Source organism: Niastella sp. sgz303648, from assembly GCF_059587045.1.
Window position 1 is genome coordinate 576,715 of sequence record NZ_JCAPSW010000003.1, and the last position, 230,686, is coordinate 807,400.

The 230,686-nt window shown below is 42.5% G+C and carries 209 protein-coding genes; 119 read left to right on the plus strand and 90 right to left on the minus strand.

Going from position 1 to position 230,686, the window contains the following annotated elements:
• Positions 1 to 27: 27 nt before the first annotated feature.
• Positions 28 to 4,020: a response regulator gene (locus AC59IL_RS11300; RefSeq protein WP_496552228.1), complete on the minus strand. Its 3,993-nt coding sequence runs from the start codon at positions 4,018 to 4,020 to the stop codon at positions 28 to 30.
• Positions 4,021 to 4,365: 345 nt separating this feature from the next.
• On the minus strand, positions 4,366 to 5,490 hold the full coding sequence (mqnC, locus tag AC59IL_RS11305; protein WP_496552229.1) for a cyclic dehypoxanthinyl futalosine synthase: 1,125 nt from the start codon (positions 5,488 to 5,490) through the stop codon (positions 4,366 to 4,368).
• 756 nt (positions 5,491 to 6,246) lie between these two features.
• On the opposite strand from mqnC, the gene AC59IL_RS11310 reads away from it, so the two are divergent.
• From AC59IL_RS11310 to AC59IL_RS11340, 7 genes are all read left to right on the plus strand, one after another.
• Positions 6,247 to 7,455: an aspartyl protease family protein gene (locus tag AC59IL_RS11310; protein WP_496552230.1), complete on the plus strand. Its 1,209-nt coding sequence runs from the start codon at positions 6,247 to 6,249 to the stop codon at positions 7,453 to 7,455.
• A gap of 460 nt (positions 7,456 to 7,915) precedes the next feature.
• Positions 7,916 to 9,154, plus strand: coding sequence for a M16 family metallopeptidase (locus AC59IL_RS11315; RefSeq protein WP_496552231.1), 1,239 nt, complete (start codon positions 7,916 to 7,918; stop codon positions 9,152 to 9,154).
• Between the two features lie 32 nt (positions 9,155 to 9,186).
• Complete coding sequence (locus tag AC59IL_RS11320) at positions 9,187 to 10,473, plus strand: M16 family metallopeptidase (RefSeq protein ID WP_496552232.1); 1,287 nt, start codon at positions 9,187 to 9,189, stop codon at positions 10,471 to 10,473.
• Between the two features lie 108 nt (positions 10,474 to 10,581).
• Entirely contained in the window at positions 10,582 to 10,929 is a 348-nt protein-coding gene (locus tag AC59IL_RS11325) for a phage holin family protein (protein WP_496552233.1), read from the plus strand.
• Between the two features lie 279 nt (positions 10,930 to 11,208).
• Positions 11,209 to 13,308, plus strand: a complete 2,100-nt coding sequence (locus AC59IL_RS11330) for an alpha-ketoacid dehydrogenase subunit alpha/beta (protein ID WP_496552234.1) — start codon at positions 11,209 to 11,211, stop codon at positions 13,306 to 13,308.
• A 69-nt stretch (positions 13,309 to 13,377) separates the two neighbouring features.
• Positions 13,378 to 13,911 (plus strand): Uma2 family endonuclease, encoded by a 534-nt coding sequence (locus AC59IL_RS11335; RefSeq protein WP_496552235.1) that lies wholly within the window; start codon positions 13,378 to 13,380, stop codon positions 13,909 to 13,911.
• A gap of 112 nt (positions 13,912 to 14,023) precedes the next feature.
• Positions 14,024 to 19,846, plus strand: coding sequence for a carboxypeptidase-like regulatory domain-containing protein (locus tag AC59IL_RS11340; protein WP_496552236.1), 5,823 nt, complete (start codon positions 14,024 to 14,026; stop codon positions 19,844 to 19,846).
• 267 nt (positions 19,847 to 20,113) lie between these two features.
• On the opposite strand, the gene AC59IL_RS11345 is transcribed toward AC59IL_RS11340, so the two are convergent.
• Positions 20,114 to 22,381, minus strand: a complete 2,268-nt coding sequence (locus tag AC59IL_RS11345) for a penicillin acylase family protein (RefSeq protein WP_496552237.1) — start codon at positions 22,379 to 22,381, stop codon at positions 20,114 to 20,116.
• Positions 22,382 to 22,835: 454 nt separating this feature from the next.
• Between AC59IL_RS11345 and AC59IL_RS11350 the strand changes: the two genes are divergently transcribed.
• Together AC59IL_RS11350 and AC59IL_RS11355 are read left to right on the plus strand one after the other, a co-directional pair.
• On the plus strand, positions 22,836 to 23,051 hold the full coding sequence (locus AC59IL_RS11350; protein ID WP_496552238.1) for a YgaP family membrane protein: 216 nt from the start codon (positions 22,836 to 22,838) through the stop codon (positions 23,049 to 23,051).
• A gap of 206 nt (positions 23,052 to 23,257) precedes the next feature.
• A complete protein-coding gene (locus AC59IL_RS11355; protein WP_496552239.1) occupies positions 23,258 to 23,494 on the plus strand; it encodes a hypothetical protein in 237 nt (78 codons plus the stop codon).
• Between the two features lie 150 nt (positions 23,495 to 23,644).
• Here AC59IL_RS11355 and AC59IL_RS11360 read toward each other — a convergent pair whose 3' ends face one another.
• From AC59IL_RS11360 to purN, 9 genes are all read right to left on the minus strand, one after another.
• Positions 23,645 to 23,833: a CsbD family protein gene (locus tag AC59IL_RS11360; RefSeq protein ID WP_496552240.1), complete on the minus strand. Its 189-nt coding sequence runs from the start codon at positions 23,831 to 23,833 to the stop codon at positions 23,645 to 23,647.
• Between the two features lie 61 nt (positions 23,834 to 23,894).
• Positions 23,895 to 24,113, minus strand: coding sequence for a hypothetical protein (locus AC59IL_RS11365; protein ID WP_496552241.1), 219 nt, complete (start codon positions 24,111 to 24,113; stop codon positions 23,895 to 23,897).
• A 158-nt stretch (positions 24,114 to 24,271) separates the two neighbouring features.
• Positions 24,272 to 24,814 carry a DUF8685 domain-containing protein gene (locus AC59IL_RS11370; protein ID WP_496552242.1) on the minus strand — a complete coding sequence of 181 codons (543 nt, stop codon included), beginning with the start codon at positions 24,812 to 24,814 and terminating at the stop codon, positions 24,272 to 24,274.
• A 127-nt stretch (positions 24,815 to 24,941) separates the two neighbouring features.
• Complete coding sequence (locus AC59IL_RS11375) at positions 24,942 to 26,303, minus strand: serine hydrolase domain-containing protein (protein WP_496552243.1); 1,362 nt, start codon at positions 26,301 to 26,303, stop codon at positions 24,942 to 24,944.
• Positions 26,304 to 26,407: 104 nt separating this feature from the next.
• Complete coding sequence (locus tag AC59IL_RS11380; RefSeq protein WP_496552244.1) at positions 26,408 to 27,928, minus strand: serine hydrolase; 1,521 nt, start codon at positions 27,926 to 27,928, stop codon at positions 26,408 to 26,410.
• Between the two features lie 228 nt (positions 27,929 to 28,156).
• Positions 28,157 to 28,588: a TMEM175 family protein gene (locus tag AC59IL_RS11385; RefSeq protein WP_496552245.1), complete on the minus strand. Its 432-nt coding sequence runs from the start codon at positions 28,586 to 28,588 to the stop codon at positions 28,157 to 28,159.
• A 27-nt stretch (positions 28,589 to 28,615) separates the two neighbouring features.
• Entirely contained in the window at positions 28,616 to 29,911 is a 1,296-nt protein-coding gene (locus tag AC59IL_RS11390; RefSeq protein WP_496552246.1) for a serine hydrolase domain-containing protein, read from the minus strand.
• Between the two features lie 317 nt (positions 29,912 to 30,228).
• Entirely contained in the window at positions 30,229 to 30,909 is a 681-nt protein-coding gene (locus AC59IL_RS11395) for a carboxypeptidase-like regulatory domain-containing protein (RefSeq protein ID WP_496552507.1), read from the minus strand.
• A 133-nt stretch (positions 30,910 to 31,042) separates the two neighbouring features.
• Positions 31,043 to 31,945 carry a phosphoribosylglycinamide formyltransferase gene (gene purN / locus AC59IL_RS11400; RefSeq protein WP_496552247.1) on the minus strand — a complete coding sequence of 301 codons (903 nt, stop codon included), beginning with the start codon at positions 31,943 to 31,945 and terminating at the stop codon, positions 31,043 to 31,045.
• Between the two features lie 286 nt (positions 31,946 to 32,231).
• Between purN and AC59IL_RS11405 the strand changes: the two genes are divergently transcribed.
• The 16 genes from AC59IL_RS11405 to AC59IL_RS11480 all read left to right on the plus strand — a co-directional run bounded on the left by AC59IL_RS11405 (position 32,232) and on the right by AC59IL_RS11480 (position 50,380).
• The gene (locus AC59IL_RS11405) at positions 32,232 to 33,494 is read left to right on the plus strand and encodes a c-type cytochrome (RefSeq protein WP_496552248.1); all 1,263 of its coding nucleotides are present in this window, start codon (positions 32,232 to 32,234) and stop codon (positions 33,492 to 33,494) included.
• A gap of 157 nt (positions 33,495 to 33,651) precedes the next feature.
• Positions 33,652 to 36,807, plus strand: a complete 3,156-nt coding sequence (locus AC59IL_RS11410; protein WP_496552249.1) for a TAT-variant-translocated molybdopterin oxidoreductase — start codon at positions 33,652 to 33,654, stop codon at positions 36,805 to 36,807.
• A 150-nt stretch (positions 36,808 to 36,957) separates the two neighbouring features.
• Entirely contained in the window at positions 36,958 to 38,409 is a 1,452-nt protein-coding gene (gene nrfD / locus AC59IL_RS11415) for an NrfD/PsrC family molybdoenzyme membrane anchor subunit (protein ID WP_496552250.1), read from the plus strand.
• A gap of 82 nt (positions 38,410 to 38,491) precedes the next feature.
• A complete protein-coding gene (locus tag AC59IL_RS11420) occupies positions 38,492 to 39,079 on the plus strand; it encodes a DUF3341 domain-containing protein (RefSeq protein WP_496552251.1) in 588 nt (195 codons plus the stop codon).
• Positions 39,080 to 39,096: 17 nt separating this feature from the next.
• Positions 39,097 to 39,798, plus strand: a complete 702-nt coding sequence (locus AC59IL_RS11425; protein ID WP_496552252.1) for a c-type cytochrome — start codon at positions 39,097 to 39,099, stop codon at positions 39,796 to 39,798.
• A gap of 35 nt (positions 39,799 to 39,833) precedes the next feature.
• Complete coding sequence (locus AC59IL_RS11430; protein WP_496552253.1) at positions 39,834 to 41,057, plus strand: quinol:cytochrome C oxidoreductase; 1,224 nt, start codon at positions 39,834 to 39,836, stop codon at positions 41,055 to 41,057.
• A 75-nt stretch (positions 41,058 to 41,132) separates the two neighbouring features.
• On the plus strand, positions 41,133 to 42,209 hold the full coding sequence (locus AC59IL_RS11435; protein ID WP_496552254.1) for a cytochrome c oxidase subunit II: 1,077 nt from the start codon (positions 41,133 to 41,135) through the stop codon (positions 42,207 to 42,209).
• A 76-nt stretch (positions 42,210 to 42,285) separates the two neighbouring features.
• Positions 42,286 to 44,088 (plus strand): cytochrome c oxidase subunit I, encoded by a 1,803-nt coding sequence (locus AC59IL_RS11440; RefSeq protein WP_496552255.1) that lies wholly within the window; start codon positions 42,286 to 42,288, stop codon positions 44,086 to 44,088.
• A gap of 109 nt (positions 44,089 to 44,197) precedes the next feature.
• Positions 44,198 to 45,097: a heme o synthase gene (cyoE, locus tag AC59IL_RS11445; RefSeq protein ID WP_496552256.1), complete on the plus strand. Its 900-nt coding sequence runs from the start codon at positions 44,198 to 44,200 to the stop codon at positions 45,095 to 45,097.
• A gap of 85 nt (positions 45,098 to 45,182) precedes the next feature.
• On the plus strand, positions 45,183 to 45,752 hold the full coding sequence (locus tag AC59IL_RS11450) for a cytochrome c oxidase subunit 3 (RefSeq protein WP_496552508.1): 570 nt from the start codon (positions 45,183 to 45,185) through the stop codon (positions 45,750 to 45,752).
• A gap of 16 nt (positions 45,753 to 45,768) precedes the next feature.
• Entirely contained in the window at positions 45,769 to 46,443 is a 675-nt protein-coding gene (locus tag AC59IL_RS11455) for a cytochrome c oxidase subunit 3 (protein ID WP_496552257.1), read from the plus strand.
• 53 nt (positions 46,444 to 46,496) lie between these two features.
• Positions 46,497 to 46,958 (plus strand): cytochrome C oxidase subunit IV family protein, encoded by a 462-nt coding sequence (locus tag AC59IL_RS11460; RefSeq protein ID WP_496552258.1) that lies wholly within the window; start codon positions 46,497 to 46,499, stop codon positions 46,956 to 46,958.
• Between the two features lie 414 nt (positions 46,959 to 47,372).
• Positions 47,373 to 48,185: an SCO family protein gene (locus tag AC59IL_RS11465; protein WP_496552259.1), complete on the plus strand. Its 813-nt coding sequence runs from the start codon at positions 47,373 to 47,375 to the stop codon at positions 48,183 to 48,185.
• A 3-nt stretch (positions 48,186 to 48,188) separates the two neighbouring features.
• A complete protein-coding gene (locus AC59IL_RS11470; protein ID WP_496552260.1) occupies positions 48,189 to 48,770 on the plus strand; it encodes a DUF420 domain-containing protein in 582 nt (193 codons plus the stop codon).
• A 75-nt stretch (positions 48,771 to 48,845) separates the two neighbouring features.
• Positions 48,846 to 49,319 (plus strand): hypothetical protein, encoded by a 474-nt coding sequence (locus AC59IL_RS11475; RefSeq protein WP_496552261.1) that lies wholly within the window; start codon positions 48,846 to 48,848, stop codon positions 49,317 to 49,319.
• Positions 49,320 to 49,369: 50 nt separating this feature from the next.
• A complete protein-coding gene (locus tag AC59IL_RS11480; protein ID WP_496552262.1) occupies positions 49,370 to 50,380 on the plus strand; it encodes a zinc-binding alcohol dehydrogenase family protein in 1,011 nt (336 codons plus the stop codon).
• A 198-nt stretch (positions 50,381 to 50,578) separates the two neighbouring features.
• Here AC59IL_RS11480 and AC59IL_RS11485 read toward each other — a convergent pair whose 3' ends face one another.
• The 3 genes from AC59IL_RS11485 to trmB are packed head-to-tail and all read right to left on the minus strand — an operon-like array spanning position 50,579 to position 51,846.
• Positions 50,579 to 50,977, minus strand: a complete 399-nt coding sequence (locus AC59IL_RS11485) for an MGMT family protein (protein WP_496552263.1) — start codon at positions 50,975 to 50,977, stop codon at positions 50,579 to 50,581.
• Positions 50,952 to 51,161 carry a C1orf53 family protein gene (locus tag AC59IL_RS11490; protein ID WP_496552264.1) on the minus strand — a complete coding sequence of 70 codons (210 nt, stop codon included), beginning with the start codon at positions 51,159 to 51,161 and terminating at the stop codon, positions 50,952 to 50,954. Before AC59IL_RS11490 ends, AC59IL_RS11485 begins: the two co-directional genes overlap by 26 nt.
• Positions 51,133 to 51,846: a tRNA (guanosine(46)-N7)-methyltransferase TrmB gene (gene trmB / locus AC59IL_RS11495; RefSeq protein WP_496552265.1), complete on the minus strand. Its 714-nt coding sequence runs from the start codon at positions 51,844 to 51,846 to the stop codon at positions 51,133 to 51,135. Before trmB ends, AC59IL_RS11490 begins: the two co-directional genes overlap by 29 nt.
• Positions 51,847 to 52,401: 555 nt before the next feature.
• Here trmB and AC59IL_RS11500 point away from each other — a divergent pair.
• Both AC59IL_RS11500 and AC59IL_RS11505 read left to right on the plus strand, forming a co-directional pair.
• The gene (locus AC59IL_RS11500) at positions 52,402 to 52,872 is read left to right on the plus strand and encodes an Lrp/AsnC ligand binding domain-containing protein (RefSeq protein ID WP_496552266.1); all 471 of its coding nucleotides are present in this window, start codon (positions 52,402 to 52,404) and stop codon (positions 52,870 to 52,872) included.
• Positions 52,873 to 52,962: 90 nt separating this feature from the next.
• Positions 52,963 to 53,367 (plus strand): hypothetical protein, encoded by a 405-nt coding sequence (locus tag AC59IL_RS11505; RefSeq protein ID WP_496552267.1) that lies wholly within the window; start codon positions 52,963 to 52,965, stop codon positions 53,365 to 53,367.
• Between the two features lie 86 nt (positions 53,368 to 53,453).
• On the opposite strand, the gene AC59IL_RS11510 is transcribed toward AC59IL_RS11505, so the two are convergent.
• From AC59IL_RS11510 to AC59IL_RS11520, 3 genes are all read right to left on the minus strand, one after another.
• The gene (locus tag AC59IL_RS11510) at positions 53,454 to 54,551 is read right to left on the minus strand and encodes an ABC transporter permease (RefSeq protein WP_496552268.1); all 1,098 of its coding nucleotides are present in this window, start codon (positions 54,549 to 54,551) and stop codon (positions 53,454 to 53,456) included.
• Positions 54,552 to 54,624: 73 nt separating this feature from the next.
• Positions 54,625 to 55,776 carry a glycosyltransferase gene (locus AC59IL_RS11515; protein ID WP_496552269.1) on the minus strand — a complete coding sequence of 384 codons (1,152 nt, stop codon included), beginning with the start codon at positions 55,774 to 55,776 and terminating at the stop codon, positions 54,625 to 54,627.
• A 20-nt stretch (positions 55,777 to 55,796) separates the two neighbouring features.
• Positions 55,797 to 56,612, minus strand: coding sequence for an alpha/beta fold hydrolase (locus AC59IL_RS11520; RefSeq protein ID WP_496552270.1), 816 nt, complete (start codon positions 56,610 to 56,612; stop codon positions 55,797 to 55,799).
• A gap of 184 nt (positions 56,613 to 56,796) precedes the next feature.
• On the opposite strand from AC59IL_RS11520, the gene AC59IL_RS11525 reads away from it, so the two are divergent.
• The 3 genes from AC59IL_RS11525 to AC59IL_RS11535 all read left to right on the plus strand — a co-directional run bounded on the left by AC59IL_RS11525 (position 56,797) and on the right by AC59IL_RS11535 (position 59,996).
• Positions 56,797 to 57,450, plus strand: a complete 654-nt coding sequence (locus AC59IL_RS11525) for a hypothetical protein (RefSeq protein WP_496552271.1) — start codon at positions 56,797 to 56,799, stop codon at positions 57,448 to 57,450.
• A 144-nt stretch (positions 57,451 to 57,594) separates the two neighbouring features.
• Positions 57,595 to 58,035, plus strand: a complete 441-nt coding sequence (locus tag AC59IL_RS11530; protein ID WP_496552272.1) for a MarR family winged helix-turn-helix transcriptional regulator — start codon at positions 57,595 to 57,597, stop codon at positions 58,033 to 58,035.
• A 167-nt stretch (positions 58,036 to 58,202) separates the two neighbouring features.
• A complete protein-coding gene (locus AC59IL_RS11535) occupies positions 58,203 to 59,996 on the plus strand; it encodes an acyl-CoA dehydrogenase FadE (RefSeq protein ID WP_496552273.1) in 1,794 nt (597 codons plus the stop codon).
• Positions 59,997 to 60,050: 54 nt separating this feature from the next.
• Here AC59IL_RS11535 and AC59IL_RS11540 read toward each other — a convergent pair whose 3' ends face one another.
• Positions 60,051 to 60,242 (minus strand): hypothetical protein, encoded by a 192-nt coding sequence (locus tag AC59IL_RS11540; protein WP_496552274.1) that lies wholly within the window; start codon positions 60,240 to 60,242, stop codon positions 60,051 to 60,053.
• 195 nt (positions 60,243 to 60,437) lie between these two features.
• Between AC59IL_RS11540 and AC59IL_RS11545 the strand changes: the two genes are divergently transcribed.
• The 3 genes from AC59IL_RS11545 to AC59IL_RS11555 all read left to right on the plus strand — a co-directional run bounded on the left by AC59IL_RS11545 (position 60,438) and on the right by AC59IL_RS11555 (position 62,818).
• The gene (locus tag AC59IL_RS11545; RefSeq protein ID WP_496552275.1) at positions 60,438 to 61,820 is read left to right on the plus strand and encodes a deoxyguanosinetriphosphate triphosphohydrolase; all 1,383 of its coding nucleotides are present in this window, start codon (positions 60,438 to 60,440) and stop codon (positions 61,818 to 61,820) included.
• A gap of 113 nt (positions 61,821 to 61,933) precedes the next feature.
• Complete coding sequence (locus AC59IL_RS11550; protein ID WP_496552276.1) at positions 61,934 to 62,341, plus strand: Dabb family protein; 408 nt, start codon at positions 61,934 to 61,936, stop codon at positions 62,339 to 62,341.
• A 66-nt stretch (positions 62,342 to 62,407) separates the two neighbouring features.
• On the plus strand, positions 62,408 to 62,818 hold the full coding sequence (locus tag AC59IL_RS11555) for a DUF2251 domain-containing protein (protein ID WP_496552277.1): 411 nt from the start codon (positions 62,408 to 62,410) through the stop codon (positions 62,816 to 62,818).
• Between the two features lie 88 nt (positions 62,819 to 62,906).
• Here the strand turns inward: AC59IL_RS11555 and AC59IL_RS11560 are convergent, their stop codons facing one another.
• From AC59IL_RS11560 to AC59IL_RS11585, 6 genes are all read right to left on the minus strand, one after another.
• Positions 62,907 to 63,776: a polysaccharide deacetylase family protein gene (locus tag AC59IL_RS11560; RefSeq protein WP_496552278.1), complete on the minus strand. Its 870-nt coding sequence runs from the start codon at positions 63,774 to 63,776 to the stop codon at positions 62,907 to 62,909.
• Complete coding sequence (locus AC59IL_RS11565) at positions 63,742 to 64,698, minus strand: glycosyltransferase family 2 protein (RefSeq protein WP_496552279.1); 957 nt, start codon at positions 64,696 to 64,698, stop codon at positions 63,742 to 63,744. The genes AC59IL_RS11560 and AC59IL_RS11565 overlap by 35 nt, the downstream gene beginning before the upstream one ends.
• Before the next feature lie 531 nt (positions 64,699 to 65,229).
• Positions 65,230 to 65,949, minus strand: a complete 720-nt coding sequence (pgl, locus tag AC59IL_RS11570) for a 6-phosphogluconolactonase (protein ID WP_496552280.1) — start codon at positions 65,947 to 65,949, stop codon at positions 65,230 to 65,232.
• Between the two features lie 95 nt (positions 65,950 to 66,044).
• Positions 66,045 to 67,574, minus strand: a complete 1,530-nt coding sequence (gene zwf / locus AC59IL_RS11575; protein WP_496552281.1) for a glucose-6-phosphate dehydrogenase — start codon at positions 67,572 to 67,574, stop codon at positions 66,045 to 66,047.
• Positions 67,575 to 67,721: 147 nt separating this feature from the next.
• On the minus strand, positions 67,722 to 69,137 hold the full coding sequence (gene gnd, locus AC59IL_RS11580) for an NADP-dependent phosphogluconate dehydrogenase (protein WP_496552282.1): 1,416 nt from the start codon (positions 69,135 to 69,137) through the stop codon (positions 67,722 to 67,724).
• Positions 69,138 to 69,583: 446 nt separating this feature from the next.
• On the minus strand, positions 69,584 to 70,042 hold the full coding sequence (locus AC59IL_RS11585; protein ID WP_496552283.1) for a c-type cytochrome: 459 nt from the start codon (positions 70,040 to 70,042) through the stop codon (positions 69,584 to 69,586).
• Between the two features lie 387 nt (positions 70,043 to 70,429).
• Between AC59IL_RS11585 and rbp the strand changes: the two genes are divergently transcribed.
• A complete protein-coding gene (gene rbp / locus AC59IL_RS11590) occupies positions 70,430 to 70,744 on the plus strand; it encodes an RNA-binding regulator (protein ID WP_496552284.1) in 315 nt (104 codons plus the stop codon).
• Positions 70,745 to 70,911: 167 nt separating this feature from the next.
• Here the strand turns inward: rbp and AC59IL_RS11595 are convergent, their stop codons facing one another.
• Positions 70,912 to 71,367, minus strand: a complete 456-nt coding sequence (locus AC59IL_RS11595) for a sensor histidine kinase (protein WP_496552285.1) — start codon at positions 71,365 to 71,367, stop codon at positions 70,912 to 70,914.
• A gap of 340 nt (positions 71,368 to 71,707) precedes the next feature.
• Positions 71,708 to 72,448: a DUF72 domain-containing protein gene (locus AC59IL_RS11600; protein WP_496552286.1), complete on the minus strand. Its 741-nt coding sequence runs from the start codon at positions 72,446 to 72,448 to the stop codon at positions 71,708 to 71,710.
• 95 nt (positions 72,449 to 72,543) lie between these two features.
• Here AC59IL_RS11600 and AC59IL_RS11605 point away from each other — a divergent pair, with 95 nt between their 5' ends.
• Positions 72,544 to 73,776, plus strand: coding sequence for a TCR/Tet family MFS transporter (locus tag AC59IL_RS11605; protein WP_496552287.1), 1,233 nt, complete (start codon positions 72,544 to 72,546; stop codon positions 73,774 to 73,776).
• On the plus strand, positions 73,773 to 74,144 hold the full coding sequence (locus AC59IL_RS11610; protein WP_496552288.1) for a YccF domain-containing protein: 372 nt from the start codon (positions 73,773 to 73,775) through the stop codon (positions 74,142 to 74,144). The genes AC59IL_RS11605 and AC59IL_RS11610 overlap by 4 nt, the downstream gene beginning before the upstream one ends.
• On the opposite strand, the gene AC59IL_RS11615 is transcribed toward AC59IL_RS11610, so the two are convergent.
• Complete coding sequence (locus tag AC59IL_RS11615; RefSeq protein WP_496552289.1) at positions 74,112 to 74,258, minus strand: DUF4291 family protein; 147 nt, start codon at positions 74,256 to 74,258, stop codon at positions 74,112 to 74,114. The two genes, AC59IL_RS11610 and AC59IL_RS11615, sit on opposite strands and share 33 nt — an antisense overlap.
• Before the next feature lie 291 nt (positions 74,259 to 74,549).
• Between AC59IL_RS11615 and AC59IL_RS11620 the strand changes: the two genes are divergently transcribed.
• The gene (locus AC59IL_RS11620; RefSeq protein ID WP_496552290.1) at positions 74,550 to 75,827 is read left to right on the plus strand and encodes a M23 family metallopeptidase; all 1,278 of its coding nucleotides are present in this window, start codon (positions 74,550 to 74,552) and stop codon (positions 75,825 to 75,827) included.
• Between the two features lie 235 nt (positions 75,828 to 76,062).
• Entirely contained in the window at positions 76,063 to 76,626 is a 564-nt protein-coding gene (locus AC59IL_RS11625; protein WP_496552291.1) for a porin family protein, read from the plus strand.
• Between the two features lie 79 nt (positions 76,627 to 76,705).
• Here AC59IL_RS11625 and AC59IL_RS11630 read toward each other — a convergent pair whose 3' ends face one another.
• Together AC59IL_RS11630 and AC59IL_RS11635 are read right to left on the minus strand one after the other, a co-directional pair.
• The gene (locus AC59IL_RS11630; protein ID WP_496552292.1) at positions 76,706 to 78,208 is read right to left on the minus strand and encodes a glycosyltransferase family protein; all 1,503 of its coding nucleotides are present in this window, start codon (positions 78,206 to 78,208) and stop codon (positions 76,706 to 76,708) included.
• A 162-nt stretch (positions 78,209 to 78,370) separates the two neighbouring features.
• Positions 78,371 to 80,518: a S9 family peptidase gene (locus AC59IL_RS11635; RefSeq protein WP_496552293.1), complete on the minus strand. Its 2,148-nt coding sequence runs from the start codon at positions 80,516 to 80,518 to the stop codon at positions 78,371 to 78,373.
• A 202-nt stretch (positions 80,519 to 80,720) separates the two neighbouring features.
• Between AC59IL_RS11635 and AC59IL_RS11640 the strand changes: the two genes are divergently transcribed.
• Positions 80,721 to 81,749 (plus strand): 2-oxoacid:ferredoxin oxidoreductase subunit beta, encoded by a 1,029-nt coding sequence (locus tag AC59IL_RS11640; protein WP_496552294.1) that lies wholly within the window; start codon positions 80,721 to 80,723, stop codon positions 81,747 to 81,749.
• A gap of 773 nt (positions 81,750 to 82,522) precedes the next feature.
• Here the strand turns inward: AC59IL_RS11640 and AC59IL_RS11645 are convergent.
• Positions 82,523 to 83,410: a cupin-like domain-containing protein gene (locus tag AC59IL_RS11645; protein ID WP_496552295.1), complete on the minus strand. Its 888-nt coding sequence runs from the start codon at positions 83,408 to 83,410 to the stop codon at positions 82,523 to 82,525.
• A gap of 257 nt (positions 83,411 to 83,667) precedes the next feature.
• On the opposite strand from AC59IL_RS11645, the gene AC59IL_RS11650 reads away from it, so the two are divergent.
• Positions 83,668 to 84,279, plus strand: a complete 612-nt coding sequence (locus tag AC59IL_RS11650; RefSeq protein ID WP_496552296.1) for an L-threonylcarbamoyladenylate synthase — start codon at positions 83,668 to 83,670, stop codon at positions 84,277 to 84,279.
• A gap of 68 nt (positions 84,280 to 84,347) precedes the next feature.
• Positions 84,348 to 84,950 (plus strand): GNAT family N-acetyltransferase, encoded by a 603-nt coding sequence (locus AC59IL_RS11655; RefSeq protein WP_496552297.1) that lies wholly within the window; start codon positions 84,348 to 84,350, stop codon positions 84,948 to 84,950.
• Between the two features lie 66 nt (positions 84,951 to 85,016).
• Here AC59IL_RS11655 and AC59IL_RS11660 read toward each other — a convergent pair whose 3' ends face one another.
• The 4 genes from AC59IL_RS11660 to rnhB all read right to left on the minus strand — a co-directional run bounded on the left by AC59IL_RS11660 (position 85,017) and on the right by rnhB (position 86,951).
• Entirely contained in the window at positions 85,017 to 85,181 is a 165-nt protein-coding gene (locus AC59IL_RS11660) for a hypothetical protein (RefSeq protein WP_496552298.1), read from the minus strand.
• A gap of 9 nt (positions 85,182 to 85,190) precedes the next feature.
• On the minus strand, positions 85,191 to 85,646 hold the full coding sequence (locus AC59IL_RS11665) for a DUF6934 family protein (protein WP_496552299.1): 456 nt from the start codon (positions 85,644 to 85,646) through the stop codon (positions 85,191 to 85,193).
• Between the two features lie 219 nt (positions 85,647 to 85,865).
• A complete protein-coding gene (locus tag AC59IL_RS11670; protein ID WP_496552300.1) occupies positions 85,866 to 86,174 on the minus strand; it encodes a hypothetical protein in 309 nt (102 codons plus the stop codon).
• A gap of 177 nt (positions 86,175 to 86,351) precedes the next feature.
• Positions 86,352 to 86,951 carry a ribonuclease HII gene (rnhB, locus tag AC59IL_RS11675; RefSeq protein ID WP_496552301.1) on the minus strand — a complete coding sequence of 200 codons (600 nt, stop codon included), beginning with the start codon at positions 86,949 to 86,951 and terminating at the stop codon, positions 86,352 to 86,354.
• Positions 86,952 to 87,039: 88 nt separating this feature from the next.
• On the opposite strand from rnhB, the gene AC59IL_RS11680 reads away from it, so the two are divergent.
• From AC59IL_RS11680 to AC59IL_RS11740, 13 genes are all read left to right on the plus strand, one after another.
• Positions 87,040 to 87,672: a Crp/Fnr family transcriptional regulator gene (locus AC59IL_RS11680; protein ID WP_496552302.1), complete on the plus strand. Its 633-nt coding sequence runs from the start codon at positions 87,040 to 87,042 to the stop codon at positions 87,670 to 87,672.
• Between the two features lie 294 nt (positions 87,673 to 87,966).
• The gene (locus AC59IL_RS11685) at positions 87,967 to 88,755 is read left to right on the plus strand and encodes a sulfite exporter TauE/SafE family protein (RefSeq protein ID WP_496552303.1); all 789 of its coding nucleotides are present in this window, start codon (positions 87,967 to 87,969) and stop codon (positions 88,753 to 88,755) included.
• Between the two features lie 128 nt (positions 88,756 to 88,883).
• A complete protein-coding gene (locus AC59IL_RS11690; protein ID WP_496552304.1) occupies positions 88,884 to 90,302 on the plus strand; it encodes an MBL fold metallo-hydrolase in 1,419 nt (472 codons plus the stop codon).
• A 27-nt stretch (positions 90,303 to 90,329) separates the two neighbouring features.
• On the plus strand, positions 90,330 to 90,638 hold the full coding sequence (locus AC59IL_RS11695; protein WP_496552305.1) for a rhodanese-like domain-containing protein: 309 nt from the start codon (positions 90,330 to 90,332) through the stop codon (positions 90,636 to 90,638).
• Positions 90,638 to 90,883, plus strand: a complete 246-nt coding sequence (locus AC59IL_RS11700) for a hypothetical protein (RefSeq protein ID WP_496552306.1) — start codon at positions 90,638 to 90,640, stop codon at positions 90,881 to 90,883. Before AC59IL_RS11695 ends, AC59IL_RS11700 begins: the two co-directional genes overlap by 1 nt.
• Before the next feature lie 4 nt (positions 90,884 to 90,887).
• Positions 90,888 to 91,187: a thioredoxin gene (gene trxA, locus AC59IL_RS11705; protein ID WP_496552307.1), complete on the plus strand. Its 300-nt coding sequence runs from the start codon at positions 90,888 to 90,890 to the stop codon at positions 91,185 to 91,187.
• A 209-nt stretch (positions 91,188 to 91,396) separates the two neighbouring features.
• Complete coding sequence (locus tag AC59IL_RS11710) at positions 91,397 to 91,966, plus strand: YeeE/YedE family protein (protein ID WP_496552308.1); 570 nt, start codon at positions 91,397 to 91,399, stop codon at positions 91,964 to 91,966.
• Between the two features lie 9 nt (positions 91,967 to 91,975).
• Positions 91,976 to 92,503, plus strand: a complete 528-nt coding sequence (locus tag AC59IL_RS11715; RefSeq protein WP_496552309.1) for a DUF6691 family protein — start codon at positions 91,976 to 91,978, stop codon at positions 92,501 to 92,503.
• 424 nt (positions 92,504 to 92,927) lie between these two features.
• The gene (locus tag AC59IL_RS11720) at positions 92,928 to 93,620 is read left to right on the plus strand and encodes a twin-arginine translocation signal domain-containing protein (protein WP_496552310.1); all 693 of its coding nucleotides are present in this window, start codon (positions 92,928 to 92,930) and stop codon (positions 93,618 to 93,620) included.
• A 176-nt stretch (positions 93,621 to 93,796) separates the two neighbouring features.
• On the plus strand, positions 93,797 to 94,792 hold the full coding sequence (locus AC59IL_RS11725) for a c-type cytochrome (RefSeq protein WP_496552311.1): 996 nt from the start codon (positions 93,797 to 93,799) through the stop codon (positions 94,790 to 94,792).
• A gap of 61 nt (positions 94,793 to 94,853) precedes the next feature.
• Positions 94,854 to 95,267 (plus strand): DsrE family protein, encoded by a 414-nt coding sequence (locus AC59IL_RS11730; RefSeq protein WP_496552312.1) that lies wholly within the window; start codon positions 94,854 to 94,856, stop codon positions 95,265 to 95,267.
• Between the two features lie 381 nt (positions 95,268 to 95,648).
• Entirely contained in the window at positions 95,649 to 96,734 is a 1,086-nt protein-coding gene (locus tag AC59IL_RS11735; protein WP_496552313.1) for a COX15/CtaA family protein, read from the plus strand.
• Positions 96,735 to 96,904: 170 nt separating this feature from the next.
• Positions 96,905 to 99,151 carry a patatin-like phospholipase family protein gene (locus AC59IL_RS11740; protein ID WP_496552314.1) on the plus strand — a complete coding sequence of 749 codons (2,247 nt, stop codon included), beginning with the start codon at positions 96,905 to 96,907 and terminating at the stop codon, positions 99,149 to 99,151.
• 58 nt (positions 99,152 to 99,209) lie between these two features.
• On the opposite strand, the gene AC59IL_RS11745 is transcribed toward AC59IL_RS11740, so the two are convergent.
• Positions 99,210 to 100,103: a diacylglycerol/lipid kinase family protein gene (locus AC59IL_RS11745; protein ID WP_496552315.1), complete on the minus strand. Its 894-nt coding sequence runs from the start codon at positions 100,101 to 100,103 to the stop codon at positions 99,210 to 99,212.
• Positions 100,104 to 100,313: 210 nt separating this feature from the next.
• On the opposite strand from AC59IL_RS11745, the gene AC59IL_RS11750 reads away from it, so the two are divergent.
• Complete coding sequence (locus AC59IL_RS11750; RefSeq protein WP_496552316.1) at positions 100,314 to 100,823, plus strand: hypothetical protein; 510 nt, start codon at positions 100,314 to 100,316, stop codon at positions 100,821 to 100,823.
• 93 nt (positions 100,824 to 100,916) lie between these two features.
• Here AC59IL_RS11750 and AC59IL_RS11755 read toward each other — a convergent pair whose 3' ends face one another.
• From AC59IL_RS11755 to AC59IL_RS11765, 3 genes are all read right to left on the minus strand, one after another.
• Complete coding sequence (locus AC59IL_RS11755) at positions 100,917 to 101,444, minus strand: hypothetical protein (protein WP_496552317.1); 528 nt, start codon at positions 101,442 to 101,444, stop codon at positions 100,917 to 100,919.
• Positions 101,445 to 101,557: 113 nt separating this feature from the next.
• The gene (locus AC59IL_RS11760; RefSeq protein ID WP_496552318.1) at positions 101,558 to 101,932 is read right to left on the minus strand and encodes a DoxX family protein; all 375 of its coding nucleotides are present in this window, start codon (positions 101,930 to 101,932) and stop codon (positions 101,558 to 101,560) included.
• A gap of 63 nt (positions 101,933 to 101,995) precedes the next feature.
• Positions 101,996 to 102,577 carry a Crp/Fnr family transcriptional regulator gene (locus AC59IL_RS11765; RefSeq protein ID WP_496552319.1) on the minus strand — a complete coding sequence of 194 codons (582 nt, stop codon included), beginning with the start codon at positions 102,575 to 102,577 and terminating at the stop codon, positions 101,996 to 101,998.
• 303 nt (positions 102,578 to 102,880) lie between these two features.
• On the opposite strand from AC59IL_RS11765, the gene AC59IL_RS11770 reads away from it, so the two are divergent.
• From AC59IL_RS11770 to AC59IL_RS11780, 3 genes are all read left to right on the plus strand, one after another.
• Positions 102,881 to 103,384 (plus strand): hypothetical protein, encoded by a 504-nt coding sequence (locus AC59IL_RS11770; protein WP_496552320.1) that lies wholly within the window; start codon positions 102,881 to 102,883, stop codon positions 103,382 to 103,384.
• Positions 103,385 to 103,530: 146 nt separating this feature from the next.
• Positions 103,531 to 104,010, plus strand: coding sequence for a DUF8447 domain-containing protein (locus AC59IL_RS11775; protein ID WP_496552321.1), 480 nt, complete (start codon positions 103,531 to 103,533; stop codon positions 104,008 to 104,010).
• Between the two features lie 276 nt (positions 104,011 to 104,286).
• Positions 104,287 to 104,712 (plus strand): DUF8447 domain-containing protein, encoded by a 426-nt coding sequence (locus tag AC59IL_RS11780; RefSeq protein ID WP_496552322.1) that lies wholly within the window; start codon positions 104,287 to 104,289, stop codon positions 104,710 to 104,712.
• 94 nt (positions 104,713 to 104,806) lie between these two features.
• On the opposite strand, the gene AC59IL_RS11785 is transcribed toward AC59IL_RS11780, so the two are convergent.
• Entirely contained in the window at positions 104,807 to 105,802 is a 996-nt protein-coding gene (locus tag AC59IL_RS11785; protein WP_496552323.1) for an alpha/beta hydrolase, read from the minus strand.
• A 77-nt stretch (positions 105,803 to 105,879) separates the two neighbouring features.
• Here AC59IL_RS11785 and AC59IL_RS11790 point away from each other — a divergent pair, with 77 nt between their 5' ends.
• The gene (locus AC59IL_RS11790) at positions 105,880 to 106,104 is read left to right on the plus strand and encodes a DUF2905 domain-containing protein (RefSeq protein ID WP_496552324.1); all 225 of its coding nucleotides are present in this window, start codon (positions 105,880 to 105,882) and stop codon (positions 106,102 to 106,104) included.
• A gap of 31 nt (positions 106,105 to 106,135) precedes the next feature.
• Here AC59IL_RS11790 and AC59IL_RS11795 read toward each other — a convergent pair whose 3' ends face one another.
• Positions 106,136 to 107,500: a Gfo/Idh/MocA family protein gene (locus AC59IL_RS11795; protein WP_496552325.1), complete on the minus strand. Its 1,365-nt coding sequence runs from the start codon at positions 107,498 to 107,500 to the stop codon at positions 106,136 to 106,138.
• A 177-nt stretch (positions 107,501 to 107,677) separates the two neighbouring features.
• Between AC59IL_RS11795 and AC59IL_RS11800 the strand changes: the two genes are divergently transcribed.
• From AC59IL_RS11800 to AC59IL_RS11810, 3 genes are all read left to right on the plus strand, one after another.
• Positions 107,678 to 108,802: an acyltransferase family protein gene (locus AC59IL_RS11800; RefSeq protein WP_496552326.1), complete on the plus strand. Its 1,125-nt coding sequence runs from the start codon at positions 107,678 to 107,680 to the stop codon at positions 108,800 to 108,802.
• 182 nt (positions 108,803 to 108,984) lie between these two features.
• The gene (gene typA, locus AC59IL_RS11805; protein ID WP_496552327.1) at positions 108,985 to 110,796 is read left to right on the plus strand and encodes a translational GTPase TypA; all 1,812 of its coding nucleotides are present in this window, start codon (positions 108,985 to 108,987) and stop codon (positions 110,794 to 110,796) included.
• 169 nt (positions 110,797 to 110,965) lie between these two features.
• The gene (locus tag AC59IL_RS11810) at positions 110,966 to 111,181 is read left to right on the plus strand and encodes a hypothetical protein (RefSeq protein ID WP_496552328.1); all 216 of its coding nucleotides are present in this window, start codon (positions 110,966 to 110,968) and stop codon (positions 111,179 to 111,181) included.
• A gap of 430 nt (positions 111,182 to 111,611) precedes the next feature.
• Here AC59IL_RS11810 and AC59IL_RS11815 read toward each other — a convergent pair whose 3' ends face one another.
• The 5 genes from AC59IL_RS11815 to AC59IL_RS11835 form a co-directional block, all read right to left on the minus strand.
• Positions 111,612 to 112,499, minus strand: coding sequence for a hypothetical protein (locus tag AC59IL_RS11815; protein ID WP_496552329.1), 888 nt, complete (start codon positions 112,497 to 112,499; stop codon positions 111,612 to 111,614).
• Between the two features lie 19 nt (positions 112,500 to 112,518).
• Positions 112,519 to 113,433, minus strand: a complete 915-nt coding sequence (gene meaB / locus AC59IL_RS11820; RefSeq protein ID WP_496552330.1) for a methylmalonyl Co-A mutase-associated GTPase MeaB — start codon at positions 113,431 to 113,433, stop codon at positions 112,519 to 112,521.
• Positions 113,434 to 113,673: 240 nt separating this feature from the next.
• Complete coding sequence (locus AC59IL_RS11825) at positions 113,674 to 114,495, minus strand: glycosyltransferase family 2 protein (protein WP_496552331.1); 822 nt, start codon at positions 114,493 to 114,495, stop codon at positions 113,674 to 113,676.
• Between the two features lies 1 nt (position 114,496).
• Positions 114,497 to 115,255 (minus strand): glycosyltransferase family 2 protein, encoded by a 759-nt coding sequence (locus AC59IL_RS11830; protein WP_496552332.1) that lies wholly within the window; start codon positions 115,253 to 115,255, stop codon positions 114,497 to 114,499.
• Between the two features lie 39 nt (positions 115,256 to 115,294).
• Positions 115,295 to 116,170 carry a glycosyltransferase family protein gene (locus tag AC59IL_RS11835; RefSeq protein WP_496552333.1) on the minus strand — a complete coding sequence of 292 codons (876 nt, stop codon included), beginning with the start codon at positions 116,168 to 116,170 and terminating at the stop codon, positions 115,295 to 115,297.
• Positions 116,171 to 116,290: 120 nt separating this feature from the next.
• On the opposite strand from AC59IL_RS11835, the gene AC59IL_RS11840 reads away from it, so the two are divergent.
• The 11 genes from AC59IL_RS11840 to AC59IL_RS11890 all read left to right on the plus strand — a co-directional run bounded on the left by AC59IL_RS11840 (position 116,291) and on the right by AC59IL_RS11890 (position 129,564).
• Positions 116,291 to 116,938: an LON peptidase substrate-binding domain-containing protein gene (locus tag AC59IL_RS11840; protein WP_496552334.1), complete on the plus strand. Its 648-nt coding sequence runs from the start codon at positions 116,291 to 116,293 to the stop codon at positions 116,936 to 116,938.
• A gap of 118 nt (positions 116,939 to 117,056) precedes the next feature.
• Complete coding sequence (locus AC59IL_RS11845) at positions 117,057 to 117,788, plus strand: type III pantothenate kinase (RefSeq protein ID WP_496552335.1); 732 nt, start codon at positions 117,057 to 117,059, stop codon at positions 117,786 to 117,788.
• Positions 117,781 to 119,064, plus strand: a complete 1,284-nt coding sequence (gene bamG / locus AC59IL_RS11850; RefSeq protein WP_496552336.1) for a BamG family beta-barrel-assembly machinery protein — start codon at positions 117,781 to 117,783, stop codon at positions 119,062 to 119,064. The genes AC59IL_RS11845 and bamG overlap by 8 nt, the downstream gene beginning before the upstream one ends.
• A 3-nt stretch (positions 119,065 to 119,067) precedes the next feature.
• Complete coding sequence (lptC, locus tag AC59IL_RS11855; RefSeq protein ID WP_496552337.1) at positions 119,068 to 119,646, plus strand: LPS export ABC transporter periplasmic protein LptC; 579 nt, start codon at positions 119,068 to 119,070, stop codon at positions 119,644 to 119,646.
• 203 nt (positions 119,647 to 119,849) lie between these two features.
• Positions 119,850 to 120,839, plus strand: a complete 990-nt coding sequence (locus tag AC59IL_RS11860) for a potassium channel beta subunit family protein (RefSeq protein ID WP_496552338.1) — start codon at positions 119,850 to 119,852, stop codon at positions 120,837 to 120,839.
• A 1,580-nt stretch (positions 120,840 to 122,419) separates the two neighbouring features.
• Positions 122,420 to 123,061 carry a TetR/AcrR family transcriptional regulator gene (locus AC59IL_RS11865; protein WP_496552339.1) on the plus strand — a complete coding sequence of 214 codons (642 nt, stop codon included), beginning with the start codon at positions 122,420 to 122,422 and terminating at the stop codon, positions 123,059 to 123,061.
• An 18-nt stretch (positions 123,062 to 123,079) separates the two neighbouring features.
• Positions 123,080 to 124,408: a TolC family protein gene (locus tag AC59IL_RS11870; RefSeq protein ID WP_496552340.1), complete on the plus strand. Its 1,329-nt coding sequence runs from the start codon at positions 123,080 to 123,082 to the stop codon at positions 124,406 to 124,408.
• A gap of 31 nt (positions 124,409 to 124,439) precedes the next feature.
• Positions 124,440 to 125,489 carry an HlyD family secretion protein gene (locus AC59IL_RS11875; RefSeq protein WP_496552341.1) on the plus strand — a complete coding sequence of 350 codons (1,050 nt, stop codon included), beginning with the start codon at positions 124,440 to 124,442 and terminating at the stop codon, positions 125,487 to 125,489.
• Positions 125,490 to 125,673: 184 nt separating this feature from the next.
• On the plus strand, positions 125,674 to 127,221 hold the full coding sequence (locus tag AC59IL_RS11880; protein WP_496552342.1) for a DHA2 family efflux MFS transporter permease subunit: 1,548 nt from the start codon (positions 125,674 to 125,676) through the stop codon (positions 127,219 to 127,221).
• A gap of 631 nt (positions 127,222 to 127,852) precedes the next feature.
• Positions 127,853 to 128,674, plus strand: coding sequence for an SDR family oxidoreductase (locus tag AC59IL_RS11885; protein ID WP_496552343.1), 822 nt, complete (start codon positions 127,853 to 127,855; stop codon positions 128,672 to 128,674).
• A gap of 176 nt (positions 128,675 to 128,850) precedes the next feature.
• Positions 128,851 to 129,564 carry a hypothetical protein gene (locus tag AC59IL_RS11890; RefSeq protein ID WP_496552344.1) on the plus strand — a complete coding sequence of 238 codons (714 nt, stop codon included), beginning with the start codon at positions 128,851 to 128,853 and terminating at the stop codon, positions 129,562 to 129,564.
• 69 nt (positions 129,565 to 129,633) lie between these two features.
• Here AC59IL_RS11890 and AC59IL_RS11895 read toward each other — a convergent pair whose 3' ends face one another.
• The 4 genes from AC59IL_RS11895 to AC59IL_RS11910 all read right to left on the minus strand — a co-directional run bounded on the left by AC59IL_RS11895 (position 129,634) and on the right by AC59IL_RS11910 (position 134,955).
• The gene (locus AC59IL_RS11895; protein WP_496552345.1) at positions 129,634 to 130,914 is read right to left on the minus strand and encodes a T9SS type A sorting domain-containing protein; all 1,281 of its coding nucleotides are present in this window, start codon (positions 130,912 to 130,914) and stop codon (positions 129,634 to 129,636) included.
• 412 nt (positions 130,915 to 131,326) lie between these two features.
• Positions 131,327 to 132,853 carry a lysine--tRNA ligase gene (lysS, locus tag AC59IL_RS11900; protein WP_496552346.1) on the minus strand — a complete coding sequence of 509 codons (1,527 nt, stop codon included), beginning with the start codon at positions 132,851 to 132,853 and terminating at the stop codon, positions 131,327 to 131,329.
• A gap of 126 nt (positions 132,854 to 132,979) precedes the next feature.
• A complete protein-coding gene (locus AC59IL_RS11905) occupies positions 132,980 to 133,861 on the minus strand; it encodes a flavin reductase family protein (protein ID WP_496552347.1) in 882 nt (293 codons plus the stop codon).
• A gap of 83 nt (positions 133,862 to 133,944) precedes the next feature.
• Positions 133,945 to 134,955 carry a fumarylacetoacetate hydrolase family protein gene (locus AC59IL_RS11910; RefSeq protein WP_496552348.1) on the minus strand — a complete coding sequence of 337 codons (1,011 nt, stop codon included), beginning with the start codon at positions 134,953 to 134,955 and terminating at the stop codon, positions 133,945 to 133,947.
• A 240-nt stretch (positions 134,956 to 135,195) separates the two neighbouring features.
• Here AC59IL_RS11910 and AC59IL_RS11915 point away from each other — a divergent pair, with 240 nt between their 5' ends.
• The 4 genes from AC59IL_RS11915 (at position 135,196) to AC59IL_RS11930 (ending at position 141,426) form a co-directional block, all read left to right on the plus strand.
• Positions 135,196 to 136,455: a serine hydrolase gene (locus AC59IL_RS11915; protein ID WP_496552349.1), complete on the plus strand. Its 1,260-nt coding sequence runs from the start codon at positions 135,196 to 135,198 to the stop codon at positions 136,453 to 136,455.
• 90 nt (positions 136,456 to 136,545) lie between these two features.
• Complete coding sequence (locus tag AC59IL_RS11920; RefSeq protein WP_496552350.1) at positions 136,546 to 139,317, plus strand: bifunctional glycoside hydrolase family 9 protein/polysaccharide deacetylase; 2,772 nt, start codon at positions 136,546 to 136,548, stop codon at positions 139,315 to 139,317.
• Between the two features lie 203 nt (positions 139,318 to 139,520).
• Positions 139,521 to 140,618 (plus strand): fatty acid desaturase family protein, encoded by a 1,098-nt coding sequence (locus tag AC59IL_RS11925; RefSeq protein ID WP_496552351.1) that lies wholly within the window; start codon positions 139,521 to 139,523, stop codon positions 140,616 to 140,618.
• A 145-nt stretch (positions 140,619 to 140,763) separates the two neighbouring features.
• Positions 140,764 to 141,426, plus strand: coding sequence for a sterol desaturase family protein (locus tag AC59IL_RS11930; RefSeq protein ID WP_496552352.1), 663 nt, complete (start codon positions 140,764 to 140,766; stop codon positions 141,424 to 141,426).
• Positions 141,427 to 141,470: 44 nt separating this feature from the next.
• Here the strand turns inward: AC59IL_RS11930 and AC59IL_RS11935 are convergent, their stop codons facing one another.
• On the minus strand, positions 141,471 to 142,595 hold the full coding sequence (locus tag AC59IL_RS11935) for a GNAT family N-acetyltransferase (RefSeq protein WP_496552353.1): 1,125 nt from the start codon (positions 142,593 to 142,595) through the stop codon (positions 141,471 to 141,473).
• Positions 142,596 to 142,615: 20 nt separating this feature from the next.
• Entirely contained in the window at positions 142,616 to 142,945 is a 330-nt protein-coding gene (locus tag AC59IL_RS11940) for a hypothetical protein (protein ID WP_496552354.1), read from the minus strand.
• 248 nt (positions 142,946 to 143,193) lie between these two features.
• On the opposite strand from AC59IL_RS11940, the gene AC59IL_RS11945 reads away from it, so the two are divergent.
• Positions 143,194 to 145,905, plus strand: a complete 2,712-nt coding sequence (locus AC59IL_RS11945) for an outer membrane beta-barrel protein (protein ID WP_496552355.1) — start codon at positions 143,194 to 143,196, stop codon at positions 145,903 to 145,905.
• Between the two features lie 58 nt (positions 145,906 to 145,963).
• Here the strand turns inward: AC59IL_RS11945 and AC59IL_RS11950 are convergent, their stop codons facing one another.
• Both AC59IL_RS11950 and AC59IL_RS11955 read right to left on the minus strand, forming a co-directional pair.
• Positions 145,964 to 146,737 (minus strand): TIGR02757 family protein, encoded by a 774-nt coding sequence (locus tag AC59IL_RS11950; protein ID WP_496552356.1) that lies wholly within the window; start codon positions 146,735 to 146,737, stop codon positions 145,964 to 145,966.
• 167 nt (positions 146,738 to 146,904) lie between these two features.
• Positions 146,905 to 148,044 carry a cystathionine gamma-synthase gene (locus tag AC59IL_RS11955; protein WP_496552357.1) on the minus strand — a complete coding sequence of 380 codons (1,140 nt, stop codon included), beginning with the start codon at positions 148,042 to 148,044 and terminating at the stop codon, positions 146,905 to 146,907.
• 490 nt (positions 148,045 to 148,534) lie between these two features.
• On the opposite strand from AC59IL_RS11955, the gene AC59IL_RS11960 reads away from it, so the two are divergent.
• Complete coding sequence (locus AC59IL_RS11960; protein ID WP_496552358.1) at positions 148,535 to 148,966, plus strand: hypothetical protein; 432 nt, start codon at positions 148,535 to 148,537, stop codon at positions 148,964 to 148,966.
• A 128-nt stretch (positions 148,967 to 149,094) separates the two neighbouring features.
• Here AC59IL_RS11960 and asnB read toward each other — a convergent pair whose 3' ends face one another.
• From asnB to AC59IL_RS11980, 4 genes are all read right to left on the minus strand, one after another.
• Positions 149,095 to 150,948 carry an asparagine synthase (glutamine-hydrolyzing) gene (gene asnB, locus AC59IL_RS11965; protein ID WP_496552359.1) on the minus strand — a complete coding sequence of 618 codons (1,854 nt, stop codon included), beginning with the start codon at positions 150,946 to 150,948 and terminating at the stop codon, positions 149,095 to 149,097.
• A gap of 117 nt (positions 150,949 to 151,065) precedes the next feature.
• Positions 151,066 to 151,701, minus strand: coding sequence for a DUF2911 domain-containing protein (locus tag AC59IL_RS11970; RefSeq protein ID WP_496552360.1), 636 nt, complete (start codon positions 151,699 to 151,701; stop codon positions 151,066 to 151,068).
• 4 nt (positions 151,702 to 151,705) lie between these two features.
• Positions 151,706 to 152,275 (minus strand): DUF2911 domain-containing protein, encoded by a 570-nt coding sequence (locus tag AC59IL_RS11975; protein WP_496552361.1) that lies wholly within the window; start codon positions 152,273 to 152,275, stop codon positions 151,706 to 151,708.
• Positions 152,276 to 152,482: 207 nt separating this feature from the next.
• On the minus strand, positions 152,483 to 153,067 hold the full coding sequence (locus AC59IL_RS11980) for an acyl carrier protein phosphodiesterase (protein ID WP_496552362.1): 585 nt from the start codon (positions 153,065 to 153,067) through the stop codon (positions 152,483 to 152,485).
• Positions 153,068 to 153,492: 425 nt separating this feature from the next.
• Here AC59IL_RS11980 and AC59IL_RS11985 point away from each other — a divergent pair, with 425 nt between their 5' ends.
• The 4 genes from AC59IL_RS11985 (at position 153,493) to AC59IL_RS12000 (ending at position 158,149) form a co-directional block, all read left to right on the plus strand.
• Complete coding sequence (locus tag AC59IL_RS11985) at positions 153,493 to 153,981, plus strand: hypothetical protein (protein WP_496552363.1); 489 nt, start codon at positions 153,493 to 153,495, stop codon at positions 153,979 to 153,981.
• Positions 153,982 to 154,053: 72 nt separating this feature from the next.
• Positions 154,054 to 154,500, plus strand: coding sequence for a hypothetical protein (locus AC59IL_RS11990; RefSeq protein WP_496552364.1), 447 nt, complete (start codon positions 154,054 to 154,056; stop codon positions 154,498 to 154,500).
• A 342-nt stretch (positions 154,501 to 154,842) separates the two neighbouring features.
• Entirely contained in the window at positions 154,843 to 155,817 is a 975-nt protein-coding gene (locus tag AC59IL_RS11995) for a deoxyhypusine synthase family protein (protein ID WP_496552365.1), read from the plus strand.
• Positions 155,818 to 156,037: 220 nt separating this feature from the next.
• Positions 156,038 to 158,149, plus strand: a complete 2,112-nt coding sequence (locus AC59IL_RS12000) for an LTA synthase family protein (protein WP_496552366.1) — start codon at positions 156,038 to 156,040, stop codon at positions 158,147 to 158,149.
• A 539-nt stretch (positions 158,150 to 158,688) separates the two neighbouring features.
• On the opposite strand, the gene AC59IL_RS12005 is transcribed toward AC59IL_RS12000, so the two are convergent.
• The 8 genes from AC59IL_RS12005 to AC59IL_RS12040 form a co-directional block, all read right to left on the minus strand.
• A complete protein-coding gene (locus tag AC59IL_RS12005) occupies positions 158,689 to 159,165 on the minus strand; it encodes a hypothetical protein (RefSeq protein ID WP_496552367.1) in 477 nt (158 codons plus the stop codon).
• A 497-nt stretch (positions 159,166 to 159,662) separates the two neighbouring features.
• Entirely contained in the window at positions 159,663 to 160,118 is a 456-nt protein-coding gene (gene rpiB / locus AC59IL_RS12010; protein WP_496552368.1) for a ribose 5-phosphate isomerase B, read from the minus strand.
• Between the two features lie 116 nt (positions 160,119 to 160,234).
• Positions 160,235 to 161,080, minus strand: a complete 846-nt coding sequence (gene tatC, locus AC59IL_RS12015) for a twin-arginine translocase subunit TatC (RefSeq protein WP_496552369.1) — start codon at positions 161,078 to 161,080, stop codon at positions 160,235 to 160,237.
• 51 nt (positions 161,081 to 161,131) lie between these two features.
• A complete protein-coding gene (gene tatC / locus AC59IL_RS12020; RefSeq protein WP_496552370.1) occupies positions 161,132 to 161,989 on the minus strand; it encodes a twin-arginine translocase subunit TatC in 858 nt (285 codons plus the stop codon).
• 212 nt (positions 161,990 to 162,201) lie between these two features.
• A complete protein-coding gene (locus AC59IL_RS12025) occupies positions 162,202 to 163,485 on the minus strand; it encodes a hemolysin family protein (RefSeq protein ID WP_496552371.1) in 1,284 nt (427 codons plus the stop codon).
• Between the two features lie 279 nt (positions 163,486 to 163,764).
• Positions 163,765 to 164,343: a guanylate kinase gene (gene gmk, locus AC59IL_RS12030; protein ID WP_496552372.1), complete on the minus strand. Its 579-nt coding sequence runs from the start codon at positions 164,341 to 164,343 to the stop codon at positions 163,765 to 163,767.
• 121 nt (positions 164,344 to 164,464) lie between these two features.
• Positions 164,465 to 165,769, minus strand: a complete 1,305-nt coding sequence (gene murA / locus AC59IL_RS12035) for a UDP-N-acetylglucosamine 1-carboxyvinyltransferase (protein ID WP_496552373.1) — start codon at positions 165,767 to 165,769, stop codon at positions 164,465 to 164,467.
• Positions 165,770 to 165,954: 185 nt separating this feature from the next.
• Positions 165,955 to 166,680 carry a DUF4290 domain-containing protein gene (locus tag AC59IL_RS12040; protein ID WP_496552374.1) on the minus strand — a complete coding sequence of 242 codons (726 nt, stop codon included), beginning with the start codon at positions 166,678 to 166,680 and terminating at the stop codon, positions 165,955 to 165,957.
• Positions 166,681 to 166,873: 193 nt separating this feature from the next.
• Between AC59IL_RS12040 and gldC the strand changes: the two genes are divergently transcribed.
• The 16 genes from gldC (at position 166,874) to yidD (ending at position 180,832) form a co-directional block, all read left to right on the plus strand.
• Positions 166,874 to 167,221, plus strand: a complete 348-nt coding sequence (gldC, locus tag AC59IL_RS12045; protein ID WP_496552375.1) for a gliding motility protein GldC — start codon at positions 166,874 to 166,876, stop codon at positions 167,219 to 167,221.
• A 17-nt stretch (positions 167,222 to 167,238) separates the two neighbouring features.
• On the plus strand, positions 167,239 to 167,691 hold the full coding sequence (locus AC59IL_RS12050; RefSeq protein WP_496552376.1) for a GatB/YqeY domain-containing protein: 453 nt from the start codon (positions 167,239 to 167,241) through the stop codon (positions 167,689 to 167,691).
• Positions 167,692 to 167,842: 151 nt separating this feature from the next.
• The gene (locus AC59IL_RS12055; RefSeq protein ID WP_496552377.1) at positions 167,843 to 168,382 is read left to right on the plus strand and encodes a CvpA family protein; all 540 of its coding nucleotides are present in this window, start codon (positions 167,843 to 167,845) and stop codon (positions 168,380 to 168,382) included.
• Between the two features lie 164 nt (positions 168,383 to 168,546).
• Positions 168,547 to 169,326, plus strand: a complete 780-nt coding sequence (locus tag AC59IL_RS12060; RefSeq protein WP_496552378.1) for an alpha/beta fold hydrolase — start codon at positions 168,547 to 168,549, stop codon at positions 169,324 to 169,326.
• Between the two features lie 163 nt (positions 169,327 to 169,489).
• Positions 169,490 to 170,149: a CBS domain-containing protein gene (locus AC59IL_RS12065; RefSeq protein WP_496552379.1), complete on the plus strand. Its 660-nt coding sequence runs from the start codon at positions 169,490 to 169,492 to the stop codon at positions 170,147 to 170,149.
• 144 nt (positions 170,150 to 170,293) lie between these two features.
• The gene (locus AC59IL_RS12070; RefSeq protein WP_496552380.1) at positions 170,294 to 171,652 is read left to right on the plus strand and encodes a POTRA domain-containing protein; all 1,359 of its coding nucleotides are present in this window, start codon (positions 170,294 to 170,296) and stop codon (positions 171,650 to 171,652) included.
• Between the two features lie 36 nt (positions 171,653 to 171,688).
• A complete protein-coding gene (locus tag AC59IL_RS12075) occupies positions 171,689 to 172,570 on the plus strand; it encodes an NAD kinase (protein ID WP_496552381.1) in 882 nt (293 codons plus the stop codon).
• Between the two features lie 58 nt (positions 172,571 to 172,628).
• On the plus strand, positions 172,629 to 173,486 hold the full coding sequence (gene porG / locus AC59IL_RS12080) for a type IX secretion system protein PorG (protein WP_496552382.1): 858 nt from the start codon (positions 172,629 to 172,631) through the stop codon (positions 173,484 to 173,486).
• 213 nt (positions 173,487 to 173,699) lie between these two features.
• Entirely contained in the window at positions 173,700 to 174,461 is a 762-nt protein-coding gene (uppS, locus tag AC59IL_RS12085; RefSeq protein WP_496552383.1) for an undecaprenyl pyrophosphate synthase, read from the plus strand.
• A 106-nt stretch (positions 174,462 to 174,567) separates the two neighbouring features.
• Complete coding sequence (locus AC59IL_RS12090) at positions 174,568 to 177,297, plus strand: BamA/OMP85 family outer membrane protein (RefSeq protein WP_496552384.1); 2,730 nt, start codon at positions 174,568 to 174,570, stop codon at positions 177,295 to 177,297.
• Between the two features lie 111 nt (positions 177,298 to 177,408).
• Positions 177,409 to 177,918: an OmpH/Skp family outer membrane protein gene (locus AC59IL_RS12095; RefSeq protein WP_496552385.1), complete on the plus strand. Its 510-nt coding sequence runs from the start codon at positions 177,409 to 177,411 to the stop codon at positions 177,916 to 177,918.
• A gap of 125 nt (positions 177,919 to 178,043) precedes the next feature.
• Positions 178,044 to 178,610 carry an OmpH/Skp family outer membrane protein gene (locus tag AC59IL_RS12100; protein ID WP_496552386.1) on the plus strand — a complete coding sequence of 189 codons (567 nt, stop codon included), beginning with the start codon at positions 178,044 to 178,046 and terminating at the stop codon, positions 178,608 to 178,610.
• Positions 178,611 to 178,791: 181 nt separating this feature from the next.
• Complete coding sequence (gene murI, locus AC59IL_RS12105; protein WP_496552387.1) at positions 178,792 to 179,643, plus strand: glutamate racemase; 852 nt, start codon at positions 178,792 to 178,794, stop codon at positions 179,641 to 179,643.
• A gap of 298 nt (positions 179,644 to 179,941) precedes the next feature.
• Complete coding sequence (rpmH, locus tag AC59IL_RS12110) at positions 179,942 to 180,097, plus strand: 50S ribosomal protein L34 (RefSeq protein WP_014222732.1); 156 nt, start codon at positions 179,942 to 179,944, stop codon at positions 180,095 to 180,097.
• Positions 180,098 to 180,203: 106 nt separating this feature from the next.
• Entirely contained in the window at positions 180,204 to 180,587 is a 384-nt protein-coding gene (locus AC59IL_RS12115) for a ribonuclease P protein component (RefSeq protein WP_496552388.1), read from the plus strand.
• Positions 180,588 to 180,601: 14 nt separating this feature from the next.
• Positions 180,602 to 180,832 (plus strand): membrane protein insertion efficiency factor YidD, encoded by a 231-nt coding sequence (gene yidD / locus AC59IL_RS12120; protein ID WP_496552389.1) that lies wholly within the window; start codon positions 180,602 to 180,604, stop codon positions 180,830 to 180,832.
• 110 nt (positions 180,833 to 180,942) lie between these two features.
• Here yidD and AC59IL_RS12125 read toward each other — a convergent pair whose 3' ends face one another.
• Positions 180,943 to 181,545, minus strand: coding sequence for a hypothetical protein (locus AC59IL_RS12125; RefSeq protein ID WP_496552390.1), 603 nt, complete (start codon positions 181,543 to 181,545; stop codon positions 180,943 to 180,945).
• A 353-nt stretch (positions 181,546 to 181,898) separates the two neighbouring features.
• Positions 181,899 to 182,507 (minus strand): superoxide dismutase, encoded by a 609-nt coding sequence (locus tag AC59IL_RS12130; RefSeq protein ID WP_496552391.1) that lies wholly within the window; start codon positions 182,505 to 182,507, stop codon positions 181,899 to 181,901.
• A gap of 313 nt (positions 182,508 to 182,820) precedes the next feature.
• Here AC59IL_RS12130 and AC59IL_RS12135 point away from each other — a divergent pair, with 313 nt between their 5' ends.
• The gene (locus AC59IL_RS12135; protein WP_496552392.1) at positions 182,821 to 183,549 is read left to right on the plus strand and encodes a 3-keto-disaccharide hydrolase; all 729 of its coding nucleotides are present in this window, start codon (positions 182,821 to 182,823) and stop codon (positions 183,547 to 183,549) included.
• A 366-nt stretch (positions 183,550 to 183,915) separates the two neighbouring features.
• Here AC59IL_RS12135 and AC59IL_RS12140 read toward each other — a convergent pair whose 3' ends face one another.
• The gene (locus tag AC59IL_RS12140) at positions 183,916 to 184,353 is read right to left on the minus strand and encodes a nucleoside deaminase (protein ID WP_496552393.1); all 438 of its coding nucleotides are present in this window, start codon (positions 184,351 to 184,353) and stop codon (positions 183,916 to 183,918) included.
• Positions 184,354 to 184,488: 135 nt separating this feature from the next.
• Between AC59IL_RS12140 and AC59IL_RS12145 the strand changes: the two genes are divergently transcribed.
• From AC59IL_RS12145 to AC59IL_RS12155, 3 genes are all read left to right on the plus strand, one after another.
• A complete protein-coding gene (locus AC59IL_RS12145; protein ID WP_496552394.1) occupies positions 184,489 to 185,823 on the plus strand; it encodes a GntP family permease in 1,335 nt (444 codons plus the stop codon).
• Between the two features lie 94 nt (positions 185,824 to 185,917).
• Positions 185,918 to 187,963 carry a DUF3857 domain-containing protein gene (locus AC59IL_RS12150; protein WP_496552395.1) on the plus strand — a complete coding sequence of 682 codons (2,046 nt, stop codon included), beginning with the start codon at positions 185,918 to 185,920 and terminating at the stop codon, positions 187,961 to 187,963.
• Between the two features lie 98 nt (positions 187,964 to 188,061).
• Positions 188,062 to 188,205 carry a hypothetical protein gene (locus AC59IL_RS12155; RefSeq protein ID WP_496552396.1) on the plus strand — a complete coding sequence of 48 codons (144 nt, stop codon included), beginning with the start codon at positions 188,062 to 188,064 and terminating at the stop codon, positions 188,203 to 188,205.
• On the opposite strand, the gene AC59IL_RS12160 is transcribed toward AC59IL_RS12155, so the two are convergent.
• A complete protein-coding gene (locus AC59IL_RS12160) occupies positions 188,202 to 188,591 on the minus strand; it encodes a helix-turn-helix domain-containing protein (RefSeq protein WP_496552397.1) in 390 nt (129 codons plus the stop codon). The genes AC59IL_RS12155 and AC59IL_RS12160 overlap by 4 nt on opposite strands.
• 648 nt (positions 188,592 to 189,239) lie before the next feature.
• Between AC59IL_RS12160 and AC59IL_RS12165 the strand changes: the two genes are divergently transcribed.
• On the plus strand, positions 189,240 to 189,545 hold the full coding sequence (locus AC59IL_RS12165; protein WP_496552398.1) for a hypothetical protein: 306 nt from the start codon (positions 189,240 to 189,242) through the stop codon (positions 189,543 to 189,545).
• Between the two features lie 84 nt (positions 189,546 to 189,629).
• Here the strand turns inward: AC59IL_RS12165 and AC59IL_RS12170 are convergent, their stop codons facing one another.
• Together AC59IL_RS12170 and AC59IL_RS12175 are read right to left on the minus strand one after the other, a co-directional pair.
• Positions 189,630 to 189,980, minus strand: a complete 351-nt coding sequence (locus tag AC59IL_RS12170) for a PQQ-dependent sugar dehydrogenase (RefSeq protein ID WP_496552399.1) — start codon at positions 189,978 to 189,980, stop codon at positions 189,630 to 189,632.
• 28 nt (positions 189,981 to 190,008) lie between these two features.
• Positions 190,009 to 190,734 (minus strand): PQQ-dependent sugar dehydrogenase, encoded by a 726-nt coding sequence (locus tag AC59IL_RS12175; protein WP_496552400.1) that lies wholly within the window; start codon positions 190,732 to 190,734, stop codon positions 190,009 to 190,011.
• Between the two features lie 199 nt (positions 190,735 to 190,933).
• Here AC59IL_RS12175 and AC59IL_RS12180 point away from each other — a divergent pair, with 199 nt between their 5' ends.
• Together AC59IL_RS12180 and AC59IL_RS12185 are read left to right on the plus strand one after the other, a co-directional pair.
• Positions 190,934 to 192,316, plus strand: a complete 1,383-nt coding sequence (locus AC59IL_RS12180) for an aldehyde dehydrogenase (protein WP_496552401.1) — start codon at positions 190,934 to 190,936, stop codon at positions 192,314 to 192,316.
• 63 nt (positions 192,317 to 192,379) lie between these two features.
• Complete coding sequence (locus AC59IL_RS12185) at positions 192,380 to 192,976, plus strand: glutathione peroxidase (RefSeq protein ID WP_496552402.1); 597 nt, start codon at positions 192,380 to 192,382, stop codon at positions 192,974 to 192,976.
• A 35-nt stretch (positions 192,977 to 193,011) separates the two neighbouring features.
• Here AC59IL_RS12185 and AC59IL_RS12190 read toward each other — a convergent pair whose 3' ends face one another.
• From AC59IL_RS12190 to dusB, 3 genes are all read right to left on the minus strand, one after another.
• A complete protein-coding gene (locus AC59IL_RS12190; protein WP_496552403.1) occupies positions 193,012 to 193,425 on the minus strand; it encodes a DUF4870 domain-containing protein in 414 nt (137 codons plus the stop codon).
• A 52-nt stretch (positions 193,426 to 193,477) separates the two neighbouring features.
• On the minus strand, positions 193,478 to 194,416 hold the full coding sequence (locus AC59IL_RS12195; protein WP_496552404.1) for a M28 family peptidase: 939 nt from the start codon (positions 194,414 to 194,416) through the stop codon (positions 193,478 to 193,480).
• Positions 194,417 to 194,606: 190 nt separating this feature from the next.
• A complete protein-coding gene (gene dusB, locus AC59IL_RS12200; protein ID WP_496552405.1) occupies positions 194,607 to 195,650 on the minus strand; it encodes a tRNA dihydrouridine synthase DusB in 1,044 nt (347 codons plus the stop codon).
• Positions 195,651 to 195,793: 143 nt separating this feature from the next.
• Here dusB and AC59IL_RS12205 point away from each other — a divergent pair, with 143 nt between their 5' ends.
• Genes AC59IL_RS12205 through AC59IL_RS12220 form a run of 4 tightly spaced genes read left to right on the plus strand, consistent with a single transcriptional unit; the run spans position 195,794 to position 198,968 of the window.
• Entirely contained in the window at positions 195,794 to 196,714 is a 921-nt protein-coding gene (locus AC59IL_RS12205) for a CPBP family glutamic-type intramembrane protease (RefSeq protein ID WP_496552406.1), read from the plus strand.
• Between the two features lie 19 nt (positions 196,715 to 196,733).
• Positions 196,734 to 197,630, plus strand: coding sequence for a phosphatidate cytidylyltransferase (locus AC59IL_RS12210; RefSeq protein WP_496552407.1), 897 nt, complete (start codon positions 196,734 to 196,736; stop codon positions 197,628 to 197,630).
• Positions 197,627 to 198,262: a M949_RS01915 family surface polysaccharide biosynthesis protein gene (locus tag AC59IL_RS12215; protein ID WP_496552408.1), complete on the plus strand. Its 636-nt coding sequence runs from the start codon at positions 197,627 to 197,629 to the stop codon at positions 198,260 to 198,262. Before AC59IL_RS12210 ends, AC59IL_RS12215 begins: the two co-directional genes overlap by 4 nt.
• Before the next feature lie 49 nt (positions 198,263 to 198,311).
• A complete protein-coding gene (locus AC59IL_RS12220; protein WP_496552409.1) occupies positions 198,312 to 198,968 on the plus strand; it encodes a phosphatidylserine decarboxylase family protein in 657 nt (218 codons plus the stop codon).
• A 181-nt stretch (positions 198,969 to 199,149) separates the two neighbouring features.
• Here the strand turns inward: AC59IL_RS12220 and AC59IL_RS12225 are convergent, their stop codons facing one another.
• Positions 199,150 to 199,857, minus strand: a complete 708-nt coding sequence (locus tag AC59IL_RS12225; RefSeq protein ID WP_496552410.1) for a YjjG family noncanonical pyrimidine nucleotidase — start codon at positions 199,855 to 199,857, stop codon at positions 199,150 to 199,152.
• A 194-nt stretch (positions 199,858 to 200,051) separates the two neighbouring features.
• On the opposite strand from AC59IL_RS12225, the gene AC59IL_RS12230 reads away from it, so the two are divergent.
• Positions 200,052 to 200,753 carry an SDR family oxidoreductase gene (locus AC59IL_RS12230; RefSeq protein WP_496552411.1) on the plus strand — a complete coding sequence of 234 codons (702 nt, stop codon included), beginning with the start codon at positions 200,052 to 200,054 and terminating at the stop codon, positions 200,751 to 200,753.
• Positions 200,754 to 201,017: 264 nt separating this feature from the next.
• A complete protein-coding gene (locus AC59IL_RS12235; RefSeq protein ID WP_496552509.1) occupies positions 201,018 to 202,772 on the plus strand; it encodes a BatD family protein in 1,755 nt (584 codons plus the stop codon).
• A 100-nt stretch (positions 202,773 to 202,872) separates the two neighbouring features.
• On the opposite strand, the gene AC59IL_RS12240 is transcribed toward AC59IL_RS12235, so the two are convergent.
• The 5 genes from AC59IL_RS12240 to AC59IL_RS12260 form a co-directional block, all read right to left on the minus strand.
• A complete protein-coding gene (locus AC59IL_RS12240) occupies positions 202,873 to 203,574 on the minus strand; it encodes a response regulator transcription factor (RefSeq protein WP_496552412.1) in 702 nt (233 codons plus the stop codon).
• Positions 203,564 to 204,556 carry a sensor histidine kinase gene (locus tag AC59IL_RS12245; RefSeq protein ID WP_496552413.1) on the minus strand — a complete coding sequence of 331 codons (993 nt, stop codon included), beginning with the start codon at positions 204,554 to 204,556 and terminating at the stop codon, positions 203,564 to 203,566. The genes AC59IL_RS12240 and AC59IL_RS12245 overlap by 11 nt, the downstream gene beginning before the upstream one ends.
• 16 nt (positions 204,557 to 204,572) lie before the next feature.
• Positions 204,573 to 205,064 carry a gliding motility lipoprotein GldH gene (locus AC59IL_RS12250; RefSeq protein WP_496552414.1) on the minus strand — a complete coding sequence of 164 codons (492 nt, stop codon included), beginning with the start codon at positions 205,062 to 205,064 and terminating at the stop codon, positions 204,573 to 204,575.
• Positions 205,065 to 205,275: 211 nt separating this feature from the next.
• The gene (locus AC59IL_RS12255; protein ID WP_496552415.1) at positions 205,276 to 206,151 is read right to left on the minus strand and encodes a YicC/YloC family endoribonuclease; all 876 of its coding nucleotides are present in this window, start codon (positions 206,149 to 206,151) and stop codon (positions 205,276 to 205,278) included.
• A gap of 204 nt (positions 206,152 to 206,355) precedes the next feature.
• Positions 206,356 to 206,940 (minus strand): pseudouridine synthase, encoded by a 585-nt coding sequence (locus AC59IL_RS12260; protein ID WP_496552416.1) that lies wholly within the window; start codon positions 206,938 to 206,940, stop codon positions 206,356 to 206,358.
• Positions 206,941 to 207,582: 642 nt separating this feature from the next.
• Here AC59IL_RS12260 and AC59IL_RS12265 point away from each other — a divergent pair.
• The gene (locus tag AC59IL_RS12265; protein WP_496552417.1) at positions 207,583 to 208,530 is read left to right on the plus strand and encodes a UDP-3-O-(3-hydroxymyristoyl)glucosamine N-acyltransferase; all 948 of its coding nucleotides are present in this window, start codon (positions 207,583 to 207,585) and stop codon (positions 208,528 to 208,530) included.
• A 259-nt stretch (positions 208,531 to 208,789) separates the two neighbouring features.
• Here the strand turns inward: AC59IL_RS12265 and AC59IL_RS12270 are convergent, their stop codons facing one another.
• From AC59IL_RS12270 to AC59IL_RS12300, 7 genes are all read right to left on the minus strand, one after another.
• Positions 208,790 to 209,533 carry a LytR/AlgR family response regulator transcription factor gene (locus AC59IL_RS12270; protein ID WP_496552418.1) on the minus strand — a complete coding sequence of 248 codons (744 nt, stop codon included), beginning with the start codon at positions 209,531 to 209,533 and terminating at the stop codon, positions 208,790 to 208,792.
• A complete protein-coding gene (locus AC59IL_RS12275; protein ID WP_496552419.1) occupies positions 209,511 to 212,432 on the minus strand; it encodes a sensor histidine kinase in 2,922 nt (973 codons plus the stop codon). The genes AC59IL_RS12270 and AC59IL_RS12275 overlap by 23 nt, the downstream gene beginning before the upstream one ends.
• A gap of 156 nt (positions 212,433 to 212,588) precedes the next feature.
• On the minus strand, positions 212,589 to 213,671 hold the full coding sequence (locus tag AC59IL_RS12280) for a carboxypeptidase-like regulatory domain-containing protein (RefSeq protein ID WP_496552420.1): 1,083 nt from the start codon (positions 213,669 to 213,671) through the stop codon (positions 212,589 to 212,591).
• 197 nt (positions 213,672 to 213,868) lie between these two features.
• Positions 213,869 to 214,867, minus strand: a complete 999-nt coding sequence (locus tag AC59IL_RS12285) for an SDR family NAD(P)-dependent oxidoreductase (protein WP_496552421.1) — start codon at positions 214,865 to 214,867, stop codon at positions 213,869 to 213,871.
• Between the two features lie 229 nt (positions 214,868 to 215,096).
• Complete coding sequence (locus tag AC59IL_RS12290; RefSeq protein WP_496552422.1) at positions 215,097 to 215,939, minus strand: 3-hydroxyacyl-CoA dehydrogenase family protein; 843 nt, start codon at positions 215,937 to 215,939, stop codon at positions 215,097 to 215,099.
• Between the two features lie 119 nt (positions 215,940 to 216,058).
• Complete coding sequence (gene pheS, locus AC59IL_RS12295; RefSeq protein WP_496552423.1) at positions 216,059 to 217,090, minus strand: phenylalanine--tRNA ligase subunit alpha; 1,032 nt, start codon at positions 217,088 to 217,090, stop codon at positions 216,059 to 216,061.
• 51 nt (positions 217,091 to 217,141) lie between these two features.
• Positions 217,142 to 217,987, minus strand: coding sequence for an HNH endonuclease (locus AC59IL_RS12300; RefSeq protein WP_496552424.1), 846 nt, complete (start codon positions 217,985 to 217,987; stop codon positions 217,142 to 217,144).
• Positions 217,988 to 218,076: 89 nt separating this feature from the next.
• Here AC59IL_RS12300 and AC59IL_RS12305 point away from each other — a divergent pair, with 89 nt between their 5' ends.
• The 4 genes from AC59IL_RS12305 to AC59IL_RS12320 all read left to right on the plus strand — a co-directional run bounded on the left by AC59IL_RS12305 (position 218,077) and on the right by AC59IL_RS12320 (position 223,456).
• Positions 218,077 to 219,216: a formimidoylglutamase gene (locus AC59IL_RS12305; protein ID WP_496552425.1), complete on the plus strand. Its 1,140-nt coding sequence runs from the start codon at positions 218,077 to 218,079 to the stop codon at positions 219,214 to 219,216.
• A gap of 69 nt (positions 219,217 to 219,285) precedes the next feature.
• The gene (gene dacB, locus AC59IL_RS12310; RefSeq protein ID WP_496552426.1) at positions 219,286 to 220,710 is read left to right on the plus strand and encodes a D-alanyl-D-alanine carboxypeptidase/D-alanyl-D-alanine endopeptidase; all 1,425 of its coding nucleotides are present in this window, start codon (positions 219,286 to 219,288) and stop codon (positions 220,708 to 220,710) included.
• A gap of 287 nt (positions 220,711 to 220,997) precedes the next feature.
• Entirely contained in the window at positions 220,998 to 221,540 is a 543-nt protein-coding gene (locus tag AC59IL_RS12315; RefSeq protein ID WP_496552427.1) for an RNA polymerase sigma factor, read from the plus strand.
• Positions 221,541 to 221,635: 95 nt separating this feature from the next.
• Positions 221,636 to 223,456 (plus strand): hypothetical protein, encoded by a 1,821-nt coding sequence (locus AC59IL_RS12320; RefSeq protein WP_496552428.1) that lies wholly within the window; start codon positions 221,636 to 221,638, stop codon positions 223,454 to 223,456.
• Here AC59IL_RS12320 and mutL read toward each other — a convergent pair.
• Positions 223,442 to 225,418, minus strand: a complete 1,977-nt coding sequence (gene mutL / locus AC59IL_RS12325; protein ID WP_496552510.1) for a DNA mismatch repair endonuclease MutL — start codon at positions 225,416 to 225,418, stop codon at positions 223,442 to 223,444. The genes AC59IL_RS12320 and mutL overlap by 15 nt on opposite strands.
• Before the next feature lie 275 nt (positions 225,419 to 225,693).
• On the opposite strand from mutL, the gene AC59IL_RS12330 reads away from it, so the two are divergent.
• Together AC59IL_RS12330 and AC59IL_RS12335 are read left to right on the plus strand one after the other, a co-directional pair.
• Positions 225,694 to 228,627 (plus strand): serine hydrolase domain-containing protein, encoded by a 2,934-nt coding sequence (locus AC59IL_RS12330; protein ID WP_496552429.1) that lies wholly within the window; start codon positions 225,694 to 225,696, stop codon positions 228,625 to 228,627.
• 256 nt (positions 228,628 to 228,883) lie between these two features.
• Complete coding sequence (locus AC59IL_RS12335) at positions 228,884 to 229,414, plus strand: DinB family protein (RefSeq protein ID WP_496552430.1); 531 nt, start codon at positions 228,884 to 228,886, stop codon at positions 229,412 to 229,414.
• A gap of 62 nt (positions 229,415 to 229,476) precedes the next feature.
• On the opposite strand, the gene AC59IL_RS12340 is transcribed toward AC59IL_RS12335, so the two are convergent.
• Positions 229,477 to 230,334 (minus strand): polysaccharide deacetylase family protein, encoded by an 858-nt coding sequence (locus tag AC59IL_RS12340; RefSeq protein ID WP_496552431.1) that lies wholly within the window; start codon positions 230,332 to 230,334, stop codon positions 229,477 to 229,479.
• Between the last annotated feature and the right edge of the window lie 352 nt (positions 230,335 to 230,686).

The following is a 230,686-nucleotide window of genomic DNA, read 5'->3' on the forward strand; positions in this document are numbered from 1 at the left end:
AAGAACCACAAACCACAAAGCCTGTTTTTATACGAGAAGCATTCTTTTTTTGAGAACCGCTTCAATTTCTTCAAGCTTAAATGGTTTTGAAATGTAGTCGTTCATGCCGGCTTCAATACATTTTTCCTTGTCGCCCTGCATGGCATCGGCGGTGAGCGCAATTACGGGTATATGATTGTACGGCTCGGGTAATTCGCGAATTAAACGCGTAGTGGTGTAACCATCCATTTCGGGCATGTTTACATCCATAAAAATTAATTGCGGCTCCTGTTGGTTTAATATGTCGAGCGCCTGTTTGCCATTGGTGGCTTTTATAACGGCAAATCCCATTCTGCTTAATACTTCGGTTATCAGCATCATGTTAATAGGCTCGTCTTCTACCACCATAATGCTGGCTGCGTCGGCAATTTTTTCGATGGTAGGAATGATGCTGATCTTTTCCTGCTGTTGCTTGCCGGTGGCAAACATGGCCGACAGCATGGCGTACAGCTCGTATAATTTTACCGGTTTTGACAAAAAACCATGAATGCCCAGTTTTTCGGCCTGCCGCTGGAACATATTTTTTTCGAGCGACGATAACATCAGAATTACCGGCTGTGATGATCCGCGGCCAGTTTTTCGCATTTCCTGAACCAGTTGCATGCCATCCATTTGCGGCATATGGTGGTCGGTTAAAATCAGATCGAGTGGTTCGCCTGCTTTTTGAATGCGGTTCAGTATCATCAGCGCCTCGCGGCCACTGGCTGCTATTTCGCAGGGTATGTTGAAATAACGGAATATTTCCTGCATCAGCCAGCGGTTGGTAGCGTTGTCGTCGATAACCAGCACTTTTTGTAACGGAGGCCGGTAAGCAGCAGTTATTTGTGGTTCGCTGTTTACAATTTCGAGCGGCATGCGAAGCGTAAAGGTGCTGCCGCGATTAGGTTCACTTTCTACTTTCAGGCCGCCTTCCATCATTTCGGCTAAGCTTTTCGAAATGGTTAATCCAAGCCCCGTTCCGCCATATTTACGGGTGGTAGAGGAATCGGCCTGCGTAAAACTGTCGAATATCTTCGCTAATTTTTCTTTTGGAATACCAATACCGGTATCGCGAACCGATAATTCGATATCGATAAAGCGTTTATCGTTTTTGAAATAAATATTGCCTGCTTTTTTAAGCGATACAAATATTTCGCCCTGTTGCGTAAACTTAATGGCATTGCCCAACAGGTTCACAAATACCTGGCGAATACGAACCGGGTCGCCGCTTACCCGCGAAGGCAGCAGCGGATCGATGTGGCAAATCATTTCGAGCTTCTTTTCAAAAGCCTTAACGGTTAAAATATCAATCGTTTCTTCTACCAGTTCGTCAATTTTGAAAGTAATATTGTCGATGTGCAGCTTGCCGGCCTCGAGCTTTGAAAAATCAAGAATGTCATTAATGATGTCGAGCAGGCCGTAAGCCGATTTTTTTACGTTCTCCAGATAATCGCGTTGCGAATGTTGTAAAGTGGTGGTAAGCACCAGGTCGGTAAAACCAATAATGCCATTCATGGGTGTGCGTAACTCATGACTCATGTTGGCCATAAATTCGCTCTTTGCCCGGTTGGCCGATTCGGCCATATCTTTTGCCCCAACCAGTTCCTGCTCCATTTGCTTGCGTTCAATGGCTGCGGCGAGGGTAGCGGCAAAAGATTGCAGAATGGTAAATTCAGTGATCGTCCATTCGCGTTCTTCTTTTCGGTCGATGAAGCTTACATAACCCCAGAAGTAATGCATAGTAAAAACTGGCAGAACGGCTGCTGTTTTCACACCTATTTTTTCATAAAAAGATTTTAATTCGCCTTCCTCCATATTTTTAACGTGGCTGCAGAATATTTCTTCTTTTATGAGTGTTTGAAACAGAGGCGAATCGAGGTCGCATACTTTATGCTGAAACTGAGGATTACGATAAGTGAGATCGTCGTTCAATGTTTCCCACTGCCACAACCTGTCGCAATACCATTTGTCTTCTACGGCAACGTATTCGTTTTTGTACACGTTCAAACTATCTACCTGCAGTTTTAAACCCAGCAGCTGAATGGCTTCCCCAATAGCTTCTTCTACATTATTATTACTGATGAGCAGGTGGGTGGCTTCGGCAACCGCCTGTAACAACTGATCTTTACGGCGAAGGCTTTCTTCAACTTTTTTAAGCGGTGTAATGTTGTGAACAAATCCAAGAACGCCCCAAACATGGCCATCGGCATCTTTAAGGGGAACCTTTACCGTGCTCATGGTATTCAACTGGCCATTGGTTACGTTTGGTTCTTCGGGTATGTACATCACTTTGCCCGTTTTAACCACTTCATCATCATCGGCCCAAAAACCACGGATGCCACGGGCGGGATCGCCTTTTACATACTCAACGGGGAACCCAACTTCGAGGTCGTCTTTTCCAATAATATCATGGGGCGATTTGCGAAGCGAATCGGCACATGCCTGGTTTATTAATAAGAACCGGTGACCGGGATCTTTGATAAATATCCAGTCGGGCGTTGAATTTATGATCGTGCGCAGTAATTCTTCTGATTGTCTTACTTCAGCCAGCAATTGCTCGCGTTCAACCTCGGCTTTTTTCTGTTCGGTGATGTTACGCGAGGTAGTAATTACTTTTATTACATTATCATTTTCTTTTACCGGTTTTAGAATGCTTTCGAGCCAGATGTATTTATTGCTTTTGGTGCGTATGCGATACCGAAGCGTAAGATTATCGATGCTGTTTAAAGCGGGATTGTTTTCATGGGGTTTAAAGGCAAATACATCTTCGGGATGAACAAATTCGGTAATGCGTCTTCCTTCCATTTCTTCGCGGGAATAACCCAGCACTTTTTCAACTGAAGGCGAAATGTATTGCAAAGTTCCATCGGGTTCACTTACTGAAATAATATCTTCTGAGTGTTCGGCCAGCAAACGGAATTTTTGTTCACTGTTTTGAAGCGCCTGTTCGGCAATTACTTTATCGGTTACATTCACGCCAATACCCTGAATTTCTGAAATGCCCTGTTCATTTTGCAGGGCTATAAATTCCCAGTCGGTCCACTGAAAACTATCATTATGTTTAATCGACTTTTTTATGAGCAGTTTATAAACCGTGCCCGGATGTTCCCAGCATTGATCGGCCACCTGCTGGCAGCGGTACAGGTCTTTGGGGCTGATGGTTGTATAAAAAGGAGCGCCTAAAACATCTTTTTCAACATAACCGAAGGTTTGTAAAAACTGCGGGTTGGCATAGGTGAAGTTGCCGGCCCGGTCGATGCGTATAACGTAATTCGTTTGTGAGTTAAGGATCGACGACAGGTATTGTTTTTCGCGCAGCAGGGCATTGCGGGCCATTTGCAGGGCTTCGTAATTGCGTTTGTTGCTGCGGAACAACGGGTCAATAACCAGTAAAATCAAACAAACCAGCGCAATAATCAGCGAAACAAATTTGCCGGTATTGATGTTGGATGAATCTTCAATTCGTTCTGTTACCAGTTTTGTATAGCGCTGCACCACTTCGTTCATGAGCGGAAAGAACTTTTTTTCACTATACAATATCTGTTGAATGTAAATAGCACTGTTCATCCTGAGCATACTGCTATCGGCTTCCATTACTTCCCGGGCAATGGCCACCATTCCTTTAAAATGGGTTTGGGCATTGGTAAGGTCGCGGGTTATTTCGAGCAGTTCGGAAGAAGCCGGTTCTTTGCGAAGCACAATTATTTTATCGCGTAAAAGCTGGTTGCTGGCGTTAAAGGTATCAATGGCGTTTTGAAGTTGCAGGCGAATAGATTGCTTATCAGATTCGGTGATGATGGTGGTTTTGGTAAGAAGCAATACATCTTTGGTAATGATCTGGCTAAGGGTTTGCTGATGGCCGCCGATATTTACCAGCTGCACCATTTTTTCGTTCTGTTTTGATGTAAGGTGAATGAGGTAATACCCAAAGAAGTTGAATAGAAGCACAGCGGCAAGCAGTACTACAGCAATTCTAACCAGTTTACGAAAGGGACTCTTCATTGGATTTTTTGAGGCTACTATATCTACCTGTTATCTTTAACTAAAAAAACAGCTTTCTATTGAATATCAACCCTTTTTTTTATCATAAATAAGGGTAATATTTAAAAAGTTGATTGTTGTCACACAACGAATAAGCAAAAATAACGGTCAATCTTTAAATTAAAATATGCCTTATACATTCATAAGTTACATAATATTTCTCACATGTAACACTAAGGGCAAATGGGTAATAAGGGAAGGATATAGGTCAGCGTAGATAGTACGTTGGGAGATGACAAAACCGAATTTGCATGAATAAGTTACCAGTTCCCGGTTGCCGGTAAATCGGGAACTGGTATCCGGAAACTAATAATCAATAACCTGCTCTTCGATTTGAACCGGTACCTGGCGAAACTCATATTGCTGGTTGCGCAATTGCGGTTCAAACCCGGCTTCTTTAATAGCCCTTTGTATACTTTTATAGGTAAAGCGGTGGGGTGCCCCGGCGGCGCTTACCACATTTTCTTCGAGCATAATGCTGCCAAAATCGTTGGCCCCTGCATGTAAGCAAATCTGGGCGGTTTGTTTACCAACGGTAAGCCACGATGCCTGAATGTTTTTTACGTTGGGTAACATGATGCGGCTAATGGCAATCATGCGAATATATTCATCGGGCGTGGTTAGGTTGTGCACACCGCGTATTTTGGCCAGCAGGGTATCTACATCCTGAAAAGTCCAGGGAATAAAGGCCAGAAACCCTTTGGCATCGGCCGGTTTTTTAGCCTGCACTTCCCTTATTTTAACCAGGTGCTCAAAACGTTCGCGCAGGGTTTCAACATGGCCGAACATCATGGTGGCCGAGGTAGTGATATTTAATTTATGCGCTTCATGCATAATATCGAGCCATTCCTGCGAGCCGCATTTTCCTTTTGAAATAAGGCGGCGCACCCGGTCGGTCAGAATTTCGGCGCCGGCGCCGGGCAAACTGTCCATACCGGCTTCTTTTAAGGCGGTTAAAACTTCGCAGTGTGTCGATTTTTCGAGTTTGGTAATATGGGCAACTTCAGGGGGCCCCAGGGTATGCAGTTTGAGCGTTGGGTACAGTTGTTTCAGCTGTTTAAACAGGTCAACATAAAATTGCAAACCCAGCTGTGGGTGGTGGCCGCCCTGCAGCAGCAACTGATCGCCGCCCCAGCGGAAAGTTTCATCAATTTTTCTTTTATAAGTATCAATATCGGTTATGTAAGCTTCTGAATGGCCGGGGATGCGGTAAAAATTGCAAAATTTACAATTGGCAATACATACATTGGTAGTGTTTACATTGCGATCTATTTGCCAGGTTACTTTTCCATGGGGTACCTGTTTTTTACGGCACTCATTGGCTACAAACATCAGTTCAGTAAGCGGGGCCTGTTCAAAAAGGGTCATTCCTTCCTCAATGGTCAGCATGTCGAAATTGAGGGCTTTCGAGTATAGCTCATCCAGATTCATAAATGTGTATTGTGGCAACAAAAGTACATAGTTCGTGGATTCACACTCCGATAAATTGCCGCTCTCAAAAAAATCAGGTTGGTCCCGACTAAGTCGGGAGCAGTTTTGACAGTTGGCGATGGGAGCGGCTACCTGCAAACTGCCATTTTGTATACTACCGGCTTTACTTCCTGGCTGAAGTTATGCGACCGTGTGTCCTAAGTTTTATGCATTAACCCCGAAACTGTCGCCTAATTTTAAACGCCTGTCGCGGAAACATCAGCGCCGGAGCACGGTAGCGCAAGGCCCGGCAAGCCTCGGTTGAAGTTGGCGCCGTTAATTTAATTGCCAACGACTCCCGCCCATTGGCATGACCGACCGCAAATTTTAAATGACCAGCCTTGCTTCGTTGAAATTACGCGACCCTATGTCGCCTGGCTTTGGGCATCTGCACCGGAAACTTCAGCGCCGGCGCACGATGATGCGAGGCGCGGCAGGCAGATTGGCAATTATCGCTGATAACTGTCAATTACAAACTTTCTTCTGCCGGTTGTATACTACAAACTGCTGTTTATGTGTTTTTATACCAATGGTTTAAGGATATCGTTTAAATCGATTATCTTTCTAACGGTATTCAATTCAAAACTAATGATGCTGTTTTATAGTCAGGAAAGTCGGAAAGACAGAAAAGTCCGAAAGATGATTGCCGGGCTTAAAGCTTTCTTTCAGACTTCCGGACTTTCGGACTTTCCGACAACTATAGTTAAACCTGGTCTTATGCGATTGCTAACCATACCCACCAAACTGTTGTTGCTGTTACTTATTACCGTAACACAGCTGCAGGCGCAGGAAGAGTTTGTTCCTCCGCCTGCTAAGTTGATTGCCCGTTTTCCGTTTAAATTACTAACCGGCGGTATTATTACCTTAAAAGCCCGGGTGAGTAATTTTCCCGATACGCTTACATTTATTCTCGATACCGGCAGCGGCGGCATTTCGCTCGATTCTGCTACTGCAGCCGAATTAAAATTGAAAACATCTTTAAGCGACCGCACCATTCGCGGTATTGCCGGTGTTCGCCGCGTATTTTTTGCCTATAAGCAAACGCTTCACCTGCCTCAGTTGTCGGTCGACAGTCTCGATTTTCATATTAATGACTATGACGTGCTCACCAGCGCCTACGGCGAAAAAATAGATGGCATTATCGGATTAAGCTTCTTATCGAGATATATTGTTACGGTAGATTACGACAGCCTGAAAATATCGGTTTTTACAAAAGGTACCATGAAATACCCACGGGGTGGTTTTTTATTAAAACCGCTGATACAAACTATTCCGATCATGCAGGCTACTATGAAAGATAATCGCCCGGTTGCCTCGCGTTTTTATTTTGATACCGGCGCCGGTATGTGCCTGCTGCTGTCGGCCGATTTTGTAAGCGACAGTAATTTCATAAAACCCAAACGCAAATGGTACGCTACCCAGGCCGAAGGACTGGGCGGCAAAGCGCCTATGAAACAGGGAGTTATAAAGCAATTGCAGGTGGGTCCGTACAGGTTCAAAAATATACCAACCTATATTTTCGACGATGAGTATAATGTTACGGCTTACCCCGCCCTGGCAGGATTGATTGGTAACGACCTGTTGCGCCGGTTTAACCTGATCATTAACTACGAGCGCCGGGATATTTATATGATGCCGAACTCGCATTACAAAGAACCTTTCGATTATTCCTACACCGGTTTAGGCATGTACGTGGTAAGTGGCGAAATTCAGGTGGTTGACATCATGCCCGAATCGCCGGCCGAGCAGGCGGGTTTTAAATCCGGTGATGTGATCATGGCGGTGGCAAATAATTTCAGTAATAACATTCAAACTTATAAAAATCTGATGCAAACACCGGGCGAAAGGCTCAAAGTGCTTGTTTTACGCAAAGAAGGCCCGGTGATCCTTACTCTGAAAGTGAAAAATATACTTACGGGCAAGTAGCGCCTTTTATTAACCACTTTCAACCAAATACCCCAACTTGTCGTTAATTTGTAGCCACGGATTTTGTCATGGGCGCTTTTCCGCCTGCGGCGGAATTTTTTGCCACTGGTTGCATCGTCTCCCGCTTTCGGCGGAAGACCAGGTGGCCACGAATTGCACAGATGAAATACAATTTTCATTTTTTGAAATGTTGCCTATACGCCTAAAGGCCGCTCACTAAAAGGCGTTACATTCGAAAAGAATTACTGTGTTCTACTTTGCAATTCTGTACAATTAAGCATAAATGAATGATTGCTATTAGTTTTAGTGTTAGAACCTGAATTTATCGGTGTTCATCTGTGCAATCTGTGGCAAAGTTGTATTCGTTGCGTCAGCAACGATGAATCCGTGGTAAAAAATATCCTGAGCGTAGCGAAGGATAAAAATTTATCTGTGTCCATCGATTTTAAAAGAACGGTTTATGATACAATTTGAAAAATTCACGCTATCGAATGGTTTAAGGGTTGTAGTGCATGAAGATCATTCTACCCCCATGGCAGTTTTAAATATTATGTATGATGTGGGGTCGAAGGATGAAGATCCCAATAAAACAGGTTTTGCCCATTTGTTCGAGCACCTGATGTTTGGCGGCTCGCGTAATATAGAAGATTTTGAAACGCCCCTGCAAATGGCGGGCGGCGAAAACAATGCCTATACCAGCAACGATGTTACCAATTACTACATTCAGTTGCCTGCCGAAAACCTCGAAACCGCATTTTGGCTCGAGAGCGACCGCATGCTGTCGCTGGCATTCAGCGAAAAAAGTCTGGAAGTACAACGTAAAGTAGTGGTTGAAGAATTTAAAGAGCACTACATTAACAAACCTTACGGCGATGTATGGTTTAAAATGCGCGAAATGGCGTATAAAACCCATCCGTACCGCTGGATGACCATCGGCAAAGAACTTTCGCATATTGAAAATGCCCGGTTGCAGGATGTAAAAGACTTTTTCTTTAAACATTATCGTCCGGTAAATGCCATTCTGGTAATCGGCGGTCATGTAAAAACCGATCATGTTCGCCAGCTTGCCGAAAAATGGTTTGGCGATATTCCGATGGGCGATAAATACATTCGCCGCATAGCCGACGAACCGGTGCAAAACGAAGCGCGTCGTGCCGAAGTACGGGCCGGTGTTCCGCTCGATGCAATGTATAAATGCTGGCATATGGATAACCGTCTCGATCATGGGTACTATGTGGCAGATCTTATAACCGAGGTATTGGGCGGCGGCGGCTCTTCGCGCCTGTATCAACGCCTGGTAAAAGAAAAGCAATTGTTCAGCCATATCGAGTGTTATCATTTTGGATCGGTTGATAAAGGGCTGCTTACCATCGAGGGCAAACTGGTAAAAGGGGTGAAAATGGATGATGCAGAAAATGCCGTGAACGAAGAGTTGGAAAAACTGAAACAGGATGGCATCAGTGAAAAAGAGCTCACCAAAATAAAAAACAAAACCGAAGCTACAATTGCCTTCGAAGATATGAGCGTGCTTACCCGCGCCAATAACCTGGCCTTTTACGAATTGCTGGGCGATGCGGCGCTGTTTAATGCCGACAGGGACAAATATTTTTCAGTAACAGGCGAAGACATATTGAACTACAGCCGTAAAATATTAACCCCCAACAACAGTAATACGCTTACCTACTATAGCAGCAATTAATTTGACGAACAAAAGACGAACAAACTGATAATATGCTTAACAGAACCATTGCGCCTCCTATTATAGACCCGGTTGCTTTTGATATTAATTTGCCGGCCTGTAAAAAATATACCCTTACCAACGGTGTTGAAGTGTATGCACTGGATATGGGCAACGAAGATACCATGATGGTAAACTGGGTTTTTTACGCCGGTAACTGGTTCGAAACAAAAAAAGCGGTTGCCGCAGCTACCAACGCTATGCTGAAGAATGGCACCACTAAAAAAACAGCTTTCGAGATCAATGAACATTTTGAGTACTACGGCGCTTACCTGAACCGCAACTGTTATAACGAAACAGCCGAAGTAACGCTTCATACTTTAAATAAACATATTAACGAACTGCTGCCCGTGGTGGCCGAGCTGGCACAGGAATCAACTTTTCCGCAGGAAGAGCTGAACATTTATAAACAAAACTCACAGCAACGCCTAAAGGTAAATTTGCAAAAAAGCGAGTTTGTGGCCGGCCGTTTAATTGATGCCTATTTATTCGGCGAACAACATCCGTATGGCAAATACCTGAACCTCGAAGATTATGCAACTGTTCAGCGCGAAGATATACTGGCTTTTTATGATGCCTATTATCGCAATGGCCGCTGTGTAATTTTCGTGGCTGGCAAATTGCCAAAGGATATTATTGAAAGTCTTGAGAAATATTTTGGCCACCTGCCCCTGAAGGCACGTACCGGCGCTGCCGAAACAATACAGCATCCGTTACAGCCTGCGGTGCAAAAAAAGTATCAGATATTGAACGATCCCGATGGGGTACAATCGGCTATTCGCCTGGCGAGGCCGTTTCCCAACAGGCACCATCCCGATTTTCAAAAAGCGCTGGTGCTGAACAATCTGTTCGGTGGCTTTTTTGGTTCGCGACTGATGGGCAATATTCGGGAAGACAAAGGCTACACGTACGGTATTTACAGTTACCTGATGAACTTTACCAGCGAAAGCGGCTGGATGATCAGTACCGAAGCTGGCCGCGATGTAACGGAAGACACTGTAAAGGAAATATATTATGAAATGGAACAGTTGCGCGAGGAGCCGGTTGATGACGAAGAATTAATGATGACGCGCAATTCAATGATCGGAAGCATTCTCGGCGATCTCGACGGGCCATTTCAGGTTATCGGCCGCTGGAAAAATATGATATTGAACAATGTAGATGAAAACTATTTTTCGCGCAGCGTTCAAATCATAAAAACCGTAACCGCCATTGAATTGCAGGAGCTGGCCAACAAATACCTGCAGCCCGAGGCGTTTTATGAACTGGTAGTGATATAATTTCTGATTTTGAGATTTAGAGATTTTGAGATTTGTTCAGTGGGCCGGCATCAAATGAAATCTCAAAATCTCTAAAATCCCGAAATCCCAAAATCCCAACATATTGTTATGAATTTCATTATGCGTATCGTTGTTACTTCCATTGTTGCCTTTGGGTTATCGTATATTCTCAGTGGTGTACACATCGATACATTTTGGACGGCCATTGTGCTTGCCCTGGTATTGGCTATTTTAAATGCAATTGTAAAACCGATTCTGTTTATAATCACCATTCCCATCACCCTGTTAACATTGGGCCTGTTTTATTTTGTACTGAATGCACTGATGATCATTCTCGCCGATAAATTCATAAAGGGTTTTGCTGTAGACGGCTTTTGGTGGGCCTTGTTGTTCAGCCTGCTGCTGTCGATCGTTACTTCGGTATTGTATAAAGAGAAAAGGGAAGAAAAAGAATGAGATGACCATAGATGCATTGCCTGCGTTGTAAAAAGTTTGCCTCTTTACAACTAATCATAAATGAATGACAGCAATTAGTTTTTGAGTTAGATCGTTACTTATCTGTGTTCATCTGTGGTAAAATCATTTTCCGTCGCCGAAGGCGACGGGCTTGAACCTGTGGCCGTTGCGCCGGCAATGGCATCCGTAGCCATCCTTCACAAAAAAATCTCCTCGCCCGGCTGCTTCACGCTGCGATTTGCCCTAACTTCATGGTACACATTTTTATTACCATTTTGTATGCACTTCGATAGCAAAGATTTGACCCACGACCAGTTGGTTCATTTTTATAAAAGCCTGTTGTTGCCAAGAATGATCGAGGAAAAGATGCTGGTGCTTTTGCGTCAGGGAAAAATTTCCAAGTGGTTCAGCGGCATTGGCCAGGAAGCTATTGCTACAGGCGTTACCCTGGCATTGGAAGAAGACGAATGGATTTTACCCCTGCACAGGAACCTCGGTGTGTTTACCAACCGGCATATGCCTTTGCACAAATTACTAATGCAATGGCAGGGGGGCATTGGCGGGTACAGCAATGGGCGTGAACGAAGTTTTCATTTTGGTAATGCAAACCACCACATTTGCGGCATGATATCGCACCTGGGGCCGCAATTAGGCATTGCCGATGGAATTGCGCTTGCCAGCAAGCTTCGCGGGGAAAATAAAGTAGTAGTTGTTTTTACCGGCGAAGGCGGAACCAGTGAAGGCGATTTTCACGAAGCCCTGAATTTGGCAGCCGTATGGGAATTGCCGGTAATTTTTGTAATTGAAAACAATGGCTATGCGCTCAGCACACCGGTTAACGAACAATACCGTTGCGAAGCATTGGTTGAGCGCGCCCGCGGTTATGGTATCGACGGCGTTAAAATAGATGGCAATAATCTTCTCGGTGTTTACGATACTATTCAAGGCGTTCGGCAGTATTGCATAGAGTACCAGAAGCCTTACCTCGTTGAATGCGCCACTTTTCGTATGCGCGGACACGAAGAAGCCAGCGGCACCAAATACATTCCCTCGTATTTATTTGATATATGGGAAACAAAAGACCCCATAAAAAATTACGAGCAGTTTTTAATGTCGAAACAGGTGCTTAATAAAGAACTGGTTGAAAGCATTCGCCAGGACCTTAAGGAATATATTGATGTGGAGCTTACTATTGGCTTCAATGGTAAACCGATGTTGGTGGATACAGAAAGGGAATTGAAAGATGTTTATGCGAAATCAGAGGTTAGAAGTCTGAAATCAGAAGCAGGAAGTAAGAAGTATGAAGTAGGAAGCATGATGGCGGAAGCTGTTTTGATAGAAGTAGAAGATGCTGTTGATGTAGCCGATCTGGGACCGCATACATCGAACCTGAAACACCTTTCGGGTGAATCATCTACCGAAATTCGATTTATAGATGCTATAAAAGCGGGTTTGCATCAGAGCATGAACGAGCATCCCGATCTGATACTAATGGGGCAGGATATTGCCGAATATGGCGGTGTGTTTAAAATAACAGAAGGCTTTGTTGAAGAATTTGGAAAAGAAAGAGTGCGCAACACGCCCTTGTGCGAAAGCGCTGTAATCGGCGCATCGCTGGGCTTGAGCCTAAAGGGATTTAAATCGGTGATCGAAATGCAGTTTGCCGATTTTGTGACGATGGGTTTTAACCAGATCGTAAACAATCTGGCAAAGATCCATTATCGATGGGGGCAATCGGCCAGTGTGGTTATTCGCATGCCAACAGGAGCCGGGGTAGGCGCCGGACCTTTTCACTCGCAAAGCAACGAAGCGTGGTTTGTGCATACGCCGGGATTGAAAGTGGTGTATCCGAGTACGCCGGCCGATGCAAAAGGATTGCTTATTGCGGCTATTAACGATCCCAATCCTGTGTTATATTTCGAGCATAAAGCCTTATACCGCAGCGTTAGTGGCGATGTCCCTGACGAGTATTACGAAATTGAGATCGGTAAAGCGCGGCATGTACGCACCGGAGAAGATGTGTCAATTATCACCTATGGGTATGGCGTGATATGGGCAGAAGATTATGCATCACACCATCCTGAAATTTCAATCGACATACTTGATTTACGCACCTTATTGCCGCTTGATTATGAAGCCATTCATGCAGCTGTAGAAAGAACCGGTCGCGTAATGATATTGCACGAGGATACGCTCACCGGCGGCATTGGTGGCGAAATAGCAGCCTGGATTGGCGAACATTGTTTTCAGTTGCTCGATGCGCCTGTAATGCGCTGCGCCTCGCTCGACACACCGGTACCCTTTAATACCGGGCTCGAAAATAATTTTCTGGCCAAAGCGAGGTTGCATGAAACGGTGGAAAGGTTGATAAATTATTAACATTAAGCATAGACTTGCACCTGCTTCCGCCATTCAATCTTAATGCTTACCTTTATAAAAAGAATATAGTTGAGCAACGCTGTAAAAATATTACCTCATTATACTTATGATGATTATGTGCAATGGGAAGGCCAATGGGAATTAATTGATGGCATTCCCTATGCGATGAGTCCATTGCCTGTTCCAAATCATCAACGGATTGCCTTGAATCTGTCGGTAGAATTTAGGGTGCCATTAAAAGCCTATAATAAATGCATTGTGTATCAACCCATAGATTACCGGGTAACTGATGATACCATTTTGCAACCCGATATGCTGGTTGTATGTGGTGAAATAACAAAAAAGTATCTTGATTTTCCTCCTGCCTTGGTTGTAGAAATTTTATCTCCTGCTACGGCCTTGAAAGACCGTCATACTAAATATGGTATTTACGAATCGCAGGGCATTAAATATTATATCATAATTGCTCCCGATAAACAGGAAGCAGAGATTTATGAACTGATTGAGGGCAAGTATCATTTAAAACAAACAGGCAAAGATCTAATACACGAATTTTTCTTTCCTGAATGTAACGCTCGTGTTGATTTTAAGGAAATCTGGTGATTTAATTTGCGCCTTCGCGTCTTTGCGCGAACTTTTTCACTTCCCCCAAAAAAATACTGCTTCCCTTTATGTAATTTCTCCCTTTTCGGTATCCTCTTACTAAACCACCTGCATGGGAAAACGATTACTCCTTGCCCTGATATTGATTATTCCCTGTTTTTGCATTGCACAAAATAATTTATCGGCAAGCCGCCATACCAGTTTATATACCTATGTGTACCGCATAACCGGCAACGAAACGCTGGCTCTGTACAAAAGTGATATGGATAAGCTGGATGAGAAATTCCTGCATACGCTCGTCGACTCCTTTTTAACCGATAATGATTATACCCCCCACTTACCGGCAGGTGATTATTTGTTTGTAAAAGCACAGGATAACCGGTTGCGCGGCGAGCTGAAGATGATTGGCGACCTGCAATATAAACTGGTAAATAATAATCACGATCTGGTGGTTGCCCTGCATAACAATAATGGCGGTTTTATCAGTAATGCAGCAGTTAGCATCGGCAATAAAAAAATGACTTTCGATAACGCCACACAAACTTATCGCAGTAATAAACGAAAACGAACCGGTGTGTTGAAAGTAAATCAGGAGGGGGCGCTTTATTTATTTCCTGTCAGGAAGGTTGTGCCCGGGCGGTATCATCGGTTTTCATTACGGCGTTTTTTAAAATCGCCGTTAAAATATACGGCAGCACGAATTCGCCGGTTATTTCCTAAGAAAAGAAATTATTACAATGATTATTTCAGACGAGGTACTTCATATGAAAGCCGCTTCCGTGGTTATATGGCGTTTAACAAACCCATGTATAAACCGGGTGATACGGTAAAACTGAAAGCATTTATTTTAACGAAACAGGGCAAGCCCGTGAACAGACCGCTGTTGCTGCGATTGACCGGAGATAGATTTGAGCCCGACACATTGATGACTACCATTCATCCGTACCGGCCCGGTGGTTTCGAATACCAGTTTGTGTGCAGCGATACCCTTGATCTTGATTTGGATGATGATTATTTGATAACCCTCGAAGAACTGAAAAGCCGCCGGTACGATATTAATGAATACGATGGCGATCTGGATGATGACGACTATGCCATGAAACGGAAAGTGCTGATGCGCGGAACGTTCCGGTACGAAGAATATGAACTGAATAACATTACGTTTACAGCACGTGCCGATAAAACAAACCACAGCCGGGGTAACCCTGCAGCGGTGTACCTGAAAGCTATCGATGAAAATGAACTGGCTGTTCCTGATGGGCGGGTAGAAATTCTGATAACAGCATCCGAATGGGGTAAAACCGGTTTTTATGGTTCGAAAGTGTTTCTGCCCGATACATTATGGCAATACAGTAAACCGCTTGATGCCATTGGCGAAACAAAAATTATAATACCCGACAGCATTTTTCCCGCTGCCGATTTTGACTATACCATCAGCTGTAATTTTTTAAACAGCAATAACGAATATCACACCCAAACCCTGAATCAGCATTTTTATAATAACCGGCACAAAATAGTATTCAATGTGCAGCATGATAGTTTGTTTATTGATTACGAAATTGCGGGGCAAACGGCATCGGCAAGCGGCACACTATATGCGTTTAATGATAATGATGATACATTAACGCAGCAAACTCTTCAACTGCCGGCGGCACTTGCAGTGAATAACTTTGCCAGTTATTATAAAGTTAAAACCGACAGCGTTGCCGAAGTGTACGAGTTTCAACAAACAAAAAATTTACTATCGTGTAATGCCTGGCGTACCCGCGATTCGGTTAGCCTGCAGGTAGTAAACCCGTCCCGGTTGTTTTTCTGGTACACGATTTTTGCCGGTAACAAAATCATTAGCAAGGGATATAGCAATTCATTGGAGTATGCCGGCAAGGTGAGCACGCCAAAGAACTATTCTCTTTCGTTGCAATATATATATGCCGGCAAGGTTACAACTGATAATTATAACATTCCGTATAGTAACAAATTGTTGAACATTCAGGTAAATCAGCCCGGTCAGGTGTATCCCGGCAAAAAAGCTACTATTGAAATTGATGTAAAAGATGCCAACGGCAAACCGGTTAGCGATGCAGATGTAACGGCATGGGCATTCACAAAAAAATTTCAAAAAGTTGATTTGCCCATTATGCCTTACCTCGGTAAAAGATATGCCGGCAGAAAATTAGGAGCGAGTTTTTTGCCAGGCCAGCAAAAGGATTTTGATGGTACCATGCATTTAAACTGGGAACGGTATAGTCGCGAAATGAAGCTCGATACGATCGAATATTTTCACTTTTTGCATACCCCTGCTATATATATCAACGAAGAACCGGCTCGCAACAGCATTACCCAAATTGCTCCTTTTGTATTACTGAATGGCGATATTCGGCCCGTTCACATGATTTATATTGATGAAGTGCCGGTATTTTTTAGCCAGGCTCAGCACCTGCAGCAATACAGCTTTGTTGTGTCGCCGGGTAAACATACATTACGGTTACGAACTAACCGGCAAATGATAAAGCTTGACAGCTTTTGGGTGAAACAGGGCATGAAAACATTCATTGGCATTAATGCCGATACAAACATCAACAAGCAAATTCATGTACAGCAGGTGCCCGATACCCTTACGAATTATGAAAAGAGTTTATGGAGCCGCTACATGCTGTTGATTGAAAATAATTTTGGCGAAAACTACGCCTATGTTCGCCAGTTCAACCGCGTATTTTTGGTAAACCCCGGATACAATAAACAGAACACACATATTGTTACCGGTCCTTTATTGCCCGAATACAGTAAGCTGGTGGTAAAAGACAAGTTTGAGCAATTGTTTGATCCCGAAGGCAATTATTTATTTGATATACAAAAAGGTCTGATCAAACAAAAGCAGTTGCCTTATGACAGATATGCTTTTAATGCCCGGCTTTCATCAGGAATACCGCAACAAAATTTCAGGGATTTTGTGCTAACCGAAAAAGAGATAGACAGTATGTGGGAAGATTACCTGAATAACCGCAGCGCCAATGTATCGTTGTTTAAAAATGATGCCATTAATAAATTGGATAATGGCCGGTTGCAGATTAATGTTGACAGCGAATACATAAAGCATTCGATATTTATTAAGAATATCTTTTTGTTCAGATATGATAATCCCGACTTTCTGCGTGTTTACCCCGGCAGCAACCGCGATCTTGGTTATATGCAGCCCGGTAAATACCGGTTATTATTATTGTTGAAAGGGAACAGGTATTTTATAAAAGACAGCCTGCTGATACGGCCAAATGGCATCAATTATTACAGGGTTGAAACAAACAGTGCACATGCCATGGATACCATGAGTACCCGTATAGCTGTTGTTGTTAACAGCCGGGAAAAAGACTGGTGGGCGGGTAATCAGGATCAGGATATGAATGTTATAAAAGAAAGGTTTAACGAAAAATACCTCGATCCTGTAACGTTTACGGGAATGGCCGTCGGGCAGGTAACAGATGCAAAATCGGGCCAGCCTATACAAGGCGTATCAATAGGGGTGAAAGGTACTAAAGTAACTACGGTAACCGATGCGAAGGGTAATTTTTCATTAAAAGTGCCGGAACATGGTATGCTGTTAGCGACTTATGTTGGCTACGAAACAAAAGAAGTGCGTATATCGGAAACAATAACTTATAATATTAAACTTATTGAGAGCAGCGCCAACCTTCAGGATGTGGTGGTGGTTGGTTATGCCTCTATGCCAAAGAGAGAGTTAACAGGTGCGATGTCAATAGCAAATCCGTTGCAGGGGAAGTTGGCCGGCATATCAATCAGGGGTATTTCCTCCATTGAAAATGCTTTGCCGCTTATTATTATTGACGGTTTGCCTTTTAGCGGAAGCATGGCCGATATTGATCCTTCACTTATCACCGATGTGAAAGTGCTGAAGGATGCAGCAGCAACAACCATTTATGGCGCACGGGGCGCAAATGGCGTAGTGATCATCACAACCAAAAAATCAGCAACTGCCATTGATGCGCTTGCAGATAATGAAACACCACAGGAAGGAAACACCTTGCGCAGTCATTTCAGGGACGATGCATTTTGGCAACCCAAATTAAGGACCGATGCGCAGGGTAAAACTTCATTCACAATTAAATATCCGGATGATATTACCAAATGGCGAACTTTTTTTGCGGTTGTTGGTCCGCATAAACAAACAGGATTTGTTGAACAGTCAGTTCGTTCGTTTAAGCTGGTGAGCGCCAACATTTCGCTGCCGCAGTTTGCTATAGCAGGTGATTCAATAAATGTAATAGGTAAAACACTCAATTATTCATTAGATAGCATTCGTTTACAGCGAAGATTTAAAATTGATAGCGTGCTGCAACAGGAAAGTGTTATTGGCTTGCGCAATGTATTTATCGACACGTTTAACATAACTGCGCCCGATAAAGATTCGCTGAAACTAACCTATACCGTTCAAAAAGAAGATGGATATTTTGATGGCGAAGAACGCAGCATTCCTGTTTATAAACAAGGCACTCTTGAAACCCATGGCTTTTTTGCGGCGCTTACGAAAGACACATCATTTACTTTTCAGCTTCCCGCCGAATCGGGTAAAATAAAGTTATATGCCGAATCATCTGTACTGCCCGTGCTGCTCGATGAAATAGACCGTGTTCGTGATTATGAATATTTGTGTAACGAACAATTGGCTTCTAAACTAATAGCCCTGTTATTAAAGAAGAAAGTATATGGCTATTTGAAAAAAGAGTTTCGGGAAGAAAAAAATATACCGGATATAATCAGCAAACTTAATCAGGGTAAATCATCGGCAGGTTTGTGGGGCTGGTGGAAAAACAACGAGCTTGTGCCCTGGATATCGTACCATGCAACAGAAGCATTGCTGATGGCCGAAAAAGCCGGATATACCGTTAATCTGAATAAGCAACTGATAACAGATTATTTGGTTTATCAGGTAGAAAAATATCATGGCACTGAACAGTTGTTTACGCTTCAGTTATTGCATGCACTTGGCGCCAATGCCGATTACAAACGGTACATCGATACACTCGAAAAGCAAAGATCGCAGCTTAATCTGTACCAAACGCTCACGTTGCAGCAACTGAAGCAATCGCTGGGCATGGAAGTCAGGATCGATACATTGATATCAAAACGAAACTTTACTGTATTTGGAAGTATGTACTGGGGCGAAGAAGGGTATAACTTTTTTGATAATTCCATTCAAAATACGGTATTAATGTACCGCATTCTTAGGGAAGCAGACGGATTCGAACCTATGTTAGAACTGGCAAGGAACTATTTTCTTCAGATGCGCAAGGCCGGCTGTTGGCGCAATACGTATGAATCGGCTCTGATACTTGAAACCATATTGCCTGATATATTGCAGCAGCAAAATGCAAATGAACCGGCTTCAATAACAATAAACGGCGCAGCGCCGGTGCAAACATTTCCGTGGACGGCCCATATGAATGCCAATGAAAAGATAACCGTTTCAAAAAAAGGCGCGATGCCGGTATATTTTACAGCGTACAGCCAAAGCTGGAATACATCGCCCCAAAAGTCGGCCAACAATTTTGAAGTAAGCAGTTCATTCGAAAAGAACAACGCCATCATCACCACATTAAAAGCCGGCGAGCCGGTGGTGTTAAAGGTAAAAGTAACCGTAAAGGCCGATGCCGATTATGTAATGCTACAAATACCCATACCGGCGGGATGTTCCTATAATGATAAGAACCAATCGTACTATAACAACGAAGTGCACCGCGAATACTTTAAGAATAAGGTGAGCATATTTTGCAGTGCTTTGCGCAAAGGCGATTATACATTCACTGTATCCTTATTGCCCCGGTACACCGGCAAATACTTTTGCAACCCGGCCCGCGCCGAAATGATGTACTTCCCGGTGTTTTACGGCCAGGAGGGGATGAAGAGGGTACGGATTGAGTAATATAGCCGGAGGTAAACAGCCCGAGAAACGCGAGTATATGGCCATGGGTGTAGTTGGTGATGATGAGGTTGGTCAGCCGAGTGATATTGTGAGTGTGGTGTTTGGTGGGTAAAGAGAAATTTTCGCGCAAAGGCGCATAAGGCGCTAAGAATGCAGTTGCGCTAAGAGCTATAAAAGAAAAAGGAGAAAAAGAGATTTTCATTCACCTTTTTTTCTCCTTTCCCTTTCTGTTACCTGTAACTTGTAACCTGAAACCTGTAACTACAATCACTCCCCCGGATGATACTCTCTCTCCACATGCTTCACCACATCCTCCTTATAAAAAAGCACATCCTTAAAAATTCCTTTCGTATACATCTCAGCCTGATCGTTGAAGTGGGGTGAAGCGGGGTTGCCGCTTTCGCCGCCGGCGAGTAGTGATTTAGCTTTTACTTTCTTTCCAAATTCAACAGCGCAAATGAAACTGTTGCCATTATAACCATATCTTTTTTTAGTGCCATCAACATAACGGCTAACGAATGATGGAATGCAGCCCCATATCGAAGCGGCCATGCCAACAGGTAAACTGTGTTTGCTGTCGTCGTAGGTTTCCTGCAACTCTCCGGTTAATCGCTGATAACGGTTGATGCTTCCCCATGCAATTTGCCAGTTGCCAAACCTGGCGGTTAGTTCGTTTATAACGGCATTCAACGCACTGACTAATTCATTGACCGATGCAGTGGTGGCATATTCGTGAACACGGGTTACAAAATCAACTTCGTTACCATTTACCCGAACCTGGTTGATGAACGGTTGTAATTTTTGTATCCACTCAATGGCCAGCGTGGTGGAAATAGATGTGACGGAAGCATGCAGGTTCCAGCTTTTTAATATTTGCACCGGTTCGGCCAGTTTGTTGTATAATGAATCTGTTTTAGGTAAATCGTTCTCAAAACGTTTTACAAAAGCGGGAATCAATGCTGTGAATGCGGCGAGGTAGGTGTTATATCCTGTTTTAATAATTGAATCGATGGTATAACCGTGGGCATTTTGTAATAATCTGGCTGCATTAATGCCGCGAAAATTTTCAGGCTCGGTAGCCATGTAAAACGGGTATTGCTCCTTTTTCGGACTGCTCTCACCCGATGATGTAAATGGGGTAGAGTTGCAATTTTGTATCCATCCGCTTGGTGGATTGTACAAGTGTATGGTTTCATCTAACGTATGCAAACCTTTCCATTCGGTGGCTTTTATGCTGCCATCAACGGGTTTTGTCCAGTCGTATGTGATATCGCGGCGCGGAATAAAATTGCCATGCCAGTAAGCAATATTGCCTTTGTCGTCGGCAAATACGGTGTTGTTCGATGCATTCGACATCAGCTCCATATTCTTTTTGAAAGATGCAAATCCGGTTGCTTTGGTGCGTTGCCACGATTGTATCAAACTTGTCATCGACCGGTTGTTGGCTTTTACACTGAGCCATTGTCCGTTGCGAATGCCCATTATCGGTCCGTGATGTGTTGCATAGGTTTTTATGGTTTTGCTTTTGATGCTGTTGCCATCTTTATAACATACCGTAACAGTATGTTCCTTTACCGGCAACAGCTTGTTATCATATTCGTAAAACAACTTATTATCTTTCTTTACAACCTTTTCAGTATACAGGTCGGCAACATCTGAATAACTACTGGTATGCATCCATCCGCAATGTTCATTAAAACCCTGATAAACGAACAGCTGTCCCCAGGTTACTGCGCCGTAAGCATTCAACCCTTCTTCACTGATCACATGCACTTCGGGCCTGAAATAAAAGGTAACATGCGGATTGATATACAAAATGGCATTGCCCGAAGCAGTGCGTGCCGGTGCAAGTGCAAATCCATTGGAGCCGGATGGTAGTTCTTCGGAAGCTTGTTGTATTGGCGCGACTTGTGCCGCGACTCTTTCGACCCGCCTAAAGTCGGGCAGGCTTTCGCTCAAAACTCCGGCTCTCCCTCTTGCGTCATTTAATGCAAGCGGCGCAGAATTACCACTGTAAAAGCTTTTCACTTCATCAACAGTTAATCCGCCCGATTGAATGGCCGATATGCTTCCATCTGTCCACATCAGCTGATACCAGGGTTCAAAATGTTTTAGTAAAACTGGTTTTACCGAAGGATTTTTATACAGATAATAATTGATGCCATCTGCAAAGGCCTGCAATAACTTCTTCAACCACTCCGGACTGTTTTTATAATCTGCTACTGCTCCGGCTGAATCAACCAGTAATTTTGTATACAGATCGGTGTACAAATTATTTTCGCCGCCAACTTCAGCGCTTCTTCCCAAAATATCGATGTAATTTTTTTCTACTCTTTTGAAATCATCTTCGCATTGGGCATATAGCAAACCGAACACGCAGTCTGCATCGGTTTTACCATAAATATGTGGAATACCCCAATTGTCGCGTATAATGGTAACGCGCTTTGCCTGCTGCTGCCAGCGGACAATTTCTTCTTTGGAGAAGTTTTGCGCAAAAAGCGATAAGGGGAATAAAAGAAATAGAATAAGCTTCATTTTATAAAGATAAGTTCGAAGTTTGTTATGGTGTATAGCGGTGTACTACTTTCTTAGTGCCGTTAGGCACATGAAGTTGGTAGAAAATTATTATGATATTTTATCGTGCCATTAGGCACGGAACATAAGATATTTCAATCATGTGCTTCAATAATGTTTTGTGCCTGACGGCACTAAGTGCCTTTAATTTGTTTATTGCTACCAATATATAGTCCCTCCGGGACAAAATCCTGGCGACTTGGTTTTTAACCTCTGACCTCAGTCTTTCGGACTTTCCGACTTCCGGTCTTCCGGACTTTTTTTATTGCTTTACAACTGAAGCCCCATCAATGATCCTTTCCAAAATCAGCCCTGTTCCTGACTAAAGTCACAACATTGCGGGGTATAGATGAGTAACTTTAATAAGATCGTGAATAGAAATCAACGTGATTGATTGACCTTAAAAAATTATTTTATGAAACGGAATATGGGCTTTGCCGACCGGTTTATCAGGATGCTGGTTGCCTTAATAATAATAACGCTTGTATATATGAATGTCATAAGCGGTACTGCAGGTATTGTTTTGCTGGTTATAGCAGGCGTATTTATTTTAACAGGAATAATTGGTGTTTGCCCTTTGTACAGCCTGTTTAAATTTAACACAGGCGCTGAAAAGAAACCCACTTCCTGATACAGTGGCTATTTTTTTGAAGTAAAGGCAGAAAGAGGAAACTCTTTCTGCTTTTTTGTTGCCTTTAAATGTTGAAAAATTTCCCCAGGAATTTGCCTTATGGTGAACGTTTCGATCAAATTCATTACATCGGTATAACTCAAATGGTGGTTTGGGAATGATTATTTAATCAATAAGTAAGAGATAGATATTAAAATTAAAATCTTATGAAGAAGACTAATTTTTTCTATCATATGCTGATGGCGCTGCTGTTATGCGGATTTATGTTTTGCGGCAATAATCACGAGAATCCTGAAGGTGCCGTACCTCCGCCCGATTCGCTGGCAAATGACTCCATAAATGCAGCTCATCACCAGGATCCTTCCACTGCCTATCCTCAGCCGCCGGTAACCGGTTCAACTGTTGATTCGAGCAGAAGTAAAGATTCGGCCAAAAAGAAGTAGGTTGAAACAGGAAGCAGGCACCAGGCAATGGGCAGTAGGCCTTTAGTTCAGGCCCTCCCGGCATTCTCAAACAACAAAAAAGTATAATGTTAGTTTAATAAAAAAAGGAGCTTACGGGCTCCCTTTCTTTCGACTATAATTGAATAAGTCTTAGCCAAGTGATTTAAGCCATTTTACCAGATCATCCTTTGTTTTGCCGGTCTTTTTTTGCAAACGGCCTAACAATTCGTCATCTTTACCTTCCTCATACTTCAAATCGTCGTCCGTCAGATTTCCATAGGCTTGTTTTACTTTGCCTTTCCACTTATTCCAGTTGCCTTTGATTTCTAACTTATCCATAACAAACTGTTTTATAAGTAAACAGTTTAAAAAACTCATGCCATCACTGTTATTCTTTCGTTTACCAATCTGCCGGGTTTTCACTTCTTAACGAAAAATATATTTCCGGTAAATACCCTTCTTTCAATAACAGGTCATCGTCATTGTCTTTGTCCTGGTCTGGCGATGTGTTGTTCTTTTTTTCCGGTTTAGAATCTTTTTCGTTATGTTGTTGATTTGGTTGTATCGTGTTATTTTTTTGAGCTTCCGGACTTTGATCCTTACTCCAGTTTAATTGCATATGTCGCTGGTTTACGCCATTACTTATAAAAATATAATGCCAATGTTTCCATTACATAGTGTGCACTAAAACATTTACAAATTAGTAACAATGTAAAGCAGCGAAGGTTCAGATGGAAAATAAACGATAAACCATCAAGCTATCAAACAATCGAACAATCATTCAACAGCCCCCTTCTCCCCAATAAACCACTGCTCTTTATTTCTGAACAATACGTTGAAAGTGGTTAGCGAACCATAAATGCGGGTAATATATTGCTGCAGGTTTACTTTGTCTTCGTCGCTTAATTGCTTGTGTGCATTGATCTGTTGTTCCAGCACGCGTAACCGGTCGCGCAGCATCACTATTTTATGAAAGAATACATCGATCGGTACTTCTTTTGGCTTTTGGGTTTTATCGGCTGGTTGCAGTAACATCATGCCGCCCTTCCAGCGATCGCCCAAAGGAACAATTTCTGAAAAGCCACCCCACAAACGCAGAATTTTTAGGAGTGATTTTTCAACGTCACTGTGCGTTTCAATTTCTTCAGTTACATTTTCAGGGATGATTTCTTCGAGTGCCGTGTCGTTTTTATCGATCTCTTTTATGCCATGATGAATAAAAGAAATTAAATAGGTGGCATACCTGATGCCAACAATTACACCCGGGCCATGCTGTGTGTGCTGTAAACGGGTGCCGATACCGAGATTGAGCTGATCCATGATTCTATATAATTGAAAAATGAGGGGTTTAAGAAAACATTCAGAAGTTAAATTTCCATGTTTTGGGCTAATTTATTGCTTTTGCATGCTATTTTTTTGAAATTAGATAAACACCTTCAGTTGCCAACTATTTAATTTTCCGGTACCGCGCTTTTTGTTTATTATAGTATACAATCAGGTTGTTGATTTTTCCATCGGCACCGCGTTCGAATGCTATCTGACAGTTGAATGATTTTAAAAAAAAGAAATCCTTTTTTTCTTCAAACAACTCATTCGCCTGGCCATTATTTAGTCTGGATTGCAGATGATTGTCATTAAGGGTAATATTGATGATATAACTAACAGAAGTGTCTTTTTTATACGAACCGGTGTATTCAGGTAACGTAGTCGCATCCGGCTTAATGGATATCCTGGGAATATAGTAGTTTGATTTATTGGCGAATATTTGCAGAAATGCTGCATCAATAAAATTCAATTCAGTTTCAGGATTACAACAGGTACTAAAGTCGTTGCTTAATGCCATATAACAGATACTATCTTCAGGTACCTGAATAAACAAAGCCTGAAAACCAGCTATGCCACCTTTATCAAGAACCTGTCGTTTTTTGCCATCATACCTTATATACCAGCTATACCCAAGTGGTCCTTTGCCTGGTGTAAATGCTTCTTCCAGCGATTGGGGACTGATAATTTTATTTGATAGTAATGCCTTGTGCCATCGAAACAGGTCGCCTGCTGTGCTATATATACCACCACTGGCATAGGCAGCACTGGAGTCTGCAACGCGGGCCGGGATATGTACACCATCATTCAGTTCATCATATCCTACCGTTTTATAGGGGCTTTGTAAATGGGCAAAATCAAAACCTGAATGTGTCATCCCGGCTTTGTTGAATATGATCTCCCGCACATTTTGTTCATAGGGTTTGCCGGTAACTTTCTCAATAATATAACCTAAAAGATAATAATTGGAGTTGCTATAGTAAAATTGTGAATCGGGTTCAAAGTCAAGTGTTTGGTCTTTGATGATGTTCCAGAAATTCTGCTGGCTAAATGGATCAAATGCAAGTACCTCCTGATACTTTTCTCCTTCAGTAAAATCGAATATGCCTGATGTATGCATTAGCAGGTTTTTGATACTGATTTTGTCGCCATACTTGTATTCAGGAAAGTATTTACTAACCTTATCAGTAACTTTTAATTTGTTTTGTTCCTGCAAATACAAAATAACAACTGCCGTAAATTCTTTGGTAAGTGAACCGATGCGGAAAATTGAGTTGGTGTCGTGCGGAACCCGCTTTTCATAATCTCGCCAGCCATAGCCTTTTGCAAATAAGATACTATCGTTGCGGGCCGCCAATACAGTTCCGTTGAACATTTTGGCCTTGTAAGCGGCATCCATAAATTCTTCAAGCCGCTCCGAAGTAGTTTGGGCTTGTAAAGAATAAATAAATAAACAGGAAAGCAACAACAGGAAAGAAGGTTTCATGACAACTATGTTATTAAGTGTAAGAAACCAATTCTTTCCAAATAAATAATACGGTATGCCTGGCTGTAAGGTTAAATAAAACTTAAAGCAGGTTGATATGAAATCTATTTTTTATAAAACTCATACGGTGTAAACTCTACAAAATCGGCTACGGTAACCGTTACTGATTTCACTTTTCCATTGGCGGTGGTAAAGGGCCATACTTTAATGCCGTATAAGGGATCGTTGAAAGTGGCCAGAAATTTATTGCCGCCCAAAGGTTCCAGCGTGGCAAAGCGGCCATGATGATGTTCAAAACGTGCTACCAGTTTTCCGTTTTCTGATGCAATGGTCATTTTACCATATACTTCATGTTCGTAAGTACCGGCATAGGCTGCAACGGGCAGGGTAGTGGCAATATGCATGGCAACCGTATCCTGCATTTTCTTTAACCAGGCAGCCTCTTCCTGCTGGTTATTTTTATACCTGTCGAGATGCAGCTTGCTGTAATTGCGATAAGGCAAACCGAGATAGGCATCCATTATTTCATTCTTCAGCGATTCAAAAAAGTTGTTGGCATCGGTATTGGTCAATACAATAATGCCCAGCTTTTCTTCGGGTACCAGCGTAACACTGGTTACAAAACCATTTACACCACCGGTATGGGCAACAATTTTTCGTCCGCTGTACTCCTGTAAAAACCAGCCAAGTCCGTATAACGAAAAATGGGCTTTGTTGAACCGGTGTCCGCCATTGCCTAATATCGATTGGGGTTTCCATGTTTCGCCAATGGCAGCAGCCGGCACTACTTCGCGGTTGTTGTATTTGCCAAAGTTCAGCTGCATCATTACCCAATGGCTCAAATCGTTTACACTGCTTGAAATACTTCCGGCAGGCGCCAGGTTATCGATATGTCCGTAGGGAATTTTTTTCAATACACCTTGTGCCACTGTATGCGCTGAAGCTTTATTGGATGCCGTTTCTATATCTTTTGTCAGCGCAATCGTATTGTTCATGTCAAGCGGCGTGAATATTCTTTCTTTCAAAAATTCAGCCCATGTTTTTCCGGTTACTTTGGGAATAATTTCACCGGCCGTCATAAATGCGGCATTGGTATAGCCCCACCTGCTGCGAAAGCTGTACAAGGGTTTCACTTTGCCGAATTTTTCGCGCACTTCGGCCGTTGTTAAGTCAGAATCAAAATAAATGAAGTCGCCCTGAAAAGTTTCAAAACCTAATCGGTGGCATAACAGATCGCGTATACACGCTTCTTTGGCAACCCATGGATCGTATAATTTAAAATCGGGCAGCCATTTTTGTACATGGTCATCGAGCGACAATTTTTTATCGCTTTCGAGCATGGCGAGCGCCGTTGCAGTGAATGCTTTTGAGTTGGAACCGATCATGAATAAGGTGTTCTCATCTACTTTGTCGGTTTTTCCAATTTCTTTTACGCCATAGCCTTTCATAACAACTACCTTTCCATCTTTTACCACGCATACGGCCACACCGGGAATTTGCCAGTCGGTTAAAGCCCGTTCAACATATGTATCCAGACTATCTTTTACAAAGGATGGCGCTTCCTGTGCAATGATGCACAACGAGCATAGGATAAACCCAATTAATAAGAACAGGTTTTTTTTCATGGTTTATTTTTTAATGCTATTTAATTTTTTCCGGTACATGCGGCCCACTAACCACATAGCTACAGGAACCAAAGCAGGAATCCATATGGCCAAACGCGGACTCAGAAAATAAACAAAGGCCATAATGATAAAGATTATGGGTACCACAATGGCACGAAGCGAATAATAACTGGCTACCGGCTTCGATAATCCTTCGCTGAAACCATGCCGTGAATTGCCTACATAACGTCACAACAACCAGGTCATTAAACCTAAAAAAGAAATGTTGCTGATATACAGTATAGCTGAAGTTCTTTTAAAATACCCGATGTATTCGCTGTAAAAGGCGGTGGTAAAAGGCATCAGCACAACAGCGAGTAAAAAAAATAAATTCAGCCACATGAGCCGTAAGTTGAAATTCACCACAAATCCAAACAACCGGTGGTGTATGGTCCAGTACTGGCCGATGATCAAAAAGCTGATGAGGAAACCAATGAATTTGGGGATCATTTCAACCAAACTTTCGGCTAACTTATGTTCGCTTACCTCGCCAACAATTGCAGGAACCTTAATTTCAATAACAAGCAGGGTAATGGCGATAGCAAATACCGCATCGCTGAAAAGGATCATTCGTTCAAGCTGAAATTCTTTTTTTAACTCATTGTGCAGTGGTTGGTTCATTTGCAGGATTTATGATTATGTATCAAATTAATCGTTCAGGGCCTGGTACACCAGTACCTTATATAAATTACCAAGATTGCCCCAGCTGGTGGGCCATATATTACGATAAATTAAACCGATTAATTTTTCTTTGGGATCAACCCAATAAGTGGTGGCAAACATACCGCCCCATTCAAAGGTTCCTTCCTGCGTAGGCAACACAGCGCTGCCTTTTTCGGTGGTAATGCCAAAGCCTAAACCAAATTTATTGGGACCACGCATAATGTCGCCAATCTGGTTCATCGTCATCATGCGAACGCTGTTGCGACTGAGTATGCGCTTGCCATTGTATTCACCGCCGTTCAGCAGCATTTGTAAAAAGATGGCATAATCATAAACGGTTGATGATAAACCGCCGCCTCCTGAATAATAAGTGCCATCCATTTTTGGATAATCGCGATGCATTACGCCGCTTGCATTTACTTCTTCGGCCATCTTAACAGCTTTTTTCGTAACCGAATCTTCGGTATACAACATGGCCAGGCGATGTTGTTTTTCTTTGGGCAAATAAAAATAGGTGTCTTTCATGCCCAGCGGTTCAAAAATGTATTTATGAAAGAATTCGTTTAAGTTCATGCCCGAAACTACTTCTACCAGGTAACCAAGCAGATCGGTGTTTAATCCGTAGGTGAATTTTTCACCGGGCTGATGAAACAGGGGCATTGAACCAAGCAGTTTCATTTTATCGGCCAGCAAAATTTTATCTACACCAATACCGCCAACGATGCCTGCTTTGGCATAAATAGCATTGGCTTCGGGCGTACCGATTTGTGCATAGCCTATGCCTGATGTATGCGTGAGCAGATCGCGTATAGTGATCTCTCTTTTTGCGGGCACCGTAGTATAGGTAGTATCGGCCTTATTATATTTATCCAATACTTTGGGATGCTTAAACTCGGGAATGTAATTCGAAATGGGATCATCCAGCATAAACTTTCCTTCTTCAAACAACATCATAATGGCTACGCTGGTAATGGCTTTTGTTTGTGATGCAATGCGAAAGATGGCATCTTTTTGCAGCGGTGCTTTGGTATCAACATCGTTATACCCGAAATTTTTATAATATGCAATTTTGCCGTCGTGCACAATCATGGCCACGGCGCCATTCATTCTTCCTTTATTAATATAATCTTTTAAAACAGTGTCGATGCGCTTTAACCGGTTTGATGAAATGCCGGCTGCTTCAGGCGTTGCGGCAACAGTAAGTACAGGATGTTTTGTTTGGCAAAATGCAACAGTCGTAAAAAGCAAAATGCCGGTAATGGTCAATAGGCTATTTCTCATGGTAGCAGGAAATGATTTTTTGTACCGGAAGATAACGAATTGTTTGAATGTGCGCGTAGGCGTGTATGCAGAAGGTTGATGGAGTTATTCAGCAAGAAATCCTCGCGCAAAAGCTGCAAAGCCACAAAACTTGAACCGACCAGTAGTCGGGGGCCTTTTCTTTGCGTTCTTACAGATCGCGAAGCGATCAACTTTGTCCCGCCTCGGCGGGACGCCTTTGCGAGAAATAAAAAATTCTTAACTAATCGACATCGATTCACCATTCACTACCTGCCGGCAGGCAGGGTGCTTATTTACTTTTGCCTATTGCCCATTGCCTATTCTTCCTTCTTCAGCTCACCCATCACCTGCTTCCACTTTTGATATTTTTCATAACATACCTTGATGTATGTTTGAAACTCGTAATCGGTAGCTGTTTCGGTAAATACCAGATCGGGTTTGTAGCGTTGCATGAAGGTATCGAGCTCGGCGCCACGCAACTGGGTAAGTTTTATAACAAGCGCCCGGCTAAACCGGTGCTCAATAAATTTCTCTTTTTCTTCGCGAAGCAGTCTGTCGCGGAAAGCTGCCATCCGGCGATTCTTTTTGAACTGGAACACTTCAATCAATTCATCGAGGTCAACTCCTACGGCAGCGCCGGGCCCCGATGGTGTAACTATACCCAAACCGGGCTTTTTAAAATTGAAAGCCTTTGCATATTCTTCGCGGTTGGCGATGGAGTCTAAATGATAGTTACGGGGTTTTACCATTATCTGCTTCAGTTCCGTAACATTTACATGCAGTGAAATTTCAAAGTTCTGCAGGTTGGCAATTGATTTAATGGCGTACTTAGGAGTTCCTTTGCCCAGATACGAAAACGATATGCTGTCGTTTTCCTTCACATAAATCGTATACCGGCCCAGCGAATCGGTTACGGTGCCGGTACCGCCGGTACTAATAACACTTACCGAAGGAAGCGGTATCTGCTGGGTCATATCAAATACCTTTCCCTTGACCATTATCTGGCAAACAGCCGCCTGTGAAACAGCAATCAGTATTATTAATAGTATGTACCGTTGTGAAGTCAAACTGTTGAAATTGAGATTGTGATATTACTGCAAGAAAATGACATACATAAACTTAACAGGTGTTTTAACGGCGATTTTGCAGTTCAAAAATCACTTTTTCTGCAATCAGGGGGTAATGTTCATGTTCCAGTAAATGAATTTTTTGTGCCAGACTATCGGCTGTTTCACCGGATTCAATGGTGCAGCGTGCCTGAAATATCAGTTGACCATGATCGTATAATTCATCAACATAATGTATGCTGATGCCGCTTTCTTTATCGCCGGCTGCAATTACTGCTTCATGAACAAAACGGCCGTACATGCCTTTACCACCATAATTTGGCAACAGTGCCGGATGTATATTAATAATACGTTGCGGAAAAGCTTTTATCAATGCTACCGGAACTTTCCATAAAAAGCCGGCCAATACAATGAATTGTACGTTGAATGAACGTAATTCATCGACATATGCATTTCCTCTGAAGAATTTTTCCTTTTCTATTAATAATGCAGGAATATTTTCATCGCGGGCAATCGTTAATACACCGGCTTCGGGCTTATTGCAAACGATCAAAACAACATTTATGTAGTTATGATGGCGGAAATGCTCAATCAGTTTTTTTGCATTTGACCCGGCACCTGAAGCAAAGATGGCAATGTTCACTGTTTGTAGTTTGTGGTTTGTTGTTTGTAGTTGGTTTGCCTTTTTCAAAAATCCCATTCGCCTCAAAATCTTCTTTTCATAGTTCCAGAAAAAATTGAATTGCCTGAAAGGAATGGCAAAAAGAAGAATAAGTACCTGGTAGCCAAAAATCAACATCATTATTTTAAGTATCCAGTACCAGGGCGTTGAAGCGGTAAAGTTCAACCAGGTTGTTATTTGCCGGGTTAGCCAGGCAGTAGTTGTTCCGGTAATAGCAAAAACGCACACAATTAAAAACAACTGTGTACCGTTTACTTTCCATTTTTGTTTCAGTTTTTGAAACATGCACGCAAAAGTGCGGGAAAAAATTGGCTGATTAAAGTCATTTTTTTTGGCTGATAGAAGTTATAGGTTCCGGTGACGGATGTCATTTTTTTTGTTAGTTGTCAGATTGACAAAAATGTGACATTTCTGACTGAACCGTTTTAACAGGGGGTGCAAAATCGGCTGAAACCCGCGCCAGGCCTGTGTTAAAAAAAATTTAAACAGGTTGTGATTTTATTAATTCCATGACTTATTTTTGCACCCAATTCGGGAAATTTTTCCACATAATTTCATCATATCCAGCAATATGATTGATCATAGAGCAAATGTTAAGCGAACCCTTCTTAGTGCATTGTTCTTTTTGTTATTGTCGATCGGAAATAAATTAACAGCTCAGGATGGAAAGTCTATCTTCCAGAATAACTGTGCATCCTGCCACTCTGTTACAAAAGACCTTACCGGCCCGGCATTATCAGGAGTAACAACACGTGGTCCCTGGACTGATCGTAAAAAGATTTACGAGTGGGTACATAATCCGGCAAAGTTTATGGCTTCAGACCCTTATACCCAGGGGCTGAAACAAAGGTTTGGTGGTGTTATGATGACACCCTTCCCTCAGTTGGCAGAAAAAGAAATTGATGCAGTTATCGATTACATCGGAAAAGCAGGCGCTCCCAAAGGACCTGATATCACTACTACCGATACTAAAGTAATCGACGAAAAAGACAATTCAATTTTATACGGTGTATTAACGCTCATTCTGGCCGTAGTAGCGTTAATTATGCTGCAGGTTAACAGCAATCTTAAAAAGCTGGCCGATGATAAAGACGGTGTTCCTGCACATGAGCCGATTCCTTTCTATCGCAATAAATCCTACATAACACTTTTAGTGCTGCTTCTTTTTGTAGTAGGTGGTTATTATGTAGTGAAAGGTGCGATCGGTTTAGGACGCAGTCAAAACTATCAGCCTGAACAACCTATCTTCTATTCACATAAAGTTCACGCAGGGGCAAATCAGATCAACTGTTTGTATTGCCATGGTGGTGCTATGGAGGGTAAACATGCAAACATTCCTTCGGTGAACATTTGTATGAATTGCCACATGACCATTAACGAATACAGCGGCACCGCTGGTAAACTGTATCGCGAAGATGGTACTGAAGTAAACGGAACAGCTGAAATTCAAAAGTTATATGAAGCTTCCGGCTGGGATCCTGCCAAAAAACAATACGTAAATCAGGGCAAAGAAATTCAGTGGACTAAAATCCATAACCTGCCTGATCACGTTTTCTTTAGCCATGCACAACACGTGAATGCCGGTAAAGTACAATGCCAAACCTGCCACGGCGAAATCACTAAAATGGACGAGGTTTACCAGTTTGCCGATTTAAGCATGGGCTGGTGTATAAACTGTCACCGTACCACTAAAGTGAACTTCGATAACAATGGCGACGGCAACAAGTTCTACAGCATTTACAAGAAATTCCACGATGAAATCAAAGAAGGAAAGAGAGACAGTGTAACTGTAAATGATATCGGAGGATTGGAGTGCCAGAAATGTCACTACTAAAATTTGTTAATGTGCAAATTTGAAAATTTGAAAATGGTGATTCCTGATTTTCAGATTTTCAAAACAAAAGGAAACAAGCAAATTTGATGATGCAGTCTTAATTCAACGACCTCATTTTCAAATTTCCAAATTCACAAATTCTCAAATTATAACATAAATGGCTAAAAAAAAGTACTGGCAGAGTTTTGGAGAGCTCAATCACAGTGAGGCCTATGAAAAATCTATTTCAAACGAATTCAAAGAAGAATTGCCGTTTGAAAGTGCAGATAAAAAAGGATTGGCAAACAGTCCTGCCTCACGCAGAGACTTTTTGAAATATCTCGGTTTTAGTACAGCAGCCGCAATCGCAGCAGCCAGCTGCGAAACCAAAGTAAGAAAAGCTATTCCATATGTGAATAAGCCTCAGGATATGATCCCTGGCGTGGCTGATTATTATGCAACTACTTATGTAAGTGGCGGCGAAGCCATACCGGTTGTAGCAAAAGTGCGCGACGGTCGTCCTATCAAATTAGAAGGTAACACCCTGTCTACATTCAGCAAAGGCGGTACTACTGCCCGTTTGCAGGCATCGGTGCTCGATTTATACGATACAGCCCGTTTAAAAACTCCTTTTGCCGGTAACTCTGCAACCAGTTACGAGGCAATCGACCGGCAAATAGCTCCTGCTCTCGCCGGTTTGGGTAACGGTCAGCTGGTTCTTCTTACTTCTACCATTACTTCTCCTACTACCAAACAGGTAATAGCAGAATTTTTAGCAAAATATCCCAACAGCAAACATGTTCAGTTCGATGCAGTATCGTACACTGGTATGTTGCTGGCCAATGAAGCTACTTTCGGCAAACGTGCAATACCTTCTTATGAGTTCGGTAATGCACAAACCATTGTAAGCCTTGGCGCCGACTTTTTGTGTACCTGGTTAAGCCCCGTTGAATTTCAACATGGCTATAGCAAAGGACGCAAAGTGAATGAAAAGAAAACCGACATGAGCAAGCACTACCAGTTCGAGAGCATGCTCAGTACAACCGGTTCTGCTGCCGATGAACGTTTTACCCACCGTCCTTCTGAAGCGGGTGTGGTAGCTGCAGCTTTATTAACTGCTGTAAACGGTCAGGAGCCTACCGGCGTAAGCGGTAAATTAAAAGAAGGTATTAAAAAAGCCGCCAAAGACCTGGTTGCCAGCAAAGGCAAAGCCCTGGTAGTAAGCGGCAGCAACAATACACAGGTTCAGATAATAGTAAATGCCATTAACGAAGCCATCGGTTCATATGGATCTACTATTAGCTTTAGCGCCCCCATTCAAACGCACCAGGGTATCGATAGCGAAATGGCTACACTGGTTCAGGATATGGAAGCCGGCCGTGTAAGCGCACTGCTGATATATGGCGCCAACCCTTCTTACGAATATTTTGATTTCGAGCGCTTCAATAAAGGATTAAATGCTGTTAAGCTGTCGGTTTCTTTCAACGATCGTAAAGATGAAACCTCAAAGCTTTGTAAATATATTTTACCGGCTCCTCACTTCCTCGAAAGCTGGGGTGATGCAGAACCCAAAACCGGTTTTATAAGTTTGATTCAACCTACTATCAATCCGTTGTTCGAATCAAGACCTTTTGAACAATCATTGCTCAAATGGTCGGGTAACAACACGGCGTGGGATGCTTACTTTAAAAATTACTGGGTTACCAAACTGGGTGGCCAGGAAACATTTAATAAAGCATTGCAGGATGGTGTAATTGAAACTACTCCTGCTGCCGAAGCAGGCGCCGCTTTCAACGCAGCTCCTGTAGCACAGGCTATCACTGCCGCTGCTGCATCGAAGAAAAGCAGCGAGTATGAATTGGTTATCTATCAAAAAGTAGGTGTGGGCGATGGTAAACAGGCTAACAACCCCTGGTTGCTCGAACTGCCCGATCCTATTACCCGCGTATCATGGGATAACTACGCTATCATTTCGCCAAACCTGGCTAAAGAAAAATTCAATATTGACCTGGGCGACAGAAGATCGGCTGATAAATACGAAGTTGAAGTAATGAAGCCGGTGATCAGCTTAAAGGTTAAAGGAAAAGTAGTTGAACTGCCGATCGTTGTTATTCCCGGTACACAGCCCAACACCATCGCTGTAGCCATTGGTTACGGTCGCGATGAAAGTGTAGGCCGTGCCGTGAAAGCCGAAGGTGGTGGTTCACTGGGTAAAAATGCCTATCCGATGTTGAGTTTTAACGGTTCAACCATTGACTGGAGTGCTCCTGTTGAAATTGCAACTACCGATAAAACGTACAAAATAGCGCAGGGCCAAACACACAACAGCTACGAAGGCCGTGAAGGTGTTGTCAGAGAAATTCCTCTTGCAGAATATAAAAAAGAGCCTAATAAGATTCGTGAAGAAAGAGAGGCTGAAATGAAGCCTTACGGCGGACCTGAGAAATTTGCAAAAGACGGTACCCATTATCCCGTTTACGACCGTCCGGGTATTAAATGGGGTATGAGCATCGACCTTAATAGTTGTTTCGGTTGCGGCGCCTGCGTTGTAGCCTGTCATATCGAAAACAACGTGCCTATTGTTGGTAAGCACGAAGTTGCCCGTTTCCACGATATGCACTGGTTGCGTATCGACCGTTACTTCAGCGGTAATCCCAATGACCCTGAAAGCATTCAAACGGTGTTTCAGCCAATGCTTTGTCAGCATTGCGACAACGCGCCATGCGAAAACGTATGTCCGGTGGCCGCAACGCACCACAGCAGCGAAGGCATAAACATGATGGCTTATAACCGTTGTATCGGAACCCGTTATTGCGCTAACAACTGTCCTTATAAAGTACGTCGTTTCAACTGGGCCGATTATACCGGCGCCGACAGTTTCGCCAACAACCAGCAACCGCTGGTAGATGAAGGCAAGCTCGATGATGTAGTGCTGATGATGAACGACGACCTTACCAGAATGGTGCTGAACCCCGATGTTACTGTTCGTAGCCGCGGTGTAATGGAAAAGTGTACCTTCTGCGTGCAAAGAGCACAGGCTGGTAAGCTCGAAGCCAAAAAAGCAAACCGTCCTTTACAGGATAGCGATATGAAAACTGCTTGTCAGCAGGCTTGTTCGGCCGATGCCATTGTATTCGGTAACGCCAACAACCCTGAAAGCGAAATATCGAATGTTCGACTTGAAAACAGAAACAGGTTGTACTATGCGTTGGAAGAAATACACACTATGCCCAACGTAAACTACCTGGCTAAAGTGAGAAATTCAGAAGAGATCAGCAATGAAGGCGTTCTGGAAGGAACGGTTGAAGGCGCTCAGGCTGAAAAGCATACTTAGGTTTGATGAGTTGACAAGTTAAAAAGTTGACAAGTTAACAGGGTGAAGTCGAAGCAGGTGAACTATTCACCATTGACCATTCACCATTCACCAAAAAATATTTTCGGCTAACAGTTCCGTTGTGCGGAATATAGCTAAAAAGCATATAACATGGCATCATTAAAGTACGAATCGCAAGTAAGACCTCCGCTGGTAGAAAACGAGAAAAACTATCACCAGGTAACGGAAGATATAGTGCGGCCTATTGAAGCAAATCCTTCCCGCCTGTGGTGGATCGGATTTCTGATCTCTGTTGCACTGTTAATGTTTGGTGTGTACTCAATATATCGTGAGGTCACCTACGGGGTAGGTCAATGGAACCTGAACAAAACAATCGGTTGGGGCTGGGATATCACCAACTTCGTGTGGTGGGTAGGTATCGGTCACGCCGGTACACTGATCTCAGCGATCCTGTTGCTGTTCCGCCAGGGATGGAGAACAGGGGTGAACCGTGCGGCAGAAGCCATGACCATCTTTGCGGTAATGTGCGCCGGTCAGTTCCCGATCTGGCACATGGGTCGTGTGTGGATGGCCTTCTTCGTACTGCCTTATGCCAACACCCGCGGTCCATTATGGGTTAACTTTAACTCGCCGCTGTTGTGGGACGTATTCGCGATCTCTACTTATTTTACTGTATCATTATTATTCTGGTACTCTGGTTTAATTCCCGACCTCGCTACCGTACGCGACCGCGCCCGTTTAAAATGGCGTAAGTATATGTATGGTTTGCTGTCGTTCGGTTGGACCGGTTCTACCAAACACTGGCAACGCCATGAGAGCTTGTCACTGGTACTGGCAGGTTTAAGTACCCCGCTGGTATTATCAGTGCACACGGTGGTATCGTTCGACTTCGCTACCTCAGTAGTTCCTGGCTGGCACACCACCATCTTCCCGCCTTACTTCGTTGCGGGTGCTATCTTCTCGGGCTTTGCGATGGTGCAAACGCTGCTGGTGGTAACACGTAAAGTGTTGAAACTGGAAGAATATATTACTATGGAGCACATCGAGGTGATGAACAAGGTAATTGTGTTAACCGGCTCTATAGTAGGTATCGCATATTTAACTGAGTTGTTCATTTCATGGTACGGTCAAAACCCCAACGAAGGCTGGGCATTCGCTCAAAACAGGCTGAACCTGTTCAGCCCTTATGGCTGGAGCTACTGGCTGATGATGGGTTGTAACGTGATCTCTCCGCAGATCTTCTGGTTCCGCAAACTGCGCCGCAACATCGTGGTAACCTTCTTCATGTCGGTTATCGTAAACATCGGTATGTGGTTCGAGCGTTTTGTGATCATCGTTACTTCAATTTACCGCGATTACCTGCCCAGTAGCTGGAGTACTTACTACCGGCCTACTATCTGGGAAGTTGGATTTTACCTTGGAACATTCGGTTTGTTCTTTACCTGTTATTTCCTGTTCTCGAAATTCTTCCCGGTTATTGCCGTGGCCGAAATCAAGCACATTCTGAAAAGATCAGGTGAAAGCTATAAGAAGAACATGTACCACATTGAAAAGGAAAGTGCGGATGATTTGTTTCACGAAATACATGCTGAACATCATTAATTAAGTCTGGAAGAAAGAAAGACCGAAAAAGAGATAGAAAGAAATCAGAAAATCCCGAAATCAGAAATTTCAAAATCATTATATGGCTGTTAAAAAATTTGTTGTCGGTTGTTTTGATGAGGAGGGAGCTTTATTTGATGCCGTTAAGAAAGTACGCAAATCAGGTTATAAACTGCATGATGTGTACACCCCGTTTCCTATTCACGGATTAGACAGGGCAATGGGTTTGCGCGATACCAGCATTCATACTGCCGGTTTTCTGTACGCCATTTTTGGTACATCTTCGATGCTGGCGTTTATGACATGGGTGTTTACTACCGACTGGCCGTTGAACATAGGTGGTAAACCACACTTTGCTTTACCCGCCTGGATACCTATCACATTCGAGTTTACTGTATTGTGCGCCTGCGTGGGCATGGTAATCACTTTCTGCTATCTGTGCCAGTTGGCGCCTTTTGTAAAAAAGCATCATTTTCACCTGCGTTCGACTGATGACCTGTTTGTGATGGTTCTTGAGTGTACCGCCAAAACAAATGAATCTGAAGCGAGTGCGTTTTTGGGAAGTTTAGGCGCTAAGGAAATCAATACACAGGTAGCCGAAACCGGCTGGTGGTTAGGCCGTTACGATAAAGAACAAAAATTATCTGAAAGCGAAATTGTTTCTGCATAATATCTGAATACATAAAGATGAAAAAATTATCTATCATTTCTGTTTTAGTGCTGGCCGTGTTGGTATGGAGTTGCAGCGACGTACGAAGAACCCCGGGTCATGTGTATATGCCTGATATGGCTTACAGCCGGGCAATTGAAACATACTCGCCAATCGACACACTTGCAAAGCAGGGTATTCATTATAACCGTACACCCGTGCCTGGTACTATTAAAAGAGGTGAATTACTGCCTTTTCCGCTGGCAAAAGATAAAACAGGCGATACCACCAACTATGTACAATCTGTACACGTGGCTAACCCGTTACCTGCTTTGAATGCAGTTCAAATGAAAGAAGCAGAACGTTTATACCTCGTTAACTGCGGTATTTGCCATGGTACAGCCCTGGATGGTAATGGTCCGTTGTACAAAGGCGGCGAAGGTCCATTTTCGGCTGCCCCGGCTAATTTGGCCACTGGTGCAAAATATGTAAGCATGCCCGAAGGGCAGATGTTCTATTCAGTAACATATGGTAAAAACCTCATGGGAAGCTATGCTTCGCAGTTAAGCACTACACAGCGCTGGATGATCATTCATTATATAAAGAACAAACAGGGTGGTGGCAAACAGCCTGCTGCGGCCGCTACCGATTCAACAGCTGCTGCTGCAAAACCTGCTGCTGCTAAACCAGCTGCCGCTGCAACCGCTAAAAAAAGTGCTGATACAACAGCTAAAAAATAACTGACTAAGAAAACAGAACATATAAATTACTGATAATGGCTATTAAAGAATTTTTCGACATCCCCGCACGGTACAGAACCTGGTCAATGGCATTGATGGGAGTCGGCATTTTATCTGTTATCATCGGTTTTATATTATATGGAACCGGTGAGCACCCGGCAAGATTTTGGGCCAGCCTGTTGCAAAACAGTGTTTTCTTTCTGCTGGTTACCAATGCCGCTATGTTTTTTATCTGCGCCACAACGCTGGCTTTCGGAGGTTGGCAAATAGTATTCCGCCGGGTTACAGAAGCCATTTCGGTAGCTGTTATTCCTTTAGGTATTATAGCATTTATCGTATTGATATGTCTCGTAGCCATTGACCCCCATGTTTATCACTGGCTGCACCCGAAAGGCGATAAAATTCTCGAAGGCAAAGCGGCCTTTTTGAACACCGGATTTTATATTATCTGGACAACCCTGTCCATAGGTCTGTGGATTGTGCTGGGTTACAAAATGCGTAAGTTATCGCGTGAGCTTGATAACAACCCGTTATCTGATCCCGAATCAGGACGTCGTTATATTTTCAAGAATACCGTTTGGGCTTCAGTATTCATCGTATGGTTTGCATTAACCGTAATGTCAACCGTTCCCTGGCTGTGGCTGATGAGTATCGATGCACACTGGTTTTCGACCATGTACAGCTGGTATAACTTTGCCAGTACGTTTGTATCTGGTATGGCCCTCATTACAATTTTTGTGGTTTATCTTAAAAATCAGGGTTATCTTGAATATACCAACGAAGAGCATATACATGACCTGGGTAAATTCATGTTCGCGTTCTCAATTTTCTGGACATACCTGTGGTTTTCACAGTACATGCTTATCTGGTACGCCAACATTCCCGAAGAAACTATTTATTTCAAAGAGCGTATAGCCACTAATAACCATACTGGTACGTACTCTGGTCTTTTTTGGTTTATGTTTATCGTCAACTTCCTGGCTCCGTTATTAATATTAATGCGCCGGGGTTCAAAAAGAAATTATACCACGGTTACGTTTATGGCCATATTGATAATATTCGGTCACTGGCTCGATTTTTACCAGGAGGTATTTGCGAGCCTGTTCCCCGGAGAAGTTACGTTGAACCTGTTCGATTTTGGTGTGGCTGCCGGATTTGTAGGTGTAATTATGTTTACCGTAGGAAAAGCGTTAGCTAAGTTTCCTTTGATTGCCAAAAACCATCCGTTCATTAAAGAAAGTATCATACATCATACCTAACTGTTATTGTGTGGCAGGTGTGATTCTAAATAAACAACGACTTAGTTTCGATAGTATAAAAATTATTGAAAGATCATGACAACTACCGGCTTATTTTTGTTAGCTATTCTGGTTCTTGGGTTTCTGATTACATTTCAGATAGCCAAGGCAAGTGAGTATGTTTCTGTACTAAAGGGAGAAAAAAAATCTTTCGAACAGAATAACAGGATCAATGGATTCCTGATGGTAGTGTTCCTCGTACTGGGCCTCATCGGCGTATGGTGGTGCAACAGTGCTTTGTATCCCAAAACATTGATGCCGCATCCATCAGCATCTGAACATGGTGAAAACATCGATACCATGTTGAAGATTACGCTGCTTATTACCGGCATTGTGTTTATAATTACCCAGGTATTATTATTCTGGTTCGCATATAAATATCAGTACAGCGAGAAAAGAACTGCTTATTACTTTCCGCATAGCAATAAACTCGAAGTATTGTGGACAACCGTACCCGCCATTGCTTTATGTACGCTGGTAGGTTTTGGTTTGTACTACTGGTTTAAAATTACCGGTGAAGCGCCTGCAAACGCTATGCAGGTTGAAATTACCGGCCGTCAGTTCGGTTGGATTTACCGCTACCCCGGAAAAGACAATACGTTTGGAAAGAAATATTTCAGAATGATCGACGAAGTTGAGGGAAACGTGTTGGGTATGCTGTGGAAAGACAGCACCATGGAAACACCCAGTGGTGTGCAGCATTTGAAAGCTGACCCTGCCGGGTTTGATGATATCGTTGAAACATCTGCCATGTACCTGATTAAAGATCAGCCTGTAAAGCTCATCATCAATTCGCGCGATGTGATTCACGACGTAGGTTTGCCCCATTTTCGTATGAAGATGGATGCCGTTCCCGGTACGCCTACCACCATGTGGTTTACGCCTAAGTATACTACCGACGAAATGAAGAAAATTACCAATAATCCCAATTTTGAATACGAAATTGCCTGTGACCAGATGTGCGGAAACGGCCACTATTCAATGAAAGGGCTTATTAAAGTGGTAACAAAGGATGAATTTATTTTATGGCGCGCCAAACAGCAGCCCAGTTATAAACCCGCAGTGGCAGAAACTGCACCCGCAGACACAACAAAAACTACTGCAGGTTTATAAACTAAAACGCATATAAGCGGGCAATTAAAAAACGTATTCAGAAACTGATTAATTACGACTACCAAAAAAAGATAAAATGAGTCACGCCGAGGTTTTAACAACACACGAAGTGCATCACGATGAGCATGGGGTGCATCATCACAAACAGTCGTTTATTACCAAATATATATTCAGCCAGGATCATAAAACTATCGCAAAACAGTTTTTGATCACAGGTATGATATGGGCCATGATAGGTGGTTTGATGTCGGTGTTATTCCGTTTACAACTCGGATACCCCGATCAAACATTCCCCTGGCTTGAAGATATTCTTGGTAACTGGGCTAAAGGTGGTAAAATCACCCCCGAAAATTATTATGCACTGGTAACCATGCACGGTACCATTCTGGTGTTCTTTGTGTTAACCGGTGGCTTAAGCGGAACTTTCGCCAACTTTTTGATTCCCCTGCAGTGCGGCGCCCGCGACATGGCATCGCCCATGCTGAACATGCTGTCGTACTGGTTTTTCTTCGGTGGTAGCATCGTAATGTTATCTTCTCTGTTTATTCAAACCGGTCCGTTCAGCGGTGGCTGGACAGCCTACCCGCCGTTAAGCGCCCTCGGTGATGCTTCTCCGGGATCTAAAACCGGTATGGATCTGTGGATCACGGCTATGGCGTTGTTCGTAGTATCATCATTACTCGGTGGTTTGAACTATATCTCTACTGTATTGAACCTGCGTACAAAAGGTATGAGCATGACCCGCTTACCGCTTACTATCTGGGCCCTGTTCTTTACCGCTGTATTAGGGGTATTATCTTTCCCTGTATTATTATCAGGTTTCATTCTGTTATTATTCGACCGTCATGCAGGTACCAGCTTTTACCTGAGCGACATATATGTAGCTGCAACCAGCAAGGCTTTACCCAACGAAGGTGGTAGCGCCATCCTGTTCCAGCACCTGTTCTGGTTCCTGGGTCACCCTGAAGTATACATCATTTTGTTGCCTGCCATGGGTATGGCCTCTGAAGTATTATCAGTTAACGCACGCAAACCGATCTTTGGTTATATGGCCATGGTGGGTTCGCTGTTCGCCATCACCATTCTGGCCTTCCTCGTATGGGCACACCACATGTTCGTAACCGGATTGAATCCGTTCCTGGGATCAGTATTCGTGTTGCTTACGCTGCTCATCGCCGTTCCGTCGGCCATTAAAGTGTTCAACTGGTTAACTACTATCTGGAAGGCAAACATCCGGTTTACACCGGGTATGATGTTCGCCCTTGGTTTTGTGAGCCTGTTCATTTCAGGTGGTTTAACCGGTATCTTCCTCGGTAATTCAACATTGGATATTCACTTACACGATACATACTTTGTAATTGCCCACTTCCACATAGTAATGGGTGTGTCGGCATTCTTCGGCATGTTCGCCGGTATTTATCACTGGTTCCCCAAAATGTTTGGCCGTTATATGAACAACACACTGGCCTACATCCATTTTTGGGTAACATTGGTTGGCGCTTACCTCATCTTCTGGCCTATGCACTACGAAGGTTTGGCCGGTATGCCCCGCCGTTATTTAGATTACAGCAACTGGTCATCATTCAACCAGTTCGGCGATCTGAATAAGTTCATTTCAACCGTTGCAATGATCGTATTCGCTATACAATTATTGTTTGTGTTCAACTTCTTCTATTCAATTTGGAAAGGAAGAAAAGTAACCACAATGAATCCCTGGGGTGCAGCAACACTCGAGTGGACTACACCGATCAGACCCGGACACGGTAACTGGGATGGTGAAATTCCTGAAGTTCATCGCTGGGCTTATGACTACAGCAAAGACGGACGGGATTACATTTCTCAAATCGAGCCGATTGGTCCGAACGAGACAAAGCACTAATAATGCCTGCCCGACCGGGGCGCTGATGTGGTGTTGAGGCGGTTTGATGGTTGAGGTTCTATTCACCATTGACCATTCACCATTGACGATAAAATTTTTTAAATAACAGATGGAGCAAGTAATCGTGAAGCAACAGAGTTCTTTAAATATAGCCGGTAAGGTAAGAGACTATATGATGCTGATTAAGTTCAGCCTCAGCTTCATGGTGGTGTTTTCTGCTGTTATTAGTTACCTGCTGGCGCCGAAAGTGGTTCAATACGACTGGCTACACATTATGTTGTTGTTTGTTGGTGGCCTGCTGGTTACCGGCAGCGCCAATGCAGTAAACCAGGTTGTTGAAAAAGATACCGACGCTATGATGAAGCGTACGGCCAAACGCCCTGTGGCAGCCGGAAGAATGCAACCCGCCGAAGCATGGGCTTTTGCGGTGATTGCTGTAGCAGCCGGATTGTTTATCCTGGGCTACTTTTTTAACTGGTTATCGGCCGCATTGGCTTTGGTGAGCTGGTTTGTGTATGCTTACATGTATACGCCACTGAAAAAAGTAAGTTCAGTTTCAGTATTGCTGGGCGCTGTACCTGGTGCTTTACCCTGTTTAATAGGATGGGCAGCAGGGCAGGATGAACTAAGTGCAGGCGGATGGGTGTTATTTGCCATACAGTTTTTCTGGCAGTTTCCCCACTTCTGGGCCATTGCCTGGATCGCGCACAAAGATTATTCAGCCGCCGGTTTTAAACTGATGCCTTCAACAGAAGGACCAACAAAATATTCAGCTGTTCAATCGATCATATATTCATTGGTGCTGATACCTGTTGGTACATTGCCTTACCTTGTTGGCATGAGTGGTATGACCAGTTTCTGGATCGTGATGGCAGCCAATGTGTTTATGCTGTGGCAAAGCATCAGGCTGTATCTTGAAATGGAAAAGAAAGCAGCCCGCCGCGTGATGTTCAGCAGCTATATTTATTTGCCGATAGTGTTACTGGCGTTACTGGCAGATAAGTTGTAAGTTTTAAGTAACTAAGTATAAGTATAAAACGGCATTTCATCCCGCTCTGAGCGGGACCGTTTAACGATAAAAACTAAAAACCGTGATGACAGAAGCCGTGAGTACGCAACGTAAAAAAATACATCCGCACAAGTTTACCTTGTGGATTGGCATAGGCTCCATCATTATGATGTTTGCCGGTTTAACCAGTGCCTATATCGTAAAAGGAAGCATGCCCGGATTTTCGACGGTAGAATTACCGAAGCTCTTTTATTATTCAACAATAGTTATTCTGGCCAGCAGCTTCACCATGCAATGGGCTTTGAAGTCGTTCAAAGAACGAAGCATGCATCAGTACCGCCGGTTATTAACTGTCACCATGATCCTTGGATTTGGCTTTATTACAATGCAAATCATTGGGTTTATGCAGTTATGGGACCTCGGTAACAAAATGCAGGGATCGGCAGGAGCAGGCCAGTTTCTATATGTAATTTTCGGATTGCACGCAGTACACGTACTGGGCGGCGTAATCGCTTTGCTGATCATGTTTGTAAAAGCATTCAGCGCGCGCATCAGAAATTACAATTCAGTGCCGGTAGAAGTAATGAGCACCTACTGGCATTTTGTTGATCTGTTATGGATCTATTTATTCGTGTTCTTTTTATTTAAATTATAAAGATTAAAATAGAAACATGTCACAAGCAGTACCGGTTAATCAAAACATGTGGTCAGGTGGGAAGAGCCCGTTTAAAGTGGAGTATGGCAAACTGATGATGTGGTATTTTTTGATGAGCGATGCTTTTACCTTTGGCGCTTTTTTGATTGCTTATGGAACCACTCGTTTTTCGAGCAATGGATGGCCCGACCCTAACCATGTATTCAGGTCATTTCCTGTTATTGGTGAAATGCACATTCCGCTCGCTTTCGTGAGCTTAATGACTTTTATCCTGATCATGAGTTCAGTAACAATGGTGTTGGCTGTAGGCGCCGGTCATGAAAATAACAGAAAAGAAGTATTGAAATGGTTAGGCTGGACGATTTTGGGAGGCGCTGCTTTCTTAGGTTGCCAGGCATGGGAATGGACACACCTGTATCATGAAGGTGCATGGTGGGGCCGCAATCCTTTCAATAATTTGGATGGTTCAATGTCTTCTACCAACTTTACCAACTTCTTCTTTACCATTACAGGCTTTCACGGTTTTCACGTGTTATCGGGTGTGGTAATTAATATCATCATGTTCATTATGACCTGGAAGGGTGTATTTGATAGAAGAGGCCATTACCTGATGATTGAAAAGGCCGGTTTGTACTGGCACTTTGTTGACCTGGTGTGGGTATTTGTATTCACTTGTTTTTATCTGTTTTAAATTGACCCCGCGCACGCGCAGGAAAGTAAATTTGAATATTTTAAATTGAGATTATGGAAAATGTACATGCAACGGTAGCGGCTCATGACCACGCTCACGACGAGCAACATACTTTCGACAAAAAAGCGATCTGGAGAACTTTCCGGATACTCTTATACATCACTTTATTTGAATTGGCACTGGCCATCGGGTATTATGAAATGACCTTTTCGAATCCCGAACTGGTAAAGCATATCCTGAACGGTGTATTTGTTATTCTTACACTGGCAAAAGCTTTCTTTATCATTGCCGAATTCATGCACCTGCGTCATGAGATCAGGAATATGATCATGACCATTGCAATTCCTGCACTGTTGTTCCTGTGGTTTATTACCGCCTTTTTGTGGGATGGTAACTCTTACAAAAACCTGCGTAATAGTTACGACCGCCATCATCTTGAAAGCAGCAAGGAAAAAGTACAACCAAAAGAACCAGCCGAAAAACCTGAAACCCAGGAACCCGGCAAAATTCATTAAACATACTTTACTGCTAAATGTGATATAAAAAGGAACCATCGCTGTTACGGCGATGGTTCTTTTTTTTGGTGTACCCTGAGCGTAGTCGAAGGGGCGACACAAGCGACACTGAGCGTAGTCGAAGTGTGAGCGTAGTCGAAGTGCGGCCTTTGCAGTACTGAGCACAGATAATGCATGTGAGAAATATTGAATATTAAATATCAAATGTCGAATGCTGAAAATATTTACTTCCGACATTTGACATTCACCATTCATTATTCGATATTAAAAAATGTAACTCAGGTGCAGAAAACATCCTATAATTACCTGTAAACCAACAGTATTGCCCATGAAACTTCCAACTTTGTTTTATTCTTTCAAAATGCAGCATGGCATCGCTTCGTGCGGTAACTTTGCGCAGCAAAAGCAAAAACTGTGAGCCAGAAAGCATTATTAGCCTTGTGTATTGCCATTTTGTTGCCGGTGGTTAGTTACTTCATTGTAAAGGGAGTAAGTAAGGATGCTATTCATATGCCCATGCATTATTATCCCGACGACATTGTTGATAAAGTGCAGAACGGAAAAAGTGTGAGCGATACCATCTGGCACCAGGTAGCCAATATTACATTGACCAACCAATTGGGCCAAACGGTTTCCTTGAACGATTTGCGTGGTAAAATTGTGGTGGCAGATTACTTCTTTACCCACTGCCCATCGATATGCCCTTTTCTTACCCGTAATATGAAGGGGTTGCAGGACGCGCTGAAAATGAAAGATGTTACCAAACGGGTAGATACTTCTTTTGTGCAGTTTGTATCTTTTACTGTAGATCCTGAAAGAGATTCGGTTGCTCAGTTAAAGAAATATGCCGACCATTTTGGCGTGAACCCCGATGTATGGTGGATGCTGACCGGTCCTAAAAAAACTATTTATGATTTTGCCTTAAACGAAGTAAAGCTGGGCCTGCAGGATGGAGAAGGCGTTGATTCAAATTTCATTCATACCCAAAAATTTGTGGTGCTTGATAAAAAGGGTATCGTTCGTGGTTATTACGATGGACTGGATACCACCTCTTTATCAAAACTGGCAGAGGATATTACTTTACTGATGCTCGAAAAAGATAAAAACGAAGCTTCGCCTGTATTTGCACAATTAAAAGGGCTTTGGCCCATTTATATAGCAGTAATTGTGGCTGTGGTATTGTTTGTATGGATCACCCGCAAGTCGAGTAAAGAACCCAAATTATAAAATATGCTACCTCCTGTACTGGCAAAAAACGATAAACAGGCCAATTGGCTCATACTTGTTTTTTCTTTCGTGGTATTTGCAGCTGTGGTTTTATTAAGCCGCATAAAGCTCGATGTTGATCTGGGTTTTAACGTTCATTTATTTGCACAGCTGAATGCGGTTATAAATTCAATAGTAACCATTTTATTACTGGCCGGCCTCGCAGTAGTAAGACAAGGTAAATACCTGCAGCATAAGCGCATTATGATCACCGCGCTGGTTTTATCGGTTATTTTCCTGGTATCCTATATCTGTCATCATTTGTTTGCCGGTGAAACCCGGTTTGGCGATATTAATCACGATGGCATCTTAAGTGATGAAGAAAAATTGTTGGCCGGCCCCAAAAGAACTCTTTACTTTATCATTCTTGCCACTCATATTCCGCTGGCGGGTATTATTCTGCCTTTTGTTTTATACACTGCTTATCGCGCTTTGATCGGCGAATGGCCCAAACATAAAAAACTGGCACGCTATACCTGGCCTGTATGGTTGTATGTTTCTGTAACCGGCGTACTGGTGTATTTGCTTATCAGTCCATATTATTAATGTTTTGATGAGCGAAATGGAAACGGGTTTTAAAGCGCAACGATATTCACCATTGATCATTGACTATTCACCATCATGAAGCCCAACGCTTTCAAAGTTTTAAAAATCCTTCATCTCGCCTTACTCATTGGCATGTTTTTATTTGCCATGGTATCGCTGGTAGTGGTATTAAAACGTGCTTCATCTTTAACCGGTGAATCGTTTCAACGTACATTTCAGGTGATTTGTATAGTGCTGTCGTTAAGCTGTATACTGGCCGGGTTTAATATTTTTAAACGCAGAATATTTGCAGCCCGCAACAGTACACAACCGGCCGATAAAAGAATGGATCAATACCGCTCGGCCTGCATTATATGGTGGGCCATGATAGAAGGTCCGGGATTGTTAGCTAATATTGGGTTTTTATTATCGGGCAACTTTGCGTTTTTCGCCCTCGCAATTGTGCATATATTGATTATGATTACGTTCACGCCACGGAAAGGAAATATTATTTTGTTGCTGAACCTGAATGTAAAAGAAGTGGCGCAACTTGAAGGTGGAAATGCATAGCTTGATAAAGTATAAAGTATTTATTCACTATTCACCATTGACAATTCACCATGAAACAATTGGTATGTATTACGCCCGGCGAGCTTGAATATCAGGATGCAGGGCAACCGGTTTGGCAAAAAGGACAATCATTACTGAAAATAAAACGCATAGGCATTTGTGGTACCGACCTGCATGCCTATGAAGGCACACAGCCATTTTTTAATTATCCCCGCATATTGGGTCACGAACTGGCAGCCGAATTTGTAGAAGGCGATGCACCGGGATTTGAATCGGGAGAACGTGTTACCATCATTCCGTATTTTAATTGCGGAACATGCATTGCCTGCCGGAACGGAAAGCCTAATTGCTGCACCAGCATCAATGTTTGTGGTGTTCATGTCGATGGAGGCATGCGCGAATACCTCGTAGTTCCGTCATATTCCTTATTGCATGGCGAAGGATTGAGCTTTGAAGAGCTGGCACTGGTTGAGCCGCTGGCCATTGGGGCGCATGGCGTTCGCAGGGCAGGTGTACAACCCGGCGAATATGTGCTTGTAATTGGGGCAGGGCCTATCGGATTAGGTATTATGGAATTTGCGCGCATTGCCGGCGCCCATGTAATTGCCATGGATATTAATGAACAGCGGCTATCATTTTGCCGGGAGAAATTAAAAGTGGCACACACCATAAATGCTGCTACTAACAATGTACTGCAACGTTTGCAGCAAATTACCGGTAACGACATGCCTACTGTAGTAATAGATGCTACGGGCAGTTTAAAGGCCATCAACAATGCATTTCAGTATATGGCGCATGGTGCCCGGTATGTATTGGTAGGATTGCAAAAGAACGAGATCTGTTTTTCGCATCCCGAGTTTCATAAGCGCGAGGCTACTTTGATGAGCAGCCGTAATGCTACTAAAGAAGATTTTTCGCTGGTAATGCAAAGCATGAAAAAAGGCCTTGTAAATCCTGCCACCTACATTACGCACCGCGTTTTATTCGAAAATGTGAAGACCGAATTTGCAGGCTGGCTGAAGCCGGAGACTGGTGTGATTAAGGCGATGGTTGAGTTGTAGTTGAAATATTGAATAATGAATGTTGAATGCTGAATGTAGAAGGAAGTTGAATGATTAACAGGTTTACAGGTTGAAAAGTTGATAGGTTAAAAGTTTAGTTTGAAAATGAATCAGAGACTATAAATCGCGGCAGCAACCACAAACTACAAACCTCAAACCACAAACTAACGACGGGCAGCGATCACAAACCGTAAATAGCTATATTAATTCAGTAGAAGGGTCCCAGAACAGCTTTTTAAAATCAACCACCGTATCGTTCTTTACTTTAATGCCCTCTTTCTTTAATAAGGCTTCCATTTTGGAAGGTGGGTTAAAATGATGTTTACCACTAAGCATGCCATTGCGGTTTACAACGCGGTGTGCTGGTACTTTAGGCTTTACGGATCCTGCTGCGTGCATGGCCCATCCAACCATACGGGCCGATAGTTTGGTGCCCAAACAGGCTGCAATTGCCCCATACGATGTAACACGACCCTTAGGTATCTGGCGGGTTACTTCAAACACCAGTTCAAAAAACGTATCGTCTTTTTTGCCCGAAGGAGTAACCGATTTCAGTTTTTCTCTTACCGGCTTATTGTTCTTTTTGGGTGTTGCCATCCTGATTCAGTTTACTGAGTAATTCGCTTTTGCGGGGTTCAGAAACATTTACATAATGAAACGGACAATGCCGGCATCCGTTTCCGCAACAATAGCCCCGTTCGAGATGATATTGTTGGGTGAGCACCATATAGCCCTGCTCGTTATAATAAAAATCAACTCCTTCGGTCAGTTTCTTCTTCAAGTAATAAAAGTTTTAAAGCTTCATCTTTATCGGGTAAAGGAGTGGCCGGCAGCATGAATTGTAAATAATGTACCCTGTTGCTTTGTGCTATATCCAGACTTTCGTAATGCGTTTTTATTTTCAGGGTTTCGCTCACCGTTGCTGAGGCATATACATCTTCAATATCCTGCACCACCGTAAGGTCGTATAATTCAATTACCCATTTTGTAAAACGATACAAGCTGGGCGAATCGGTTTTCAGGTGAATATAACCACCCGGTTTAAGTATTTGTTGATACAGCCTTAGAAATTTTGGGTGCGTTAGCCGTTTCCTTGCTTTTGATGTTCGCAACTGCGGATCGGGAAAGGTGAGCCATATTTCAGACACTTCACCGGGGGCAAAGTAGGCGGCGATACGATCGATTTGGGTACGCAAAAAACCAACATTGGTTAAATTTTCCTGCAGCGCTTTTTTGGCGCCCACCCAAATGCGATTGCCTTTTAAATCAACTCCCAGGAAATTGCGTTCAGGATGCAAACGGCCCAGTCCAACCGCGTATTCTCCCTTGCCACAGGCCAGTTCAAGGGTAATGTCATTATTGTTATGAAAGAAGTTCTTCCAGTTACCCGGCATATTTTCGGGGTATTGCAGCACATTGGTAAAGGTGCTTACTTCAGCAAAGCGTTGTAATTTCTTTTGACCCATGAGGCGGCAAAAATAGGAGAGAAAGAGAAGGGAAAAAAGAGTAGGAGATAGATCAAATAAAAAAGCCCCCGATATTCGGAGGGCTTTTTGCTGTAGAGGGAGGGTTCGAACCTCCACGGGGCAGTTAGCCATAGCGCAATTCTGTGGTGGTCAACCCCAGTCGGCTTAATTGCTTAAACCGGCATTACACTACGTTTATCCCGAACTCCCCACCCCCGAGACAAGAGGGCATGTCTGCCAAGTTCCATCACTCCACAATTTTAAAAACACATGAGAAAAACGCTGCTGTAGGAGGAGGATTCGAACCTCCACGGGGACGTTAGCCGAGCTAAAAGCATGATTTATCCGAGTTCCCCACCCCCGAGACAAGAGGGCATGTCTGCCGAAAGTTCCATCATCCCACAGTATTTGTCGCTGTTTAAAGAGCTATTTCATAGCAATATTAAAGAAATACCTATAAATATTGTAAATTATTCAATAGAAATTTGGAAAGTTTCGATAATATATAAATATTTGTGGACTTACTTGAAATTTGTACAAAAAACGATTGCAAAAATGGCAGCTAAATTGAATTTAGATAAACTGGATTTACAGATCATCCACGAAATGATGGATAATGCTGAGGTTTCTTATGCAGACCTTGGTAAGAAGCTATTCGTTTCCGGAGGTACTATTCATGTACGTATAAAAAAATTGCAGGAAGCAGGTATTGTCAAAGGTACTAAATTAAATGTTGACCTTAAACAGCTCGGATACGACGTAATTGCATTTATTGGCATATATCTTGAGAAGAGCTCCCTGTATGATTTTGTAGCCAAAGAATTGCAGCGTATCCCCGAAATTGTACGATTGAATTACACAACAGGTAATTACAGCATGTTTGCCGAGGTAGTTTGTAAAGATATTAATCAATTACGGTTTGTGTTACACGATGAATTACAAAAGATAAAGGGAATTGAACGAACTGAAACCTTTATTTCATTGGAAGAGAGCTTTACCCGTAATGTGCAGGTGTTTACTCCGTAGTATTATTTTTTCTAATATTAATAAGTATTTGCAGAATTTGCTGTTTGTAGCGTTAGAATAAAGTATTTTCAAACCTATATCTTTACTACTATGAAAAAAACTATCCTGCTTGGTATGGCCGTGCTCATGTTATTTGCTGTATCTCCTGCCTGTAAAAAAAATAAAAATGGCGGCGGATGCGGTGAAGCAGAAATTAAAGTAACCACCACGCCTGCTGTAGGTACCGTTGATCCTCCTGCTCCCGGAACTTCATTTCCGCTGATCGTAAACATTACAGATGGCATGCCTTCTTCGGGCGTTAGCATTCAGGTAACAGCACGAACAGAATCAAATTCAACTCCTTTCTTTACCGAAACACGCGATGGCTTGTCGAGCAACAGCTTTACTATTACGAATACACCTACCGGCGTAACCTGTATTTGCGAAATTACAGTTACATCAAAAAGCTGTAATACCAATAAGTGGTCGGGTAGCTACCGGTTCTCTGGAAAATAATTTGTTACCCCGCTTCGACGGAGCAGGTTTCATGTTGCAAGGAAATACATGTATCATGTAACCTGCAACTTGAAACCTGTAACCTGTTATTCTTTCACCTGCAGCGCATCGCGCAAACCATTTCCCAGCATATTGAATGCAAGCACCAGCAACATAATAGCAAAGCCGGGTGCAAGTGCCAGCATAGGATTATGCGTAATAATGAAATTATAGTTTTCCTTTATCATTAACCCCCAGCTTGGTTGCGGTGGTTGCACACCTACTCCCAAAAAACTTAAACCGGCCTCAATAACGATCGCCGAAGCAAAGTTCGAAGCAGCCACTACCATTACCGGCCCCAAAACATTGGGAAGAACATGCCGCAGTATAATTCGCGTATGCGAAAAACCAAGTGCCCGAGCAGCCTCAACATATTCCAGTTCACGAACGCTTAAAACCTGTCCGCGTATAATGCGGGCAACACTTACCCACATGGTTAATCCTATGGCAACAAATACCTGCCAGAAGCCTTTTCCCAAAACAAGCGTAATGGCAAATACCAGCAACAAGGTTGGTATGCTCCAGATTACATTAATGAACCACATAATCGCATCATCGGTACGGCCTCTGAAATAACCGGCCAGGGCGCCCAGCAAAACACCAATACTTAAAGAAATAACAATGGTAACCAATCCAACACCAAGGCTTACCCGAACACCTACCAGTAACCTGCTTAAAATATCACGGCCATATTTATCGGTGCCCAATCTGAATTTCTTTGAAACAACTTTATAGGGCCCCGAAGCGGAACCTTCCTGCCAGCGCGTTTGTGTAAGCGGCAGGGCCATTCTTTCATAAAGGCCTTCATCGATGTATTTTTCAATTATCAAACTATCGCCCTGCAGCTTATGGCTCTTAATGGGTATGTACTGGTATTTGTCTTCGGCGCCGGATAGTAATTGTTTAAAAAAAGGAGTGGGTTTTATTTTTCGTTCTTTCGGCAATTGAAGGAATAGCTGCGTATAACCCGGTTTTTGACCACCAATTTCCACCACCATTCTGTTGGCATCGGGCGAGCCATCCGGCGCCAGCAAATACGCAAAAACCGCTACTAATATGGCCAGAGCAATAATTATGATACCTATTAGTGCGCCTTTGTTTTTTTGCAGTCGCCGCCAGATTGTTCTTTTGGTGGCAGTTGTCATATTTTGTTTCAGGTTTCAGGTTGCAGATTTCAGGGAAATACTATAACCTGAAACTTGTAACCTGTAACAGGTTTTATTTTTTTATTCGCCGCCCTTTCCATTCGTATGAACCAAACTTTCCCAGCCAGCCGGCAATAATTGTATATGTAATATGCAGTGGTTGTAAAAAAGGAAAGTACTTCATTAACCGCTGCTGACCAAAAAAGATAGCCACTGAATTTACAAACGGAAATTCGATCAATACTTTTGCCAATAACAGCAGCAATACAAAAAATAGCCAGATGCTTTTAAATAATGAAGCAACTACACCTGCCAGAAAAAATACATTTAACAAATAAACCAGCAACAACACCCAAAAAATGCGCTTATCATCATACCGGTCGGCCTTGCTTGCCCATCGTATGCGTTGATGAAAAAATTGCTTCCAGCCGGCAGCCGGCTCAGTGGTAACAATGGCCTCACGGCTTTTTAAATAGAATACATTATTGGGGTAGCGGCTAAATATCTTGTGCATTAACAACATATCGTCGCCCGAAGCAATGGTATCGATATTATCAAAACCGTTTACTTCATGAAACGCCGCTTTTTCATAGGCCAGGTTGGCGCCGTTGCACATGGAGTGAAATCGTTTGTACACCGAAGCAGCGGTAATACCCTGCAGTGTTAAAAAGTCGAGCGTTTGAAAAACCGACAGCAGGGTTTTGTTGGTGGTATACGTTACCGGGGCAGCAATAAACTTTGCCTGGTTTGTTTCGTAAAAAGCGGCTATTGTTTGCAACCATAGCGGGTTAAAACGGCAATCGGCATCGGTGGTTATGATCAGAGCTCCGGCTGCAGCATGAATGCCCGTTTCAATTGCCTTTTTCTTATAGGAAACAATAGCATTTTGATTGGTTACATGTTCTTCAAGCCTGATGGTTTTTAATTGAAGATTTTCAAAGCTGCTTTGCTGCAACAATGCCCAGGTGTTATCGGTTGAATGATCATCTACAATAATTACTTCGTATAAATGTTTGGCGTATTGCTGCTGGTATAACGACTGCAGCAGTTGCTGAATATTGTTTTCTTCATTACGCGCAGCCACTATAACCGAAATGAAAACAGATGGTTGTTTTTCGGGTAAAACAAATTCGGGCATCCGGTTCCATGCTTTGTGATAATAGGCGATCAGCACCGCATAGGACACCATCAATAAAAAAAACACAAAGAGGAAAAACGGCATCATTCAATTAGTTTGGCTATAGATTATGATTGAATTAATTCTACAATCTGATTCGCATTTTTTTCCTGTAACACCTGGTGCCCTGATTGAATAATGTGCAACGTACAGAAAGATTCAATACCATTGCGAAATTTTTCTCCTCTTTCAAACCGTATAATGCGGTCGAACTGCCCGTATAGTAAACGAACCGGTACCCGGTGCGCACAAATTACCTTTTTTATCAATGCAAGATCGGGTTTGATCAACCGCATACTGGTCCATCTTTCGTACAATAACCGTCGCGCCTGGGTATCATGAATATAATAACGCGTGAATTTAACCACGCTTTGGTTGATCAGTTTAAGGCGGTTGCCTGCCTGCAGCAATGAAAAGAACCATTGCGGATGCTTCATGGTAAAACCAAAAAGGCGGTTACCAATAAGGGTTTGCGTAGCCAGCCAGTACCAGAAATTTACTTTCAAACCATCGGGCGCCAGCAGAATTACTTTTTCAATTTGTTCGGGAATGGCCTGCAGCAGATGCAAGGCTACCCTTCCGCCCATACTAAACCCCAGCAGCGTAAATCCCGATGCTTCACAGCCATGTTTTGAACAAATGCCGTTAATAATAGCCAGTAAATCGGTTATGCTAAAATGCAGGCCTTCTTTCCATTGTGTTTTTCCATGAAAGGGGAAATCTATGGCAAAAAGCGTGTAATCGCCTGGAAGATGGCTTTCAAGAAAATGAAATGATTGTTCCGACTCGCCATAGCCATGCAAACATATCAGCATTTTTTTGCCGGCGCCAAACCGGCAATAATGCAGTTGCGATGAACGGTAAATAAAAGTGCCTGTTTGCATGCGGCACAAAAATAACAAAAACCGGCAGGGTTTTGCCAGGTGGCGGCAACCTTACTGCATCTGCCCGTATTTTTACATTGGTTACAAAAATGTTAATGGTAAATTAAATATTCGTTTATGCGATAAGGATATATTAAGTTTGAGTACTGCTGCACATTATTAACAAGGTTACATCTTCCCATTTATGTTTTTCAAAAACAACCTGAAAGCATATGCAAAGGCATATCTTACCATTATCATTTGCTGCAGTGTAATGAGTTCGTGCAAGCCTGTAATTTATCTTGTATACGGATTTAAAAAGCCAAAACCCGAAGAAGAAAAAAGCATCAGCAATGTGCTGCAGTCGGTACACATTGGCCGGTATCCGCTGGTTGTATCAACTTACGATGGGTTTTTTAGCAACTTTACATTTGGCAGTTCTGATATAAACGTGTTTGATAAAGAAGGGCGATTAATTATCATGCCGGAAACTAAAAATGCCTGTTCTTATAACCGGGTCACATTTCTTAAAAATTTAAATAAACAGGAAAAATTTAAGCGGGCCGACTCTGTGTTGATCGATTCAGTAGCAAAAACCTGGATGTTGCCCAATGGCGAACCGTTTGTATACAAACACTCCGATACGGCAGATTATACGGTTGTGATCAAATGGCGCCGTTGGACGGGCAAAAAACTGTTGAAGCAGCAGGTAGTGCAGGGGCTGCAGGCGATACAGCAAAATACCAGCGTTCACATTTCGGTTATCTTATTGAATATGGATATTCAAAAATTGTGGGGTGAAGATAAGCTGACCACTATAAAAACTACCAAAACCTCAATAGCATTCACCAATCGCTGAACCGGCGGCCAGGCCATCACCACCGCAACTCAAGCAGGGGCAAGCCATTATCAGCAATTTGTTTCTTAACAAAAAATTGCTGCTGAAAAAACTTGCACAAATGGAGCAAAAATGTTAGATTTGAATAGTTGTATAAACAACTATATGTCAAACAACCAATTCAAGAGAGGCGAATTATACAGTTTTATTACCGGAAAAGCATCCACTGCCATTGCCAGGCGGCTGCAAAAAAAGTTCAATGCGGCCGGGTTAAATGTAACCATTGAGCAGTGGAGCGTGTTATATCATTTATGGAAACAGGACGGCATTAGTCAGCAGGAATTGTGCAATGCCACATTTCGCGACAAACCCAGTATAACACGGCTGGTAGATAATCTCGAAAAATTACAGCTGGTAAAACGCGTACCTAGTGAATCGGATCGGCGCATGAACATGATTTATTTAACCAAACAGGCACAGAAACTACAGGACCAAAGCATGGAACTGGCCAACGAAACACTGAACGAAGCCCTTGAAGGGGTATCACCCGACCGTATAGACGTATGCCGCGAGGTATTGCAGATTGTGTATGATAATTTGAAATAGGTTGACAAGTTGACGAGTTAACAAGTTAAAAAATTCACGAGTTAAAAAGTTGGCAAGTTAACAGGTTAATTAGTTCACAAGGTATAAGATACTGAGATAGCTATTGACCATTCACAATTGACTATTCACCATTGACAATAATATCAGTTCAACATAAATACTTTTTTATGAGCACCACGACCCAACAAAAAAATATACTCAAAGGAGGCGAATGGCTGATAAAGGAAAGTTCCCCATTTGAAACCTTCATCCCCGAAGATTTTTCCGAAGAACAGCAAATGGTAAAAGATATGTGTGCTTCTTTTTTAGAGGCAGAAGTTTTACCTATTCTTGAACGGATCGATAAACTTGAACCCGGTTTGATGCCTTCACTGGTTACCAAAGCCGGTGAACAGGGCTTGCTGGGCGCTTCGATTCCTGAACAATATGGCGGGCTGGGAAAAGATTTTATTACCTCTAATCTCGTAGGCGAAGGACTTGGTGGCGGATTTTCATTCAGCGTAGCCGTTTCGGCGCATATGGGTATTGGCACCTTGCCTATTTTATATTTCGGAACCGAACAACAAAAAGAAAAATATATTCCCAAACTGGCAACCGGCGAATGGAAAGGCGCTTACGGACTTACCGAACCTAACAGCGGCAGTGATGCGCTGGGAGCCAAAACCACCGCCAAACTGAGTGATGATGGAAAGCATTATTTATTGAACGGACAAAAATGCTGGATCACCAATGGTGGTTTTGCCGATGTGTATACTGTATTTGCCAAGGTTGATGGCGACAAGTTCACCGCATTTATTGTTGAAAGAGGTTATCCCGGATTTACACAGGGCGCCGAAGAACATAAAATGGGCATTAAAGGATCGTCTACCGTACAGCTCTACTTTCAGGATTGCAAAGTGCCGGTTGAAAATGTACTGGGCGAAGTTGGTAAAGGCCACATCATTGCATTCAACATTCTTAACATAGGCCGTTTAAAATTATGTGCTGCTGCACTGGGCGGCGCCAAACGTGCTACTACTACCACTATACAATACGCCAATACGCGCGAACAGTTTAAAACACCCATCGCCAGTTTCGGCGCTATAAAAAACAAACTGGCCGAAATGGCCATCACCATGTGGGTATGCGAAAGTGCGCTGTATCGCACAGCCAAATGGATCGACGATAAAGAACACGAACTGCTGAGCGCCGGCAAATCGTTTAGTGAAGCGGTATTGGGCGGTGCCGAAGAATATGCCATTGAGTGCGCCATGCTGAAAGTATTTGGTAGCGAAACACTTGATTTTATTGCCGATGAAGGCGTTCAGATACACGGCGGTAACGGGTTCAGCGACGAGTACGTTATTTCAAAAGCATATCGCGATAGCCGCATCAACCGTATTTACGAAGGTACCAATGAAATAAACCGGCTGTTAACGGTTGACATGGTGCTGAAGCGCGCTATGAAGGGAAGACTCGATTTGATGGGGTCTGCAATGAGTGTGCAAAAAGAACTGATGAGCATTCCTGATTTTGGCAGCAGTGATGAAGAAGCATTTGCAAAAGAGAAAAAAATTATCGCCAACTTTAAAAAGGCCATTTTAATGACGGCCGGCGCCGCTGTTCAAAAACTGATGATGAAGATTGAAAACGAGCAGGAAATTCTGATGCATATTGCCGATATGGCCATTCAAACATTTGTGGCCGAAAGCGCTCTGTTGCGCGCCATGAAACTGGTTGAACGGAAAGGAGAAGCCGCCGCCGCATTTGAGCTCGATGTAACAAGAACCTGGTTATACGATGCAGCCGACATCATTAACAAACATGGTAAAGATGCTATAAATGCATTTGCTGATGGAGATGAGCAGCGGATGATGTTGCTGGGGTTGAAACGCTTTACGAAAGTAGAACCTTTCAACAGCAAAGAAGCCAAACGCCGCATTGCTCAAAAGCTGATCAGCGATAACAGGTATCCTTTGTAAACTTCAACGGGTAGTTATATAATTGGCCTTTTGCCTTTTGGCAGAAGGCTTTTTTTATGCCTCGACTTCCTCAGTTTTAAAAGCAGCCCGCGCCAGCAGCAAAAAACCATTGGCGGCATGCAGTATGAAGCAGGTATGGGAAACTTTATCAATGTACCCGGTGCTTGCCATCATTAAAACAGTGGCTGTTACAACGGCCAGAAAGCCTACAACTAATAAACTGTTTAAAAAGGGAACGAATCGCATAGCATATAGATTTTGAGGTACGAATTTCATATTCAAAATACTCACCAACGGTCAATAATGCTAATTTTTGTGAAAAATCAGGCAGGATTGTGCAAAAATTATAAGGGTTTTTACTGATGAATATGATGTTTTTGGGGCGGCGATGATGGCTTTGAACAGCAGCATTCCCACTTTTTCCGACTATTTTTGTCGCTTATGAACTGGCAGCAACTCTACAGCACTAAACGAAGCGGTTCTGAACATAAAACGGCATACACCGATGCCATCCGTACTTCTTTTTTGCGCGATTACGACCGGCTTATTTTTTCCTCTGCCTTCAGGCGGCTCCAGAATAAAACACAGGTTTTTCCTTTGCCCGGACCTGTTTTTGTTCATAACCGGTTAACGCACAGTCTTGAGGTTGCATCGGTAGGGCGTTCACTCGGAAAGGCCGTAGGTGATGCCATAGTGCAGAAATATAACAATGCCGAAGAAAACTTCAGGGAGTTTTACAAATATGAACTGCCTTCAGTAATTGCCGCCGGTTGCCTGGCGCACGACATCGGCAACCCGCCCTTTGGCCATTCGGGCGAAGATGCCATTCGCACTTTTTTCAGGGAATTAACGGGAGATGCTCAACAACAATTTGCTGAGTTGCTGAGCTATAACCAGCAACGCGATTTTCTTTTTTTTGAAGGAAATGCCAATGCCTTTCGCACCCTTACACACAGTTTTAATGAAAAAGCGCCGGGTGGTTTTCGATTAACTTATGCTACATTGGCTTCAATTATTAAATATCCTTCCGACTCGGCCAGTGGTTTTTATAAGCAACAGCTGGTTACCAAAAAATCAGGATTTTTCGATTCAGAGATTGCTACCTATCAATACATCGCTAAAGATCTGGGCATTCCCCGCCTCGATGAGCATAAAAACATATACGCCCGCCATCCTTTTGTATACCTTGTTGAAGCCGCGGATGATATTTGTTATCGCATCATTGATTTTGAAGATGCCCACCGGTTAAATATCATTTCTATTGATACTATTAAAGACCTCTTTTTATCGTTTTTTGATAATGAAGAAGGGTACGATGCCCGCGACAGGGTTGAGCAGATCTTTAATGAAATTAATGATCACAATCAGAAAGTGCAGTTTTTGCGCGCCAAGCTCATTAACCTGCTCCTTAACCGGGTTACCAATGTATTTATGCAAAATGAAGATGCCCTACTGCAGGGCACATTACAAAAATCATTGATAGATTATTTGCCCCAAAGGGAACTGCAGATAATAAAATCGATCGATGAATTTTCAATAGAGCATATTTACAACCATCGTTCGGTGGTGGAAATTGAAATTGCCGGTTATAATGTGATCGGTGGTTTATTAAAAGAATTTTTTGCAGCGGTGATCAATCCTTCTTCTGCCAAATCGCAAAAATTGCTACAACTGATATCGCAGCAGTTCATCATCACCGGCGACCGCAATAAACTGTACAACGATATTCAATCGGTAGTTGATTTTATTGCCGGTATGACCGATCTGTATGCAGTTGATGTATACCGTAAGATCACCGGAATTGCATTTCCGCAAATACGTTAAAAGTCGGGAAGTCCGCAAGACCGAAAATCGGAAAGATGTGACTCCACAGGTTCTTTCTTCCGGACTTTCCGCCTTTCGGACTTTGTTTTAACTTGCTTTTAAAACCTTAACGCATGTCTACACGCCGACAATTTATTAGCAATACCGGTAAAGCCATGGTTGCCACCGGATTGGTTACCTTAGCAGAAAAAGGGGATCCCGTTATGATTGAAAACAAGTTCATTCATCATGTTTATTTCTGGTTAAAGAATACCGGTAGCAAAGAAGATCGCGCTAAACTTATTGAAGGCCTGACCAAATTATCGAAGGTAAAAAACATTAAAACTTTTCACATTGGTCAGCCGGCAGATACCAACCGCGATGTGATAGACCGCTCGTATGCTGTTTCGTGGTTTACGATGTTCGACAATGCCACCGACCAGGCGAGTTATCAAACGGATCCAATACATCTGAAATTTGTTGAAGATTATTCGCATCTGTGGAGCAAGGTAATTGTGTATGATTCAGTTGATGTGAAGTAGTTGGTAAGTTAATAAGTTAACGGGTTAACAGGCTTACAGGTTAACCTGTTAACTCAAATAAATACAATGAAAGGATATTTGTTACGCAACCAGGCATATACTGCAGGCGAAGATACTTTTATAGAAAGTACTTCGAATGAGAATAACTATGCAGTGGTATTTGAAGATGATACCGATACCGGGTATTTTTATGCAATAGAAGTTGAGCCTGCTACCGGTAAGCAAAATATTCTGGATGCGGTGCACATTTACAATATTGAAGAAGTGCCGGCAGAACAACGAAAAGGTATTATAAACATAATCTGGTCAACCGATTGGCTGCGCTGTGCGCTCATCATAAATAATTGCTGCCATGCTGTATTTGATTTTGATAACCATGGCGGCTATTGCCTGAGTGAATTTCCTCCTCCCAACTCTATCTGGACAAAAGGTGAAAGAAAGCTGACCAATGAAATGGTGACAGCGTTTTTTAGGTGAACCGTTTGCCACAGAATTTAGGTCCATCTGCGGTAGACTTTATACAATATTGCCACGAATTGCACGGATATGAACACGGATACATTGCCTACGGCTTCACAATCGACCCCTGTGGTTCTTTCTTCAGCGCTTTTGGTGGCGTAACCGGCGGCGTATGGTACAACAGCTGGCGGGGTTGTAATGATTTTGTTTCAGACAGCATTTGAAACATGGTGGTAAATTCGCCTTCGGTCTTCAGATCTTTAATGAGGCGATATAAGCGATGTTGTAATTTTTCGCCCGACCATCTTTTTGCATAACCGGGAATCCGAAATTCCCAGATATCGGTAAACTCCCAGGGATGAAAATACAAACACAGATACCCATCGTGATGAAGCGTTTTTATGGCCAGTTGTTTGAAAACAGCGTAGGGCATGTTTTTAAACGCCAGCCAGAACAGCGGAATGCGAAATCGCGGACTTACCGAGGCAGGCACACGCAACATATTTTGATCGTAGTATACGGTTCGGGGCTGTGAAAAGTTATTATAACGGCCCGGTATCCACGTAGGATTGATAGATGAATCGTAGCTGTAACCGGCGTTAATTACGTCCTGCATGGGAATGGCCTTCATACGCGGCATTCTTAAACCGTAAACAGGCTGATTGGTAATTTCTTCAAGCTGCAGCCGGCTTTGCAGCAAATCGGCTGTTTGATAATGCGAATGAAAAAAGGTATGCGATGCAATTTCGTGTTTACGCGAAATTTGTTTGATGCTATCGGGAAACCAGTTGGCAAAATGGGCCGTTGTAAAAAAAGTGCAGTTAGTATCGGTGCCATTAATGACCGACATGGTGGCCTGCAGGCCTTTGAAGCCTGTTTCCATTTGTTCGTAAATAGAAAGATGTTGATTATGCTCCGAAGGCATATCAAATTCTTCTACGTCAAAACTCGTCAATATGTATCTCTGCCGGCTCATGTATGTTTGATTCTTTTATGATGTAAACAGGACGATGTTTGTTTTGCATGAATAACTTACCCAGGTATATGCCTATAATGCCTAAAATCATCAATTGAAGACCGCCGAAAAAAACAATAGTTACGATTACTGAAGTCCAACCCGAAATGGTATATCCGAAGTAATAGCTGTAAAGCGCGTAAGGTATATATAAAGTTGATAAAGCTGCAAAAGTAAAGCCAATGTAGGTGGCTGCATATAAAGGCCTGATGCTGAATGAAGTGATGCCTTGCAATGCGAACCGGATCATTTTTTTGGATGTATATTTCGATACTCCCGATTTGCGCTGCTCGGGTTCATACTCCACGCCGTATTGTTTAAAACCCGCCCATTTTACCAGGCCTCTGAAAAACGGCTCATACTCCTGCAGGTCGCGCAATGCGTTGGCAACATTCCGGTTCACCAGCCTGAAGTCTGCCGTGCCTTTTTCGATTTTAATATCACTGAGCCAGTTCAACATGCGGTAAAACAGGTTCGATGTGATTCTTTTTACAAAAGGCAGCTTTTTATCTTCCTTTCTTATAGTATAAACAACGTCGAAGCCCTGTTCCCATTTTTCGAGCAACTTCGGAATTAAATGCGGCGGATGCTGCATATCGCCATCCATGGTTATAATGCAATCGCCGTCTGCCATGTCGAGGCCCGCTTTAATGGCGGCCTGATGGCCGAAGTTGCGCGAAAAAGAAATGAACCTGATGTTTGGGTCCTGTACGGCCAGCCTTTTTATTTCGAGCAGGGTGATATCCTGACTGCCATCATCAACAAAGATCAGCCGGTACCGGTATCGTAATCCGGCAAATATTTTTTTAATAGTTTTAGCCAGCAGAACAACATTCTCCCTTTCATTATGTACCGGAACAACGATAGATACGAGTTTGATCATACTGTCATTGTTTTTTTCGGGTAAATAAAAATGAGATGGCTTTTGTTATTCGACCAGAGGTAAATGCGTGAAGAATTGAAACCTTTTGGGACAATAGAATAACATGCCTGCAAAGTATCGTTTGGCAAGCTGATATTCCCATGTTTGTATTGCGCCTCTGGATTGGGTATTAACATCTGAATAACTAATAGTAAAACAGCCTTTTTCGTAATTCCCCTATATCAACAAGCAAAAATTTATCCAGACATAGTAAAAAAACGTCAAGCGTCAACCGCTGTTTAAGTGCGTTATTTCATAATTTGTTTATTATGAATGATATATAAAGCAAGAATAAACTCCTTTTGGTGTAAGGGGAAAGTACCGGAAGGTGGATGATACGGGGAATTACCTAAGAAGTGTTCGGGAAGTATTCGGGAAGTGCTCAGGAAGGCTTCGGTAATTTCCCGAACAAAACCCGAACACATCCCGGCTACTTGTTGAATACTTCCCTATCTCAGGTTGTATTACAGGCGAAATAAGTTGATTGAAAATCTATTGCAAACGGCTGGCGGCGGCTTCATCGGTGAACCAGTGCAACTCGCCCTGTACCGGCTGTATGATCTGCGAGGGATATTGATCTATGTTTTTAGCCCCTTTCAGCACTTCGAATAAGGCGTTGGCTTTATTGCTGCCAAAGGTGAGGAATGCTACCCGTGCCGCCCTGTTTACCACTGGCGCCGTTAAGGTGATGCGGTACATTTGCTGGGCTTCGAGGTAAAAAGCTTTTACCCAGGCTTGTTTTTCGTGAATTACAGAAGTATGTGGAAAAAGTGATAAGGTATGTCCATCATCACCCATGCCGTTTAATACGAGGTCGAAGGTGGCGCCTTCGGCAGAAAAATAACGGTGCAAAATGGCTTCGTAGGCGGTGGCGGCCTCATCGGGCGATAAAGAAGTATCCATAATATGCACCTGTGCGCGAACTACCGGTACATTATTAAGCAAATGATCGAAAGTCATTTTTGCATTGTTGCGGCTATCGGTATAGGGTACCGCCCGCTCATCGCCCCAGAAAATATGCAGTTTGCTCCAGTCAATGCGTTCCCGGTAAGGAGGCGAAGCCAGTAATTCGTACAATTGTTTGGGCGAATTACCGCCGGTTACTACCCAGGTAAAATGATCCTGTTTTTGTAAAACCGATTCAATGGCCTGGGTAATCCACTCAGCGAGGGCTTTGCTTACTTCGTCGGGAGATTTATAAATGTGGAGCATTCCAAATTTTGATTTAAGATTACTTGCCAGTTGTCGGTTACCAGCCTCCTGTTGCCTGTTCTCGGCTACTGGTAACCGGAAACAGGTAACGGGTTTTAAACGCCCGCCTGCACACCGTGGTGGGCAACGGGCAGCGAAATCCAGTTACGGCCATCGCGGGCTATAAGCGCTTCGGCATCTTCGGGTCCCCAGCTATCGGGCGCATAGTTGGGGAAATCGATCGGTACGCGGTTTTCCCAGGCTTCCTGAATGGGCATTACTACTTTCCACGCCGCTTCAACCTGGTCGCTGCGCATGAATAAAGTGGCATTACCTTCCATTACATCGAGCAACAGGGTTTCGTATGCTTCGGGATCGTCATCGCCGTAGGTATCTTTATAATTGAAGATCATATCAACCGGATTCAGCGTAAGCGACTGACCGGGGCGTTTTGCCTGAAAGCGCAGGCGTATATCCATTTCGGGTTGAATACTGATGGTAAGCCGGTTGGGGCGCCATGTTAAAGCAGCTTCCTGCGGAAATGCAAAATTGGGAGCCGGTTTAAATTGTACAGTTATGATGGTTGACTTTTCGTGTAAGCGTTTACCGGTGCGTACATAAAAAGGCACATCCTGCCAGCGCCAGTTATCAATATGAAACTTTACCGCTGCAAAAGTATCGGTAGGCGAATTGGGGTTTACTTTACCTTCATTTCTGTAGCCCGGTACTTTTTTACCCTGCATCCAGCCATCGGAGTATTGTCCGCGCACCGCATACTTGTGTACTTCTTCCTTGCTGAACTTGCGAATGGCATTTAATACATCTACCTTTTTATTTCTGATTTCATTGGCATCGAACGATACGGGCGCTTCCATGGCAATCATACATAACAGTTGCAGAATATGGTTTTGCACCATGTCGCGCAATGCGCCTGACCGTTCGTAATAATCGCCGCGGTTTTCAAGTCCAACGGTTTCGGCTGCGGTAATTTGAATATGATCGATGTAATTTCTGTTCCAGATGGGTTCAAACAAAGCATTGGCAAAACGCAACGCCAGAATGTTTTGAACGGTTTCTTTACCAAGATAATGATCGATGCGGTAAATCTGCGTTTCATCGAACATCGACGTAAGCAGCTCATTCAGTTCATGGGCGCTTTGCAGATCGTGACCGAAAGGTTTTTCAACCACAATGCGGGTGCATTTGGTATCGGCACAAATATTCAAAGGGCCGAGCTTGCTCACAATCTCAGGAACGAGGTGCGGAGCTACCGACATGTAAAAGATCACATTGGGATGCTCGCCGAACTCCTGTTCTTTTTGTTTTACTATTTCGGCAATTTTCTGGTAGTCGGCTTCATTGCCGGCATCCATTTGCAGGTACGAAACGTGTTGCGAAAATGCCTGCCATTTGCCGTTTTGCTCACCTTTACGGCGCGAGAACTGCTGAATGCCATCGAGCAGGTGCTGGCGAAATTTATCATCGCTGTAGGCGGTTCGTCCAATACCTACAATAGCAAATTTCTCGGGCATCCAGCTATCGATAAATAAATTGTATAAAGCCGGGGAAAGTTTGCGCTGGTTTAAATCGCCACTGCCACCAAAGATGAAAAGCAAAGAGGCCGGCGGACATTTATGGTTTTGCATATTATGATTTTTGCGCTACCAACCTTTCGTCCCTACGGGACGGCGGTTCATTATTAGATTTTCTATTTAAATTTTAATTAGCCTGATTAAACGGCAAAGTGTGATCTTTTCGCTTTGCCAATTGCCCATTGCCAATTGCCCGTTGTTTTACTTCTTCCACTCCGTATGAAACACCCCTTCCTGGTCAACACGTTGATAGGTATGGGCACCGAAGTAATCGCGTTGCGCCTGCAACAGGTTAATGGGTAGTTGTTTGCTATGGTAAGCATCGTAGTAGCTCAAAGCACTCATCAGGGCACCGGCCGGTATGCTATGTTGAATGGCCAGTGCAGTTACTGCACGAAGTCCCTGTGCTTTTGGCTGCAGGTAGCGGGCTACCTGGTTATCTAATAACAAATTCGACAGCTGAGAGTTCAGTTCAAATGCTTTGCCGAACATTTCGAGCAGAACAGAACGGATAATACAGCCTCCGCGCCACACACTTACCACCTGCGGTAATGGAATTTGCATATCCAGATCGGAAGACGCTTTATGCAACAAAGCAAGCCCCTGCGCATAGCTGATGATGGTGCCAAACAACAAGGCATCGTGTACCTGTTGAATGAATTGTTCTTTGGGCAGGCTTATCAGTGATGCCGATTCAGGATATAAGGCAGCTGCCTGTACGCGTTCGGTTTTTAATGCCGATATATTGCGCATGGTAACGGCCATATCGATGGTAGGGATGGGCACACCCAGGTCCATAGCATCCTGCGACGTCCACTTACCGGTGCCCTTTGCGCCTGCCTTATCAAGGATCATATCTACCAGGCGGTTAGACGATTTATCGTCGGGTTGTAAAAATATGTCGGCTGTTATTTCTATCAAAAACGAGCGGAGCTCACCTTTGTTCCAGGTATCAAAAACAGTATGCAGTTCATCATTATTTAATCCCAGGCCGCGATGCAGCAGGTCGTAGCTTTCGCTGATGAGCTGCATGATGGCATATTCAATTCCGTTGTGCACCATTTTAACATAGTGGCCGGCGGCGCCTTTACCCAGATGGGCCACGCAGGGAACATTGTTCACTTTGGCAGCAACGGCTTCGAGCATGGGCCGAACATGCGGATAAGCTTCAGGATCGCCGCCCGGCATAATGCTGGGGCCTGTACGCGCACCCTGTTCGCCACCCGAAACGCCGATGCCCATAAAATGAATGCCTTTGCCCTGCAGATAAGTAACACGGCGAAGGGTATCGGTATAATGCGAGTTGCCGCCATCGATAATGATGTCGCCCTGTTGCACAAGCGGTAATAAACTTTCAATCACATCATCGACCGGTTTACCTGCGGGCACCAGCATCATTATTTTTCGTGGCGTTGCCAGCTGGTTCACCATATCCTGTAAGGTACCAACACCTTTTACGGTAGTACCGGCAGTTGCTGATGATTCAAGCGCCGATGTTTTTTGATTGTCTTTATCAAAGCCTATTACTTTAAAACCGTGATCGGCCATGTTGAGCAAAAAATTTCTGCCCATAACGCCGAGGCCAATCATGCCAAAATCAAATTGTTGATCACTCATTGCAAATAGATAAGGTTGCAAAAGTAGGCAAATTGAAGATAGGGGGGAGGGGATCGGGAAATTTGAAAATTTTCGAAATAAGGAAAATCGTGTTAATGCGATATTGGCAGTATGGTGATTTTTTGATGGCTTGTTTGTGATTTATCAAAAGAGGCCACAGGTTTGCCGCCTGCGGCAGAAGAAAATTTGGGATTCGGGTATGCCGCCTTCAGCGACCTGTATGCAGAATACTACTTTGCCACAGCCAGTCCCGACCGTTACGGATGCGGGCAATAAAAAACACGGACTGTTATTGTCCGTGTTACCTATTACCTTTTCATGAAAGGTTAACAATAATATATTGAGTTTTTTACATGAAATATCTGTGTTCAGCCGTGCAATTTCGCCCACAAGTCCGGAACAACCAATTTTGTAATTACGCGGCAAACATCCAAATCCGTGGGTATCTATTGCTGGTTTGGCGCCGGCGGGGGAGGTGGTGGTGGCGGCTTCATTTCCATTTTGGAAGCTGCTTTGGCTTCGGGATGCGGGTCGCCATGATGGCAGGTAACACAACCTATGGGAGGAATGGGATGCTCTTCATCTTTTTTATAATGGAAGAATTTTTTGTTAATGCGGGTTGTCATGCGCATCATATCGCGGGCGGCATTTTTTTCGCCCTTTTCGTCGCTCGCAAAGTCAAGCTTTTTGGGATTGTCTTTTTGTGCGGCATGGCAAAAATTACATCTTACACCGAGGGCGTTGTTAAACTGGTGCATGACGCTGTCGAGCTCATCATGACTGATGCTCTTAGGCAGTACTTTTAAATTTTTGTAATCGGGATCGGCAGGTGCGCTGGCAGCAATTCCTAATACAACCAATGCAACCAATGTACAGGCAACAGTAAATTTCTTTTTAAAAAGCATGACAGTTTGTTTTAAAAGTTACAGGTTACAAGGTACTGGATTCGGGGCATAAGACAAGGGATTAAGGTACAAGACTCAAGGCCCGGGATTTAAGGAATAAGACATAAAACTACGGGCACAAATGGTCGAATTTGTGCTTCGTTGAAATTTATTAGATGTGATTAAGAAAATAAACCTGCGTTATCTATAAATTAACATCACAACGTTGCAAGATAATATGGTTATTCGGTGTGAATGAAGTATCTTTGCGGCCACATTTGAGTGATAAACGCATATAGTAAGTGAACGATATATCTCGCTACGCATTTCTGCTAATAGTTGTTAGTCTTCCTTTACATTCTGCTTTACCTCAGATCCATTTATAATTTTTAACCAATTTTAGTTAGCATGAACATTTATGTTTCGAATTTAAGTTTCAACGTTACCGACGATGATTTGGAAGGATTTTTTGCCGAGTATGGCGAAGTATCTTCTGCCCGTGTGATCACAGACAAATTCACTGGTAAAAGCCGTGGATTTGGATTTGTTGAAATGCCTAATGATGAGGCTGCCAGAAAAGCAATTGCTGAACTGGATGGTGGCAAAGTAGAAGGCAGAGAGATTAAGGTTGCAGAAGCTCGTCCCCGTGAAGAGCGTAGTGGTGGTGGCGGTAACGAAAAACGTTCATTTAGCCGTAATAACAGTTACAACAATCGTTATTAAACTTATTAGGTTAAATATCAGGCCCCCCGATGCATCGGGGGGCTTTTTTGTTGTAGTTGGAGGTTGCCGGAAAACAATTTTTTGATTTCTGATTTCCTGATTTCGAAGATTTCTTTAGGTGTTGCACCCAACGAAATCGCAAAATCTCTAAATCCCAAAATCAGAAATCAACATACAGTTTTTCCGGGCGCAGCCATATAAAACATCAATGTGGTGCCCTGGTTGTGTTGATTGTATATACTGATATTGCCGCCGAGTTGCCGGGCAGCCTGTACAACATGTGTAAATCCATTCGATACGGTACTGTAGAAGTAAGAACCATTATTTCTTACCCGAACCTGTACTCCGTCATTGTTGCAAACCGCCTCTACTCTTATACAAACATTTTCAGAACCGTTGATGGCACCGCTTAACAGGTTGCCCAGCACATAGGCGAGCAAATTTTCATCGGCTTCAAGATGAAATGTTTGATCAACATCATTTATAATAAAACTCTTTTTTCCTGTAACCAGGGGTAACAAGCCTACCATCAGTTGATCGATGAGCCGGTGTAGAGGAACAGGTTGACTTAATGCAGTTTGAGGAGTTGAAACGGGGTGAGTAAAATGCATCAGGCTTTTCATACAAAGGATTTTTATAGTGAACGAATTAGAACCGGTTCACAGGGTACAAATAAAGTAAGGCAAATGGTACGTGTACGGATTTTTATTTTCAGAACCTTAACCAAAGACTTCGTATAAAAAAGTGCTGCACAAAATAACGAACTAAAAATGTTAAAACGACAATTGAGGATATCTTCTTATCAAATTTTCAGTATAAATAAGTGGAAATAGGTATAAATTTTCATTTAGTGCGGTTTTTTTCCGGTTCATTTTACATTACAATTGTTTACGTAAGTACACTCGCAAAAACAGGAAGCCTGAAGTAAGATGTATGAAGCAAGAAGATTTTTAATGAGTTGTTTTATACTTCCTGCTTTGAAATCACCTGCAGCAAATATTGTGCATTTTGAATCGCTGCCGCATTGGCCGTATTATTAAAATACAAAAAAGCCTGCTTAACATGTTTAGCATTTTTTATTGCTTCAGCAACATGTTGTAAAAATTTTTCTTCATAAGGCGAGTAGTACAATTTTGGAACTCCATGAAAGCGGTAATAAACAACCGTGGTATTGCATATTGCTGCTTCGGGTAACAGCGGATGACTGATACCGCAAAAACTAATATGATGGTGAGCCAACGTTTCATAAACCTGCGGATGCCACCAGCTGCTATGTCGAAATTCAACTACATTTTTAAATGCAGGGTTCAGCTGTTGAATGATCTTTTGCAATAATTCATTTGTATAAATCAACTGACCGGGTAACTGAAACAAAATACAGCCTAACTTTTGTTGCAACCCTGTTTGAATGGTATTATAAAAATCGTTTAGCAGCGATTTGGTTTCATAAAACTTTTTGTAATGCGTGATCAGCCGGGGCGCTTTTACCGAAAATAGAAAATGAGAAGGGCTTTTTTGATACCAGTTTTGCAGGAACGACAATTCGGGAAAACGGTAAAAAGTTACGTTTAGCTCAAGGGTATCAAAATGCCGGCAGTAAAACTCAAACCACAGGCGCTGCGGCAATCCTTTGGGGTAGAATACCTCTTTCCACTCTTTGTAATGAAATCCCGAACAGCCAATATGCCACTGAATATAAGTCATTGTTTCAGGGTTAACTTTCCTATTATTACATATACTAAAATTTTTATACCACCACAGTTGAAAAAACGCTGTTAATTTGCAGCAACTTTAATTGTATGAAAGCTGGTCGTTCTGCTGCATTGAAATTTATATTTATTACTATTCTGGTAGATGTTATAGGCTGGGGGTTGATCATTCCGGTGATGCCCGATTTGTTGGCCGGCATGAAACATGTATCGGCAAACGAAGCAAGTAAATACGGAAGCTGGTTGCTGTTCGTATATGCCCTGATGCAATTTATCTGCGCGCCTATATTGGGTAGTTTGAGTGACCAGTATGGGCGCCGCCCCGTGTTATTGTTTTCACTACTGGGATTTGGTATAGATTATTTATTTCTGGCATTGGCGCCTAATTACGAGTTGTTATTTGTAGGGCGCATTATTGCAGGTATTACCGGCGCCAGCTTTACTACAGCCTCGGCCTATATTGCCGATATAAGCACTACCGAAAACAGAACGAAGAATTTTGGCATGATAGGAGCCGCATTTGGTTTAGGATTCATTATTGGTCCTGCTATTGGCGGCCAGTTAGGCGGTTTGGGTTTGCGCGCTCCTTTTTATGCAGCAGCTGTATTGTGTTTACTGAACTGGTTGTACGGATATTTTATTTTACCCGAATCATTAAGCAAAGAGCACCGGCGAAAATTTGAGTGGAAACGTGCCAACCCGTTAGGCTCATTGATGCAGTTAAAAAAATATCCTGCCATTCATGGATTAATAGTAGCACTTGTACTGGTATATATCGGGGCGCATGCCGTACAAAGTAACTGGAGTTATTTTACGAAGTACCGCTTTAACTGGAACGAAAAGATGATTGGTAATTCACTAAGCATTGTGGGTTTTCTGGTTGCTTTTGTACAGGCGGTACTGATACGTAAAGTGCATCCATTATTAGGGCAGGAGCGAAGCATTTATATAGGGTTAATGCTTTATTCGCTGGGTATGTTTTTATTTGCTTTTGCCACGCAAAGCTGGATGATGTTTGCTTTTCTGGTACCTTATTGTTTGGGTGGTATTGCCGGGCCTGCATTGCAGGCTACTATCTCGAGCCATGTACCTCCCAATGCCCAGGGCGAGTTGCAGGGTATATTAACCGGTTTAATGAGCCTGACTGCTATTGTCGGCCCGTTATTAATGAATCATCTTTTTTATTATTTTACTGAAAATTCAGCGCCCGTTCATTTTCCCGGAGCGCCGTTTTTTACAGGGGCGATATTGTTTTTAGTAAGTGCAATTTTGGCATATCGAACTTTATATAAAGAGAAACATATAATACAACCATCCTCATGAATTTATTAGGTAACATCATCTGGCTGTTATTTGGCGGATTAGTAGCCGCGCTGGGATATATATGTGGCGGATTTGTATTGTGTTTAACGATTATCGGCATTCCCTGGGGCCTGCAATGTTTTAAACTGGCAGGAGTAGTGTTATGGCCTTTCGGCAAACAAATTGTTCCGAAAGAGGGAACAACGGGTTGTTTGGCCCTTTTATGTAATATCATCTGGTTATTATGCGGCGGGTTATATACTGCGCTTGTACATCTTGTTTTTGCTGCTATATTTTTCATCACCATCATAGGTATTCCGTTTGCCCGCCAGCATTTGAAATTAATGGAACTGTCGTTATTGCCGTTTAGCAGGAATGTGATAGGGTAAGCAACACGAGTGGGATTTAAGAGGCATAGCCGTATCTGCTATTAAGTACTTGTATGCCTGATAAACGGTAATTGTATTATTATCATACAAAGCTCTTATTTGTTTTTTATTCATTATAAACCAATGTTAATTCAATTTTAAAAATCCACCCGTTCCCAATAAAGTAAAATATATTTTCGTTGAAGTGTCGGTAGAAAACCAGCGAGTAAAAGCACGCATTTTACCGAGCCGTATTTTTACTAATTGCATTTGCCATCTTCCAATATCCCAATCAATATATCCAACTTAATTAATTACTATAACTGGTTGACTTTAAGATGAAATAAAAAAGTCATACGTTAAACTATGCCCGGGCATTGTTTTTGCGCTAAAAAGCCGCTTGACAAAACCGGCAATTGAAATCATATGCTTACACACAGAGATTGGGGCGTTGCTTTTTCTCTTATGGCCATACTTATCGTGGCTGTAATTGTATTGAGCAGCCTGAACCTTTCTTTACCGGGCGAAAAAGCACCCCTTGCAAAAAAAGACTCAACCATAATTGTACCTCGCAGATTCGGTCTGGCCCTTGATTCATTTAACGTAACTGAAAGCATTATTCAGCGTAATGAATTTCTGGCTTCTATATTGGAATTGTATAATGTAGACAATACCATCATATCAAAACTACAGGAAAAATCGAAATATGTTTTTGATGTAAAGAAAATGAAAGCCGGTAGCCAATACACGGTTTTTTGCACCAAAGACACTTTGAAAAAGGTATGTTATTTTGTGTATCAGCCTAACGCTATCGACTATGTACTATACGATCTGCGCGATTCAATTTCTATTATCACCGGCAAACGCCAGGTAACCGCGCGTTTGCAAACGGCATCAGGCATCATCAATGGTTCATTGTATGAAACATTTGAAAAGTCAGGAACCGACCCGGCCCTGGCTATGAAACTGGCCGACCTGTATGCATACACAGTAGATTTTTATTCCATTCACGATGGCGACTATTTTAAAGTAATGTATGAGCAGCGGTACATAAAAGATGAACCGGTTGAAACAGGCGCTATTCAATCGGCCGTGTTTTCGCACAACGGCGAAAAGTTTTATGCATTTTTCTTTAAACCCGATACTGCAGAGGCCGGCGACTATTACGACGAAACAGGAAAAAGCCTGCGTAAATCTTTTTTAAAGGCGCCGCTTAAATTCAGTCATATTACTTCGGGGTATTCGCTCAGGCGTTTTCATCCAGTACAAAAAAGATGGAAAACGCATTTGGGAACCGATTATGCTGCCCCTGAAGGAACGCCCATTATTGCTACCGGCGATGGAGTGGTAGTTGAGTCGGAGTTTAGCGCCAACAACGGTAACTATGTTAAAATTAAGCACGACGATACATACACTACGCAGTACCTGCATATGACAAAGCAGGCGGTTAGGGCCGGACAAAGCGTACGGCAGGGTCAGGTTATAGGTTATGTGGGCAGCACCGGTTTGGCTACAGGGCCGCATGTATGCTATCGTTTCTGGAAAAACGGAAAACAGGTTGATCCGCTGCAACAAAAATTCCCGCCCTCTGTGCCTTTGTCAGAAGCTGTTATGCCTTTGTTTGCACAATATGTACAAAAACAACAGGAACAATTGAATACCGTTAACATGGGAGTTGTTGAAACAATTTCGATGACGCAGTAAACAAATAAGCAATTTGCAATAAGCAATCGGCAATTTGAATAAAGTGTTTCTTTAAATAAAAAGCCGGGCCATTACTATTATGGCCCGGCTTTTCTACACTATAGCCGGCTTTTCTTTATAATCTGTTATTTTTTGAATTTCAGCCCTTTTATTGCGTTGATATGCAGGCGTATTCATTTGCATAACATAAACTGGCACAAGCTTTGAAAATCATGGTTCATCAAATCAATCAATCATGAAAAAGCATGTTTTAACCCTGTTTTTGTTTTGTATAGTTGCAGGTCATATAAATGCACAAAAATTAACTGCCGGCATAAAGGGTGGTTTGAATATATCAGATGTTACCAGTTTGGATGGTGATAACCGGTTAAGCGGCCATATTGGTTTGTTTTTGCATAGCCGGTTTACCAGAAATTGGGCTGTGCAACCTGAATTATTATTCTCAGGCCAGGGGCAGCAATTTGTAATAGCCAACCATGAGTATACACTTGCATTGAACTATTTACAGGTACCTATCATGTTTCAGTTTTATCCGGCAAAGCAGGTTTATCTTGAATTTGGTCCGCAAATAGGCTTTCTGTTATCAGCCAAAGTAAAAGATGATGATAATAAAACAGAAGTTGATGACGGATATAAAAAAGTTGATGCAGGGCTTGCTCTTGGATTTGGCATACAGGCTACCCCCATGCTGGGATTTTATGCCCGTTATAATGCCGGTCTTTCAGACATCACCAAAAACGACAATCGCGACTATTTTAACCGGGTTGGCCAAATTGGCGTTTCAATAAAATTTAAATAACTATAACGGTTATTGTTGTTTGAATATACCGCAGAGAAGCAGGAGCAATCTTGTTTCGGCTCTCTGCGGTATTACTGTTTTATTTTTCACCGGCATAAAATATGGCCGCCATATCAATTGCCATGGTGTGACGTTCTTTCTGCGCTATCTGCTTATAAAATGACGTTGCTTCGGTAAACTGTACCACCTCAATGTTTTCGGCAATGCTTTTACTACCTGTCAACTCGAATATAATTTGTTTAACCAAAGGTTCCGGTACCCAGTCGCGGTATGTAGAGGGTGCACCTAATTCATCGCGGTAAGGATGAACATGAAATTCATTATAGAACAGATTTTCAGGAGGGCGCAGAAAATAAACTTTATTTAATCTGGCGGTATACTGTTGTTGAACATATGTTCTTAGCAGCTTATATTCTTTCGCTACCGGGTACAGGAAGTTATAACGGAAATTATAAAAGCCGGTTACTATAAACACCGCCATAGCCGCAATAACAAAATAGTTTTTCCATTTTTCCTTTTTTATCCATTCCAATATCATGCTGGCAAGTAATATGAAAACAGCCAGGTTTAAATTAATCATGGTACGGTACGATGCAAAGTTTTCATGTGCTACCATTACCGGAAGGTATATGAGCATCAGTAATAGAAAAACCACTACTATATATAGCAGTTTTTTGATAGCAGTCCGGTTGCGGTGGCTAATGAATAAATAAGCGATCCAAACCGAAATGGTTGTTATATAAAATGCCTGCGAAAGGATGCTGTGTAAATTGAACAGGAAATTAAAGCTAAAGGCCTGTGCCGTTGGCACAGAAAAGAAAAATGCAATTTTATCGAATACGTTCAGATTTAATGCTGTTCTAAGGGTACCTGTTACACCTTCGATAATCAGAGATAATTTGAATAGTATATAATAAACAAAGACAATAACAAGATATGCGATAACACCTGTTATTACAATGCGATCGGGTTTATAAAATTTTTTTGTGACAAAATGAAGAAAGAACGGGAGTAAAAATGCACCTACACCTATCTGATACAGAAATAATGAGCTAACACCTAAAGTTAGTATCAGCAATAGCATGGGAACGGGAACAGAAAAGTAATTGCCTGATTTTTTTAGTTGTGTAAATAATAAATGACCACTTAACAGGCCAAATATTAAAGCCAGGAATATTTCAAAACAGGAAGCTCCCCAACCAGTATATACGCATACCGAAATGCTACAGGCAAGGTACACGCTGCTTAATAAAACCAACCTGTTATCGAAACCACTATATTTTGCCCATTGACTTATGTTTTTAATGAACATACAAATTGCCAAAGCCCATCCAGCTAAAGAAATAAGGCGAAGGATTTTTATAGCGCTAATAGTATGAATTGAAGTGTATGCTTTATCCATGAGCAGCCCGCCTAAAAAGCGCCCCTGTACCAGCCAAATATCATAATATAGTACGCCCTTTTCGTTATGCCATAACTGGTAGCAGTCATCGAGGTAAACATAATTTGTATAAAATAAAGGGAAATAAATAATCAATAATACGATAACAGGAAGGCTGTAAAGGACAAGTTGTTTTTTCACTGCGGCTGGGTTGAACGGAATTATTTTAATAATTCCCTGAACCGCATTTCTGATTTATATGATGATGGCCGGTAGTAATTGTACCGGCCATTCAAAAGTAGACATAAAAAATTATACCCGCAGTACTGTGCAGTGAATATTGATTTCTTTAATGTGTTGGTGTTATTTTATCCAGCGTTCAAAAAATTCCCAGGTGCGTAACATCTGATCGATCCGTTGGCGGTTATCGCCACTTCGGGTAATCTCATGCGTTGCATTCGGATGGCGCACATATTCAACCGGGCGGCCCAATACTTTCAGGCTACGGTACATCATTTCACTTTCAACAAAACCGGTACGCCGGTCGTTGTCGCCATGAAAAATAATATAAGGAGTGGTGATATTTTGTACGTAAGTAATGGGCGATTCGCGCTCGAGATTGGCTTTGGCTTCCGCTTCCCATGGATAACCGCCAAAATAGTTCGGTACCAGGCGCCAGGCATTGCCTTCGCCAAAAAAAGTGCTTAGATCGTATACACCGCGCTGTGAGCAGGCAGCTTTAAAGCGGTGATCATGGCTGATGATCCATGCCACCAGGTAGCCGGCATAGGAACCACCGGTAACCAATAATTTTGATGTATCGGCCCATCCTTCGGCTATAGTTTTATCAAGGGCCGTCAGCACATCGCTGGTTGGGCCTTTGCCCCAGTCGTTTATGTTTGCCCGCAGAAATGTTTCACCATAGCCACCGCTGCCTCGTGGGTTACAATACACCACCCCATATCCTTTGCTGCAAAAGAACTGGTATTCGTGCCACATTGAACTTTCGCCTGGTCCCCACATAGCCGAAGGGCCTCCATGAATTTCGAGCAACAACGGATATTTTTTACCCGGTTCATAGTTGGCCGGCTTCATCACCCAATATTCAACAGTAAGGCCTTTATCGTTGGTAAATGTTTTCTTTTCGGGAAACGACAGCTGTTTGTTTTGCACCCAATTGTAATTGATGGTGCCGATGCGCTTTGCATTTTTGGCGGTTGCATCGGCGAGGTACAATTCGAAGGGATTGGCTACTTCGGTTTTTACAAACACCAGCTTATTGTTTGCCACATCGAAGTTGCTGATGCCGCTGTTATAATCGGTTAATTGTTCAACCTGTTTGGTTTTTATGTTCACCTGGTATAACGGAAATCCACCATTGCTGGGCGCATTGAAGTACAGGTATTTTTCATCGGCGCTCCATACAAAGTTGGCTTTGGTACGATCGAAAGGAATAACGATCATATCCTTTGCCGAACCTGTCAGCGGCATGATGGCCAGCTGCGGAACTTTTACAAATGAAATATCGGCAAACTGAAATGCCAGCCATTTGCCCGAAGGAGAAACCTTTGGAGAAAAAAATACTTTTTCATCTTCTCCCAATAATTTACGCAAATGGCTACCATCACGATCAACTATAAAAATTTCACTTTCAAGCGACCGGTTGGGGTGTTGTATTGAATCAATATCTCCCAAAAAGATGACTTGTTTGCCATCGGGCGTAAAATCGGCCGAGCCAAAAGAATAAAAACCATGCGTTATAGCAACCGGCGAATCGCCGGGGTGTATGCCAACAACAAAATAATGGTTGAAGTTTATGTCGTTGGTAATGTTAAACTCATCCTGAAAGTTGAGTTTATTGATCACCCGTGCTTTTTTATCAGTGATATTGTTATCGAGGTAGGCCCGTACTTCTTCGAGGGTGCCATCGGGATTGCTTTTGGCCGTTGAAGGTTTTAATTGTTCATTTTTATCGAAGCCCGGTTTTTCAACGGGCCAGTCGGGCAGTTTTTTGCCGGGGTTCAGTATGGAGTCTTTTGCAAAATCGGCCATTTGAATATAGGAAGCAAACAGAATCTGTTGTCCGTCGGAGCTCCATTTGGGCGAGCTGGCGCCGTACTTAAATTTAGTCAATTGTACCGCTTCACCACCATCGAGTGATAATAGAAATATCTGTGGTTTGCCGTCGGCCGTTCGAACAAAAGCAAGTTGTTTGCCATCGGGACTCCAGGCGGGTTGCACTGAGTGTTCTTTGGTAGTTAACTGACGGGGCGCTGAACTGCCGTCGGTTAATGTCATCCAAACGTGGCTCACATATTTGTAATCCAGTTTACTATCGCCATCATTTTCGATACTGGTAACTGTAAAAGCGGCTTTACTGCCATCACGGGTAAGCGTGATATTATCGATAGATTTAATTTTCAGCATATCGGTAACAGTAACAGGCTGCTTATTTTGAGCTGTAGCGCAAATAGATATATAAAAGCCAATGCATACCAGAAGCCTTTTCATGTGACTGATTTTTAATAGGATGAATGTACGACTTCGACCGAATTATAAGTCGTATTAAAATGATGAATAGTAGTATTTGCTAATGGATGGTAGCAGTTTTAAACTATTGATATTAAGCGGGTTTTCCTTTTAACAGATGCAACACTATTATTCCTTGCCAATTCATGGTTATTCCGATAATTTTGCATTAATTAGTAGTACTATGAGCGAAACAACAGCGCCGCAATTGACGGCAAAGGATTTTGCCACCGACCAGGAAGTGCGGTGGTGCCCCGGTTGTGGGGATTATTCCATTTTGGCGCAGGTGCAAAAGATTATGCCGGGATTGGGTATTCCAAAGGAGAATATTGTAATCGTTTCGGGTATCGGCTGCAGCAGCCGCTTTCCCTATTACATGAATACATATGGCATGCATTCGATCCATGGAAGGGCAACAGCCATCGCCAGCGGATTGAAGGCAACCAGGCCCGAATTAAGCGTTTGGATCGTAACCGGTGATGGCGACGCCCTTAGCATTGGCGGCAACCATACCATTCATTTGTTGCGCCGCAATTTTGATGTGAACGTAATGCTTTTCAACAACCAGATATATGGCTTAACGAAAGGCCAGTATTCGCCTACATCAGAAGAAAATAAGGTCACCAAATCAACTCCATTCGGCAGTATCGATCATCCTTTTAACCCATTGGCCCTTGCCATGGGTGCAGATGCTACTTTTATTGCCCGTAGTATGGACCGCGACCCCAAACATTTGCAGGAAGCATTGATAAGAAGTCATAAACATAAAGGCGCCTCTTTCCTCGAGATCTATCAAAACTGTAACATCTTTAACGATGCCACTTTTGAGATCTTTACCGAAAAGTCAAGCAAGCCCGATAATACCTTGTTCCTTGAGCATGGCAAACCGCTTGTTTTCGGCGCAAAACAGGATAAAGGGATTAAATTAGATGGCTTCAGACCAGTGATTGTAGACCTGGCCAACGGTGGCTCAACCAGCGACCTGTGGGTGCATGATGAAAGAGATTTTTATAAGGCACAGATACTGGTGCGTATGTTCGATGATCCGCGTGTTGAAGGGCACCTGCCTCGTCCGTTTGGTGTATTTTATGAAAACGACCGGGCTTGTTATGAAGATGTGATGCAAATGCAAATTGAAGAGGTTATCAGCACAAAAGGCAAAGGCAATCTCGATAAACTGCTTCGTGGTAACGAAACATGGACAATTGCCTGATGGCATATAATAAGACACAAGACACAAGGCACAAGAATAAGGCACAGAGGCATAAAGTTAATATGCCTCAAAATTTTTGACCTGGTTCCATAATATTGACCTACAAATCAAAAAGGCTTCGTTTTACGGAGCCTTTTTGATTTGTAAACCTTTTTTTAACTCCGCATCTATATATCATCATTGATTATAAAAAAAATGCCAGCGATGGATATCGCCGGCCTGTGCTTACCTCTGAAACCACAAAAAGAAAGAAGTTAAGCTATATGTTATAATAGTATTATTTATTTAATCAGGAGGTTCAATGGATGATGGACAGCGGAGACTGTATATAAAGGAATAAACACCCTACGGCGAAATTTGAATTTTAAAATATAGCTGCCGTTATTGTAGTAAAAGCAGTTAGTTTTAGTTACAGGTACAATCTTTTGCAGATACTCAGCAGCACAAATGATCGGCTACACGTTAACAGAGGTAATGTATTAAAAAGGGTTGCGGACAATTTAAGGTACGAACAAATGATTATCCGTACTTCAAATAAGTTTTATGTTTAAATGGAAATTGGGTTGCCGGAAATTGGATGGTTGGAAATCGGAGATTGGATTAGTTGTTGTGCTTTGCTGGCGAGATTGGTATATTCAGCGCATAGCCCGGTAAAAATAAAGACTGTTTTTTTAATAATCAATATTTTTTTTAAAATTTTTTAATGTCATACCGTTTAGTATGATTTCTTAAGATAAATCAAACCGTAATTAAATAGTGGTGGAAACGGCTCCCTATTTGAAGTCTGCAGCTTCCAGCTCCTTTTCGGCTGCTTTCAGAAGGCTGGTTTTTTTATATTCATACCACCACTTTGGGGCGGTTCTTTTCATAAGTGTATCGATATTACGCATGCCGAACAGGTTCCAGGCGCCTTTTAGCTTGCCGCTGATCGACGATTGCAGTGCCCTGAGGCTCATAGCAAAGCCACTGTCGAGGTATTCCATGTGATGCCAGTATCCGGCGGGCATAAACAGGGTATCGCCATGGTTTAAGATCACTTCATAACCTTTTGCCAGTTTCAGCGCCGGAAACTGACTATAGTCAGGATTCCCGTTCTGATTATAGTTTGAAAAATCGGCAAGACTTAATACTTCAAACGGTTTGCGATATAGCTTATGCTGCTCAGTGAAGGGGAACAACAGCACCTTTTTGCGTCCCACGAACTGGGTATGCATAATATGCGACATGTCGATATCAAAATGCATGTGGGTGATACTGGTAGCGCCTCCTACAAACAGCATAGGAAACTTCTTTACAAAACCTTTCATCAGGTGATCGGGCCATGTAAAGTCCTGAGTAAGTTCCGGGGCATGATCAAAAATATTAAACAGGAAGATGCGCCATCCGGCCGGTCCCCGGCTGATCATATCAACATAATCACCAAAGGTTTTATAATCGTCGGCTGTATTAATAGGAGTAAAGGCGTCGCTTTTTACATTATTATATAGGCCTACCCGTTTACTGCCTACTATTTCTTTGAAGTATGGCCAATTCCATTTCGTGTAGGCCGGCCAGTCTTTGGCCAGATTGGTAATAACAACTGGTTTCAATGGCAGGTAATACCGCTGCTGAAAGTCAATTGCATTGATGTTGTCAATGCGATCAACAGGTTGTAATTGCATGAAGTTTTTGTTTACACAAATTTAATGTTAAAATCATGTTCGCTGAACAAAGCCGGTTCAATTCTATACCTCGCTTTAACATTTGCTAAATACCTCTGAACCTGTATGAGCCATTTGATTATACTTAAAAACACTGTAAAGGACCGGTAGGCTAAACAAATTAATCTAAAAGAAGGTTTAACACCGGTTAAAAAACAGCAAAGGAGTGGCATTTTTTTTATAACGATTACCTGAATTAAAACATATAATTTGCTGTTATGTTGTTACATCTTCATCCTGAGAATCCGCAACCGCGAAATATTGCAACTATTGTAAATGTTTTATCGAAGGGGGGAGTTATAATTTATCCTACCGATACCATTTATGGGTTAGGATGCGATATTTTTGAACATAAGGCCATTGAACGCATTTGTCGCATTAAGCAAATTGATCCGCAAAAGGCGCAGCTTTCTTTTGTATGTTACGATCTGAGCGATTTGAGCCGTTATACCAAAAGCATCAGCACCCCGCTGTATCGTATGCTAAAGCAATATTTGCCCGGCCCCTATACTTTCATTTTACCGGCCAGTAAAGAAGTGCCGAAGATATTGCAGAGTAAAAAAAGCACTATCGGATTGAGAATCCCCGATAATCTGATTGCCCGCACAATTGTAAAAGAGCTGGGCCATCCTATTTTAAGCACCACATTGCCGGGTACTATGGTTGAGGAATATACTGATCCTGAACTGATGCAGGATAACTTCAATAAACTGGTTGATGTGGTAGCTGATGGAGGTCCGGGCGGAATGATTCCTTCGACTGTTGTAGATTGCACCGGTGATGAACCTGTTTTGATAAGGCAGGGAGCTGGAGAATGGGCGCTTGTATAAGCACTATGTGCAAATGACAATAAGCAAAGAAATTAATAACTAACGGTTAACAAAAAAAGATAACTGCTGTGAAAAGCGAATATCAGCAATTTTTTCCCGATGGTTTTACGCTCGAAACCCCACGCGTATTATTGCGCCTGATAAAGCCCGAAGACTTCGACATTTTTTTGCCGCTTTCCAAAGACAAGCAGATATGGACATACTGGACCAAAGACCTGAGCGATGAAACAACTTTAAAGAGTTGGGTAGAGAAGGTATTGAATGAACGGGCGCAGGAAATACGGGTGCCTTTTACCGTTATTGATAAGCACACGTATGAAATTTGCGGCAGTATCAGTTTTGTAAACATTTCTTTTTATCATAAAAGCCTCGAATTAGGCAGTATTTGGCTTGGCACGCCGTTTATGGGAACCGGTATAAACCGCGAAGTATTTTTTGCATTGCTTTCCTACACTTTTGAGGTAATGAAAATGGAGCGTGTTGAATTAAGGGTCGATAACCGGAATGAGCGCGCCAAAGCAGCCTTTTTAAAGGCAGGTATGATTCCCGAAGGTATGTTGCGAAGTAATCAGCTGGTACATGGCAACAGGCGAAGAGATACGCTTTATTTAAGTATTCTCAGAGTGGAATGGGCAGATCGTAAATTGCATTTTTATCCGGAGATGTTGTAATAAAAAAGCCGCCCTGTTGCAAGGCGGCCTGTAATTGCTGATAATTATATTTTGAAGTAAGGTTAATTACTTTACCTTGAGATGAATAAACTTTATATTGGATAATATTTTATTCGCCTGCTCTAATTTTTCAGGGAATAAAATTTTATTGGAGTATTTATCAAGATCTTTATTCACGGTTATCTTAAGCCCCCAATCCGTTACTCCTTTTATTGTTTTCTTCTGCTTCATATTATAAAGTTAATGTAATTTTCGTTTTATTAAAAAGCCAAAATAATCTACCCCTTTTTCAAAGGGCACATCTATAAATGACTCTTGTGACTTTAACACTCCAAGAATCTCAAAATCAGCACTTAGGAGGTCAAAATTTATGGTGATTGCCATACGGTACAACCTGGTTCTTTGAGGGCAACTTCCTTCAAAATAGATTATTCTATTATTCCCTTTGGTAAACTCAAATAGAACTGTGGCAATTGTCGCTAAAATCTTGTTTCTGTCCTTATTATCATTAACAGTTAAATCATCTATTGTACCATCCTTATTCAAATTTCCAAAAGCAAGGTTATACAGGTTAGGGATATCAGTTGGCTGAAACTCGATGATTTTTGAAATATTTCCTTTGGGGCCATTACTGATGAACTTGTATTTCAATCTATCAGAAAATATTTCCAGATCTGTATATCTTTCAAAATTCATAGGCACATGATGTTGTTAATTATTTATACTCACTTTTTGAAAGTGTTCATTAATATAAACAGACGAACCAACACGATGTACTAAACGAAGTATAACTTTTTTTTAAAAAACCAATCCCGCCTCGCGGGCGGGACTGATTATCATCTCATTCAAAATCATCTGCTAACTGTAAAAACCTCCTATATGCGAATTTGCGCGAAGGGCCAATGGGGTTAAATATCAGGCACGATAACGGCCGTTATGCTTTGCCCGGTAAATGTGACGACTGGCCCGGCGCTCTTCACTACGAATATGCATTCTTTCAACAGGACCAATATGGCCATCGTTTGCTTTTGCCCGGCGAATATCGTTATGAATATGTCGCTGTTCATGTGCCAGGCGCATGGATTCACCACGGGTTAATGACCCATTATTTACACCCTGCGCTATACGATAATGTTCGTTACGGGCTTTGCCTCGGATCGTTTGAGCATCGGCACCTGCAGCTACGGCTACAAGCAAAACGATAAGAATAAACTTTTTGTTCATGGCTATGAGTTTTTTTGTTTTTTATTGGGGCTATTGTATTAAAGACTGAAGCATAGATGCGAGGTTTAAAAGATGGCAAAAATAGCCGCCGGCGCCCACACCACTTTAACAAAATGAATTGGCGCAAACCCTGCCCGGTCAATGGGTTGGACCGAATGATAAAAGGATGCAAAATTATCAGATATCTAACTCAAGCTGGCTTGAAGTGCATTGGAACGACCGGCGATGGTAGGGGCTTAGTCCGAACTGTTCAATAGCCTTGCGGTGCTCTTCGGTACCGTAGCCTTTATTGGTGTTCCATTTATAATGAGGAAATTCATTGTGCAGATTGCGCATGAAATCGTCGCGATAGGTTTTGGCCAGAATGCTGGCTGCAGCTATGGATGCATATTCGCCATCGCCTTGCACAATACATTGGTGAGGTACTTTTTTGTAACGGGTGAACCGGTTGCCGTCGATGATCAGGAATTGGGCCTTCTTTTTTAATTTATCAAGGGCCAGATGCATGGCTTTGAAAGAGGCGTTCAGAATATTGATGCGGTCAATTTCTTCATGATCTACCATAGCCACATAATAGCTTATTGCATTTTTTTCGATAAATGCCTTTAACTCGTACCGGTCTTCTTCTTTAACCTGTTTTGAATCGTTCAGTTTTTCGTGGTAAAATCCTTCGGGTAAAATTACAGCCGCTGCAAACACAGGACCTGCCAAACAGCCGCGACCTGCTTCATCGCAGCCGGCTTCGATTAGTTCGGTTTGGTAAAAAAGTTTCAGCAATTGGCGTACTTTGGCCCAAAAATAAGCGCTTTGGCGGCATTTAAATATTATTTGCCAACTTTGTTTTTATACACACCACATTCCCAATATGGAACCAACTACATTACCCCGGCTGTTCCCCACTTTTGAAAAAGAGCTTCAACAGGAAATTCAGGAACATGGCGAAATACGATATTTTAAAGCCGGCGAACAACTGATGCGCACCGGACAGTATTTCCGTTCAACCATGCTTATTCTCGACGGGCTGGTAAAAATATACCGCGAAGATGAGGAAGGGAACGAATTCTTTATGTACTACCTGCAGCCGGGCCACGCCTGCGCGCTGTCGATGGTTTGTGCTGCCGAACATAAACCCAGTGCCATTATGGCAAAAGCCGTTAAAGATACTCAGGTGGTGGCTATTCCATTGCAGTTTATGGACGAATGGATAACAAAATATAAGAACTGGTTTCACTTTGTAATGGGCACTTACCGGCTTCGTTTTGAAGAATTGCTGAACACGATTGACCATGTGGCTTTTCGGGGCATGGATGAACGGCTTGAATTTTATCTTAAAAAGCATCGCGAAACCCTGCAAACAAATTTAATTGCCATCAACCACCAGGAAATTGCCAATGAACTGAACTCTTCGCGCGAAGTAATTTCCCGGTTACTAAAAAAAATGGAGCAAATAGGTAAAGTAAAACTGCATCGCAACGCTATTGAGATTATTCAATTATAATTTGAAACTTTTAAATATCGTTTAAATAATTACCCTGGTTGGTTTAATTGCCTTTGGTATAAATGATAAACGATTAAAAATTCTATTTCCATCTTTTTTCTTTCTTCACTCATTGCTGCATAAAATCACAAAACATTTTTGCGAAGATCATCGTTATTGTGATCTTCGTCACCAATCAGATTTTTATTTTCACGCACCTTTACCCTGATGAATGCATGACAATTAGTACACCAGCGGGCAACCTGTTGCATGAATTACTAAACCTACCATTCCTTTTTACAACTTTTATTATACATGGAAATAGCCGGTTATATAGCAGCCGTTTTAATAGGCGTGTCATTGGGTTTAATTGGCGGGGGCGGATCAATACTTACCGTACCTGTATTTGTATACCTGATGCATGTGCATCCGGTATTAGCTACTACTTATTCTTTATTTGTGGTTGGCAGTTGCAGCCTGGTAGGAGGGGCTCGCGCCTATGTTAAAAAACTGGTTGATTTAAATGTAGTACTTTATTTCGGCTTATCGTCGCTGTTATCGGTATTTATAATACGCAAATTTGTTTTGCCGCTGATCCCTGACTATTTATTTACCATAGGTAACATAACAGTTACCAAAGGTGTTTTTTTAATGGTGTTGTTTGCCCTGTTAATGGTGGCCGCTTCGGTTTCGATGATAAAGCCGAACAATAAGCAGTCTTCACCTGTTAACGGCCAGTGGCGCATACCCTGGCTTATGGTGCAGGGCCTGGTGGTAGGAACAGTTACCGGTTTGCTGGGAGCCGGCGGTGGTTTTTTAATTATACCTGCGTTGGTATTGATCAGCCGGTTGCCTATGAAAATTGCCGTTGGTTCGTCGTTAACCATAATGGCCATAAGTTCGTATTTTGGTTTTTTCAGCACTTTATCGCATTATACGGTTAACTGGTTTCAATTGCTGTTGTTTACCGCCATTGCAGTTTTGGGCATTTTTATAGGTACTGCCTTATCTGAAAAAATATCAGGACAAACTTTAAAGAAAGGGTTTGGATGGTTTGTACTGGCAATAGGCATTTTTATTTTACTGCACGAATTATTTTTTTAATAAAGACGTTATGTAACAGCTTGCCCTGATCTTTTCTTTTAAAACGTTTTGCTGCTATGTGATAAAAGTCATAGAATACCTAACGTACATAACAGACATTTGCATTGATTAATATAAAAAAGTATAGTATGAAGATTGAACAAATCTATACAGGTTGCCTGGCGCAGGGCGCTTATTATATCGAAAGCGAAGGAGAAGCTGTAGTTATTGATCCGCTTCGCGAAATCGACACCTATATTCAAAAGGCAGCCCGCAATGGCGCAACCATTAAATACGTTTTTGAAACCCATTTTCACGCAGATTTTGTATCAGGTCACCTCGATCTTTCCAAATCAACAGGTGCATCGATTGTATACGGGCCAACGGCTACGCCATCTTTCCCCGCAACAATTGCAACAGATGGTCAGGTTTTTAATGTAGGCAAAGCATCTTTTACTGTATTGCATACGCCTGGTCATACTATGGAAAGTACCTGTTATTTAATGAAAGATGAGCAGGGAAAAGAAGTAGCCTTGTTCAGCGGAGATACTTTATTCATTGGTGATGTTGGCCGTCCCGACCTGGCTCAAAAGGCCGCTCATCTTACGCAGGAAGATCTGGCGGGATTATTATTCGATTCGTTGCGGAACAAAGTTATGCCGCTGGCTGACGATGTAATTGTTTATCCTGCTCATGGAGCCGGCAGCGCCTGTGGCAAAAACATGAGTAAAGAAACTACCGATACGCTTGGTCATCAGAAAGCAACCAATTATGCATTGCGTGCCGATATGACCCGTGAAGAATTTATTAAAGAAGTGACTACCGGATTAACTGCGCCTCCTCAATATTTTCCGCTGAATGTGCAATTGAATAAGCAGGGCTACGAAAGCATTGGAGAAGTGATTAAAAAAGGAACGCATCCTTTAAGTGTTGAAGCTTTTGAAGCAGCTGCCAATGAAACCAATGCATTGATATTGGATACAAGAGACCCGCAGGCATTTGCAAAAGGATTTATTCCTAACTCAATTAACATTGGTATCGACGGCAATTTTGCACCATGGGTGGGCGCTCTGATACCTGATATAAAGCAACAAATATTAATTGTAGCAGAGAAGGGCCGTCAGGAAGAGGTTGTTACCCGGCTGGCACGCGTAGGATATGATAATGCCATTGGTTATTTGCAGGGTGGTATTGAAGAGTGGAAAAACGCCGGTAAAGAAATCGATACCGTTACATCGGTTTCGGTTGATCAGCTTGCATCTGTTTGTGAAACGAAAGCAGGTATAGATGTGCTGGATGTACGCAAAAAAAGCGAATACGATTCAGAGCACATGAAGGGTGCAATAAATGCCAGTCTTGATTATATTAACGACAGCATGCAAATGGTTGATAAAAACAAAACCTGGTATGTACATTGTGCCGGCGGCTATCGCTCCATGATATTTATTTCGATATTAAAAGCAAGAGGGTTTGATAACCTGATTGATGTAAAAGGTGGTTTCAAAGCCATTAAGGATTCGGGAAAATTCTCTATTACCGATTATGTTTGTCCAACGACTATGTTGTAATTACTGATATACAACCTTAAAAACAAAATGATGTTCCGGTTTATTCGCAAATTATTTGCTGCGCAAACAGATTTTAAATCGTTGCGGCAGACAGGTGCTATTATTATGGATGTGCGCACACCGGCTGAATATAGCAGTGGTCATATCCCTGGTTCGGTAAACATTGCTGTTAACCAGCTGAGTTTGGCTTTAAATGATTTAAAAAAGCAAAACAAACCGGTGATCACGTGTTGCCGGTCGGGCGCCAGAAGCGCAGCTGCAGTAGGTATTTTAAAAAACGCCGGCATTGAAGCTTACAATGGCGGCAGTTGGAACGAACTTTTAAATAAATTATAATGAAAGCCTGGTTAAAGCAATTATGGGTTGAATGGAACGTATGCCGTATCGTGCGCATAGCAGGTGGCCTGCCGATAATGATCATGGGCATTAAACAACACGACTGGCCGGTAATGTTGTTTGGCGGCGCTTTTTTGCTGGCAGGATTATTGTCGGTTCAATGTTGCACTGCCGATGGTTGTACACCCCGTTATAATAGAAACAAACCGGCGAAAACTATCGAATTTGAAGAACTGAAAAATTAAAGTTATGAGCACGTTTGCTGAGCTTATACAATCAGATAAACCGGTATTGGTTGATTTTTTTGCAGAATGGTGTGGTCCCTGTAAAATGATGGCGCCTATTTTAAAAGAGGTAAAGCAATCTGTGGGCGATAGTGTAACGATCCTGAAACTGGATGTAGATAAAAATCCACAGGTGGCCAATGCTTTTCAGGTTCAGGGAGTGCCTACTTTGATTCTTTTTCATAAAGGAGAAATTAAATGGCGGCAATCGGGCGTGGTGCCTGCCCCCCAGTTACAGCAGTTGTTGCAGCGGTTTGTTGCATAGGAAGCAGGAAGTAGTAAGTTGTATGTAGTAAGCAGGAAACCCGAAGTCGGATGTCACAAAGCGGAGTGCAAATACCGGCAACCTGAAACTGGTAACCGGAAAACCACAACCTGGCCTTTACTTATTACTTACGACTTTTAAAAAGCTGTGTGATTTTTGTCGCATAGCTTTTTTGTTGAAACCACCATATTTACAGAAACTTACCAGTTATGAATTTTTGGAACTTTATTACACAACCCTGGCCCTGGTATGTGGCGGGGCCAATTATAGGATTAGTAGTACCCCTTTTATTGATAACAGGCAATAAAACCTTTGGCATTTCATCTTCACTAAGGCATGTTTGCGCCGCCTGTTTTCCGGCCAAAATTCCATTTTTTACCTACAACTGGCGAAAAGAAGCCTGGAATCTTTTTTTCGCTGGTGGCGTATTGTTAGGTGGCGCCATTGCCGCTGCCTGGTTAAGTAATGCGCAACCCGTTGTGGTAGATCAGCAGCTGGTAAATGACCTGCAACGTTACGGCGTTCATAATTACAGCAGCCTGATTCCGGTGGATTTGTTTAACTGGCCTTCACTGTTAACCGTTCGCGGATTTATATTGATGGTAGTTGGCGGTTTTTTGGTGGGCTTTGGTACCCGTTACGCCGGCGGCTGCACTTCGGGCCACGCTATTATGGGGCTTTCGAACCTGCAATGGCCTTCCCTGGTTGCAACCTGTTGTTTTATGATCGGTGGTTTTATTACCGCCAACCTTATTCTTCCAATTGTTTTACACCTGTAAAAAATACACATGGAAACAAAAGAAATGATAGCACAGCCCGAAGCGTTAAAAGAATTGAATACCGATTTTGAAGTGCGTTCGCTCGATACTATTTGCCTGAATGAATCGCAAATTCAGCACCCCTGGTATCATTCGATAAAATATCTTTTTGTAGGTATGTTGTTTGGAATTGTGCTGGTTAAGTCGGAAGTTATTTCCTGGTTTCGTATTCAGGAAATGTTTCGGTTACAAAGCTTTCATATGTATGGAGTGATAGGTTCTGCAGTTGTAACAGGTATTATATCGGTATGGCTGATTAAAAAGTTCAAAATAAAAACGATATACGGCGAACCGATTGAACTGCATCCCAAACGATTTAATAAAGGACAAATTTACGGTGGTTTGTTATTTGGGGCAGGCTGGGCATTAACCGGTGCTTGTCCGGGCCCGCTGTACGCGCTGATAGGAACAGGAGCTACTGTTATCATTATTACTTTGTTAAGCGCTATTGCCGGTACATGGGTGTATGGCCGCCTGCGCGAAAAATTGCCACATTAATTTGGCGGTAAATATTTATTATAAGTATCTTTAATAGTGAAATAACCTTTCTCTTCCTTCACCTCATCCTTTCATATTTGCACCCTTAGGAATGTTAGTGATTCATTTACCGGCTCTATACTACTAATTATCTGCTGGAACTTTGTTTTAGGTAGTTTGGGATTTCTGCTTTTGCGTTATCGCAATAAAATTGCGATGCGTTGAACTGCCTGATCCATGAATTAAAGATCCATATCCCCATTGGCCGGCAATACCCGGTTTTATAAAAATTACATGTTGTAAAATGAAAAACCCCATCGATAAACCTTGTGTGTTTGTTGATGAAATTGTATTGCCAGCGTTTTAACCCCCGGATATAGACCACGCCGTTATTGTAAAAGCTTTTACCGATTGTTAAATACATAAAACTAAAACTTAACTGAATATGCTAACTAACAACGCTAATTCCGAGTCACGTCGTGATTTTTTAGGAAAGCTTGCCACCGGCGCTGCCGCATTGGGCGCCGCTTCTCTTACCCCGTTTCAAATGCAGGCGGCTCCTGTGGCTGAGCATGAGTTTGCCGATGCAGACGAATGGTTTAATAAGATCAAAGGCAAACACCGTATTGTATTTGATGCTACACGGCCGCATGAATTGATGCCTTTTGCCTGGCCAAAAATTTTTTTATTGACCAATGCGGCCACCGGCACACCCGAAAAAGATTGCAGTACGGTAGTAGTACTCAGGCACGATGCTATTGGCTATGCGCTTAAAAGCGATTTATGGGCGAAATATAAACTCGGTGAATTATTTAAGGCAGATGATCCGCTCACAAAAGCGCCTGCTACCCGTAATCCATTCTGGCAGCCCAAAGAAGGCGATTATAAAGTGCCGGGTATAGGACCTGTTAATATAGGAATAAATGAATTACAGGCAAATGGTGTTATGTTTTGCGCCTGTAATATGGCAATAACTGTATATAGTGCAGTTGCCGCCGATATGATGAAGACGGATGCCGCTACAGTAAAAAAAGAATGGCTCGATGGGGTATTGCCCAACATACAGGTAGTTCCCTCAGGTGTATGGGCCCTGGGCCGTGCACAGGAGCATGGCTGCACGTATTGCTTTGCAGGATAACGTAAATGCATAAATATTTCAGCAACAAATACCATTGCCTGAAAAATTTTCGGGCGTTGGTATTTGTTGCATTTATCCTTTTATTATTCATTTTATAACGCAAACCAGGTTGCTCCAAACCAACTGCCTGCAAAGCGACGCCCCAACCTATAAAAACGATTCCCCACTCAGTTTATATGAATCGTACATTGGTTATAGGAACATTGGCGGTTGCAGCTATTATTGCCGTAGTATTATTGGCTATCCGGCCCCGCTCTGTTAAGTTAAAAAATGAAACAACTGAACTCCCTATAGCAAAAGACCCCGAAAAACCGTGGCAGGCGCCAGACTCAAATGATATTCCTGATTCAAAAGCAGGGAACCTAATCCGTTATGGACGCGATTTAATAGTACACACATCATGGTACCTTGGACCAAAAGGAAAGGTGGCGAAAATTTCGAATGGGATGAACTGTCAGAATTGCCATCTTGCCGCCGGAACCAAACCCTGGGGAAATAATTACAGCGCTGTAGCTTCAACCTATCCCAAATTTCGCGACAGAAGCGGTTCTATTGAATCCATTGAAAAAAGGGTGAACGATTGTTTCGAAAGAAGTTTAAATGGAAAAGCATTAGACAGTAACAGTCACGAAATGCGGGCCATTGTAGCTTACATGCATTGGTTGGGATCTAACGTGCCGAAAGGCCAAAAGCCGTTAGGGTCGGGCATTTCTTCGCTCGAATACCTGAACCGGCCGGCAGATCCGGTGAATGGGAAAAAGGTTTTTGTCGAAAAATGCCAAACCTGTCATGGTGCTAATGGCGGGGGAATGCCCGATACAATCATGGGTACCGGATATTTGTATCCACCTTTGTGGGGGCCGCATAGTTTTAATATCGGGGCCGGTCTTTACCGTGTGTCGCGCATGGCAGGTTATGTAAAGGATAATATGCCGTTCGGCGTTTCGCATGGTAATTCAAAGGTAACCGAAGAACAGGCGTGGGATGTAGCTGCTTTTATTAATTCACAACCACATCCTGTTAAAGAGTATAGTACCGACTGGCCGAAGAAAAGCACCAAGCCCGTCGATCATCCGTTTGGGCCTTTTGCCGATAGCTTTTCTGAACAACAGCATAAGTTCGGTCCGTTTGGCCCTATTCAAAGCGCCAGAGATTCAAAAAAAGCGAAATAAAAATATTTTTTCCGGGAGGTGTTTATTGAAATCATTTTTTAAAGTTTAAATCGAACTGAAAATGAAGCACACAACATTCATTGTTCCCCTGCTTTTGTTGTGTTTGGGGAGCATAGCACAAAAAGCAGATTACAAGGTGGTTTTTGATATTACCAGTGGCGATACTGCCGCTCACAAAACCGTTATTCGCCAGTTACGGGGCATATCACAATCGCAACCTAATGCACAGCTTGAAGTGGCTATTTACGGCGATGCACTGGGCATGGTAATGAAAGATAAATCAATAATTGCCGATGCCATTCAGGAGTTGAGCAATAGTAAAAAAGCCAGTTTTAAGGTTTGTGGGCAAACTATGAAACGCCTCAATGTTGATAAAAGCCAGTTGATACCGGGCGTAGACATCGTTCCCGATGCCATTTATGAAATTGTAAGCAAGCAGCATGAGGGGTGGGGGTATATTAAGGTGGCGCATTAAGAATCAAGGCACAAGTTTCAAGGCACAAGGTCTTGCGGTTTAGTCAGGTTAACTGAATTTGAAGGTTGTGCCTTGAAACTTGTGCCTTGGTGCTTGCTTTTCTTGTGGTTTGAGCCTCCGCTTAAGCTCAGCGACACCCGGGCGGCGCACCAGCGAGTCTTAAACTTCAATACCTCAGCTTAAAATCAATCATTTTAACGAACTTATAGCAGAGTTATAGGGGAGTTATAGTGGACTTATAGGGAACTTATAGGAATGTTCCTCCAAGGTTCCTCCCTACCTCCTCCATAGTTACTTCCTCCCAACTCCATGTATACTGCATGCCACCTTGTGCCTTGAGCCTTGTTTCTTGTGCCTTTCCTCCCTTACCTTTGCGCCGCAATGAATACCATATCTCATGAACAACGTGCCGCACGGGCAGTATCGAACTGGATTTTACTGGGGGTAATTATGTTATTGGTGCAGGTGGTTTTGGGTGGTATTACCCGCTTAACCGGCTCGGGATTGTCTATTACCGAGTGGAACGTAGTTACCGGGGCCTTGCCGCCGCTGACCGAACAGCAATGGCTTACCGAATTTGATAAATACCGGCAAACCCCTCAATACCGGTTGCTGAATACCGACTTCACAATTTCTGACTTTAAATTTATATTTTTCTGGGAGTGGTTTCATCGCTTATGGGCACGGCTCATAGCGGTAGCCTTTTTGGCCGGTTTTGTGTACCTGCTGGCGAAAAAATACCTTAAAAAAGAAATGATAAATCCGCTGGTGATCCTTTTTTTGCTGGGGGCCCTGCAGGGCGCCATCGGATGGATTATGGTAGCAAGCGGATTAACGGGCGATGCCGTGTATGTGCGGCCAACCCGGCTGGCCATGCACTTTATTTTTGCGCTTGGATTAATTTGTTATGCCTTCTGGTACGCTCTGCAACTTAAAATTCCTGCCAAATACAAAATTTATAACAGTGGATTACGCATATGGACCTGGGCGTTGATCATAATTTTATTCGTGCAATTGATTTTCGGGGCATTAATGGCGGGGCATAAGGCGGCTACTGCGGCACCCACCTGGCCAACCATCAATGGCAGTTGGGTACCCGAAGGTTTGTTAAAAGAACAACCGGTTACCCTTAATTTTTTTGAAAATAAGATCACCATTCACTTCGTTCACCGGGGGCTGGCCTACACGTTATTAATTTTGATAATAATTTATTTCCTGAAGGCATTTCGTATAACACCGGCCAATACCGTTTTTTCAAAGGCGCGTGTATATCCCATAATACTGGTAACGGTACAGGTAATATTGGGCATTTTATCGGTATTAACCAGTACCCGCATAATTCCCAACCGTTGGGGCACGTTTGAGTGGATGGCACAGTTACACCAGATTACCGGTATGTTGTTACTGCTGAGCCTGGTAGCAATGTTATTTCTTACCCGGCGGTCAGGTTTTACGCAACCATCATAATCTTGCTACTGTCTTTTTGTTTTAGTAGTAAATTGTATTCGAAGTCGGAAAGTCAGAAAAGTCCGAAAGTCGGTAAGTCGGAAAGTCCGAAAGCCCGAAAACCATTTTTGTTTAATGTCAGGCTTCTTTCCGATTTCCCGACTTCCGGTTGTCCGGACTATAAAAATAGTATGAAGCTTTTTTTAAAAGGATTATATCATTCATTTCCTGTACAGTTGGTGTTGCTGCACTTTAAAAAATTTCAGGTGCTGCTGATCTTCTGGTTTGTGTTATTTAGTACGGTGAACGGCACCTTTATGAAAACCTTTGGCGCCGACTCGCTGTACCTGGCTCCTGAATATCTTGGAAATGTGAACATGCTGGCCGCCTTATTTGTTGGAATGGCCATCGGTGTATTTATAATGAGCTGGAACATTACCACGTTTATTTTGTTCAGCCGTCACTTCAGGTTTTTAGCCACCACTTCTAACCCGTTTTTAAAATACTGCATCAATAACGGCGTACTTCCCCTCGTATTCCTGATATTTTATTTTTTGAAAGCAGTATCGTTCGACCGGTATAAAGAGCTGATGTCGATAGGTGAAATTGCTTTGCTGGTATTAGGATTTTTAAGTGGCCTGATATTGATTGTTATAATCTCGCTGTTTTATTTTTTCAGGGCCGATAAAAACATTATCCGGCGGCTTACACCGGTGATCAGCAATCCGCAATTATTCAAAGCACAGTTTAAAAAAGGCGAAACAAAGCTGAACGAAAGCCGGCTGATAAAAGTGGAGTGGTACCTGAATGCCATGTTCAGGGTAAAAAAGGTGCGCGACGTTTCGCACTACAGCCGCGAGTTTATCGAAACCATCTTCAGCCGCCATCACTTTGCAGCGGTAGTTTCTATTTTTATTGCCTTTATAGGGTTGATATTACTCGGCTTTTGGTTAGATAACCCTATTTGCCAGTTGCCTGCAGCCGCAGGTATTACCTTATTCTTTGCCATTTTAATAGCCGTATCCGGCGCTTTTTCTTATTTTTTACAAAGCTGGAGTATTCCCTTTGTAATTGTTCTGTTTTTAATAACCAATGTGCTGTACCGATACGAGATTATTGACCCCAGTAATAAAGCATACGGATTAAATTATAAAAATAAGAGTGACCGGCCTCCTTATACAGCCGAAGAGCTGATGTCGTTGTGTACAAACGAAAAGGTAAACCACGACAAGCAAAATATGATTTCCATTCTCGAAAACTGGAAAAAGAAACAGCGGGGCGAAAAACCGCTGATGTTTATTATAACAACCAGTGGGGGCGGTAACCGCAGCGCTACCTTTACGATGAATGTATTGCAGCACCTTGATAGTTTGACCCATGGCGAACTGATGAATAAAACGGTGCTGATTACAGGTGCGTCGGGCGGCATGCTGGGGGCCTCGTATTTTCGTGAGCTGAGCAGGGAACGAGGGGAAGGTAAACCCATTAATGTACAGGATAAAAAATACCTCAACGATATTTCGAACGATTTGCTGAACCCGCTGTTCACCTCGTTTGTAGCACGCGACCTTGCATCCCCTGCACAACGCTTTAAAGTAGGATCGTATGAATATATCAAAGACCGCGGCTATGCGTTTGAGCAAAAACTGAATTCCAATACAAGGGGTATGCTGAATAAGCAGCTGAAAGACTGGTATGCCGATGAAAAAAATGCCCGTATTCCTTTAATGCTTTTTAATTCGGTGGTAACCCGTGATGGCCGTAAAATGATTATCAGTACGCAGCCAATGAGTTTTTTAATGCGCCCTGTTTATGATACCAGTCATGTGTCGGATGTTGACCCCGATGCGGTAGATTACCAGGCATTGTTTTCGAAACAGGACCCGCTGAATTTGCGTATGCTCACTGCGCTGCGTATGAATGCAACTTTCCCCTATGTGCTGCCTAATGTATGGTTGCCCAGCAACCCTGTTGTAGATGTAATGGATGCCGGTATCAGAGATAATTACGGGCAGGAAACAGCCCTTCGTTTTATACAGGTATTTCAGTCATGGATACGTGAAAATACATCGGGTGTTGTGTTAATTCATATCCGCGACCGTAAAACCGGTGGATGGGAGCACCCGTATGAATCGACCAGTATAACGGAAATTGCTACCAAACCCATGTTATTGCTTGAGTACAACTGGTATAAAATGCAGGAGTACAGTCAGAACGATCTGATGGGCCTGGCCCAGTCGATGATGGGCAGTTATTTTTACAATTTGTGTTTTCAATATATACCTGAAAAAGGCGATGCGCGCGCCGCGTTAAATTTTCATCTTACCAAAAGCGAGAAAAAAGATATCACCGGTTCGCTGGGCAGTGACTATAACCTCAAAACCTTTGCCCTGTTCGACCGGCTCATAAAAGATTCGCATGCGCTAACCATTCGATAGCAAAAATATTCGTACATCTGACTTCAGACTTCTGACATCAGACTTCAGATTTTCGATTTCAGGCATGAATCAGCTTAAAAAAAAGCGGCAGCACTTTAATATGTAACTGGCGCAGGGATTCGCTGGGTTCGCCATCGATGTGCATGGGTGCATTGGCTGTATTGCTTATGGTGAGCTCGGAGGTTTGAAAATAAATAACCGGCGATCGCAGCGAGTTTTCAATACGCTTAAGGCGGCCCGCCAGCACCTGCCTCATTACCGTTAATAATAAAAGCGGCTTGGCAACTTTTTTTACGATTACCACGTCAAGCAAACCGTCGCTTAAAACAGCCTTTGGGGCGATGGTAAAATTATTTCCGAACTGGTTGCTGTTGGCGATGCTTACAAAAAAAGCCTCTGTGGTAAATTCAAGCTTATTGGCATTTATGGTAAATGGGTAAGGTTTGGCAGTGAAAAAGTGCCGTGTTGTAAGTGAGGCATAAGTGCCCAGTCCGCGTTTGGGTTGATCTGCAAACTGATGCGCCACCTGAGCATCGAAACCAAGTCCGCAAAGCATACACGCAAAATGGTCATTCACCATAAAGCCATCTGTTAATATGGCTTTGCCATTGAAAATAATTTCAAGGGCTTTGGCGCTTGATTTTGGTATACCTGCTGCGAGGGCCAGCCCGTTGCCCGACCCCATGGGTATAATGCCGAATTGAACACCGGTGTGGGCGAGCGCCTGCACCACCTGGTTTACAGTTCCGTCGCCGCCGCAGATCACAACATCGGTAATCTGTTCCTGCTGTATTTTTTGCTTAACAAATTCATAATCGCCCGTTGCAGAAGTTGGTAATATTTCAAAATGAATATTGCGTTGTGAGGTTTCATGGGTGATCAATGTTTTCAGTGATGACTTTCCTTTGGTACCGGAAATGGGGTTAATAAGATAGATGATCTTTCGCTGCATGTTATCAGATTACAAAACACAAAGATAAGCGCTGTATTCTTTTCCTGACAAGGTTCATTTTCGACGAACGACTGTTTTGCCACACCAACGGCATTTTTGCCTGTTTTATTACGATTGGCGAAAACATATTGTGTTCATCTAATAAAAAAAACATCGAAATAAAACTGAAGTTTCTTTGTATAGCAATTATATCACCCAAAAAGTATAGCCATGAAAAAATTATTGATTACGCTCGCCTGCATTGCAATTGCAGCTTTAACAAACCGCGGTTTGGCGCAACCTGGCATCGGACCGGTACTTACCGATAACCTGCAATCTTATGTACCACGCGTGCACGGTATGAATGATGTTCATACCAAAGCTATCCGCGACTTTATAAAAAGAAATAAAAAAGCCGTAAATGTTGAATGGGTGCCGGTAGATGGCGGGTATGTGGTGAAATACAAGGATAACCGAAACTGCAATTGCCGTACTGTATATAACAATCATGGTAATTATGTGTACACTATTAAGCAGTATTATGAGCAGCAAATGCTGCACGAAATACGCGACATAGTAAAACGTACATATTATGATTATACCATAAATCTGGTTGAAGAAGTTTTGGTGATGGCAAAACCTGTTGTGTATATAGTGCATTTGCAGGATGCAGCTACATTAAAAAATCTCAGGATCAGTGAGGGCGAAATGGAAGTAATAGAAGATTACAACAGAGAATAATTACAGGTGCCGGAAATAATAGAAAAGTCAGAAAGATCCTGTTCATCAGGAAGCCTTTCTGACTTTTGTTTTTTTAAATTCGTACTTATTAGTTCACAGGGCTAAACTACCTGGTACATCGGCTATGGCCCATACCGACCATACATCGTTTTGGTTACGCCATGTTGTGTTTTTGGCTGTAAGCTGTAAAGCCGAAAGCGTTCGACCTTTGGGAAGCTGATCCGATGTATAGAATAAGTTAAGATGGCTATGCCCGTAATTTTTTTCAAGCTGTAACAACTCCTTAACCGGTATGGTCATACCGGCATTGGTGCCGCTTGCATCGGCAAACTTCCACTCTTTTAATGTATTGCCCTTGTCGTCTTTAATGGCTATACTTCTTCCCTTTCCGGTTGTTCTGCAATGATGATAGTAAATCACCAGCTGATCGTTCCTGTTCCTGCTATCTAACTGAAGGCTTTGCAGGTTTATTGATTGGGTCACTGCCTGGCGTAAGATTAATTTATTGTTAAGATAAATTTCATACATTTCACCTCCTGCCTTTGCGGTGAATGAAACCAGGCATACAAGTGCATATGTAAAAGCTGTTGCCAAAAGCGATTTTAAAAATGTGTGTTTCATAAACAAATTTTTAGGTTTTAAAAATCATGTTCTGATTGCAGTAACAAAGCAAAACAATGTTACCTGCCACACACAATTTGTTTGACAACCCGAACAAAATCCTTGATGTTTTGCTAAGAGAGCAAAGATCTTAGCCTGATCCATGCCACAAAAACAGCCATAATCAGTAAAACAAAATTGGTAGCCACATTTTTAGGTTCATTAAGCCGGTAGTGAATCCTTGCTGCCAGCACCATGATTATTGCAAAGCAGATGGCCGTTACCGGAGTTAATACGGGACATATTTTTGTGAGCCATGGTACAATAATTCCTACTGCGCCCAATACTTCACATATACCTATAAAGCGTATTACCGGGGTTGATAGATTAACAACTCCGGTTTGACCTTTGGCGATTAATTGTTGTTCGGAAAAAATTGATTTGTTAACGCCTGAGTAAAGGAATGCAAGCCACAAAATGCCCTGGCAAATCCATGATATAGTATTCATACACATAAATTTTTAACAAAGCTCAGGCAGGTTCAAACAAATTCCTTTGACCTTTGTCAAAAATCATAATTGCGAACGAATGCGGCTTAATGTTTCCTGTGTAATGCCTAGGTAAGAAGCAATCATTCCCAACGGAACACGGTTAATAAAGGAGGGATGCGTATCAATCAGTTTACGATAGCGTTGCAGGGCGGTAGCAAAATGCAGGTCATCGAACCGTTGCTGCATTTGTATAATGCCATTGTTTACCAGTAGTCTTCCCAGGCGTTCAATATCATGATAACCGGTATATAAATTATCGAGGTCATTACGCGATATCGACCATAAAACCGAAGGTTCTAACAGCTCAATGCCACGAATATCGGGCTGTCCGGTTAAAAAACTAACAATAGATACTGCAAATGAATTTTCTGCGCTCAGCCAGTCTGTGATATCTTTCCCGTCTTTTATGTACCATGTTCTTGTTAATCCCTGTTCAATAAAATAAAAATGATAACATATGGCTCCCGGCCGTAATAATGTATGTCCTTTTGGTAAATCATGACGTTGCAATACCAGCGACAAGGCTGCCTTACCTTCCTGCGAAAGGTGCGTGATTGATTTTATAAAAGAAAAAAAAGCATCCATACCAATATTATTAATCATTATACGTTTACGGTTTCGTAAAAGTAAAAAGTGTTTTGAATACATATGATCCTTTATGATAATGGGTTTTCCATAATTCCCATTTAACAGAACCTTAACGTGAAAAAGGTAACCCCATGAAACATTTTGCAAATACTGTTCACCAGTGCTATACCCAACTAAAAATGCCTTGTTTTTCAACTTCAACTATTCAAGTGTACGTTCCCAGATTATCGAGTAACAGGCACCAATACCATTTATAAATACGGTCTTACATAAGCGATAGCTTTGTAATAATTGTTTTAAACTAATAAATAAATAGCCATGAAAAAGTATCTGATTGCCACAGGCATTTGCCTGGCGGCGTTAACCACATTCGCCCAATCGCAACAAACCGGCAGCGAATTAGCCGGAAACCTCAGGAACCACGGGCGCACCAATCAATACCTGAACGAAATGAATACCCGCGCTATGCGCGATTTTGTTAGCCGTTTCAGCGGAGTAACCAATGAATCATGGCATAAAAATAACGACTGTTATGTAGCGGTTTTCTTTCGCGACAGTATACAGTACCGCGTTATTTACACAAACCGGGGCGATTTGAATTATATAATGAAGTACTACGAGGAGCGAAATCTTGCCCGTGATATTCGTGCGCAAATAAAAAGCGTGTACTACGACTATAAGATTTATATAGTACAGGAAATTGAAAGCCCCGATGCTCCTACCGTTTATATTTTCAACCTGCAGGGCGATACCGACTGGAAAAAGGTAAAACTTTGCCGCGGTGAAATCGAAGTGCTCGAAGAATATAAAAAAGGTAGATAGTCATAAATTATCAGATGGTTTGATTGTTAACAAACAATCAAACCATCTGCGTTTTGGCTGTTTTTTTCTTTAACATACCATTTGTAAACGACGAGTGCTGTTCCCCATCTATTACAGTATAAAACAAAAAATGGAGGAAACAGATTATGAAAAAGATTTTTACACTCGCAGCCATATTGTTCAGCGTAACAACTTTTGCAGCCGAACATCCCCGTCCTGGTAAATTAGCCATTCGTAGCAATAGTGATGCAAGGCTTCAGGTAGTAATAGATGGCCGACAATATAATTTAGACTGTAATGGTTTTGTAATGGATGATATCCGGCCCGGCCGTCACTGCATTGAAGTTTACCAGGTAAATAACTATGGCATGTTCAGAAGAAGGCCGCAAATGATTTACAACAGCACCACATTTGTAAAACCCTGGGAATCGTTAAACATCAACATCAACCGTTTTGAAAGAGTATGGGTAGAAAGCCGTGGTGATAGTGATGATTGTTACAATGGAGGCGGTTATGCAAATGGCAGGGATTGGGATCGTAACCGGGACTATGATCGCGGCGGTAACTACGACCGTACACCAGGTTATGGTGATCATGATGATCGTGATGATCATTACAGGCATTAATTTGCCCCTATACCGTAAATATTCAATGGCCCCCCGCATGCGGGGGGCCTTTTTATTTTACAGAAAAAATCAGTTAATTATAACTACACCTGTTTTCGCGTTCCTTTTTCTTTCGTTTGATCGCGTTGCATAACCCGCACTTACATTTCCTGTAACAGCATTGGTGAAAGAAATGACTTCGTTTTTACGCTTCTGTGCGTTTAACACTCCTTTAGTAAACGGCGACTTTTAAATTCAATCTATTATAGCAAATAAAAACTTTGGAGGAAACAGATTATGAAAAAGATTTTTACACTCGCAGCCATATTATTCAGCATAACAACTTTTGCCGCCGAACATCCCGGCCCCAAAAACAGCAAAATATCAATTGTAAATAACGATCATAGCATAATGCAGGCAAGAATAGATGGAGTAACCTACAACCTTAACAACACGTTTGTTTTGGATAATATTCGTCCCGGTAATCACAACATCACCATTTATAAAACCGAAAGTTTTGGATTCAGAAAAAGAACACAGGTTGTTTATAACAGCTCCTTATCCATTGCCCCTGCGCAAATAGTAAATATCGGTATCAACCGGGGTAGGGTAATGGTTAGCCAGGCTTCAACCGACCATATTAAAGGAAACGACAGAAATAGCAGAAACAACGATAACGACCGGAATAATGATAAAAGAGATGATCATTACGGAAGACACTAAATAAAGGGGAACAGGATCTAAAGAGGCTGTCAACATCGACAGCCTCTCTTTTTTTATACATATATCATCACTTCATTGATCAATGGCCGAATTATTACAAAGGCTTTATTCCAAGTACTTCGGTCATGAACTTTTCACTTTCTTTTTCAACAGAAGGTATATCGTTCGACCGTACCCATGAACCAATAACGTGATCACCGGCATTGGGAATTGATACCGCTCTTTTTTTATCGGCAGGCGTGCCTAACTGATCAAACATTTCTGTTATGGCGCTCACCTTCACAGTGCTGTCCTGGTGAACCTTGTCTTTATAGTAGTATAATACAAGCGTTGGTTGGGTTACTTTCTGAAATGTTTCTTTATTCATGCTTGTTTCAAGCAATTCTTCAAGGGCTACTGCTGCTTCGATGCGGTAGTGATACGTCCAGTATTTGCGGAACCCTTCGCGCGTATTTTTTGAATCGATGTATTTTGAACCGGTTACGGTTCTGGCTATCTGCAATCCCCACGGATTGTTCAATATCCAGGCGGTAGGATCGTTAATGGCAATATTGGGCGACATCAGCAGTAAAGCATAAACATCAGGGTAATCAGCGGCCAGCTTTAATGCAAGCGTTCCGCCGGTTGAGGTGCCTACGAGTATTACTTTTTTGCCTATTTGTTTACCAATGGCAAACGCTTCTTTGGCAGTTTCCCAGTAATTATCAGCGGTGAGGTTAACCATGGGCTCGGTGGTATCGATGCCGTGTTCGGCCAGGCGCGATAAATACAAATTACAACCGAATTTCTTTGCCAGATCGCGATGTACCGGATCGCCTTCGCCCTGTGAGGCGCTAAAGCCGTGCAGGTACACCAGTGCGTATTCGGTTTGGTTTTTCAGCGAATCATTGGCCCAAATGATCCGGGCTTCATTATCGGGTTTTATGGTATGTGCAGCTTCTTTCTGCTTAATATAATTTACCAGGGAACCAGGTTCGGCCGGCACCACCGGCATTGTAGTGCTGTAAACCGGTGTAGAAGGATTGGGGCCTGCAAAATATGCAGCAACCAAAACAACCGGAATAAGAAGTGCCCATTTCTTTTTGCTCATGCCGTAAATTTGGTGTTGAAATTAACAGCTTTTTGTTACGTATGAAAGATATGGGCAGGAATTAAAATGAAATTTATATGAATTCCGATACCGGTAAATATATTATGCTCATAGGAGGCGCCATTGTGGTCATAGGCCTCGTTATATACTTTTTTCACGATAAACTGCACTGGATAGGGCATTTACCGGGCGACATACGGATTGAAAAAGAAAACTTCCGCTTTTATTTCCCTATTACCACCATGATTATTTTTAGCGTTCTGGTCACTGTAGTAATAAGTATTATCCGAAGATTTCTTTGACCTCTGCGCCTTGCTCCCTGTGCCTTGTGACTTACATTACCACATCCATCACCTTTTTTTCCAGCCTGCTGTGTTCGGCCATAAAACACATTACGTGGCTTTCGATCGACACATCGATGGTAGAGGTAAGCAGGTTGGGGTCCTGTTTGCTTACCGCCTGAATAAAGTTCGCCATCAGCCGCCAGTCGCCACCGCCATGATGATCGGTGGTAAGCGCCCAATCGGTTTTTACCCCGGTTCTGAAATCGGTTAGGGTAAACTGTGTCATATCGCCCGAAATATCGCCCATGCTGCCCATTACCCTTGTACGGCGGCCGGCATACGAAGTAAACGCTTCCATCGAAAAGGATGCGGTGATATTGTTATCAAACAAAATATTGCTTACGTAATGATCGGGTTGATCGTTATCCATTTTATAAACACATCGGCCATAGTCGGTAGTGCGCAGGTATTCGAGTATGGCCGCGTCTTTTTTAGCGGCATCTTCGGGCAGGTCGAATACATACAGGCGCTGATGATCGCGCTGGTAAATTTTAAGCGCTGAATAAGGGCAGGTGCTTTCAACCGCACAGCCATTAATACAACGATCGGTGCTGCCTTCCGGTGCATTTTCTTTTCTGAACCACTTTAAATTACCAAAAGCAGTAACCGATTTTGCCGGTTTATTTATGATCCAGCGAAGAATATCCATATCGTGGCAACTTTTGGCTAAAATGATGGGCGTGGTGGTTTGGCTGTTGTGCCAGTTGCCCCGTACATACGAATGCGACATATGCACGTATTCAATGGGTTCAAGATGCTGAAAGCTGATCACTTCGCCCACCGCACCCGACTGAACCAGCTCACGCAGTTTAATAAAGTAGGGAGCATACCGCAATACATGACAAACAGCTACAATGCGCCCGCTTTTTTTGGTCAGGGCCAGAATATCGCGGCATTCCTGTTCACTCGGCGAAATTGGTTTTTCGAGCAAAACATTATATCCCATTTTCAATGCTTCCATACACGGACCGTAATGCAACCGGTCGGGTGTGGAAATAATAACAGCATCGGCAAATTTTGGCCGTTTAAACACATCTTCCCAGGTATTGAAGCGATTTTTTTCGGGGATATTATGCTGTTGGGCGTACCGCTGGTTGCGTACAGCAATGGGCTCGGCAACACCCACTATGGTTATGTGATGAGGATAGGCAGTGGCGTAATTGCCGTAAACATTTCCGCGATTGCCTGCCCCCAAGGTAATTGCCGAAATTGGTTTTTCGGGCGGCTGCGGTAAAAAATCATCCGGTGTGGGAATGGGTATTGGTGAGGCAGACCAACTGCTCAGTGGCAGGGCGGCGCCTGCTGCAAGTCCCAGTTGCTTTAATACATCGCGACGCGAAAAATATTTGCTCATGCCGGGGAAAAGTTTATTGGTTCAAAGAAGAAAATTCAAGTAACAGTAACTTACTAAAAGTGTACCGAACCATTCGAAATACACAATTTGATATGATTTTATTTAATAATATTTTAATTTCTTTGTGCTGCTTATGAGCTAAAGCTTAAACGGCGATTGATAATTTTGAATCTTTTTATGATCCCAACCTACCGTTACACAGCACTTGATGTATTTCGCGGCATGACCATTTGTTTCATGATCATCGTAAATACGCCGGGCAACCACCCTACAACTTATGCGCCGCTGCTGCATGCTGAATGGAATGGTTTTACGCCAACCGATCTGGTATTTCCTTCTTTTTTATTTGCCGTAGGCAATGCAATGAGTTTTGCCATGCAAAAATGGGCTGATATGAGTGAAGCCCAGGTGCTGATGAAAATTTTTAAACGCACACTGTTGCTGTTTATAATCGGGTATGTGATGTATTGGTTTCCGTTTATTAAATACGGTCCCGACGGGCATGCTATGCTGAAACCTTTTTCAACAACAAGAGTATTCGGCGTGCTGCAGCGAATTGCTTTGTGTTACGGCATTGCGGCTTTACTTATTTACTACCTTAAACCCAAAGGCGCGCTTATTACATCGGTATTTTTTTTAATTGCTTACAGGCTGATATTGTTGTGGTTTGGCCAACCTGGTAACGAACTGAGCATGACGGGCAATGCAGGAACAAAAATAGATTACTGGCTTATAGGGCCCGATCATATGTACCATGGCGAAGACATTCCGTTTGAGCCCGAAGGCCTGCTGAGCACTTTCCCTGCTGTGGTTAATGTAGTGGCAGGTTACATAGCGGGCCGGTTTATTCAGTTTCATGGTAAAACCTGGGAAATGCTGGCCAAACTTTTACTGGCAGGATGTGTGTTACTGGGACTGGCTTATTGCTGGGATCTTAGCTTCCCCATAAATAAAAAATTATGGACCAGTTCATTTGTTTTGCTTACAACAGGATTGTGTTGCATTATTCTTGCTGTAGTAATTTATTGCATCGACTTTTTGGATAAAAAACGGTGGACCTGGTTTTTTGAAGTGTTTGGGAAAAATGCCTTGTTCATATACCTGTTATCGGACGCAGGCGCCCTCGTATTGCATGCGGTTAGAATAAAAAAGGATATGACATTGTATAAATGGATTTTTGAGCGTATTTTCCGGTATGCAGGCCAGTATCCCGGTTCGCTGTTGTTTGCCATTTGGTTTATGCTAATGTGCTGGTTCGTAGGCTGGTGGATGGATAAACGAAAGATATATATCCGGATATAATGCATCTGCCCAAAAAAACACTTATTGTCCCGAATTAATTGTACAAGAAGTTTCTGCTTTTGCTTGCCCCGCCCATTGATTTAGCGTACCTTTGCGCCTCGTTTGCCGCCGTTGAAAATTCAACTGAAAAAGGCATTCATTATTAAGAATTTAAAAACACTTCCTGTCAGGAATAAGGAATTATGAATATTAGAAATATCGCCATTATTGCCCACGTAGACCACGGTAAAACTACTCTGGTAGACAAGATTTTACATGCTACCAAAGTGTTTCGTGATAACCAGCAAACTGGTGAGCTGATCATGGACAGTAATGATCTGGAAAGAGAAAGAGGGATCACCATTTTTAGTAAGAATGCGGCTGTAACATACAAAGACGTTAAGATTAATGTGATTGATACCCCCGGCCACTCTGACTTTGGCGGCGAGGTAGAACGCGTATTAAAAATGGCTGATGGCGTATGTTTGTTGGTGGATGCTTTTGAAGGTCCGATGCCGCAAACCCGCTTTGTATTGCAAAAAGCGCTACAGTTAAACCTGCGCCCGATTGTAATCATTAACAAAGTAGATAAACCCAATTGCCGCCCCGATGAAGTGCATGATGCCGTGTTTGAATTGTTTTTCAACCTCGATGCTACCGAAGAGCAATTAGACTTCCCCACCTATTACGGAAGTGGTAAAAATGGCTGGTTCAACGACTCATTAACACCTTGCGATAATATCGATCCTTTACTTGATGGCATTTTGAAACATGTACCTCCACCGAAAGTGAGCGAAGGTACTTTGCAGATGCAGATCACTTCGCTTGATTATTCTTCTTTCCTGGGCCGTATTGCCATCGGAAGAGTTGCTCGCGGAACGATCAAAGAAAATCAACCCATTTCTTTAATGCAGGCCGATGGCAGCATTAAGAAAACGCGCGTACGGGAACTGTATGTGTTTGAAGGCATGGGTAAAAAGAAAGTAACAGAAGTAATTGCCGGCGACCTGTGCGCTGTTGTAGGTATCGATGGCTTCAACATTGGCGATACCCTTGCCGATTTTGAAAATCCCGAAGCATTACCGCTGATCAGTGTTGATGAGCCTACCATGAATATGCAGTTCTCCATTAACAATTCGCCTTTTTATGGTAAGGATGGAAAATTTGTAACCAGCCGTCACCTGCGCGACCGGTTAATGAAAGAAACAGAAAAGAACCTGGCTTTAAAGGTACTTGATAGCGATGGCGGCGATAGCTTTATGGTATATGGCCGTGGTATATTGCACCTGGGGATATTGATCGAAACCATGCGCCGCGAAGGATATGAGTTAACTGTAGGTCAGCCACAGGTTATTGTAAAGGAAATCAATGGTAAAAAATGCGAACCATACGAAGTGCTGGTGGTAGATGTGCCCCAGGAATACGCTTCAAAAGTAATTGACCTGGTTACCCGTCGTAAAGGCGAGATGCATGTGATGGAAACTAAAGGTGATATGCAGCATCTTGAATTTGAAATTCCTTCACGCGGATTGATCGGGCTGCGTACACAAATGCTTACCAACACCGCCGGTGAAGCAGTAATGGCGCACCGTTTTAGTGAATACAAACCATGGAAAGGTGTTATACCCGGCCGTAGTAATGGTGTGTTGCTGGCCAAACAAAACGGATCGACAACTGCTTACTCTATTGATAAATTACAGGACAGAGGTGCTTTCTTCGTTGATCCGGGTGAAGAAATATATGCCGGTCAGATAATTGGCGAGCATATTAAACCAGGCGACCTGGTGGTTCAAATCACCGAAGGAAAAAAACTCACCAACATGCGCGCCAGTGGTAGTGATGGAACTGTTCATATTACTCCCAAAACATTACTCACGCTCGAAGAGTGTATGGAGTATATTCAACAGGATGAGTGTATTGAAGTAACGCCGAACTTCATTCGTATGCGTAAAACTATGTTGGATGAAGAAGATAGAAAGAAGTTCGCGAAAAGTATGAAGACAGAAGAAGCATAATCGCAAAAGATAAATTGTATTACATAGAAGGAATTGCCTTTACCGGCAGTTCCTTTTTATTTATGGTCCCATTCTGTTTGTACTGGCAATAAAATTGCTTTTTTGTTTTTTTCGCCCTCTGCGGCACTCAATTATTTTAATTGTATTTTTGTGCTGTAATTGAATTGTTATGGCAAGAGGATGGTTGATATTGTTTGTATTACTGGCTTTAATTATTGTAATTCCGGCCGATTTATTGGCCCAATGCTCCATTTGCACCAAAACGGCCCAGCAACTGGGCGAAAGACCGGCAAAAGCCCTGAATGCCGGCATCATTTACCTGGGTCTCACCCCGTTTTTGATCATTGGATATATAGGGTATCGCTGGTGGAGGAATAACCAGTGAAAGGCCTATTGTAACTGATTGATTAATAATTTTTTACTTCACATCAGGGCGTTGGGTGTTCCAAAGTGTAGGCCCCCTTTAAAATTATCCTTCAAAGGATCCAATTCTTAAGACAAAAGATTTCCCATTCAGTTTCTGGTTTTCGTTAACCGGTTATCGTACCGGGGCCATAACACGATCGTACCAGATTCGTATTTCGTCCGACTTTTGTCCGGGTTTCGTCCGACTCTTGTCCGACTCTCAGTCGGAGAAATCACGGAAAAAAGGCGGTTAAATTTCGGATAATTATGCAATCAGGTATGGAGCTGTTATAGAGCTGACATGAGTAAGTCTATAATTTCAGGGTAGATAAGATATTGCCAGGCCGTAAAATCAGCGAAAAAAATGCGTCTTTAACTGAATCGCAGCTACAACAACCACCTTGCAGATGCTACGGTGTTATTTTCCCGTTTTTAACATACTTATGATTGGTAGGAGGGAACAGCTTATCAACTGCCCGGTGCCATTTTACTGCGGTGTATTTTCTTTTGATGATCACCGGTACTTTGCTGATGTCGAGGTCTGCAAAAGCAGCTATTATTTCAGAAAATGATTTTTGCCTGAATTGTTGTTCAGCCACCCACTCCAGAATGAACGGGTTCCAATCTTCTTTATTTCGCCAGTAATGCGCGATCCAGGGAGTGGCCTCACTCACCGTATAAACATGATGCAGGGCCAGCGACAGGGCATATTGTTCAACCAGTCGATTTGGTACACCACCGGCGCACATTTCATCGCATATTTGTAAAGCCAGCTCAATATCTTTTCCGTTTTGATTGTTGGGTGAAGATACCACACCGGCATTCCACATATGATCGGTGGGTTTCATCAGCAATCCTGCGAAAGTTTTTTCTTTCAGGGCCCGCCAGGTTCTTTTGCTTGTTTTGTCGGTAAGCGACGATAACGCACCCTCATCTTCATGCATATACGCTTTTCCGTTTTGAAGCGCTGTTTTTAAAGGTGTGATATCATTATATAAAAACGTGTCGGTATCACAATACATAACCGGACTTCCCATATACAACGAAGCCACATGCTGAATGGCTTTTATTTTTACCCGCCAGAAAAAATCGTGTGGCCCTTTCCATTCTTTTATTTTGTCGGGAGTTGTTTCGATGATATTTACATGGCCCGATAAATGTTTGTAAAACGAAGGAGCATCGGTTATTATATTGATGGAAGATATTTCTGAAGGTTGTTGTAAAAAAGAAATTGCCGAAAATGCAGCCTGCAGGTGATTTTGAAAACGATTGCCAAACGTACAATACAATATATGCATATCTTAAGTGAAAAGGTTTTTAGTAATACCGTGTAATAAACGAATAAATATTGGTGATATTTTCTTTTTGAATGGCTGCCAGTAAATCGTGTTTGTTAATATTTTTCATCCGGTGCTTTTGCAGCAGCAGCCAGGCTTTTTCGGCCAGCAACCGGTATTTTTTATCAGTAGAATGTACCTGTTGCAGTTGCCGGCCTATAGCTTCGTACAATTCAGGAACACCTTTTTTTTGCGAAGCTACTGTTTTAATAACCGGAATATCCATTGCGGTAGCATGAAAAGCGGGTTGCAACATCAGCTTCAGGTTGCGGTAAAAAGTATCGGCATCGGGGCGGTCGGCCTTGTTCACCACAAAAATATCGGCTATTTCCATCAGTCCGGCTTTCATGGTTTGTACTTCATCGCCGGCCTCGGGCACCAGTACTACCACGGTAACATCGGCCAATCCGGCAATCTCAACTTCACTTTGCCCCACACCAACCGTTTCTACCAGAATATAATCAAACGGCGCTGCCTTCAGTACTTCGGTTAACTCGATAATTTTCGGGTGAAGTCCACCGAGTGAACCTCTGGTGGCCAATGAGCGAATGAACACATGAGGGTGATTGTACCATTCACTCATTCTGATGCGGTCGCCCAGCAGGGCGCCCATGTTAAAAGGCGAGGAGGGATCAACGCACAGTACCGCTACTTTTTTTTGCGCCTGCACCAGTTGGCCAATAAGAGCATCGGTTAAAGTGCTTTTGCCTGCACCGGGCGGACCGGTAATACCAATTATTTGTGCGGCACCTGTGGCAGGCAAACCGGCGAGGAATTGTTCATAACCGGGCGTTTCATTTTCGACCAGTGAAATACACCGCGAAATGGCTTTTGGCAAGCCAAGCTGAACCTGTTCCATTAACTGTGGCCAGTTTACCGGCGCTTTGGTATGCATGTTATAAATTAATTAATTATGTTGCGTCCATCGTCTTTAGGCGGAAGATAGCGAATTAAATGTTTTTGGCTTTAGCCCAAATGCCAGCAGGGCATCATGGTTTAAAGTTTGGCTAAAACCATATGTGTTGCCTGGTTGATTTATTCCACGCGCTGAAGTCCTTTGACAATATTGAAGCACTGCAGCAATACACTAACGTACTGTGGCAATATCAAACCACTTGTTAATTTTGTCCATTGCCTATTGCCCATTGCCCTTTTCTAAATACTGCGCTACCCCTTTCTCGCACCAGGTTGATTTACTGTTCAGCGCCTGCTTCACAATTTCATCGTTGCGCAATATGCTGGTACGGTCGAACTCTTTATGGTAAAGATGATATACAATACCCTGCAATTTAAAGTATACCCGGTTTATACCTTTATTGTATAACCGAATCACCAGCTCGGTATCTTCGCGACCCCAGCCGGTGATCTGCTCATTGTACCCGTTCACGGCCAGCAGGTCTTTTTTCCAGAACGACATATTACAACCACGCAGATTATACAACCCTTTTTCTTTTTTAAATACTTCTATCAGCCGGGCTATCGCAGGCGCATGCAACGCATTTAATTTATTGCGTACACCTTTTTGAAAAATTGATACCTGCAGCTGTTTGTTTTGAAACAGCGTGCGCGACAGGTTTTCATCGAGCAACACACGGCTGCCGCCAATGAAACTACCGGGCCTTGCAGCCTGCACATGATCTTTTACAAATGACGGATGAAGAATGAGGTCGCCATCAATTTGTATCACGTATTCACCGGTAGCAGCTGCAATGGCTTTATTGCGTATTTGCCCCAGTTTAAAACCTTCGTCGGGTTGCCATATGTGCCGTAAGGGAACAGGAAAATTGCTTTGAAAACTTTCAATCAGTTTTTTGGTAGGTTCCTTTGAACCATCATCGGCAATAATTACTTCATTTGGTAATAAGGTCTGCTGCTTTACACTTTGTAATGTAAGCTCCAGCGCTTCGGGCCAGTTATAAGTGGCAATCAATAATGTACTGGTTGGTTTGCTGTTCACGTTACCTGGTTTGATTATTTAATTGCCACAATTTGGTATACTTCATAAAAGTGCCGTAGGCATGAAAAACCGCTACAATAAAACCATGACCCCCGTCTAAAAAACCACCTTTTATTATATAGGCCTGTACAAATGTGGCCGGCGGACCAAACAGTATTTTAAACCAGGAGGCCTTTTTCCCTTTCTGGTAATTTAATTCAGCGCCCAGGTTCGTATATTTATTGGCTTTAGTCACGTGCTCCTGAATAGTAAAGTAAGTATAATGTAACAGGTGTCCTTTTAGCCGTTTTTTTGGTATGTCATCCGGCACCAACAATGTTTCATGCACCAGTTCATCGTTCCATCGTATGGTGGTTTTGGGAAATAACCTGATCTTGTAATCGGGGTATTCATGACCATGGTGCAAAAATTTTCCGTAATAATAATTCAAACGGGTAAAATCGTATACACCGTTTAACCCCTGATTTTTGGCTTTAAGTATTTCTGTTTTTAAAGCTTCATCCAGTGCTTCATCGGCATCGAGCGATAAAATATATTCGTGTTTTGCCAGCTGTATGCCCACGTTCTTTTGCGGGCCAAAACCAAGCCATGCCTGTTGATGTACAACGGCACCTTCCTGTTTGCAAATGGCAAGGGTATCGTCGGTTGAAAAAGAATCTACAACAATAATTTCATCGGCCACTGATTTCAGCGAAGCAAGGCATCGTTGAATATTTTTTGCTTCGTTGTGGGTAATGATTACAGCTGTAATCGAATTCATTGGATCTTTTTTATTGTGGTAGATGGTAAAGGGTTTTGTTTATCTTAATATTTTGTAGTTCTTATAATCGAACAGGCGTTTGCCGGTTAGTTTTTCAATAAAATACAGTACGCGCTCTTTGAATGAAAAGCGTTTTTTGCTTGTATCGAGCTCAATATTCCAGTTTTGATTTTTGATCCTTTCCTGCATAACGGCGGGATGCGTTCCGGTGAATTTTACCAGCGAATCGTATTCGTTGTTATAGTCCCAGAAATCAGAAGCTGTTAAAAATTGTTCCCATTCTTCATCAGTACGCCAGAATTTGCCAATGTTCTTTGCCTTCTCGTGCATTTGTTTGGGACTTTTTACCCAGCCATAGTGATAAATATGTGCATCGATAAGCTTTACAAGCAATTTCCGGCCGTCTTTACGAAAGCCCTGTGCATCTTTATAAGAATGAATGTTTTTATCGTTGCGTATTATGCGAATTTCGCGGTTATACCAGCGACGGCTGTCACCAACATAATTGTAGGTTCCGTAAAAATGGGTATACCTGAATAACAAACCTTCCACTTCTTTCTGATCTTTATATTTTTTGGCTGCTTCCAGAATAACCGCGTGATATTTTTCGTGCACAACTTCATCGGCCTGAATATAAAAGGCCCAGTCTGCATCGGGCGATATGTGCTGAAAAGCCTTATTTGTTTCAACCGCCAATACTTCGCCACCTTTGCGCAGTGCAGGGTCCCAAACAGAATGCACAATACGGATTTTATCAGATGCAATGGATTGAATAAGCGACAGAGTGTCATCTTCACTATCGCCGATGCTCACTATCATTTCATCTACAAGGGGCAAAACGCTCCTGATAGCTTCGGTTACAGGATAATCATTTTTAACTGCGTTTTTTATTATAATAAATCCCGAAATTTTCATAACTTTTTTTAATGGGCTGTGTTAAAAAAGATGGCCTGTTAATGGTGCAAAAGTAACTGAATGTGGAATAATTTTTATAGGTTTATTACATTGTATTAGATTGCGTTTCGTGTATTTCATATGACTAATTTTATTCCGATATTCCCCCTGAGCATTGTAGTTTTTCCCGGTGAAAAAGTACACCTGCATATTTTTGAGCCCCGGTACAAGCAACTGGTTAATGAATGTTTCGAAAGTAAAAAATCGTTTGGCATACCCGCTGTTTTAAACAACCGGCTACAGGAAATGGGCACGTTGGTGCAGGTATCGGATATTGTGCAAACGTACGGGAACGGCGAAATGGATATTAAAACTGAGGGACTGCGTATTTTCAGGATCCTGGAAGTAATAAAGCAGGTACCTGAAAAATTATATAGTGGCGCTATTGTAAATTATCCCGAAAACGACGATGCCGGTAACCGCGAACTGATGCAAAAAGTGGTGCTGGGTGTAAAACAATTGCATCGACTGCTGAATATCAGTAAAGATTTTAAAAAACCCGAAGATAAGCTGCAGGCTTATGATGTGGCCCATCATGCCGGATTGTCGCTCGAGGAGGAGTATGAAGTGCTGGGGTTGTTGAAAGAATTACAACGTCAGGAATACATAAAACGCCATTTGCAGAAAGTATTACCCATGTTGCTCGAAATGGAGCAGCTTAAAGAAAAAGTGAAGCTGAACGGGCATTTCAGGAATTTATCGGCATTCGATTTTGACCTCGATTTATAACCACTTATGGTTTCCGCCTTCGGTGCAGCATCCGCACCGCAAATGTTTTTGGCCAATCAAAAAAAATCACATTTCTTCAACCGTTATTTCACAGGAACCGATTAAATAATTTTTCAATTTGGGTACAACAACGCTTTGCTTTGATTTTGGCAACACCCGCTTAAAATGTGCTGTTTTCGATAAAAGGGCATTACAGCAGGTACTGGTGCTTGAAAACGATAGCGATGAAACCATTCAGCATCTGATCAAAACCTATAAGCCGGCAAAATCAATTCTTTCGTCTGTTGTGAATCATAATCCTGCCATGGAGCAGTTGCTTGCTGAAGCAACCCGGTTTCATAAACTAAGTCACCTGTCGAAAATTCCCATCACCACACCGGTAGGTAAACCGCAGGATATAGGGGCCGACCGGCTTGCGCTGATGGTGGCCGCAGTTGATCTTTTTCCACAAAAAAATAATCTTGTAATTGGGTTGGGAAGCGCTATCACTTACAACTTCGTGAATAAATTCAACGAGTTTTTGGGAGGCGGTATTTCGCCCGGTATGGAAATGCGGTTTAAATCGCTGAATATGTTTACAGCCAAACTACCGCTGGTTGAAAAAGACTGGAACCTGCCGCTGATAGGCTACGATACACGCACCAATATACTAAGTGGTGTAATCCTTGGAATGGCCAAAGAGATCGACGGGATGATCGATGCGTACGACGAAAAATATGGGAACTTTAACGTAGTCTTAACCGGGGGGGATGCACCCTATTTTGTCTATCATTTGAAAAACAAGATATTTGCAGACCCTAATTTAATCTACAAAGGCCTATATGCTATTAGTGAGCACAACAATGTATAAGAGAATCAGGCTTTTAGCTCTTTTTGGTTCTTGCTTCACAGTTCATATTCAGGCTCAAAACCTGAACTCTGTTTATTCGCGATACGGACTTGGCGACATTGTTCCGAGCCAGAATATTTTAACCCGCGGCATGGGGGGCGTTGGGGCTGCTTACTATGATTATTCCACTGTAAATTTTTTAAATCCGGCTTCATATTCACACTTACAGGCAACCACGCTTGATATTGGCATAGAACTGGATACCCGTTCTATAAAATCAACCAATCCACCCAGAAAGTTTTCGGCGTACAGTCCCATGATCTCGTATGTGCAATTGGGTATACCCTTTAAAAAGAATGGCGGATGGGGCATGAATGTGGGGTTGCGTCCCATAACCCGAATCAATTATAAAATTGAAGAAAATGAAAGGGATGCTGATATCGACAGCATTCATACCCTTTACGAAGGCAGCGGAGGCGCTTATGAAGCTTATGTTGGAACCGGTTTTACGGTATTGAAAAATCTTTCTGTTGGGGTGAATTTTGGCTATCTGTTTGGTTCGAAAGATTATAGTTCACGCCGCAGTTTTGTAAATGATTCGGTATTTTATTACCCCTCGAATTATGAAACAAAAGCCAACTATGGCGGAGTGTTGCTGAATGCAGGTATTCAATATACGGCCAAATTGAGCAAAAGCACCTGGCTGCGGTTTGGCGCGTATGGCAATCTCAAAAGCAGTTTGCATGCAAGTCGCGACTACCTGAATGAAACTTTTACCACTAATTCAGCGGGAGGCACCAGCACAATCGACACCATTAAATATGTACAGGATGCTTCGGGTAAAGTAAAATATCCTGCATCGTGGGGCGCTGGTTTTATTTACGACAAACTGGGTAAATGGATGATAGGTGTGGATTATTCAACCCAAAAATGGTCGCAGTACCGGTTTTTTGATGAAACAGATGAAGTACGTGATAGCTGGACCTTACATGTGGGCAGTCAGTTGTTGCCAAAAGGAGGCAAAAATTACTGGAGCAATGTTGGTTTGCGTACAGGCGTTTCGTACGGTACAGATTATATTAGTGTAGATAAAGACCTGAAAAAATGGAGTGTTTCTGTAGGCGCCGGATTACCTATGCGTAAGCCTGCATATTCAAATCAGTTTTCGGTTATTAATACAACGTTCGAGTTCGGACAACGCGGTGATAAGAATAGTATCATTCGCGAAAGCTTTTTCCAGATCGCAATAGGATTGTCGTTAAGCGATATCTGGTTTGTGAAACGTAAGTATGATTAAAATATGCGTGCAATTAAATCATCATATTATTTTATTATGGCAGCTCTGATGATGGGCTGCTTTTTTGTTATCAGTTCCTGCGAAAATGACCCGGAAGTGGTAAACGATATGTTTAAAAAGAAGATAGCTATTGAAGAAGCCAAACAGGTTGAGAGCTATCTGAGCCAGAGCGGTAAAGTAAAAGCAAAGCTTACTTCGCCCTATATGTTGCGGTACCAGGCCGATTCGCCCTATATTGAGTTTCCGCGTACACTGCATGTTGATTTTTTCGACGACTCAACTAAAATAGAAAGTACCGTTGATGCCCGTTATGCCAAATTCGTTGAATTTGATCATAAGGTGTTGTTGCGCGACAGTGTGGTAGTGAAAAGTTTGAAAAACGGCGATACACTGCGTACGCAGGAGCTGTGGTGGGACCAGGACAAACAGGAATTTTATACCGCTAAACCGGCCGATATTTATCAGCGCGATAAAATTATAAATGCGAAAGACGGATTACGCGCTTCGCAGAATTTAACCTCGTATACCTTTTTTAAGGCCTCTGGTCCGGTGCTGGTGCCCAGTAACGGAATGCCGAAGTAGCCGGAAGTCGGAGGTCTGAATTTTGAAGTCAGAAGTCCGATGTCGGAAATCTGAGATATAAAGTAAGAGGTATGAAGTATGACCTGAAAGGCATATTGTAAAAGTAGGAGTAATGGATTCTAAAGCTCTTCTGACTTCAGACTTCGTTTACCCCCTGAAGCAAAAAGCTGGTATTTTGCACTAAATAAACATATAATAATACTATGGAATACAGAAGACTCGGACGGTCGGGCTTACAATTAAGCGTGCTGTCGTTCGGCAGCTGGGTAACGTTTCATAAACAGATCGATGACAGCATTGCCGACGAACTGATGGGGGTGGCCTACGACAGCGGCATTAACTTTTTTGATAATGCCGAAGTATATGCACTGGGCGAAAGCGAAAAAATGATGGGGCGAGTGTTAAAGAAAAAAAACTGGGACCGCACTTCGTACGTTATTTCATCGAAAGTATATTTTGGATGGCGTGGTAAAAATAACAAGCCTAATCAAAAAGGCTTAAGTCGTAAACATATAATAGAAGCCTGTCACGAAGCGCTGCAACGCCTGCAGCACGATTACCTTGACTTGTATTTCTGCCATCGGCCCGATACCACTGTGCCTATTGAAGAAGTTGTTTGGACGATGCATAATCTGATTCAGCAGGGCAAGATCTTATATTGGGGCACCAGCATGTGGAGCGGTGCTGAAATTATGGAAGCGCATCGCGTAGCGCAACAGTACTCACTGATTGGGCCCGCTATGGAGCAGCCCCAGTACAACATGTTCGAACGCTTTAAAATGGAAATGGATTATCTGCCCGTATTTCAAAACGTAGGTTTGGGCACTACTATCTGGAGCCCGCTGGCGGCTGGTTTTTTAACGGGTAAATACAATGAAGGAATACCCGAAGGATCGCGGTTGTCGATAACAGGTTTCGACTGGCTGAAAGAAAGATGGTTGCAGGATGAAAAACTAAAAAAAGTAAAACAACTGAGCGAGCTTGCTAAACAATTAGGTGTTTCTTTAGCAACTTTGGCCATTGCATGGACGATCAGCAACCCCAATGTAACGAGCACCATTTTGGGCGCTACCAAAAAAGAACAACTGCAGGAAAATCTGAAAGCTTTGGATACCCTGGCGGTATTGAAACCCGATGTGATTGAAAAGATTGAAGGCATTTTACAGAATAAGCCTGTGGTTGATTTGAATTAAGGTATAAGTTTAAGGTTTGAGGTTCGTAGTTTGCAATTTGGCGTTTGAGATTTGTGGTTTTGAAATTTGTGATTGAGTTTTGAGAGTTGAATTTATTCTTTTAATAGATGTCATTTGAACATTTTAAAAGCCCGCGCTGATTTCAGGCGGGCTTTTTTATTGGCTTTTGATGGAGGTTAATGGCAGAACGTTAATTGTTTTTGTTTACAATTTCCTATATGCATGCACATTGAAAATAATTGATATGAAAAACAGTAGCTGATGAATAATATTTTTATACTGAACGTTACTGATTGTAATAAATGAGTTTATAGATTTTGTTTGAGGTAGCGGTGTCAATTAACGGGATTAGATACCCGTCAATTAAAAACAATTTCACGTGTTTATACAAGCTGGTAAATTCATCAACTAACGGTGACATGTACGTATGGTAGCTCCTTAGTAATAATGCTATTGTATCTTATACTCCGGTTAGATATCTTTGGCATCAACAAGGAAGTAAAATAGCAACGCATCGCTTCCGGGGAAACAAATCGTTTACTATGAAATCTGAAACCAACCGGGCTTTTTATGTAATTCGATTTTGTAACCAGTGCATAGTTCCCGCCCTCAGTGTAAATGCCCCTGTTTTAGTTTTGGCCATGATATAAAAAATTCATTAATCAGGTATTCCTGTTTAGGTTAAAATATTTTTTTACAAATTTCTAATAGGGGTTAAATAGTGCATAGGGCAAAAAGGCCGCCTTTTTTCAAGGGCGGCAATTTTTTTATCAGTAATAACATAGCGGCGCTATTGCAGTTACTCAAAAAAAGCAAAAGGCTTGTACCAGGGTTTAAAAAACTGATACAAGCCTTATGTTTTATCCGGCAGGCAATGTTACAGGATAATTTATTATAATCAGATAAGGCGCTTCTGTTATAATGTGTGATAGCGTTATATCATTCATTTAATCTGCTGAAAAGTTGAATGAGCGTTATTAGTTTCTGTTTGTGAATTTGTGAGAGCGGTTGTGCTGTTATTTATATTTCAACCGCGAAAACAGAAAACCGGCTTAGAGAAGCCGGTTTATACCCTGATATTATGTAATGAAAACTAAGTGACGAAGTGTTTTAATAAATTTTTAATCTGCTGCAATACTCATTGTTTAAAAGCAGATTAAACTTTTATGGTTGCTCAAAGATACAGCTACGGGCAATAATTGCATATTTTTTTGATGGGGGTACCGGACTTTTTTGCAATTATGCACCCATGAAACGTGTTTTGTGAACATTTATTATGTTTTATGTGCCACAAAAAGTCGGTAAATAAAAAAATAACATAAAAATTTTCTGCCTCGGGGCATGGTCAGCAACCTGAACTGCTAAACTTTTTCAGCATTTTATAATTCCCTGTGGCAATAATTGGCTATCAATGCAATAGGCACTGGCCGGGTAAAAAATCCCTTGCACAATTTTTTCAGTTATACAATCCGGCCGAACCATTAATTGCGACGGCGTGGATATTTTTTCAGCCGAAAAGTTATTTAAACGTTTGTTTAATTTAAACGTTTGTTTAATTTTGGGGCTCCAAATGAGATTTTATGTCACTCACAGATAAAGTAGATAAACGGGCGCATATATTGGCTGTAGCAGAACAATTGTTTGCCGATAAAGGATTTGATGGTACTTCTGTGCGGGATATTGCACAACTCGCTAACGTTAATCTTGCCATGATCTCGTATTATTTCGGATCAAAGGAAAAATTACTCGAGGCATTGGTTGAAGAGCGGGCAGGATATACACTGGGCATTCTTGAAGAATTGAATAAAGATCAGGCACTGAACCCATGGGATAAAATTGAGCGGATGGCAGAGTATTATGTAGATAAGGTATTGAGTAACCATCGCTTTCACTGCATCATGACGCAGCAATATTATAATGCACGTTCTACAGAAATTAAAGAGCTGCTTACCAACATCAAGCTGCGCAACCTTGAACAGATTAAAAAGGTGATTGCCGACGGCCAACGGAAAAACCTGTTCAGGAAGGTAGATATTGAATTAACCATCGCAAGCATAATGGGAACAATTACCCATACAACCAACTCGCGTTCCTTTTATTGCCGGTTAATGAAAATAGATGAAACAGACGATGCTGCCTATAGGAAAAAGATGTCTCCCCGTTTGAAAACACATTTGAAACAATTGTTACGGGCGCATCTGGATATTAAAAATGAAGAATAACATTTAATTATTGAACGCATGAATTTGAAAAAGAAAATATTAGCAGGATTAACCTTATTACTAATCATCGCTTCTGCTAATGCGCAAACCAGAACAATAAGTCTTGATGAAGCTGTTCACCTTGGTGTTCAAAACAGCAAGCAACTGAAAGTATCGCAAAATAAAATTGACCAGGCTGTATCGCAATTGGAGCAGGCAAAAGATGAAAGCATGCCCACCGCTAAAGTAAGTGCCGGTTACAGCCATGCTTTAATGCTGTCGAGAAGTTTTGCGTTGCCTTCTTCCGGCGGATCGGATGCCAAGATGAAGTTTCCGTTCGACAACACTTTATACCAGGCAACCATCAGCGTTAACGAACCCATTTTTGCCGGACATAAATTTCGCTATGCCCGCGAATCGGCCAACCTGCTGATCCAAAGCAGCAAACTGGATGCTGAAAAAGACAAAGATGAAATAGTGTATAACATCATCAACGCCTACATCAACTTTTATAAAATTCAGCAGAACCAGAAAATAGTGGCACAAAACCTTGAAGACGTTGAGCAAAAATTAACAGAGATAAAGAAATTCGAAAGCCAGGGGCTGGCCACGCGCAACGATGTGCTGCGTTTTCAACTGCAAAAGTCGAATATACAGCTGCAACAGATTGAACTTGAAAATAACCGTAAAGTAGTAAACTATAACCTTGATATTCTGCTGGGCTTGCCGGAAAATACCAACTTACAGGCACAGGACGTAGTGTATAAACTGGATGTAGATAACAAACCGGATGTATACCTGAAGCAGGCCCTGCAGGATAGAAAGGAGTTTGGCTCGCTGAATTATCAGGATAAAATGGCCGATGTAAACATTAAAAAGATACGCGATGAAAAATTACCTACTGTAGGCATAGGCGGTAATTTATACTACATCAATCCTTCAAAGGCCCTCATCCCCAAAAGCGCTACCTATCTGGCTCCTTTTGTAGTGGGCATCAATGCAAGCTGGGACATTGCCGGTTTCTTTAAAAATAAAAACAAAGTAACCGAGGCCAATTTGCAAAAGCAGGAAGTAGAAGCTACCCGCAGCGTGCTTACCGACCAGGTGAAAATGGATGTAAACAAATCCTACACCCAATACGAACAGTCTTTGCAAAAGATAAAGGTGCTCGAAGATGCAGTAGTACAGGCAAACGAAAATGAAAGAATAACTGAATCGAAGTATAAGAACAACCTGGTTACAACCACCGAACGCATCGATGCGCAAACCCTGTTGTACGAATCGCGTTTGAATCTTGAGCTGGCCAAAGCAGATGCAACGGCCGCTTATTATACCCTGCTGAAAACGACCGGACACATTCAACCCTAAACTTTTTAAAAAAGAATTAAAGAGATATTGTATGAACGCATTACAAAAGAGCAGTAAAGGCAAAAAAATTATTTTCCCTATTATCCTGGGTCTTGTATTAGTAGGTGCACTGGCATTTACAGCAAAAGAATATTTCTATGGCAAAAGCCATGAAGAAACCGATAATGCCCAGATCGATGCAGATATCAGCCCCGTTGTAACAAGGGTAAGCGGGTACATAAAAGATATCCGCTTTAACGATAACCAGTTGGTAAAAGCCGGTGATACCCTCGTAATACTCGACGACAGGGATTATCAGATTAAGCTGCAACAGGCCGAAGCAGCCCTGGGAATTGCCAAACAATCGGTGAATGTATCGCAGTTTGCAGTAGCCGAAGCTAAAACCGGTATTGCCACTGCACAGGCAAATATCGAAACGGCCAAAGTACGTGTATGGAAAGCAACGGAAGATTTTAACCGTTACCAGAACCTGTACGAAGATCACGCCATTACGAAGGCGCAGTTCGATGATGCCAAAGCCGAAAAAGATGCTGCGGAAGCATCGTTGCACGCTGCTGAAACCCAGGTGCCGGTGGTGCAGGAAAAAGTAAGCACCAACCGCCAGCAGGTTTCGGCATCGGCTTCGAACATAGCATTACGCCAGGCTGATATTGATTATGCAAAACTGCAGATAACATATACCGTTATTACAGCGCCTGTTGATGGTGTTATTTCAAAGAAAACCATTCAACCCGGTCAGCTGGTGCAGGCAGGTCAGTCGTTATTTTCAATAGTGAACGACGCAGGCTTATACTTAACGGCCAACTTCAAGGAAACGCAAATGGAAAGTTTGAAAATTGGTCAACCTGTACATGTGATAGTAGATGCTTTTCCCGAACATGATCTGAAAGGAACGGTTGAGTCGTTTTCAGGAGCTACAGGCGCTAAATTTTCTCTGCTGCCTCCCGATAATGCCACCGGTAACTTTGTGAAAGTAGTTCAACGTGTACCTGTTCGTATAAAGCTCGATAAATCGGATACAGCATTTTTCAACCGCTTACGTCCTGGATTGAGCGCTAAAGTGGTGGTTGAAACCAAATAATTGTAAAGGTTAAGCATCCGATAGGTTTTTGGTTAAAAGTTGATGTTTAAATAAAAACACCCGTCCGAAAGCGTTCATTCGGGCGGGTATCGGATGCCTTGCTTAACGCATCTGATGGGTGTGTTGAGTAAGCGAACTTCCAAAGAAAACCCATCGGATGCATTGATATTTAAAATACTTAGCAATGGCAGAACATGGATTTAGAAAATGGATTATTACCATTACGGTAATCATGGCTTCGTTGCTGGAGCTGATAGATACAACGATCGTGAATGTGGCTCTGCCCGATATCATGGGTAACCTGGGCGCCACCCTTGAAGATGCAGGTTGGCTGGTAACCGGATATGCGGTGGCGAATGTAATTGTATTACCCATGTCGGGCTGGCTGGGCGATCGTTTCGGAAGAAAGAATTATTTCCTGGCCTCCATTCTTATATTCACCCTCGCTTCTTTTTTATGTGGTTATGCCAACAATCTTACTGAACTTATTTTATTCAGAATATTGCAGGGTTTGGCCGGTGGCGGTTTGTTATCTACCGCTCAGGCTATATTGATGGAAACCTGGCCGCGTGAAGAGATCGGCATGGCAACGGCCTTGTTTGGTTTAGGCGCCGTGGTGGGTCCTACAATTGGCCCTACTATCGGTGGTTATATCACTGATAATTCAAACTGGCGTTATATATTCTATGTAAACATTCCGGTAGGCGCCATCGCTGCGTTTTTGGTATCGATGTTCGTGCGGGAATCGCCACGGTTTTCAAAAGACAAACCGATCGACTGGTGGGGTATTCTGTTGCTGGCCGCAGGCGTAGGAAGTTTGCAGGTAGTGCTTGAAAAAGGGGAGTCGGAAGACTGGTTTGCTACACCATACATTGCGTTGCTTACAGTAACCACCATATTGTCGGTAATTGGTTTTATCTGGAGGGAGTTGAGTACCGATCACCCGGTGGTAGATTTTCGCATTCTTAAAAACCGAAGTTTTGCAATAGGGATCATTACTTCATTCAGCCTTGGCTTTGCTTTATACGGGTCGGTGTTTATATTCCCGGTATTTTGTCAGAACCTGCTGGGATTTACCGCTCTTCAAACCGGCCTCATTATGTTACCCAGCGGTGTTGCTACAATTGTCATGATGCCATTTGTAGGTATGTTGTTAAAGCGGGGCGTGCCGGCTCAGTTGATGGCTACCGGTGGATTTTTTCTATTCTTTGTTTTCTGCTGGCTGCTGTCGAACTCAACCCTTGAATCGGGAACCGGCGATTTCTTTTGGCCGTTGATCACCCGTGGTATTGGAATGGCTATTTTGTTTGTGCCGTTAACAACGCTGGCCGTGCAGGATCTGCAGGGAAAGCAAATTGGTCAGGGTGTGGGGTTGAACAATATGATGCGGCAGTTAGGCGGTTCATTTGGAGTAGCGATTCTTACTACGCTTATTCACTTAAAGTCGGGTGAAATACGTAACCTGCTGCTTGGAAATATTAATCAATATAACTCCGCGTATTTACAGCGCCTGGATGGCCTCATTCGAAGTTTTATGGCCAAAGGCTTTTCGCTGGAACAGGCGCGGCAAATGGCCCTCAAGGCCATCGAGGGAACGGTAGTGAGGCAAACCATGTTGGTTACTTATGATAGCATGTATATGTTGATCGGCGTATTTGTACTGGCATCAATACCGGTTATTTATTTGCAGCGGTTTAAGAAGAAGCCGGCAATTGCAGTAGATGCGCATTAGAAGTCCGAAAGTCGGAAAGACCGGAAGTCAGAAAAGATGGAAGTTAGAAGTTAGAAAGTCCGAAAGAAGTTTGCTAACCGGCAAGCGTCTTTCGGACTTTCCGTCTTCCGGACTTATATAAAAAGAAACAGTCCCGAATGAACTTCGGGACTGCAAAAAGTTTGTACGAAACCTTACCAAAAGGAACAGGGTCATCAGGAGGTACAAATTTTAATTCATTTTCAAAGGATGCCTGGATTAATACGGATTTTGGATTTTACTTTTTGTCGGATTGATTAATTCTGGTACACTTTGGTTCACAGGGAATATTGGTTTTTACGGATTCGGTTTTTCTTTGGATCTTGGATTCCGGTTTTGTTGACCGGTGGTTTTTCTGGATTTTGTTTTTTGGTTTTTCTTTGGATCGTTGGATTTGGTTTTTTTTGGATATTGGTGTCCGTGTGAATCAATCAATCTGACGAATACAAACATATTGTTAATATTTTGTAAATACAAGCGAACAAATGCTTGATTTATATCATTCAGAAATTACCCGTTAGTTCGTAAAAATACGAGTGCGCATAGCGACTAATACTTGACCATATATTTGAATTTGAAGAACAAAATTTTACAATCATTAATTTAAACTAATATGCTGTTTCAAGGTAAAAAAGTGCTTATAACCGGTGGCTCGCGGGGCATCGGAAAAGCGATTGCCATGCGTTTGGCGCGTGAAGGCGCTGATATTGCGATTGTTGGAAAAACATCGGAGCCGCATCCAAAGCTCGAAGGAACCATCTACAGCGCTGCAGAAGACATTTCAAAAGTGGGTTCGGGGAAAGTACTTCCTATACAGGGCGATATTCGCTTTGAAGACAGTATTGAGCATATTGCAAAAACCACCATAGATGAGTTGGGTGGCATTGATATACTGATCAATAATGCCAGCGCCATTACATTAACCCCTACCGAGCAAACAGAACCCAAGCGCTGGGACCTGATGCACGATATAAATGTGCGGGGTACATTTTTTATGAGCAAAGCCTGTTTACCTGCATTAAAAAAGGCCGCCAATCCGCATATTCTGAATTTGTCGCCGCCATTGACGTTAAATCCTGAATGGTTCGGGCGCTACCTGGCCTATACCATCAGTAAGTTTGGTATGAGCATGATTGTATTGGGCCTGGCAGAGGAAATGAAGGCACATCGCATTGGAGTGAATGCGCTATGGCCAAAAACTACTATCGCTACTGCTGCAATACAAAATGTAGTAGGCGGGGATATTTTAATGCAGCGAAGCCGCAAGCCCGAAATAGTAGCCGATGCTGCTTATTATATTTTGCAAAGACCTTCTAACGAGTGTACCGGCAATTTTTTTATTGATGAAGACATATTGATTCAACAGGGTGTTTGGGATTTTACCCATTATGCAATAAATCCTTCGCAAAAGCTAATGCCCGATCTTTTTTTATAAAATGTTATTCTGAAAGAAAACTTCGTGACCGACGGTTACGAGGTTTTTTTATGGCTATACTGTAGCGATCACCACTTTACAGCAATCATCAGTGCTGCAGCGGTGGTTAATGATTTGAAAAGCGGTAAATGCAGTTAGCTGAAATCGCATATTTTACAGATTAAATTACTTATCTGATGGAAAATAAAATCATTAAAGAAGTTCGGTTCCTCAAATGGTATGCGTTTACATTAACCACTGTTGTTGTACTGTTTATTATTTTATCGTTTACCGGGCATAATAAACCTCATTTTGAAGAAATAGATGTTGAACGCATCAACATAGTGGAAAAGAACGGACAATTAAAAATGGTGATCAGTAATAAAGTAAAGCAACACCCGGGAATGATCAATGGCAAATTGCTTCCAAAGCGTGATAGAGATGCCGGGATTATCTTTTTTAATTCGTCGGGTGATGAATGCGGTGGCCTGGTATACGATGGCAATGTGAAAGAGGCGGGCCTGGCTTTTTCGGTTGACCAGTTCAAAAACGACCAGATCATGCAGCTGAATTATAATGAAGAAAAACAAGGCGAAACAAAAAAGCGCTCGTATGGCTTACAATTATGGGATGAGCCGGATAGCTATCCGCTCGAACGGGTAATACATGAAACAGATTCTATACAACGGTTGTATGGCGATTCGGCCGTTGCAAAATATTATAGGGAAAGAAAGCAAAAGGGCGAGGCGGCCGCAAAACGTTTTTTTGCAGGGAAAAACAGCAATGGCGAAGTGGGGTTGTTTATTCTTGATACAAAGGGAAAACCACGTATCAAGCTATACGTTGATAACCAAAACAATCCCCGCTTTGAGTTTTTGGATGAAAACGGCGCATCGTTACCGGCAAAGTGATATGGAAATAAAAAAACTCCGCACAGAAGTGCAGAGTTTAGAGTTACAGTTCGCACCTTTTTCCCGGCGCTATTCTTTAATTAACTCTGATGTGCCTAAAGTAATGCCTTGTTCATCCGTTACGCTAACAATATATACTCCCCGAACAAGGGTGTGAACACCAGGGATGGCAATGTTATTGGTGCCCCCGATCAACGGCCGCTGCAGGTTACTCACAGGCATGCCACCCTGGTTATAAAGTTTAATATATGCTATTTGTTTTTTGCTGCTGTTTACTGAAACAGTAGCTGTATTTGATACAGGATTGGGGTATATTTTTATACCGGCTTTTTCCTGCGCGCCTGTACGTATACGTATAATTTGCGAATAAATAAATCTTCCGTCAAGGTCAACTTGTTTCAATCTGTAGTAATTCACCGTCAAAGGACTGGCATCTGTACTGGCGTATTCTTTGGTTGAGTTGCTGTTGCCCGTTGCCGTTACCGTTGAAAGCGTTTTCCAGTAAAGAGCATCGGCGCTTTTTTCAACAATAAAATTATCAAGGTTTTCTTCCTGTGCTGTTAACCAGTTTAACTGTACCTTATTATTATTGAGGTTGCCATTGAACGAAATCAGCTGAACCGGTAATGTAGTTGCTTTCTGAAAAGAAATATTTCCAATGGCGATGGCCTGTGCATCGGGATTGCTTTTTGCGGCGGCATTATTTCTGTAACGGATGGTAACAGAAGTAAGTGTAGTAGTGCCGAAATTAACCGTAACAGTACCTCGTTGATCAGTAGTTGATGATGCGCTGTTGCCACCCACTCCATCTGTTGTGTTGGCTGTAGCAACATTCCCTGATATGGTAACATAATTTGATGTTGACACCAGTTTACTTAAAGTTGGATTTGTTACGGCCGTGCCACTGTTGGTGCCGGTTACAACAACTTCATCGTAATAATCATTGTCGTTAGGACCTGGTTTATCAATATCTGCAATATTAAACGTTACATTCTTTACAGCTGTAGTGAAACTCACAACAATATCGGCATAACGGGTATTGCTGCTGAAGTTAACTCCAATAACAAGATTGGAAACATTTGAGCTTAACTGGGTTGTATAGGGATTACCGCCTGAACTTACTGTTGGGGAAGTATAAGATGTATGGCTTGAAAAGGCGGTAGACTGGGGACTGGTAATAGAAACAGTAGCATTCACCGTTGAGCTACCTATATTATTAGCTGTACCGCTGAGATCGCCATCGTACCAGCCGCCGGAAAAACTGGAACCCCAGTTTAGTGTATAGGTTTGCGCCATTGTTTGGTTTAGTGACATAGCAATAAATGCAATCAGGGTACAGATTGTTTTCATATCATACAGGTCTTGAGGTTGATTACATTTTTGCAAGTAAGCTGCCAAATAAGTACTACTATGTAATATGTTTTAAACAAAAACTTTATTCATGAAGATTTTTTACCTTATAAAAAAATCCTTCCCGAAGTGAGAAAATTTGTCCTAAAACCGGAAATATGTAGGGCATTAATACCAGTGTTTAACCCATTCATCTGTAATATGTTATGAAAAAAAATAATGTAAATCAGACGGCAACATTGCAGTAAATGTTGTTCCGGAAACGAATAGGCCGGAGTGGGACAAGAGGCAGATGTATGAGGAAAGTTGAAAAGGGAAGGGGCATTAATAAAAATAACAAAAACAACATATATGTATATGCTATTTTTGTTATTTCGAATGTTCTTTAAAGATTTAATTGCCGGAACTCATTTCACTCCACAATCTTCTCAGGCCGCATTTGGGGGAATAATAATACGTCCTGGATCGAAGGCTGATTGGTCATCAGCATTACCAGGCGGTCGATGCCAATACCGATGCCTGAAGTAGGCGGCATACCGTATTCGAGCGCACGTAGAAAATCGTTGTCGATAAACATGGCTTCGTCGTCGCCACGTTTCAGCAGCTCTGCCTGTTCTTCAAAACGCTCACGCTGATCGATGGGGTCGTTCAGCTCGCTGTAGGCATTGGCGATTTCTTTACCATTGATGATCAGTTCAAAACGTTCTACCAGTCCTGGTTTGCTGCGGTGCTTTTTGGTAAGCGGACTCATCTCTACAGGGTAATCGATGATGAAGGTGGGTTGCACATAATGATCTTCACATTTTTCACCAAACAATTCATCGATCAGTTTTCCTTTACCCATACTGGCCTCGGTATGAATGCCCAGTTTTTTGCATACTTCACGTAACTGGTCTTCATTCATATTGCTTACATCGAAACCGGTATGTTCTTTAATGGCATCGTATATGCTAATGCGTTTGAAGGGAGCCTTGAAATTAATGATGGCATTGCCTACCTGTACCTCGGTCGTATTGTGCAGAGCTACTGCAACTTTTTCGAACAACTGTTCGGTGATATCCATCATCCAGAAATAATCTTTATATGCCGTATACCATTCAAGAATGGTGAATTCGGGGTTATGCGTACGGTCCATACCCTCGTTGCGGAAGTTGCGGCTGAATTCGTATACCCAGTCGAACCCGCCCACGATGAGGCGTTTCAGGTAAAGCTCATTGGCAATGCGCAAATAAAAAGGCACATCCAGCGCATTGTGATGGGTAATAAACGGACGCGCAGCAGCTCCACCGGGTATTGCCTGCAATACGGGTGTATCTACTTCAAGGGCGCCCTGGCTGTTTAAAAATTCGCGCATGGTATTGATGAGGCGCGTACGTTTTACAAACACGTCTTTCACCTGCGGATTTATGATCAGGTCGGCATAGCGCTGCCGGTAACGGAATTCGGGATCGGTTACAGCGTCGAACGTTTCGCCTTCTGTTTCTTTTACAATCGGTAATGGTTTTAACGATTTGGTCAAAAAGGTAAGTTCTGTAACGTGTATGCTTGTTTCACCGGTTTTGGTGGTAAACACATAGCCTTTAACACCGATAATATCGCCCATATCGGTCAGGTGTTTCCAAACTTTATCATACATCGTTTTGTCGTCGCCGGGGCAAATTTCATCGCGTTTGATATACAATTGAATTTTACCGCTACTGTCCTGCAAAACGGCAAAAGAAGCTTTTCCCATATCGCGGATGCTCCTAATACGACCTGCCACGCATACGCTGGCAAAGTCGGCCTTATTTTCTTCTCCTTTATAATGCTGTTTAATAAAGGCGGCAGTGGTATTTACGGGATATAAAGGGGCGGGGTAGGGATCAATACCCAGTTGCTGTAATTCTTTTAATTTCTCGCGGCGAATAAGTTCCTGTTCTGACAAATGTTGTGTACTCATATTATTGCAAATGCGGCTGCAAAGGTACTTGTTAGGTGGCACACAACCAACGGCGGGGAAAACCGGTTACAGGTTACCAGTTTCCTGTTACCGGCGCCCCGGCATCTGGTAACCGGTAACTGGTATCTAATTCAGCGCCAGCAGCACCTGCCAGGCCTCGTGCACTTTACCCTCATCGAGCAGTTTTTTGGCGTAGGCATGCAGCTCGGTTTCCATGTCAGCGGGATTTATGGCGTAATATTGAAAAATACTTTTCAGCTGTGGGTCGTCAAAAGATGGATCAATAACCGGCATTTCGTTCACATTGCCCAATTGCGCCAGGTTATTGCCGGTAAGTATTTTGCTATTTTTCACAGGCTCGGGCAGGGCATCGATACCAATACCCAGTTTGGTATTCGGTTTTTCGACCTGAAAAAGATTTGATTCATCTACTTTACAATACCAGTCGCCCCCAAGGCGGGCCACATGGTGCAGCTTGCGCTGATCGATCATTTTATTTTCGTTCAGCAATTCATCGGCTATATGCATGCGCAGCACCTCGCATAAAACCAGGTTGCCGGCGCCGCCTTCGGTACCCAAAGGTTTTATTTCAATTACTTTACACTCCAGCTTTACTTTGCTTTCCTTTACCATCGGCGGTTTCACCAATGTGGCGGGTTCGCTGGTAAAACCTGCTTTTACAAACTCATTTACCTCTTTGGGAAATTCGCAGCTGGCCAAACTGGTTTGGTGTACCATTTCGTAATCAACAATGTTGATCACCACTTCGGGCACTTCCATTACATTTTCCAGTGTATGTTTAATGCTATTATCGCGCACCCGGCGTGCGGGTGAAAAAATAACGATGGGCGGATTGGAAGAAAACAAATTAAAAAAGCTGAATGGGCTCAGGTTTACATTGCCCTGCTTATCGATCGTGCTCGCAAAACAAATCGGGCGCGGTGCAATGGCGTGTTGCAGGTAATTCTGCTTTACGGGAGCCGTTAAATCTTTTAAGTCGAGAATCATAGTTTAATGTGCCAATGGGCAAATTAGCCAATGTGCAAATGAAAGCCTACAGTTCATTTGCACATTTTCACATTTGCTAATTTTCAAATTTGCTTTTTTCTGGCCAATATCGAAAAATCATCTTCCTCTTTAACAATCGTATTACTTAAAATTCCTAATCCGGTTACTTCCATGTCAACCACATCACCAGGTTGCAGCCATTGTTCTTTGTAATCGGGATCGTTGAGTTTGCCGGTGCCGTTCAGTTCTAAAAAGCAGCCGGTGCCTACGGTGCCGCTGCCTATTACGTCGCCGGCATACAGATCAACTCCGTATGATGCTCTTTCAATGATCTCGGCAAAGGTCCAGTCCATATCTTTCACATTGCCGTCGCTTACCTGTACATCGTTTACCCTGCATTGCATGCGAAGGTCCCAGTTTTTGCCGGTATGTCCTTCTTTTGCCGGTACTTCGTACTGTTCCAGCTCATCTAATGTTACCAGCCAGGGGCCGATAACTGTAGCGAAATCTTTTCCTTTGGCGGGTCCCAGGTTCAACAGCATTTCTTCCATTTGCAAACGGCGGGCGCTCATATCATTCATGATCATCAAACCACCAATGTATTCATCCGCATCTTCGGCCCTGATATTACGGCCGTGTTTACAAATTACGATGGCTACTTCGAGTTCAAAATCGAGTTTTTCGAAATGATCGGGCATGCATTGAATAGCACCCGGTCCCTGTATGCTGTGGTGGTTGGTAAAATAGAAAATTGGGTATTGATCAAATTCCGGTATCATGGGCACCTTGCGGTTACGGCGGGCGGCTGCCACATGCTGGCGAAAGGCATAACCGTCGCGGCATGAAGTGGGGAAAGGAACCGGCGCCAATAAAGATGCATTATTATAGGGTGTGCCTTTTGTTTTGGGTATTTTTCCTTCCCTGATCATCATTTCACCACCCAAAGCCATGGAATAGGCATCTTCCCAATAGTTCAGGAACATGCTCATATTATGCGGCATATCGGGATGTAATACTTCGGCATCGTATAAATAGCCATCTACCAGTATGGCAATACGGTCTTGCCCATCGCTGAGATACGAAACTATTTTCATTTATGGCAAATTTTAAAGGCTGCAATATAAAGCAAATCCCGAAGTCTGAAGTCAGAGGTCTGAAGTCTGAAGAGGAAAGTATGATGTATGAAGTACCAAGTAAGAAATAGGCGGGTAGTGAGAATATTGAGGTTCTTCTGACATCTGACTTCAGACATCTGACTTCATGCACCCGCATTGCGTTTTTTTGCCCTATAAAAAATTATATCTGTGCCCATTTTTGTTAGTACCTTTTGCCCCATGAAACGTTTTATTCTGTTGGCGGCAATGTCGGCAACAGCATATACCACCAATGCTCAATGTAAAACAGATGCCTGGCTTGAACAGCTGGTGCGGCAACAGGCTTCTCCTTTTTTAAAAGATATTTTGAACCAGCCCGATACGTTTCATTACCAGCTGATATATACCAAAATTGATCGCGATAAAAATAACCGGCCGCATTTTACCAATTACTACTACCGTGTTAACCGCCACGAATATTTTAACCCCGCTTCGATGGTAAAGCTGCCTACCGCTTTACTGGCGCTTGAAAAGATAAACACATTGCATCGGTATGGGGTGAACAAATATACTGCTATGCTTACCGATAGTGCGTATAACCATCAATCAAGAGCCTGGTACGATAGCAGCTCGGCTTACCTGATGCCATCAGTGGCCCATTATGTTAAAAAAATATTTCTGGTAAGCGATAACGATGCCTATAACCGGTTATACGAATTTGTTGGTCAGCAGCAATTGAACGAACGCTTATGGCAAATGGGTTATGCCGATACACACATCACCCGCCGGTTTGTAACTATGAATGAAGATGAAAACCGCCATACCAATCCTATCAGATTTGTTGCCGGAGATACTTTGTTGTATGCACAGCCTGCAGCTTATAATCTGATACCTTTCGATTTCGATAAAAAAATACTGATCGGACGGGCGCATTATAACCGGTACGACAGCCTCATAAACGCACCGATGGATTTTACAACCCACAATAATTTTCCGCTGGAAGATATGCAGCAGGTATTGCAATCGGCTTTATTCCCTAATTCGGTGCCTGCAAAAAAACGGTTTCAGTTAAACAGTGACGATTATGATTTTTTGTACCGTTATATGAGCGAGCTGCCATCAGAAAGCGATTATCCGCATTACGATACAACCGAATACTTCGACAGCTATACCAAATTTTTTATGTTCAAAGCATGGAAAAGCAAAATTCCATCGTACATAAGGGTATTTAATAAAACCGGCTGGTCGTATGGATTTTTAACCGATGTTGCCTATATAGTTGATTTCAAAAATAAGGTTGAGTTTATGTTAAGCGGTAATATTTATGTGAACAGTGATGGTGTTTTAAACGATGATAAATATGAGTATGAAGAAACCGGCTATCCTTTTTTTAAAGAAGTGGGTAATATTATTTATCAGTATGAATTGAAAAGGAAAAGACAATATACTCCTGACCTGAGCAGTTTTAAGTTCGATTATAAAAATCATGAGCGTTTTTAGCATTGCCCCATAAGGCATACCCAAAATTAACCGGGTATAGATGAAAAATTGACCTCCTCCTAAACCCCCTGAAGGTTTAAAAGCACACGCATGAAAAAATTTCTTTCAATTACTATAATTTCTGTACTCCTTATCATTACCGGTTTTGTTGAAAAGAAACAAACCGAACCAGATAGCTGGATCCGCATTAACCTGCTGGGCTATAAACCCATTAGCAGTAAAGTAGCTGTATGGTGCAGTAAACAATTACAAACGATCAATGAGTTTGAAATCATCGATGCCGGCAACCGCAAAGTTGTATACAAGGGAAAAGCGGTTCAACCATTTGGAGCTTATGGCCCGTTTGTACAAACTTACCGGTTGAATTTTTCGGCGTTTACCAAACCCGGGCGGTATATGATTAAAGCAGCCTCGGTAATTTCACCTGAATTTATCATTGGGCAGGATGTATATAAAGGAGCGGCCGACTTTTGTTTGCGTTATATGCGCCAGCAACGCAGCGGCTTTAATCCGTTTTTGAAAGATAGTTGCCACACCCATGATGGCTATACTTTATACGGGCCCATGCCCGATAGTACACATATAAACGTTAGCGGCGGCTGGCACGATGCATCGGATTACCTGCAATATGTTACCACATCGGCCAATGCCACTTATCATTTGCTGGCCGCATATCGCGATTTTCCCAAAGTGTTTACCGATCAGTACCAGGCCAACGGGTTAAGCGGTAAAAATAACCGTGCCGATGTACTGGACGAAGCCCGGTGGGGGCTCGACTGGTTATTAAAAATGCACCCTAAAGAGGATTGGTTGTTTAATCAGATTGCCGATGACCGCGATCATCATGGAATGCGTATACCCAAAGAAGATAGTTTTTACGGCAGGGGGTACGAACGCCCGGTTTATTTTTGTACCGGCGAACCGCAGGGATTTGGAAAATATAAAAACCGGTCAACCGGTTTGGCCTCCACCGCCGGCAAATTTGCGAGCGCATTTGCGTTGGGCGCTGCTGTATTGCACGATTCTGTTTTAAAACAACGTTCCCTATCGGCCTGGGCATTGGGCTTGCAAAAGCCAGGTGTTTGTCAAACGGCGCCCGGTAAGTCGCCCTATTTTTATGAAGAAGATAACTGGACCGATGATATGGAACTGGCCGGTGCTGCCATATATGATATGGCCAGCATTTCGATGAACCCCCGGCATAATAAATATTTAAAGCAGGCTTATGATTTTGCGCAGCAGGAAAAAGTAACTCCCTGGCTGGGGTCCGATACTGCAAAACATTATCAGTGGTATCCTTTTATTAATGTAGGTCATTACGAATTGGCCCGGCAACTGGCAGGAAAAGAACAAAAAGAAATTATCGGATATTATAAACAGGGCATCGACCTTGTTTGGCAAAAAGCAAAACAAAATGCTTTTTACCGGGGCGTTCCCTTTATATGGTGCAGTAACAATCTTACTACTTCCTTTGCCATACAATGTTACTGGTACCGTAGGCTAAGCCGCGATGCTGCTTATAATGAGCTGGAACAGGCCAATTTCGACTGGTTATTTGGCTGTAATCCCTGGGGCACCTCCATGGTGTATGGCTTACCGGCAACGGGAGACACACCAACTGATCCGCATTCGGCATTTACGCATCTTAAAAAATACCCCATCGACGGTGGTTTGGTTGATGGCCCTGTTTATGGTTCTATTTATAAAAATCTTATAGGTATAACATTGAATGAGCCCGATGAGTATGCTGCTTTTCAAAGCGACCTCGTAGTGTATCATGATGATTATGGCGATTATTCAACCAATGAGCCTACCATGGATGGCACCGCTTCGCTGATTTATTTGCTGGCAGCAAAAGAGGCGGGTTTGGCCCCCGCCCCGGCCCCCCTGAATGTCCCCGGTGGGGGGACTCAGGGAGGGAAGACTTCCGATATGGGAACTTTCGGGCGCTCAAACAATAAGCCGGGCGAAACCGGTAAAGACATGCGCACCACCCAGCAGGAAGCCGAAACAGGAAGCGCTTCCGATGAGAGTACCTCCGGGATTTCCAATGTGGGTACTTCCGGTGATAGAACTTCCAAAGAGGGCACCTTGAGTCAGGGTTCAAAAAAGGGGGCACCGTCAAAAGATCCTGGTACGCAGGCAGATCCTAAACAGGGAACCTTTACTTATAGTTATGGTGCTATAATACGAGGCGATACCAGCCAGAAAAAACTGGCGCTTGTTTTTACCGGCGATGAATATGCCGATGGCGCACCTGATATCATTCAAACGCTTCTGCAGAAAAGACTAAAGGCTTCTTTTTTCTTTACCGGCCGTTTTTACCGCAACCCTGCATTCAGGTCCTATATTCAGCAACTGGTGATACTGGGTAATTACCTCGGCGCTCACGCCGACCAACACCTGCTATATTGTGATTGGACTAAACGCGATAGTTTACTGGTTACAAAAAATCAGTTTAAGGCCGACCTGTTGAAAAATTATGACGCCATGCAGGCTTTTGGTATCACCAAAAAACAGGCCCCGTTTTTTTTGCCTCCCTATGAATGGTATAACGACTCCATTGCAGCATGGACCCGGCAGCAGGGACTTCAACTGGTAAATTTTACCCCCGGAACCTACAGTAATGCCGATTATACCACGCCCGATATGAAAACCTGGCGCAGCAGCGCCGCTATTGTAGATTCCATTAAAGCTTATGAAAAAAGGAGTCCCGGCGGCCTTAATGGGTTTATACTGTTGCTTCATATTGGTACCAACCCCGCACGAACAGATAAATTGTATAAACAGCTTCCCCTGCTTATAGACTTCCTTCGCAGAAAAAATTATTCATTGGTTACTATCAATGAGTTATTAAAGTAACCTTAAAAAGAGATGTAAAAAGTATCGTTTATGCAGCGCTTGCGGCATGATGAAGATCAATATTGCTTAAAAATAATTGACCTTTATGTAAACTTTTTTTAACCATACGGGTTACATTATAATACATCAACTTTTCCAACAACCACACGGTACCCTAAGCAAGCATACAATTAAGACAGGATTTGTTTAAAAAGCGATGACCGATGGAAAAGGTAACCAAACCACGCTATGCGAAAAGTGGCGGCGAAGCCATTTTTCAACAATTGCGGCAGGATGTGAATACTCTTGTGCTGCAATTGGAACCCAAACGCCGGGGAAGCATTCTATTAAAAGCTGTATTATTCCCCGTACTATATCTTTTTATTTATTGTACTATATTAGCCGCAGGAGATCACCCGGTTGTTTTTTATACCGGTTATTTTTTACTGGGTATTACCCTGGTAATGATTTTTTTAAATATTATTCACGATGCCGTGCATGGCACTATATTCAACAGCAAATGGCTGAATGAATGGTACGTTTACATTTTTGATTTAATGGGCGCCAATAGTTATATATGGCGATTACGGCATATTCGCTTTCATCATAATTATCCTAACGTTAACGGATGGGATACCGATATTGAGCAAAGCAATCTTGTACGCATTTTTCCTGATAGCAGCACGTTGTATCTTCATCGCTATCAACATATATATATGCCGCTTTTATATCCATTATATCTTTTTAACTGGTTACTGGTACGCGACTTTAAAGACTTTTTTAATAAGAAAAGAACCATCTGGAAGCTGATTACTATTCCTGGTATCGAATATGTAAAACTGTTTGTATTTAAAGCGCTGTTTCTATTATACCTTATCGTGTTGCCCAAATTGATACTGGGTGTAGCATGGCTGCATGTAATTGCCGGCTTTTTGCTAATGCTGTTTACCGCCAGTGTTTTTTCGTTAATGGTATTGTTAAGTCCGCATGCCAACACCAGCTCTGAATTTCCCAACCCCGATGAGGAAAATAAACTGGCCCATAGCTGGATGACGCATATGTTCATTACCACCAACGATGTAACGCACGATAACTGGTTTACGCGGTCCTTTATGGGCTGTTTTAATTATCATGTGGCGCATCATCTTTTTCCCAATATCAATCATATTTATTATCCCGAAATAACCGGATTACTGAAAGACTATGCTGCCAGGTATAACTGGCCATACCGGCAATACTCATTAGGAGAGTCGCTGTTTAAACATTACCGGTTGTTAAAACAGAACGGGGTAACGGAGAATATTTTTGAAGAAACAATGTAAGGCACAGGATTCAAGGCTCATGGTACAAGACGTTTAAATTTGAACAGGTTAACTTTAGTTTAACTGATCTCATTTCATGACTTGTGCCTTGTACCTTGTGCCTTGTAGCTTAAATTTTTTTATTTTTGCTAATATTTAAGCGGTTATGAAATTTGAGAAGATACATAATAAAGGACAGGCACGATTATTTCAGAACCAATACCTTGAGATGCTCACCAAAACGCATCCTTTGGTTATATGGGGTATGTATGTGCCGGTGATTGTGTATATGCTTTATTACAGCAACGATCATTTTGGTTTTTCGGCCCTGCGCATTACGATTACATTCTTCAGCGCCCTGTTATTCTGGACGTTTTTCGAATACATCGCTCACCGTTTTTTGTACCATTGGGTAAGTGAAAATCCCCGTGTGCAGAAGTTTGTGTACACCATGCATGGTAACCACCATCATTATCCCCGCGATAGGCAACGCCTGTTTTTGCCACCGGTGCCCAGTTTGATATTGGCTTCGGCCATTTTTGGGCTGATGTACCTGATCATTCGGCAACATGTTTTTATGTTCTTCCCCGGCTTTATGCTCGGTTATTTATTATACGGCAGCATGCACTATGCTATTCATGCCTGGAACCCTCCTTTTAAATGGATGAAACCGCTGTGGCGCAATCACCACCTGCATCATTATAAAGATGAAAACAAGGGATATGGGGTAAGTACCACTATCTGGGATAGAGTATTTGGTACCATGTTCGACCTTGGGAAGGAAAAGGAAGATAAGGAGAAGGTGAGGGAGCTTATGTTTAAAAGTTGATCAGTTGATCAGTTAACCAGTTAACTGGTTAACTGATCAACTGGTTAACTAAAAACGTATCTATAGGTTCTATGTATCTTATCCTGCTTTGCACCCGTTGCTTCGTGCAGGGCGATCATTTTATCGTTAAAATCACCCACCCAGGCCAATTCTACGCCCGTTATAGTATTCCGTGGCAGTACTTCAAGCTGCAGGCAGCGGATCAGAGCCGATTCAATACCATGGTTCTGGAACTTCTTTTTACAACCCATAATTATGATCCTGAGGCGATTGACGGTTGTGGTTTTTGAATACCAGAAAAATTTTAGCTTACCCCACAGGTTTAGTTTGCCGTTTACGTGCTTCAGTATCTGGTTAACGTCGGGCAAACATAATACAACCGCAATCGGTTCATCATTATAATAGGCAAACCAAATGATCTTTTCGTCCATGATGGCTTTCATCTGGCGGAACGATTCTTTGATGGTGCCCATTTCAATAGGGGTAAAATTTTCAAAATCGCTCCAGGCGTCGTTATAAATTTCGCGAAAGTCGCCGGCAAAACGGTCGAACTGCTTTTTACTGAAATGGCGAAAAGTATAGCCCGGTTTTTTCATCACCCAGTCGGCTATTTTGGTAAACCTTTCGGGCAGGGGCGTGGTAGCGTCAAGAAAATTGGTAAACTGGTCGTACAATTTGGTAAACCCGTACGATTCAAAAAAATCTTTGTAATAAGCAGGATTGTAATTCATGCCCAGGCTTGGCGGTTTATATCCGTGTATCAGCAGGCCCCAGTATTTATCGTTTTCTCCAAAATTTATTGGGCCGTCCATGGCCTGCATACCCTTAGCTTTCAGCCAGTTTTTGGCCGTATCGAATAGTAAAAAAGCGGCCTTGATATCGTTAATGCACTCAAAAAAACCTAATCCGCCGGTTGGTTGTGGGTTTTTATGGGCTTTTTCATAATTAATAAAAGCTGCTATACGGCCTATGGGCGAGCCGTTTTTATCTGTAAGTAACCAGCGGTTACATATACCGTGCGAAAAAAAAACATTCCGGGAAGGGTCGAATACGGCCTCCACATCACTGTTGAGCGGGCGAATCCAGTTTGAATCACTTTTATAGATAATCCCTGGCATATTTATAAATTCCCGCGCCTGTATATCATTAGCTACCTCTATCAGGTTCATGTAGCGAACTTAGGAATTATTCACCATTTATCGTCATCCGGAATATTCTGTTGTGGTTTGAATTGTGCCCGCATTTGTAATTTCTGCAACTGCCGTTCTATAATAAGATTTGCGATTAACAGCCCGGCATCTTCCCCGGCATGCGTATTTAAAGTTTCCTTCAGCGTATTTTCTGAAATGTCTATTCGGTAAAGGATATTGATCAGGCGGGCAAAATCGTTATCTATTAAATGATTGATGCCGGCCGTCAGCACCTGTAACAGATCGGTTTTACTACCTGTAGCAGGAATGTTAAAATCTTTCGTCAGTTCCTGGTGTACCAGTAATATATTTTCTTCGGTCAATTGCATAGCTGTGTTAATAAGATCGGTTTACATGAAAAAAAATTTGCAGGCATCCTGTGTATTATGACAGCAGATTTTTGTGTTGAAAATACTGCCATCAGGATGCGTTTATACCTCAAAAAGTTCGGCCCGTATGCCATCATTTAAGTACATTTACATAAGAGATGTAACCAGAGAGCGACTGATTTGCATCTGTAAGTTAACGCATTCATTGACCCTCACTTAACGTAACATTTTAACCTTATTCTCAGGATATGCGTTGGAGTGCAGGGATAATTGTATGCTTATTGCTCGTGAGTACCTGTGTGCAGGCACAGCGCACCCGCTTTGGTATTATCAAAGGTACAGTTATCGATTCATTAAGCCTGCGCCCACTCGAATCAACCTCCATTGCCGTTTATCTTTTATCAGATTCTTCTTTAATTAACTATGCCCTTGCGGGCCACAAAGGCGAATTTAGTATTGGAGAGATTCCCTTTAATAAAGCCTGTAATGTAGTTATCACTTTCAGAGGTTATGAAACCTTTGAACAGAAAATTACCCTTTCAGCCGAAAACCGGGAAATGAAACTCGATACCATTCGCCTGGTTAAAGTATTTAACGAATTGAAGGCGGTGACCGTTACCGCCCAGCGACCGCCTGTTTCGGTAAAACAGGATACGCTCGAGTTCAATGTATCGTCTTTTAAAACCATGCCCAATGCCATGGTCGAAGACCTGCTGAAACAATTACCGGGTGTTGAAGTTGATAAAGACGGCAATATTACCATCAACGGTAAAAAGGTAACAAAGCTAATGGTCGATGGCAGGGATTTTTTTGGTGGTGATCCTAAAATTGCACTTAAAAACCTGCCGAAAGATATCATTGATAAGTTGCAGGTAATGGATAACAAAAGCAAGGAGGCCCGTTTTAATAAAACCTCCACCGGAAACGAAGACCTGGCCATTAATCTTACACTTAAAAAAGAAGTGCAAAAAGGCTGGTTTGGCAGGGTGAGTGCCGGTTATGGATCGAACGAACGGTACGAAGCGGGCGGCATGATCAATTTCTTTAGCGGCGCCAAACAGCTGAATTTTATTGGCAATGTTAACAATACCAACCGGGGTAGTATTTCGGGAAGCGATTTCAATATGAGCAACCTGCAAAGCACGCTCGATGGCGGCGGTGGCGGATTAACCCGCTCTGCATCGGGCGGTTTGAACTTCAGCGAAAACCTGGGCAGGCAGCTAAAACTGAATGGCAGTTATTTTTATAACAGCAGCCATAACGACAATTTTTCAAAAGCGCAGCGGTTGAACAAATTGCCCGATACTTCTTTCTATTACAATAGTGAAAACAACAGTACTAACAACTATACCAATCACCGGTTGTCGCTGAATGCCAGTTATACCATCGATACGCTGACCGAAATTAATATTAACTCGTATGTAAATACCAATGGGAGCGATGCCGTTACCACCAACACCGCTACCTCAAACAGCCTTGCGGGCCAGTTGATCAATACCAGCGCAAATACCTACAGTTCAAAGGGGGATGGTAAATATTGGACCGGAGAATTTTTTGTAAGTCATCGTTTTCGAAAATTGGGCAGGGGCTTTACGCTGGGCTTTAATTATAATTATAACGATCTCAAGTCGACCAATGATAATGTTGGTCAAAACGATTTTTATAAAAACGGGTCGATCGACAGCACCGATGTGCTCAACCAGCGAAGCTTTATAAAGAATTCGGGCAATATTCTTTCGTTTACCGCAACGTATAGCGAACCGGTAACCAAATACATTAACGCCATTTTACGGTATAATTACAACTACAACAATAGCTGGTCAGATAAGATTACCAACCGGTTCAATGCTGTAACCGGTAAATACGATCTTGAAGATTCGGCTTATACCAATGCTTTTCGTAACATAAATGCGGTACATAACCCCGATGTAAGTTTGTCGTACAATAAAGATCAGTACAGAGCATCGATAGGGTCGGGCATTCAGTTTCTGAAGCAGGACAACTATTCACCTACCGCCAACACTTTACTGCATCAGTACTATATGAATTTCTCGCCATCTGCCAACGTGGGCTATAACTTCAGTAAAACAGGAAGCGTGTCGCTTTATTATAATGGTCGCAGTCAGCAGCCTTCTATACAACAATTGCAGCCGGTGCCTGATAACAGTAACCCGCTGTACGTGCAGCTGGGTAATCCCGATTTGCGCCCTTCGTTTTATCACAACATCAGTATGCAGGTTCGTGAATCAAAGGGCAACAACTACTGGTTTACAGGCCTGAATTTTAATACAACCAGAAACCAGATCGTTTATCAAACCTGGTACGATGATGTGGGCCGGCAGATAACACAGCCTGTAAACCTGAATGGCAATTACGGTTTGTCGGGTAACCTGCAGTACAGCCGTACCTGGAAGCAGAACGATGTAATACTGCGCATGAACCTGGGCAGTAACGGCTATTTTAACCGGAATAATACTTTTAGCAATAAGGTGAACATAACCTCAAACAGCTACAGTATTTCGCAATCGGTTGGGTTGAATTTTACCTATAAGCAGTTGTTTAGCGTTATGCCGGCTTTTAACATTCGCTATAATAAAACGCATTATTCGCAATCGATACAGGATGCCGATTTCAATACCAAAAGCCTTTCGGTAAGCGCCTTCTGGAATAAACCCAAATGGCTGATCGTTGAAAATAACCTGCAGTATAATTATAACAGCCAGATGGCGGCAGGCTTCAGCAAAAGTGTTACCATGTGGAGCGCCGCCGTTAATTGCTTATTATTTAAAAAGCAACAGGGCATTTTGCGGTTAGCTGTGTACGATATATTAAAACAGAATGCGGGAGTGTACCGCAGCATTTCACAAACCTATATCGAAGACCGGCAAACACAGGTGCTGCAGCAATACTTTTTGCTGAGCTTTATATATAATTTGAGGAAGTTCAATATAAAGCAATAGGCAGTGGGCAGTGGAAAATTGTAAGCGGAGAAGTTAAGCGATTGAGTGGCGAATTAGGTTAGAATTTTTCTACCACTCCCAAACCAAATAAAGCAAAATCATATTTCACCGGATCGCTGGCATCGAGGCGCCGCAGGCAGGTAGTTAGCTCAAGGGCGGCCTGCCAGTCGATTTGCTTTCGGGGCAACAGGTTAAAACGTTTGGCTACCCGTGCTACATGTAAATCAATTGGGCAAATGAGCTGTGCGGGTTGTATGTTTTTCCAAATGCCGAAATCAACACCGCGGTCATCGCGGCGCACCATCCACCGCAAATACATATTCAGTCTTTTGCAGGTCGATTTTCGTTCGGGTGAGGCAATGTGCTTGCGGGTTCGGTTCGGTACATCGTTGAGCGAAAAGAAATAATGATGAAAACCGGTGAGTGCATTTTCGATAGTATCATCGGTAGCCTCCATGCTTCGCGTAAAGGCTGTTTCAAAACTGCTATGCGTTGAATAATGGAATTTTAAAAACTCAATAAAGTATAACAGGTCGGTGGTGTTAAAGGTGCGGTGCCTGAACAACAGCAGTTTTTTCAATGCAGAATCGCTGTGCTGTACAATAAACTGATGCGGCGACATGTCCATCGCCTGCATCAGTTCGTGCGATTTTTTTATAATCGTAGTGCGGTTGCCCCAGGCAAATACGGCTGCAAAGAACCCCGCAATTTCAATATCCTGCTGTTTGGTAAAAAGATGGGGTATTGAAACAGGATCATCTTTAATAAAGGAGAGCTGGTTGTACTCCTCTACTTTCCGGTTCAGAAATTCTTTTAAAGATGGCTGTTTCATACGGAAATGTCGAATAACGAATAATAAATGAAAAATGAAGAAGTAACCCTCAATTCAGAAAACCTGACTAATAGCAATCTTCAATAACACATGAATCACCTACTCGCCACTAACAACTCACTACTTGCCTTTCACCATTGCCTGCTCACTACTGCCCACTGCCTTTTTTAACCAATAGCTATCTTCAAATCCTCAATCAGATCTTCGGCATCTTCGATACCTACGCTTAGGCGTATAAGTGAATCGCTGAGGCCGTTTTTAATGCGTTCTTCACGGGGAATAGAAGCATGCGTCATGGTGGCGGGGTGATTAATGAGCGATTCAACCCCTCCAAGGCTTTCGGCCAGTGCAAATACTTTTGTAGCCGATAACAGTTTCATAGCGGTTTCTACACTATCGTCTTTTAATGTAAAGCTGATCATTCCGCCAAAGCCGCGCATTTGTTTTTTGGCAATGGCATAACCTGGGTGATCGGTAAAGCCGCACCAGTAAACATGACCAACCTTTGGATGATTGCGTAAAAAATGGGCTATTTTTTCTCCGTTCTCGCAATGACGTTGCATGCGTATGTGTAGGGTTTTAATGCCACGCAATACCAAAAAACAATCCATAGGTCCGGGTACTGCGCCACAGCTTTTTTGAATAAAATACAACTGATCGCGTAGCGCCTGGTCGTTCATTATAAGAGCGCCCTGAATAACATCACTGTGTCCACCGAGGTATTTGGTCGAAGAGTGCATTACAATATCGGCACCCAGGTCGAGCGGGTTTTGCAGATAAGGCGATGCAAATGTATTATCAACACAAAGCAGAATATTGTTGGCTTTGGCAATAGCAGCCACAGCTGCTATATCAACCACATTGATGAGCGGATTGGTAGGCGTTTCGGTCCAGATGAGTTTTGTGTTTTTGTTGATGTAGGGTTGAATGTTTTCGGCCTGCTGCATATTTATATAATGAAAGCGGATGCCGAATTTTTCAAATATTTTGGTAAACAACCTGTAGGTGCCGCCATACATGTCATTGGCTGCAATTACTTCATCGCCGGGTTGTAACAATTTGATAACGGCATCGGTTGCGGCCACTCCGCTGCTGAATGCAAGACCATACTTTCCGTTTTCGATAACAGCCAGTGCTTCTTCAAGTGCAAAACGGGTAGGGTTTTGCGAGCGGGCATATTCAAAACCTTTATTTTTTCCGGGGGCAGATTGTACAAAGGTGGATGTTTGATAAATAGGCGTCATAATAGCGCCGGTAGAAGGATCGGGTTCAGCTCCTGCATGTATGAATTTGGTACCTAATTTCATATTATCTGATTGAAAATAAATGATTTAATAATGGTTAAGGAATAATGATCAGAATTTGCAAAGATGCGTAAAATAATGCCACTGAACCTTCGCTACGCTCAGAAGATATTGCCACGGATTCCATTCTTCCGCCTTCGGCGGAATATAACTTTTGCCACAGATTGCACAGATGAACACAGATTCTTTTACTTCGCCAACTGCTGTATTTATCTGTGTTAATCTGTGGCAACCCCATTATTCGCGAAGCGAAAATATCCGGATATCCGGTTTAACAGAAACTTAACCCGAATATGAAAATTTGTTGTAACATTTTGCAAACCGGTTACCCGCCTGCATTTGATGGCCAACTTTGCATGAGCGTGGATGCATAAAATGTGCGAAAACATTCGTAGATCTTGTCATGTACCCCCCACCTGTACCAATTACCTTGACTTGCCCTTTATTCAACACTACTTTTGGTTCATCAATCACGCATTTTAAATAAAAAGCCATGAAAAAAGTATCAGCCATGATTATTTGCGTTCTGCTTGCAGCAGGCGCTTTTGCTTTCGATCCGAACGAAAAAGTATTAAAAGCATTCAATGAAACCTTCAGCAGTGCAACAGAAGTACGCTGGGAAGAATTTCCCACCTATTTCACTGTAAGCTTTGTTAACTCAGGTATCAGAACAAAAGTTAATTATGATAAGGAAGGAAAAATGCTGAGCTCTCTCAGATATTATGCTTCGCAATACCTGCCTTTGAATATCCTTAATAAAATAAGCAACGATCATCCTACCAAAAAAATATTTGGCGTAACAGAAGTTACACATGAAGGTACCGTAGCTTACTTTATTAAATTAGAAGATAAAACATATTGGTATACGTTGAAAGTAGACGCTGATGGCAACAGCCAGCAGACAGAAAAATACAGAAAGATTTAAGTGCCGGCTTCGCATTGAGATTTTACGAAGGGTGAGTTACTCTCTTAGAAAGTAGCTCACCCTTCTAAGCAAAATAAAGGTGAGCTTTCCTCTTGAAGGTAGACTCACCTTTACTATTTCGAAACCGTTTAGGATGTTTTTAATAATTGTCCGGCAACAAGATATCGCCAGTCGTAATTGTCAGCTGCATGTGCATCCTGCGGCTGAATTTTTTTATGCAGCACCTGTTCTTTTAATATGCCTCGTTTTACAAGTTCTTTTTTCGACTCGTGCGCATAATCGAGCAATCGCCGGTCTTTCATCCATTGCAGCTGTGGCGGTTCAAAACCAACTTTATCGGTTCGCCATACGATGTTACGGGGCAGCTTATCTTCCATGCTTTTACGCAGTAGCCACTTCGTATAACCGTTATGAATTTTAAAACGGGCAGGTATCGAAAACAATAATTTTACCAGCTGATGGCTTAAAAAAGGCAGCCGCACTTCGGTTCCGTGCGCCATGCTGTTTCGGTCGGCATAACGCAGCAGCTCTTCCAAACCATTTACAAATGTGTTATAGTAAAGGATGTTGTTCAGTTCATCAAAATGGGCAATGTCGTAGTACGATTCGCCCGAAGCAGCAATGAATGATTGTGTAAGATCGTGCAAGCCCAACTGCTGACGGGCGCGTCTGCGGCGTACATACCAGCCTGCCCAGGTTGGAAAAGCGGCAGCCATTTTATTTTTTAATCCCCAGGGTTCTGTAATGCCCAGCTTGCGTGCGTTGCCAAATTCAGCATGCAATAATTTTTTATCCTGCCTGTACAATTGCTGCCAGTACCAGTGATAATATTTATGATAACCGGCCAGTAATTCGTCGGCGCCCTGCCCATCGAGTAATACAGTAACCCCATGGCTGCGGGCCAGCTCATATACATAATATTGCGCCGCTACACTGGCCGATTGAAAAGGTTCTTCCTGGTGATAGCATATTTTTTCAAAATCACTGATCAGCCGGTCGGCAGTGGGCTGTACTTTGAAATTTTGCGTAGCAAAGTAATCGCAGGCCAGTTGTATATAGGATGATTCATCCCGCTTAAAGCCGGGAAATATTGCTGAAAACGTTTTATACTGTGTTGCAGCAGGCGCTATAGCATATATGCCGGCCAATACCGACGAACTATCAAGGCCGCCGCTTAACGAAGTGCCTATGGGAACATCGCTTCGTAAACGTCTTTGCACCGATTGGCCAAATAGCTGATTGAACTGCTCTACAGCATTTTTTTCTGAAATGCTTTCATCAACAAAATCAACATCTATATTCCAGTATAACGAATGGTTTATGTAATGTTCTTTAAAATGATAGGTTATAAAAGAACGGGCGGGCAGTTTTTGTATAGAAGCATAAAAAGTTTCTTCAGGATTGGCAGGGTTTTGAGTATAGCCGAGCGTTAAATAATTGAAGAACATTTTTTCATTGATCTGCCTGTCGATACCTGCCGCCCACAGGGCTTTCATTTCACTGGCAAATACAAATTGCTTATCATCGAGGTAATAAAAAAAAGGTTTTTCGCCAAATCGGTCGCGGGCGGCAAAAAGCAATTGTTCCTCTTCGTCCCAGATGGCAAAGGCAAACATGCCATCGAAATACTGCAGGCAATTCGATTTAAAGCAATCATAGGCTGCCAGTATTACTTCGGTATCGGACTGGCTGGCAAAATGATAGCCCTTTTGCTGCAGCATTTCCCTCAGTTCGATATAGTTGTAAATTTCTCCGTTGTGAACGATCGTGTAGCGACTCCCGTAGTGCATGGGTTGCGAGGCTGCCTCGCTGAGGTCGATGATTGATAAGCGCCGATGACCAAAACCGGTAGTTCCGTTTTCATTCAGCCATTGTCCTTCCCCATCGGGGCCCCGGTGAGCCAGGGCATCAGTCATTTTTTGTAAACGATGAACCGATAGTAAGTCTGCCTTATTTGTTATGATTCCCGCTATGCCGCACATACCCCGACAAGATAGCAAAATTAAGTATCAAGTAATAAGTAGGTAATAGTTAAAGGCAGTGGAAAAGGGCGAGCAGGACCCTGATGGCGTATCAAAAGCCTGCTTATTACTTAATACTTACCACGTAATTGGCAATGCAGCTTTGGCGCTATCCCATTCCATAATCAGCTTTGCGCCTTTATCGGCCTTTTCAAATTCCATGGTAAAAACTTCGTAAGGGAAACGGGTTTTGGCCACAGGCACGGTAAACTTGTAGGCGTCTTTGGTAGAATCGATTTTAAGTCCCCAGGTAAACAAATCGTTATTTAAAACAAGGGTCCATTTTGTTTCGTAAGGTATACAGTACAAAACATAGCGACCCTTAAGCACTTTCTGATTATTGATATTTACGTCTTTAAAAAATTCAATTTCTGTGGCCTCATTGGCACCCAGTCGCCAGATGGAACCATACTTGATAAGATCGCCAAAAATAATCCGGTTATCTTTTTGTGGCCGGCTGTAAATAACCCGTGCAATTAACGGTTGCGATACATTGCCCGACATTTTTAATTTGGGATAATCAACCGGATAATAGCTCATGTCCATGGGCGATTTATCGAATCCCAGCTGAGCGGCTTTTTCGGCCTGAACAGGCTGAGAAGGGGTAATAGTTACTGTGTTGCTGCCCGATGGCGATTTTTGATCGCAACCGGCCAATATCCACAATACCCATAAAATGCTGCAATATTTTTTAAAATGCCTGGTTTGGTGCATGTGTTTACTTTATAATAGTGATGGGCAAGGTGGTTTTTACATCGTCCCAGGCCATGATTATATTAGCGCCGGAATCGGTTTTGTCGAATACCAGTGTAAAAACCTCAATGGGGTCCTGTTGTTTTTCAACTTTAACATCGGTACGCAATACATCTTTTTTATCATCATATTGAAAAGCGCCCCAAATATCGGTTTCTTTATTAAAGATAACTGTCCATTTATCCTGATAAGGAATGGCATACATGGTGTAGCGGCCTTTTTTGAGGATTGAATTATCAATTTTTACATCTTTATACAACTCAATTTCAGTGGCTTCATTGGCCCCGAGGCGCCAAACTTTGCCATATTCGATCAGTTCGCCAAAAATAGTACGTCCATTTTTTTGGGGCCGGCTATACAATACCCGTGCAACCAGCGGTTCGGTAGCTTTATTCTGAATTTTTAATATGGGAAAGTTGTTCGGGAAATAGCTCATATCCATCGGCGATTTATCGAGCGCCGGTACTTTAAACTGGGCATTGGCTGTTGCAATAAATATCGTTAGGGCAAAAAATGAAATCGCCAGTTGCTTCATCTGAGTATTTTTTGATTTTTTTTAAGACGATAGTAATGATGTAACGCGTTGTATGTTGTTGCTTTATTATTCTAAACGGCAAAAATAAAAGTTAGATACATTCCATACTAAAACTTATTTCAATACGAACGGTGTTTTTGACCAAACAATTCGCCGGCCGGAATGTTTGCAGCAACGTGGTGGCACATGTAAACTAATGTGCGTTGTTTACAATTTTTGTAATGTACTGTAGGCGTACCGCTGCAGGGCGGGAAAGAAATCGGTATAATATTGCTGAAGGCGGTGGTAATTATCTTCAAATAATTTAAAGGCTGTATCGCTGTCGGTTAAATAAGCCGACCGGCGCACCACTCCGGCAAAACTGCGTTCTATACCCAACCGGTTACGGTAATTGTACAGCCAGTTTTGTTGTTTCATATAAGGGTACATAAGCCGGAATGGCTCAGGAAAAACTTCGCGGTAATCTTCGAGGGAGTTATATACCTGCTGCGAAAATTGCGATAATGAGTCATCGGTAAATTGTTGCCAGTCGTTGGCCAGAAAATGATCATAACTCACATCAATAAATGCAGCGCTGTATAACCGGTAATAGGGTTTGAAAATATTTTTGGCTTCGCGGTTAGCGGCATGCTCATCGGTAAATGAATCAATAGCCCGATGCAGCATAATACCTTTGCGAACTTCTTCAGGATAAAGCAATTGCTGCTTACCCTTAACGAAATCGCTGATGAGGTTACCAGCCAGTACGGCCGGCTGATTAAAAGATAAATATGCGTGCGCCAGATAATTCACTAATACTTGTTGTAATTATCAATATAATATTTTACAATGATTTCAGGTAGTAAAAACTGATAAAAAAGTTTGAAAACAGAAATGCTGCCAAACCAGTAAAATAAGGTCAAACTGTATGCCGGTATATTATAATGTTTTGACAGTATGTCAGGTGTAAAACGTTGCGGGGCAGCCTCCTCTTTTCCGGTGCTCTATTTTAACAGTCACTTAAGCCTGTTTTAGGAAATATTTAAGTCTTTGACTGCAACCCTTTACCACACTGCATTTCACGTTATCAAAAACACGGCGGGACAGCAACTTGTTTAACCTGGGTTAACATTGCGCCCCTTTAATCAAAATTTTCGGGAAAAGGGTGTAACCTCTTTTACTTTCGTGTCGACTAATCATTAAAATCACCCGATTAGTAATCATTTAAAAGTAAAGCCATGAAAAAGTTTTTTATTTCTCTTACATTATTTATTAGTGTAATCAGCACAGTTGTTAATGCCGCACCTGTTAATAATATCGATCCCACAATGCCCGCAAAAGGCAGCGAAAAAGTAAGCTCCCGCATTCAATATGCATTTAAAAAAGAATTTGCCGGCGCTGTAGCCCTAAAATGGGAACGGTTCCCTGAAAACATTTATCAGGTGCATTTTATGTATAATAATGAAAGGATGAATGCCTTTTACGACGAGAATGCACAACTGGTGGCCACCGGCAGATTTATCAGCGAGCAATCGTTGCCTTTAATGGTGCAAACCAATATAGCCCGTAAATATGCATCGTATAGTTTTGTGCAGGCTATTGAACTTACACGTAATAGCGAAACAAGTTATTTAATCACATTTGAAAACGAACAATTTAAATTAGAAGTGCTGGCTTATAGCAGCGGCAATACGGAAGTATTTAAAAAAGAAAAAAGAATTCAGTAATTGTCTGTAACATTTTTAATCAAACTGTTACTTATATATCAAAGCCACTTAAAACAGTATAAATATAGCATCATGAAAAACAAAATCATCATTGGCATCTTTTTATTGATCACCGGCAGCGCCTTTGCCAATGGAATCGGAGAAGTGAATGATCATATCATCAATTCATTCAACAAAGAATTTGCCGGCGCACAAAACGTGCAATGGTCTGTAGGAAAAGAATATGCAAAAGTAACATTTACCCTGAACGAACAGGTTGTATATGCGTATTACACGCAGGATGGTTCGCTGGCAGCGGTAACGCGTAACATTGTATCGGCCCAGTTACCTATTAATCTGCTTACAGAAGTAAAGAAAAATTACAATCAATACTGGATTGCCGACTTGTTTGAAATGGCAGCCAATAACGAGAATGTATACTACATAACGCTCGAGAACGCCGATTACAAACTCGTACTAAAATCAATTGGAACCAATGGCTGGGAAGTATTCAAAAAAGAAAAGAAACAAAAAGTATAACTACGGTTTTTCTTATAGTTGGTTTTAGTTGGAAAGTAAAGGCCCCTGATTTTTCGGGGGTCTTTTTTTTGAAGTCTGAAGTCTGAAGTCAGAAGTCAGAAGTCGGAGGTCAGAAGTCGGAAATCTGAAATCGGATTTGAGAAATCTGAGGTATGAGGCCAGGGTTAAGAAGTATGAAGTACGAGTGAAGCAGGGGGTGATGAACTATAGGGTTTTTCTGACTTCTGATCTCTGACTTCCGACTTCGTTTCCCCCTAAAGTTGTGCTTTTGTCAACTGCTCAATTGCCCATTGCCAATTGCCTGCTGTTTCCCTACCTTTGCCGCCACAAAAAAAACTGATCATGAGCAAAGGTCCTGTTTCACAATTTATACAACATCATTACCGGCACTTTAATGCCGCTGCACTGGTTGATGCCGCCAAAGGGTACGAAACCCATTTACTCGAAGGTGGAAAAATGATGGTTACACTGGCCGGCGCCATGAGTACCGCCGAACTGGGTGTTTCGCTGGCCGAAATGATTCGCCAGGATAAAGTACAAATTATCAGCTGCACAGGCGCCAACCTCGAAGAAGATATTATGAACCTGGTGGCTCATGATCACTATAAAAGAATTCCTAATTACCGCGATCTTACCCCGCAGCAGGAGTGGGAGTTGCTTGAGCAGGGCCTGAACCGTGTAACCGATACCTGCATACCCGAAGAAGAAGCGTTTCGCCGTATTCAGCACAATATTGTAAAACTGTGGAAAGATGCCGATGCAAACGGCGAGCGTTATTTTCCGCACGAATTCATGTATAAGCTGCTGCTTAGTAAGGTAATGGAAAAAGATTACCAGATCAATACAAAAGATAGCTGGATGATCGCAGCCGCCGAAAAAAATATACCCATCATTGTTGGCGGCTGGGAAGACAGCACCATGGGTAATATTTTCGCTTCGTATGTTATCAAAAACGAAATGAAGGCAACTACCATGAAAAGTGGTATTGAGTATATGGTTTGGCTGGCCGACTGGTATCGTAAAAACAGCGAAGGAAAAGGAGTAGGATTTTTTCAGATAGGTGGTGGCATTGCCGGTGATTTTCCTATTTGCGTGGTGCCCATGATGTACCAGGATCTTGAATGGCATGATGTGCCTTTCTGGAGCTATTTCTGCCAGATCTCGGATTCTACAACCTCTTACGGCTCCTATTCGGGAGCTGTTCCCAACGAAAAAATTACCTGGGGCAAATTAGATATCAATACGCCCAAATATATTGTTGAAAGTGATGCTACTATTGTAGCACCGCTCATATTTGCCTGGATATTAGGTTGGTAAAAACTCTTAATCGCTTGTTAACGAAGCCCCACGCTGAATCGGCGGGGCTTTTTCATTGTAATTTCGCCCGCTTTAGGCGCAATTACAGCGTATTCATTAATTTGCGCTGCCGTAGGGGATTTAGATTGAGCCGTTTTATTGACAGTTTATACCGGCTATGTGATGATTGTTACCTGAGGTATTATAATTAATTCATTATTTTGGAACTACATTAAGAAAAATGCAACGATTACGATCCTTTATTCTAAAAGGGTTGAATCATCGTTTTGGAATAATTCTTTTACTGGTATTCATCAATGTTGGAATATCGTTCGTTACAAGGCTGGGTTTGTTGTTGTATACGGGTAAAGGTTTTGACTATTCGGTGCTCAACCTGCTGGGGGTTTTTGGTATAGGTTTGATATATGATCTGGCCGTTACTTCATATATAGTAACTCCTTTTGTGCTGCATCTTTGGCTTCAAAACGAAAAAAGCTACTTACCCAAACAGCGAAAATGGGTGATTGCATTGTATGCAGGCCTGATGCTGTTCTTCGCCTTTTCACAAATTGTTCCTTCGGAATATAATGCCCTTTTACATTGGGGTGTAGTAGCCTTGTTTGGTCTGCGGTTGCTGATTTATATTTTGCTCGCTAAAAAAGGACCGGCATTCAGGGAAAAATGGAGAAAATACGTGCTGTATGCCGATTTTTTTCTGATTACTTTTTTACTGTTGTTTAATGCCATCAGCGAATATTTTTTCTGGAACGAATTTTCGACCCGCTATAATTTTATTGCGGTTGATTACCTGATTTATACAACCGAAGTATTGGGAAATATTCAGGAGTCGTATCCTGTTGGATGGATCGTTGCGGGCGTATTGATAGCTTCTTTGGCTGTTGTATGGCTTATCAGAAAAAGCATCAACCGGTCGATGCAATATAAAATGAGCTTTGCCCACCGTACGGTTACAGCCCTGGTACTATTGATTTTCCCCGTTATTACCTTTTTGTTTGTAACCAATAAATGGAAAAAGTTTAGCACCAATGCCTACGCCAATGAGCTGGCGGCAAACGGACTGTTTGAATTTGGCACTGCCTTTAACAATAACGAACTCGACTTTTATAAGTTTTATAAAACATTGCCCGACCAGGAAGCCTTTAGCATTATGCGAAAAGAACTGGCGCAACCGAATACGCATTTTGTTAGCAACGATCCGTACTCAATTGAACGTGACATTAATTACAATCAGCCTGAGCACAAAATGAATGTGGTGCTGATAAGTGTTGAAAGTTTCAGCGCTGATTTTATGAAAGCATTCGGAAGCGATAAAAACATAACGCCATTTCTGGATAGCTTAGCCGAAAAAAGCATTTTGTTCACCAACCTGTATGCCAGCGGAACCAGAACCGTGCGCGGGTTAGAAGCCCTGTCGTTATCGATACCGCCTACACCGGGGCAAAGTGTTGTAAAAAGACCGCGCAACGAAAATATGTTCTCTTTGGGCAGCGTATTTAAATCGAAAGGCTATATTTCGCAATACCTGTATGGCGGTTATGGTTATTTCGATAACATGAATACCTTTTTTTCGGGTAACCATTACGAGGTAATCGACCGCAATGCGTTGCGTCCCGACCAGATTCATTATGCCAATATATGGGGCGTGGCCGACGAAGATCTTTTTACGTTAACACTGCAAAAGCTCGATGAAAATTATAAAGCGCAGAAACCATTTTTTGCGCAGGTTATGACGGTATCGAACCACCGCCCGTTTACCTATCCCGAAGGCCGGATTGATATTCCACCATCGAGGCAGGCCCGGGAAGGCGCCGTAAAGTATACCGATTATGCCATTGGAAAATTCATTAACGAAGCTTCGAAAAAGCCGTGGTTCAATAATACCGTGTTTGTAATAGTGGCCGATCATTGCGCCGGCAGCGCCGGTAGCGTTGAATTGCCGGTTACCGGTTACCATATTCCCATGCTCATATACAGCCCGGCTAACCTGCCACCACAAAAATTCGATCGCCTTACGGCTCAGATCGATATAGCTCCCACCATTTTAGGCATTTTAAAATTCAATTACCGGTCGAAGTTTTTCGGGCAGGATATGTTTTCATTGCCGACCGGTCAGGAAAGGGCCTTTATCAGCACTTATCAGGGGCTGGGGTACCTGCGCAATGGTGAGCTGGTGATTCAATCGCCCATACAGCAGGTTGAACAGTTTAAGCCCGATTTTTTAACCGGCAAAGCCCAAAAACAACCACTGACCGACAGCCTCGTTAAGCAGGCCATTGCCTACTATCAAAGCGCCAGCTGGCTGCTGCGGAATAACAAGTATCAAATGGATTAGCGTTAGAAGAAGGCGATTTAAAGTATTAATTCAGTCATTTTAAATCTTAAATCGCCGGTTTAAATCTTTAAACGATGGCTTAATTCTTCAAATGAGCGATTTCGAGGATCAAATCGTTGATTTAAATCTTCAATAAAGCCATTTAAACCTTCAATTCAGCAATTTTAAATCTTAATTGGCCGATTTAAATCTTTAAACGATGTTTTAAATCTTCAATCTGGCGATTTAAATCATTAAATCACCGATTTAAAACTTAATTCAGTGATTTAATTCTTCAATTGGCTGATTTAATCCTTCAAACGATGATTCAATTCTTCAAAAGACCCATTTCAAGGATCAAAATCGTCGATTTAAAGAATTTTGCCCTCATTTAATTCCTCAGAGCCATCGCTTAATTCTTCGATACGATAATGAAATTTCTCTAAGCCGGGTTTTTGAACGTTTTCAGGGCCTGGTTAACCCGCTGACTGATTTGTCTATTAATAAAACGGCCCCGCATACATGCAGGGCCGTTTTATTAATTTGTTTTATTAAATCGCTTACGCTTTTTTGGTAGTGTCCATCTTGTGGTGGTGGTCTTTCATATCACCTTTTTTGTTGGGGTGATCTTCAAGTTTTTCCTTGTGGTCTTTGCCATCTTTGTGGTCTTCTTTCTTGTCTTTGTGATCTTCGGGCTTGTCTTTCATGTTTTCCTTATGATCAAATTTTTCATCCTTTTTGCCTTCCTTCTTTTCCTTGTGCTCGAATTTGCCATCTTTTTTGTCTTTCAGATCTTCCTTCTTTTCTAATTTGTCATCTTTCTTGTCGTCCTTTTTGTCTTTCAGATTTTCCTTGTGCTCAAATTTTCCGTCCTTTTTGTCGTGGCGGTTTTCTTTCTTGTCGAACTTGTTTTCTTTTTTCTCAGTGGCATTGTTGTTGGCGTTCGCATCCTGCGCGGTGGCATTCTGAGAAAAAGCAATTGCCAGGGTAAAAATAGCGCCGAAAAGGGTCGTTTTCAGTAAACGGTCATTTCTCATAAAAAAGGATTTTTTTAGAAGTTTATAAACGGTTTGTGATTCCAATTTCTTGTATAATCACTTAATTAATAACAAATTATTTATAAAAATATATTTTAAAACACCGAACAGGTTGCAATAAAACGGGCGGCAATATCACTAAAATGAGTGGCTATAATGCATCACCACGACCTATAATCGCCGAAACGAATACACAAATCGTTAAGTCTGCCATCAAAATCGATAGAATGAAGTGCAACCCTTGGGCTTTTCGCCATGAAACATACCGGAAATTCCGAATTTTTTAGCTTCAGATTGTTGACCGTGACGATAATTTCTGGTTAAAACTTCCGTATGCGGGTACCTGTCAGTAACACCCGGCAACAATCGAAAACCCGCTTTTGTGTAATAACGATCAGTATCGGGGAGAGGTGCCGATAATTCCAGGTTTCTGACTTCTGTATAAACACAAACTATCAGATTCCGACTTCTGACTTCCGACCTCCGACTCGGCTTTCCTACATGCAGGCAATCTTATTAACCCGCAGCTGGTGGCGGCCACCTTCAAAAGCGGTGCTCATAAAAATTTCGATCATTTGTTTGGCGTAATCCAGCGAAACAAAACGGGCGGGTATGCAAATGATGTTGGCATCGTTATGCAAACGAATCAACCGGGCCACTTCCAGTTCAAATGCCAGGCCGGCGCGTATGCCCTGGTGTTTATTGGCCGTGATGCAAACGCCATTGGCGCTGCCGCATAACAATATACCAAAAGAAGCAATGCCATCTTCGACCGAGCTGGCTACGGGGTGGGCATAATCGGGGTAGTCGACCGATTTGTTTTGATCAACACCTTTATCGTTGAGTGTAAATCCTTTTTCGGTTAACCATTGTACAATAGCTGCTTTGTATTCAAAACCGGCATGGTCGCTGCCAATGGCTATTGGTTTTGAAGTATCGAATATCGTAGACATATTGTTGTTTTTTTGTCGTGAATGGTGAATGGTCAATGGTGAATGGCAACCCGTATTTCAATCATTCACGTGTTAACTCGTAAACCTGTAAACTTGTCAACTTATCAACTAATCAACTAATCAACCTGATCTCTCTTAAATACCCTTTTCGACACATTGATACTTAATTCATATAAAAATGCCAGTGGTAAAAACACGATCATCTGGCTGGTCCAGTCTTGCGAAGGCGTAATAACAGCAGCAATAACAAGAATCACTACGTAGGCATATTTGCGATAGGTTCTCAGAAACTGCGGTGTAATTAAACCTATTTTGGTTAGTACGAACGATAGTGCGGGCATTTCAAAAGCAATACCGCAACCGAGGATAATGTTTACGAGGTTATCGATATAATCGTCGAGAGCGGGCTTGTATTCATAATAACCCCTTTTGCCCAGTGTAAAATTGGCGAGAAAATTAAAAGTAAACGGACTTAAAATAAAATATCCGAAGGCAGCGCCGAGAAAGAACAGGAATGAAACCCAGAAGATGGCATTGCTCGAATATTTCAATTCTTTGGGCGACAGCGCCGGTTTAACAAACTTCCAGAACTCCCAGAAAATATAGGGAAAGGCGGCAATAAATCCGCCCGTGATACCAATTTGTATGGCTGCCATAAAAGGCCCGCTAACCGTCATTCCCAGTAACTTATAACCCGGAGGGATGGGTGGCAGGCAAAGGGCATCGCCTATATGCAAATAATGACTGAAGTTGCAAAGCGCCCTGTACGAAATAAAGTCGTTCCTGATGGGGCCCATGATGATGGCATCGTATACCCAATCGATATTAATGAATATGGCAATGGCCATTATCAAAATAGCTAAAATCGAACGGATAATATGTCCACGCAATGCTTCGAGATGATCAATAAAGGTCATCTCTTCCGAATCATTGTTTCTTTTATTAAAAAAAGGAATCGCCATTCAACAGGTTCCGGTATTAATTAAAAAGGGTTTTGTTCTTTCTTATTGTTTTTATCGCCAGTTATCACTTGCTTCCTGATCTTTTTTGAATACCCTTTTTGAAACGATAACACTCAGTTCGTACAAAAAGCACAACGGCAAAAACACGATCATCTGACTTGTCCAGTCGGGCGAAGGTGTAATAATAGCCGCCACTACCAATATAACAACATAGGCATATTTACGATAGGTAGATAAAAAACGTGGGGTTATCAACCCTATTTTTGTTAATACATACGATAAAATAGGCAGTTCAAATGCAATGCCGCAGCCGATCACTATATCAACGAGGTTATCGATATAATCGCTCAGTGCCGGTTTGTATTCATAATAACCCGCTTTTCCCAATGTAAAATTGGCCAGAAAATTAAAGGTAAAAGGCCCCAGCACAAAATAGCCGAAGGCGGCGCCTATAAAAAAGAAAATCGACACCCAAAAAATAGCGCCCTGGGAGTATTTTAATTCTTTGGGCGATAAGGCGGGTTTTATAAACTTCCAGAATTCCCAGAATATGAAAGGGAAAGCTGCAATGAAACCGCCAATAAGGCCAATTTGAATGGCCGACATAAACGGCCCGCTCACTGTATTACCCAGTAATTTATAATTGGCTGGTATGGGCGGCATGCACAACGAGTTGCCTAAATGCAGCATGTTGCTCAGGCCGCACAATCCCCTGTACGAAACAAAATCGTTACGTACGGGCCCCATAATGATGGTATCGTATACCCAGTCGATATTTATAAAAATAACAATGGCAGCTATTAAAATGGCCAGCACCGAACGCACAATGTGCCACCGTAACTCCTCGAGATGATCTACAAAGGTCATCTCGCTGTCATTGCTCCTTCTTTCAAAAAAGGTTAACGCCATAGGATCGCCAAAAAATCTGAATAATGAATAAAGCGGGGCAAATTTAAGGCTATTCGGGCTGGTATGAACATAAAGCTTGTTAAGCGTAGGAAAACAGGTGGCAATTGGCCTGTTCCCGGTTTCAGGTTACAAGTTGCAAGGTTCAGGTGGCTAAATCAAAAGAGAGCTGGCAATAACTGAAGTCCCTGAAATCTGAAACTTGTAACCTGTAACTATTTGAGAATCTTCAGCCTCACCATTTCAATGCGGGTGTCGCTTACGTTCAGCACCTCAAATTCATAATTCCCGATAATAATGCGTTCTTTTAAACGGGGAATGGTTTCGTGCTGGTGTATGATAAATCCCGACAGTGTTTCGGAGTCGTTTTCGGGAAATTCGAGTTTGTATTTTTCAATAAGGTAATCAAGTTCGAGCCGGCCCGATAAAATGTATTCATCTTCTGAAATCATTTTTTCTTCAAACTCCTCAATATCATACTCGTCTTTTATTTCACCAAAGATCTCTTCGAGCAGGTCTTCCATGGTAACAACACCGGCAGTGCCACCAAATTCATCAACTACCCAGGCAATGCTTTTGCGGTCTTTGGTTAATTTATTGATGAGGTCGGTGGCGCTCATACTTTCGGGTATGGCGGGAATAGGCAGTAAAATTTCCTTAATCAAATCGGGTTGTTTGAACAGGTCGAGCTGGTGAATGTATCCTATAATATGATCGATATTGCCTACATAAACGATCAGCTTGCTTAACCGGGTTGAAATAAATTTTTTGCGGGCTTCTTCTACTGAAGTGTTCAGCTCAATGGCTTCAATTTCTTTACGGGGAACCAGGCATTCGCGCACTTTTATTTTGGGTAACGACAGTGCATTTTCGAACAGCTCGGTGTTCATATCGGTGCTGTCGCTGTTATATTCGTTGGTTTGCTGAAAAAAATGATCGAGGTCGCTGCGCGAAAAAGGCTCTTTTCTTTTATCGATGCGCATGTCGAAAATTACATTCAGAATAAAGATCGACAGCTTTACAAATGCGGCGGCTATCCAGTAAAATAACTGGTCGAATAAACCCAGCAGCCCTACCCGGGCCGAAAAGGAGAGCAGTGAATCGCTTTTTGCTTTAAATATGGCTTTGGGAATGCATTCTGCGAATAAAATAATCACCAGCCACGATACCAGTATTTCAAATAACAACCGCATGGGGGTGATAAATGATTTGGCCGATATATCGAGCTTATCCCAGTTGAAAACTTCGTTCCAGAATACCGACCCCAGCAATACCACCACTACCAGAAAAAAGCTGAAGCCTACTACATTGGTGCCTATAAAACGCGAGGGGTTATCGAACAGGTTAGATAGTAAAATGCCGCTGGTGGCGCCCTGTTTCTTTTTTAATTCAATATTCAGCCGGTTGGCCGAAGTGAAAGCCACCTCAATCCCTGCAAAATAGGCAATCAGCACAAATGCCACGCCTATAGCAATGCCTATAATAGTTATAAAACTCATAGTTCGGCAACGAAATTATAAAAAAAGCAGTAGAATCAAGCTCCCGGGTGGTAATTGCATGCAGGAAGGCCCTGCTCCCGGGTGAAACGAAGTGTGAAGTAAGAAGTCGGAAGTCAGAAGAACCTGTGTATTCGTTACTCTTTGTTCCCCTTAATTTATACTTTCTATTTCTTACTTGCTGCTCGCCTCCCTGATTCCGAAAATAGCACAGGGTGAGCCTATCCCGAAAGAGAGACTCACCCTGCGCTATTTCTGACATCAGACATCAGATTTCCGACTTCAGCTTTCGAGAAACTGCTGAACCACCTCTTTGGCGATTTCACAGGCGTGTTTGAGGTCGTCGTTCAGGATGATCTTATGAAAATGATGTTTTAAAGAAATTTCGTATGAAGCCTTGTTTACCCGTGCCTGCAGCGTTTCTTCTGTTTCGGTACCACGGGAGCTAAGGCGGTTTTTTAATTCTTCAATCGAAGGTGGTTCAATAAAGATCGACAGGGTAGTATCAGGTAACTGTTGCTGCACATGGATGGCGCCTTTTACATCAATATCTAATACCGGTACCTGGTGGTTGTTCCAGATTCGATCGAGTTCAGATTTTAAAGTGCCGTAATAGTTGCCTTTATATACCATTTCCCATTCAACAAACTCATTATGCTGTATTTTTCTGTTGAAGTCGTCGACGGTCATGAAATAATAATCTACCCCATTTTTTTCGGTTGACCTACAGTTGCGGGTGGCCGCAGAAACTGAAAAGGCCAGCTGCGGAAATTCTTTTAATAAAAAATGGGTAATAGAGGTTTTTCCGGCCCCTGAAGGAGCTGTTATGATAATGATTTTGTTGTTGGGTTGAAAAGCCATTTATTGGTTTGTGGTTTGTTTAAAAGTTACAGGTTACAGGTTTCATGTTACCAGTTACCTGTTACCGGTTACCGGTATCCGGTAACTGGTAACCAGTATCCGGTACCCGGTAACAATTTCATTACACCCGTTTGATGTCGGCTCCGAGCTGCTGCAATCGTTTATCGATATACTGATAGCCGCGATCGATTTGCTCGATATTCTGAATAACACTTTTCCCTTCGGCACTAAGGGCCGCAATTAATAACGATACCCCGGCGCGTATATCAGGGCTGGTCATTTGAATGCCGCGCAGCTTTTGCTCGCGGGCCAGGCCTATAACCGCGGCACGATGAGGATCGCATAAAATGATCTGGGCGCCCATGTCGAGCAGTTTATCTACAAAGAACAAACGGCTTTCGAACATTTTTTGATGTATCAGCACACTGCCGCGCGCCTGTGTGGCCACTACCAGCACAATGCTCAGCAGATCGGGCGTAAATCCCGGCCATGGATGATCGTAAATGGTAAGCACTGATCCGTCGAGAAAGGTTTGTATTTCGTATACGTCCTGGGCCGGCACATGAATATCGTCGCCTTTAAAATTTAGCTGAATGCCCAGTTGCCTGAATTTATCGGGAATGATGCCCAAATGTTCAATACCTGCATTTTTGATGGTGATATCGCTTTGGGTCATAGCCGCCAGGCCAATAAACGAACCGATCTCGATCATATCGGGCAACATACGGTGTTCGGTGCCGCCCAGATAATTTACTCCTTCAATGGTTAACAGGTTGCTTCCGATGCCGCTTATTTTGGCGCCCATGCGATTGAGCATTTTGCACAACTGTTGTATATAAGGTTCGCAGGCTGCATTGTAAATGGTAGTAATGCCTTTGGCCATAACGGCAGCCATAATAATATTGGCGGTACCGGTTACCGAAGGTTCATCGAGCATCATGTACGTGCCTTTCAGGTTGGGCGCCTGCAATTGAAAAAATCCATCCTCGGGCAGATAATGAAACGAAGCGCCGAGTTTTTCAAAACCAATAATATGCGTATCGAGCCTGCGGCGGCCGATTTTATCGCCACCGGGCTTTGGAATAAATGCTTTTTTGAAACGCGCCAGCATGGGGCCTGCCAGCATAACAGAACCGCGTAAACGACCACTTTTTTGTTTATAGTCGTCGCTGCGCAGGTAATCGATATTTACGTCATCGGCCTGAAAAATGCAGGTATCGCGTTGCGGGCGATCGACCTTCACATTCATTTCGGCCAGCAGTTCGATCAACAGATTTACATCAAGTATATCGGGAATATTGCTGATGGTAATTTTTTCGGGTGTTAACAGCACGGCGCTGATAATTTGCAGGGCTTCGTTTTTTGCGCCCTGCGGAATGATTTCGCCGCTTAATTTTTTACCGCCAATGACTTCAAATGAATTCATAGTTTCTTTTCGCTGGTTTTGTGCCGGTTATTTGACTTATGGAATTATAAAGGTGCAAATATAAAACCCCGACAATAGTAATTACTGTCGGGGTTTTTTATTTATTAATTATTCTTTAGCCAAAAGGCTTAATTCGTAAGATTTCTCCAGGTGCCTTGTGCCCTGGATCTTGTGCCTTGGACCTTTTATTTATATCTCTTCTTAAACTTGCCGCCCCGGTCGTTACGGTTATCACGGCCACCGCCGCCATCGCGGTTATCGCGGCCGCGCGACTGGAATTTGCCGCCGCCGCCACGTTTGTTGCGGTAATCGCCGTAGCCGCCACGATCACGATCGCGGTCGCGGTTGTCGCTGGGGCGATGCTGGCGCACATAAGGCGTATTGGTAAATGTTAACTGGCCATCGGTAATATTGGTCAACTCGCCCTGAATGGCATCGTCGTGCACGGTTTCTTTATGCCAGTTGTTATAAGCCAGTTTCATGTAGTAGGCAATTGCATTGGCAAAGCCTTGGCGTTTTTCGGGACCATCTTCTTTCAACGCTTTATTAATCACCAGCTCAAGGTTTTTACCCAGATGCGAAAATTTGGGATACCGCTTGGGATAGGGAAGCGGTTGTGGTTTTGATTTTAACGTTTCGCGTGTAGGAATGGGGTAAGGCGATTCCACAGCGAGTTTAAAATCGGAGATCAGGAACAGGTGATCCCATAATTTATGACGAAAGTCTTCAACATTTTTTAAGTGGGGGTTCAAAAAACCCATTAATTCAATCACCGCATAGGCATTACGCTGGCGAATTTCCTCATCCTCGAGGGTCAGCAGGTATTCAATCATTTTTTGAATATGCCGGCCGTACTCACGCATCACCAGATGATTTCTGGTGGTATTGTATTCCATGTCTTGTATACTCATTCTTATAAATGTAAGGTAAACAAAAATAAGGCGATATTTTGAGAATAAGGGATTTTGGGATTTTTAGATTTGCAAAAAGCATAGTCTGTTGAAAGAAGAAGAAATTCCTAAATCACAAAATCGCAAAATCAGCAATCAAAAAATTCGGTGTACTTTTGCGGTGCAAAATGCAAAAAACTGATAATCAAAGACAATGAGGCAATCTACTATAACTATTGAGGTAGCGCTTGATGAAAAAAATATTCCTGATCAAATATTATGGAAAGCCACCGACAGTACCGCCGACGCAGCCCAGAAGGCAAAGGCCATGATGCTGTCGTTTTGGGATGGCGCCGATAAATCGGCCCTGCGCATGGACCTTTGGACCAAAGAAATGATGGTGGATGAAATGGCTGATTTTTATTATCAAACCATAATGACCATGGCCGATAGTTTTGACCGGGCCACCCATCAGCCGGAACTGGTAAATATGATGAAAGAGTTTGCGAAGGATTTTTATGCCCGTTTTCGTGATACACAGTTGAAAGACAATAAATTATAATTCCAAATAGCCTCTGTATGAGTTTAGAACAAAAGATCATGGCCGAGCTGAAAACAGCAATGCTGGCCAAAGATGAAAAAACGGTGCGTAGTTTGCGTGCCATTAAAGCAGCTATAATTCTGGCTAAAACATCAGAGGGCGCCGGTGGCGAGATTAAGGAGGAAGATGAAATAAAGCTGTTGCAAAAACTGGTTAAGCAGCGCAAAGATTCGCTGGAAATTTACCAGCAGCAGAACCGGGCCGATCTGGCAGGGAAAGAACAGGAAGAAATTGAGGTGATTGAAAAGTTTTTGCCTAAACAATTAAGTGCCGAAGAGCTGAAAGGTATTATAGCAGCCATTATTACCCAAACCGGTGCCTCATCGCCGGCCGATATGGGAAAAGTGATGGGGGTGGCTTCCAAACAACTGGCCGGCCAGGCCGATGGTAAGGCTATTAGTGCGGTGGTGAAGGAGTTGCTGGCGAAATAAGCCCGATATTCGGAAGTCAGATGTCAGAAATCGGAAGTCAGAAGTTGGATGTCGGGAGTCAGAAGTTGGAAATCACGGGTAGAAAATAAGACAGGGAATAATAGATCCGCGGTCTGTTTCTGACTTCGGACCTCAGACTTCGATTCATAAGATGTTCATAGATATATTAGTTATACTATTTCTGGTTATGGCCGTTATCAAAGGATTGCGGCGTGGACTTATTGTTGCAATATTTTCGATTTTTGCGTTTATTGCAGGTATTGCAGCGGCTATGAAGTTATCGGTAGTAGTAGCAGGATATTTGAAAGATTCCGTTAATGTATCTGCGAAATGGCTGCCGTTTATTTCATTTGCGCTTGTTTTTATTGGAGTGGTGTTGCTGGTACGATGGGCAGCCGCTTTACTGGAACAAACCGTTGAAGCGGCCATGCTGGGCTGGGCAAACAAAATAGCAGGGGTGGTGCTATACATTATTTTGTATATGTTTACACTGAGCGTACTGTTATTTTTCGTACAACAGGTAAAGCTCATCAGCGATGAAACCCTTGCCCGGTCGGTTACCTGGAAATGGATTCAGCCACTGGGACCCTGGGTAATTGACGGTTTGGGGAAGCTGATACCCGTGTTTAAGAACATGTTTTCTGAACTGAGTAACTTTTTCGCCGGGTTGGTCACACCTGCAACTACCTGAAACTATGCATAATATATAGTTACCTGTAATAACCGGCAAATAAAAAATGTACAAAAATCAGTAGCTTACATTAAAATTGTATGTTGAAAACTGCAAGGCTTGTGCTATTTGCAGTAAAACGTTTATTTTAGCGATTAATTGACTGACTTGAACAGACATAGCTGATGATGAATTACACGATCAAACAGGTGGATAAATTCAAGTTTATTGAAGAAGGCGAAGGCGAGCCGCTCATATTATTGCATGGGCTATTCGGCACGTTGAGCAACTTTGATAGTTTGATTGACTATTTCCGGCACCATAATAAAGTAGTGGTGCCCATGCTTCCTTTGCTTGAAATGGATTTGTTACACACATCAGTAGGGGGGTTACAGAAGTTTGTGCATAAGTTTATTGAATTTTTCGATTTGCAAAATGTACACCTGCTGGGAAATTCTTTAGGCGGCCACGTAGCCATTTTACATGTTTTGAAAAATCCCGAGCGCATAAAATCGCTTATTTTAACCGGCAGTTCGGGTTTATTCGAAAATGGCATGGGCGACACCTATCCCAAGCGGGGCGATTATGATTATATTAAAAAGAAAACGGAATTAACCTTTTACGACCCAAAAATTGCCGACAAAGAGTTGGTAGATGAAGTGTACGAAACAGTTAATAACCGTTTAAAAGCCATAAAAATAATTGCGCTGGCAAAGAGTGCCATCAGAAATAATCTGGGCGAAGAACTCAATCAAATCAAACAACCCACGTTATTAATATGGGGAAATAATGACGCCATTACCCCACCGTTTGTAGGCAGAGAATTTCAACGATTGATTCCCAATAGCGAACTGCATTTTATCGACAAATGCGGCCATGCACCAATGATGGAAGTGCCCGAGGAATTCAACCGTATTCTCCATAAATTTTTGACAAAATTAAATGAGCCTGCAGCGGTAGCCTGACTGCTATCGTCTAAATGATTATATTTGGTTAAGGGTAACACCTATTGCTAATCAAGGTTACTACCTATCGGTTAAATTTTTACGGTTTCGGTTTTGCCGCAAACCTGTTACAAGTTTTATACGTACATACACTATATATATAAGCAGAACAAAACTCTGATCAGTGCTAAACAAAGATCTCATATCAGCCACTATTCCCACACTCAATTTGAGTGACTCGGTGATTCAGGCGCTGGACCTGATGTCGGAGTTTCATGTAATGCAGCTACCCGTAGTAGCCGGTGATAAATACCTGGGCCTTGTTTTTGAAGACGACCTGATGAATAACGACGAACGGGCCACCCTCCAATCTTTAGATACTCACCTTTCGAAAGTTGCTGTACACGCCAACACGCACTTCATTGAGGCGGTACAAATTTTGAATGATTATAATTTGTCTCTCGTACCGGTTGTGGACAAGGAAAGTGAATTTTTAGGTTCCATTGCTGCGATCGACCTGTTAAAAGAATTGGGTAAAACCACCGGAGCCAGCGAACCCGGCGGGTTAATTGTGCTTGAAATGGAACAACGTAATTTTTCGTTTTCCGAACTCAGCAAACTGGTAGAAACCAATGATGCCCAAATCACGCAGTTAAACAGTTATTGGGATAATAACACGAGTTCTTTTTTTGTAGCGATAAAAATCAATAAATTCGAGATTTCTGATATTGTTGCTACGTTTCAGAGATATGAATATAATGTGAAATATTATTTTGGCGAGGAACTATACGAAAATGAACTGCGGAACAATTATGATCATTTGATGAATTATCTGAATATTTAGCACCAACATAAGAATCGAGCCAGCTTTTTTAAAACCAAAAACATAAGCAACTGCTTGCCGGGCATGTGAATGGGAAAGAAAGTTTATTGCATAATAGCAAAATTGTTGTGTTGCGTGGCTTTGGTGCATGCACAACCCTCACCCGTGGATTCATCACAGGCATTGTATGCTGCTGCAGGTAATAGTAACAACTATTCCACTCCTTTTGTTGTAGGCGATATAATAATTGAAGGAAATAAAAGAACAAAGCCCTACATCATCGAACGCGAGCTCCCTTTTAAAACCGGCGACTCAATTTATTTACCCGAACTGGTGAAAGCCTTCGAAATATCGCGTCAGCAACTTATTAATACCAGTTTATTCGTTGATGTGGTAATAGCCTTAAAATCGTTTCGTGGTTACCAGGTCGATATTCTTATACAGGTAAAAGAACGCTGGTATGTTTTTCCCATCCCATACCTGAAACCGGTTGACCGCAACCTGAACGAATGGGCCAAACAGGGATACGGCGTAGATCGGGTAAACTATGGTTTTAAATTTACCTATAACAATTTTACCGGGCGCAACGATAAACTAAAAATATGGCTGATCACCGGCTATACGCAGCAGATACAATTTCAGTACGACCAGCCCTATGCCGATAAATCGCTTAAACATGGCTACCGGCTTGGTTTTTCCTATTCATATAACCGCGAAATCAACTTTGCCACCATCGACAACCAGCAACGGTTTGTTGATTCTTTAAAGGATGGCATCAGGCAATGGTCGGGCCATATTGATTATACTTACCGGCCCGGGTTACGTACCGTTCATGCCGTATCGTTAACGTATACACACCAGGAAGTTGACCCCCGCATAAACGAAATAAATCCCAAATATTACGGGTCGTATCGCAACGCGGTCAGTTACCCCGAATTAGCATACTCCATTAATTATGTAAACGTCGATTATAAGCCCTTTCCGTTAACCGGCTGGCTGGCCGATGGAGGTGTTTTAAAAAGAGGCATCGACAAAGAAATGAACATGTGGCAATTTAACGGAAGGGTAACAAAGGGCTGGCAATTGAGTAAAAAGAATTTCTTCAGCTCGCAGGCCGCCGTGATATTGCGGTATCCGTTAGACCAGCCATATATCAATCAACGCATGTTCGGCTATGGCGATATGTACCTGCGCGGGCTCGAAAATTATGTAATTGACGGAAGCACCGGATTCTTAACACGGCAAACTTACCGCCGCGAATTGTTCCGTTTCAGCATTCCTACCTATATAAAATCACAATCACACGACCGCATTCCTTTTCGCATATATGCCCACTTATTTGGCGACGCCGGCTATGCCTGCAATAAAACTTTTACCGCCAATTCGCTTACCAACACTATGTTATATACCTACGGTGTTGGCCTCGACATCGTTACCTTCTATGATTTCAATTTGCGCATCGACTACAGCATTAACCAATTAGGTCAAAAGGGATTATTTTTACACATCAAGAGCGATTTTTAACAGACGAAGACAGGAAAATTCTATCAACCGCATTGTATGAAGGTAGCTATTTATAGCCGGGTTATTGATGATTACGACCAGTATGACAAGGTTCAGCAATTGTTAAACGAGTTGGATAAAGAAAATATTCAGCCGGTTATTTATCAGCCTTTTTTTGAAATGATTCAGGCGTCGGTACGCTTACCGGCAAAAACAACGGTTTTTTCCGATTCCCGCGATTTAACCGAAGCCATCGATTTTGTAATCAGTTTGGGTGGCGATGGTACTTTACTCGACACCGTGACTCTGGTACGCGATAAAAATATTCCAATTCTGGGTATCAACTTCGGCCGGCTGGGTTTTTTGGCCAGCATTGGCAGTAAAGAATTGCACATTGCGGTACAATCGCTGGTCAAACGCACAATACTAATCGATAAGCGTTCGTTAATTCACCTGGATGCGAGTAAGCCATTATTTGGCGATGTTCCATACGGTTTAAATGAATTTGCCATTCATAAAACCGACACATCACCCATGATAAAAATTCATACGTACCTGAATGGTGAATTTTTAAATACATACTGGGCTGATGGCGTGATTGTAGCAACGCCTACCGGTTCAACCGGCTATTCGCTTAGCTGTAATGGCCCGGTGGTTTTTCCCGAATCTTCAAGTTTTGTAATTACCCCCGTAGCCCCGCATAATCTGAATGTGAGGCCAATAGTAGTGCCTGATGATAATATAATATCCTTTGAAATTGAAGGCCGAACCGATCATTTCATTTGCGCCCTCGACTCGCGTAAAGAGCTTGTTGATAAAAAAGTGCAACTGGCAGTTCGCCGAGAATCCTTTACCCTAAGCCTTGTACGGTTAAATGAAAATAATTTTTTACAAACCCTGCGTAACAAATTATCGTGGGGACTCGACACAAGAAATTAACTGTTCAGGTAAAAATTAAATTCCCGGCAATCCGGTTCTTAATATTAAATTGCGAATTATGAAGAAATTGGTTGTAACAGCACTTTTGTTTTTTTCCGTTATATGTGCGCAAGAGGTTACTGCCCAATATCAAAGTATTGTACAGCAGGGTGAGTTTGGAATATCGGTGGGTGGTGCTCATTATTTTGGCGACCTTAACACCAGGGCTAAATTAAACAGGCCCAAACCAGCTTTTGGCCTGTTTTTCCGCAAACAGTTTGGCAATTATACCGCCTTACGGGTAGCTGCCCATTATGCCCGCTTAGGCTATTCGGATGTATATAATACCCAAAACGAATACCAGAAAAGGCGTAACCTCAGCTTCAACTCAAATGTGTTTGAGCTTACCCTTCAGGGCGATTTTAACTTTTTTAAATTCGTTCCGGCCGATCCGGCTTATGCTTTTACCCCTTATATAACCATCGGAGCAGGTGTTTTCAGCTATGATCCGTATGCCTATCTGAACGGACAAAAATACTTCCTTCGTCCCCTCGGTACCGAAGGACAGGGCACAGCTGCCTACCCCGATCGCAAACCCTATAACACTATGGCTGTTTGCTTTCCTATAGGCGTAGGTGTTAAATATGCCCTGAACGATCGCATAAACCTCGGTTTTGAAGTAGTTTACCGCTATACCACTACCGATTACCTCGACGACGTTAGTAAAACCTATGTGGGCGCCGACAAATTCCCGAATCTGCCCGACGGATCGCCTTCTGCCGCCCAGTTGCTGCAGGACCGCTCGTACGAAACCGGCGATGTTATTGGTATAGAAGGCCGCCAGCGCGGTTATTCGAAACAAAAAGATGCCTACGTACTGGCCGAATTTACTTTATCATTTAATCTTACTTCATATCGCTGTCCAACAGCCTATTAGTTTGTGGTTTTTAGTTTGAGGTTTGTGGTTTCAGGTGCGACGCTGCATGCACCTGTTAAGTTTCTTTATGATTAGCAATCAATTATTTATGTGAGCTTAAAAGACCCGCTAAATGACAATTGGTTAACCTGTTTGCTATGAGGGAATTTAACAACAAACTACAAACCACAAACCATAAACTTATCGTACCTTTGTGCCCTTCAAAAAAAGGGTATGCAAAGCCTCAAGGAGCAAATTAACCTTCAACGACTTCCTCGCCATATAGCAATTATTATGGACGGGAATGGCCGGTGGGCTAAAGAAAAAGGCCAGGACCGCCTCTATGGCCATTTTCATGGCGTTGAAAGCGTGCGCAATATTGTAGAAGGCTGTGCCGAACTGGGCATCGAATACCTGACCCTGTACGCATTTTCAACCGAAAACTGGGACCGCCCCCAGTACGAAGTAACCGGCCTTATTGAACTGCTGGTTGAAACCATTCGCAAGGAAACAGAAACCCTCAATAAGAACAATATTAAGCTGCATGTTATCGGCGACGTAAAAATGTTGCCCGAATACGCCCGGAAAGAATTGAACGAATCGCTGCAGATTACCAGTACCAATACAGGTTTGAACCTTGTGATGGCATTGAGCTACAGCAGCCGTTGGGAACTGGTACAGGCTGTGCAGCATATAGCCGAAGACGTAAAAGCCGGTAAAATTGATCCCGCTGCCATAACACAAAACACCCTGCAGCAATACCTGGCCACCAGTAATTTTCCCGATCCAGAGTTGATGATTCGTACCAGCGGAGAATACCGCATCAGTAATTTCCTATTATATCAATTAGCGTATGCAGAATTGTATTTCACCAATGTTCGCTGGCCCGACTTTAGAAAAGAAAACCTTTATGAAGCCATCCTGGATTTTCAACGACGTGAAAGACGTTTTGGCAAAACCGGCGAACAAATAGAAAAAGAACATATAAACGGATAATTCTCATATTGTTCATGAATATTTAATGATTCCGTCGATTACTGTTCTTTTTAACAAACCCTTTTAATAAATCCCCCTTAATTTGCTCCACTTTAAACTCCCCGGAATGCAGCGTTCGCGTACTTTTAGTTATTTTTTACTGGTTTTGGCTTTATTTTCCGTCGGTTCTCTCCGTGCCCAGGTTGTTACCGACACCGTTCCTACTTCAATAGATCCGGAATTAGAAAATATAGGCAACTCAAAAGTTGCCAAAGAATATATTGTCGGCGGCATTACCGTTACCGGAACCAAACGGTACGATCAGCAATTGCTTATCAGCATTGCTGGTATAAATGTGGGCGATAAAGTAATGATACCGGGGGGCGATAATTTCAGCAAAGCCATTACCAATCTGTGGAACCAGCACCTTTTCTCCAATGCACAGATATACTTTACCAAACTCGAAGGCAATAAATTATATATAGAAATACACGTAACCGAAAGGCCCGCCTTATCGAAATACTATATAAAAGGCATTCCCAAGTCGCAGGCAGATGAATTGAAAGGTAAAATGGGAATGATTACCGGCCGGGTGGTTACCGAAAACACAAAACGCAACGCCGAAGAAGCCATAAAGAAATATTATACCGAAAAGGGTTTTCAAAGCGCCACCGTTCGCATTGAAGAAAATCCCGATCCGGCATTGCCCAATTCAATCATCCTTACTTTGTATGTTGAAAAAGGCAATAAGGTTCGCATTGATAACGTAAACTTTTATGGCAATGAGCAGGTGAGCGGACTACGACTTAAAAAGCAATTGAAAGGAACCAAGGAAATGACCAAGTTAACCTTGTACCCTACCAAAGAGCAAAGTCCGTATGGAAGCAACAAACAAACTACTTTTAAAGAATACCTGAGCCAGGCCGGATTTTTATCGCCGACCCGCACAAAAGAGTTCCTTGATCCCTATTTCCGTTTCAAATTATTCAGCTCGGCCAAGTTTAATGTAAAGAAGTACCAGGAGGATAAGGAAAAAGTGCTTGAATATTATAACTCGCTCGGTTACCGCGATGCGGCCATTGTAGCAGATACCCAATATTACAATCAGAAAGGCAACCTGAAAATTGACCTGAAAGTAGATGAGGGTCACCGTTATTATTTTGGTAATGTAAACTGGAAAGGAAATACCAAATACTCCGACTCAATTCTTACTATGTTATTGGGTATTGCCAAAGGCGATATCTACAACCTCGACATCCTGAATAAAAAACTGGGTAAACAAATGTCGCAGGAAGGCGGCGATATCAGCAGCCTTTACATGGACGATGGTTATCTTTTCTTCCGTGTTGATCCGGTAGAAACTGCCGTATATAACGATACGATCGATTTCGAGATCCGTATACAGGAAGGCCCGCAGGCTACCATTAAGAACGTTACCATTTCGGGTAACGAAAAAACAAAAGAACACGTTATTCGCCGTGAGTTGCGTACGCTGCCCGGTGAAAAATTCAGCCGCCAGGACCTGATCCGTTCAAATCGTGAAATTGCGCAGCTGAACTTCTTTAACCAGGAAAAAATTGCTATCGATCCGGTTCCTAATGTTGAAGACGGAACGGTGGATATACATTATAGGGTAGAAGAAAAATCAAGCGATCAGCTTGAGCTGAGCGCCGGTTGGGGTGGTGGTATCGGTTTAACCGGTACGTTGGGCGTTTCGTTCAACAACTTCTCTATAAAAAATATACTCAACAAAAAGGCCTGGGATCCATTGCCTACCGGCGACGGACAAAAACTGAGCATGCGTGTTCAATCGAACGGCCGTGCATACCAGTCGTATAACTTTTCATTTACCGAACCCTGGTTAGGCGGTAAAAAAAGAAATTCATTAACATTCAGCTTATATAAGAGTGTATTCCGTACCGGTGGTATCGATGCCAGCGGAAGATACTTCTTCAGTGATACCAACCGCCTGAAAAACTTTGGCGCCAGCGTTTCGTTGGGTAAACAGTTAAAATGGCCCGATGACTTTTTTACACTCGTTTATTCAATCAGCTATACGCAGTATAAGCTGCAGAACTATACCCTGTTCACATCGGATTTCAAAAACGGTACATCAAACAACCTGAGCTTTAAAATTGCGCTTAACCGGAACTCGGCCGGTCCCAATCCTATTTTCCCTACCAGCGGATCGAACTTTTTGCTGAGCGCCCAGTTTACGCCACCGTATTCATTATTTAAAACCGATGTCACCAACCAGGATAGTTATAAATTACCTGAGTTTCATAAATGGCGATTCAATGCCGAATGGTTTATTCCTATAGGCAAGGCCATGGGTGCCGACAGAAGCCGGCAGTTTGTATTACGGGCGGCTGCCAAATACGGCTTTATGGGTCGTTACAACAGCAGTTTGAATTATTCACCGTTCGAGCGTTTTCAGGTGGGTGATGCCGGTTTGGCCAACGGTAGCTATATTCTTGGATACGACATCATAGCACACCGCGGTTACCCCGTGTATGAAAGTTCAGATCCCAAGGTGAACCCCGACCAGCAAAATGCCCGACAATTCTTTACTATATTTAACAAGTATACGATGGAGATGCGCTATCCGTTTACTACCAACCCCAGCAGCACCATTTTTGGTATGGTGTGGTTTGAGGCTGCCAACGGATGGTACGATTATAAAACCTATAACCCGTTCCGTTTGCGCAGAAGCGCCGGTGTGGGTATGCGCTTCTTTTTACCGATGTTCGGTTTGCTTGGATTTGACTATGGCGTGGGCTTCGACCGTTTAACACCGGGTGCCAGATTGCGTGATGCAACACGCTTTACGTTCATGCTAGGTTATGAACCTGAATAATAAATATCGGATAATGAATTTTGAATGTTAATGATGAAGTGTTGGTTTGTTCACCATTCGATATTGCACATTCGACATTCGATATTTTTCGAGAACTTTAAATAAACCACCATGAAGAAACTATTTTTTGTTGCCTGTTTGATGGTGCTTGCCTTTGCTTCACAGGCCCAACGATATGCTATTGTAGATACAAAATACATTCTTGATAAACTGCCTGAATATAAAGACGCGCAGAAGAAGCTGGATGATTTTAGTGCGCTGTGGCAGAAAGAAATAGATACCAAGCAAAGCGCTTTGGATAAAATGTATAAAGATTTTGATGCTGAACAGGTAATGCTGAGCCCCGAGTTAAAGAAAAAGCGCGAAGATGAACTGTTTGTAAGAGAAAAAGAAGTGCGCGATCTGCAACGTAAACGCTTTGGTTTTGAAGGTGATCTGTTTAAAAAAAGGCAGGAGCTGGTAAAGCCTATACAGGACAGGGTTTATAATGCCATACAGAAGCTGGCGGTAAACAGGTCGCTTGATTTTATTTTGGATAAAAGTGAAGGAATTACCGTTATCTTTGCCGACCCCAAACTTGATCGTAGCGAGGATATATTAAAAGATCTGGGTGTTAAATAAACCAAAAGACCAAAGGGGAAAGCAACCATCGAAAGGTTTTTTTCAACTTTAAACGTAAATATAACCGTTCACCCGAAGGCACCGGAAAACAGGCTTAGGGTGCGTAAACAAAATTGACATTCAAAATGAAAAAGTTTTTTACTGTATTGCTGTTCGCCCTGTGCCTGGTAACGGCTGGTGAAGTTAACGCTCAAACAAAAATTGGCTATATCAGTTCTCAGGAACTGGTGAGCGTAATGCCCGAAACTAAAAAAGCCGATTCGGCTCTGCAGGAATTGCGTAATGCATTAATTCAAAATGCAACCGATAAACAAAATGCATTTTATGCAGCTGTAGAAAAATACAATAAAGACTCTGCTACTTTAGCTGTAGCAGTAAAAACGGTTAAAAGAAACGAGTTAACCAAAATGGGTCAGGAATTAAGTGGTGAAGAAGAACGTATTCAACAACAATTACAGCAACGTCAACAGGAGCTGTTGGGCCCCATCAACAAAAAGGCTTACGAAGCTGTACAAACTGTAGCCAAAGAAAATGGTTATGGTTATGTATTTGAAAAAGAAGCCCTGCTTGTTGCTCCTCCCGGCGATGATATTTTACCCCTTGTTGCCAAAAAATTGAATATTAAGTTACCAGCTGCTCCTGCAGCACCGGCACCTGCTACCGGCGCTCCCAAAACAGGCGGCAAACAATAACTTTTGAACGATATAAATACATGAGCCCTCCGATATTTCGGGGGGCTTTTTTTATGCCCGTTGCGTCGCAACAAAAACACGGGTTGCCGAAGGCGGGAGCGCCTTTTGAGGCAAAAAACCTTCGCAAAGCGAAGGAACCGTGGCGCTGGTAATTGTGTTATGTAATCAATTACTTTTGTTTATGCTTAGTTCGCAACCAATCGGGATATTCGACTCAGGCTATGGCGGTTTAACCGTAATGAAAGAGATCGTAAAACAGCTACCCGGGTATGATTATATATATCTGGGCGATAATGCCCGGGCGCCTTATGGTAACCGTTCGTTTGAAACAGTTTACCGGTATACATTGCAATGTGTTGAATGGTTTTTTGAACAGGGGTGCCCGCTGGTAATACTGGCCTGCAACACCGCTTCGGCCAAAGCGCTGCGATCTATTCAGCAAAATGATCTTGCCCGAATAAGTCCTCATAACAGGGTGCTGGGCGTTATCAGGCCAACTACCGAGATCATTGGTAAATTCACAAAATCGCGCAAAATAGGTATACTGGCCACCAACGGAACGGTGCAATCGGGCTCATATCTTATTGAAATTGAGAAGTTTTTCCCCGATATAAAAGTTTATCAGGAAGCCTGTCCCATGTGGGTGCCTATTGTAGAGAATAATGAGCACCGGCAGCCGGGAGCTGATTATTTTGTAAAAAAACATGTGCAGCACATTATGGGTACCGACAGCCAGATAGATACCCTGCTGCTGGCCTGCACCCACTACCCGTTGTTGCGCGATAAAATATTGCAGTTTTTACCTTCAGGCGTTACCGTGGTTTCGCAGGGCGAAATAGTGGCTGCAAGTCTCGATGATTATCTACAACGCCATCCCGAAATAGAAACCCGTTGCAGCAGGCATGGCCGCCGGGTATTTTTTACCACCGACTCCACTGAAGATTTTGATAATCATGCAAGTATATTTTTTGGCGAACCGGTGAAGTCGAAAAATCTTGATCTGGAAGCAAGAAGTCTGAAGTCTGAAGTCTGAAGTCGGATGTCGGATGTTCCGAAGTCCGAAAGATGAAGGCTTTAGATGAAGGCTTTAAATGTATTTTCTTCCCGACTTCCGGACTTTTCTGACTTTTGGTCTTTTATAGGTAATTTTCTTTTCTCTTACTTCATACTTCCATTTCGATTTATTACCTTTGCCGTCCTTTCATCCGCTTTAAGCGGGGCGGGTATGGTGGCCCGTCTGCGAAACTGGAACTGGAACCTGATCCGCTTCTCCCGGATCATATTTCAAAGCCTGCATTTTGTGGGATAAAAAGGAAAAAAAGTAAATAATTATGAAACGTACATTTCAGCCGCATCGCCGTCGTCGCAAAACAGTTCATGGTTTTCGTAAACGCATGCAGGATGCCAATGGCCGTAAAGTACTGGCCAGCCGTCGCAAAAAAGGTCGTAAGAAACTGACAGTTTCCGACGAAAGAAAATTGAAATAAAAACCTGCTGATCTCCTCCGAAAAAGAGGACGGTAGTGGTTCAAATATTTTATAGCTCCGCTGTGGCCCGCCCAGGTGGAGCTATTTTATTTTGAGGTTAACAGGGATGGTAAAAAAATTTACCTTAAAAAAAGATGAGCGGTTAAAGCGCCGTAAGATCATTGAACAATTGTTCAGTGAAGGCAGGTCTGTTGCCGTATTTCCCATACGAACGCAATACAAAACTTACGACAAGGTGCTCAGCACTCCGCTGCAGGCCGGCTTTAGTGTAAGCAGTCGTACCTTTAAAAGGGCCGTTGACCGTAACCGCATTAAACGCCTGATGCGTGAAGCCTACCGGTTGCAAAAAAATACTTTACAGGAAGCTTTGCAAACAAAACAGCAGCAACTGGCGTTGTTTTTTATTTATACCGGAAAGGAATTACCTGAATATGCAACCGTGAGTGAAAGGATCGGTATAATTTTAAATAAGCTGCTAAAAACTATTTAACAATCAGCATTCGCATGAAATGGGTGCTTCGAATATTAAGTTTTCCCTTTATTGCATTGATCAAACTGTATCAATGGATCATTTCTCCTGTTATTGGCCCTAAATGCCGGTTTACCCCCACCTGCTCGCAATACGCTATCGAAGCCCTGAAAAAATATGGTGTATTCAAAGGATTATGGCTAACCGTTAAACGTTTAAGCCGCTGTCATCCCTGGGGCGGACATGGGTACGATCCTGTTCCTTAAGAAATGATGAATATCAAATAAAGAATAATGAATGTAGAATAAAAAATATCGAATGCAGAAGTACGGGTTCTTACTTCAGCATTCGATATTTAACATTCAATATTCGATATTTATTTCTTGTTCATTCTTTCTATCAGCTCATTGAGCGATTCTCTTTTCTGCTTAACGGTAAACAGTTTATAAATTTCGGGTGCTTTACCGTCTTTATCAGCTTCTACTTTATAAGGAATGTTTTTGTACGGGTTTATCAGTTGTGCATTGATGTTAGTGGTGAGCTTTTTAATTGTTTTGGGCACCAAGAAATAGGTCTTGTGCTCATCGCTGACATTTTGCCCGTTGATCAGCTGCTGGGTGCTGTCGATAATATGTTCCAGTTGTTCAGTACTGATAGAGGTGGGTACGCCGGCCGCTCCGAAATTTACCATGTTACCGATAAGGGTATCGGTTTTCAGGTTCAGCAGGTACAATCCATTTTCGGGCAGGTCGTAGGTTTTATCACCATCGGCACTCTTTACCGTTATGGAATTGTCTTTTGCGCTGAGGCTTAATTCTGCTTCATTATGCTGGGTCCCCGGTTCAAATGTGATTGTTTTGGCATTGTTATCTACCTGAATTTTTCCACTCGACATGATCACTACTTTTTTTTCGATGCCGGGCGAACAGGCGGTAAAGAACATTACGGCAACCATCGTACTAAGCAAAGTACATTTCATTGGGCTATATATTTGAAAGGTTAAAAAATTTTCTAAGGACGATGGCCTCGCATGGTGTTGCTTCGCAACACCATTTTTGCCACGGATTGCACGGATGTACACGGAAAAATACAATGCCTATGTTCATCAGCACATTCTTTTCAGGTGCATTTCAAAAGCTTCAGAACGATTGAAACGTTTTTTGGTGTTGCTTCACAAAAATCTGCGTTCACCTGTGTAATCAGTGGCAAAGTTGCACTCATTCCGCCGAAGGCGGGATGCGCGGTGGCAAAGTAACAGCAAATGCGGTGTTCATCCTATAAAAAAAACAATCCCGGCTAAAAAACCGGGATTGCATTATAAATTTTCGATGATTATCTGGCTGCTTTTGTAAAATTTTCGGCCACCTTGTTCCAGTTAATCACATTCCAGATGTTGGTAAGGTATTCCGGTCTGCGGTTCTGGTATTTCAGGTAATAGGCATGTTCCCATACATCGATACCTAAAATGGGGGTGCCTTTTACTTCGGCTACATCCATCAGTGGATTATCCTGGTTGGGTGTAGAAGTTATTTCGAGCGTGCCGTCTTTTATGATCAGCCAGGCCCATCCGCTTCCGAAACGGGTTGCACCGGCAGTGTTGAATTTTTCTTTGAAGGCGTCGAAAGAGCCAAACACATCATTGATGGCATTGGCCAGTGCACCGGTAGGTGCTCCACCTGCATTAGGCGCCAGCAGTTCCCAGAAGAAAGAATGGTTCCAGTGACCGCCGCCATTGTTGCGTACGGCGGGGCTGATGCTGCCGGCAATTTTTACCAGTTCTTCCAGCGATTTATTTTCATTGGGGGTACCCGCAATTGCTTTGTTCAGATTATCTACATAAGCCTGATGGTGTTTGCCATGATGTATCTGCATCGTCAATGCGTCAATATGCGGCTCCAGTGCATCGTGTGCATAAGGAAGCGCAGGTAGTGTAAATGCCATATCACAAAAGTTTTAAAATGTTGAAGATTTATAGTTGTTCTTTCAAACAACAACAAAAGTACAGGTCAAAGGTTTATTAACCAATTCATTCTATTTTATTAAAAAGAAAAGTTTGCCGAATTTGAACCTGCTGTGGCATGAATTTTATATTGCTGCCAATTGCACCATCTGTTGCGGGAAATTTGTCATTGAAGCAATTGCATAAAATACTATCCAACCGGCCGGGTTATTTGCAAATGCCTGCGTTGCCGGTGCCGATTTTGTGGTATATTAGTTATCAATTTCAAACCATAACCTTATCAAAACAAACAATATGAAGGGTATCATTGTAACAAATAAATTAATGCTGGCTGTTGGAACCATATTATTTAGCACAGGATTTTTGGCTTTTCATCTTCCCCAGGGAAACGATAATACATTAACTGCCGCTGAAAAAAAGGCGGGCTGGAAATTGTTGTTCAATGGCAGTAATATCACCGGCTGGCGCGCATATAACAACAAGCCATTCGATAGCTGGGAGGTGGTTAACGGACAGCTGCACTGTAAAAACGCCGATGTAAAACAGCGTGCAGATCTGATCACCCTGCAACAGTATGATAATTTTGAATTGCAGGTCGACTGGAAAGTTGATAAGGGTGCTAACAGCGGCGTCATTTACCGCGCACTGGAAACCAGTGGCCCAAGTTATGAAACAGGTCCCGAGTACCAGTTAATCGACGATGAAGGATATGCTCAGAAGTTGGAAGACTGGCAGAAGAGCGGTTCTGATTATGCCATGCATCCGCCCACTGAACTGGCTTCCAAAAAAGCCGGTGAATACAACCACACAAAAATTGTTGTAAAAGGAGCGCATGTTGAACACTGGCTGAACGATAAAAAGGTGGCTGATTTTGAATTATGGACACCCGAATGGCAGCAGCTGAAACAAAAAGGCAAATGGAAAGATGCCAAAGATTACGGAATGGCTAAAAAAGGATATATAGCGCTGCAGGACCATGGCGGCGGCATCTGGTTCAAAAATATTAAACTGCGGAAGCTGTAATGATAATGAGCAAATTTGAAAATTTGAAAATGACCAATGCATAAATGACCAATGTGCAAATGAGCAATTTGCAAATGGCTTGCACGCGCCGTTGCTCCTGCTCTTTTCGATTTGCACTGTCTTGTGCCCCTTGAATTTTCTTTCCTGTGCTTTGTATTCTGAGACTTGCACCCCGATCCGGCATCTTTTTATTTTTGCCATGGGTCCTGTGCCTTGTTGCCTGATCATTGTACCTTGATTGTTACCTGTGCCCTGCAACCTGTAACCTGAAACCTGTACCTTTTATCCTTGCGTCGTGATCCTTGTACCTTGATTCCTGTTACCTGTGCCTTGCAACCTGTAACCTGAAACCTGTACCTTGTATCCTTATCTTTTGCTTCTGAAAAAACTCTTTATTAATTCGGCGCATTCATCTTTCAAAATGCCTTTTGTTACTTCGGTTTTTGGATGAAAAGGCCAGTGCGGTTCGGTAATGCGTTTATGACCGTTTTTTTCATCATCGGCGCCCCAAATAATTTTTCCTATTTTGCTCCAGTATAAAGCACCTGCACACATGAGGCAGGGTTCAACCGTAATATAAATCGAAGCGTCGGGCAGATACTTGCTGCCGAGGTAATTGAATGCCGATGTAAGGGCAATGATTTCGGCATGCGCTGTAGGGTCGTTTAGCCGCTCAACCTGGTTATGCCCACGCGCAATTATTTTATTATTCATAACCACTACAGCCCCAACGGGAACTTCCCCTTCTTCATAAGCTAATGCAGCTTCTTTAAGGGCCCTTTGCATAAAAAATTCGTCGTTCATAAATCAGAAGCCTGTTTGTTGCCTGTTTAACGTGCCTAAGTTACAGAAATGAAGGCAGATGAAGGTTAATATCTATTCATGGCCAAAAGAAGCAGGTTTGCTATCTTAGTTAATGATCGTTTTATAGTTTATGTTATGACGACATCCCTTGCACAGGTAATGATTTTTTTAATAACCGGCATTGGCATCATTGTGTTGCTAACGGCGGTATTTCGCATTCATGCTTTTTTTGCATTGCTGATCGCCTGTTTTGTAGTAGGGCTTGGTGTGCACATGCCGGTGGCTACCATTATCACTGTTACCAAACAGGGTTTCGGAAATATTATGCAGTCGCTGGCATTTGTGATAGTGCTGGGCACCACCCTGGGCGTAGTGCTTGAACATACGGGCAGTACCCGGGTAATGGCGGCATACATACTTAAACGTATAGGCGAAAAAAAGGCGCCGCTGGCCATGAGCATTACCGGTTTTATTGTAGGCCTTCCTATATTCTGCGATTCGGGCTATATTGTTCTCAGCGGGTTGAATAAATCGTTATGCAAGCGTACAGGCATTTCCGTGGTAATTATGTCGGTGTCGCTGGCAACCGGCTTATATGCTGTTCACTGTTTAATTCCCCCGCATCCCGGTGCTGCAGCTGCCGCCGGTACTATAGGTGTTGATTTTGGAAAACTGATCGTTACAGGAATCGCAGTGGCCATACCGGCCATGTTAACAGGCTATGCATGGGCACGATATGCCGGTAAAAACCTAACCCATGAAATAAATTCCGAAACACCAGTGGTGAATGTAACAATGGCCGCGCCTTCGGTCGCCGGTTCGTTTTTGCCGGTTGTGGTTCCGATCATTTTAATCGGTATTAAATCTTTTCTTTCAATAGAAGCGGGGCAGGCAATGCCTTTGTACCGGCAAATATTAATGATAGCGGGCGATCCGGTAATTGCATTAACAATCGGCATAGTGCTGGCCTTTGCTTCCGTGAGAGGCTGGAAAAGATCAACAGTTGCCAAACTGTTACAGGAGGCAGCCGAAAAAGCCGGTGGCATACTTGTAATAATAGGAGCGGGAGGTGCTTTCGGGGCTGTACTGGCGGCCACACAGGTGGGCGAACATGTTGGTAAGGCTTTTAACTTACATGCTTTAGGTATATTTTTCCCTTTTATTTTAACCAGCATACTTAAAACCGCCCAGGGTTCTTCTACCGTAGCCATTATAACGGCAGCTTCTATTGTTCAGCCATTATTGCCCCTGCTTTCGCTGGATACTGAAACGGGTAAATTGCTGGCCGTTTTATCAATGGGCGCCGGTTCTATGACATTGTCGCATGCGAACGACGCCTATTTTTGGGTAATTGCCAAATTTTCAGGCATCGATATGCGGTCGATGTTAAAAGTGTATACAATTGCTTCGCTGTTAATGGGGGTGGTTACCTTACTGGTGGTTTATATTTTATCGCTGATACTTTTATAGCTAAAAAGAAAGCGCCCTCGATGGGTATTTTAATGGCCGGCGCTTTTAAATAACCGGGAAAAAATTTAATTTGTGGGTGATCATAACCCCTGTCATGAAGCAACTTTGTATCCTGATTTGTATCTGGATTATTTTAATCCATTCTGTACGTGCCCAAAGCACCAAACCACAATATCAAAAAGAACCTTCGTGGGTTACAGTAAGCAATTTCGATTATAGCAGCACGCAGTTAGATGACCAGGCCGAAGATGGCTATGTGAACCTGGTTCTTGAAAAACAGGTATCGTTACAACAGCAGTCTATTTACACAAAAACAGCGTTCAAAATTTTATCAGAATCGGGCGTTCAGAATAATTCGGAGATTAATATCAATTTCGATCCTTCTTACAACCGGCTTATATTTCATACCATAAAAATTATTCGCGGCACAGAAACGATCAATAAACTGCAGCCCGGTAAAATAAAAGTAATTCAGCAAGAAGATGAACTGAACCGTCATTTATACAATGGGTCTTTATCGGCAGTTCTTTTTTTAGAAGATGTTCGCAAAGGCGATATCATTGAATACAGCTATACCGTTGCAGGGTTCAACCCGGTATTTAAAGGTAAGTTTTCGGGAGTTTTTGAAACCGGTTTTTCGGTACCGGTATATAACCTGTATTACAAACTGCTGGTGCCCGATGGACGGTCGGTGCAAATAAAAAATCATTTAACTAAGGTAGCTTATGAATTGAAGAAAGCAGGTAACGAAACATCCTATGAATGGAAATTAAATAATATTACGGGTGTGCAGGAGCAGGACCGTACGCCTTCGTGGTACGATCCGTATTCAATGGTTATGGTAAGTGAATATAAAAACTGGAAAGAAGTTAGTGACTGGGCTGCACAACTGTTTCCCTTTAATACTAAGCTGTCGCCGGCTTTGCAGAATAAAATAAAGGAAATACAAACAACCCATACAACACCCGAACAAAGAATACTGGCCGCTCTGCGTTTTGTACAGGACGATGTACGTTATATGGGTATTGAAATGGGGCAAAATTCACATCGCCCCAATAATCCCAACAAAATCTTTGCGCAACGTTTTGGCGATTGCAAGGATAAATCGTACTTACTATGCACGCTGTTACGCGCCATGGGCATTGAAGCAAGTCCGGTGATGATCAATACAACTTTTAAAAAAACGATCATGGACTGGCTGCCGGGTCCCGAGGCATTTGACCATTGTACGGTGCGGGTATTATTTAACGGTCGTTATTACTGGTTCGATCCTACCAGTTCGTATCAGCGCGGAAATATTGATGCTATTTCTTACCCCAATTATCATTGCGGACTGGTTATTATTGATACTACAACAGCACTTACCACCATTCCATTACAAAATAAAGGCCTGGTGAACGTGCGGGAAGAATTTTCCATTCCCGATATGTCGGGCAAAGCGCAACTGGTGGTGCACACTGAATATACCGGCTCTTTTGCCGATGATATGCGCGAAGGGTTTAACAGCAGCAGTAAGGCCGAAATGAAAAAATCGTTTCGCGAATACTATGCACACTACTTCGAAGAAATTGAAGCAGATAGTTTATCGTATAAAGATGATGAGGTTACCGGAAAATTTGTAACCAATGAGTATTATTCCATTCAAAAGATGTGGGCGCTGCAAAAAGGTATAAAAACCAGTTATTTTTCGCCTTATGTTATCAGCAGCATTTTGAAAAAGCCCAAAGAGGCAAAACGCAACATGCCTTTTTCGATCGCATACCCGGCCAAATACCAGGAAGAAATTATTGTGAATGTACCCGAAGACTGGCAGGGCAATGAATCGATGAAAGACATTACCTGTACTGCCTTTAAACTGCGCATACAGTACGCTTACTTTTACAGAAAATTTAAGCTGAAATATGAGTATGAAAGTTTGAAAGATCATGTACTGCCCAATGAAGCAGATGCTTTTTTTGCCAGTTACAAAAAAGTAAATGACGGACTCGAATACGAGTTGAGTAAAGAAACAGAAGAAGCAGAGGTAAACAGATTAACTGAAAAAAATAAAAACAGGGGTAGCGTTAACCTGGTGTATGTTTTTTGTTTGGTAGGTATTTTATTCGGCGGGGGAGTATGGTGGACGCAGAGGCGGAGGTGAAGCCTGAAGCCTGAAGCCTGAAGTCGGAAGTCGGAAGTCGGAAGTCAGAAGAAAGAAGTATGAAGTAAGATGTAATAAACAGGATGCAAACGTGTGATATGAAAACTGCTAACTTTAACAGGCTTCATGAACAGGCTGCGTTTGAGCTGCACGTTGGCTTATTTGGGCTGCGCATTGCGATATTTTTGTACATACCGGTGAGCAGATTTATCAACGCAAGGCACCCGCCGGGTCTGCGTTAGGTTTTTATTATTCCTTCCTTTATAAGATTTAAATCTTCCTGAAGCTTTTTTATTTCTCCCATTAAATAATCGAAATCAGGTTCCGACACTATCGTTATAGCAGGGTTTTGCGCATACACAACAGGTTTACCGTGTGGATGCTTTTTATCGGGTTTATTGGGAAAAGGATCGTCCCCCTGAAGATCGCGAACAATAAGATCGTCTAAAGAAATTCCAAAGAAGTTGGAAAATTTTATCAGATCTTCTATCGCCGGCGTAGTTAAGCCATTTTCATAATTAGACCAGGTAGAACGTGTAATGCCCAGGTTTGAGCGTAGTTTGAACTGGGTTAACCCTTTTTTCTTTCTTAAATATTTCAGGTTTTTTGAAATATTATTTGCACTCATTGTAATAAGTGTGAAAAAATAATTTTACTAAAATTTTTGGATTTCGTGGGAAACGGAATTAACTTCATACTGTCAAATATAAGCGAAAAAAGAAATGAGTTAGTGCTGATCGTTACAAATTTTTACCGGAGTTTCATACCAATTATAAAATTACCCACACGCCACCATCCAGGCTCCGGTTATCAAACTACCACCAATACACTAACCATCGGGTAAAAAGTGCTGATGTTGCGGTTACAGCATTGTTGCAACTATGGTATTCTGCAACTATAACTAATGTTGGCTGGTTCATTTTTATTAAGCTTTTATGTGTTTAGTTATTTTAAATCGGCAACGGTATATCCGTTTGTATTGCGTGCGCAGTATTAAAAGCGTGGGTTGGTGGTTGTACAATTTGTTGGCAAAAGCCGGTCCTTTGCTTTATTGTTACTGCTTAAAGCTCCTGTGGGCCTGGCTTATTATAAAAGCTGCACCAACATAAACTTCCAAAAGCATTTGTGCACAAGTAGTAATTACACGTCACTTAATGCGGCAATTGTTTTGCCGTAGCAGGTATTCTATTGCTATTTTATTTGTATGTCATTTTAAAAATTAAATCCGGTCGCTATGGATGTGTTTTATATTCTTTAACCCGTTTAATGTTTTTTTATGCGAACCTATAATAAACATCCTCAGTGGTACAATGTACCCCTGCGTTTAACTGAAGAGGAAAAACGCAATCCTGCCTTAGTTCTCGAAGAATATTTTCAATGTTATCATTTACATGAAGTGCGCCAGATTTTATGGAACTGGCTCGTAGAAGTTATTTCAAGTCAGCATGGTATTTCGTGCGATCCGCACGAGCGAAACAATCATATATATTTTTATGAAAAGATGGAGGCACTTATAGAAGCCGCATTTGTTATGCAAAAACAAATTCAAAAAAAGCAAAGGAAGAAACGCAGAAGGAGGTGAGGCCGAAGTCAGAAGTCAGAGGTCTGATAAGAATATTGGAAATTGGAAGAACCCCAAACTTCATCAGCCATCCGACTTCTGCCCTCATTTAATCTTAGCAATCTCAATGATCTTATCGTCGCTTCCATTGCTGGTGCACACATATACCTTACCCGATGGGGCAATGCAAAGATCGCGCAACCGTCCCCATTCATTTTTAAAAAAGGAGGTTGTTGCTGTAATCGATTTTCCGTTGGCGCTTAGTTTTAATTGCTGAATGCTGCTGTTCTTTAAGGTCATCATCAGCAATGAGTTTTTCCATTCAGGTATAAGATCGCTGTTATAATAATCAAGTCCGCAAACAGCTAATGTGGTATTGCCGCTGCTCCATATTGGCTCGGCAACCCTATGGCTGGCACAAAAGGGCAGTTCACTGCCGTTGCAGGGCCCCTCCACCTGCGGCCAGCCATAGTTGCGGGCTTTTTCAATAATGTTTTACTTCGTCTTCTTCAGATGGTCCATGCTCTGAAGCATATAAAATATTATTTGCCATTACAAGGCCTTGTGCATTGCGGTGGCCGTAGCTCCAAACCGGGTTGTTGGGAAATGGATTGTCATCAGGTATACTGCCATCTATGTTTATGCGCAATATTTTGCCATTTAGCGTATTGGTTTTTTGCGGCAGGCTTTGGTCAGAGGCATCGCCGGTTGTCATAAAAATTTTTGGATTGGCATCGCTGGTAATCCATAGCCTTGAACCATTGTGTATGCCGGCGGCTTTTATGCCATCCAGCAAAACCATTGGCCGGGTGAGTGTATTATTTGCATAGGTATATCGCACCAGCTTTTCGCGGTAGTCACCGTTGTTAACGTAATCGTATACAACAAATAAAAAACCGTTTTTCTCAAAATCGGGGTGAAGGGCCATGCCCAGCAGTCCACCCTCACCACGGGATGATACCTCATTAATAATAAACGAAAAATTGGTTGATCCATCGGCGACATTGATGCGGCTGATCTTACCTTCACGTTCTGTCATCCATATATTACTATCTTTTCCCCAGATGATTTCCCAGGGGTAACTTAACCCACTCTTTACAACCCGTATTTGCGTATTGGCTGTTTTTTGTACAGTTTGCGACTGATTGTTGTTACAGGTTGAACAGGAAAACAGCAGGCAAAACGCCGCTGAAAAATATGTTTTGTTCATATGGATATATTTTTAACCGCCTTATTAAAGTTACTGTAAGAATAAATGTGCTGCGGTTATAATATGACAACCTGTATTATTTTGCTGATAAAATGCAGGTTTTTATCTGGCATTTTGAATACGGCGTAAACCTGAAGTAATATTGCATAATTTAACTAACTTACCTGAACGAATATATTTCCTGCCAAATTTCAAGTATATGGATTCTGATATTATTCAGCAACAATTGCAACGATTACGTGCGTATTACGATAGCGGCGCCACACGTACTTTTGAGTTTCGTAAAAAGCAACTGCAAGGGTTAAAAGCAGCCATACTAAAATATGAACAACAATTATATAAGTGCTTACATATCGATTTGCAAAAAAGCGCCGAAGAATGCTGGGTAACTGAATTAGGTGTAGTAATAGCAGAAATTAATATGGCGCTTCATAACCTGCGGTATTGGATGCAGCCGCAAAAAACAAAAACAAACCTGGTAAATTTTCCTTCGTCGAGTTATATATTGCGCGAACCGTTGGGTGTGGTATTAATCATCAGTCCGTGGAACTATCCGTTACAATTATTGTTTACACCTCTGGTGGGGGCCATTGCAGCAGGTAATTGTGTTGTACTAAAACCATCTGAACTGGCGCCGGCAACGGCTACCGTAATGGGCAACATCATCAAAGAAATTTTTGGTGAAGAATATATTTTATATGTTGAAGGCGATGGTGCGAAGGTGGTACCTGATATGATGAATAACTTCCGCTTCAATCATGTTTTTTATACAGGCAGCACCGCCGTAGGTAAGAGCATATATCAAATGGCGGCTGCAAAACTAACACCGGTTACACTGGAGCTTGGTGGCAAAAGTCCCTGCGTGGTAGAAAACGATGCCAACATTCAGGTAGCGGCCCGGCGTATTACTGTTACAAAATTTTCAAACGCGGGTCAAATGTGCATTGCGCCTGATTATGTGCTGGTACATGCATCGAAAAAAGATGAATTGATAAATGCGCTGAAAAATGCCATTCAATCCTTTTATTCCGATGACCCGGCTACCAGTTACAATTACGGAAAAATTATAAACGAAAAACAGTTTAACCGGCTTACCGCTTATCTGCAGCAGGGTACCATTTTGCATGGCGGCCACCACGATATCAGCCGGTTATATATAGAGCCTACTATTATAGAAAATGTGCCCGCCAATGCGCCGCTGATGAAAGAAGAAATTTTTGGCCCTGTACTGCCGGTGTTAACTTTTAATAATTTTGAGGAAGCAAAAGCGATTATTCAGAACAATCCCGATCCTTTATCGTTTTATATTTATACCTCGGGTGTGGCAAAAGAAAAGGAATGGTTACAGGGCATAGCTTTTGGGGGTGGCTGTGTAAATAATTCAAGCTGGCATTTTACCAATCACTATCTGCCTTTTGGCGGACTCGGCAACAGCGGCATTGGCCGGTATCATGGCAAATATAGTTTTGATGTATTTAGCCATACCAAGGCAGTAATGAAAACACCAGCGTGGTTCGATCCGGCTATAAAATATCCGCCATTTAAAGGGAGGTTAAAGCTATTTAAATGGATAATAAGATAGCGGTATGTTTGCTTTGCCAGTGATGATTTACGTTGCAAAAGTTGGATTTTAAAAATATATATTATGACAGGCAGGCAAAAATTTTTAAAAGCTGTTTATCCTATTTTTATCGGCCTCACAAAGCTGTTTGGCAAAAACAGCAAAGTGCTGGTAAATAATAAAAATGCGAAACCGGCAAAAGCTGTTTATGATCTTACGGTGCAGTTAAATAATGGCAGCACATTGCCATTACAAATGTACAAAGGCAAAAAAATGTTATTGGTGAATACAGCCAGCGACTGCGGCTATACCAATCAGTACGACGAACTGCAAAAATTATATCAGCAGTTTGATAACCAGCTTACGATAATCGGATTTCCTGCCAATGATTTTAAAGAGCAGGAGAAAGGCGATGACGAAGAAATAGCACAGTTTTGTAAAATAAACTATGGTGTTACTTTTCCGCTTGCGAAAAAAAGCGTGGTGGTAAAATCGGGCGATCAGAACAACATTTTTAAATGGCTTACCGATAAAAAACAAAACGGCTGGAACGATAAATTGCCTTCCTGGAACTTCTCAAAATACCTGATCAACGAACAGGGCGTTCTTACGCATTATTTTGATCCTTCCGTATCTCCGTTGAGTGAGGAAGTGGTTGGGGCGGTGAAAGGAGGTAAATAGGCATTGCCTACTGCCTATTCACCACTGCCTACTGCCTACTTAATAAACCTTATCGCAAACGGATATTTATAAAACTCCCCATTATTAGCTCGAAGGCCGGCAATGACTGCCAATACCCAGGCTGCAAAGTTGATGATAGATATAATTACACCTAATCCAAAACCACCACCCAAAAACGAAAAAGGACTGCGCCACATATAGCCAAAACCAAATCCATAGCCCAATATGCCGGCGAATACAATGCCTGCAATGATGTTGATAATTAAGATAGTTAACTGGAAATTAACCGCCTCTTTACCATAGGGCTCAATTTCGGGGAGCTCGTTCTTTTTAATTTGCCATACCAGCAACGGGCCGATAACATTTCCTAACGAAAAAAACAAACCGGCTAAGGCAGAAATATGACAAAGCATTGACCAGGTGCGTACATTTTGTTCGCGGGTATTCATGGTTTTATTTTTTGGTTTATCTGATATATATGTAGCAAATCCATATAAAATATTACTGAACCGCATCTACCTGGTCTAAAAGAGAGGTTACAGCCGTGATCATGGTGCACACCTGGTAATAAAAATTTTTATTAACCTTATCAAAAGTATCTCCGGGCTGGTGGTAGTCAGCATGATCTTCTACCCCAAAATAAACATACGGAATATTGTTTTGATGAAATGGAAAATGGTCCGATTGATTCGTCCAGTCCTGCGAACCGGGGTTAACGCCATCATGTCCATAACGAATATGAACCGGTGTAAATGGCTGAACACTGTCGACATATCTTTTCAAAAAAGGATAATGCTTAATACCGCTGGCAAATATTTCGTTACTGTCGTTACGGCTCACCATATCCATATTTATATTCAATGTAACTGAAGTAAGCGGCACCGGGCAATGAGCAACAAAATATTTTGAACCCTGCAGTCCTTTTTCTTCGGCATCAAATGCTACAAAAAGCAGGGAGTGGCGCGGCGGGTGCTGTTTAAAATATTGCGCCATCGAAAGCAAACACGAAGTGCCCGATGCATTATCATCTGTTCCAAAAAAAATAGTTCCATTGCGTGTTCCGAGGTGATCATAATGGGCTGTAACGGCTATATAACGATCGGGAAACAGGGAACCTTTAATGACCCCGATGATATTGTTTCCCTGCAGGTTGCTTTGTCCAAATGAAAATGGTTGTAAATACGAATCGCCTGCTTTTGACAATTGCAGTGAATCAAAAATTTTTACAATGTATTCGCGCGCCCGCTGATTGCCCGGTGTACCTGTTTCTCTTCCGGCCATTTCGGCCGATGAAATAATACGTAAATGATTTATGAGCGTTGTACTGTCGATATTGATCAGCGCAGTGGCTGTTACCTTTTTATTTTCTTTATTCGGCGGACAACCGGTGAATACGAGGGCTGCACAAAAAAGGGCACAACCCGAAAGTATAGAGGGCATAGTTTTTTTTACACAGGAAATATAACGGTTCATCATACATAATTAATTAAAAAATCCGTGTAGAATTATAAGATACGAAATTTAGCAAACTAAAGTTATGTTTTATACGCTGTTGCCCCGGGGATATGATCAAAGATGATACTGCAGAACAAAAGCTATGCGGCGAAACTTATAGCAATAAACAGTTGCTTTAACAGGCGCAGGCGGGCAACTGGTCCTGATCGAGGGAAACAATTTGCCTTTCCAATACTATTCCGGCAAACTGTTGTTTTACTTCATCGAGTATAGCATCTACTTCGTGAAGGGTTTTTACCGTTACCAGACGGGTACGGTATTCCTTAACATGTGGCAATCCTTTAAGATAATTGGCATAGTGGCGTCGCATTTCGAGTATGCCTAATACTTCGCCTTTCCATTGAACCGATTTATGGGCATGGGTACGGCATACTTCAACTCTTTCTTCAACCGAAGGAAGAGGCAACAAAGTGCCGCCGGTTTGTAAAAAATGTTTTATTTCTCTGAATATCCAGGGATAACCAATGGCTGCACGGCCAATCATTACCCCATCAACACCATACCGGTTTTTGTATTCAAACGCTTTTTGCGGAGAATCGATATCGCCGTTACCAAATATGGGAATATGAATACGCGGATTGTTTTTTACCCGTGCAATTAAGGTCCAGTCTGCCTCGCCTTTGTATAACTGGGCGCGGGTGCGGCCATGAATAGTAAGCGCTTTAATGCCTGCATCCTGCAAACGTTCGGCTACTTCTTCAATATTTTTACTGTTATCGTCCCAGCCAAGACGGGTTTTAACCGTAACAGGCAGTGATGTAGATTTAACAACAGCAGATGTTAACCGTACCATGGCATCCACATCTTTTAATACGGCGGCGCCGGCTCCTTTGCTAACTACTTTTTTAACGGGGCAGCCAAAATTGATATCAACCAGGTCGGGCTGAACGGTGTCAACAATTTTTGCACTCAGAGACATGGCTTCTTCATCGCCCCCGAAAATCTGAATGCCGAAAGGACGTTCAAATTCGGTAAAGTCGAGCTTTTGCCGGCTTTTAATAGCATCGCGAATGAGGCCTTCGCTCGAAATAAATTCGCTGTACATCAAATCGGCTCCATTCTGTTTGCAAACAAAACGGAACGGCGGATCGCTCACATCCTCCATAGGGGCCAGAAGAAGCGGAAAATCAGGAAGTGATATATTAGCGATTTGTGTCATGATTAGTTGTGCGCCAGCCGGTTGAATTTCTTTTTTATGTTGGGTTTACCCGATCCGGACCAACGATTTAAGCATCTTTTATCCTTATCTTGCACCCTTTACCGGGTCGCAAATTTACATTTAATCTTTGTTTATACCAGCCTATGAGAGGTCATTTACGTATAAAATCCCCCTGGTCGCAGTTAGGTATGTTTCTGGGGTTATTTGGTTTCTTTTACATCATAACAGGCTTCGTGTCGCTGGTTATTTATCAATCCAATGGTATAAAAATATTAGCACTCGACACGGTTAACTGGAATGATATTCATGTGGTTAACGTTTTTAAATGGACGCAGGCAATATCGACCGTGCTTTTATTTGTACCTCCTGTACTTATTTACCTCTTTATTACGTTTCCGGGAAACTATGGCTACTTTTTAGGGTTCAGAAAGGCTGAAAAAGCCAATATGTATGTGCTGGGTGTAATAGGCATTTTACTGGCTATGCCCTTTGTATTCTGGCTGGGCCAATTGAACCAGCATATTGATCTTCCCCGGAAATTAACACAAATGGAAGAGGAAACTTCCCGTACCATGATCGCTTTTTTGAAAGTAAATAAACCCATTGATATCACCATCAATGTATTTATCATTGCTTTTTTACCGGCGGTTTGTGAGGAGATATTTTTTCGCGGCGCCCTTCAACGAATCATCATTAATATAACCCGTAACCCCTGGGTAGGGATTGTTGTTACGGCCATTTTGTTTTCGGCATTGCACATGCAATTCCTGGGATTTTTACCAAGAATGTTCCTGGGCATTATATTGGGTGCTCTTTACTGGTTTAGCGGCAGTTTATGGACAAGCATCATACCTCATTTTGTTAATAACGCCGTACAGGTGATCATTGCATCGTATGCGCCGAAGTATATTGATAAAAATCCCGAAACGCCGGTATTGGCAGCCATGGCAAGTGGTATAGTGGTTTGGGCCATACTGTGGTATTATCAAAAACAATCTTCCATTACCTATTCCAAAGTATACCAGACAGATGAGTTAACGCCCACTAATCAATTTATGGCATAAAACATATTTGCATCTGCCTATGGCGCTCAACGTACAAACATTTAAAACACGAACACTCACTGCAGGCGTATTTGTGGCAGTTATGCTTACAGGACTGCTATGGAACCACTGGAGCTTTTTTATATTGTTCAGCATTGTTCATTTTGGTTGCTGGTCAGAATATCAAAAACTGATAGGTTTAATTGACCCTGATTACAAAAACATTACACCCGCCCATAAATACGGGGTACGCCTGGCGGGCTGGTGCCTGATGCTGTATTTTACCAATGACTATTTTTCGTTTTTCGGCATGCACCTGCATGAAATAGGCTGGTGGCTGGGATTGTTGTTCATGTTCGTTTTGCCAATCATTGAATTGTTATTTGCCCGGGAAATAAAGCCAAAGAACATAGGTTATTCGGCAGCAGGCCTGATTTATATATCGTTGACCTGGGGTTTACTGATGAACCTTCGTAGTACACCTGTTGTCCCCGATGCAGCTGTGTTTTCTTTATCTTACGACAGCTGGGGAAAGGTGATACCCTGCGGATTGATCTTTTCAATCTGGATCAACGACACAATGGCCTACATAGTTGGATCGTTAATAGGAAGAACGCAGTTGTCGGCGATTTCGCCCAAAAAAACCTGGGAGGGAACAGCCGGGGGTGCAATTCTTTGTATTGTGGTTATTGCTTTGCTGGGTTATTATACCGCACCCGCCAATGGTTATCATATGATACACTGGATAGTGATAGCAGGCATTGCGGCAGTTATAGGAACGATAGGCGATTTGCTCGAAAGCAAATTAAAACGCCTTGCCAATGTGAAAGATAGCGGGCACATTATGCCAGGACATGGAGGTTTTTTAGACCGGTTTGATTCATTACTGTTAGCTATTCCGTTTGTTTGGTTATATATTCAACTGGCATTAAAATGAAAATCCAATTACTGTTTATTCTTTTGTTGATCACCCTCGAAAGCTGTACCGCTGCACCCGGTGGTACACCGGTTCCGCTAATGGATTTTAAACCGGGTATGATAAATAAAAAATTATACAAAGGCCAGATAAAAGAAGGCCGGCGGTGGAAAGATAGCCGCGGAGAAAATATTTTAATTCTTACCCAAAGCGGTGTTTACTGGAAAGACGTTTATGATGCAACCCGAAGCGCTAAATTATATGCTTACCACTTTATAAAAGGGGCCGATAGCACCCTGAAAGAAGTATGGAAACTGAATGAGATGGTTGATGATTGCGCTTTTGAAGTAAAATGTGAGTTTTATGAAAATTCACTCGCTATAACCGACCTCGATGGCGACGGACTTGCCGAAGTGAGTTTTGCTTATGTGCTGGGATGCAAAACAGGATTTGAGCCCGATGAAAAAAAGCTGGTATTTTATGAAGGAAAAGACCAGTACCAGATAAAAGGTACCACCACTATTTTAAAAGATAAGCAAAAGATCGGTGGCGAAAAGGTAGTTGAAAAGAAATTTGATGAGGCGCCGGATGCTTTTTTGCAATTTGCCAATAAGCAATGGGATAAATTCGGTGGCGCAAAGACAGCCAAATAAAAATTTTCGTGCGTTTCTATTTCGTAATTTTGCACCCTAATATTTTTCAATGACCATTCATAAAGAAGGCTACAAAAGTATATTGATCAGCGCTATATTGTTTGCTGTTATTAACCTCGCATCGTTTTATTTTATCAGTTTTCATCTGGCGTGGTTAAGCTGGGTGATATTTTTTCTTACGCTGGTTCTTTTATTGTTTATAATTTCTTTCTTCAGGATTCCGCGCCGCCAGCTTATGTTGGGAAGCAATCTGGTGATAGCCCCTGCCGATGGTAAAGTAGTAGTAATTGAAGAAGTATACGACGAAGAATATTTTAAAGATAAAAGACTTCAGGTATCTATCTTCATGAGCCCGGCCAATGTGCATCAGAACCGCACGCCGGTAGCTGGTGAAGTAGTGTACAACCAGTACCATAAAGGAAAATACCTCGTTGCATGGCATCCCAAATCATCAACCGAAAATGAACGGCATTCGGTTGTTATTCGTCATGGTAAAGGCGAGATACTGGTAAAACAAATTGCGGGCGCTTTAGCCAAAAGAATTGTAAACTACCTGAGCGTAGGACAAAAAGTTGAACAAAGTGCCGAAATGGGTTTTATAAAGTTCGGCAGCCGGGTAGATTTACTGTTACCCATAGATGCCAAAGTGAACGTTAAGTTCAATGAAGTGGTAAAGGGTGGTGTTACGGTATTGGCAACGCTGTAGTGGAGCGGAAAACGTGAATCAGTAAACGGCAAACGGTCCCGCCAGAGCGGGATAAAACAGCCTCCCCGATAGTTAATGAAATAAAAAAAATATTGAAAGGCTGCATCACACTTTGATGCAGCCTTTTTTTATTCGGATACCTGACAAAGACAGGTTAAGCGATTCTCAGGTCCTTCCTTGTTTAAAATATTTGCTCCAGCTCTTTTAACGAATACACTGTGTAAGTAGGATTAATTTCGGTGTCGATGTTCAGGTGATTTACATAAACCTGGTCGATGCCTGCGTTGATGGCGCCCTGAATATCTGCTTCGATACTATCGCCGATCATTATACTTTTTTCGGGCAGGGCATTTGTTTTTTGAAAAGCGTAGTCGAAAATTTCTTTATTGGGTTTTATAAAATTGCTTCCTTCCGAAGTGATCACTTCGCCAAAAAAGTGCGCTATGCCTGCTATTTGCAGTTTGTTGTGTTGTACCTGTTCAAAACCGTTAGTAATTAAATGCAGATGGTAGCCTTTATTGGTAAGATAGGTAAGTATTTCAACGGCATAAGGGAAAAGCGTTTTGCGGGTAGGTAAAAGATCAAGGAACCGCTTTGCCAGATCGTGCGCCAGCTTATCGTCGCCTATTTTAAAATCGAGCAGGGTAAGCCACATGCGTTTCCAGCGCAGTTCATCAATTTTTATAAAGCCTTTTCTGAAACGGTCCCACAACTTGTCGTTGTGCACCATGTAATTTTTATAAAACAGCTCAAAGCTGTGTACGCCTCTTTGCTGCAGGTTCCAGGTATGAAATAATTCTTCGAGTGTTTGGCGGCTATTGGTTTCAAAATCCCACAGGGTATGATCAAGGTCGAAAAAAATATGCTGGTACTTGAATGGCGTGTTCATGCCGCAAATTACGAAATGAGCCATAAACGGCTGCGTCCAAAACCTGCCCCGATGCTTTGGGGGCAATGAATTTAATACAGACTTGATAGTCATTTACAACAATGCAAACAGGTTTTTAGACCTGACGGGTTTATTGGGGCAGGTTTTGTGAGTCCCCTAAAAAACTCTTACTTCGCGGTTCTAACATTATTCGTATGAATGTTGTAATTACCGGCGCATCACGTGGACTGGGAAAAGCTGTAGCCCATGCATTTGCTCAAAATGGTCATAATCTATACCTGACCTCGCGTAGTGAAGTGGCTTTGTATAATGCCGTTGAAGAACTGATGACGGCTTATCCTGCCATTATCATTAAAGCGAAAGCATTTGATCTTGGTCAAAAAGAACAGGCGCAGGCTTTTGGTAAATGGATGCTTTCGTTTCAGGTTCCTATAAATGTGCTGGTAAATAATGCCGGTTTGTTTGATCCGGGAAGCGTGTACAATGAGCCGGAAGGTACGCTGGAACATATGATGGCGGTAAACCTGTTCAGCGCTTACCATGTTACCCGGTCGGTTATCGATCATATGATACAACAAAAAAGCGGTCATATTTTTAATATGTGCTCCATTGCTTCTTTAAAAGCATATCCCAATGGAGGAGCCTACAGCATAAGCAAATATGCGCTGGCGGGGTTTTCGACCAACCTGCGCGAAGAAATGAAGCCATTCAATATAAAAGTAACGGCGGTTTATCCCGGTGCAGCTTATACCGATTCGTGGGAGGGCAGTGGCGTAAATCCCCAACGTATTATGCAGGCCGATGATATTGCAAAAATGATCTATGCTGCTTCGCAGCTGTCGCCACAGGCTTGTGTAGAAGAAATTACCCTAAGGCCACAGCTCGGAGATCTTTAATCAACAGGCAATAAGCAACCGGCAATGGGCAATTGGGGAGAGTAATTCTATAATTCGGAAGCCATTTTGCTAATTGCCAATTGTAAATTGTCAATTGGTTCAACCGTTCATCGCTTTAACGCACCTTTAACGCTAACATTTTTACCGGCCTTTGCAGGCAAAATTTATATTTGTTATGAGAGCAGCATGTATTGTCAATGAAAAGTAATTAGTATCAGAAAAAATATACATATCAGTTTATTATGGCTGGCTTTGTGTTGTGTGATGCAGCCGGTATGGGCACAGGTAAAATTCTATACACTGGTTAGTGAAACTACTATACCCCTTCGTCAAACTTTTCAGGTTCAATATATTGTTGAAGGCGCCGCCAGCATCGGCCATTTTAATTTGCCCCGCTTTAAAGGGTTTGAAGTACAGAGTGTATTTGATTATTCTACTTCGACCAACTTACGAAACGGAGTAGATAGCTATTCAAAGATCATCGTATTGCTCGCTACCAAAAAAGGGCGGTTTCCCATACCCGGTGCCAGCGCAGTAATTAATGGTAAACCCATGCATTCGAAACCACTGGAAGTAGTGGTTAAACAGAGTGTGCCCGGTATGAATAATATTAATCCCGATGATATCGACACCGAGCAGGAATCGGTATTGCATCCGGGCGAGAACATAAATGATAAAATAGAAAAGAACTTTTTTTTGCGGGTTGAATCCAATAAAACCACCTGTTATGTGGGTGAACCGCTGATGGTGGTTTACAAAGCCTATTTGCGCTTAAATGCCAATTCGCAGGTGGTAAGACGGCCTTCACTAACCGGTTTTAGTGTAATGGAAATGGTAGATGCGTATGATGGTAAACCCGAAATCGAGAGGTTTAACGGGCGGTTGTATTACACCAACCTTATTCGTAAAGTGCAACTGTTCCCTTTACAGGAAGGAAACTTCACGCTTGACCCTGCCGAAATTGAAACCGTTATTCATTTTATAAAAACCGATGAATCGGCAGATAAAAGAAATGCACTTGGTAAACTTTTTAACCGTAACCCCACGCCCTATTTTCCGGTGGCCATTAATCACCGAACCATATTACGCACAAAGCCGCAAACCATAACGGTAAAGCCATTACCAATTACCAATCAGCCGGATGATTTTTCAGGGGCGGTGGGCCAGTTTTCGCTGATGGTAAAAGTGCCGTCAACACCCATTCACACGGGCGATCTGGTAAAAATTCAGGTGTCGGTAACCGGTAGCGGAAATATATCGCTGCTAACACCGCCTTTAATAAAATGGCCCAAAGGCGTTGATACGGCCGAACCGTCGGTTAAGGAAAATATTAATAAGTTTGTTTTTCCGTTAAGCGGTACCAAAACATTCGAGTATACGTTTGCGGCCCCCGACACCGGCGATTATACTATACCTGCCGTACATTTTCCCTATTACGATCCTGCAGAAAAAAGATATAAAACGGCTTCCAGCGATTCCATCATACTGCATGTTTTGCCGGGTGTAAAGAAAAACGACGTTGTAAATGATAAAACAGTTACCGTTCGCGAGCCCGCTATTCGTCCGCAGTTTTATTGGTTTGCTTTAATAGCAGTTGTCATTATTGCCTGCATTGCCTACCAGGTGATTTCGTTAGGTAAAGGAAAGAAAACCGAGCCTGCAAAAACTGCCGTTACAAAAACCGAAACTACGCTGTGGCAAAAACCGGCTGCTGAAATTCTCGCTACTGCACGGCTGGCATTAAAGCACGATCACCGGCCAGGCTTTTATAACGAAGTGCAGCAGGCTTTATGGAATGTGGTGGCTGATAAATACAAGGTGTTGCCTTCTGAAATGAATAAATACCATCTTACCGAACTGCTGGTACAAAAAGGTATACCGGCTGCTACCATTCAAAACATTTCATCGGTACTTGATGAGTGCGAATGGGCCTTGTATACACCAACAACCGATATAAACGATATGGCCGCCCTGCTTTCAAAAACCGAAGTGACATTAACCGACCTCCAGAAATATTGAATAATGAATATCCAATATCGAATGTTGAAGTTAAAAACAAAAGAGGCTAACTGATTTGCCTTTACTTCAAAATTCATCATTTAATATTCGATATTCTATATTATTCCGTGTATTTATAGCCAACACCGCGTACTGAATGAAAATAACGGGGGTTACGACTGTCGTGCTCGAAATATTTGCGAAAGTTCAATATGAAGTTGTCGATAGTGCGGGTGGTTGGGTATACATTGTAGCCCCAAACGGTTTGTAATATTTTTTCACGCGGCACCACATCATTTTTATTCTCGAACAACAGCTTCAGCAGCATAGCTTCTTTTTTGCTTAGCTGTATGTGTTGCCCTTCTTTGGTCACAGCCTGCTGGGCATCAAAATCAATGGTATGGCCGCCAAACTGATAGGTATTGCCCACCGAATCCTTGTCCTGCATCTTTTTATTCTTATCTATCAGCTTTTGTACGCGCAGTAATAATTCTTCGAGGTTGAATGGTTTGGTAAGATAATCATCGGCGCCTTTTTTTAAACCCAATACCCGGTCGCTACTGGTGTTTTTAGCGCTAAGTATCAGAATAGGCACATGATTATTTTGCACTCGTACGGTTTCGGTAATGCTAATGCCATCTACATCGGGCAGCATAACGTCGAGTATGATGAGGTCGAAATATTCGCCCTGTACTTTTTGAAGTGCTTCGCCACCGGTGAAAGCCGAAGTAACTTCGTATCCTTCCAGTTCAAGGTTCAGCTTAAGCGCTTCGTGCAGATTTTCTTCGTCTTCGACCAGTAATATAGATGGTTTATTGCTCATGGGCATGTTTTACGGTGAAACTGACCATAAAATTACTGCCTCTGATTAAATTATCGGTTACTCTGATGTGTCCGTGATGATCTTCTACAATCTTTTTACAAAGGTATAAGCCCAGGCCTGTGCCTTTGGTGGTGCGGGTGGTTTCGTTGCCTATGCGGTAAAATTTTTCAAATACCGTTTTCTTTTCATCATCGGGTATACCAGGGCCTTCGTCGATCACCTGCAGTAAAATGGTTTTGCCTTTCTGATGCAGCCGGCATTCGATAGGGCCGTCTTTGGGCGAATACTTCACCGCATTTTCGATAAGGTTGTTTACCATTATCTGTAACAGTAAAGGGTCACCGTTAAAATCTATTTCGGGTTCAATATCGCATTGCCAGTGCCTTTCGGGGAACCGGTTTTTAAAATCGGTGAAGGCTGTTTTTACCAATTCCGAAAAGTCAAGCTCTTCTTTGGTGATGCGGTGCCGCCCGCCTTCGAGCTGTGACGATACCAGTATGTTGCTGGCAAGGGTATTCAGCCGGTTTATTTCCTGCAGGGTGGCTTGCAGCATCTTTTGTTTTTTTTCTTCGTTGAGCTGGTATTTGAGCAGGGTTTCGAGGTTGAGCTTTGCGATGGCAATTGGTGTTTTGAGCTCATGGGTGATGGCCATCATAAAATTTTCCTGCTGATGCTGTAACCTGATTTGTCGCCGTACTGCCTGGTAAACAAAAATGGAAGCAAATAATATTACAACCAAAAAAATACTTCCTTCCCCAATGTATTGAGCTGTTTTGAGTTTTTTTTCTTCGATTATCGCTTTGTATTTATCCTGAAAGCCGGGATCATCCATTTTTAACTCACTCAGTTTATAGGCTGCCATTTTATGGCTTTGTTTTTCGAGGGCTATAAACCAAAATACCAGTGCTGTTACAATGTATAACAGTAAAAACCAGTATACAACGCTGGCTACTACAAGTCGTTTTTTAGTAAATACATCCATTTGTCAACATATGAGGCTATTTAACTTTTTCAAGGCGAATGCCAACATTCATGACATTTTTTAACGGATCTTCCCGCATGATGTTTTCGAGTTTAAAGCGATAGGTGCCTGCGCTTAACCGTTCGGGAGATTGTGGCGGCGTAATAAGAATGCGGTGTTCAAAAATATCATCCATGCCGCTCCCCAGCCAGCCTTTGCTATCGGTAGCCAGTTGCAGGTTTAATGGCTGGTTATGGGTAACACCTGAAGGCGATTCGGTATGCACGTTTAACCAGATGTTTTTGTATCGGTAGGCATCGGTATGGCGAATAACGATAAAAATATTATACCTGCTTATGGTATCCTGTATATCAAACGTTATTTCGGGTTTATACCGGCTGGCCCACACCTGTTTGGGTATAGTGGCATTTTTTTCAAAAACATCTACCCGGGTGCAAGAGGCAGAAAGCACGAAGTATGAAGTAAGAAGCAGGAAGCAGGAAATATAATAACAGCTGATCTTTTTCAAGCGAACAGTTTTTACAAAGATAAGTAAGGAAGGCAGAAGGTACAAGGTATAAGGTTTAAGGTATAAGGTGTTTCGGTTCATGCTTTGGTTACTAATCACTTGCCTCCTGATTTTTAAAAAGTAAAGTATCGGGTAGTCTGAAAATAATGAACAAAGCAAAAAATGCGGCAACCACCTTAAACTTTAAACCTTATACCTTAAACGTTGGGCCTTACAACACGTTTAAAACCTGTTCTTTTGCTTTTTCGAGTTCGTCCTTCATCAATACTACACATTTTTGAATAGACGAATCGTAGGCTTTAGCGCCCGTTGTATTTATTTCCCGACCTATTTCCTGCAGTACAAATGATAATTTTTTACCCTTTCCTTCTTCTGGTTCGCCGAGTATGGTTTTGAAGTATTCGCAGTGGGTTTTTAACCGAACCTGTTCTTCGCTGAGGTCGATTTTTTCGATATAATAAATCAGTTCCTGTTCAAGGCGGTTAGGGTCGTAGTTTTCTTTACCCACATGTTCTTCGAGCACTTTGGTTAAACCTTCTCTGATCTTTTGTTTGCGTAAAGGTTCAAGGGTGGCAATGATTTCCTGTTGCTTTTGAATATTGCTTATACGCAACAACAGGTCGGCCTCCATGATCTTTCCTTCATCAAGCCTGTGCATAGTCAAATTTTCCATGGCGGCTTCTATCACTTTTTCAAAAGCGTCCCATTCTTCGTCGGTTAGGGTATCACCGGTAGGTGTAATTACTTCGGGTAACTTGATAAGGGTGCTTAAAATATGCGAAGGATCGAGATTTAATGCCTGTGAAAGTTCGGCAATGGGCTGGTAATAAGCTTTTGCCAGATCGGTATTGATGCTAACCGGTTTGGCTGCGCCGCTTTCTTTTAAGCTTATGGTACAATCGATAGTTCCCCTTCCCAGTTTTTTAGATAACAACGATCGTATATCAAATTCAAAGGGCTTTAAAAAAGCCGGTATTTTTAATGATAGCTCAAACTGTTTTCCATTCAGTGATTTAATATCAACCAGGAAAGTTTTATCTCCCACGGTTTGTTCACTTCTTCCAAAGCCGGTCATTGATTTCAGCATAACGTTCCTTTTTTTAGCAAGGTAATGAAATAAGTTCTACAAGTTTCAGGGTTAAAAGCATAAAGCCGTAAGCCATAGGGTACAGGAAACTAATTAAGGGTCCTGTATTGCGGGGTAAATAGTTCATGTATCGGGGCCATTTGTAAGATAGTATAAAGTTGGGTAATTGATGCAACAGTTTTTTGGGGTATTACCTTTAGCCGTTCAACCAAATAATCGGGTATAGATGTCATTTTTATTCATTTCACGCATATCGCCGGGTAATAAACCTTCTATAGTTACTTCTGCAATGCGATAACGGATCAGGCGAAGGGTAGGAAAGCCGGTTTGAGCGGTCATTTTTCTTACCTGTCTGTTCTTTCCTTCGGTTATAATCAGTTTAATCCAGCTTGTAGGTATTTCTTTTCTGAAACGAACAGGCGGATTTCGATCAGGTACCAAAGGTGTGTTGGTAAAACGCGTTGCTTTACATCTTTTGGTACGGTATTTTTCATTGTTGATGGTTATTGTAACCCCAGCCTGCAAATCATCGATAGCCTTTTGATGAATGGCTCCATCTACCTGAACCCAGTATTCACGTTCGTGCGAGAACTTTGGATTCAGTAACCGGTGATTGAGCGTTGTATCATTGGTAAGAATCAATAATCCTTCACTGTCATAATCTAACCGGCCTACAGGATAAACATCAGAAGGAACTTTAAAGTAGTCTTTCAATGTTTGCTTTCCTTCGGAAGAAGTGAATTGTGAAAGTACCTGATATGGTTTGTAAATGATAAAATAGCGATGCATACAAAAGAAAATCTCCCGGTGAACCGGGAGATTTATTATGTGGATGGGTTAGTAAGTACCGGGAAATAAATTTCCCTCCACAATATTAAAAATAATTTTGTCTATCTAAAAAAAAATTCTAATAAATTTTATTCACATTTTTTTTAAGTAATGGGGAAAAGCGAAGCATGAAAGAACAGTTACAAGCCATGTTAAACACAAAATTGGAATGCTATTCAGGATAAACTGTTTGTTTTAATTTTTATGCATCTTCTGAAACCATTGCCCACAGCAGGTTGTATGCAATGATGCATTATAAGCTATGATAAAGGGTTATTGAAGTGAAGATATAAGAGCTAACTATCTGTACATGCATTACAGTAAGAAAAAACGATCGGGTAAACGGGTAGCTCTTTTTAATTTTTGGGCAAAAAGATCATTGAAAGGGTTAAATAGTGCCATAACAACCCCTTTACGAACGTTAAGCGGTTATAAAATACATGTTAATGAAGCCGGATTAGTAATAAACAAACGAGGTGATAGCAAATTCACCATAGTAATCGTTATCTGAATGGCTGATATAGCAGAAAACATGAAACTGAAAGCAATTATTAGCTGCCTGTGTGGTGTGAGTACGTTACTTTTGCGAAAATTCGATGGCATATGAAATTTCCTTCTCCTGTTTCGATACAATGGATAGCTGAATTAATAGGTGCAGAGCTTACAGGCAATACTGCAGGTATGGCCACCGGCATAAATGAGATTCATAAAGTAGAACCCGGCGACCTGGTATTTGTTGATCATCCCAAGTATTACGATAAGTGCATACAATCTGAAGCAACTTTCATTATCATTAATCAGAAAACTGATTTTCCTGAAGGTAAAGCATTGCTGATCGTTGATCAGCCATTCGAGGCATATCAAACTATAGTTCGTCATTTTCGTCCTTTCAAAGCTGCCGATAAACCGGTAAGCGATTCAGCCGCTATTGGTGAAGGAACTTATATAGCGCCAAACGTTTATATAGGGCATGAGGTAACCATTGGTAAAAATTGTTTTATAGCACCCAATGTTACTATCATGGATTACTGTGTGTTGGGCGATAATGTAGTTGTACAGGCAGGAACGGTTATCGGGTCTGATGCTTTTTATTATAACACAAAAAAGAACCGCGATGTATGGTATAAAAAAATGCTGAGCTGCGGCAGGGTGGTTATTGAAGATGATGTTGAAATAGGCGCCGGCTGCACCATCGACCGCGGGGTATCGCACGATACGCGCATTGGTCGTGGTACTAAACTCGATAACATGGTTCACATTGGTCATGATACGGTATTAGGTAAAAACTGTTTACTGGCTGCCCAGGTTGGTATAGCAGGTGCAACTACGCTTGGTGATGGTGTAATATTATGGGGACAGGTTGGCGTTTCAAAAACGCTCAGCATTGGTGATAATGCAGTGGTGCTTGCCCAAAGCGGGGTAGGGTCAACGCTTGAAGCAGGTAAAATTTATTTTGGATCACCGGTTGAAGAAGCAGGTATTAAAAAAAGAGAATTAGTTTGGATAAAGCGGATACCTGAAATATGGGAGCGGTTAAAATCTATAAAATAATGGCCACGGGTAATCGGCGACACAAATATTCCGCCACGGGCGGGACCACTGATTGCACAGATGAACACAGATAATTTTTCGATTCAGTCACCAAAACATATAACAAGCGTTCTCAAATTTTTACATGCTGTTTTTTCTAATATAACTGGTAGTATTTATAGAGAAAGGATTAAAAATCAAGACATCAGTGTTCATCTGTGTCATCAGTGGCAAAAAAAATCCTCCGCGAAGCGGAGGATTAAGAATTTAAGTGGCGGGTTTATTTAAATTTCGACAAAAATTCATCTTTCTTTCGCATCGAAACTTCAATGGTGGTACCATCTTCCATTTCGATGGTGCCGCCCCGGCCCCGGTTATATTTTTTAATAAAGAAATGGTTGATGATATACGACTGATGCACCCGCGAAAAGTTTTCGACCGGTAAAATATCTTCAAACTCCTTTAATGTGCGCGATACCATAATTTTCTGCTGGTCGTGCATGTACACAAACGTATAACTGCCCCTTGCTTCGAGCCAAACAAGATCGTTTATATTCACGAATACCAGTCCATCGAGCGTAGGAAGCGCTACCTTTTGTAAAACCGGTTTGCTTACGTTGAGGTTGTATAATAATGTGTCGATTTTACTGGTTATATTTTTAGTTTTAATGCGTTCGGCGGCTTTTTGTACGGCCGATTGCAGCTCTTTAATATTTACAGGCTTTAATAAATAATCCAGGGCCGAATATTTTATGGCATTGATGGCATAGTTATCAAAGGCGGTAACAAAAATAATTTCAAAGTTTACCGGCGACAGGTTGTTTAATAGTTCAAAGGCATTCCCAAATGGCATTTCAATATCCAGGAATACCAGGTCGGGTTGCGTGTGCAGGATCAGCGCCTGTCCGGTGCGGATGTTTTCTGCTACCCCTATTACTTCAATCAGCGGGCAGTACTTAAGCACCAGTAGTTTGAGCGCTTCAATATTGTTTGGCTCATCGTCAATAATTACGGTTCGAATCATTTCTTATGGCTTTTAGGTTAACAGTAGCGGGAAAACGGATAACGATTCTTGTACCCGCAGGTTGATTAAGTGCATCTGACAAGTCGATAATTTCAATTGTTATAGGATTGGCCATCTGTCGATTTAATATGTTTATACGTTCGGCGGTTAATGACATTCCTTTTGATTGGTATTCAACATGCATTTGCGATTTAAATGCAGCTGCTTTTTGTCTTCCGATGCCATTATCCTGTATAATGCATATGAAATCGTCGTTGCTTTTTTGAAATTTTATATCAATCCTTCCTTCACCATTTTCTTTATAGCGTACACCGTGCCGTATGCTGTTTTCGATATAGGGCTGCAGTATCATGGTGGGTATAGTTGCCAGCTCGCGGTCGATGTCGGGATCTAATTCAATGCTGTAGCTGAATGAATGGCCAAAACGCATCATTTCAAGCTCAAGGTATCTTTTCAGGTATTTTATTTCACTGGCAACCGAAATGGTTCCTTTTTCTGAATTGTCGAGCGTTTGCCTGATCAGGTGGGCAAATTCGGTTAAATACCAGTTAGAGGCTTCGAGGTCGTTGGTGATAATGAAGTTTTGAATACTGTTGAGGCAGTTAAAAATAAAATGCGGATTCATCTGGGCCCGCAATGCCATTTGCTCCAGGTCGTTCAGCCGTTGCTGAAGGGCTGTTTTTTCCTGCTCCTCTTTACGTATGATGCTAAAACGCCATGCTACCAGTATCCAGGTTATTAATATGGCTACGGCAATGATCAAAATCTGAAAGGGCAGGGTTTGCCAAAAGGCGGCTTCTACAATAAATGAAATTTTTATAGGGTTGCTTACGATCCCTTTTTTGTTCACGGCAATCATTTCCAGTTCATAATTGCCCGGTGGCAGGGAGGGATATTCCAAAACGTTTTGCCCTGTTGAATCCCAGTTGTCGGTTAATCCTTTTAAGCGATAGCGGTACCAGATATTACCACCAGATCTAAACGAAATGCCGGCATAAGATATTTTTAAACTGTTTTCGCGGTGTTTTAACCGGTAACTGCTCTGTACAGGTTGCGATTTATTGCTGACAGATATATCCAGTATTCGCAGGTTGCATTTTGAATAATCCGATACTTTGGTTTCGTCGAAAAATGTGAGGCCCATGGGAGTGCCTACATAAATTTTATTGCTGTCAACATAAATGGCATTAATGATATTGGTGGGTAATCCGTCGGTACTGCTATAGGTAACTACGGGATACGGGGTTTGACTGATATTTATTTTGTTGAGGCCTTTATCGGTTCCTATCCACAAATAATTATTATAGGCAAACAGGGTTCGGCATATATTACTCGATAGCCCCTCGCGGGTAGTTATCTGGTTAATAACCTCATCGTTTTTCATACAAATAACACCGGCCCCGAAAGTGGCTACCCATAGGTTGCCATCCTGCGATTTGGCAAAATAGCTGATGCGTTGTTTGAGTGAACTAAAAACATCGCCCATATACCGCACCTTCTTATCTTTTGTCATGATGTACAGTCCGTTTACGGTACCGATGTAATACTCGTTATTATAAAAACATACCGCCGTGGTTCGATAAGGCCACAGGGTATCCTGTATCGATAAATTTTGGGGATTTACCAGCACTGTCCTTCTGCCGGTGCCTACCAGTAACTGGTTGCTGCTTATCTCGTCGACTGATTTTATTGCATATACAAAGGGGTTATATAACCGCTTTGCGGGACCTTCTTTTACCAGCAGGCCATCTGCGCCGGCAATTAATCCTCCGTCTTTCAGCTTTCTTAAATAACCTATTTTATTAACTGAGTTAAAGTTGATGGCAGTCTTGAATTCCTTATCGTAATTAAGGGTATCTACCTTCGATCCGTTGATCATGTATATCTTTCCAAAACCTGTGCCTGCATATATTTTATTATTCAGTTTCGTCAATGAAAAGATTTCGGAGGTTTGGCTTTTTTTAAAATAATATGTTTTGAATTCTCTGGAAGCGAGTTTATAAACGCCTTCGCCAAGGGTAGTGAACCAGATGTTCTTTTCGTTATCAATCTTTGCATGGCTTACCTGTTTTCCTTTCAGAAACAGTTCTTCATACCGGTCGAATGTGGTGGTATCCATCATCCATGAGCCGGAATAAGTATTTGTAAACAGCACATTGCTCATGTTCGGCGTAAAATCCATCGGGTTTAAGCCTTTAAGCGTCAGGGTAAAGTTCAGAACGCTTGTATGTAATATTTGAATTTTAACCAAATCGCAGGAAATGGGTGTCATCTTGCCATCTGCAAGCGTATAACAGGCACCTGGCACCGACAGCTCAAATCCTTTACCCCGGGTATTAGCTCTAAAAACATAGCTGTTTCTTTTCGAAACGTCGAGGTTATACTCTTCTACCACCGAATCGGCCCTTACTACGGTAAAACCTTTGTCGGATACAAATGCAACGCTATGGTCGGCACTTTCGCGAAAGGCGCCGGTAATAGAAATGAGGTTGATCTTTTTTAGAATGGGGTCGTTTTCCTGGTTATGTATCTTGCCATTGTAATAATAACAAATGGCGTTTTTAAAGGGCGCCATCCATATTCTTCCCTTTGTATCGGCAAAAAGCTCCAGTATTTCAGTTTCGGGCAATCCGTCGGCGGTAGTAAAATTTTTAAAATGGGTACCGTCGAACCGGCTGATGCCTGCTTCGGTAGCAAACCATATAAATCCGTCATTATCCTGGCATAAATCGTAAACGGTAGAGCCGGCCAATCCATCTTTAACGTCGTAGTGAATGTAGTTATATTCCTGGGCAAGGGAGGAGTAACCAGTTAACAAACCGGATAATAGCAGCATTGCACCAATAAAACGTTTAACGATCATAGAAAGATCGGCTGCTATAATGATAAGGATCCCCATAAGCGACTGGTTAATGCCAATGGCCGGTATATTCAAAGGATTAAATCTAAAAAAACCGGGTTGGGTTATTCAGTTTTGAAGGTATTAAAAAAAGCCTATCCGGCTTATTTTGAAATGCAAAGATTTTATTAATGTGTACGGCGGGTGGGTTCCCGCCTACTTATATTCGTAATCGTATGGTAATGATTCGGCCAGTTTTTTCCATGCCCAGTACCCGGTGTTGGTTACATCATATTGGTCATAAAAATAACCGTTCTTTTCAATTACAAAGCCATTGGCAATGTCGAGCACGGTGATTTGAAAACGGGTGTTTTCGGGCAGTTTGTATTCAACCAGAAACTGTTTATCGGGTAATACACCTTTATAACTGATGCGGTAGCGGCCTGTCCAGTTAATTTCTACATCGCCGCTGTCTTTTACATAATCATGGTCGTTATAAAAATTGGTAATGAAGGTTCCTTTGGCGCTTTGGGGGTCATCTTCGAGCTTTTCTACAATAAAACCGTCCTGTGCTACCGTACTATCGTAAAAAGCACGCATGAAGTGCAGACGTGAGCCGAGGTAGGTGTGTGCCCGGTTCTTTTTCCAGGTATTTTTTACTTCTTCGGTGCTGTCTATTTCCTGGTACAGAGACGACCCGGTGTATTGGGTAATGTCTTTTGCATAATCGTAAGTGAACGAATCGAGCTGATACCGTATCCTGTATCCCAGGGCGTAATTCGAAATAATGAGGTCTTCGCGCGTCGTGATCTTCAGGCGGTTCCTTTTTTTCGAATAAAAGAAACGTAGCGCCTGGGGATTTTCAATTTTGCATTGGGCCGAAAATCCGGTATTGCCAATAAAATTGTCGGTGAAAAATTTTCCGTATTTGTTTAATCCATCAGGGTCTTCGCTGCTGGCCACAACGGCAACTTCCGACAATGCCTGTTCGGCTTTCGATAATTCTACTACCATCGTGTCGTTTATTGGCTGATTGTTGCTGATGCGGATCATTCTTTTTTCATAACCGGTATAGGTAACTACCAGATCGTACCCTCCGTTGGGCAAACGCATATAAAACAACCCCAGATTATTTGAAACAGTTCCCTGTGTGGTATTTTGACAATAGGCCGAGGCACCCGGCAGGGGCTGTCGTGTTGCAGAATCAAGTACTTTTCCAAATACAACGAATGTTTTTTCCTGTGCCAAAACATGGGTACAGCTGGCAGCGAGCAACAGCAGAACAAATAAATTTTTCATTTGATATTTATTTTAGGCTACGGATTTAAGGTTGACCCTCGGTGAACAATTGAACCTGAATCGATGGCAATCTGATGATAGTTACAACGTTTTGAGGGCATTGAAAGTATTGCCGGCCCGTTTTTCAGTGGTTATTGATGGTTAAATTTCTTTAACAAATGAACGTTACGCGGTAATTACAACAAGTATTTTGCCAGTTATAGCGGTTGCAGATGGCGAAGGTACCGTTCACAATCTTTTTTAATGGTTTGTGCGAGGGGAGTGAATGAAAATCCCGACAAAGCTTTTAATATTTTGCTGTTATCGAAATAAGTAATGCTTTGGGCAACCCGGGCGCTTTCGCGCGTCAGCAATGGTTTTTTACCCGACACCATTGACTTTAGTTTTTCCATTCGCCAGGCAATGCTGCCCAAAAAAGCCGTTGCTTCTTTGTGTGGCCTTTTTTTGCCAAAACTATCGGCTATGGTATTGAATAATTGTTGAAACGACCAGTTATCGCCGTTAATAATGAAGCGCTCATTCGAGATGCCGCTTTCCATAAGCAACACAGTGGCCCGGGCCACATCTTCTACACCTACAAAGCCGTTGATGCCTTTAGTAAACCAGGGAAATTCGTTGTACACGCTTTTAAAAATGGCGCAGCTCGATGTGCTCCAGTCGCCATAACCCAATACAGTACTCGGGTTTACGATCACCACATTCAATCCTTCGGCAGCGCCGCGCCAAACTTCCAATTCAGCGTGGTATTTACTAATGGCATAGGAGGTGTGCATTTTGCCTTCCTGCCATTTTTTTTCTTCAGAAACACTTTCACCCTTAACCGTACGGCCAATGGCGGCAACCGAACTGATATGTACAAATCGCTGAATGTTTTTTTCCAGCGCAATATTTACCACATTGGCAGTGCCTTCGATATTAAGTTTATACAGTTGTGACTTTTCATTCGGTGCGAAGGAAACTTTTGCGGCTGCATGAATAACCGCATCTATTCCTTCCATGGCATCTTCGAGCGATACCACATCGAGGATGTCGCCCTGTACCCATTCAACTTTATTTTGAATGGCTGCCGGTATAAAAAATGGAGCTGATTTACTGTGACGAATTGCGCGCACATGGTAACCTTTCTCCACCAGTTCTTTAATGATGTAAGCGCCGATAAATCCCGTGCCGCCTGTAACTAATATTTTGGTTAACAAGTTTGAGTATTAACAGGCTGCGAAGATAGTGTTTGTTTCTGGTTTGTGGTTTGAGGTTTGTGGTTGGTACCGCGCTTTGGAAAATCATTATTACATTCCCGCATCGTAAAATTGAAACAAGATGAAAATCGCACAGCATGATTCACCCAAAGAACCACAAACTACAAACCTCAAACTATAAACTGCTGTTTCGGCGCTAAAGACGCCGGCTTTTAAGCACCGTGTTATATCAATACTGATAGTAACCCTTGCCTGTTTTCCGGCCGAGCTGGCCTTTTTCGACTTTTTCTTTTTGAATGGAAGAGGGTTGCAGCCGTTCGGGTTGGCCAAGCGCTTCATAAACCTGGCAGCTAACGGCGTAATTTATGTCATTGCCAATAAGGTCCATCAATCGAAAGGGGCCCATTTTGAAACCCGATGCTTCGAGCAGGTTGTCGATGGTTTCAAAATCGCTGATGCCCTGTTCAACCAGCTTTAATGCTTCGAGGTAATAGGGGCGGGCAACATGGTTAACAATAAAACCCGGCGCATCTTTACATAAAACAGGTGTTTTTTGCATTTGCCGGGCGGTATGCATAATGGTGTTGATAGTTTGCTCATTGCTGTACGGCGTGGCAACCACTTCTACCAGCTTCATGATGGTAGCGGGATTAAAGAAGTGCATGCCTGCTACGCGTTCGGGATGTATAACCTTTTCGGCAATTTCGGTAACTGATAACGACGAGGTGTTGGTAGCAAATACTACTTCGCTGTGATTTACTTCGGCAAGTTGATTTAATAAGCCGGCCTTTACTTCGGGTTTTTCAACAATGGCTTCTATAACCAGATCGGCCAAACAGTCGTTAATATCCGAAACGTATTGAATGTGACTGAAAATGAAAAGGCTTTGATCGGCAGTAATTTTATTTTTCTGCACCAGCGTTTGCAGGTTGCTTTCTATACCCGCCTTTGCTTTTTGCAGCATATCGGTGCTGAGATCATATAGCAATACATGAAAGCCGTGTTGTGCTGCCGCCTGGGCAATACCGCTGCCCATGGTGCCGGCGCCGCATATGCAAATAGTTTGAACCATATGGTCAATGGTGAATGGTCAATGGTGAATTGGTTGCTGTGGTTTTTAGCTGTTGAATGATTTTCAGAACTGACCTTTGTTCTGGCAACCACAAACAACAAACCACAAACAACAAACTACTACGTAGCGCTTGTGAACTGCCTTAGGAACCGCACATCATTTTCACTGAACAGCCTGATGTCGTTGATACCGTATTTTAACAGGGCCGGGCGTTCGATACCCATGCCAAAGGCAAAACCGGTGTATTTTTCGGGATCGATGTTACAATTTTCGAGCACTTTCGGGTGCACCATACCGCAACCTAAAATTTCGAGCCAGCCTGTGCGTTTGCAAACGGCGCAACCTGAACCGCCGCATAACTGGCAGCTGATATCCATTTCGGCACTGGGTTCGGTAAACGGAAAGTAAGATGGGCGGAACCGCACTTTTACATCTTTGCCATACATTTCCTGCACAAAGAAATACAGGGTTTGTTTCAGATCGGCGAAGGAAACATTTTCATCGATATATAATCCTTCTATCTGGTGAAAGAAGCAATGGCTGCGGGCGCTGATGGTTTCGTTGCGGTATACACGACCGGGGCAAACAATGCGAATGGGCAATTGTCCTTTTTCCATGGCCCTGATCTGCGTATTGCTGGTATGCGTGCGCAACAACCAGTCGGGGTTTTGCTGAATGTAAAAAGTATCCTGCATATCCCTGGCCGGATGGTGCTCGGGCAGGTTCAGAGCGGTAAAGTTGTGCCAGTCGTCTTCAATTTCGGGGCCTTCGGCAACTGAAAAACCAAGCCGGCTGAATATGCTGATCACATGATTTAAAAACAGATTGATGGGGTGGCGGGTGCCCAGTGGCTGCAGATCGCCGGGAAGGGTTACATCGATAGCGGCAGCGGCTGAAGTGCCTGAGCCCTCCAGTTGCTGTTTCCAGTTTTCGTATTTGTTTTCGGCCAGTTGTTTGAACTCGTTTAAAATTAGTCCGAATTCTTTCTTTTTATCGGCCGGAACGTTCTTCATTTCGGTAAAAAGGTTCTTAACAATTCCTTTCGTTCCGAGAAATTTAATACGAAATGCCTCAAGTGAATCGGCTCCGTTAGTAGGCTGATTTTCAATCTCTTGTTTATATACTGCTATCTGTTGTAACAATTGGTCCATATGGCAAAGATAGGGATTGGAAAAACAAGGTTTGCTATGCCGGATCGGTTCCTATTTCCTCAATAGTTTTTTCAGCTCTTCAATAGACAATTGTGGTTGCCGTTTGTGCAGCATGGCATGGCAGTTAGGACAAACGGGCCGCAAGTCGGCAACAGGATCTATTTTATATTCTTTACCAATCGTAGCTATTGATTTTAAATGATGAACATGAATAAACCTATGCCCGATATTGCCATAAAATTTTTCGAAGTTGAAGTCGCATACAATGCAGGTATAACCATAATGTTTTAAGCATTTACTTCTTGCTTCGGCGTTTCTTTCATACCGGGTTAGCATAATCTGGTTGGCAGTTCCTTCGGTATACAATCCGGCATCTCTTATTTCAGCTGGCGCCGGTTCGTAAAGTATTCCTTGTTTTTCTAAAAACTGCGACCATTTTTTTTCGAGCGCAGAAACCAATTCAGGTTTTATGGTGATGCCCGAGGCCTGTGGTGTCCACGTGCCTTGTTTTGCCAGGTTACCGGTTTGAAGCACCTCAATGGGAAGTATCGGATCTTTATCGGGATTGAATAAAATATCAAATTCAATCTTTGTATACAGCCCTCCCCATCTTTTGATCAGTGCAGGTTTTGATATTGCACGCCCTGATGCAATTATGCCTTTGGGTTTTGATGCGAGTTTTATTAAAAATATCCTGTCGCCAATGGATATTGATTTTGTATTGCCGCATTTCCAGTTTACTTCAACTTTACCGGTGGTTTCAATTTCATTAATGGCTTCATCAATATCCCATGGCCATGTTATGGGGTTCCAGATAAAAATCCAGGCCTTGCGTGATGATGCCGGGGCATCTTTATATTGCTCAACCGTAACCTTGTTATCTGTATTGTATTTCATTGTTTCCCATATGGTTAATAATAAATGTAAATAAAATTCGGGTATGCTGTGCCTTGTTTACTGCGCCTGATTCAATTATCTTGCATCCCATGTCGGATACATTACATATCGGTGATTTTCTGCAACCCGTTAACCGGTTTATGATATCGGAAGATGAAGGGTATAAAGACGGACAGATCGGCAAAAAGATCGTATTGTATGAAGATGAGGAACTGCCCGACGTGAAGGATGCCGACATTGTACTTGTAGGTTGCAACGAAATACGGGGCAGCTGGCAGTTGTATGCCGGTCAGAGTGCCCCCGATGCCATACGGCGGCAGTTTTATTCATTGTATCAATGGCACAGCGATATCAATATTGTTGATTTAGGCAATATAGCCGTTGGCGCCGGTTTGAACGATACCTATGCCGCTTTGCGAACTGTGCTGGGCGAACTAACCGAAATTGGTAAAAGGGTAGTGGTGCTAGGTGGATCGCACGATCTTACGCTGGCACAGTATCATACCTATACAAGCCACAAAAAAATTATTGAGGCCACCTGTGTCGATGCACTGATCGACCTGAGCATGGAATCGCTGAACCGGTCAGAGAATTTTTTAATGGAAATGCTTACCGGTGAACCGAACTATATAAAGCATTATAACCACATCGCCTTTCAGAGCTATTATGTGCATCCGCATATGCTCGAAACGATGGATAAACTGCGTTTTGATTGTTTCAGGGTAGGGATGGTAAAAGAGAATCTCGAAGAAATGGAACCGGTGATTCGCAATTCGCAACTGTTCAGTTTTGATATTGCGGCCATTGCCAATGCATTTGCCCCAAGTAATCAAATTACTCCTAACGGACTAACAGGCGAAGAGGCTTGTGCATTGATGCGTTTTGCCGGATTGAGCCCGGTTGTTAATACCATTGGCATTTATGGATATGTGCCCGAACGCGACCGTGACGACCTAACGGCTAAGCAAATAAGCCATATGCTTTGGTACCTGATCGATGGGCACAGCCGTGGCCGGCGCGAAGCGAAGCTTGAAGAAAAAGATGCCTTTAATGAGTTTCATATAGCATTTGCCGAAATAGAAGCTGTTTTTTTACAAAGCAAAAAAACCGGCCGCTGGTGGATGCAGTTACCCGATAAAAAATATATTGCCTGCTCGTACAAAGATTATCTGCTGGCCAGCAGCAACGAAATTCCGGAGCGGTGGTTACGGGCGCAGGAACGGGAATAAGCAATATCGAATATTGAATTATGAATGTTGAATTTGAAATATGGAATTTTGAAGTTGCGAAATCCTATAATGATGAATATAAACAAGTACAAGACGGCGAAGCATACGTTTTGGTTTTTTTTACTTCGACATTCTACATTTAACATTCGATATTCAATATTTTTTCTGCTGCTTTCCTGTTCAACCCAGCACCAGTTTTCGAAAACAGCAAAAACAACCTTATTACAGGATGAAGGTTTGCAGCATGCGCATATAGGCATCAGTTTGTACGATGCATCGCGCGGCAAATACCTGTATAATTATAACGGCAGTAAATATTTTGTGCCGGCTTCGAACACCAAATTGTTTTCGTGTTATGCGGCTATGAAATACCTGGGCGATAGTTTACCCGGTATAAAGTATTGGGAAGATGACACGGCCGTATACCTGGTGCCAACCGGTGACCCTACCTTGCTGCACAGCGATTTCAAACAAAATCCCGTTATCAGCTTTCTGCAAAAAACAAAAAAGAGCATTTATATGACCGATGCCAACTGGAAAGATGAACCTCTTGGCAATGGCTGGGCCTGGAACGACTTCAATGATAATTACATGGCCGAACGCAATGCTTTGCCGGTATATGGCAATATGGTGCACTGGGTTCAGGAAATAAATGAAGAAAATACCTCCAGTACCGAGGGCGTGCCCGATCAGGCATCTATTTATTCGATCCCTGAAATAAACTGGAAAGTGCGTTTTGCCGGTGTTACGCGTAAAGCATTTTTTGTGAAACGGAACCGCGACGACAATTTTTTTTTAATAACACAGGGAACCGAAAAGAAAAAGGAGCAGGATGTGCCTTTTGTTACCCATGGTATTCAATCGGCCCTTGAACTGCTGCCCGATACTATTTTAAAGGGAATTGGGTATCGTACTGAACTACAAACTACAAACCCCGTCCTACCGGGTCATCCGGGCGGGCACCAACTACAAACTATAAACTCGCAGCCAACCGACTCGCTTTTACAACTAATGATGTACCGCAGCGATAATTTTTATGCCGAACAATCGCTGTTGATGGTTAGCAATGTAAAGCTGGGCGAAATGAACGACGCAAAGATCATCGATACATTGTTGAAAACTAATTTAAACGATCTGCCCCAGGCTCCCCGCTGGGTCGACGGGAGTGGGCTGAGCCGGTATAATTTGTTTACGCCCAACGACTTTGTTGTGGTGTTGGATAAAATGCGGCACGAGTTTGGCATGAAACGGATGCAAATAATTTTGCCAACGGGTGGAAGGGGAACATTGGGTGACTTGTATAAACAGGATAGTAATTATATATTTGCTAAAACCGGTACCCTGTCGGGCGTGGTAGCATTAAGCGGGTATTTATATACCAAAAAAAATAAGCTGCTGATTTTTTCGGTTCTGATTAATAACCATACAGGCAGCGCAGTAGCTATCCGCCGAAAACTGTCAGCATTTCTGACCGGCATCAGGAACCGGTATTAACACATAGATTAACAATTTTTTAAAATTTTCTCTTTACTCCCCAACCGTATTGTATTTATACCCCGTATTATTATCAGCAACTGGCAATTAGCCGTTAAACTAAAGAGAAAATAAGTATTCAAAGCAAATGTCAGGTTTAACAGTTACCTGTTTTGAACGAGTATGAGATAGCAATAATATGTTGTTGTGCCCGTTCAGAAGCTATACCGGCGCGAATGCATAGCAACCGCACAGGAAGTTATCGCGTACGTAAAAGGGGTTTCAAAACACCAAAATAACAGGCTTGATTGTCCACCAATGCTACGGATATTGAACTCATAAACGGTTGTATAAATAACAACCGCCGGGCCCAGGAACACTTGTACAAGAAGTTTTACGGGCCCATGGCATCCATATGCCTGCGATACACCCGAAATCATGAAGATGCGATTGAGGTATTACACAATGGCTTTTTAAAAGTATTCAAAAACATTCATACGTATGATGTGGGCAGGGCATCTTTGTATACCTGGATACGAACCATTATCATAAACTCGGCTATTGATTTTGTACGACAGCGCGGAAAATTTCATACGCACATTGAACTGGAGAAAGTTGAGGAGCCGGCCATTGACGCAGATGCGATACAACGAATGTCTTCCCATGAAGTTTTACTACTTGTACAGAAGTTATCACCCGCAACACAAACGGTGTTTAACCTGTATGTAGTTGAAGGATACAATCACCGCGAAATTGCTAACCTATTAGGCATTAGCGAAGGAACCAGTAAATGGCACCTGAGCGAAGCCCGTAAACAATTGCAAAAATTATTACAAACATTGCAAGTGTAAATGAGATGAACCAAAAGCATCCATACGAAAAACACTTAGCGGAAAAACTGGTTCAGCTTCCGCCACCCGGTGACCCGGACCAAAACTGGCAGCAGATGAAATCGCTGCTCGATAAAAACATGCCACGGGGTGGAGGCAGCGGACCCGGTGGGTCATACCGCTGGTGGATTACCGGTACAGTAATAGTGGCTGTACTGGTTGGTACGTGGTTTGGTGGTAAGCAGCTGCTTACCAGCGAACAACGCAATGAGGCTGTTGCCGGAAAAATCAAAACCGTTAACAACAAAACGGCTCCTGCCGTTGCATTGACCGATAAAAAATCTGAGCAACCGGCCATGCCGCCGGCTGTTGAAAAAAATGAAGGCGCCCGGCCGGCAACACCTGCCGATCCCAAAGGTGCTTCCTATGCTTCTGTAACTGAACCGCAGGGCAATGGTAACGGTACGGCTGATGCTCCTGCTGCCGATGCCGCCCGGCAAAATGAAACGGTAGTAAAAAACAAACCGGATGTAAAAAATAATGCAGTAACTAATAATCAGCCTGCTGCTAATAAACCTGCTGCTGCCGGTAATCAATCAGTTGCATCTAACAATGAAGTGCTTGAAAAAGCCGAACATGCCCGAAGTAGTGGTAATAATAACGTGAGCAATGCGCCATTGCTTGCAGCTACGGATAACAACAACAACCCGGTAGTGCCCGCAAAAACAGCCAACAGAAACAAAAACAACAGGGATCGAAAAAACATCTACTCTTTTAATAAAAAAAACAGGAACAAAACGCGGCCTTCTGATTCAAAAATAAATAACACCAACGCGCCTGATAACATTACCAGTAACGATGTTGCCAATAATGATGTAGCACGAACAAATAGTGCAAAGGCTAAGAAAGGGAAACCCAACAAGCTCGTAAAAAAAGCAATACCTGCTACCAATAACGAGTTTAAAGACGAAGAGGAAAATAACCGATATGTGTATACGCCTTCTATATCATTGCCATCACAACCTACTTCGGGTGCGGGTTTAAAGGAATCGCGTGTTTTGATAAACGTAGATTATACCGGAGCCGCAGTGGTTGCCCCATCGGGCGTATTGCAAAGAGATTTTACGTATTACACGCAGGCCGATCTGTTTCCCGACATGGCCGTACGAAATAAAAATTCGCACAGCAAATCATCGCGTTTATCAGATGCAAGTGAAGATAAGAGGTTTGCATTTGGCCTTTCGTTGCCGCTGGCATTTCCGGTGGGCGATCAGCAGGCCCTGGGCTATAACAGGCAGGCGGGCGTTAACACTGTTTCGGATTACATTCCGTCGCCGCATTTTCAATATCATTTTAATAACAAAACATATCTGCAAACCGGATTACAGTTTGCATCGCCGCAGTTTATTCGCCCGTTTTTATTGTATGAAAATCAGCAGAGCATGCGGCAGGGGCCAAATACCTACGATCTGATTACATCCATATCGGCCCGTAAGCTGTATTATTTTAATGTACCGGTTTCGGTTTATCATAGTCCGCTCAGGAATTTTTACATGGGTGCCGGCCTGCAGTTCTCATCATTATTAAGTGGTGTTGCGTATTATGAAAAGGTCGAACGCAAGTATCCTCAGTTCGGTCCGCCACAGGATTATGTGATTAAAAATTACTTTACCAAGTTTCAAAACGATTCATTGTCGCACCGGTTAAACAGTAATGAAGTGAGGTTGCTTATTGATATGAATTATTACTTTAACCGCTTTACTGTAGGGTTGCAGTATAACCAGGCGTTTAATAATTATGTTAGTTTTCAGGTTACGCCTAACTCGCCCTATACATTCGATAAAAACAAGAGTCTACAGTTTTATCTGCGATATAATATATGGGAAGATAAAAAAAGAAAGCAGCCGAAAAATGCTTCGCTGTTAACGCTTAAATAGCTGTTCGAGATAATCTTTTTTAAATTCAATGTAAGTGGGGTTTCCTGCTGCCGTTACATTCGGCTGTGTACATTTAAACAGCTCGGCAGTTAATGTGCGCATTTCTTCGATGGTGAGCGAAGTGCCTGCTTTAATTGCCTGCTGCCAGGCCAGTGAGCGAATGAGTTTTTCGCGACGCGAAAACTTCAGGTCGCTGCTGAAATGCTTGAACTGTTCCAGCAAACTTTCTATGGCCAGTTTTTCATTGCCCTGCGAAACATCGGCGGGCGTTCCCTGAATAACAAAGGCATTGGCGCCAAATGGTTCAATCAAATATCCCAGCTGGTTTAAATCGGCCATCAGTTCCTGCAGCAATACGGCGTCGGAAGCCGATAGCTGAAGCGTGGCAGGAAATAAACTGCGTTGTGTGGGAATTGACCGTCCCTGGGCAGTAGCTGCATAGCGTTCGTATAAAATACGTTCGTGCGCCAGTTGCTGGTGAATAAGAATAAAGCCACGGGTAGTGGGTGCTACGATGTAAGTATTGTGGAGTTGGGATAGTGTGGAATATTCTTCTGTGTTTAGCGATAGGTGTCGGGTAGCGGGTTGGTTATAACCGGTTGCCAATGGGGTGCCATCCGATGGCTCCTGTTTCTTTAATTGATCTAATAACGATTCAAACTTTTCTTCTTTTTGTCCGCCCTCATTCCCGCTGGTTGGCGAGGTGTTAGCCCATTGCCCATTGCTGTTTGCTGATTGACCATTGCTCCCGCCTTGCGGAACTTTTTGGCCACCTGGTTCAAAAAAATCTTTCCAGTGCCTTAGTTCACTTTTATCGGTTGGCTGAATAAAATGGGCCTGGTTCTTTTGGCTGAAATTTTTATAAAGCGATGACGAACGGGCGGCTTCCTGTTTGTCTTCGGTAAAAGGTTTATTAACCGCATCCAGTTGCTGAATGCCGGGGTCAAGGTCAAACTCAAGTGTGGGGGTTACGCTGAACTGGGCCAATGCATGTTTTACCGCTGCCTGTACAAAAGCGTATACGATTTTTTCGTCTTCAAACTTGATCTCCTGCTTGGTAGGATGCACATTGATATCCACCTGTGCAGGGTCAAGATCAATAAACAGCACGTATAGCGGAAAACTGTCGGCCGGTATCATTTCCTGAAAAGCGCTCATCACCGCATGATTGAGGTAAGCGCTGCGAATGAACCGGTTGTTTACAAAAAAGTACTGGTCGCCCCGGGTTTTTTTGGCTGTATCGGGCTTGCCAACAAAGCCATAGATATTCAGGTAATCGGTTTTTTCCTGTACGGTAACCAGCCGGGCATTATAATGCTGGCCCAGTACCTGTACAATTCGTTGTTTCAGACTACCTTTTTCGAGATGGAATATTTGTGTTCCGCTGCCATTGAGCGAAAAGAAAACATTAGGAAATGACAAAGCCACGCGAATGAACTCATCAACAATATGCCGCATTTCGGCCGCATTGCTTTTTAAAAAATTGCGGCGGGCGGGCACGTTAAAGAACAAGTTCTTCATGGCAATGCTGGTGCCATTGGCGGCTGCCACGGGTTCCTGCTTTTTCACTACACTGTTCTCTATTTCGATGCAGGTACCGGTTTCATCTTCGGCCCTTTTGGTTTTCAGCTCAACCTGTGCCACGGCGGCTATTGAAGCCAGCGCTTCGCCCCTGAAACCCATGGTGCGAATGTGAAAAAGGTCGTCGATATTACGGATCTTGGAAGTGGCATGCCGTTCAAAGCTCATGCGGGCATCCGTTTCGCTCATTCCTTTGCCATTGTCGATTACCTGCACCAACGCTTTGCCGGCATCCTGAATGATCAGCCGTATTTCAGTGGCGCCGGCATCAACAGCATTTTCCAGCAACTCTTTAACGGCGCTGGCAGGTCGCTGAATCACTTCGCCGGCGGCGATCTGATTGGCAATGTTATCGGGCAGTAATTGAATGATATCGGCCAAAGGTTGCTCCTGATTTTGAATCGGCAAATGTAGTAATATTTGATTGCATAATACTGCGTTCAGATATCGGCACTAAACCCAACCTGTGTATATAAACTGGCAAGGGGTTTGCAAAATGATTACCGGTATCGGATTTAATATACAATAAATTCTTTGTTTGAACCATATCACCGGCACAAAAACGCACCCGATATTAGAACAATTTTAATGGTGCAAACACCTTATAAACAGTACATTTGATGTTCATTTCTGCGACAAAAAATCACAATATATTCATGTGCAAAATCTTTAAAACAACATGTTTTGTTGTATTGGTTAACCTGATTAGTGGCCATGTAGCAGCACAGCGTTCCGGTAACCCGGCGGCAGACCGTTGGGTCGACAGTGTATTTAAAACCTTATCAAAAAATCAGAAGATAGCGCAATTGATGGTGGTAAGGTTATCGTCGATAGGGCCCGACCGTACCATTATTTTCTACGATAAACAGGTTGAAGAAGCCATTCTTAAATACAATATCGGTGGCATTTGTTTGTTCCAGGGCGGGCCAATAAAACAGGCCACTATACTGAACCACCTGCAACAAATTGCTCCCACGCCATTACTGGTAACCATTGATGCCGAAAACGGCGTAGGTATGCGTATGGATAGTGTGCTGCCGCTGCCCCGCCAGATGATGATGGGCGCTGTGCAGGACCAGTCGCTCATTTACGAATACGGTCGCGTAGTGGGTGAACAATGTAAACGAATAGGCATTCAGGTGAACTATGCGCCGGTAGTTGATATAAACAACAATCCCAATAACCCGGTTATTAACGACCGTTCTTTTGGTGAAGACAAATACAAAGTGGCCGATTATGGCATTGCCTATATGAGAGGCATGCAGGATGTTGGGGTGATGGGATGCGCCAAACATTTTCCCGGTCATGGCGATGTAGATGTTGATTCGCACCTCGATCTGCCGGTTATCAATAAGAGTAAATCGCAGCTCGACTCGCTTGAGCTGTATCCCTTCAGCCGCATCTTTAAAGCGGGTGTTGGCAGCGTAATGGTGGCGCATTTATCGGTTCCGGCAATTGATAATTCCGAACATACGCCCACTTCAATTTCGTATAACAACGTAACAGGACTGCTTCGCAAAGAGCTCAATTATAACGGCCTTACTTTTACCGATGCGCTTGAAATGAAAGGCGTGGCAAAATATTTCCCCGATGGCGAAGCATCGCGCCAGGCGTTGATTGCCGGTAACGATATGCTGTGCTTACCGGGCGATATAAAAGGCAGCATTAAAAAAATAAGAAAAGCTATTCGCAGAAGAAAGCTTCACTGGGACGATATAAATGAGCACGTGCGAAAAGTGTTATATGCCAAATACGAGTACGGTTTGGCCAACTGGAAACCGGTAGATACTACCAACCTGTTAGCCGACCTGAACAAAGATGTGCCGAAGATGCGCCGGAAAATAGCCGAAAATGCGCTTACCCTGTTACGTAACGATGACCCGGCCATATTTCCGCTTGTCAGCGGCCGGCGGATTGCTTATGTAGGGGTAGGATTAACCGAAGACAATGCTTTTGCGCAACACGTACGTAAAGACTACAATGCGCAGGTATATTATTTCGATTATAAAAAAGACAGCAGCAGCGTAGCGCCCCTGTTACAACAGCTGAAAGACAGTTTTGATGTGGTGATCCTTGGCGTGCACAAATTCAATCGTTATCCGGCCAATAACTTCGGCATCAGCAATGCCGCTCAGCAGCTGATACAGGGCGTACAGCAGCAACAAAAAACCATTACCCTGGTATTTGGTAATCCGTATGCTGTTAAAAATATGTGTAATGCCCCGGTGCTGATTGCCGCTTATGAAGATGATGACATTACCCAGGCTACTGCAGGCGATTTGTTGCATGGCCGGTTTATGGCCAAAGGAAAATTACCGGTAACCGTTTGCCCTTCTTATAAATACGGATATGGTGTTGTGGCCAGTCGTTTATTGCCGTCGGTACAAGCCGATCTGCTGGGACTCAGTTCAGGTAAAATGAGCAAGGCTATTGACTCTATCGTAAATGATGCCATAGCAAAACATGCCATACCAGGCGCTGTGGTGTTGGTGGCAAAGGATGGTAAAATCGCTTACGAAAAAGCTTTCGGTTATTTCACCTACGACAGCACCGAATCGGTATATCCCGAAACCATATACGACCTTGCTTCGGTAACCAAAATAATGGCCACAACCTTATCGGTAATGAAATTATATGATGAGGGCAAACTGGATATTCAAAAAACACTGGGCGATTATTTGCCCTGGACTAAAAAAAGCAACAAAGCCCAGTTGAAGTTGTGGGATGTGTTATTACATCAGGCGGGCTTAAAGGCTTTCATTCCTTTTAATCGCGAAACACTCGATGCGCGCGATAATCAACCCCTGCCTGCTTTTTACAGGAATACGCCCGATTCGGTTTTTTCAGTTCGCGTAGCCGCTAATTTGTACATGCGTAAAGATTGGGAAGATACCATGTATAAACGCATTTTGCAAAGCGATTTAGGTCCGCAGGGCAAGTATGTGTACAGCGACAATGATTATATTTTTCTGGGAAAAATTGTGGAAGCCATCTCCCATATGCCGCTCGACAAATACGTTAAGAAAACCTTTTACGATAAACTGAACCTTACTTCAACGGGTTTTAAACCGGCAGAACGGTTTCCGCTGGATTATATAGCGCCTACCGAAAAAGAAAAAGGCTTTCGTGGTCAGTTGCTGCATGGCGACGTACATGATCCGGGAGCTGCCATGTTTGGCGGTGTAGCGGGGCATGCAGGATTATTCAGCAATGCCTATGAAATGGCTGTGCTGGCGCAAATGATGCTGAATGGCGGTGTATTAAACGGACAAAACTTTTTCAGCCGCGCAACCATGGATTACTTTAACGAGTACCACAGCGACAGCAGCCGCCGGGGTCTGGGGTTTGATAAACCCGAGCGAGATAATGCCACCCGTACCGAACCTTATCCCTGCGCCTACGCATCGCCCCAAACATTCGGACATACCGGTTTTACCGGCACCTGTTTTTGGGTTGATCCCAAATACAACCTGATATATGTGTTTTTGTCGAACCGGGTAAATAGCCCCGACCCCAATAAGTTTCTGCGAATGAGTGTGCGACCGAAGGTGCATGATGCTATTTATCAGTCGCTGATGTCGAAATATTAAGTTGTAAGTTTTAAGTAATAAGAAATAAACAGAAGTCCCGCCAGCCGGCGGGACTTTCCTTTTTCTGCAAACATCGTTGTGTTGCAACGAATTTATTTCATGATGGCAAGTTCAATCCTGAGCCATAGCTGATATGGCAATAACTACTATTAATTTAAGCATATATCGGCATAATGTAACCGATTGCAAGATATATATTTAAGCGTAAAGCGTTATAATCAGGGAGCCGTACCTTTAATACTTTTAAATTAAGATTATGGCAGAAGCAAAACTACCCGAAGTATGGCAGCGCGGCCAGTTGCCGGGCATACCGGCGTTGTTACAACCGGTAGCGCATGCCCTGTTGCAGGCTCAGGAAGAAATACATGAGATGATGAAAGGCTTTCCCGAATCAAAATTATGGGAACGGCCGGCGGGCGTGGCTTCGCCAGGTTTTCATTTGCAACATATTACCGGTGTGCTCAACAGATTGTTTACCTATGCTGCCGTACAGCAGTTGTCGGATCAGCAATTACAGTATTTGAAAGTCGAAGGCGTGCCTTCAGAAAATATACGGGTAGCATCGTTGCTTCAGGCACTCGATGCTCAAATGGATGCTTCAGTTGAAACCTTAAAAAATATAAATCCTGCCACCTTAACCGAGGCAAGAGGTGTTGGCCGCAAACAAATTCCTTCTACTATAATGGGATTATTATTTCATGCGGCTGAGCATACCATGCGGCATACCGGGCAGTTGCTGGTTACGGTACGAGTAATACAAAATAAAATATCGAATAATGAATTATAAATGTCGAATATCGAAATTGTATTTACTTCTACATTCGATATTCGACATTTGATATTCGATATTTATTGAACAGTTTTCACTCCGGGGTATTTACTGGCAACAACCAGCTCGTATTCATCGCGGCGTTTTAATTTTTTAATCAGTTCGTGCAGCTCACAGCTGTCATCGGCATCGTCATACACCTGGTCGTGGGCGAGTACGACAAGGTTTTCGGGAATTCTTGTTCTGTTGTGCGCGAACAGGCTGTCGATTTCATCTATTAATACTTCTGACCGGTTTTTCAGGGAGAATGTTTTGTGGTCGTAATGCCACTCAAGATCCCAGCCAATGATGGTAAACCCGGCCTGTTGTAATGAGTCGGCTGCAGCAGCGCTTTTTTTAAGATCGGTATACGACAGGGTATCAACGCGCCAGATATTTCGTCCCGGCGTTCGTGCAATACTGTTACTAAGCTGAAGGCTGTCGTGGCAGCGTCTGAAATCGCTTACTACCGAATCGGGTTGTTTGTAATACCGTTCATAATGGTTGTGCGCATGCGTGTAACTGTGATTGCACAATTCAATGGAGTCGGTTACTTTAAGACTGTCCCAGGTAGCATGTTGCGAAGTGCTGGCAAATACATGTTCTCCTACAATAAAGAAAGTAACAGGTACCTGTTCTTCCTGAACAATGTGTAATACTTTTCGGGTGCCTTTGTTGGGGCCGTCGTCGAAAGTGAGGTAGATCTTCTTCTTTTTCTTTTTTGGTGTTGTTGCCCCGACCACTTTATTCGATGGGTCGTTGGGCGCTTTGTTGTAATGATAAGTGATTTTACCCTCGCGGGCTGATTTGGTTGTTGAAATTAATACCAGTAAGAGCATAATGGGGCGATAAAAGAAGGCGGCGGTATTATGATCGCCCTCTTCAGCATTTGTTTCCATAATTGTTTGAAGGGATTTTGTTGTATGAAATTATAATGAGAAAATAGTATTGTAAAATTCACTTTGGTTAAAGATTGTATAAAAACAACGAGTGGTTAGTGGCGAGTGGTGAGTGGGTCTGAAGTCGGAAGTCTGAGGTCGGAAGTCAGAAGAACCCCCGGAGATGACCATTGTTCACAGTATTCAGATATAGTAAAAAGTTAATTTATTGAACGATTGGCAGTGGGTATTGCTTTCCGATAAATTGAAATAAACGCTGAAGTGCAAGAAAATCAAAGCAATAGGCCATTGGGGTAAAAGCCATCAAAAAGTAAAAACAGCAAATGAAGAACAATAATGTCCTAAATCTGTC

Coding starts and splice junctions, on each gene's coding strand:
- AC59IL_RS11300 (WP_496552228.1), bottom strand. CDS start 4,020: ATGAAGAGTCCCTTTCGTAAACTGGTTAGAATTGCTGTAGTACTGCTT.
- mqnC (WP_496552229.1), bottom strand. CDS start 5,490: ATGAATCTGGATGAGCTATACTCGAAAGCCCTCAATTTCGACATGCTG.
- AC59IL_RS11310 (WP_496552230.1), top strand. CDS start 6,247: ATGCGATTGCTAACCATACCCACCAAACTGTTGTTGCTGTTACTTATT.
- AC59IL_RS11315 (WP_496552231.1), top strand. CDS start 7,916: ATGATACAATTTGAAAAATTCACGCTATCGAATGGTTTAAGGGTTGTA.
- AC59IL_RS11320 (WP_496552232.1), top strand. CDS start 9,187: ATGCTTAACAGAACCATTGCGCCTCCTATTATAGACCCGGTTGCTTTT.
- AC59IL_RS11325 (WP_496552233.1), top strand. CDS start 10,582: ATGAATTTCATTATGCGTATCGTTGTTACTTCCATTGTTGCCTTTGGG.
- AC59IL_RS11330 (WP_496552234.1), top strand. CDS start 11,209: ATGCACTTCGATAGCAAAGATTTGACCCACGACCAGTTGGTTCATTTT.
- AC59IL_RS11340 (WP_496552236.1), top strand. CDS start 14,024: ATGGGAAAACGATTACTCCTTGCCCTGATATTGATTATTCCCTGTTTT.
- AC59IL_RS11345 (WP_496552237.1), bottom strand. CDS start 22,381: ATGAAGCTTATTCTATTTCTTTTATTCCCCTTATCGCTTTTTGCGCAA.
- AC59IL_RS11350 (WP_496552238.1), top strand. CDS start 22,836: ATGAAACGGAATATGGGCTTTGCCGACCGGTTTATCAGGATGCTGGTT.
- AC59IL_RS11355 (WP_496552239.1), top strand. CDS start 23,258: ATGAAGAAGACTAATTTTTTCTATCATATGCTGATGGCGCTGCTGTTA.
- AC59IL_RS11360 (WP_496552240.1), bottom strand. CDS start 23,833: ATGGATAAGTTAGAAATCAAAGGCAACTGGAATAAGTGGAAAGGCAAA.
- AC59IL_RS11365 (WP_496552241.1), bottom strand. CDS start 24,113: ATGCAATTAAACTGGAGTAAGGATCAAAGTCCGGAAGCTCAAAAAAAT.
- AC59IL_RS11370 (WP_496552242.1), bottom strand. CDS start 24,814: ATGGATCAGCTCAATCTCGGTATCGGCACCCGTTTACAGCACACACAG.
- AC59IL_RS11375 (WP_496552243.1), bottom strand. CDS start 26,303: ATGAAACCTTCTTTCCTGTTGTTGCTTTCCTGTTTATTTATTTATTCT.
- AC59IL_RS11380 (WP_496552244.1), bottom strand. CDS start 27,928: ATGAAAAAAAACCTGTTCTTATTAATTGGGTTTATCCTATGCTCGTTG.
- AC59IL_RS11385 (WP_496552245.1), bottom strand. CDS start 28,588: ATGAACCAACCACTGCACAATGAGTTAAAAAAAGAATTTCAGCTTGAA.
- AC59IL_RS11390 (WP_496552246.1), bottom strand. CDS start 29,911: ATGAGAAATAGCCTATTGACCATTACCGGCATTTTGCTTTTTACGACT.
- AC59IL_RS11395 (WP_496552507.1), bottom strand. CDS start 30,909: ATGGTCAAGGGAAAGGTATTTGATATGACCCAGCAGATACCGCTTCCT.
- purN (WP_496552247.1), bottom strand. CDS start 31,945: ATGTTTCAAAAACTGAAACAAAAATGGAAAGTAAACGGTACACAGTTG.
- AC59IL_RS11405 (WP_496552248.1), top strand. CDS start 32,232: ATGATTGATCATAGAGCAAATGTTAAGCGAACCCTTCTTAGTGCATTG.
- AC59IL_RS11410 (WP_496552249.1), top strand. CDS start 33,652: ATGGCTAAAAAAAAGTACTGGCAGAGTTTTGGAGAGCTCAATCACAGT.
- nrfD (WP_496552250.1), top strand. CDS start 36,958: ATGGCATCATTAAAGTACGAATCGCAAGTAAGACCTCCGCTGGTAGAA.
- AC59IL_RS11420 (WP_496552251.1), top strand. CDS start 38,492: ATGGCTGTTAAAAAATTTGTTGTCGGTTGTTTTGATGAGGAGGGAGCT.
- AC59IL_RS11425 (WP_496552252.1), top strand. CDS start 39,097: ATGAAAAAATTATCTATCATTTCTGTTTTAGTGCTGGCCGTGTTGGTA.
- AC59IL_RS11430 (WP_496552253.1), top strand. CDS start 39,834: ATGGCTATTAAAGAATTTTTCGACATCCCCGCACGGTACAGAACCTGG.
- AC59IL_RS11435 (WP_496552254.1), top strand. CDS start 41,133: ATGACAACTACCGGCTTATTTTTGTTAGCTATTCTGGTTCTTGGGTTT.
- AC59IL_RS11440 (WP_496552255.1), top strand. CDS start 42,286: ATGAGTCACGCCGAGGTTTTAACAACACACGAAGTGCATCACGATGAG.
- cyoE (WP_496552256.1), top strand. CDS start 44,198: ATGGAGCAAGTAATCGTGAAGCAACAGAGTTCTTTAAATATAGCCGGT.
- AC59IL_RS11450 (WP_496552508.1), top strand. CDS start 45,183: ATGACAGAAGCCGTGAGTACGCAACGTAAAAAAATACATCCGCACAAG.
- AC59IL_RS11455 (WP_496552257.1), top strand. CDS start 45,769: ATGTCACAAGCAGTACCGGTTAATCAAAACATGTGGTCAGGTGGGAAG.
- AC59IL_RS11460 (WP_496552258.1), top strand. CDS start 46,497: ATGGAAAATGTACATGCAACGGTAGCGGCTCATGACCACGCTCACGAC.
- AC59IL_RS11470 (WP_496552260.1), top strand. CDS start 48,189: ATGCTACCTCCTGTACTGGCAAAAAACGATAAACAGGCCAATTGGCTC.
- AC59IL_RS11475 (WP_496552261.1), top strand. CDS start 48,846: ATGAAGCCCAACGCTTTCAAAGTTTTAAAAATCCTTCATCTCGCCTTA.
- AC59IL_RS11480 (WP_496552262.1), top strand. CDS start 49,370: ATGAAACAATTGGTATGTATTACGCCCGGCGAGCTTGAATATCAGGAT.
- AC59IL_RS11485 (WP_496552263.1), bottom strand. CDS start 50,977: ATGGCAACACCCAAAAAGAACAATAAGCCGGTAAGAGAAAAACTGAAA.
- trmB (WP_496552265.1), bottom strand. CDS start 51,846: ATGGGTCAAAAGAAATTACAACGCTTTGCTGAAGTAAGCACCTTTACC.
- AC59IL_RS11500 (WP_496552266.1), top strand. CDS start 52,402: ATGGCAGCTAAATTGAATTTAGATAAACTGGATTTACAGATCATCCAC.
- AC59IL_RS11505 (WP_496552267.1), top strand. CDS start 52,963: ATGAAAAAAACTATCCTGCTTGGTATGGCCGTGCTCATGTTATTTGCT.
- AC59IL_RS11510 (WP_496552268.1), bottom strand. CDS start 54,551: ATGACAACTGCCACCAAAAGAACAATCTGGCGGCGACTGCAAAAAAAC.
- AC59IL_RS11515 (WP_496552269.1), bottom strand. CDS start 55,776: ATGATGCCGTTTTTCCTCTTTGTGTTTTTTTTATTGATGGTGTCCTAT.
- AC59IL_RS11520 (WP_496552270.1), bottom strand. CDS start 56,612: ATGCAAACAGGCACTTTTATTTACCGTTCATCGCAACTGCATTATTGC.
- AC59IL_RS11525 (WP_496552271.1), top strand. CDS start 56,797: ATGTTTTTCAAAAACAACCTGAAAGCATATGCAAAGGCATATCTTACC.
- AC59IL_RS11530 (WP_496552272.1), top strand. CDS start 57,595: ATGTCAAACAACCAATTCAAGAGAGGCGAATTATACAGTTTTATTACC.
- AC59IL_RS11535 (WP_496552273.1), top strand. CDS start 58,203: ATGAGCACCACGACCCAACAAAAAAATATACTCAAAGGAGGCGAATGG.
- AC59IL_RS11540 (WP_496552274.1), bottom strand. CDS start 60,242: ATGCGATTCGTTCCCTTTTTAAACAGTTTATTAGTTGTAGGCTTTCTG.
- AC59IL_RS11545 (WP_496552275.1), top strand. CDS start 60,438: ATGAACTGGCAGCAACTCTACAGCACTAAACGAAGCGGTTCTGAACAT.
- AC59IL_RS11550 (WP_496552276.1), top strand. CDS start 61,934: ATGTCTACACGCCGACAATTTATTAGCAATACCGGTAAAGCCATGGTT.
- AC59IL_RS11555 (WP_496552277.1), top strand. CDS start 62,408: ATGAAAGGATATTTGTTACGCAACCAGGCATATACTGCAGGCGAAGAT.
- AC59IL_RS11560 (WP_496552278.1), bottom strand. CDS start 63,776: ATGAGCCGGCAGAGATACATATTGACGAGTTTTGACGTAGAAGAATTT.
- AC59IL_RS11565 (WP_496552279.1), bottom strand. CDS start 64,698: ATGATCAAACTCGTATCTATCGTTGTTCCGGTACATAATGAAAGGGAG.
- pgl (WP_496552280.1), bottom strand. CDS start 65,949: ATGCTCCACATTTATAAATCTCCCGACGAAGTAAGCAAAGCCCTCGCT.
- zwf (WP_496552281.1), bottom strand. CDS start 67,574: ATGCAAAACCATAAATGTCCGCCGGCCTCTTTGCTTTTCATCTTTGGT.
- gnd (WP_496552282.1), bottom strand. CDS start 69,137: ATGAGTGATCAACAATTTGATTTTGGCATGATTGGCCTCGGCGTTATG.
- AC59IL_RS11585 (WP_496552283.1), bottom strand. CDS start 70,042: ATGCTTTTTAAAAAGAAATTTACTGTTGCCTGTACATTGGTTGCATTG.
- rbp (WP_496552284.1), top strand. CDS start 70,430: ATGAACATTTATGTTTCGAATTTAAGTTTCAACGTTACCGACGATGAT.
- AC59IL_RS11595 (WP_496552285.1), bottom strand. CDS start 71,367: ATGAAAAGCCTGATGCATTTTACTCACCCCGTTTCAACTCCTCAAACT.
- AC59IL_RS11600 (WP_496552286.1), bottom strand. CDS start 72,448: ATGACTTATATTCAGTGGCATATTGGCTGTTCGGGATTTCATTACAAA.
- AC59IL_RS11605 (WP_496552287.1), top strand. CDS start 72,544: ATGAAAGCTGGTCGTTCTGCTGCATTGAAATTTATATTTATTACTATT.
- AC59IL_RS11610 (WP_496552288.1), top strand. CDS start 73,773: ATGAATTTATTAGGTAACATCATCTGGCTGTTATTTGGCGGATTAGTA.
- AC59IL_RS11615 (WP_496552289.1), bottom strand. CDS start 74,258: ATGAATAAAAAACAAATAAGAGCTTTGTATGATAATAATACAATTACC.
- AC59IL_RS11620 (WP_496552290.1), top strand. CDS start 74,550: ATGCTTACACACAGAGATTGGGGCGTTGCTTTTTCTCTTATGGCCATA.
- AC59IL_RS11625 (WP_496552291.1), top strand. CDS start 76,063: ATGAAAAAGCATGTTTTAACCCTGTTTTTGTTTTGTATAGTTGCAGGT.
- AC59IL_RS11635 (WP_496552293.1), bottom strand. CDS start 80,518: ATGAAAAGGCTTCTGGTATGCATTGGCTTTTATATATCTATTTGCGCT.
- AC59IL_RS11640 (WP_496552294.1), top strand. CDS start 80,721: ATGAGCGAAACAACAGCGCCGCAATTGACGGCAAAGGATTTTGCCACC.
- AC59IL_RS11645 (WP_496552295.1), bottom strand. CDS start 83,410: ATGCAATTACAACCTGTTGATCGCATTGACAACATCAATGCAATTGAC.
- AC59IL_RS11650 (WP_496552296.1), top strand. CDS start 83,668: ATGTTGTTACATCTTCATCCTGAGAATCCGCAACCGCGAAATATTGCA.
- AC59IL_RS11660 (WP_496552298.1), bottom strand. CDS start 85,181: ATGAAGCAGAAGAAAACAATAAAAGGAGTAACGGATTGGGGGCTTAAG.
- AC59IL_RS11665 (WP_496552299.1), bottom strand. CDS start 85,646: ATGAATTTTGAAAGATATACAGATCTGGAAATATTTTCTGATAGATTG.
- AC59IL_RS11670 (WP_496552300.1), bottom strand. CDS start 86,174: ATGAACAAAAAGTTTATTCTTATCGTTTTGCTTGTAGCCGTAGCTGCA.
- AC59IL_RS11680 (WP_496552302.1), top strand. CDS start 87,040: ATGGAACCAACTACATTACCCCGGCTGTTCCCCACTTTTGAAAAAGAG.
- AC59IL_RS11685 (WP_496552303.1), top strand. CDS start 87,967: ATGGAAATAGCCGGTTATATAGCAGCCGTTTTAATAGGCGTGTCATTG.
- AC59IL_RS11690 (WP_496552304.1), top strand. CDS start 88,884: ATGAAGATTGAACAAATCTATACAGGTTGCCTGGCGCAGGGCGCTTAT.
- AC59IL_RS11695 (WP_496552305.1), top strand. CDS start 90,330: ATGATGTTCCGGTTTATTCGCAAATTATTTGCTGCGCAAACAGATTTT.
- AC59IL_RS11700 (WP_496552306.1), top strand. CDS start 90,638: ATGAAAGCCTGGTTAAAGCAATTATGGGTTGAATGGAACGTATGCCGT.
- trxA (WP_496552307.1), top strand. CDS start 90,888: ATGAGCACGTTTGCTGAGCTTATACAATCAGATAAACCGGTATTGGTT.
- AC59IL_RS11710 (WP_496552308.1), top strand. CDS start 91,397: ATGAATTTTTGGAACTTTATTACACAACCCTGGCCCTGGTATGTGGCG.
- AC59IL_RS11715 (WP_496552309.1), top strand. CDS start 91,976: ATGGAAACAAAAGAAATGATAGCACAGCCCGAAGCGTTAAAAGAATTG.
- AC59IL_RS11720 (WP_496552310.1), top strand. CDS start 92,928: ATGCTAACTAACAACGCTAATTCCGAGTCACGTCGTGATTTTTTAGGA.
- AC59IL_RS11725 (WP_496552311.1), top strand. CDS start 93,797: ATGAATCGTACATTGGTTATAGGAACATTGGCGGTTGCAGCTATTATT.
- AC59IL_RS11730 (WP_496552312.1), top strand. CDS start 94,854: ATGAAGCACACAACATTCATTGTTCCCCTGCTTTTGTTGTGTTTGGGG.
- AC59IL_RS11735 (WP_496552313.1), top strand. CDS start 95,649: ATGAATACCATATCTCATGAACAACGTGCCGCACGGGCAGTATCGAAC.
- AC59IL_RS11740 (WP_496552314.1), top strand. CDS start 96,905: ATGAAGCTTTTTTTAAAAGGATTATATCATTCATTTCCTGTACAGTTG.
- AC59IL_RS11745 (WP_496552315.1), bottom strand. CDS start 100,103: ATGCAGCGAAAGATCATCTATCTTATTAACCCCATTTCCGGTACCAAA.
- AC59IL_RS11750 (WP_496552316.1), top strand. CDS start 100,314: ATGAAAAAATTATTGATTACGCTCGCCTGCATTGCAATTGCAGCTTTA.
- AC59IL_RS11755 (WP_496552317.1), bottom strand. CDS start 101,444: ATGAAACACACATTTTTAAAATCGCTTTTGGCAACAGCTTTTACATAT.
- AC59IL_RS11760 (WP_496552318.1), bottom strand. CDS start 101,932: ATGAATACTATATCATGGATTTGCCAGGGCATTTTGTGGCTTGCATTC.
- AC59IL_RS11765 (WP_496552319.1), bottom strand. CDS start 102,577: ATGATTAATAATATTGGTATGGATGCTTTTTTTTCTTTTATAAAATCA.
- AC59IL_RS11770 (WP_496552320.1), top strand. CDS start 102,881: ATGAAAAAGTATCTGATTGCCACAGGCATTTGCCTGGCGGCGTTAACC.
- AC59IL_RS11775 (WP_496552321.1), top strand. CDS start 103,531: ATGAAAAAGATTTTTACACTCGCAGCCATATTGTTCAGCGTAACAACT.
- AC59IL_RS11780 (WP_496552322.1), top strand. CDS start 104,287: ATGAAAAAGATTTTTACACTCGCAGCCATATTATTCAGCATAACAACT.
- AC59IL_RS11785 (WP_496552323.1), bottom strand. CDS start 105,802: ATGAGCAAAAAGAAATGGGCACTTCTTATTCCGGTTGTTTTGGTTGCT.
- AC59IL_RS11790 (WP_496552324.1), top strand. CDS start 105,880: ATGAATTCCGATACCGGTAAATATATTATGCTCATAGGAGGCGCCATT.
- AC59IL_RS11795 (WP_496552325.1), bottom strand. CDS start 107,500: ATGAGCAAATATTTTTCGCGTCGCGATGTATTAAAGCAACTGGGACTT.
- AC59IL_RS11800 (WP_496552326.1), top strand. CDS start 107,678: ATGATCCCAACCTACCGTTACACAGCACTTGATGTATTTCGCGGCATG.
- typA (WP_496552327.1), top strand. CDS start 108,985: ATGAATATTAGAAATATCGCCATTATTGCCCACGTAGACCACGGTAAA.
- AC59IL_RS11810 (WP_496552328.1), top strand. CDS start 110,966: ATGGCAAGAGGATGGTTGATATTGTTTGTATTACTGGCTTTAATTATT.
- AC59IL_RS11815 (WP_496552329.1), bottom strand. CDS start 112,499: ATGCATATATTGTATTGTACGTTTGGCAATCGTTTTCAAAATCACCTG.
- meaB (WP_496552330.1), bottom strand. CDS start 113,433: ATGCATACCAAAGCGCCGGTAAACTGGCCACAGTTAATGGAACAGGTT.
- AC59IL_RS11830 (WP_496552332.1), bottom strand. CDS start 115,255: ATGAATTCGATTACAGCTGTAATCATTACCCACAACGAAGCAAAAAAT.
- AC59IL_RS11835 (WP_496552333.1), bottom strand. CDS start 116,170: ATGAAAATTTCGGGATTTATTATAATAAAAAACGCAGTTAAAAATGAT.
- AC59IL_RS11840 (WP_496552334.1), top strand. CDS start 116,291: ATGACTAATTTTATTCCGATATTCCCCCTGAGCATTGTAGTTTTTCCC.
- bamG (WP_496552336.1), top strand. CDS start 117,781: ATGTATAAGAGAATCAGGCTTTTAGCTCTTTTTGGTTCTTGCTTCACA.
- lptC (WP_496552337.1), top strand. CDS start 119,068: ATGCGTGCAATTAAATCATCATATTATTTTATTATGGCAGCTCTGATG.
- AC59IL_RS11860 (WP_496552338.1), top strand. CDS start 119,850: ATGGAATACAGAAGACTCGGACGGTCGGGCTTACAATTAAGCGTGCTG.
- AC59IL_RS11865 (WP_496552339.1), top strand. CDS start 122,420: ATGTCACTCACAGATAAAGTAGATAAACGGGCGCATATATTGGCTGTA.
- AC59IL_RS11870 (WP_496552340.1), top strand. CDS start 123,080: ATGAATTTGAAAAAGAAAATATTAGCAGGATTAACCTTATTACTAATC.
- AC59IL_RS11875 (WP_496552341.1), top strand. CDS start 124,440: ATGAACGCATTACAAAAGAGCAGTAAAGGCAAAAAAATTATTTTCCCT.
- AC59IL_RS11880 (WP_496552342.1), top strand. CDS start 125,674: ATGGCAGAACATGGATTTAGAAAATGGATTATTACCATTACGGTAATC.
- AC59IL_RS11885 (WP_496552343.1), top strand. CDS start 127,853: ATGCTGTTTCAAGGTAAAAAAGTGCTTATAACCGGTGGCTCGCGGGGC.
- AC59IL_RS11890 (WP_496552344.1), top strand. CDS start 128,851: ATGGAAAATAAAATCATTAAAGAAGTTCGGTTCCTCAAATGGTATGCG.
- AC59IL_RS11895 (WP_496552345.1), bottom strand. CDS start 130,914: ATGAAAACAATCTGTACCCTGATTGCATTTATTGCTATGTCACTAAAC.
- lysS (WP_496552346.1), bottom strand. CDS start 132,853: ATGAGTACACAACATTTGTCAGAACAGGAACTTATTCGCCGCGAGAAA.
- AC59IL_RS11905 (WP_496552347.1), bottom strand. CDS start 133,861: ATGATTCTCGACTTAAAAGATTTAACGGCTCCCGTAAAGCAGAATTAC.
- AC59IL_RS11910 (WP_496552348.1), bottom strand. CDS start 134,955: ATGAAAATAGTTTCGTATCTCAGCGATGGGCAAGACCGTATTGCCATA.
- AC59IL_RS11915 (WP_496552349.1), top strand. CDS start 135,196: ATGAAACGTTTTATTCTGTTGGCGGCAATGTCGGCAACAGCATATACC.
- AC59IL_RS11920 (WP_496552350.1), top strand. CDS start 136,546: ATGAAAAAATTTCTTTCAATTACTATAATTTCTGTACTCCTTATCATT.
- AC59IL_RS11925 (WP_496552351.1), top strand. CDS start 139,521: ATGGAAAAGGTAACCAAACCACGCTATGCGAAAAGTGGCGGCGAAGCC.
- AC59IL_RS11930 (WP_496552352.1), top strand. CDS start 140,764: ATGAAATTTGAGAAGATACATAATAAAGGACAGGCACGATTATTTCAG.
- AC59IL_RS11935 (WP_496552353.1), bottom strand. CDS start 142,595: ATGAACCTGATAGAGGTAGCTAATGATATACAGGCGCGGGAATTTATA.
- AC59IL_RS11940 (WP_496552354.1), bottom strand. CDS start 142,945: ATGCAATTGACCGAAGAAAATATATTACTGGTACACCAGGAACTGACG.
- AC59IL_RS11945 (WP_496552355.1), top strand. CDS start 143,194: ATGCGTTGGAGTGCAGGGATAATTGTATGCTTATTGCTCGTGAGTACC.
- AC59IL_RS11950 (WP_496552356.1), bottom strand. CDS start 146,737: ATGAAACAGCCATCTTTAAAAGAATTTCTGAACCGGAAAGTAGAGGAG.
- AC59IL_RS11955 (WP_496552357.1), bottom strand. CDS start 148,044: ATGAAATTAGGTACCAAATTCATACATGCAGGAGCTGAACCCGATCCT.
- AC59IL_RS11960 (WP_496552358.1), top strand. CDS start 148,535: ATGAAAAAAGTATCAGCCATGATTATTTGCGTTCTGCTTGCAGCAGGC.
- asnB (WP_496552359.1), bottom strand. CDS start 150,948: ATGTGCGGCATAGCGGGAATCATAACAAATAAGGCAGACTTACTATCG.
- AC59IL_RS11970 (WP_496552360.1), bottom strand. CDS start 151,701: ATGCACCAAACCAGGCATTTTAAAAAATATTGCAGCATTTTATGGGTA.
- AC59IL_RS11975 (WP_496552361.1), bottom strand. CDS start 152,275: ATGAAGCAACTGGCGATTTCATTTTTTGCCCTAACGATATTTATTGCA.
- AC59IL_RS11985 (WP_496552363.1), top strand. CDS start 153,493: ATGAAAAAGTTTTTTATTTCTCTTACATTATTTATTAGTGTAATCAGC.
- AC59IL_RS11990 (WP_496552364.1), top strand. CDS start 154,054: ATGAAAAACAAAATCATCATTGGCATCTTTTTATTGATCACCGGCAGC.
- AC59IL_RS11995 (WP_496552365.1), top strand. CDS start 154,843: ATGAGCAAAGGTCCTGTTTCACAATTTATACAACATCATTACCGGCAC.
- AC59IL_RS12000 (WP_496552366.1), top strand. CDS start 156,038: ATGCAACGATTACGATCCTTTATTCTAAAAGGGTTGAATCATCGTTTT.
- AC59IL_RS12005 (WP_496552367.1), bottom strand. CDS start 159,165: ATGAGAAATGACCGTTTACTGAAAACGACCCTTTTCGGCGCTATTTTT.
- rpiB (WP_496552368.1), bottom strand. CDS start 160,118: ATGTCTACGATATTCGATACTTCAAAACCAATAGCCATTGGCAGCGAC.
- tatC (WP_496552369.1), bottom strand. CDS start 161,080: ATGGCGATTCCTTTTTTTAATAAAAGAAACAATGATTCGGAAGAGATG.
- tatC (WP_496552370.1), bottom strand. CDS start 161,989: ATGGCGTTAACCTTTTTTGAAAGAAGGAGCAATGACAGCGAGATGACC.
- AC59IL_RS12025 (WP_496552371.1), bottom strand. CDS start 163,485: ATGAGTTTTATAACTATTATAGGCATTGCTATAGGCGTGGCATTTGTG.
- gmk (WP_496552372.1), bottom strand. CDS start 164,343: ATGGCTTTTCAACCCAACAACAAAATCATTATCATAACAGCTCCTTCA.
- murA (WP_496552373.1), bottom strand. CDS start 165,769: ATGAATTCATTTGAAGTCATTGGCGGTAAAAAATTAAGCGGCGAAATC.
- AC59IL_RS12040 (WP_496552374.1), bottom strand. CDS start 166,680: ATGAGTATACAAGACATGGAATACAATACCACCAGAAATCATCTGGTG.
- gldC (WP_496552375.1), top strand. CDS start 166,874: ATGAGGCAATCTACTATAACTATTGAGGTAGCGCTTGATGAAAAAAAT.
- AC59IL_RS12050 (WP_496552376.1), top strand. CDS start 167,239: ATGAGTTTAGAACAAAAGATCATGGCCGAGCTGAAAACAGCAATGCTG.
- AC59IL_RS12055 (WP_496552377.1), top strand. CDS start 167,843: ATGTTCATAGATATATTAGTTATACTATTTCTGGTTATGGCCGTTATC.
- AC59IL_RS12060 (WP_496552378.1), top strand. CDS start 168,547: ATGATGAATTACACGATCAAACAGGTGGATAAATTCAAGTTTATTGAA.
- AC59IL_RS12075 (WP_496552381.1), top strand. CDS start 171,689: ATGAAGGTAGCTATTTATAGCCGGGTTATTGATGATTACGACCAGTAT.
- porG (WP_496552382.1), top strand. CDS start 172,629: ATGAAGAAATTGGTTGTAACAGCACTTTTGTTTTTTTCCGTTATATGT.
- uppS (WP_496552383.1), top strand. CDS start 173,700: ATGCAAAGCCTCAAGGAGCAAATTAACCTTCAACGACTTCCTCGCCAT.
- AC59IL_RS12090 (WP_496552384.1), top strand. CDS start 174,568: ATGCAGCGTTCGCGTACTTTTAGTTATTTTTTACTGGTTTTGGCTTTA.
- AC59IL_RS12095 (WP_496552385.1), top strand. CDS start 177,409: ATGAAGAAACTATTTTTTGTTGCCTGTTTGATGGTGCTTGCCTTTGCT.
- AC59IL_RS12100 (WP_496552386.1), top strand. CDS start 178,044: ATGAAAAAGTTTTTTACTGTATTGCTGTTCGCCCTGTGCCTGGTAACG.
- murI (WP_496552387.1), top strand. CDS start 178,792: ATGCTTAGTTCGCAACCAATCGGGATATTCGACTCAGGCTATGGCGGT.
- rpmH (WP_014222732.1), top strand. CDS start 179,942: ATGAAACGTACATTTCAGCCGCATCGCCGTCGTCGCAAAACAGTTCAT.
- AC59IL_RS12115 (WP_496552388.1), top strand. CDS start 180,204: ATGGTAAAAAAATTTACCTTAAAAAAAGATGAGCGGTTAAAGCGCCGT.
- yidD (WP_496552389.1), top strand. CDS start 180,602: ATGAAATGGGTGCTTCGAATATTAAGTTTTCCCTTTATTGCATTGATC.
- AC59IL_RS12125 (WP_496552390.1), bottom strand. CDS start 181,545: ATGAAATGTACTTTGCTTAGTACGATGGTTGCCGTAATGTTCTTTACC.
- AC59IL_RS12130 (WP_496552391.1), bottom strand. CDS start 182,507: ATGGCATTTACACTACCTGCGCTTCCTTATGCACACGATGCACTGGAG.
- AC59IL_RS12135 (WP_496552392.1), top strand. CDS start 182,821: ATGAAGGGTATCATTGTAACAAATAAATTAATGCTGGCTGTTGGAACC.
- AC59IL_RS12140 (WP_496552393.1), bottom strand. CDS start 184,353: ATGAACGACGAATTTTTTATGCAAAGGGCCCTTAAAGAAGCTGCATTA.
- AC59IL_RS12145 (WP_496552394.1), top strand. CDS start 184,489: ATGACGACATCCCTTGCACAGGTAATGATTTTTTTAATAACCGGCATT.
- AC59IL_RS12150 (WP_496552395.1), top strand. CDS start 185,918: ATGAAGCAACTTTGTATCCTGATTTGTATCTGGATTATTTTAATCCAT.
- AC59IL_RS12155 (WP_496552396.1), top strand. CDS start 188,062: ATGAAAACTGCTAACTTTAACAGGCTTCATGAACAGGCTGCGTTTGAG.
- AC59IL_RS12160 (WP_496552397.1), bottom strand. CDS start 188,591: ATGAGTGCAAATAATATTTCAAAAAACCTGAAATATTTAAGAAAGAAA.
- AC59IL_RS12165 (WP_496552398.1), top strand. CDS start 189,240: ATGCGAACCTATAATAAACATCCTCAGTGGTACAATGTACCCCTGCGT.
- AC59IL_RS12175 (WP_496552400.1), bottom strand. CDS start 190,734: ATGAACAAAACATATTTTTCAGCGGCGTTTTGCCTGCTGTTTTCCTGT.
- AC59IL_RS12180 (WP_496552401.1), top strand. CDS start 190,934: ATGGATTCTGATATTATTCAGCAACAATTGCAACGATTACGTGCGTAT.
- AC59IL_RS12185 (WP_496552402.1), top strand. CDS start 192,380: ATGACAGGCAGGCAAAAATTTTTAAAAGCTGTTTATCCTATTTTTATC.
- AC59IL_RS12190 (WP_496552403.1), bottom strand. CDS start 193,425: ATGAATACCCGCGAACAAAATGTACGCACCTGGTCAATGCTTTGTCAT.
- AC59IL_RS12195 (WP_496552404.1), bottom strand. CDS start 194,416: ATGCCCTCTATACTTTCGGGTTGTGCCCTTTTTTGTGCAGCCCTCGTA.
- dusB (WP_496552405.1), bottom strand. CDS start 195,650: ATGACACAAATCGCTAATATATCACTTCCTGATTTTCCGCTTCTTCTG.
- AC59IL_RS12205 (WP_496552406.1), top strand. CDS start 195,794: ATGAGAGGTCATTTACGTATAAAATCCCCCTGGTCGCAGTTAGGTATG.
- AC59IL_RS12210 (WP_496552407.1), top strand. CDS start 196,734: ATGGCGCTCAACGTACAAACATTTAAAACACGAACACTCACTGCAGGC.
- AC59IL_RS12215 (WP_496552408.1), top strand. CDS start 197,627: ATGAAAATCCAATTACTGTTTATTCTTTTGTTGATCACCCTCGAAAGC.
- AC59IL_RS12220 (WP_496552409.1), top strand. CDS start 198,312: ATGACCATTCATAAAGAAGGCTACAAAAGTATATTGATCAGCGCTATA.
- AC59IL_RS12225 (WP_496552410.1), bottom strand. CDS start 199,857: ATGAACACGCCATTCAAGTACCAGCATATTTTTTTCGACCTTGATCAT.
- AC59IL_RS12230 (WP_496552411.1), top strand. CDS start 200,052: ATGAATGTTGTAATTACCGGCGCATCACGTGGACTGGGAAAAGCTGTA.
- AC59IL_RS12235 (WP_496552509.1), top strand. CDS start 201,018: ATGCAGCCGGTATGGGCACAGGTAAAATTCTATACACTGGTTAGTGAA.
- AC59IL_RS12240 (WP_496552412.1), bottom strand. CDS start 203,574: ATGAGCAATAAACCATCTATATTACTGGTCGAAGACGAAGAAAATCTG.
- AC59IL_RS12245 (WP_496552413.1), bottom strand. CDS start 204,556: ATGGATGTATTTACTAAAAAACGACTTGTAGTAGCCAGCGTTGTATAC.
- AC59IL_RS12255 (WP_496552415.1), bottom strand. CDS start 206,151: ATGCTGAAATCAATGACCGGCTTTGGAAGAAGTGAACAAACCGTGGGA.
- AC59IL_RS12260 (WP_496552416.1), bottom strand. CDS start 206,940: ATGCATCGCTATTTTATCATTTACAAACCATATCAGGTACTTTCACAA.
- AC59IL_RS12265 (WP_496552417.1), top strand. CDS start 207,583: ATGAAATTTCCTTCTCCTGTTTCGATACAATGGATAGCTGAATTAATA.
- AC59IL_RS12270 (WP_496552418.1), bottom strand. CDS start 209,533: ATGATTCGAACCGTAATTATTGACGATGAGCCAAACAATATTGAAGCG.
- AC59IL_RS12275 (WP_496552419.1), bottom strand. CDS start 212,432: ATGGGGATCCTTATCATTATAGCAGCCGATCTTTCTATGATCGTTAAA.
- AC59IL_RS12280 (WP_496552420.1), bottom strand. CDS start 213,671: ATGAAAAATTTATTTGTTCTGCTGTTGCTCGCTGCCAGCTGTACCCAT.
- AC59IL_RS12290 (WP_496552422.1), bottom strand. CDS start 215,939: ATGGTTCAAACTATTTGCATATGCGGCGCCGGCACCATGGGCAGCGGT.
- pheS (WP_496552423.1), bottom strand. CDS start 217,090: ATGGACCAATTGTTACAACAGATAGCAGTATATAAACAAGAGATTGAA.
- AC59IL_RS12300 (WP_496552424.1), bottom strand. CDS start 217,987: ATGAAATACAATACAGATAACAAGGTTACGGTTGAGCAATATAAAGAT.
- AC59IL_RS12305 (WP_496552425.1), top strand. CDS start 218,077: ATGTCGGATACATTACATATCGGTGATTTTCTGCAACCCGTTAACCGG.
- dacB (WP_496552426.1), top strand. CDS start 219,286: ATGATGAATATAAACAAGTACAAGACGGCGAAGCATACGTTTTGGTTT.
- AC59IL_RS12320 (WP_496552428.1), top strand. CDS start 221,636: ATGAAATCGCTGCTCGATAAAAACATGCCACGGGGTGGAGGCAGCGGA.
- AC59IL_RS12330 (WP_496552429.1), top strand. CDS start 225,694: ATGTGCAAAATCTTTAAAACAACATGTTTTGTTGTATTGGTTAACCTG.
- AC59IL_RS12335 (WP_496552430.1), top strand. CDS start 228,884: ATGGCAGAAGCAAAACTACCCGAAGTATGGCAGCGCGGCCAGTTGCCG.
- AC59IL_RS12340 (WP_496552431.1), bottom strand. CDS start 230,334: ATGGAAACAAATGCTGAAGAGGGCGATCATAATACCGCCGCCTTCTTT.